At 69.1% G+C, this 228,494-nt stretch carries 186 protein-coding genes and 6 pseudogenes (2 of these 192 only partly in view); 73 read left to right on the forward strand and 119 right to left on the reverse strand.

The features are described 5' to 3' along the window. The 4 genes in view from PHZ_RS23140 to PHZ_RS22760 are tightly spaced (at most 52 nt apart) and all read left to right on the forward strand, a layout consistent with a single transcriptional unit that may run on beyond the window. Window positions 1-708: the 3' portion of a TrbI/VirB10 family protein gene (locus PHZ_RS23140; protein WP_012522906.1), read on the forward strand. The gene continues 333 nt to the left of window position 1, outside the view; 708 of the gene's 1,041 nt are visible here — the last part of the coding sequence; its start codon lies off the left edge, out of view; the stop codon is at window positions 706-708. Window position 709: 1 nt separating this feature from the next. Next, a complete protein-coding gene (gene virB11, locus PHZ_RS13035) occupies window positions 710-1,702 on the forward strand; it encodes a P-type DNA transfer ATPase VirB11 (protein WP_012522907.1) in 993 nt (330 codons plus the stop codon). 52 nt (window positions 1,703-1,754) lie between these two features. Then, the gene (locus PHZ_RS13040) at window positions 1,755-3,539 is read left to right on the forward strand and encodes a type IV secretory system conjugative DNA transfer family protein (protein ID WP_012522908.1); all 1,785 of its coding nucleotides are present in this window, start codon (window positions 1,755-1,757) and stop codon (window positions 3,537-3,539) included. Further along, the gene (locus PHZ_RS22760) at window positions 3,529-4,116 is read left to right on the forward strand and encodes an LPD7 domain-containing protein (protein ID WP_148216861.1); all 588 of its coding nucleotides are present in this window, start codon (window positions 3,529-3,531) and stop codon (window positions 4,114-4,116) included. Before PHZ_RS13040 ends, PHZ_RS22760 begins: the two co-directional genes overlap by 11 nt. Before the next feature lie 61 nt (window positions 4,117-4,177). Here PHZ_RS22760 and PHZ_RS13045 read toward each other — a convergent pair whose 3' ends face one another. The 9 genes from PHZ_RS13045 to PHZ_RS13090 all read right to left on the reverse strand — a co-directional run bounded on the left by PHZ_RS13045 (window position 4,178) and on the right by PHZ_RS13090 (window position 12,670). After that, entirely contained in the window at window positions 4,178-5,182 is a 1,005-nt protein-coding gene (locus PHZ_RS13045) for a relaxase/mobilization nuclease domain-containing protein (protein WP_041373519.1), read from the reverse strand. Next, window positions 5,179-5,697 carry a MobC family plasmid mobilization relaxosome protein gene (locus PHZ_RS13050; protein ID WP_041373520.1) on the reverse strand — a complete coding sequence of 173 codons (519 nt, stop codon included), beginning with the start codon at window positions 5,695-5,697 and terminating at the stop codon, window positions 5,179-5,181. The genes PHZ_RS13045 and PHZ_RS13050 overlap by 4 nt, the downstream gene beginning before the upstream one ends. A gap of 306 nt (window positions 5,698-6,003) precedes the next feature. Then, entirely contained in the window at window positions 6,004-6,315 is a 312-nt protein-coding gene (locus PHZ_RS13055) for a DUF736 domain-containing protein (protein ID WP_012522911.1), read from the reverse strand. A gap of 590 nt (window positions 6,316-6,905) precedes the next feature. Beyond that, window positions 6,906-7,319 carry an Lrp/AsnC family transcriptional regulator gene (locus PHZ_RS13065; protein WP_236611828.1) on the reverse strand — a complete coding sequence of 138 codons (414 nt, stop codon included), beginning with the start codon at window positions 7,317-7,319 and terminating at the stop codon, window positions 6,906-6,908. A gap of 152 nt (window positions 7,320-7,471) precedes the next feature. After that, on the reverse strand, window positions 7,472-8,545 hold the full coding sequence (locus tag PHZ_RS13070; RefSeq protein WP_012522913.1) for a branched-chain amino acid aminotransferase: 1,074 nt from the start codon (window positions 8,543-8,545) through the stop codon (window positions 7,472-7,474). 80 nt (window positions 8,546-8,625) lie between these two features. Further along, on the reverse strand, window positions 8,626-9,810 hold the full coding sequence (locus tag PHZ_RS13075; protein WP_012522914.1) for an acetyl-CoA C-acyltransferase: 1,185 nt from the start codon (window positions 9,808-9,810) through the stop codon (window positions 8,626-8,628). Continuing rightward, window positions 9,807-10,172 (reverse strand): MerR family transcriptional regulator, encoded by a 366-nt coding sequence (locus PHZ_RS21755; RefSeq protein WP_012522915.1) that lies wholly within the window; start codon window positions 10,170-10,172, stop codon window positions 9,807-9,809. The genes PHZ_RS13075 and PHZ_RS21755 overlap by 4 nt, the downstream gene beginning before the upstream one ends. Next, on the reverse strand, window positions 10,162-11,286 hold the full coding sequence (locus PHZ_RS13085; RefSeq protein WP_012522916.1) for an acyl-CoA dehydrogenase family protein: 1,125 nt from the start codon (window positions 11,284-11,286) through the stop codon (window positions 10,162-10,164). The genes PHZ_RS21755 and PHZ_RS13085 overlap by 11 nt, the downstream gene beginning before the upstream one ends. 301 nt (window positions 11,287-11,587) lie before the next feature. After that, a complete protein-coding gene (locus PHZ_RS13090) occupies window positions 11,588-12,670 on the reverse strand; it encodes an MFS transporter (protein WP_269079160.1) in 1,083 nt (360 codons plus the stop codon). Window positions 12,671-12,674: 4 nt separating this feature from the next. On the opposite strand from PHZ_RS13090, the pseudogene PHZ_RS13095 reads away from it, so the two are divergent. The 3 genes and pseudogenes from PHZ_RS13095 to PHZ_RS22765 form a co-directional block, all read left to right on the forward strand. Beyond that, window positions 12,675-13,502 (forward strand): annotated as a pseudogene (locus PHZ_RS13095) (IS110 family RNA-guided transposase); the annotation flags it as partial. A 61-nt stretch (window positions 13,503-13,563) separates the two neighbouring features. Then, window positions 13,564-14,729, forward strand: a protein-coding gene (locus tag PHZ_RS13105) for an IS3 family transposase (RefSeq protein ID WP_407946656.1) whose coding sequence is annotated in 2 segments (ribosomal slippage) — window positions 13,564-13,822 and window positions 13,822-14,729 — 1,167 coding nt in all. Because the reading frame shifts where the segments join, the coding sequence is not laid out codon by codon here. 13 nt (window positions 14,730-14,742) lie between these two features. Beyond that, window positions 14,743-14,964: pseudogene (locus PHZ_RS22765) on the forward strand (IS110 family transposase); the annotation flags it as partial. Here the strand turns inward: PHZ_RS22765 and PHZ_RS13110 are convergent. After that, on the reverse strand, window positions 14,946-15,494 hold the full coding sequence (locus tag PHZ_RS13110) for an MFS transporter (protein ID WP_041373523.1): 549 nt from the start codon (window positions 15,492-15,494) through the stop codon (window positions 14,946-14,948). The pseudogene PHZ_RS22765 and the gene PHZ_RS13110 overlap by 19 nt on opposite strands. 459 nt (window positions 15,495-15,953) lie before the next feature. Between PHZ_RS13110 and PHZ_RS13115 the strand changes: the two genes are divergently transcribed. Beyond that, window positions 15,954-17,054: an alpha/beta hydrolase family protein gene (locus PHZ_RS13115; protein WP_012522918.1), complete on the forward strand. Its 1,101-nt coding sequence runs from the start codon at window positions 15,954-15,956 to the stop codon at window positions 17,052-17,054. Between the two features lie 65 nt (window positions 17,055-17,119). Here PHZ_RS13115 and PHZ_RS13120 read toward each other — a convergent pair whose 3' ends face one another. The 9 genes from PHZ_RS13120 to PHZ_RS13160 all read right to left on the reverse strand — a co-directional run bounded on the left by PHZ_RS13120 (window position 17,120) and on the right by PHZ_RS13160 (window position 29,821). Continuing rightward, window positions 17,120-18,856: a hydantoinase B/oxoprolinase family protein gene (locus PHZ_RS13120; protein WP_012522919.1), complete on the reverse strand. Its 1,737-nt coding sequence runs from the start codon at window positions 18,854-18,856 to the stop codon at window positions 17,120-17,122. 10 nt (window positions 18,857-18,866) lie between these two features. Next, a complete protein-coding gene (locus PHZ_RS13125; protein ID WP_041373524.1) occupies window positions 18,867-20,906 on the reverse strand; it encodes a hydantoinase/oxoprolinase family protein in 2,040 nt (679 codons plus the stop codon). Between the two features lie 170 nt (window positions 20,907-21,076). Next, a complete protein-coding gene (locus PHZ_RS13130; RefSeq protein WP_083770940.1) occupies window positions 21,077-23,620 on the reverse strand; it encodes a TonB-dependent receptor plug domain-containing protein in 2,544 nt (847 codons plus the stop codon). Window positions 23,621-23,875: 255 nt separating this feature from the next. Beyond that, entirely contained in the window at window positions 23,876-24,235 is a 360-nt protein-coding gene (locus PHZ_RS13135; RefSeq protein WP_012522922.1) for a RidA family protein, read from the reverse strand. 35 nt (window positions 24,236-24,270) lie between these two features. Next, window positions 24,271-25,452, reverse strand: coding sequence for an NAD(P)/FAD-dependent oxidoreductase (locus PHZ_RS13140; RefSeq protein ID WP_012522923.1), 1,182 nt, complete (start codon window positions 25,450-25,452; stop codon window positions 24,271-24,273). Beyond that, window positions 25,449-26,807 carry an FAD/NAD(P)-dependent oxidoreductase gene (locus PHZ_RS13145; protein ID WP_012522924.1) on the reverse strand — a complete coding sequence of 453 codons (1,359 nt, stop codon included), beginning with the start codon at window positions 26,805-26,807 and terminating at the stop codon, window positions 25,449-25,451. The genes PHZ_RS13140 and PHZ_RS13145 overlap by 4 nt, the downstream gene beginning before the upstream one ends. Further along, window positions 26,804-27,115, reverse strand: a complete 312-nt coding sequence (locus PHZ_RS23840) for a (2Fe-2S)-binding protein (RefSeq protein WP_041373525.1) — start codon at window positions 27,113-27,115, stop codon at window positions 26,804-26,806. The genes PHZ_RS13145 and PHZ_RS23840 overlap by 4 nt, the downstream gene beginning before the upstream one ends. A 336-nt stretch (window positions 27,116-27,451) precedes the next feature. After that, on the reverse strand, window positions 27,452-28,369 hold the full coding sequence (locus PHZ_RS13155; protein WP_012522926.1) for a LysR substrate-binding domain-containing protein: 918 nt from the start codon (window positions 28,367-28,369) through the stop codon (window positions 27,452-27,454). A 150-nt stretch (window positions 28,370-28,519) separates the two neighbouring features. Beyond that, window positions 28,520-29,821 (reverse strand): adenosylmethionine--8-amino-7-oxononanoate transaminase, encoded by a 1,302-nt coding sequence (locus PHZ_RS13160; RefSeq protein ID WP_041373526.1) that lies wholly within the window; start codon window positions 29,819-29,821, stop codon window positions 28,520-28,522. Window positions 29,822-29,883: 62 nt separating this feature from the next. Between PHZ_RS13160 and bioF the strand changes: the two genes are divergently transcribed. Both bioF and bioD read left to right on the forward strand, forming a co-directional pair. Beyond that, window positions 29,884-31,032 carry an 8-amino-7-oxononanoate synthase gene (bioF, locus tag PHZ_RS13165; RefSeq protein WP_041373527.1) on the forward strand — a complete coding sequence of 383 codons (1,149 nt, stop codon included), beginning with the start codon at window positions 29,884-29,886 and terminating at the stop codon, window positions 31,030-31,032. Next, the gene (bioD, locus tag PHZ_RS13170) at window positions 31,029-31,733 is read left to right on the forward strand and encodes a dethiobiotin synthase (protein ID WP_012522929.1); all 705 of its coding nucleotides are present in this window, start codon (window positions 31,029-31,031) and stop codon (window positions 31,731-31,733) included. Before bioF ends, bioD begins: the two co-directional genes overlap by 4 nt. Window positions 31,734-31,765: 32 nt before the next feature. Here the strand turns inward: bioD and PHZ_RS13175 are convergent, their stop codons facing one another. Further along, complete coding sequence (locus tag PHZ_RS13175; protein WP_012522930.1) at window positions 31,766-32,245, reverse strand: Lrp/AsnC family transcriptional regulator; 480 nt, start codon at window positions 32,243-32,245, stop codon at window positions 31,766-31,768. A gap of 121 nt (window positions 32,246-32,366) precedes the next feature. Between PHZ_RS13175 and PHZ_RS13180 the strand changes: the two genes are divergently transcribed. Next, on the forward strand, window positions 32,367-35,840 hold the full coding sequence (locus tag PHZ_RS13180) for an indolepyruvate ferredoxin oxidoreductase family protein (RefSeq protein WP_012522931.1): 3,474 nt from the start codon (window positions 32,367-32,369) through the stop codon (window positions 35,838-35,840). Between the two features lie 76 nt (window positions 35,841-35,916). Here PHZ_RS13180 and PHZ_RS13185 read toward each other — a convergent pair whose 3' ends face one another. After that, window positions 35,917-36,174, reverse strand: a complete 258-nt coding sequence (locus PHZ_RS13185) for an SWIB/MDM2 domain-containing protein (RefSeq protein WP_012522932.1) — start codon at window positions 36,172-36,174, stop codon at window positions 35,917-35,919. A 102-nt stretch (window positions 36,175-36,276) separates the two neighbouring features. Between PHZ_RS13185 and PHZ_RS21760 the strand changes: the two genes are divergently transcribed. The 7 genes from PHZ_RS21760 (at window position 36,277) to PHZ_RS13220 (ending at window position 41,938) form a co-directional block, all read left to right on the forward strand. Then, complete coding sequence (locus PHZ_RS21760; protein WP_148216862.1) at window positions 36,277-37,476, forward strand: hypothetical protein; 1,200 nt, start codon at window positions 36,277-36,279, stop codon at window positions 37,474-37,476. A 24-nt stretch (window positions 37,477-37,500) separates the two neighbouring features. Then, window positions 37,501-37,842, forward strand: a complete 342-nt coding sequence (locus PHZ_RS13195) for a hypothetical protein (RefSeq protein ID WP_041373528.1) — start codon at window positions 37,501-37,503, stop codon at window positions 37,840-37,842. An 89-nt stretch (window positions 37,843-37,931) separates the two neighbouring features. Further along, complete coding sequence (locus tag PHZ_RS13200) at window positions 37,932-38,378, forward strand: hypothetical protein (RefSeq protein WP_041373529.1); 447 nt, start codon at window positions 37,932-37,934, stop codon at window positions 38,376-38,378. After that, window positions 38,368-39,183: a hypothetical protein gene (locus PHZ_RS13205; RefSeq protein WP_041373530.1), complete on the forward strand. Its 816-nt coding sequence runs from the start codon at window positions 38,368-38,370 to the stop codon at window positions 39,181-39,183. Before PHZ_RS13200 ends, PHZ_RS13205 begins: the two co-directional genes overlap by 11 nt. A 16-nt stretch (window positions 39,184-39,199) precedes the next feature. Further along, window positions 39,200-40,036 (forward strand): hypothetical protein, encoded by an 837-nt coding sequence (locus tag PHZ_RS22480; RefSeq protein ID WP_012522934.1) that lies wholly within the window; start codon window positions 39,200-39,202, stop codon window positions 40,034-40,036. 124 nt (window positions 40,037-40,160) lie between these two features. Then, complete coding sequence (locus tag PHZ_RS21765) at window positions 40,161-40,724, forward strand: helix-turn-helix domain-containing protein (protein WP_148216863.1); 564 nt, start codon at window positions 40,161-40,163, stop codon at window positions 40,722-40,724. Between the two features lie 2 nt (window positions 40,725-40,726). After that, complete coding sequence (locus PHZ_RS13220; RefSeq protein WP_012522936.1) at window positions 40,727-41,938, forward strand: type II toxin-antitoxin system HipA family toxin; 1,212 nt, start codon at window positions 40,727-40,729, stop codon at window positions 41,936-41,938. Between the two features lie 54 nt (window positions 41,939-41,992). Here PHZ_RS13220 and PHZ_RS13225 read toward each other — a convergent pair whose 3' ends face one another. From PHZ_RS13225 to PHZ_RS13255, 8 genes are all read right to left on the reverse strand, one after another. Then, window positions 41,993-43,081 carry a glycosyltransferase family 2 protein gene (locus PHZ_RS13225; RefSeq protein WP_041373531.1) on the reverse strand — a complete coding sequence of 363 codons (1,089 nt, stop codon included), beginning with the start codon at window positions 43,079-43,081 and terminating at the stop codon, window positions 41,993-41,995. A gap of 10 nt (window positions 43,082-43,091) precedes the next feature. Beyond that, window positions 43,092-43,547 (reverse strand): GNAT family N-acetyltransferase, encoded by a 456-nt coding sequence (locus PHZ_RS13230; protein WP_148216864.1) that lies wholly within the window; start codon window positions 43,545-43,547, stop codon window positions 43,092-43,094. After that, window positions 43,540-44,439 carry a hypothetical protein gene (locus tag PHZ_RS13235; RefSeq protein ID WP_201765244.1) on the reverse strand — a complete coding sequence of 300 codons (900 nt, stop codon included), beginning with the start codon at window positions 44,437-44,439 and terminating at the stop codon, window positions 43,540-43,542. The genes PHZ_RS13230 and PHZ_RS13235 overlap by 8 nt, the downstream gene beginning before the upstream one ends. 86 nt (window positions 44,440-44,525) lie before the next feature. Continuing rightward, entirely contained in the window at window positions 44,526-46,652 is a 2,127-nt protein-coding gene (gene yhhB / locus PHZ_RS13240) for a cyclophane-forming radical SAM/SPASM peptide maturase YhhB (protein WP_012522938.1), read from the reverse strand. Window positions 46,653-46,660: 8 nt separating this feature from the next. Continuing rightward, window positions 46,661-46,822, reverse strand: coding sequence for a YhhA family cyclophane-containing RiPP (gene yhhA, locus PHZ_RS23145; protein ID WP_187149079.1), 162 nt, complete (start codon window positions 46,820-46,822; stop codon window positions 46,661-46,663). Between the two features lie 653 nt (window positions 46,823-47,475). Continuing rightward, window positions 47,476-48,075, reverse strand: a complete 600-nt coding sequence (locus PHZ_RS13245) for a hypothetical protein (RefSeq protein ID WP_012522939.1) — start codon at window positions 48,073-48,075, stop codon at window positions 47,476-47,478. Window positions 48,076-48,111: 36 nt separating this feature from the next. Continuing rightward, window positions 48,112-48,516 (reverse strand): hypothetical protein, encoded by a 405-nt coding sequence (locus tag PHZ_RS13250; protein ID WP_041373532.1) that lies wholly within the window; start codon window positions 48,514-48,516, stop codon window positions 48,112-48,114. Next, window positions 48,513-49,394 carry a hypothetical protein gene (locus tag PHZ_RS13255; RefSeq protein ID WP_041373533.1) on the reverse strand — a complete coding sequence of 294 codons (882 nt, stop codon included), beginning with the start codon at window positions 49,392-49,394 and terminating at the stop codon, window positions 48,513-48,515. Before PHZ_RS13255 ends, PHZ_RS13250 begins: the two co-directional genes overlap by 4 nt. 266 nt (window positions 49,395-49,660) lie before the next feature. On the opposite strand from PHZ_RS13255, the gene PHZ_RS21770 reads away from it, so the two are divergent. From PHZ_RS21770 to pabB, 3 genes are all read left to right on the forward strand, one after another. Next, window positions 49,661-50,266: a hypothetical protein gene (locus tag PHZ_RS21770; RefSeq protein WP_049758249.1), complete on the forward strand. Its 606-nt coding sequence runs from the start codon at window positions 49,661-49,663 to the stop codon at window positions 50,264-50,266. A 167-nt stretch (window positions 50,267-50,433) separates the two neighbouring features. Next, window positions 50,434-50,889: a hypothetical protein gene (locus tag PHZ_RS13265; protein WP_041373534.1), complete on the forward strand. Its 456-nt coding sequence runs from the start codon at window positions 50,434-50,436 to the stop codon at window positions 50,887-50,889. A gap of 124 nt (window positions 50,890-51,013) precedes the next feature. Further along, complete coding sequence (gene pabB, locus PHZ_RS13270; protein ID WP_012522940.1) at window positions 51,014-52,801, forward strand: aminodeoxychorismate synthase component I; 1,788 nt, start codon at window positions 51,014-51,016, stop codon at window positions 52,799-52,801. A gap of 3 nt (window positions 52,802-52,804) precedes the next feature. Here the strand turns inward: pabB and PHZ_RS13275 are convergent, their stop codons facing one another. Next, complete coding sequence (locus tag PHZ_RS13275; RefSeq protein ID WP_012522941.1) at window positions 52,805-53,275, reverse strand: response regulator; 471 nt, start codon at window positions 53,273-53,275, stop codon at window positions 52,805-52,807. A 232-nt stretch (window positions 53,276-53,507) separates the two neighbouring features. Between PHZ_RS13275 and PHZ_RS13280 the strand changes: the two genes are divergently transcribed. The 3 genes from PHZ_RS13280 (at window position 53,508) to PHZ_RS13295 (ending at window position 55,689) form a co-directional block, all read left to right on the forward strand. Then, window positions 53,508-53,729, forward strand: coding sequence for a hypothetical protein (locus PHZ_RS13280; protein WP_148216866.1), 222 nt, complete (start codon window positions 53,508-53,510; stop codon window positions 53,727-53,729). Window positions 53,730-54,051: 322 nt separating this feature from the next. Continuing rightward, entirely contained in the window at window positions 54,052-54,480 is a 429-nt protein-coding gene (locus PHZ_RS13285; protein WP_041373536.1) for a hypothetical protein, read from the forward strand. 43 nt (window positions 54,481-54,523) lie between these two features. Beyond that, window positions 54,524-55,689 (forward strand): IS3 family transposase gene (locus PHZ_RS13295; RefSeq protein ID WP_407946656.1). Its coding sequence is split into 2 segments (ribosomal slippage): window positions 54,524-54,782 and window positions 54,782-55,689, totalling 1,167 coding nucleotides; the frame shifts between segments, so codons are not numbered across the junction. Here the strand turns inward: PHZ_RS13295 and PHZ_RS22195 are convergent. Continuing rightward, window positions 55,661-56,248 (reverse strand): ATP-dependent nuclease, encoded by a 588-nt coding sequence (locus tag PHZ_RS22195; RefSeq protein WP_187149080.1) that lies wholly within the window; start codon window positions 56,246-56,248, stop codon window positions 55,661-55,663. The genes PHZ_RS13295 and PHZ_RS22195 overlap by 29 nt on opposite strands. Before the next feature lie 247 nt (window positions 56,249-56,495). Between PHZ_RS22195 and PHZ_RS13300 the strand changes: the two genes are divergently transcribed. Continuing rightward, window positions 56,496-56,987 (forward strand): hypothetical protein, encoded by a 492-nt coding sequence (locus PHZ_RS13300; protein ID WP_041373537.1) that lies wholly within the window; start codon window positions 56,496-56,498, stop codon window positions 56,985-56,987. 102 nt (window positions 56,988-57,089) lie between these two features. Here PHZ_RS13300 and PHZ_RS22200 read toward each other — a convergent pair whose 3' ends face one another. Continuing rightward, a complete protein-coding gene (locus tag PHZ_RS22200; protein WP_083770948.1) occupies window positions 57,090-57,317 on the reverse strand; it encodes a helix-turn-helix domain-containing protein in 228 nt (75 codons plus the stop codon). A 105-nt stretch (window positions 57,318-57,422) separates the two neighbouring features. Here PHZ_RS22200 and PHZ_RS13305 point away from each other — a divergent pair, with 105 nt between their 5' ends. The 4 genes and pseudogenes from PHZ_RS13305 to PHZ_RS23625 form a co-directional block, all read left to right on the forward strand. After that, window positions 57,423-57,974, forward strand: a complete 552-nt coding sequence (locus PHZ_RS13305; protein ID WP_012522942.1) for an RNA polymerase sigma factor — start codon at window positions 57,423-57,425, stop codon at window positions 57,972-57,974. Window positions 57,975-57,977: 3 nt separating this feature from the next. Continuing rightward, window positions 57,978-58,964 carry a FecR family protein gene (locus PHZ_RS13310; protein WP_012522943.1) on the forward strand — a complete coding sequence of 329 codons (987 nt, stop codon included), beginning with the start codon at window positions 57,978-57,980 and terminating at the stop codon, window positions 58,962-58,964. A 111-nt stretch (window positions 58,965-59,075) separates the two neighbouring features. Continuing rightward, window positions 59,076-62,048 (forward strand): TonB-dependent receptor plug domain-containing protein, encoded by a 2,973-nt coding sequence (locus PHZ_RS13315; protein ID WP_012522944.1) that lies wholly within the window; start codon window positions 59,076-59,078, stop codon window positions 62,046-62,048. Window positions 62,049-63,240: 1,192 nt separating this feature from the next. Beyond that, a pseudogene (locus PHZ_RS23625) lies at window positions 63,241-64,413 on the forward strand (alpha/beta hydrolase family protein); the annotation flags it as partial. A 56-nt stretch (window positions 64,414-64,469) separates the two neighbouring features. On the opposite strand, the gene PHZ_RS23630 reads toward PHZ_RS23625, so the two are convergent. From PHZ_RS23630 to PHZ_RS13375, 12 genes and pseudogenes are all read right to left on the reverse strand, one after another. Further along, the gene (locus PHZ_RS23630) at window positions 64,470-66,074 is read right to left on the reverse strand and encodes an asparagine synthase-related protein (protein WP_236611829.1); all 1,605 of its coding nucleotides are present in this window, start codon (window positions 66,072-66,074) and stop codon (window positions 64,470-64,472) included. 107 nt (window positions 66,075-66,181) lie between these two features. After that, window positions 66,182-66,820, reverse strand: a complete 639-nt coding sequence (locus PHZ_RS13325) for a lasso peptide biosynthesis B2 protein (protein WP_012522947.1) — start codon at window positions 66,818-66,820, stop codon at window positions 66,182-66,184. Between the two features lie 265 nt (window positions 66,821-67,085). Further along, window positions 67,086-67,709: a GntR family transcriptional regulator gene (locus PHZ_RS21775; protein WP_012522948.1), complete on the reverse strand. Its 624-nt coding sequence runs from the start codon at window positions 67,707-67,709 to the stop codon at window positions 67,086-67,088. A 159-nt stretch (window positions 67,710-67,868) separates the two neighbouring features. Further along, entirely contained in the window at window positions 67,869-68,804 is a 936-nt protein-coding gene (locus tag PHZ_RS13335) for a DUF2493 domain-containing protein (protein WP_012522949.1), read from the reverse strand. 200 nt (window positions 68,805-69,004) lie between these two features. Further along, window positions 69,005-69,394 carry an acyl-CoA thioesterase gene (locus tag PHZ_RS13340; protein ID WP_041373538.1) on the reverse strand — a complete coding sequence of 130 codons (390 nt, stop codon included), beginning with the start codon at window positions 69,392-69,394 and terminating at the stop codon, window positions 69,005-69,007. After that, complete coding sequence (locus tag PHZ_RS13345; RefSeq protein WP_012522951.1) at window positions 69,391-69,960, reverse strand: AsnC family transcriptional regulator; 570 nt, start codon at window positions 69,958-69,960, stop codon at window positions 69,391-69,393. The genes PHZ_RS13340 and PHZ_RS13345 overlap by 4 nt, the downstream gene beginning before the upstream one ends. 199 nt (window positions 69,961-70,159) lie before the next feature. Next, window positions 70,160-71,021 (reverse strand): annotated as a pseudogene (locus PHZ_RS13350) (HpcH/HpaI aldolase/citrate lyase family protein). Next, window positions 71,018-71,476 carry a MaoC family dehydratase gene (locus PHZ_RS13355; protein ID WP_012522953.1) on the reverse strand — a complete coding sequence of 153 codons (459 nt, stop codon included), beginning with the start codon at window positions 71,474-71,476 and terminating at the stop codon, window positions 71,018-71,020. The pseudogene PHZ_RS13350 and the gene PHZ_RS13355 overlap by 4 nt, the downstream one beginning before the upstream one ends. Before the next feature lie 133 nt (window positions 71,477-71,609). Then, window positions 71,610-72,722, reverse strand: a complete 1,113-nt coding sequence (locus tag PHZ_RS13360) for an isovaleryl-CoA dehydrogenase (RefSeq protein ID WP_049758425.1) — start codon at window positions 72,720-72,722, stop codon at window positions 71,610-71,612. Window positions 72,723-72,881: 159 nt separating this feature from the next. Then, window positions 72,882-73,334, reverse strand: coding sequence for an Lrp/AsnC family transcriptional regulator (locus tag PHZ_RS13365; protein ID WP_236611830.1), 453 nt, complete (start codon window positions 73,332-73,334; stop codon window positions 72,882-72,884). Between the two features lie 284 nt (window positions 73,335-73,618). Next, a complete protein-coding gene (locus tag PHZ_RS13370; RefSeq protein ID WP_012522956.1) occupies window positions 73,619-75,814 on the reverse strand; it encodes a TonB-dependent receptor in 2,196 nt (731 codons plus the stop codon). Between the two features lie 30 nt (window positions 75,815-75,844). Next, window positions 75,845-76,588: an aspartate/glutamate racemase family protein gene (locus PHZ_RS13375; RefSeq protein ID WP_012522957.1), complete on the reverse strand. Its 744-nt coding sequence runs from the start codon at window positions 76,586-76,588 to the stop codon at window positions 75,845-75,847. A gap of 226 nt (window positions 76,589-76,814) precedes the next feature. Here PHZ_RS13375 and PHZ_RS13380 point away from each other — a divergent pair, with 226 nt between their 5' ends. From PHZ_RS13380 to PHZ_RS13390, 3 genes are all read left to right on the forward strand, one after another. Next, on the forward strand, window positions 76,815-79,295 hold the full coding sequence (locus PHZ_RS13380) for a helix-turn-helix transcriptional regulator (RefSeq protein WP_012522958.1): 2,481 nt from the start codon (window positions 76,815-76,817) through the stop codon (window positions 79,293-79,295). A gap of 140 nt (window positions 79,296-79,435) precedes the next feature. Beyond that, entirely contained in the window at window positions 79,436-80,998 is a 1,563-nt protein-coding gene (locus PHZ_RS13385) for a hydantoinase/oxoprolinase N-terminal domain-containing protein (RefSeq protein ID WP_012522959.1), read from the forward strand. Further along, entirely contained in the window at window positions 80,995-82,092 is a 1,098-nt protein-coding gene (locus tag PHZ_RS13390) for a DUF917 domain-containing protein (RefSeq protein ID WP_012522960.1), read from the forward strand. The genes PHZ_RS13385 and PHZ_RS13390 overlap by 4 nt, the downstream gene beginning before the upstream one ends. Before the next feature lie 66 nt (window positions 82,093-82,158). Here the strand turns inward: PHZ_RS13390 and PHZ_RS13395 are convergent, their stop codons facing one another. Continuing rightward, the gene (locus PHZ_RS13395) at window positions 82,159-83,034 is read right to left on the reverse strand and encodes a DUF7146 domain-containing protein (protein ID WP_041373539.1); all 876 of its coding nucleotides are present in this window, start codon (window positions 83,032-83,034) and stop codon (window positions 82,159-82,161) included. Further along, window positions 83,031-83,681, reverse strand: coding sequence for a JAB domain-containing protein (locus tag PHZ_RS13400; protein WP_049758251.1), 651 nt, complete (start codon window positions 83,679-83,681; stop codon window positions 83,031-83,033). Before PHZ_RS13400 ends, PHZ_RS13395 begins: the two co-directional genes overlap by 4 nt. 183 nt (window positions 83,682-83,864) lie before the next feature. Here PHZ_RS13400 and purU point away from each other — a divergent pair, with 183 nt between their 5' ends. Next, the gene (purU, locus tag PHZ_RS13405; protein WP_012522963.1) at window positions 83,865-84,707 is read left to right on the forward strand and encodes a formyltetrahydrofolate deformylase; all 843 of its coding nucleotides are present in this window, start codon (window positions 83,865-83,867) and stop codon (window positions 84,705-84,707) included. Between the two features lie 49 nt (window positions 84,708-84,756). On the opposite strand, the gene PHZ_RS13410 is transcribed toward purU, so the two are convergent. Further along, window positions 84,757-84,957: a hypothetical protein gene (locus PHZ_RS13410; RefSeq protein WP_041373540.1), complete on the reverse strand. Its 201-nt coding sequence runs from the start codon at window positions 84,955-84,957 to the stop codon at window positions 84,757-84,759. 105 nt (window positions 84,958-85,062) lie between these two features. Between PHZ_RS13410 and PHZ_RS13415 the strand changes: the two genes are divergently transcribed. Both PHZ_RS13415 and PHZ_RS13420 read left to right on the forward strand, forming a co-directional pair. Further along, window positions 85,063-86,793, forward strand: coding sequence for a hypothetical protein (locus PHZ_RS13415; RefSeq protein ID WP_148216867.1), 1,731 nt, complete (start codon window positions 85,063-85,065; stop codon window positions 86,791-86,793). 113 nt (window positions 86,794-86,906) lie between these two features. Further along, window positions 86,907-87,842 carry a hypothetical protein gene (locus tag PHZ_RS13420; protein ID WP_148216868.1) on the forward strand — a complete coding sequence of 312 codons (936 nt, stop codon included), beginning with the start codon at window positions 86,907-86,909 and terminating at the stop codon, window positions 87,840-87,842. A gap of 18 nt (window positions 87,843-87,860) precedes the next feature. Here the strand turns inward: PHZ_RS13420 and PHZ_RS22210 are convergent, their stop codons facing one another. Continuing rightward, window positions 87,861-88,694, reverse strand: a complete 834-nt coding sequence (locus PHZ_RS22210) for a DnaJ domain-containing protein (protein ID WP_083770954.1) — start codon at window positions 88,692-88,694, stop codon at window positions 87,861-87,863. Window positions 88,695-88,783: 89 nt separating this feature from the next. On the opposite strand from PHZ_RS22210, the gene PHZ_RS23845 reads away from it, so the two are divergent. Next, a complete protein-coding gene (locus PHZ_RS23845; protein ID WP_083770956.1) occupies window positions 88,784-89,050 on the forward strand; it encodes a DUF4236 domain-containing protein in 267 nt (88 codons plus the stop codon). Here PHZ_RS23845 and PHZ_RS13430 read toward each other — a convergent pair. The 6 genes from PHZ_RS13430 to PHZ_RS13455 form a co-directional block, all read right to left on the reverse strand. Next, complete coding sequence (locus PHZ_RS13430) at window positions 89,024-89,680, reverse strand: hypothetical protein (protein ID WP_041373543.1); 657 nt, start codon at window positions 89,678-89,680, stop codon at window positions 89,024-89,026. The genes PHZ_RS23845 and PHZ_RS13430 overlap by 27 nt on opposite strands. Further along, the gene (locus tag PHZ_RS13435) at window positions 89,680-90,465 is read right to left on the reverse strand and encodes a potassium channel family protein (RefSeq protein WP_012522965.1); all 786 of its coding nucleotides are present in this window, start codon (window positions 90,463-90,465) and stop codon (window positions 89,680-89,682) included. The genes PHZ_RS13430 and PHZ_RS13435 overlap by 1 nt, the downstream gene beginning before the upstream one ends. 4 nt (window positions 90,466-90,469) lie before the next feature. Beyond that, window positions 90,470-91,111 (reverse strand): peptidoglycan-binding protein, encoded by a 642-nt coding sequence (locus PHZ_RS13440; RefSeq protein ID WP_012522966.1) that lies wholly within the window; start codon window positions 91,109-91,111, stop codon window positions 90,470-90,472. Then, entirely contained in the window at window positions 91,108-92,241 is a 1,134-nt protein-coding gene (hxsC, locus tag PHZ_RS13445) for a His-Xaa-Ser system radical SAM maturase HxsC (RefSeq protein WP_012522967.1), read from the reverse strand. Before hxsC ends, PHZ_RS13440 begins: the two co-directional genes overlap by 4 nt. A gap of 1 nt (window position 92,242) precedes the next feature. Further along, window positions 92,243-93,676 carry a His-Xaa-Ser system radical SAM maturase HxsB gene (gene hxsB / locus PHZ_RS13450; protein ID WP_012522968.1) on the reverse strand — a complete coding sequence of 478 codons (1,434 nt, stop codon included), beginning with the start codon at window positions 93,674-93,676 and terminating at the stop codon, window positions 92,243-92,245. A gap of 175 nt (window positions 93,677-93,851) precedes the next feature. Next, a protein-coding gene (locus PHZ_RS13455) for an IS3 family transposase (RefSeq protein WP_407946656.1) occupies window positions 93,852-95,017 on the reverse strand; the annotation gives its coding sequence in 2 pieces (ribosomal slippage) (window positions 93,852-94,759 and window positions 94,759-95,017; 1,167 coding nt in all). Window positions 95,018-95,206: 189 nt separating this feature from the next. Between PHZ_RS13455 and PHZ_RS13465 the strand changes: the two genes are divergently transcribed. Next, window positions 95,207-95,587, forward strand: a complete 381-nt coding sequence (locus PHZ_RS13465; protein ID WP_041373544.1) for a thermonuclease family protein — start codon at window positions 95,207-95,209, stop codon at window positions 95,585-95,587. 288 nt (window positions 95,588-95,875) lie between these two features. Here PHZ_RS13465 and PHZ_RS13470 read toward each other — a convergent pair whose 3' ends face one another. The 4 genes from PHZ_RS13470 to PHZ_RS13485 all read right to left on the reverse strand — a co-directional run bounded on the left by PHZ_RS13470 (window position 95,876) and on the right by PHZ_RS13485 (window position 100,407). Next, complete coding sequence (locus PHZ_RS13470) at window positions 95,876-96,865, reverse strand: hypothetical protein (RefSeq protein WP_012522970.1); 990 nt, start codon at window positions 96,863-96,865, stop codon at window positions 95,876-95,878. Next, the gene (locus PHZ_RS21780; RefSeq protein WP_148216869.1) at window positions 96,862-98,076 is read right to left on the reverse strand and encodes a hypothetical protein; all 1,215 of its coding nucleotides are present in this window, start codon (window positions 98,074-98,076) and stop codon (window positions 96,862-96,864) included. The genes PHZ_RS13470 and PHZ_RS21780 overlap by 4 nt, the downstream gene beginning before the upstream one ends. A 76-nt stretch (window positions 98,077-98,152) precedes the next feature. Beyond that, window positions 98,153-99,001 carry a hypothetical protein gene (locus PHZ_RS13480; RefSeq protein ID WP_012522972.1) on the reverse strand — a complete coding sequence of 283 codons (849 nt, stop codon included), beginning with the start codon at window positions 98,999-99,001 and terminating at the stop codon, window positions 98,153-98,155. Beyond that, window positions 98,998-100,407 (reverse strand): hypothetical protein, encoded by a 1,410-nt coding sequence (locus tag PHZ_RS13485; RefSeq protein ID WP_012522973.1) that lies wholly within the window; start codon window positions 100,405-100,407, stop codon window positions 98,998-99,000. Before PHZ_RS13485 ends, PHZ_RS13480 begins: the two co-directional genes overlap by 4 nt. Before the next feature lie 193 nt (window positions 100,408-100,600). Between PHZ_RS13485 and PHZ_RS23635 the strand changes: the two genes are divergently transcribed. Continuing rightward, window positions 100,601-102,514 carry a hypothetical protein gene (locus PHZ_RS23635; RefSeq protein ID WP_012522974.1) on the forward strand — a complete coding sequence of 638 codons (1,914 nt, stop codon included), beginning with the start codon at window positions 100,601-100,603 and terminating at the stop codon, window positions 102,512-102,514. 14 nt (window positions 102,515-102,528) lie between these two features. On the opposite strand, the gene PHZ_RS13495 is transcribed toward PHZ_RS23635, so the two are convergent. From PHZ_RS13495 to PHZ_RS13505, 3 genes are read right to left on the reverse strand one after another with little or no spacing between them, the layout of a single operon-like run. Next, window positions 102,529-103,509, reverse strand: coding sequence for a PD-(D/E)XK motif protein (locus tag PHZ_RS13495; RefSeq protein WP_012522975.1), 981 nt, complete (start codon window positions 103,507-103,509; stop codon window positions 102,529-102,531). Then, window positions 103,506-105,860 (reverse strand): Z1 domain-containing protein, encoded by a 2,355-nt coding sequence (locus tag PHZ_RS13500; protein WP_012522976.1) that lies wholly within the window; start codon window positions 105,858-105,860, stop codon window positions 103,506-103,508. The genes PHZ_RS13495 and PHZ_RS13500 overlap by 4 nt, the downstream gene beginning before the upstream one ends. Beyond that, window positions 105,857-107,902, reverse strand: coding sequence for an ATP-binding protein (locus tag PHZ_RS13505; protein ID WP_041373546.1), 2,046 nt, complete (start codon window positions 107,900-107,902; stop codon window positions 105,857-105,859). Before PHZ_RS13505 ends, PHZ_RS13500 begins: the two co-directional genes overlap by 4 nt. Before the next feature lie 210 nt (window positions 107,903-108,112). On the opposite strand from PHZ_RS13505, the gene PHZ_RS23150 reads away from it, so the two are divergent. From PHZ_RS23150 to PHZ_RS22220, 3 genes are read left to right on the forward strand one after another with little or no spacing between them, the layout of a single operon-like run. Next, complete coding sequence (locus PHZ_RS23150) at window positions 108,113-108,289, forward strand: hypothetical protein (protein WP_187149081.1); 177 nt, start codon at window positions 108,113-108,115, stop codon at window positions 108,287-108,289. Continuing rightward, window positions 108,289-109,776, forward strand: a complete 1,488-nt coding sequence (locus PHZ_RS13510; protein WP_041373547.1) for a DNA cytosine methyltransferase — start codon at window positions 108,289-108,291, stop codon at window positions 109,774-109,776. Before PHZ_RS23150 ends, PHZ_RS13510 begins: the two co-directional genes overlap by 1 nt. A gap of 1 nt (window position 109,777) precedes the next feature. Next, window positions 109,778-110,272, forward strand: a complete 495-nt coding sequence (locus PHZ_RS22220) for a very short patch repair endonuclease (RefSeq protein ID WP_012522979.1) — start codon at window positions 109,778-109,780, stop codon at window positions 110,270-110,272. Between the two features lie 127 nt (window positions 110,273-110,399). Here PHZ_RS22220 and PHZ_RS13515 read toward each other — a convergent pair whose 3' ends face one another. From PHZ_RS13515 to PHZ_RS13545, 7 genes are all read right to left on the reverse strand, one after another. Beyond that, window positions 110,400-111,326 (reverse strand): M14 family metallopeptidase, encoded by a 927-nt coding sequence (locus PHZ_RS13515; RefSeq protein WP_012522980.1) that lies wholly within the window; start codon window positions 111,324-111,326, stop codon window positions 110,400-110,402. Between the two features lie 203 nt (window positions 111,327-111,529). Then, window positions 111,530-112,801: a Glu/Leu/Phe/Val family dehydrogenase gene (locus PHZ_RS13520; protein WP_012522981.1), complete on the reverse strand. Its 1,272-nt coding sequence runs from the start codon at window positions 112,799-112,801 to the stop codon at window positions 111,530-111,532. After that, complete coding sequence (locus PHZ_RS13525) at window positions 112,801-114,087, reverse strand: DUF3422 family protein (RefSeq protein WP_041373548.1); 1,287 nt, start codon at window positions 114,085-114,087, stop codon at window positions 112,801-112,803. The genes PHZ_RS13520 and PHZ_RS13525 overlap by 1 nt, the downstream gene beginning before the upstream one ends. Before the next feature lie 308 nt (window positions 114,088-114,395). Further along, a complete protein-coding gene (locus tag PHZ_RS13530) occupies window positions 114,396-116,066 on the reverse strand; it encodes a hydantoinase B/oxoprolinase family protein (RefSeq protein WP_012522983.1) in 1,671 nt (556 codons plus the stop codon). 3 nt (window positions 116,067-116,069) lie between these two features. Beyond that, complete coding sequence (locus PHZ_RS13535) at window positions 116,070-118,151, reverse strand: hydantoinase/oxoprolinase family protein (protein ID WP_012522984.1); 2,082 nt, start codon at window positions 118,149-118,151, stop codon at window positions 116,070-116,072. Window positions 118,152-118,315: 164 nt separating this feature from the next. Further along, complete coding sequence (locus tag PHZ_RS13540; protein ID WP_012522985.1) at window positions 118,316-120,562, reverse strand: TonB-dependent receptor; 2,247 nt, start codon at window positions 120,560-120,562, stop codon at window positions 118,316-118,318. A gap of 49 nt (window positions 120,563-120,611) precedes the next feature. Beyond that, window positions 120,612-121,358, reverse strand: a complete 747-nt coding sequence (locus PHZ_RS13545; RefSeq protein WP_012522986.1) for an aspartate/glutamate racemase family protein — start codon at window positions 121,356-121,358, stop codon at window positions 120,612-120,614. Between the two features lie 351 nt (window positions 121,359-121,709). On the opposite strand from PHZ_RS13545, the gene PHZ_RS13550 reads away from it, so the two are divergent. From PHZ_RS13550 to PHZ_RS13560, 3 genes are read left to right on the forward strand one after another with little or no spacing between them, the layout of a single operon-like run. Beyond that, entirely contained in the window at window positions 121,710-122,330 is a 621-nt protein-coding gene (locus PHZ_RS13550; RefSeq protein WP_012522987.1) for a helix-turn-helix domain-containing protein, read from the forward strand. Beyond that, window positions 122,323-123,693, forward strand: a complete 1,371-nt coding sequence (locus tag PHZ_RS13555) for a spinster family MFS transporter (protein ID WP_012522988.1) — start codon at window positions 122,323-122,325, stop codon at window positions 123,691-123,693. The genes PHZ_RS13550 and PHZ_RS13555 overlap by 8 nt, the downstream gene beginning before the upstream one ends. Before the next feature lies 1 nt (window position 123,694). Continuing rightward, window positions 123,695-124,246: a peptidylprolyl isomerase gene (locus tag PHZ_RS13560; protein WP_041373549.1), complete on the forward strand. Its 552-nt coding sequence runs from the start codon at window positions 123,695-123,697 to the stop codon at window positions 124,244-124,246. 387 nt (window positions 124,247-124,633) lie between these two features. Here the strand turns inward: PHZ_RS13560 and PHZ_RS23155 are convergent, their stop codons facing one another. Genes PHZ_RS23155 through PHZ_RS13575 form a run of 3 tightly spaced genes read right to left on the reverse strand, consistent with a single transcriptional unit; the run spans window position 124,634 to window position 129,617 of the window. Continuing rightward, window positions 124,634-125,440 (reverse strand): YncE family protein, encoded by an 807-nt coding sequence (locus PHZ_RS23155; protein WP_012522990.1) that lies wholly within the window; start codon window positions 125,438-125,440, stop codon window positions 124,634-124,636. Then, a complete protein-coding gene (locus PHZ_RS13570; RefSeq protein ID WP_012522991.1) occupies window positions 125,433-126,968 on the reverse strand; it encodes an alkaline phosphatase D family protein in 1,536 nt (511 codons plus the stop codon). Before PHZ_RS13570 ends, PHZ_RS23155 begins: the two co-directional genes overlap by 8 nt. A gap of 51 nt (window positions 126,969-127,019) precedes the next feature. Further along, a complete protein-coding gene (locus PHZ_RS13575) occupies window positions 127,020-129,617 on the reverse strand; it encodes a TonB-dependent receptor (RefSeq protein ID WP_041373550.1) in 2,598 nt (865 codons plus the stop codon). Window positions 129,618-129,721: 104 nt separating this feature from the next. Here PHZ_RS13575 and PHZ_RS13580 point away from each other — a divergent pair, with 104 nt between their 5' ends. Next, a complete protein-coding gene (locus tag PHZ_RS13580; RefSeq protein ID WP_012522993.1) occupies window positions 129,722-130,693 on the forward strand; it encodes an alpha/beta hydrolase in 972 nt (323 codons plus the stop codon). A gap of 39 nt (window positions 130,694-130,732) precedes the next feature. Beyond that, window positions 130,733-131,194 (forward strand): hypothetical protein, encoded by a 462-nt coding sequence (locus PHZ_RS13585; protein ID WP_012522994.1) that lies wholly within the window; start codon window positions 130,733-130,735, stop codon window positions 131,192-131,194. 148 nt (window positions 131,195-131,342) lie between these two features. On the opposite strand, the gene PHZ_RS13590 is transcribed toward PHZ_RS13585, so the two are convergent. Continuing rightward, complete coding sequence (locus tag PHZ_RS13590; protein ID WP_012522995.1) at window positions 131,343-133,034, reverse strand: pectate lyase; 1,692 nt, start codon at window positions 133,032-133,034, stop codon at window positions 131,343-131,345. Here PHZ_RS13590 and PHZ_RS13595 point away from each other — a divergent pair. Then, the gene (locus tag PHZ_RS13595) at window positions 133,004-134,581 is read left to right on the forward strand and encodes a carboxylesterase/lipase family protein (protein WP_049758427.1); all 1,578 of its coding nucleotides are present in this window, start codon (window positions 133,004-133,006) and stop codon (window positions 134,579-134,581) included. The two genes, PHZ_RS13590 and PHZ_RS13595, sit on opposite strands and share 31 nt — an antisense overlap. A gap of 1 nt (window position 134,582) precedes the next feature. On the opposite strand, the gene kduD is transcribed toward PHZ_RS13595, so the two are convergent. From kduD to uxaC, 3 genes are read right to left on the reverse strand one after another with little or no spacing between them, the layout of a single operon-like run. Continuing rightward, complete coding sequence (gene kduD, locus PHZ_RS13600; protein ID WP_012522997.1) at window positions 134,583-135,344, reverse strand: 2-dehydro-3-deoxy-D-gluconate 5-dehydrogenase KduD; 762 nt, start codon at window positions 135,342-135,344, stop codon at window positions 134,583-134,585. Window positions 135,345-135,352: 8 nt separating this feature from the next. After that, a complete protein-coding gene (gene kduI, locus PHZ_RS13605; protein ID WP_041374214.1) occupies window positions 135,353-136,189 on the reverse strand; it encodes a 5-dehydro-4-deoxy-D-glucuronate isomerase in 837 nt (278 codons plus the stop codon). Between the two features lie 17 nt (window positions 136,190-136,206). Beyond that, on the reverse strand, window positions 136,207-137,649 hold the full coding sequence (uxaC, locus tag PHZ_RS13610; RefSeq protein ID WP_012522999.1) for a glucuronate isomerase: 1,443 nt from the start codon (window positions 137,647-137,649) through the stop codon (window positions 136,207-136,209). A 238-nt stretch (window positions 137,650-137,887) separates the two neighbouring features. Here uxaC and PHZ_RS13615 point away from each other — a divergent pair, with 238 nt between their 5' ends. Genes PHZ_RS13615 through PHZ_RS13625 form a run of 3 tightly spaced genes read left to right on the forward strand, consistent with a single transcriptional unit; the run spans window position 137,888 to window position 140,437 of the window. Beyond that, window positions 137,888-138,757, forward strand: coding sequence for a 2-keto-4-pentenoate hydratase (locus PHZ_RS13615; RefSeq protein ID WP_012523000.1), 870 nt, complete (start codon window positions 137,888-137,890; stop codon window positions 138,755-138,757). Next, on the forward strand, window positions 138,732-140,018 hold the full coding sequence (locus PHZ_RS13620) for an MFS transporter (protein WP_012523001.1): 1,287 nt from the start codon (window positions 138,732-138,734) through the stop codon (window positions 140,016-140,018). The genes PHZ_RS13615 and PHZ_RS13620 overlap by 26 nt, the downstream gene beginning before the upstream one ends. Then, window positions 140,015-140,437 carry a cupin domain-containing protein gene (locus PHZ_RS13625; protein ID WP_236611831.1) on the forward strand — a complete coding sequence of 141 codons (423 nt, stop codon included), beginning with the start codon at window positions 140,015-140,017 and terminating at the stop codon, window positions 140,435-140,437. Before PHZ_RS13620 ends, PHZ_RS13625 begins: the two co-directional genes overlap by 4 nt. Here PHZ_RS13625 and PHZ_RS13630 read toward each other — a convergent pair. Beyond that, a complete protein-coding gene (locus PHZ_RS13630) occupies window positions 140,434-141,486 on the reverse strand; it encodes a LacI family DNA-binding transcriptional regulator (protein ID WP_012523003.1) in 1,053 nt (350 codons plus the stop codon). The two genes, PHZ_RS13625 and PHZ_RS13630, sit on opposite strands and share 4 nt — an antisense overlap. Before the next feature lie 133 nt (window positions 141,487-141,619). Here PHZ_RS13630 and PHZ_RS13635 point away from each other — a divergent pair, with 133 nt between their 5' ends. Further along, window positions 141,620-143,098, forward strand: coding sequence for a UxaA family hydrolase (locus tag PHZ_RS13635; RefSeq protein ID WP_012523004.1), 1,479 nt, complete (start codon window positions 141,620-141,622; stop codon window positions 143,096-143,098). Next, window positions 143,095-144,531: a mannitol dehydrogenase family protein gene (locus PHZ_RS13640; RefSeq protein ID WP_012523005.1), complete on the forward strand. Its 1,437-nt coding sequence runs from the start codon at window positions 143,095-143,097 to the stop codon at window positions 144,529-144,531. The genes PHZ_RS13635 and PHZ_RS13640 overlap by 4 nt, the downstream gene beginning before the upstream one ends. Here PHZ_RS13640 and PHZ_RS22225 read toward each other — a convergent pair. After that, window positions 144,486-144,833, reverse strand: coding sequence for a helix-turn-helix domain-containing protein (locus tag PHZ_RS22225; protein WP_236611832.1), 348 nt, complete (start codon window positions 144,831-144,833; stop codon window positions 144,486-144,488). The two genes, PHZ_RS13640 and PHZ_RS22225, sit on opposite strands and share 46 nt — an antisense overlap. Window positions 144,834-144,990: 157 nt before the next feature. Here PHZ_RS22225 and PHZ_RS13650 point away from each other — a divergent pair, with 157 nt between their 5' ends. The 3 genes from PHZ_RS13650 (at window position 144,991) to PHZ_RS13660 (ending at window position 150,885) form a co-directional block, all read left to right on the forward strand. Further along, window positions 144,991-147,987, forward strand: a complete 2,997-nt coding sequence (locus tag PHZ_RS13650; RefSeq protein ID WP_012523007.1) for a TonB-dependent receptor — start codon at window positions 144,991-144,993, stop codon at window positions 147,985-147,987. A 64-nt stretch (window positions 147,988-148,051) separates the two neighbouring features. Continuing rightward, window positions 148,052-149,464: a glycoside hydrolase family 28 protein gene (locus tag PHZ_RS13655; RefSeq protein ID WP_012523008.1), complete on the forward strand. Its 1,413-nt coding sequence runs from the start codon at window positions 148,052-148,054 to the stop codon at window positions 149,462-149,464. A gap of 14 nt (window positions 149,465-149,478) precedes the next feature. Further along, window positions 149,479-150,885: a glycoside hydrolase family 28 protein gene (locus tag PHZ_RS13660; protein WP_012523009.1), complete on the forward strand. Its 1,407-nt coding sequence runs from the start codon at window positions 149,479-149,481 to the stop codon at window positions 150,883-150,885. Here PHZ_RS13660 and PHZ_RS13665 read toward each other — a convergent pair. The 8 genes from PHZ_RS13665 to PHZ_RS13700 form a co-directional block, all read right to left on the reverse strand. Continuing rightward, on the reverse strand, window positions 150,861-152,501 hold the full coding sequence (locus tag PHZ_RS13665; RefSeq protein ID WP_012523010.1) for a glycoside hydrolase family 43 protein: 1,641 nt from the start codon (window positions 152,499-152,501) through the stop codon (window positions 150,861-150,863). The two genes, PHZ_RS13660 and PHZ_RS13665, sit on opposite strands and share 25 nt — an antisense overlap. Continuing rightward, the gene (locus PHZ_RS13670; RefSeq protein WP_012523011.1) at window positions 152,498-153,772 is read right to left on the reverse strand and encodes an MFS transporter; all 1,275 of its coding nucleotides are present in this window, start codon (window positions 153,770-153,772) and stop codon (window positions 152,498-152,500) included. Before PHZ_RS13670 ends, PHZ_RS13665 begins: the two co-directional genes overlap by 4 nt. Before the next feature lie 32 nt (window positions 153,773-153,804). After that, a complete protein-coding gene (locus PHZ_RS13675) occupies window positions 153,805-155,226 on the reverse strand; it encodes a sugar porter family MFS transporter (protein WP_041373551.1) in 1,422 nt (473 codons plus the stop codon). Window positions 155,227-155,374: 148 nt separating this feature from the next. Further along, window positions 155,375-157,156 (reverse strand): IlvD/Edd family dehydratase, encoded by a 1,782-nt coding sequence (locus tag PHZ_RS13680; RefSeq protein ID WP_012523013.1) that lies wholly within the window; start codon window positions 157,154-157,156, stop codon window positions 155,375-155,377. Further along, the gene (locus PHZ_RS13685) at window positions 157,149-158,027 is read right to left on the reverse strand and encodes an SMP-30/gluconolactonase/LRE family protein (RefSeq protein ID WP_012523014.1); all 879 of its coding nucleotides are present in this window, start codon (window positions 158,025-158,027) and stop codon (window positions 157,149-157,151) included. Before PHZ_RS13685 ends, PHZ_RS13680 begins: the two co-directional genes overlap by 8 nt. Then, complete coding sequence (locus PHZ_RS13690) at window positions 158,024-158,770, reverse strand: SDR family NAD(P)-dependent oxidoreductase (protein WP_041374218.1); 747 nt, start codon at window positions 158,768-158,770, stop codon at window positions 158,024-158,026. The genes PHZ_RS13685 and PHZ_RS13690 overlap by 4 nt, the downstream gene beginning before the upstream one ends. After that, a complete protein-coding gene (locus PHZ_RS13695; RefSeq protein WP_012523016.1) occupies window positions 158,767-160,215 on the reverse strand; it encodes an aldehyde dehydrogenase family protein in 1,449 nt (482 codons plus the stop codon). The genes PHZ_RS13690 and PHZ_RS13695 overlap by 4 nt, the downstream gene beginning before the upstream one ends. Next, a complete protein-coding gene (locus tag PHZ_RS13700; protein WP_012523017.1) occupies window positions 160,212-161,354 on the reverse strand; it encodes a fumarylacetoacetate hydrolase family protein in 1,143 nt (380 codons plus the stop codon). The genes PHZ_RS13695 and PHZ_RS13700 overlap by 4 nt, the downstream gene beginning before the upstream one ends. 157 nt (window positions 161,355-161,511) lie before the next feature. On the opposite strand from PHZ_RS13700, the gene PHZ_RS13705 reads away from it, so the two are divergent. Both PHZ_RS13705 and PHZ_RS23640 read left to right on the forward strand, forming a co-directional pair. Further along, window positions 161,512-162,777, forward strand: coding sequence for an SGNH/GDSL hydrolase family protein (locus PHZ_RS13705; protein ID WP_012523018.1), 1,266 nt, complete (start codon window positions 161,512-161,514; stop codon window positions 162,775-162,777). Continuing rightward, window positions 162,774-163,172: pseudogene (locus PHZ_RS23640) on the forward strand (polysaccharide deacetylase family protein); the annotation flags it as partial. The gene PHZ_RS13705 and the pseudogene PHZ_RS23640, both read left to right, overlap by 4 nt. 483 nt (window positions 163,173-163,655) lie before the next feature. Here PHZ_RS23640 and PHZ_RS23785 read toward each other — a convergent pair. Beyond that, window positions 163,656-164,198: pseudogene (locus PHZ_RS23785) on the reverse strand (LacI family DNA-binding transcriptional regulator); the annotation flags it as partial. A gap of 321 nt (window positions 164,199-164,519) precedes the next feature. Between PHZ_RS23785 and PHZ_RS13715 the strand changes: the two are divergent. Beyond that, on the forward strand, window positions 164,520-167,363 hold the full coding sequence (locus PHZ_RS13715) for a TonB-dependent receptor (protein ID WP_236611834.1): 2,844 nt from the start codon (window positions 164,520-164,522) through the stop codon (window positions 167,361-167,363). A gap of 142 nt (window positions 167,364-167,505) precedes the next feature. Here the strand turns inward: PHZ_RS13715 and PHZ_RS13720 are convergent, their stop codons facing one another. After that, window positions 167,506-169,659, reverse strand: coding sequence for an alpha-glucuronidase family glycosyl hydrolase (locus PHZ_RS13720; RefSeq protein WP_041373552.1), 2,154 nt, complete (start codon window positions 169,657-169,659; stop codon window positions 167,506-167,508). A gap of 119 nt (window positions 169,660-169,778) precedes the next feature. Between PHZ_RS13720 and manD the strand changes: the two genes are divergently transcribed. After that, entirely contained in the window at window positions 169,779-170,990 is a 1,212-nt protein-coding gene (manD, locus tag PHZ_RS13725; RefSeq protein WP_012523023.1) for a D-mannonate dehydratase ManD, read from the forward strand. Between the two features lie 90 nt (window positions 170,991-171,080). Then, window positions 171,081-171,824, forward strand: coding sequence for a FadR/GntR family transcriptional regulator (locus PHZ_RS13730; RefSeq protein WP_012523024.1), 744 nt, complete (start codon window positions 171,081-171,083; stop codon window positions 171,822-171,824). A 6-nt stretch (window positions 171,825-171,830) separates the two neighbouring features. Here the strand turns inward: PHZ_RS13730 and PHZ_RS13735 are convergent, their stop codons facing one another. The 5 genes from PHZ_RS13735 to bcsS all read right to left on the reverse strand — a co-directional run bounded on the left by PHZ_RS13735 (window position 171,831) and on the right by bcsS (window position 179,020). Next, window positions 171,831-172,748 carry a DUF4350 domain-containing protein gene (locus PHZ_RS13735; RefSeq protein WP_049758256.1) on the reverse strand — a complete coding sequence of 306 codons (918 nt, stop codon included), beginning with the start codon at window positions 172,746-172,748 and terminating at the stop codon, window positions 171,831-171,833. Between the two features lie 52 nt (window positions 172,749-172,800). Further along, a complete protein-coding gene (locus PHZ_RS13740; RefSeq protein ID WP_148216873.1) occupies window positions 172,801-175,401 on the reverse strand; it encodes a glycosyl hydrolase 115 family protein in 2,601 nt (866 codons plus the stop codon). Further along, window positions 175,401-177,065: a glycoside hydrolase family 43 protein gene (locus tag PHZ_RS13745; RefSeq protein ID WP_236611835.1), complete on the reverse strand. Its 1,665-nt coding sequence runs from the start codon at window positions 177,063-177,065 to the stop codon at window positions 175,401-175,403. The genes PHZ_RS13740 and PHZ_RS13745 overlap by 1 nt, the downstream gene beginning before the upstream one ends. Further along, on the reverse strand, window positions 177,056-178,192 hold the full coding sequence (locus PHZ_RS13750; RefSeq protein ID WP_012523028.1) for an endo-1,4-beta-xylanase: 1,137 nt from the start codon (window positions 178,190-178,192) through the stop codon (window positions 177,056-177,058). Before PHZ_RS13750 ends, PHZ_RS13745 begins: the two co-directional genes overlap by 10 nt. A 135-nt stretch (window positions 178,193-178,327) precedes the next feature. Beyond that, entirely contained in the window at window positions 178,328-179,020 is a 693-nt protein-coding gene (bcsS, locus tag PHZ_RS13755; protein ID WP_012523029.1) for a cellulose biosynthesis protein BcsS, read from the reverse strand. A 229-nt stretch (window positions 179,021-179,249) separates the two neighbouring features. Between bcsS and PHZ_RS13760 the strand changes: the two genes are divergently transcribed. After that, window positions 179,250-180,338, forward strand: a complete 1,089-nt coding sequence (locus PHZ_RS13760; RefSeq protein ID WP_012523030.1) for an endo-1,4-beta-xylanase — start codon at window positions 179,250-179,252, stop codon at window positions 180,336-180,338. A gap of 12 nt (window positions 180,339-180,350) precedes the next feature. Here PHZ_RS13760 and PHZ_RS13765 read toward each other — a convergent pair whose 3' ends face one another. Genes PHZ_RS13765 through PHZ_RS13775 form a run of 3 tightly spaced genes read right to left on the reverse strand, consistent with a single transcriptional unit; the run spans window position 180,351 to window position 183,970 of the window. Continuing rightward, entirely contained in the window at window positions 180,351-181,490 is a 1,140-nt protein-coding gene (locus tag PHZ_RS13765; RefSeq protein WP_012523031.1) for an NAD-dependent epimerase/dehydratase family protein, read from the reverse strand. A 12-nt stretch (window positions 181,491-181,502) separates the two neighbouring features. Continuing rightward, complete coding sequence (locus PHZ_RS13770) at window positions 181,503-182,951, reverse strand: glycosyltransferase family 2 protein (protein WP_012523032.1); 1,449 nt, start codon at window positions 182,949-182,951, stop codon at window positions 181,503-181,505. 44 nt (window positions 182,952-182,995) lie between these two features. Continuing rightward, window positions 182,996-183,970, reverse strand: a complete 975-nt coding sequence (locus PHZ_RS13775) for a UDP-glucuronic acid decarboxylase family protein (protein ID WP_012523033.1) — start codon at window positions 183,968-183,970, stop codon at window positions 182,996-182,998. Window positions 183,971-184,391: 421 nt separating this feature from the next. Between PHZ_RS13775 and PHZ_RS13780 the strand changes: the two genes are divergently transcribed. Continuing rightward, window positions 184,392-185,678 carry a transporter gene (locus PHZ_RS13780; RefSeq protein ID WP_236611837.1) on the forward strand — a complete coding sequence of 429 codons (1,287 nt, stop codon included), beginning with the start codon at window positions 184,392-184,394 and terminating at the stop codon, window positions 185,676-185,678. Between the two features lie 159 nt (window positions 185,679-185,837). Here the strand turns inward: PHZ_RS13780 and PHZ_RS13785 are convergent, their stop codons facing one another. The 4 genes from PHZ_RS13785 to PHZ_RS13800 form a co-directional block, all read right to left on the reverse strand. Further along, a complete protein-coding gene (locus PHZ_RS13785) occupies window positions 185,838-186,377 on the reverse strand; it encodes a hypothetical protein (RefSeq protein ID WP_041373554.1) in 540 nt (179 codons plus the stop codon). Beyond that, window positions 186,374-187,126, reverse strand: coding sequence for a C39 family peptidase (locus PHZ_RS13790; RefSeq protein ID WP_012523035.1), 753 nt, complete (start codon window positions 187,124-187,126; stop codon window positions 186,374-186,376). Before PHZ_RS13790 ends, PHZ_RS13785 begins: the two co-directional genes overlap by 4 nt. Window positions 187,127-187,142: 16 nt before the next feature. Beyond that, entirely contained in the window at window positions 187,143-187,580 is a 438-nt protein-coding gene (locus PHZ_RS13795; RefSeq protein ID WP_012523036.1) for a hypothetical protein, read from the reverse strand. A 68-nt stretch (window positions 187,581-187,648) separates the two neighbouring features. Beyond that, window positions 187,649-188,335: a hypothetical protein gene (locus PHZ_RS13800; protein WP_012523037.1), complete on the reverse strand. Its 687-nt coding sequence runs from the start codon at window positions 188,333-188,335 to the stop codon at window positions 187,649-187,651. Between the two features lie 505 nt (window positions 188,336-188,840). Between PHZ_RS13800 and PHZ_RS13805 the strand changes: the two genes are divergently transcribed. The 3 genes from PHZ_RS13805 (at window position 188,841) to PHZ_RS21785 (ending at window position 191,756) form a co-directional block, all read left to right on the forward strand. Further along, window positions 188,841-189,467, forward strand: a complete 627-nt coding sequence (locus PHZ_RS13805; protein ID WP_187149082.1) for a Crp/Fnr family transcriptional regulator — start codon at window positions 188,841-188,843, stop codon at window positions 189,465-189,467. A 124-nt stretch (window positions 189,468-189,591) separates the two neighbouring features. Continuing rightward, window positions 189,592-190,323, forward strand: coding sequence for a Crp/Fnr family transcriptional regulator (locus tag PHZ_RS13810; protein ID WP_012523039.1), 732 nt, complete (start codon window positions 189,592-189,594; stop codon window positions 190,321-190,323). A 962-nt stretch (window positions 190,324-191,285) separates the two neighbouring features. Further along, a complete protein-coding gene (locus tag PHZ_RS21785; protein WP_012523040.1) occupies window positions 191,286-191,756 on the forward strand; it encodes a thioredoxin family protein in 471 nt (156 codons plus the stop codon). Between the two features lie 236 nt (window positions 191,757-191,992). Here the strand turns inward: PHZ_RS21785 and PHZ_RS13820 are convergent, their stop codons facing one another. Next, complete coding sequence (locus tag PHZ_RS13820; RefSeq protein ID WP_012523041.1) at window positions 191,993-193,078, reverse strand: substrate-binding domain-containing protein; 1,086 nt, start codon at window positions 193,076-193,078, stop codon at window positions 191,993-191,995. 66 nt (window positions 193,079-193,144) lie between these two features. After that, window positions 193,145-193,948: a potassium channel family protein gene (locus PHZ_RS13825; RefSeq protein WP_012523042.1), complete on the reverse strand. Its 804-nt coding sequence runs from the start codon at window positions 193,946-193,948 to the stop codon at window positions 193,145-193,147. A gap of 97 nt (window positions 193,949-194,045) precedes the next feature. Here PHZ_RS13825 and PHZ_RS13830 point away from each other — a divergent pair, with 97 nt between their 5' ends. Together PHZ_RS13830 and PHZ_RS13835 are read left to right on the forward strand one after the other, a co-directional pair. Next, on the forward strand, window positions 194,046-194,240 hold the full coding sequence (locus tag PHZ_RS13830) for a DUF3008 family protein (RefSeq protein WP_012523043.1): 195 nt from the start codon (window positions 194,046-194,048) through the stop codon (window positions 194,238-194,240). Window positions 194,241-194,323: 83 nt separating this feature from the next. After that, on the forward strand, window positions 194,324-195,811 hold the full coding sequence (locus PHZ_RS13835; RefSeq protein ID WP_012523044.1) for an amidase: 1,488 nt from the start codon (window positions 194,324-194,326) through the stop codon (window positions 195,809-195,811). On the opposite strand, the gene PHZ_RS13840 is transcribed toward PHZ_RS13835, so the two are convergent. Together PHZ_RS13840 and PHZ_RS13845 are read right to left on the reverse strand one after the other, a co-directional pair. Further along, window positions 195,808-196,881 carry an acyl-CoA dehydrogenase family protein gene (locus tag PHZ_RS13840; protein ID WP_012523045.1) on the reverse strand — a complete coding sequence of 358 codons (1,074 nt, stop codon included), beginning with the start codon at window positions 196,879-196,881 and terminating at the stop codon, window positions 195,808-195,810. The two genes, PHZ_RS13835 and PHZ_RS13840, sit on opposite strands and share 4 nt — an antisense overlap. 1 nt (window position 196,882) lies before the next feature. Beyond that, on the reverse strand, window positions 196,883-198,049 hold the full coding sequence (locus PHZ_RS13845) for an acyl-CoA dehydrogenase family protein (protein WP_012523046.1): 1,167 nt from the start codon (window positions 198,047-198,049) through the stop codon (window positions 196,883-196,885). 104 nt (window positions 198,050-198,153) lie between these two features. Here PHZ_RS13845 and PHZ_RS13850 point away from each other — a divergent pair, with 104 nt between their 5' ends. Then, window positions 198,154-199,491 (forward strand): PQQ-dependent sugar dehydrogenase, encoded by a 1,338-nt coding sequence (locus PHZ_RS13850; RefSeq protein ID WP_012523047.1) that lies wholly within the window; start codon window positions 198,154-198,156, stop codon window positions 199,489-199,491. Here the strand turns inward: PHZ_RS13850 and PHZ_RS13855 are convergent. The 5 genes from PHZ_RS13855 to PHZ_RS13875 all read right to left on the reverse strand — a co-directional run bounded on the left by PHZ_RS13855 (window position 199,478) and on the right by PHZ_RS13875 (window position 205,155). Further along, window positions 199,478-199,849, reverse strand: a complete 372-nt coding sequence (locus PHZ_RS13855) for a VOC family protein (RefSeq protein WP_012523048.1) — start codon at window positions 199,847-199,849, stop codon at window positions 199,478-199,480. The genes PHZ_RS13850 and PHZ_RS13855 overlap by 14 nt on opposite strands. Window positions 199,850-199,941: 92 nt before the next feature. Next, window positions 199,942-202,497 carry a TonB-dependent receptor gene (locus tag PHZ_RS13860; RefSeq protein ID WP_012523049.1) on the reverse strand — a complete coding sequence of 852 codons (2,556 nt, stop codon included), beginning with the start codon at window positions 202,495-202,497 and terminating at the stop codon, window positions 199,942-199,944. Window positions 202,498-202,575: 78 nt separating this feature from the next. Beyond that, complete coding sequence (locus PHZ_RS13865) at window positions 202,576-203,256, reverse strand: SDR family NAD(P)-dependent oxidoreductase (protein ID WP_012523050.1); 681 nt, start codon at window positions 203,254-203,256, stop codon at window positions 202,576-202,578. Window positions 203,257-203,388: 132 nt separating this feature from the next. Continuing rightward, the gene (locus PHZ_RS13870) at window positions 203,389-204,561 is read right to left on the reverse strand and encodes an acetyl-CoA C-acetyltransferase (protein WP_012523051.1); all 1,173 of its coding nucleotides are present in this window, start codon (window positions 204,559-204,561) and stop codon (window positions 203,389-203,391) included. A gap of 81 nt (window positions 204,562-204,642) precedes the next feature. Beyond that, window positions 204,643-205,155, reverse strand: a complete 513-nt coding sequence (locus tag PHZ_RS13875) for a GAF domain-containing protein (RefSeq protein ID WP_012523052.1) — start codon at window positions 205,153-205,155, stop codon at window positions 204,643-204,645. A gap of 93 nt (window positions 205,156-205,248) precedes the next feature. Between PHZ_RS13875 and PHZ_RS13880 the strand changes: the two genes are divergently transcribed. The 3 genes from PHZ_RS13880 (at window position 205,249) to PHZ_RS13890 (ending at window position 208,942) form a co-directional block, all read left to right on the forward strand. After that, window positions 205,249-207,297 carry an alpha/beta hydrolase family protein gene (locus PHZ_RS13880; protein ID WP_012523053.1) on the forward strand — a complete coding sequence of 683 codons (2,049 nt, stop codon included), beginning with the start codon at window positions 205,249-205,251 and terminating at the stop codon, window positions 207,295-207,297. A gap of 108 nt (window positions 207,298-207,405) precedes the next feature. After that, window positions 207,406-208,359, forward strand: coding sequence for a helix-turn-helix domain-containing protein (locus PHZ_RS13885; RefSeq protein WP_012523054.1), 954 nt, complete (start codon window positions 207,406-207,408; stop codon window positions 208,357-208,359). 139 nt (window positions 208,360-208,498) lie between these two features. Continuing rightward, complete coding sequence (locus tag PHZ_RS13890; protein ID WP_049758258.1) at window positions 208,499-208,942, forward strand: helix-turn-helix domain-containing protein; 444 nt, start codon at window positions 208,499-208,501, stop codon at window positions 208,940-208,942. Between the two features lie 10 nt (window positions 208,943-208,952). On the opposite strand, the gene PHZ_RS13895 is transcribed toward PHZ_RS13890, so the two are convergent. From PHZ_RS13895 to PHZ_RS13925, 7 genes are all read right to left on the reverse strand, one after another. Beyond that, window positions 208,953-209,927 carry a glycosyltransferase family 2 protein gene (locus PHZ_RS13895; protein ID WP_083770961.1) on the reverse strand — a complete coding sequence of 325 codons (975 nt, stop codon included), beginning with the start codon at window positions 209,925-209,927 and terminating at the stop codon, window positions 208,953-208,955. A 213-nt stretch (window positions 209,928-210,140) separates the two neighbouring features. Continuing rightward, window positions 210,141-211,688, reverse strand: a complete 1,548-nt coding sequence (locus PHZ_RS13900) for a class I adenylate-forming enzyme family protein (protein WP_012523057.1) — start codon at window positions 211,686-211,688, stop codon at window positions 210,141-210,143. A gap of 68 nt (window positions 211,689-211,756) precedes the next feature. After that, on the reverse strand, window positions 211,757-213,010 hold the full coding sequence (locus PHZ_RS13905; RefSeq protein ID WP_012523058.1) for a TetR/AcrR family transcriptional regulator: 1,254 nt from the start codon (window positions 213,008-213,010) through the stop codon (window positions 211,757-211,759). An 80-nt stretch (window positions 213,011-213,090) separates the two neighbouring features. Further along, the gene (locus PHZ_RS13910) at window positions 213,091-214,692 is read right to left on the reverse strand and encodes a fatty acid--CoA ligase (protein WP_012523059.1); all 1,602 of its coding nucleotides are present in this window, start codon (window positions 214,690-214,692) and stop codon (window positions 213,091-213,093) included. Window positions 214,693-214,737: 45 nt separating this feature from the next. Continuing rightward, window positions 214,738-216,171, reverse strand: a complete 1,434-nt coding sequence (locus PHZ_RS13915; protein ID WP_012523060.1) for a spinster family MFS transporter — start codon at window positions 216,169-216,171, stop codon at window positions 214,738-214,740. A 2-nt stretch (window positions 216,172-216,173) separates the two neighbouring features. After that, a complete protein-coding gene (locus PHZ_RS13920) occupies window positions 216,174-217,448 on the reverse strand; it encodes a serine hydrolase domain-containing protein (RefSeq protein WP_012523061.1) in 1,275 nt (424 codons plus the stop codon). Between the two features lie 27 nt (window positions 217,449-217,475). Next, on the reverse strand, window positions 217,476-220,097 hold the full coding sequence (locus tag PHZ_RS13925) for a TonB-dependent receptor plug domain-containing protein (RefSeq protein WP_012523062.1): 2,622 nt from the start codon (window positions 220,095-220,097) through the stop codon (window positions 217,476-217,478). Window positions 220,098-220,298: 201 nt separating this feature from the next. On the opposite strand from PHZ_RS13925, the gene PHZ_RS13930 reads away from it, so the two are divergent. Continuing rightward, window positions 220,299-221,021, forward strand: a complete 723-nt coding sequence (locus PHZ_RS13930) for a TetR/AcrR family transcriptional regulator (RefSeq protein WP_012523063.1) — start codon at window positions 220,299-220,301, stop codon at window positions 221,019-221,021. Between the two features lie 18 nt (window positions 221,022-221,039). Here PHZ_RS13930 and PHZ_RS13935 read toward each other — a convergent pair whose 3' ends face one another. From PHZ_RS13935 to PHZ_RS13950, 4 genes are all read right to left on the reverse strand, one after another. Then, a complete protein-coding gene (locus PHZ_RS13935; protein WP_012523064.1) occupies window positions 221,040-222,512 on the reverse strand; it encodes an AMP-binding protein in 1,473 nt (490 codons plus the stop codon). A 213-nt stretch (window positions 222,513-222,725) separates the two neighbouring features. Beyond that, window positions 222,726-223,724: an NAD(P)H-dependent flavin oxidoreductase gene (locus PHZ_RS13940; RefSeq protein WP_012523065.1), complete on the reverse strand. Its 999-nt coding sequence runs from the start codon at window positions 223,722-223,724 to the stop codon at window positions 222,726-222,728. Between the two features lie 18 nt (window positions 223,725-223,742). Further along, window positions 223,743-225,617, reverse strand: coding sequence for a feruloyl-CoA synthase (locus tag PHZ_RS13945; protein WP_012523066.1), 1,875 nt, complete (start codon window positions 225,615-225,617; stop codon window positions 223,743-223,745). 76 nt (window positions 225,618-225,693) lie between these two features. Continuing rightward, the gene (locus PHZ_RS13950; RefSeq protein WP_012523067.1) at window positions 225,694-227,928 is read right to left on the reverse strand and encodes a TonB-dependent receptor; all 2,235 of its coding nucleotides are present in this window, start codon (window positions 227,926-227,928) and stop codon (window positions 225,694-225,696) included. 170 nt (window positions 227,929-228,098) lie between these two features. Here PHZ_RS13950 and PHZ_RS23160 point away from each other — a divergent pair, with 170 nt between their 5' ends. Continuing rightward, window positions 228,099-228,494: the 5' portion of a LysR family transcriptional regulator gene (locus tag PHZ_RS23160; protein ID WP_012523068.1), read on the forward strand. It continues 597 nt past the right edge of the window; only the first 396 of its 993 coding nucleotides appear in the window; it begins with the start codon at window positions 228,099-228,101; the stop codon falls past the right edge of the window.

Consider the following 228,494-nt stretch of genomic DNA (forward strand, 5'->3'; position numbering starts at 1 on the left):
TCGACGCCCGGCGGCCGGAGCGCTCAGAGCGATGAAAGTGTCCGACGGGCGCCCCTGCTCGCCTATAGTCGCCGCGTTGCGGTCGCCGCTCCCGACATGATCAGGCCGCCCGCGCCGCAGGCCGATGAGCCAACCGTGAAGGCGCGGCGGCTCGGAGACCGGAATTATCTGATCCTCGCGGGCTCGAGTCTGCCCTGCGTGCTGCAGACCGCGATGGACTCCACCACGCCCGGCCCTGTCACCTGCGTCATCCCGTCGGACGTCCATTCGGATAATGGCGCGCTGGTTCTCCTGGAGAAGGGTACCCGGGTGAGCGGCGAGTACAGGACCGGCCTCAAGCGAGGGCAACGCCGTCTGCACGTGCTGTGGACCCGCGCCGTGACGCCGAACGGGATCGTCCTGCAACTGACGTCGCCCGCCGCCGACGCGCTGGGCCGCGCCGGATTCGATGGCGAGGTTGACCATCACTTCTGGGAGCGCTTCGGCGCCGGCCTCCTGCTCACGGTCGTCGACGCCGGCGCATCCGGCGTCACGGCGGCGCTCGACACTCCTGGCCTGGTCAGACTGCCGTCCCCAGCGGCGTCGACCGCCCTCGAAGGCGGTCGCGATATTTCGCCCACCCTGCGCAAGCCACAGGGATCAGAGGTGACCATCATGGCTGCACACGACTTTGATTTCTCTGAAGTCTACGGCCTCAAGGCGCGCTGACATGGGCGACGTGGCGATCCTCAATCACCACCTCCGCCCTTTGCGAGCTGCGCTCGACGCCGACGGGACGACAGAGCTTGTGGTCAATCGACCAGGCGAGTTTGCGGTGGAGCGCCGCGGCGCCTGGTTGTGGCATGAGGCGCCGGAGCTGACGACCGAGTGGCTGCGCACTCTGGCGATCGGGGCGGCCGCAGCGACGGCCCAGGATGTCAGCCCCGACCGTCCGATCTGCTCCACCGTCCTTCCGTCCGGCGAGCGCTGCCAGATCGTCCTGCCACCCGCAGCAGAGCACCCCTCGCTCACACTGAGACGCCCCTCGCCAACAGCCTTTGAACTCGCGGACCTGGCCCGGTCAGGGTTGTTCGAGAACGTCGCCACCGCCCCGGACGACGAGGCAGATGCGGCCATGCGCGCCCTGCAGGCCGCTGGAGACTGGCCCGGCTTCTTCGGCCGCGCCGTCCGCGCGCGTCGAAACATCGTCGTGAGCGGAGCGACCGGCTCCGGCAAGACAACGCTCGCCAAGGCGCTACTCCGCCTGATCCCTCCGGATGAGCGGTTGATCACGGTGGAGGACGCCCGCGAATTCATCACCCCGCACCGAAACGTCGTCCACCTGCTCTACTCGAAGGACGGACAGGGCCTCGCGAAGGTGGGCCCGAAGGCTCTCCTGGAAAGCGCGCTGCGCATGCGACCCGACCGCATCCTTCTTCAGGAGCTGCGCGACGAAAGCGCCTTCTTCTATCTGCGCAACGTCAACTCAGGTCATCCCGGCTCGATCACCACCGTCCATGCCGACTCCGCGAGCCTCGCCTTCGAGCAGCTGACCCTGCTCATCAAGGAGAGCGAAGGCGGCCGTCACCTGGCTCGTGAGGACATCCGGGGCATGCTCCGCATGCTGGTCGATGTGGTGGTTCACGTCGTCCGCAGAGGTGAGCGCTTCGGGGTTCGCGAGATCTGGTATGATCCCGAGCTCAAGCGCACCCTCGCCGCTTAGGGTTGTCGGGTACGCCATCGCCGCAGCGGCGGGCGGCGTATTCGTGTTCTCCATGGCTGCGCTTGTCGCGCTGGCTGGCCTTGGCCGCCTCAGCCCCGACATCGATCCTGCCGCTATTCCGGGCTGGTTCTGGTACTTCCGGGGCGATCCTGAGGTCCGTCGCTGGGCGAGGATCGGGCTGCTTATTTCGACAGGCCTCGGGGCCCTCGTCACCGTCGGCGCCCTCCGCGGCCTGCGTCGCCCGCTGCATGGCGCGGCGCGCTGGGCCAGCGAAATCGACCTGCGGCGCGCCGGGCTGCGGGCCAGGGATGGCGTTCTGCTTGGACGCCGTAACGGTGCGCCACTCGCCTTTGGCGGGTCGGAGCACGTGATGCTCTACGCCCCGACCCGCACCGGCAAAGGGGTCGGCGTGGTGGTCCCCAACCTTCTGAACTGGCCCCATTCCGTCGTGTGCCTGGACGTCAAAGGCGAGAACTGGGCCGCAAGCGCGGGCTTCAGGGCCGCGCAGGGTCAGAAGGTCTACTTCTTTGATCCCCTGGAGGCGGAGGGTCGCACGGCCCGCTACAACCCGCTGGGCCATATCGACCGCCGGGATCCCACAGCCGTCCTGGACGAACTGCAGAAGCTCGCCGTCATGCTATTCCCGGCGCCGCCCGGCGCCGACCCGTTCTGGGCGGAAGCCGCCCGCACCGGGTTCATCGGCGTGGGCGCCTACGTCGCTGCGACGCCTGAGCTGCCGTTCTCTGTTGGCGCCATCTACACGGAACTGACGCGCGGCGATCCTCGCGCCCGCTTCCCGCGCGAAATGGCGGCCCGGCGGGCTGCAGGCCGGCCGTTTCACTGGGGGTGTGAGCAGGCGCTCGCCGATTTCTGCGCCAGCTCAGAGAACACCTTCGCCTCCGTCCGCCAGACGCTCACTTCGCGATTGAACCTCTGGCTCAGTCCACGGGTCTGCGCGGCGACGCAGACCAGCGACTTCGACCTGCGAACTTTCAGGGATGAGCCCCAGTCCCTGTACCTGGCGACCAGTCCCGACAACCTCACCCGGGTCGCTCCCCTCTACAATCTGCTCTTTCAGCAGCTCATCGACCTGAACACCCGCGAGCCGCCCACCTCCACATTCCACACCGTCCCGGTGCTCGTGCTGCTCGACGAGTTTGCCCGCCTTGGGCACGCGCCGGTCCTGGCTCACGCTTTTGCCTATGTCGCGGGTTATGGACTTCGACTCCTTCCGGTCCTGCAGAGCCCGGCTCAGTTGCGCGCTGAGTACGGACGCGATCTCGCCGAGGAGATCATCGCCAACTGCGGCGTCGAGATCGCCTTCGCGCCCAAGGAGCTGAAGGTCGCGCAGGAGCTCTCGGAGCGCCTGGGCTACACGACCGTCTCGAGCCCCTCGCGCAGCCGCCCGAGCGGCCTCGCCCGAGGCCACCGCAGCGTCAGCGAGTCTGAACAGCGTCGCGCTCTGATGCTCCCTCAGGAGCTTCTGCAGCTGGCTTCGGACGCGCTCATTGTCCTGCGCGCCGGGGTACCGCCCGTGCGGGGCCGCAAGATCGTCTATTTCCGCGAGCGGGTCTTCATACGCCGTCTGCGCTCCCCTCCTGTCGTCCCGAAACTCAGCGTCCCCATCGCTATGTCCCGAGACCCGCCAGTCGCGTCGGATGCCGTAGATGATCCCCTGACCCTGGACGCCGTGACGCGCGAACTCGCCGCTCGCAACCTCGAACCGCCGCCGCCCCCTGCCGCCAGCGAAGATGATGTCGCCGACTGGATCGACCGCTTCATCGACGCGGCCGTCCCGCCGGCCACGAGCGATCGGGAGGCGCGAAGTGAGCGATGAAGCCCTGAACCGTATCGATGGAGCCGCAGGTTCGGATGGCCTGCGAGACCTGCCTGCCGCCGTCCTGCGTCGGTACCTGCGAGAACGCCAGGGCGGGCAGGTCGCCTACTTCATAGACGCCTCGGTCAGCACGCCGGCCTTCCGGGACAACGGGCGTCGCCTTATGACCAGTCGCAATGATCCGAATGTCGTGCGGGACATGATCGCGATCGCCGTTCACCGCGAGTGGAAGGAAATCGCTGTGCGCGGCACGTCGGACTTTCGCCGTGAAGCCTGGCTCGCGGCCCGGGCCGCCGGCCTGAAGGTGCGGGGCTACGAGCCCACCGCGCGAGACGCCCAGCTGCTCGCGCGTCGGACCCGCTCCAGTGAACGCAACGTCGATCACGACAGCCGCTCCTGGCCTCAGGCCCCACCGCTCAGGATCATCGAAGCCGTGCTGAGGGCGCGGGTCGCGGATCCCGCGGCCCGGGAGCGACTGGCGGCGCGGGCTCGTGAACGACTTGCCGGATGGCTTGAACGAGACGCGTTCAAGACGCCGACCAGTCGCAACGCGCCTTCCCGGGAGCGGCCACGCTGATACGGCGATCGCTCAGCGTCCCTGAGTACGCCAGGCGGGCGTCCAGATCTGGCTCCAAGCGTCACCGTCGCCGCTGACGGCTCTTCCCCGCCAGCCGCTCCTCGCTTCGAGCACGAAGCTCCCGCGCCAGCGCCAGACGCTGGCTGTCGGGGCGCGGCATGCTGTTCACGAAGGTCTCAACAGCGCGGCCGAGCGCCTGGTCCTCAGGACGCCCTGCGACCTGCATCAGCCTTGCCTGGGCGAGCAACAGAGCGCGAATCCGCACCTGTTTCTCGGCCAGCCGACGTTCCCACACGGCCGGCGCGACTTCGACCTGGAAGGCGGCTCGAGCTGCGTCGCGCCAGGCGGAGGCCCTCACACGCGGCATGGGGCCGCCCTGAGCAGACATCCGGTCGAGCAGTCTCCTGATCGGGCCGCGTTCAGCCTTCCGGGTGACGCCTCTCGCGCGCCGTGGCGTCGCCTCGGCCTCGATGCCCCGCTCGCGCAGCTCGCGCGCAAATACCTGCCGCCAGAGCTCCAGATCCGCCTTTTTCGGATTGAGGTGCGCGCCTGAACGACCGAGCGCCTGAACCGCGATATGCACGTGTGGATGCGGCGTATCCGTGTGCAGGACGAGCAGATAGTCGTGTTCGTCACCAAAGGCGCGGCGCGCAAAACCCCGGGCCGCATCCCTCACCTTCGACGGGTCAGCGCCGGCTGGCATCGACAGCATCACCGAGAGACTGACCGGCGTGTTCGAGCGCCGGCGAGGATCCAGGTCCGCCTCGAAGGCCCAGGCGGCGGCCAGATCGGCGACTGAGATTCTCCCGGCCGGGAGCGGTCCGTCCTGCCCCTCTGACTCGAGCTCACCGCGCCGGGTGATGTATGTCAGGTGCGCAGCCAGATGCGTCCCGTCACGGGTGCGACCGGTAACCTTCACCATGACCTCGGGCGTCCGACGGACCAGTCTCGCCAGCCGGGTCCGGGCGTCATCTGGGCCGACGAACCGCGAGTTCGTCCAGACGCGCCCCGACACCGGCGGCCGCCAGACCTCCTCGAATCCGCGGACGGTCCTGAACTCACTCACCAGGCCGTGTCCCAATAGGCGAGGTTGCCCGCAAAGGCCTCGCGCAGCCCGAAGACGTGAGCGCGCAATTCGTTCTGCAATGCGCTGATCGACGTGAGCTCCGCGTCCAGAACGCGGCCTTCCAGAACCGCTGTGTTCAGCGCCCTGGCGATCTGGTTCACGTTGACGCCGATCCTCCGAATCTCTCCGGCGATGGCGGCGAGCGCCCCATGATCCGAGGCCGCGAACGTCGGCCGTCCGCGAACATGGGCCGACACAAGGCCCGCCACCCAGGCCGCGCGCCGCAGGCCCATCTCGTGAGACTGCCGGTCGACCAGAGCCGCGTCCGCTGGCGTCAGACGGACCATCAGGCGAGCGCCGGTGCGAGGCTGTCGCAGCGACCTTCCAGGGCTGGCTTCCGGCCCGACGCCAGCTTCGTTGATCAGCCGGCGCAGCAGGGCTGAGCGTCCGCCTGCGCCCGCCGCCGCGGCGTCGAACCGGACCGCCTGATCCTCAGAGACCCTGACACTGAACATGGGCAAGGGCGGCCTCCGTCATACATCGCTGCCGGCAAGGCTATCCTGCCCTCAACCGCGGCCTCACCTTGCCCCCTCCCCTCAGCCGCCGCGACGCGCAGCCCTACGCGATCGCGCCACCACCCGCCGCGTGGGGCGCGCCCCAGCCGGGGCAGGCCAGGCCGCGACCCTGGTCTGTATGCCTGTGACCTCGAACAGGCGCCCGAACATGATGCATGACGTGAGCCGGCGGCGCCGGCTCACGTCATGCGTAAACGTGCAGGAAAGAAGCGACGCCCCGCCGGTGGGCGGGGCGTCACGGGCTGGTCAGTGGGCGCTGCGGCTGCGCGACCAGATCAGGTTGTAGCCGTCGTCCGTTTCGACGAGGGAGGCGAAGATCGGGAGCGGGAAGGAAGGGTCATCCAGCTTCACCGACAGGTATTCTCGGTTCTCGCGAGACGTCTTGCGCCAGGCCGCTCCGAATTCCGTCTCGCCCGCGAAGATCCGGTAGTCGGGCGCCTTCTCGTCGGTCTTGTCGTTGAGCCGCATCTGCGCCGACTTGACGTTGAGGCTGAGGGTCTTGATCGAGCCGGCATATGCGCCGTCCGCGGTCTTCACGAAGGTTCCGATGGTCGCCATGGTCAGTCTCCTTGAGGTTCGGGCCGCGCCTGTCGCAGCCGCGATGGCGATCCCTGGAACCGGCGGAAGGCGGCGGCGCAGGCAAAGCCCCGAAGCAGGGCGAAGGACGCTGGCGATGAGCTTTCTTGCCTCGCGAGGAATGGCCGAAGGCCAGGGGAAGAAAGACCATCGGCCAGCGTTGCGGCGAAGGCCCGCGGTTCAGATCAGCCACGGAGCGGCTGTGCAGGCGCGGCCAGGCCCCAGGTGAACCCTCGGCCATCTCGGGACCTTGGCAGATCGCAGACGTATGCAGCCGAGTGATTGGCCCGGCCGGAGCATCAGGCGAGCGGGTTGCGGCGCGACGCCCCGCCGGCGAGAATGCGGGGATGACTCAGAGGTTTGTGGTTCGACAGGGAAGCGACGGCTACAGCGTCATCGACATGTGGACCGGGACACCTGCCGTTATTGCGATGGCCCGACAGAGCGGCCTTTCTGAGATCGACGCCAGGCACACGGCCGACCTCCTGAACGGACGCGCAGCCGACACCGACCAGCCCCAGCACGCCTGACCCCGCTCCCGGTGGCGATCAGCTGACGCCTGGGCAGGACCCCTATCTCTCGGCGGCAAGGATCGCCGCGGCGTAGGTGTGACGCTCGAAAATCGTGCGACAGAACTTCAGCTCGCCATCCACCACCCCTGGCAGGGCAAGGAGTCCACGGAACCAGGCGTCCGCAACCGCTTCAGACGAGTGATAGGCTCGTACGAGATAGTCCCACGTGCCCGTAACCCGCACCGCGGTGGCGATCTGAAGATCCCGCGCGAGGCTCTCCTCGACAGCTTCGATGAGCTCAGGCGCCCGGCAGTCCAGCCTGATGGAGGCCCGGCACTCGCAGGCCCCCAGGACCTTCGTCGGGTCAACGACCGTCACCGATCTGACCGCACCCCTGCGGCGAAGGTCGTCATAGACGCCCCAGGCGTTGCGGGGCGTCGTGCCGAGCGCCTCCGCGAGCTTCGTCATGTCCATGCGCGGGATCGCCTCGAAGGACGCGATCCGCGCGAGCGCCTCGTCACTCAGATCTATGCGGCGCGGGGCAGGTGTGCGGGCCCTCACAGGAACCTCGTGGACTGGAGCCGGCGGGTGCAGCGAGTGTCTTCGACGCCGTGGCGAACTGGGGCTCACAATTGAACGCGGCGCGTCCAGCCGTGAGGATCGGGAGCCTGCCCCCGCTGGATGTCCGTAAGTCGCCGCCGCAACGTGCTCGTCACCGGACCTTCCACCCCGCCGGCGATGGCGAACGCCCCCGCGGCGTGGCGCACTTCCCCGATCGCCGCCACCACCGCCGCCGTACCGCAGGCGAACGCTTCGGTCAGGCGGCCGCTGGCGGCATCGGCCTTCAGCGTCTCGAAGTCATACGGCCTTTCCTCAACCTTCAGCCCTTCTTCCCGGGCGAGGGTCAGGAGGCTGCTGCGCGTCACCCCTTCCAGGATGGTGCCGGTCAGCGGGGGCGTGATCAGCGTGCCGTCCACCAGGAAGAACACGTTCATGCCGCCAAGCTCCTCGATCCAGCGGTGTTCTGCCGCGTCGAGGAAGACCACCTGGTCGCAACCGTGCCGGATCGCCTCCGCCTGAGCGATGAGGCTTCCGGCGTAATTGCCGCCGCACTTGGCCGCGCCCGTTCCGCCGGCGGCGGCGCGCGTGAAGGTGGTCGACGCCCACACCGTGACCGGCTTGGCGCCGCCCTTGAAGTAGGCGCCGACCGGGCAAGCCAGCACGCAGAACAGATACTCGGTCGCCGGCCGAACGCCGAGGAAGGCTTCGGTGGCGATCATGAACGGACGCAGATAGAGACTGCCTTCGCCGGAGGGGATCCAGTCGCGATCCGTCCGGATGAGCGCCTCCACCGCCGCGCTGAACAGCGCCTCAGGGACCTGCGGCATCGCCATGCGCTCCGCCGATCGGGCGAACCGCTTGGCGTTGACCTCGGGCCGAAAGAGCAGCACTTCGCCCTCCTCCGTCCGATAGGCCTTCATGCCTTCGAAGATTTCCTGGGCGTAGTGCAGGACCGCAGCGGCCGGATCGAGCGCCAGCGGCCGACGCGGCGTGATGCGGGGCGCGGTCCACTCCCCGTCGCGCCACCAGGCCATGGCCATGTGGTCCGTGAACACCTTCCCGAACCCTGGCTCTCGGAGCAGCTCGGCGCGGCGATCTGGCGGCGTGAGGCCGGGATGACGTTCAACGATGGTCTGCATCTGGGATCCCCTCGAGGCGCGTTAGGTGTGTTCGTAAGGTTCGGCTGGAAGCGGCGCGCCCGACGGCGGGCTCCCTCCCGTCAGACCAGCTCGACCGCCATGGCCGTGGCCTCGCCGCCGCCGATGCAGAGGCTGGCGACGCCCTTCTTGGCCCCGCGCGCTTCCAGCGCCGACAGCAGGGTCGCCAGGATCCGCGCGCCCGAGGCGCCGATCGGGTGGCCCAGGGCGCAGGCGCCGCCGTTGACGTTCAGCTTGTCGCGCGGGATGCCCAGGTCGCGCTCGGCGATCATGGCGACGACCGCGAAGGCCTCGTTGATCTCGAACAGGTCGACGTCCTCGACGCTCCAGCCGGCCCGCTTCAGGGCCTTCTGCACCGCCTGGACCGGCGCGGTCGTGAACTGGCTGGGCTCGTGGGCGTGGGCGGCGTGGCTGACCACCCGGGCCACCACGTTCAGGCCGAGCTTCTTGGCGACGCTCTCGCGGGTCATCACCAGGGCCGCCGCGCCGTCCGAGATCGAGCTGGCGTTGGCCGCCGTGATGCCGCCGTCCTTGGCGAACGCGGGCTTCAGCGTCGGGATCTTGGCCGGGTCGGCCTTCAGCGGCTGCTCGTCGTGCTCGACCGTCGTCACGCCCTTGCGGTCGGTGACCTGCACCGGGACGATCTCCTTGGCGAACGCGCCGCTCTCGGTCGCCGCCTTGGCCCGCTTCAGCGAGGTGATGGCGTACTCGTCCATGGCCTCGCGGGTGAACTGGTACTGCCTGGCCGTCTCCTCGGCGAAGCTGCCCATCAGCCGGCCGGGCTCGTAGGCGTCCTCCAGCCCGTCCAGGTACATGTGGTCGTACATGGTGTCGTGGCCGATCCGGGCGCCGCCGCGGTGCTTGGTCATCAGGTACGGCGCGCCGGTCATGCTCTCCATGCCGCCGGCGACGATGACGTCGGCCGTGCCGGCCGCCAGGGCGTCGTGCGCCAGGATCGCCGCCTGCATGCCCGAGCCGCACATCTTGTTGACCGTGGTGGCCTCGACCGAGGTCGGCAGCCCCGCGCCCAGCGCCGCCTGCCGGGCCGGCGCCTGGCCCAGGCCCGCCGGCAGCACGCAACCCATCAGGATCTGCTCGACGGCCTCAGGCGAGACGCCCGCCCGCTCGACGGCGGCCTTCACGGCGGCGGCGCCGAGCTCGGTGGCCTTCACGCCCGAGAGGACGCCCTGGAAGCCGCCCATCGGCGTGCGGGCGTAGGCGGCGATGACGACGGGATCGGAGTTCATGCGGCGCTGACTGCCTTGATAAGTTGATGTTCAGCGGCCTCCAGGGCGGCGACCCGGTTCGTCAGGTCCTCGCGCAAGGCGCTCAGGGCGGCCCGCGCCACCTGGGCGCGCTGAACGGATCCTTCCTGGAGGGCGAGGATGGCGCGGATGTCCCGCAGGCTCATTCCCGCCGTCCGGAGCAGTTTGATCAGCTCCAGGCGGCGCACGGACTGCCGATCGAAGCGCCGCTTATTCAGCCGGTCGCGCTTTGCGAACAGCAGCCCGCGATCCTCGTACAGGCGGATCGCTCGCGGCGAGAGCGTCGTAATCCGGCTCAGCGCAACGACGCTGTAGGTGACGAGTTCGTCGCGATCATAGGCCACGGCAGATCACCAGGCGCTGGATGTCCGACGTTCCTTCGTAGATCTGGCAGACGCGCACATCCCGATAGATCTTCGCGAGGCCGAACTCCTCAAGGTAACCGTATCCGCCGAGAGTCTGGATGGCGCCGGACACGACGGCTTCTGCGGTCTCCGACGCGAACAGCTTCGCCATTGACGCCTGGCGCAGCGCCGGCTCGCCGGCGTCCTTCAGCGCCGCCGCCGACAGGACCAGCTGCCGAGCCGCCTCAAGACGCGTGGCCAGATCGGCGAGCCGGAAGCCCACCGCCTGATGCTCGATGATCGGAACGCCGAAGCTCGTCCGCTGACGCGCATAACCCACGGCGATGTCCAGGGCCGCCTGAGCCATGCCGACGCTCTGGGCCGCGATGCCGATCCGCCCCGTCTCAAGGTTGGACAGGGCGATCCCGTAGCCAGCGCCCTCTGGCCCAAGCCGCAGCTCATCTTCGATGAAGAGATCGTCAAAGCGCAGGGCGCAGGTGTCGGAGGCGCCCTGCCCCAGCTTGTGCTCCACCTTATCGACCGCATACCCAGGCCGGTCGGTTGGCACGAGGAACGCGCTGAGACCGCGCTTGCCCGCATCCGGGTCCGTCACGGCGAAGACGATCGCGAGCTTCGCGATCTTGCCAGACGTGATGAACTGCTTCGCGCCGTTGAGGCGATAGCCGCCCGGGACGCGAGTGGCGCGCGTCCTGACCGCCGCCGCGTCCGAGCCAGCATCCGCTTCGGTCAGGGCGAAGGCGCCGATGGCGCGGCCGGCGACGAGATCCGGCAGGAAGCGCACCTTCTGTTCCGGACTCCCGTCCTTCACCAGCCCGCCAACGATCAGGCTGTTCTGGATGGAGACGATCGTGGAAAGCGCGCCATCTGCGGCCGCCAGCTCCATGAGACTGAGCGCGTAGCTCACGTAGTCGGCGCCCGCGCCGCCTTGGTCCTCCGGCGCCGTCATCGCCAGCAGGCCAAGGTCGGCCAGCTCTGCAAAGAGACCTGGTGGATACCCGCCAGCGGCTTCCCACGCCGCGGAATGCGGGCGGATCTTCGCCAGTGCGAAGTCACGCACGGTGTCGCGTATAGCGGTCTGCGTCTCAGTCAGCATCTCGTTCGGCTTCAGCTGTTCGTCGCGCAGCGAGCACCGTTGACGCGATGTTTGCGCGGTCAGGCGCCGAGGCGATTGTGAGTTCCAGCGCCATCACGTGCTCCCTGCGCTAGATTTAGCCTCCTGCTGAGGGGATTTCCGGCCAAATTTGCGCGCAGATCCAAACCTTTTTGGTGAGAATTAGCTCAGTCTCGGACCAGCCCTAGGCGATATCACCACGGAGCAGCCTGCCGCTCGAACGGGCCCCGCTTGCCGTGAGCCGCCTTATCCCGTCTCCGCGGTACCGCCGCAGGAGCTCTGATCAGACGCCGACTTCGGCTGCGGCCCGAGGCCTCTTCCCCATCATCAGCACGATGACGAGCGACACCAGAATGCACGCCACAAGGAAGATGAACGTCGTGCCGAAATCCCCGTCCGCGACCTGCAGGAGCGCGCCGATGCAAAGCGGCGAGATCAGGCCGCCGATCTGACCGCCGGTGTTTATGAAACCGGTTGCCAGGCCCATGTCGCGTTTCGGAATGGTGCTCATGGGAAGGGCCCAGAAGGACGACAGGAATACGCTCAGGAAGAAGCCCGCCGCAGTCTGGCAGAGGATCAGGGCCCATGTGCTCGTGGCGACGAACGTCAGATACAGGAACAGCGCCGAGCAAACCTGAGTGCCGATGACGAGGATGCGGCGATTGTCCTTGAAGAACCTGTCCGACAGCCAGCCACCTCCGACACGACCCACCGCGCCAACGATGAATGGGAGTGAGGCTGCGGCCCCCATTTCGACCATCGAGAAGCCGCGCGCCTGCACGAGATAGGTCGGCAGCCAGCTGGTGAACCCCCAATAGGCGATGTCGAAGATGAAGAAGGCGAAGAAATACTTCCAGATCTCGGGCGTCAGGATGTCCTTCAGCGTGCGCCGCTGAGCTCCCTCGACCTCCCCTGGCGCATCATCGCCCTCAATCTCATTCAGCTCCTGCTCCGTGACGGAGCGAACCTCTGAAGGCCGATCCTTGACCACCAGCCAGAACAGGATCGAAACCAGAATTCCGGGGATCAGGAGAACGAAGAACACCGCTCGCCAGCCCCACGTCGCCATGATCCCGACGACGATCAGCGGGCTCAGGGCGGCGCCCAGGGTGTTCGCAGTCAACATGACCGCGCTGGCCGTCGCGCGCTCCTTCTTCGGAAACCAGGCCGCGATCGTCTTGAATGAAGCCGCCGGGAACGCGCCCTCGCCGACACCGAACAGCAGGCGCACGACCAGCAGCTGCATGAGCGTGGTGGCTGCGCCAGTAACGGCGGTGAAAGCAGATGGGGTGGATGGCTCCCGCTCACGGCATCTGAGTGCCAGACTTGTGGAAGTTGTCGAACAACCACGAGCGAAGGGAGCCACCCAGATGGAGATTACAACGATCGGCCTGGATCTCGCCAAGAGCGTTTTTCAGGTTCACGCGGTTGACGCCGAGGGGAAGGTCATCGTCCGCAAAGCTCTTCGACGAGCCCAGGTTCTGCCGTTCTTCAAGACCGCGCCGCCCTGCCTGGTGGGGATCGAGGCCTGCGGCACGTCGCACCATTGGGCGCGCGAGCTGAGGCGGCTCGGCCACGAGGTGCGGCTGATGCCGCCGGCTTACGTGAAACCCTACGTGAAGCGCGGCAAGACCGACGCCAACGACGCCGAGGCGATCTGCGAGGCGGTGACGCGGCCGACGATGCGGTTCGTGGCGATCAAGTCCGAGCAGCAGCAGGCGGCCCTGGCGCTGCACCGGACCCGAGATCTGCTGGTCAAGCAGCGCACCCAGCTGGTCAACATGATCCGCGGCCTCCTGGCTGAGTTTGGGATCGAGATGGCGCGCGGCCTGCATCATGCCCTCGACCTAGCCGCACGGGTTGCTCAAGGCGCTGCGCCGGACGTGCCCGAGCTGGCGGCGCGAGTCATCACCGGCCTGGCGGGCCAGATCGGCGATCTGCAGGTCCGTCTCACGGCGCTGGAGAAGGAGCTGCTGACCTGGCATCGGACAAACGAGCTGTCTCAGCGCCTCAGCACCATCCCTGGCGTCGGCCTGATCTCGGCCACGGCGCTTGCCGCCTCAGTCACCGACGCCAGCCGCTTCCGCTCCGGGCGGCAGTTTGCGGCCTCGCTTGGCCTAACACCGCTGCAGAACTCCAGCGGCGGCAAGGAGCGGATGGGGAGGATCTCACGGATGGGCGATCGATATCTGAGACGTGACCTGCCCCCTTCCTGATCCCTCGGTTTGAGTGAGAGTCCGTCACCCTGAGGAGACGGACGTGAAGAAGAGCAGGTTCAACGAGGCGCAGATCATCGGCGTGCTGCGGGAGCAGGAGGCCGGGAGCCCGACGGCGGAGGTTTGCCGGCGGCATGGGATCAGCGAGCAGACCTTCTACCGGTGGAAGGCGAAGTACAGCGGCATGAACGTGTCGGATGCCCAGAAGCTGAAGACGCTGGAGGACGAGAATCGGCGACTGAAGAAGCTCTTGGCGGAGTCCATGCTCGACGTGTCGGCGCTGAAGGACCTGCTGGGAAAAAACTGATCGGGCCTGCAGCGCGCCGGGAGGCCGTGCTTCGCCTGATGGCGGAGCGCGGCTTCTCGCAGAGGCGCGCCTGCGGGCTGGTCCAGGTCGATCCGAAGACAGTGCGCCGCGTGGCCCAGCCAGGCGATGCGGAGGTACGCGCCCGGCTGCGGGGCCTGGCGGCGGAGCGACGCCGCTTCGGCTACCGGCGGCTCGGCATCCTGCTCGAGCGTGAAGGCGTCAGCATGAACAAGAAGAAGCTCTTCCGGCTGTACCGCGAGGAGGGCTTGGCGGTGCGAAGGCGGCGCGGCCGCAAGCGCGCCACCGGCACGCGGGCGCCCATGGCGCTGCCGGACGGGCCGAACCAGCGCTGGAGCCTGGACTTCGTGGCCGACACGCTGAGCTGGGGCCGGCGCTTCCGGATCCTGTGCATCGTCGACGACTTCACCCGCGAGGCGCTGGCGCTGGTGGTCGACACCTCGATCGGCGGCCATCGCATGGCCCGCGAGCTGGACGCCCTGATCGCCCGGCGCGGCCGGCCGGCGACCATCGTTAGCGACAACGGGACCGAGATGACCAGCCGGGCCATGCTGGAATGGACCAACCGCACCGGCGTCGACTGGCATTACATCGCGCCCGGCAAGCCGCAGCAGAACGGCTTCGTCGAGAGCTTCAACGGCAAGCTGCGCGACGAGTGCCTGAACGAGGAGGTCTTCGCCAACCTCGCCGAGGCCCGGGCTGTCATCGAGCGCTGGCGGCTCGACTACAACCACGTCAGGCCGCACTCGGCGCACGGCGGACTGACCCCGGAAGCCGTGCGTCTGAACCCCGCGGCCGGCCGGCTGCGCAACTTGATCAGCTCCACCGCCCGGCCGCTACCGCCGGCGCTGGAGATCAGCTACCAACCCCCTGGGCTCTCATAATGATCGAGGGACCGGCGGGGGGCAGGTCAGACGCCTGCTGGTCGTCGGCATGACCTCGCTCGTGCGCCGTGCACGAACAAGACCGGACTCGGTCGACCCGCGCATCGCTGCGATGCTGGCGCGCAAACCCGCTCGCGTGGTGACGGTGGCCGCGGCCAATCGCACCGCCCGTGTCGCCTGGTCGATCATGGCCCGCGGCGGCGTCTACCGCGCGCCTCAGGGCGTGACCGCCTGACAGATTAGCTGATCGTCGACGACCAGCTTCCGGAGGTTGCGAGCGCGATGTGAAGTGATGGCGAACCGGTCAGACCGGGAGCTGGGACACCCCGCGTAGTGTCCAAGGCGTCGAAGCCTGCAAAGCAGAGTGGGACCCAGCTTGCGGACACCATCAGGGCCAGCAGTCCTTGAAACGACTGCATCAACAGGCCGGACACAAGACTGCACCCGACCCAGCCGCCAAAACATCAAATCGAGCCTTGCAACGCGGGAGCCATCCACACAGGACCACCACAGCATCGCGATGGTGGCGACCTTCCGGGCTCCGATGCGGTCAGCAAGGATACCGCCCGGCATCTGCGCGAGCGCGTAACCTACGAAGAACGCGCTCAGGATGAAGCTCGTCTGGAACGGCTGAAGCCCGAACTCCTTGGCGATGTAGGGCAAGGCGACGGGCATCGCCATACGATCAAGGAAGGCGACGGCCCACGTCACGAAGAGCACCGCGAGAATGGTGTAGCGATGCTTCCACGTCGGCAACTTGGTCATTTTTTGAGTAACTCGGCCTCATCCCTGTCGAGAGCTCAGACCGCCTGGCGGCACTCTGCACCACTCATCTCGAACTTTTGCGAACTGTCGCATGCCCGTCAAAGTCATTGAGGGGCATTGCCTATTCTCAACGGTTATGGGGCAGACCGAGTCCGCGGCAGGAGGGCTGCTCCTGGGAGCGCCACTACGGCTGTGCTTTGGAGCTCAGCGCAGGCCACGGGCTGCACGCGTTAATGGTGCGGGGCGTCTGCGCCGCGTTAGCGCGTGAGCTTTTACGAATGGATGTCGCGGGAATTGGAATTGGACCCCCCGAGCCCAAGACGCTCAAGATGGATGACGAAGACCAGCTGCGGCCCGGAAGGTTCCTGAACTTGCAAGCACTTGCGCTCGATCAGGTCGCCCCCGACTGGGGACGCCGCAGCCGGATTCAACCGGTCGTCCCCGTCTGAAGGTGCTACCATGCTGTATACAGCCGAGCGAAAGCGTGGCCGGCGCGTGATCAGCCGGCTCATGGTCCTCGCCGGTCTGGCGTGCCTGGGAGCTCCGAGCCCCAGCCTGGCGCAGGACGCCGCGCGTCTTGCGCAGGCCAGGACTCCGCTAAAGCTTGATGGCGTCGGGAGCTTCTACGTTGGCGGTCGGCCGGTCGCCCAGAGCCCCACGGAGATAGGTCTCTATGCCGGCGGCTCCGTCATCATCGACCAGATGTACGTACAATACATGCTGCCCGCCGGACCCAAAAAGACGCCGATCGTTCTCGTCCACGGTGGCGTTCTGAGCGGCAAGACGTACGAGACCACACCGGATGGTAGAATGGGGTGGTACGAGTACTTCACCCGCAAGCAGCATCCGACCTATGTCGTTGATCAGGTCGGGAGGGGCCGATCTGGCTTCGACCAGGCGCCCTATAATCGGGTCCGGGCGCGCGAGGCTCCGCCAGCCTCTCAAGGCAACATCAGGCGAGTGGCGACGGATATCGCCCTGGTGCGTTTCCGCGTCGGATCAGCTGACGGACGTCCGTTCCCTGAAACGCAGTTCCCAGTGGAGGCTGCAGGCGAGCTGGCGAAGCAGACCATCCCTGACCTGAGCGATGGCTCGCCATCTGAGGAGCTCAACGTCCGAGCCCTTGCCTTGCTGTCACAGCAGCTTGAAGGCGCAGTGCTTGTCTCTCACTCCCAGTCTGGTCGCTTCCCTCTTGAGGCGGCGCTGCGCACACCTCGTACTATCCGGGCGGTCGTGAGCGTCGAGCCGCCGGGGTGCAATGCGACCGTCTATTCTGATGCGCAGATCGCGCAGCTTTCGAGGGTGCCAATTCTGATCGTTTTCGGAGATTACCTGGATGCTCCGCAAACGATGGGGATCAAGTGGAATGAGGCCTATCGCGATTGCATGGCGTTCGTAGCCCGCGTCAGGGCGGCGAACGGAAATGCGACGCTCCTGCACACGCCGGAGCTTGGGATGCGCGGCAACAGCCACATGCTCATGCAGGACAGGAACAACCTGCAGATCGCCGATCTGATCCTCGAATGGCTCGACGGCCATCTCCCGCCAGCCGGAAGATGACCCGGCTCTGGGCGGGACACGGCTGGTCCGATGGCGCCCAGAGCCGGGCCGGGCCCCCTCCAGTCCTAGAGCAGGTTGAGGGCCTCGCGAACTCGAGCCGCGCCATAGTCTCGTTCAGCCGCAGACTGGGTGATGATCCCGTCCCTCAGATCCCGGGCGATCTCCCCGAGCGGCCGCTCGTCACACGGGCCGAAGCCGCCGCCGCCCGGCGTTTGCACGCGAATGCTTTCCCCAGCGGCGAGCACCAGGTTCGGCACCTTGGTGGGCAGAACCTGCTCATCGGCGCGGCCCGCATTGCGAATAACGGAACTCAGGCCCCCGGTGCGACCGCCATAAATTCCTTCGGCGCCATGGATGTAGGCGTCGGATCTGGCGGAGAAGACCGTGTTGTCCTGCAGCGCTCGGACATGCCTTACGATACCAAGACCGCCGCGCTGTCGGCCCGCGCCGCCTGAGTCCACGGCAAGCGAGTAGCCCTCGCAGAGCAACGGGTACTCGTTCTCCATCGCCTCGGTCGGCAAGTTCAGGCTGTTCGTGATATGCACGTGGATGGCGTCCGCGCCGTCGTCGTTTTCGCGAGCGCCGCTGCCCCCGCCGACGGTCTCAGCGCATACATAGAAGCGGCCGGTTTCGGGATTCACCCCAGAGAAAAAGAAGGACGGAAGCAGATCGTGACTCGATGCGATCTGCCGATCGGTCGGCACGAGCCCCCGGAAAGCGCCGAATACAGCGCCAGCGATCTTCTGACAGGTGTTGCTTCGGACGCCGGTCGCCGCCGGATAGTTGGGGTTTGCGATCGAGCCCTTAGGCGCTGAGATCGTCACCGCTTCGAACATGCCGCTGTTGGGCATCAGCTCCGGGTCCAGCAGGGCTTTGACGCAATAGTACACCGTCGCCCTGAGCGCGCTCGCCGGAACGTTGAAGGCGCCTCCGGCCTGGGGCCCAGTGCCCTCAAGATCGAGATGGAGCGCATTGCCGCCAGTCTTGGCAGTGACAACGATAGGAACCGGGCCGCTGCCGGCGCCGTCGTCGTCGAGCCAGGTCCGGAAGGTGTGCTCGCCTGCCGGGAGCGCAGAGATCCGCCGCCGCAGCCGCTCGGCTGTGTAGGCGAACACGTCCTCCACGGCGGCCTGCGCATTGGCCAGCCCCATGCGCTTGAAGAGGGCTCGCGTCTCGTCGCCGCCGCGTACGTTGACGGCGACCTGAACCCTGAGATCGAGGCGCCGCTCTTCTGGCATGCGCGAGTTCGCCGCGATCAGGTTGAGCAGGTCCTCATCAATTTCGCCACCTCGCGCGATCCGGATGATCGGAAGGCGAAGGCCTTCTTCGAAGATCGAGCGAGCGTCGGGTGAGATCGAGCCCGGAACCGCACCACCGAGGTCGGAATGGTGCCCAATGTTGGCGGCGAAGGCCGCCACCTGGCCATCGATAAACACGGGGGTGACGATGGAGACGTCCGGCATGTGCGTCCCCCCGGCGAGATAAGGATCGTTGCAGATGAAGGCGTCACCCTCCACCATGTCGGTGATCCGATAGCGAGCCAGCAGAGCTTCGACCGATCCCAGCAGTGACCCAAGGTGGATCGGAATGTGGGTGCCCTGGGCGATCAGGCGGCCTTGGGCGTCGAAGATGCCGACTGAGAAGTCGCGGCGCTCCTTGATCTGCGCCGAATAGGACGACCGCATCATGTGGATCGCCATGTTCTCGGTGATCGAGAGCATGCGATTGCTGAAGACTTCCATCGCGATCGCATCGAACTGGCGTTGCGGCGCGGCGTCCTGGGTTTGCGTTCTCTCTGCCATAGCCTGATGCTCAGCTCGTGATGATGATGTTGCCGTAGGCGTCGATCGTGGCGGTCTGACCGCGGAGCACCACGGTCGTGGAGCTCATTTCCTCGATGACGCAGGGTCCCACGACGTTCGTACCGACCGGCAGGGCGGACCGACGGAAAATCGGCGTCTGAAGCCAGCCTTCCTCGGGCCCGTAGTAGACGGAACGCACGTCCGTCTCTGCCGCCGCGAGGCTCGAGCCGCCCTTGTGACTGGGCTCAAGCTGCTTGGGAACAACGCCGACCGCGCGCAGACGGCAGCTCACCAGAAACACCGGCTGGCCGGCGTTCTGGTATCCGAAGGCGGCCTCGTGCGCGTTGCCGAACCGGGCGAGGAAATCGTCGAGGCCCGACGGGTCTGCCGCCTCAAGCGGCACGCGCAGTTCGTGGCTCTGGCCAGCGTAGTGAGCGTCGATCGCGAGCTCCGCGCGGCGCAGCTCGGGCTCGACATTCTCGCCGGCCAGCCACCGGTCGCCCTCATCCGCCATCTCGCGCAAGGCCGCGCAGGCGCGCTCCCAGGAGGACTGCGTCGCGGCCGTCAGCTGCATCCGCACAAAGTCGAGGCTCACGTCCGACAACAACACGCCCCGAGCGCACATCGTACCGGGTTCCTGCGGCACGAGAATGCGGCGGATCCCCGACTCGCGAGCCACCTCGGAGGCATGCAGAGGACCGGCGCCGCCGAACGCGAAGAGAGCGATGTCCCCGACATCGTGTCCCTGCTCCGTCGTGACCGCTCGAATGGCGCGGCTCATGTTGGCGGCGGCGACCTGGATGACGCCGTAGGCGGCCTTCTCAACCGAGATGCCGAGCGGCCGCGCGATCTTCTCCTCGATGCTCGTCCAGGCGGCCTCTCGATCCACCGGCATGCGGCCGTCAAGAAGCGCGACGGGGTTGAGCCTGTTCAGGCAGATGTTGGCGTCAGTCAGCGTTGGCAGGTCGCCGCCGCGCCCGTAGGCCACGGGACCGGGATGCGCGCCGGCGCTGCGCGGACCAACCTTGAGAGCCTGGGCGTCGTCGACCTGCGCGATGCTTCCGCCCCCGGCCCCGATCACATGAATGTCGATCATCGGCAGACGGACGGGGTAGCCGGCGACCTCGCGACTGGAGGCGAGTTTGGGCTTGCCGTCGACGACCAGCGAGACATCGGTGCTCGTGCCTCCCACGTCGAACGTGACCAGATCCCGCACTCCAGCGGCAGCCCCCACGACGGCAGCGCCGATCACGCCGGCTGCCGGGCCGGAGAGGCAGGTCGTGACCGGCAGGCGCTTTGCGCTGTCGATGGAGAGCAGCCCGCCGTTCGAGTGAATGATCATCGGAGCCACGGAGATGCCCCGCTCGGCGATCTTGGCCTTCAGCCTGTCGAAATAGGCCGCCATCCTCGGGCCGACATAGGCGTTGAGGACGGTCGTCGACGTCCGCTCGAACTCGCGGAATTCAGGGAGCACGCTCGACGAGGTGCTTACATACACGCCTGGAAGCTTGCGGGCGGCGATCCGGGCCGCGGCCACCTCATGTTCGGCGTTCTTGTACGCGTGGAGGAACGATATCGCGATCGCCTCGACACCCGTGGCCGCAAGCTGGTCGAGCACCCGCTCGAGTTCCGCCTCGTCGAGTGGGGAGAGCTCCTCGCCCTTTGCATTCAGTCGCTCAGCGACTTCCAGCCGGCGGTAGCGCTCCACCAGAGGCGGCGGGCGTTTAACGGTGACGTCGTAGAGGGCGGGTCGCGTCTGGCGCCCGATCGCCAGGACATCCCGGAAGCCCTGGGTGGTGATGAGGCCGGTCGGCACCCCACGCCGCTCGATGATCATGTTGGTCGCGACGGTCGTGCCGTGGCCGATGTAGGAAATCTCGGCCGCCCCGATCTGGAACAGCTCCAGGATCTGGGAGATGCCGTTGACGATGGCGTCGGACGGGTCGTCCGGCGTGGACGAAAGCTTGAAGTAGAGAAAGTCGCCGCTGCTCACGTTCTCGATCGTGAAGTCGGTGAACGTTCCACCTACATCGACGCCAATACGATACATACCCTTAGCCATCTTTCTTCCCGGTGACGTCGCCAGCCTTCATCGGCTCAGCTCAGAAACACCTGCCGCCTGGGAGCTACGCGCGCCGTAACGCGCGCGACATTGAGGTCCACAGCGGACGGATGCGCGGACTACTGCAATCATCCGCCCGCTGAGGCCATGAGAACGAACTAGAACTTCACCTCGACACGGCCATAGTAGAAGCCGCCGGTAAACCCGAACGGACCGAAGCGCGGATATTGGTTGTAGCCGTACTGCGCGAGCGGAATGTTGTTCGCTGGCGGATACTCATTGAAAATGTTGTCCGCGCCGGCGGCCACGGTCACCTGATCGGTGAGGCTGTACCTGACCTGAGCGTTCGCGATCCACTGGGACGGGAAGAAGCGATCCAGCGCGGCGGTTGAGCCGGGCGCTGTGAACTCATCGTAGCGAACACCCTGGAGATTGAGCTCGAACTTGTCCCGGGTCCAATTGACCCCCAGGGCGACTTTGCTCTCCGGAACAGCTTCGGTCAGGTAACCGCGAGCCACGCGATCCACCTGGACGTATGCGGCGCCCAGCGCGCTGAGCGCCGCTGGATTGGGATCGATGTGAGTGATCTTCGTCTTGTTGATGTTGACGGCCGCCGTCAGCTTCAGATTGCCGAAGTTCTCAAGATCCTTGCGATATGTGGCGATGATGTCGACGCCCGACGTCCGTGTGCTCACCGCATTGGTGAAATACTGTCCCGTCAGGTTTCGATCGATACCGTTCGCCGCAAGAATATTGGCGACTGCAGCGCCTTGCAGGATGCTCCCAAGGACAATCCGGTCGTCGAGTTTGACGGTGTACCCGTCGATGGTGACGTTGAAGTTGGGAGCTGGGCTGATCGTGAGGCCCACGCTCGCGTCAACCGACTTCTCCGGCTTCAACGGCGATGAACCAAGCGCGACCGCCGCCGGGTGTCCAACCGGCAGAATCTGGTTGGTGATGACCGTGCCCAGGTTCGCTGCGGCGGTGCTCGGGGTCACGCTCGCCTTGGAATAGTGCTGCTGCGCCAGGCTCGGCGCACGGAAGCCGTTGCCGAAGGAGCCCCGCAGCGACAGCCATTCATTGAGCTTGTATCGACCATCGATCTTTCCCACGAGGCTCGTGCCCGACGAGTCGTCGTAGTTTTCGATCCGCCCCGCCGTCCCCACGAACAGACGATCCGTCGGCTCATAACCAAGCTCGACATAGCCGGCGACGACGTTCCGGCTCCACGAGCCGGAGTCGGCGGGCCGCAGGCCCGGAGCGAAGAACGCTCCGCCCGGCAGCGGCACGCCCGCGAACGCCTGGCCGGCGGGCCTCACGTAGGTCCCCAGGACGTAGCTCGCCGGCTCGCCGGGGGAGATCTTGAAACGCTCCAGTCGGTGCTGAGCCCCGAACGACACCTGCAGCGCGCCGCCCCCGGCAAGATCGAAACGACGCGTGACGTCCAGCGAGTTTACCCACTCGCGCGCGGAGAGGGCGCCGATGTAGAAGTCGGTCTGGGTCGTCGGCCCGAGGCTCGCATTCAGGCTTTCCAGCATATCCTGCGGGGCGCGGTTCTCGCCGAGGCTGGACGAAAGGTTCCAGTTCCAGTCGTTGAGGTCCCCGCGGAGACCGATGGCGAGCGCGCCGTCCGTTTCCCGGATCCGCTGAACCGGATAGGCGAAGTTCGGGTAGATCTCCGGAAGTGCGACCGACTGGTTGGGAATGATCGGCGGGTAGATGATGTCCGTGATGCGGCGGCCGTACGTACCAAAGGCGTACGCCTCGAGCTCTCCGATCTGTTGTTTTCCGTTGAACCCGATCTGCCACTGCTTGGCCGGGAAGATGCCAAAGCCGCGACTGATGAGGCGATTGACCGTGGCCTCCCGCGGATCGGGCTGGCCATTCGCCAGCCTCGGATAAAGCTGAACGGTGGAGGCGACGGGGAATGAGCGGTCGGATCGGTTCTGCCGGGTGACGGAAAAGAACAGGTTCAGGGAGCCGGCGTCTGATATGCCGAAGCCGTAATCACCCCGGATGAGCAGTTGCTCGCCGTCGCTACGGTCCATGTTCTGGCCGTACTGAGCGCTGAGTGAGCCGCCCTCGGTGTCCTTGAGCAGGACGTTGATGACACCGGAGATCGCGTCCGAACCGTACTGCGCCGCCGCCCCTTCCCGAAGGACTTCAATTCTGCTGATGGCGGATGTCGGGATCATGCCCAGATCGACTGGGGCAGAACCGTTGTAGAGGCCCTGGCCGACGTTGATCAGTGACGTGTGGTGACGGCGCAGACCATTCACCAGCACAAGGGTGTGATCAGGATTCAGGCCTCGCAGGCCGCCGGTCAGAATAGCGCTTGAAGTGCCCGAACCCGCCTTCGTGGTGTAGTTGAACGACGGGACCTGCAGTTGCATGTCCTGGTAGAGGTTGGCGTGACCGCCCTTCGCAATCTCCTCCCCCGAGAGGACGTCGATCGGAGTCGGGCTATCCAGCTTGGAGCGAGGCTGCCCGCGGACACCCGTGACAACCACTTCAGTCAAGGTATCCGCCCCGCCTTGCCCGCTGGGGTCAGCCGCCTGGGCATGAGCCGATGAGGCGAACACCGCCCCCGCGAAAATCGCTGCGGCTGAGGTGTTCCGGAAGAGCCGAACCCGCCCGCCCCGATTGCATTCCTGCGCCATACCAACCCCCTTGAATTGCTGTCGTTTGGCCGCATTGGGCATGCGCCATGGACGTGCACTATGCTGAAGCCAATCGATGCACTCAAAGACCGATAACGCTGTCACGTATTCTTCAAGGTTATGGGACCTGGGCTGTCACATTTCACCGGGACGCGCGCCATTCCCGGCTTGCCCCTCGTCATTTGGACCAGCGTCAGGGCCTAAAAAGAACCCCGGCCGTTACGACCGGGGCGAAGTTCTGCGTCCGGCGGGGAGGAGAATGCCGGACGGGTCGTGTGTCGGGCGCGCGACGGAGGCTTAAGTGGCCACCGCCGCCACCATCGTGATCTCGACCAGGACGTTCGGCGCTGCCATCTCGCACTGAGCTGTGGCCCTTGCCGGCGCATGCTCGGGCGACATCCAGCCGTCCCAGACCTCGTTCATGCCAGCGAAGTCGCGCGCGATATCCTTGAGCCAGATCTGCGCCGATAGGATTCGGGTGCGGTCCGATCCCGCCTCCGCGAGCGCCTTGTCCGCCTTCGCCAGCGCTTGCGCCGTCTGGCTACGAATGTCGCCGCTACGATCATCAGCGGCCTGGCCGCCCAGGAAGGCGAGCCCATTGTGAATCACGACGCGGCCCCGCCGAGGATTCGTCGCGATCCGTTCGATGTCGCTCATGTACGTCTCCGGTCCTGCGCTCTCTGGCGGAATGGCTAATCGTCGGAGGCGGCGAGCGGCGCGCGCGCTTCGCCGTCCCGCGTCGAGCGCCTGTTAAGTTTTCCCGCTGTCATCAGCCGACCGGGTTGGAGTCCGTTCAGGTCGAACGCCGTCTGTCCCGTCAGCATCAGATCGGCCGCAGCCACGCCCAGAGCCGGCACCAGCTGAAAGCCGTGCCCACAAAACCCGAACAGGTGCAGCAGACCCGGCGCCGTCGGCGACAATCCGGCGATCGCAATATCATCGCTGGTCCTGGCTTCGAGCCCCGCCCAGCTCCGGACGATCCTCAGACCGGCGACGCTCGGGAAGAGAGCGACCGCCGCCGCGGCGGATCTGGCCAGGGTGCGGATGTCGACCTCGGCTGTCTCGTTCGCCAGATCGGCCCGCCCCTGCTGGCCGCCGCCGATCAGAAGCGTGCCCTGGTCGGTCTGCTTGAAGGAGAGCTTGCGGCCCGCGGTGCTCACAGTCGGGCGGACAAAAGGTGCGATGCGCTCGGTGACGATCATCATCGAGGCCTTGGTGTCGAGCGGGATGTGGTCACCGGCCATCGCGGCGATTTCTCCCGCCCAGGCCCCGGCTGCGTTTACGACCAGCGGCGCTTCAAACCACGCCGGCCCGGCGCCAATGCGCCAGACGCCATCGCGTCGCTCCAGCTGTGTGACGCCCGTTCCCTCGCAGACGACGACGCCCGCCTCGGTTGCTGCACGAAGATAGGCGGCCAGCGTCCGGTGAGGATCGGCCGCGCCATCGTCCTTGGCGAAGGCGCCACCGATGCAGTGGCGGGCCAGGCCAGGCACGAGTTCGCGGAGCTGCGCGGCGTCCACCAGCTCCTCGTTGTAAAAGCCGTCTCTGCGGAGGTGGTCCACACGGGCCCTGATCCGCTCGAGCTCAGCCTCCGTCTCAGCTACCTGAAGCTGGCCGTGCGCATGGAAGCCGCAGTCATCCCCGACGATCTCGGCGATTCCGTGCCACATGGTCATCGCGGCCAGCGAAAGCGGCAGTTCGGCGCGCGCCCGGCCAAGCGTGCGAACGCCGGCGGCCGAGGCGCCGGATGAATGCCGGCCGACGCGGCGGCGTTCCAGCAGGGTCACCCGGGCCCCGCGGCGGGCGATCTGCAGGGCGGCCGACAGGCCATGAAGGCCGCCGCCGATGACCAGCACGTCGGCCTTGGCGCTCATGCGTCAGTCTCCAGGGAGGCGAGCTCCTTCAGGGTCAGCGGCTTCAATGGCGGGCGGATCTTCAGGAACCCGACGGCCCCAAATGGCAGCTGATGGGTCTCGGCCGTCAGGCGGGAGAGCGTCGGCGCGCATTGCCGCCCCTGGCACGGCCCCATACCCGCACGGGTCGTCGCCTTCACACCGTCGGGACCAAGGTGAGGACGATCTCGCAAGGCGGTCCGGACCTGCCCGGCCGTCACCTCTTCGCAGCGGCAGACCATCGTCGAGTCTGGGATGCCCAGCGTCATCCCCGGAAACGCGGCGTCGAGAAACCGTCGGAAACGGGCATTGTTCGCCAGCGTCCGGCGAAGCGGCGCCGCTTCGGCCTCCGCCTCCCTCGGTGAGAGCTTGCCGGCCGCCCTTGCGACGCCGATTGCGGCCAGACGGCCTGACACTGGCGCCATACGAGCTCCGCCGATCGTCGCCGCGTCGCCCGCGACAAAGATCGACGGTTTCGACGTCGCGCCGTAGCCATCCGTCACAGGCTCGAATGCCCGCTGCGAAACGTTCCACTGATGCTCGCAGCCGGCGGCGAGGGTCGCGTGAACCCCCGGGATGACGCCGTCGTGGACGAGCAGATGCTCGGTCGGGATCTCACCCGTCCGTCCGCCGCGCGTCTTATAGCGCACTCCCGTCAGCCGTTCGGAACCGAGCGCTTCGAGCGCTACGACGCCGCGGATGATCCGCCGCCGCGAGCGCGGCAGCAGCCAGTTCAGGCCGCGGATCAGATCCGCGGCGCCATAGCGGAGGGCTCCGAGCAGATGCGGGGCGGCTGCCACAGCGCGTCCAGGCGGCGTCGTGTCGATGACGCCGGCCACCTCTCCGCCCGCGTCGACGAGCTGCTGGATGTACAGCAGCAGCAGCGGACCGCTGCCCGCAAGCCAGACCGGACGATCCGGGATCTGCCTGGCGGTCTTGAGCAGGATCTGCGCGGCCCCGACTGTCATCACCCCGGGCAACTGCCATCCAGGGAACGGCATCGGCCGCTCCTGAGCGCCCGTGGCGAACACCACGAACGCCGGTTCCAGCATCCGCGCCTCACCCCCGCTGGACAGGAACACCCTCGGCCCGCCCTCGATCTGCCAGACTTCGGTCGAAGGCAGATAGTCTCCCCCACCATGGCGGAACCGCGTGACCAGCGCGGCGCCGCCCTGTTCTTCCGCTGTCTTCGCTTCGCGGGTTTCGATTGCAGCGAAGATGCGCCCGCCGGGCGCCGGCTGATCGTCGACGACGGTGACGGAAAAGCCCCTGGCCTGCAGGTCCAGGGCGGCGGACATGCCGGCCGGACCGGCCCCGATGACAAGGACGTCCGTCATTGCTCGACCGAACTCAGAGGATCGGGTCGGCCGGATTGTCGTCGGACGACCATGCCGTGGCGCGCGCGGATCATGCAGGTCCGGCTGCTCACCTCGCCGTCAACCTCGGCGAGACAGTCGAAACAGACACCCATCATGCAGAAGGGCGCACGCGCAGCGCCCCCGATGGGCGTCGTGCGAGAGATATGAGGCGGAGTCCGAAGAAGGATGGCGGAGAGCGGCTCACCCTCCTCCACCAGAAGGGCCTGGCCATCGACCATGATGGTCACGGATCTGGCTGACCGCTTGGACTGGAGCTTACGGAACATCTGATACTTTCGGTCTGCGGATGCGCAGATGGATCGCGGGCTGCCGGCTCGGTGGCCGGCGCGGCGGCGCCATTCAACCAGCGCCTGACTCCACGGAACGCCGGGCGCCGGGCGCCCTGCGGGCTTCAGAGGCTGCTGCCGGCGACCATGACGTTCCGAGGCAAGCGAAGCTGAAGCTGACGGGTCGCTTCGTGACCGTTCATCCTGACGTCCCCCTGTCGCCCAGATGGCGAGTTTTCTGGAGACGCCATTCGGCGCAAACGGCACAATTCCGTCAAAGTCGAAAAGGCGAGAGGCCTATTCGCCAGGGTTATGGGAACCGGTCGGCGAGGAAGTCTATGGCTCGATCATCAGAGACGAAGAGATCTCCGTGGCTTTGCGCCGGAGCTCCTCAACGAAGGCGTCGACGATATGCGCATTCCGGCTATCTGCACTCCGGCAGAGCTGGAAGTTGTAGGGCAACTCAGGTGCGAAGCGTCGGACTGTCACCCGGCTTTCCAGACCGCTCACCATCAGCGGATGGACAAGGGACACGCCAAGACCAGCTCCGACGAATTCGCAGACGGTCAGGGCGTTGTTGGCGACGAGGGCGATCTGCGGCGTGACCCTGTAGGACTCGAACATCTCGCTCACCAGGTGGCTCACATAGATGTCCGAGTCGAAGGCGATGAACGGCGCCCCCTCGAGGTCATCGGGTTCGATCAGGCGCTTCGTCGCCAGCGGGTGATCCTTGGGCATGACGCAGGCCAGGGGCTGAAGCATCAGCGGCTCGAGCGTGACGTAAGGATTGTCCACCCTTGCGCTGACCAGCCCGACATCGAGCTTCCGGGCGATCAGCCAGTCCACCACCCACTGCGAGCTCAGGGACTGGACCGAGCAGAAGATGGCGGGCCTCGCCTTCAGGAAATCGGTCGCCGCCTGCTGGATGAACGAGCTCGCCAGGGCGGGGAGCACTCCGATCGCCAGGCGCCCCTGCTGCTCGCGCCGGATCGCCTCCACGACATTCTCGACCTGACGGATGCCGCCGAAGATGCGGCCCACTTCCTCATAAAGGCGCATCCCGTGCTCTGTCGGCGCCAGCCGGCCCTTCACCCGGTCGAACAAACGGAGGCCAGTGTCGTATTCGAGATGAGCCACAAGCTTACTCATGGCGGGTTGCGAGACATTGAGGACCTGCGCCGCGCGGCTGATGGTGCCGTTCTCTATGACCGCCTTGAAGGCCTCGATCTGGCGCAGGTTCAGATGACGCCGCATTGCCATAACCTTTGCGAATAGGTCGGTGATGTCTCGCCTTTGACGAATATACACCGACTGCGTAGCGTCAAGCCGTGCAGCCTCATCCGCCGGGATGGTGTCCGTCAGCTCCTCTTTCCGCCCGCATGCGCACCCTTCAGGCGCCAGCGGTCAGTGACCGTGACGGCCGTCCTCGTCACGGCCGCCGCGGTCTTGCCCGAGCTCATCGCAGATCGCGCGGGTAAGCTGGCCAAGCTCGTCATCCGACATGACGAACGCCGGCGTGAGGTAGACCACCTTTCCAAACGGGCGGATCCAGACCCCGCGTTCGGCGAATCGCCGGCAGAGCGCGCCCGCGTCGGCCGCACGCTCGAGTTCGACGACGCCGATCGCGCCGAGCACCCGAACGTCCACGACTCCGTCAGCGGCTCGACATGGTTCAAGGCCCGCCTTCAGGCCGGCTGATACCCGCGCCACATTGGCGAGCCAGTCGCCGTCTTCGAACAGATCGAGCGAAGCGTTCGCGGCCGCACAGGCCAGCGGGTTGGCCATGTAGGTGGGGCCGTGCATGAGGGCGGCGCCCGTGTCATCGGACCAGAAGGCTTCGAAGACCCGCCGCGACGCCACGGCCGCCGACAGCGGCAGCGTCCCGCCGGTGAGCGCCTTCGACAGCGTAATGATGTCCGGAGTGACGCCGGACCCGGCGCAGGCGAACAGGTCTCCGGTGCGCCCGAACCCGGTGAAGATCTCGTCGAAGATCAGCAGGACGTCATGGCGATCGGCCAGGCGCCTGAGCCTGCGCAGGACGTCGTCATGGTGGAACAGCATGCCGCCCGCGCCCTGCACGCGCGGCTCGACCAGGATCGCGGCGATGTCGCGACCGTGCGCCGACAGCTCACGATCGAGCTCGGCCTCGGATGCGTCGTCTTTCGGCAGATGGGCGATCACCTGTGAGGGCAGCACGCCGGCGAACAGTCCGTGCATCCCCTCTTCGGGATCGCACACCGTCATCGTCGCCAGGGTGTCGCCGTGATAGCCGCCAAAGAACGACAGGAAGCGCGTCCGGCCGGCGACCCCGCGGTTGATCCAGTACTGCAGCGCCATCTTCATGGCGATCTCGACGGCGACGGAACCGGATTCGGCGAAGAAGACGTGGTCCAGCTCGCCTGGGAGGAGCGCCGCCAGCCGCTCGGCGAGCACATAGGCGGGCTCATGCGCGAGGCCGCCAAACATCACATGCGGGGCCCGCTCCAGCTGCCGCGCGACGGCCGCCCGGATGTGCGGATGATTGTAGCCGTGACAGGCCGTCCACCAGGAGGCGACGCCATCGACGAGGACCCGGCCGTCCTCGAGCACGATCTGCGCGCCCTGGGTCCGGGCCACCGGCAAAGGCGGGGGCGCGGTCTTCATCTGGCAGTAGGGACGCCAGACATGCGGCGCGCCGCGTTCGTACCAGCCAGGCCTGTCGTTCATGGGCTCAGGATCCTTTGGAATTGCGCTGGTTTACGTAGGGTAAGCTCATTATGCCAGCGCCGATGGACAGCCTTGCCGCCTTCGCCACGGACAAGCTCGCGGCTCTTGAGAGCCAAAGTCTCCGGCGCAGGCTGCGGCCGACGCGCCGGACGGACGGAGTCTGCGTGGAGCGCGGGGGCCGGCGCCTCGTCTCCTTCTCCTGCAATGACTATCTCGGCCTCAGCCACCACCCCGCGGTGAAGGCTGCTGCCGCGGCGGCGATTGAATCCGAAGGGCTCGGCGCGGGCGCGTCCCGCCTGGTGACGGGGGACAATCCCCTGCTCGCCACGCTTGAACGACGGCTCGCCGCGCTGAAGGGCGCAGAGGCCGCCTGCGTCTTCGGGTCGGGCTACCTGGCCAACCTCGGCATCATCCCGACCTTCATGGGCGCGGGCGACATTGTCCTCGTGGATGAGCTCGCCCATGCCTGCATCTGGGGCGGCGCGCGTCTGAGCGGGGCTCAGGTCATCAGCTTCAGGCACAACGACGTCGACGACCTCACGGGAAAGCTGGCCGCGGCGCGGGGCTCCGCCCGGCGGGCGCTCGTGGCCACGGATGGCGTCTTTTCGATGGATGGCGACATCGCGCCGCTCGACGACATCTCACGGACCGCGCAGGCCTGGGACGCCTGGCTGCTCGTGGACGATGCGCATGGCCTGGGGGTCGTGGGGGGCGGCGTCGGCGTAGGGGCCCTTTTTCCCTCGGCCAGGATCGACCTGTCCATGGGCACGCTCTCCAAGGCGCTCGGCGCATACGGCGCTTATGTGTGCGCTGCGCAGCCAGTCATCGATCTCATCAAGTCGCGGACGCGGACCGTGGTCTACACAACCGCCCTGCCCCCCGCCGTGGCGGCGGGCGCGCTGGCGGCCCTCGACATCATCATCACCGAGCCCAAGCGGGTCGCCGCGCCCCGGCTGCGGGCGCGACGCCTCACCAGATCGCTCGGCCTGCCGACGGCGGAGAGCGCGATCGTCCCGATCGTGCTCGGCGACGCCGAAACGGCGCTGGCCGCGGCCGCGGACCTGGAGCGCCAGGGCCTGCTCGCCGTCGCCATCCGGCCGCCGACCGTTCCGGCCAACACCGCGCGGCTGCGCATCGCCTGCAGCGCCCTGCACACCGAAAGCCAGATCGATGACCTGGCGGCCGCGCTTCAGCCCTGGATGCAGGCATGAGCCGTTACTTTGTGGCCGGGTCCCATACGGATGTCGGCAAGACCTTCGTCAGCTGTCAGCTGATCCGCGCCGAACGGGCGGCGGGCCGAAGCGCGACCGCCTTCAAGCCGGTTCTGAGCGGCTTCGATCCTGACCGCGCGGAGGCCAGCGACGCCGGCCAGCTTCTCGAGGCGCTCGGGGAGCCGGTGACGTCCACCCGTCTGGACCGGATCTCGCCCCTGCGCTTCATCGCCCCCCTGGCGCCGCCCTCGGCGGCAAGGCTCGAGGGCGTTGTCCTCACCCGAGACAGGCTCCTCACGCTCTCGAACGCCTGGCTGTCGAGAACGGACGCGGACCTGAACCTGCTGGAAGGCGCCGGCGGGGTGATGTCGCCGATCGCCGAAGACGCCACCAACCTCGACCTGATGACGGGTCTGGGCCTGCCGGTGATCCTGGTCGGCGGCTCCTACCTTGGGGCGATCAGCCATACGCTCACCGCACTGGAAGTACTGCGCACGCGCAGCCTGACCATCGCCGCGGTCGTCGTGTCCCAGTCAGCCGATCCGGAAGCGCCGGACTTCGCCGAGACGGTCGAACTCACCCGTCAGCATGCCGGAGGCGTTCCGATCTTCGCGGCGCCCCGCAACGGTCATGCTGCGTGGGCTTCGGCATTGACCGAGGCCCTGGCCGCCCGGCGACGGCTGAGGACCAGCGCAGCCTGACGCAAGCCAGCGACGCTGGAGCCTCCGGCCGATCAGCGCCGCGTTGAAGGCTCGAGCAGCGGGGCGTCGCGCGCAAGAAACGTGTTCAGTACGAAGCTCGACTGAATGTGCGCGATCCCCGGAATCTGGGTCAGCCGGTCCAGCAGAGACCGGTAGTGTTCCATGTCACGGACATAGGCGTGCAGGAGGTAATCCTGCGTGCCGCTCATGAGGTGACCGCTCATCACCTCGGGCAGATCCGCGACCGCCCTCTCGAGCCCCGCCAGAGCGCTTGCAACCTGCCGCTCCATGGTGACGGACACGAAGACCGGCATCTCGCCGATCAGCCGGGTGACATCGAGATGCGCGCCATATCCACGGATGACGCCCGCCTCCTCCATCTGCCGCACGCGCCGCATTGTCGGCGTCACTGAGAGGCCGACTTCCTCTGCGAGGTCGCTCCAGGTGATGCGCCCATCCCGAATGAGCGCATTCAGGATCCGCGTGTCGATCGCGTCGAGTTTTGTCGCCATGACTTTCAACTATTCCGAAGCTGAAACGTGGCGGGTTTCACCACGGATTGGCCGAGGTGGCGAGAACTTTGGTCGGAAACCCTCGCGGAGCGTAGGGCAAACTGCAGGCATGGAGCCTGCCATGACCACCAAGCGCATCACCAGTCTGGACGCGATCTATAACGCCGAGGACGGCCCGACCTTCATGACCGGCATCCAGGCCCTTGTGCGCCTCCCGCTCATGCAGCGTCGCCTCGACCGGCTGCGTGGCCTGAACACCGCAGGCCTGGTGTCCGGCTATCGCGGCTCCCCGCTGGGCGCCTACGACCAGCAACTCTGGAAGGCCTCGAGACATCTCGCGGCCCACGACGTCACCTTCCTGCCCGGGCTCAATGAAGATCTCGCCGCCACCGCGCTGTGGGGCGCCCAGATCCACCGGGCCTATGGCGACACGCGCGTCGATGGCGTCTTCGGCGTCTGGTACGGCAAGGGCAACGGCGTAGACCGCTGCGGCGACGTCTTCCGCATGGCCAACATGATGGGCGCGTCCGCCCTGGGCGGAGTCCTGGCCGTGGGCGGGGACGACCATGCCGCCCAGTCCTCCATCTTCCCGCACCAGACGGACGGCATCTTCCAGGCCGTCATGATGCCGGTCCTGCAGCCGGCCGATGTTTCGGAGATCCTCTCCCTGGGCCTGGCGGGCCTCGAGCTGTCGCGCTTCAGCGGCCTCTGGGTGGGCTTCAAGACCATCGCCGAGGTGGTCGAAAGCGCCGCCAGCTTCGAACTGCCCGCGGCAGATCCCGGATTCGTTCGCCCGGCCACGCTGGCGCCCGCGCACGGCCTGAACTGGGACCCGGGTCTCGCCTGGCCTGCTCAGCGGGCCGAGTACGAGCGGCGCGCGGTCGAGGAGCGGCTGCCGGCGGCGATCGGCTGGGCGATCGCCAACCGTATCGACCGTCCGGTGATGACCGCGCGACGCCGCGACCTCTGCGTCGTCACCGTGGGCAAGGCCCACCAGGATGTGATGCAGGCGCTGCACGATCTGGGCATTGGCGGGGCTGAAGCCGAGGCCATCGGTCTGTCCATCTACAAGGTCGCCATGAGCTGGCCTCTGGCCGCCGAGCCGCTGATCGCCTTCGCTGACGGCGCACGCGAAATTTTGGTGGTCGAAGAGAAGGCGGCGGTGGTGGAGGAGCAGCTCAAGGCCGCCCTCTTCAACCGATCCGGGCCGCGAGCAAAGATCAGCGGCAAGACCGATCCAGAGGGCCGGCCGCTGCTGCCGCAGACGGGCGAGTTCAACGCCAGCCTCGTGGCCGAGGTTCTCGCCGCCCGGCTTGGCGATGGCGAGGCGATCGGTCTTGCGGACCGCCTGGCGGCGCTGCGCAGCCGCAGGCGCTCCGCCGAGATCGTGCCCTTCCCGGCCCGCAAGCCGTTCTTCTGTTCCGGCTGCCCGCACAATACGTCGACGAAGACGCCGGATGGCTCGATCTCGGGCGGCGGCATCGGCTGCCACGTGATGGCCGTGTCTCAGCCGGCGCTGAAGACCTCGACCTTCAGCCAGATGGGCGGTGAAGGCCTGCAGTGGGTGGGCGCAGCGCCCTTCTCCAGGACCGGCCACATCTTCCAGAATCTCGGCGACGGCACCTACCAGCATAGCGGGCTGCTGGCGATCCGCGCCGCGATCGCGGCCAGGTCGAACATCACCTACAAGATCCTCTACAACGACGCCGTGGCGATGACCGGCGGCCAGCCCGCCGAAGGATCGCTGGCGCCGGAGAAGATCCTCGCCCAGCTGGTCGCGGAAGGGGTGGAGGACGTGCGGCTGGTCAGCGACGACGCCGCACGCTGGCGCGGCGCGAGCCTTCCCCAGAGCGTGCGCATTCACGACCGGGATGACCTGGACGCGGTCCAGCGCGAGCTGCGGGAAACTCCGGGCGTCACCGCGATCCTCTACGAGCAGACCTGCGCGGCTGAGAAGCGGCGCCGGCGCAAGCGCGGCGCCTTCCCTGATCCGGACCGCCGCCTGTTCATCAACCCCCGGGTCTGCGAGGGCTGCGGGGACTGCTCGGTGCAGTCGAACTGCATCGCCGTCGAGCCCCTCCAGACCGAGTTCGGGCGCAAGCGCCGCATCAACCAGTCGAGCTGCAACAAGGACTTCTCCTGCGTCAAAGGCTTCTGCCCGAGCTTCGTCGAGATCGAAGGCGCCAGGGTCCGCAAGCCGGACGCCGCCGCCGTCCGGGCCTTCGAAGCCGAGCGCTTCCCGACCCTGCCTGAGCCGACGCGCCTTTCGCAGTCGGACGTCTGGAACATCTATGTCGCCGGAATCGGCGGCCTGGGCGTCCTCACCGTGGGCGCCCTCCTCGGCACGGCGGCGCACCTGGACGGCAAGGCGGCGACGGTCCTGGACTTCACCGGTCTTGCGCAGAAGAACGGCGCCGTCGTCAGCCAGGTGCGCATCGCGCCCGAGCCCGGCGACATCGCCGCGGTCCGGATCGGACCTGGCGAGATCGACCTGATGATCGGCGCCGACGCCGTGGTCGCGGCCGGTGCCGACGGCCTCGCCAAGCTTGGCCGAGGCCGCAGCGCGGTCGTCCTCAACACGGACGAGAGTCCGACTGCGGACGCGGTCACCGATCGCGACGCCGCCCTGCCGATGGCGGCCATGACCAGGACCCTGCTGTCCCGGGCCGGCGAGCGAGGCTTCTCACTCTCGGCGACCCGGATCGCCCAGGGCCTGTTCGGCGACAGCGTGCCGGCGAACATCTTCCTGGTCGGCTACGCCTGGCAACAGGGCCTGATCCCGGTCTCCGCGAGCGCCTTTGAAGCCGCCATCGAAGCCAATGGCGCGGCCGTGGAGCTGAACCGGCGGGCGTTCGCCTGGGGACGGCTCGCGGCCGTGGATCTCGCCGCCGTGGAGCGGGCCGCAGGTCTCGCGATGGCTCCTGCGAACGCAGCGCCGGAGAGCCTCGACGACCTCATCGCCCGCCGTGCGGGGGATCTCACCGCCTACCAGAACGGCGGGTACGCGCGTCGTTATCTCGAGCTCGTCGAGCGCGCGCACGAGGCCACCCGCGCCTTCGGCCCCGCAGGAGAGGATTTCGTCCGCGCGGTCGCGGTCAACGCCTACAAGCTGATGGCCTATAAGGACGAGTATGAGGTGGCGCGCCTCTATTCCGAACCGGAGTTCCGGCAGGCGCTGGCGGGTCAGTTCTCCGACTCCAGACGGGTCTCCGTCTGGCTCGCACCGCCGCTGCTGTCCCGCACCGACCCGCGGACCGGCCGCCCGGCCAAGCGCAGGTTCGGGCCCTGGGTGTTCACGGCCTTCGCGGCCCTCGCTCGTCTCAAGAGCCTGCGGGGCACGTGGGCCGATCCTTTCGGATACACCGAAGAGCGGAAGAACGAGCGGCGCCTGGCGGCCGCCTACGATCGCGATATCCGTGAGCTGTCCGCCCGTCTGACGCGGCAGACGCTCCCGGCCGCCACGGAATTCGCCAGCCTGCCGCAGGGCGTGCGGGGGTTCGGCCCGGTAAAGGCCAAAGCCATGGCGGCGTACGAGGCCCGTCGCGCCGAACTCCTGGCGCAGCTTGTCGCCGCGCCCATTGAGCAGGCCGCCTGAGACGGCCGGAGGCGACGCGCCGGCGCACACGCGCCGGCGCGTCGCCCCCCCCCCCCGGCCCGGGTGGGCTGCGATCTTACTTCAGGTGCCCGGAGAGATGCTTGCTCATCTCGAACATCGAGACACGGTCCTTGCCGCCGAAGATCGGCTTCAGCTTCGCGTCGGCGACGATCTCGCGCTTGTTCTGCGGGTTCTGCAGCCTGTTGGTCTTGATGTAGTCCCACACGCGCGAGACGGTTTCACCGCGGGACAGCTGACCGGCGCCGACGATCTGGGCGAGTTCGGCTGAGGGGGTGAGAGGCTTCTGCAGCGCGTTGGTCGTGGCCTTGGCCATTGATGTGTCTCCTGTCCAGACCGCAGGTTTCGGCGAGTCGCCGCGGCCGGAAAGCCGGGCCGTAGCGTTGCGTCCGCGGGCCTGCCTCGCCTAGGCTCCGGTATGGCTGTCCCTGTGCTTTTCCATGGCGGCGCGCCGCACGCGCTGACGCGACTTCAGGTCGCCGACCGGGGCGGCGGCGCCTATGACGAACGCTGGCTCCAGACCCTCATACAGACCTGTCCCGAGGTGCTGCCCACCCAGGAGATCGAACCCCTCTTCGGTCGCCTGATCCCGGCGGCGATGGAGGTGCCCTGCGGACACGGCGCCATCGACAACCTCTTCGTGACGCCGAATGGCGGCATCGCCCTCGTCGAAACCAAGCTCTGGCGGAACCCCGAGGCGAGACGATCGGTCGTCGCCCAGGCGCTCGACTATGCGGCCGCCATCGCCCGAATGGACTACGGGCAGTTCGAGGCGGCCGTGCTGGCGGGGCTGCCCAACCCCGGCGCCGGCCGACCGCGCGCGCTCTACGACCTTCTGGCGGAGGAGCCGGAAGCGCTCGAAGAGCCTCGCTTCATCGATGCGGTGGCGCACAACCTCAAGACTGGCCGCTTCCTGGTCATCGCCGCCGGCGATGGGATCCGGGCCGAGACCGAGACCCTCGCGGGCCTCCTGCAGTCGCATGCGGGCGCGCGGTTCACCTTCGCGCTCGTGAGCCTCGAGCTGTTCAGAACGGCGACGGACCAGATCCTCGCCGTTCCACGGACTCTGGCCAGGACGGTGCTGATCGAGCGTGGCGTCGTCCGCATCGTCGATCCCCGCATCGAGATCGAGAGCGCCCCGGCCGCGACCGCGACCGCGCCCCGGACGTCCATGACCGAAGAGCTCTTCATGGAAGCGCTTGCGGCCCGCAGCCCCGCTCTGCCCGGCCACCTGCGCGCCTTCCTCACGCGCCTGACATCGCTTGGCGTCGAGCCTGAATGGCGCGCGAGCCTGAACCTCAAGTGGTACGGCGAGAACCTGGCGGTGAACCTGGGCTACATCCGCAAGGAGGGCTTCCTGTCGACGGACGCGACCTCCTACACAGCCAGGTCAGCGCGAGACGCGGCCGTGCGCTACCAGCAACGGCTCGCCGACCTCGTCGGAGGCCGGGTCGTCCAGCGCTCGGAGGTCAACGGTCCATACCTGACCACCCGCGACGGGCGCAGCAATGTTCGACTGGAAGCCCTGCTCCCGGAGCACGCGGAGGCCTGGGAGGCGGCGGTGGCCGAATTCATTGAGGCGCTGCAGCAGGCGCCCGCGATCGCCGACGCCGACTGACGCCCCGCCAGACAGAGACAGAAGATGCCCAGGAAGAGACTGCTGCTCGTGGCGTTTGACCTGACGGAAACCACCCCAGGCGACGACCGCTACCGCGTCGCCGACAGGACGCTGTCCGAGTTCGGCGAGCTCTTTCGCCCCGTGAAGCAGATCCGTCTCCTGCTCTCGGACAGGCCGGCGGACCAGATCAGAAACTCGCTCCTGCAGAAGATCGGCGGCGGGGAAACCGTGCTCATCGCCCGGGTGAACAATATCCCCGCCTGGCGGATCACCCGCGCCAGACAGGCCCAGTGGCGCGCCTTCGTGGACGCCGTGGACGCCGCCGGCGTTCCCATCACCAATCTCACCCGCTCGGTTCAGAGCTGACCCTGGGCTCGGGGACGCCCAGCCAGGGCCTTCACCTGCGCCCCCGCCCCAACTAGGGTCAGGCGCCCCCGCGTCCCTGGAGCGATGAGATGGCTGAGGTCCATCCTTACGTCCAAGATCTGCTTTCGCCCCTGCTCAGATCGCGTCTCGCCGCCGTCGGAGAGGTCGCGCTCTCGCGGCTCGTCGCGGCCGAGACAGCGCCGGAGCGGGAAATCGAAGGGATGGGCGCCCGTCCTGATGAAACGGCCGGCGATCGCGGCCGACGGCAGCTGGAGCTCGCCGATCGCGTGGTCGCCGGCGCCCTGAAACGGGAGCTCCTCCTGTTCGAACGCACCCTCGAACTGCTCCGGCGGATCGGCGCGGACCAGCGACAGCGCGAAGAGGTACGCCTGGAATCGATCCGGGTGGGCGATGACGGGGACCGTGCCGAGGATCTGATCACCGGCGCCCGGCGTGCGGGCCTGCAGACGCTGCTCACAGCCTGGAGGAAGGGCGTCGAGGTCACCCGCGAAAGGCTCGCCGCCGATGGAGACTGAAGACGTCGAACAGGAAATCGAAGACGCCGCCGATGCGCTTGGCGTCGTTGCGCCCGGGCTCGGGTCTGGCAAGGGCAAGGCCTACGAGGCGTGGGTCCTGTTCGAGATCGCCGCCCGGCTTCTCGGCCTCGGATATCCGGTCGAGGCGCACGCGCCAGACGGCCAGCCGGTTAGCACGTTCCGGCTGCGCGGCTCTCCGAGCGGCATGTCCGCCGCGAGCTTTGGCCCGACCTCGGACAAGCCGTCTCACTTCAGGGTGGAAGGGCAGCGGACGGTCCTGGAAATTCATGCCGGCGTGCAGATGCTGGGGGTCAGCGGCACGCCCCACGAGGTCGACGTCAGCGTACTGCCTGCCACGGCCGGCGAGCAGCTCCGCGCAGCCGGCGGAGGCGCGTACCTCGGGCGGCTGCACCATTGCCTCGAACTCAAGGCCTATGACGCCGAGTACAAGCTGAGCCAGGGAATGCCGCGCGCGCTCCTGGGCGTTGCGCTCGATCTTGACCCCGCCTGGGCCATCCCCCAGGTGGGCTACATCACGCATGGCGGCGCAGTGCGCGTCCATACGCGGGCGCAACGCATACGCTACGCCCTGCTCACCAGCACCGACCTATACGACCATTCCCGCACTCTGCTGGAACACCACGGCGTGCTTGCCGGCGAGCAGGTGCTCCCACGGCTCGACGAAGGTCCGATCGACCTGATCGTTCAGGAGCTCATCGAGATCCTGGGGCCGCCGCCGCCGCCTCCGAGCTACGCCCGTCCGCTACGGCCCCTCAGCCGCAGGCTGAAGCTCTCGACGCCCTGACGCGGCGAGGCTGGTCATGGGTGAATCCAGGCTGAGGCTGCGCAGACGGGACCGGCTGCTGCAGCTCCATCGCTTCTGCTGTTTCTGCAACGGGGATCGTCCGGCCACGACGGTGGACCACGCGCCGGCCCGCATCTGCTTCAAGGGCAAGGTCGGCCCGGAGGGGTTCGAGCTTCCGGCATGCGAGCCCTGCAATCGGCAGACCGCGCTCAGCGAACAGGTCGCGGCCCTGTACCTGCGGATGGCCGACCAGGGCGGCCGCCACTTCGACGCGGCCGACCTGAACAAGCTGATCTCCGCCGTGGCGAACAACGCGCCTGAGTGTCTTCCCGATCTGGGGCTCTCCGCCAATGAGAAGCGCCGGACGCTGCGGGAGCGCGGCCTCGCCTCACCGCCCGGCGCCTTCCTTTACGATGCGCCGGTCGTGGGCATCCCGGCCGCCGTGAACCGGCACCTCGAAGTCTTCCTGCGCAAGATGCTCGCGGCCCTGTTCTATCGGGAGGCCGGGGGATTCGTCGGGCCCGGTCACGGGCTGATCCTCCAGTGGGCGCAGGCCGGAACATCCGCAGCGGCGGACCTCGAGCAGAACGCAGCCGACTGGTTCGGCGTCTTTCGTCTCGGCGGCCGCCCCAATGTGGACATCGGCGATCAGTTTGCATTTCGCTACGGCTATCACCCCGGCCACGGGTTCTTCGGGCTCTGGATGGCCTTCGCCTCGTCGTTCAGGTTCTTCGCCGTGGCAGGGCCACGTGATGAGCTGGCGACCATCGACGACCCGTCCTTCGTCCATGACTGGATGCCGCTGCATGCCTGTCGCGGCGTGATTGAAGACCGCACGCGACCAGAGCGCTAGGTGATGCCGTCCATTGCATCACTCGCGATGTTGATGCTGTGGCCTGCATCAGAAGTTGCCTCCAGAGCCCCGGCGTGATATCTCACAATACATCAACCTCGTGGTCGATATCATACACGACATCATGCCGACGGCCCTCCTCACCCAGCTCAGGGATGCACGCAAGGCAAAGCTCTGGTCGCAACGGGATCTGAGCGAGCGCGCGGGCATTCCTCAGGCGCATATCTCCCGCATCGAAAGCGGGGCGATCGACCCCAAGGTTTCCACCCTCCAGGATCTCGCCCGCGTTCTGGACCTCGATCTCGTGCTGGTGCCCCGCACGACGCTCACGGCCGTAGACGCCCTGGTCCGTGAAAACGCCGGCCAGGAAGACAGCCAGCGCCTCAGGGAAGTGGTCGCGGAAATGTATTCCGCCGCCGAAAAGCTGCAGGCGATGGCCGGCGGTCTCAGCGACCGGGTTGCCGACGTCGCCGACGAGCTGTCGAAGCTCGAACTCGCCGAGATCCCTCCCTGGATCCGAAGCGACATCCTCACGTCGACCTACGGGATCAGCAAGGCCATCAGGGCCGCCAACACCCGGGCCCTGGACGATGCGCTGACGCACCTGCGCCCGCTCCTGACTGACGCCGTGGTCCGCGGCAGCCGCAACAGGGCGCGGCCCGCCTACACTCTGGACGACGAGGCCTGACCATGCCCGGCCTCGACGTCTGGATCGGCGCCCGCCGGGTCGGCGCCATCACCTATCTTGGCGGGGACCGTTCCGTCTTCGCCTTCGACGACGCCTACGCCGACGATCCCCGGCGGCCGACGCTCAGCCTGGTCTTCAAGAGCGCGGCTGGCGGCCTGCTCCGCGAGGTTCGCCCGACCCGGGCGCGGGCCCATCCCTACTTTTCCAACCTGCTGCCGGAAGGCCCCCTGCGCGACTATCTTGCGAAGCGCGCTGGCGTGAACCCGACCCGCGAACTGCACCTCCTGGCCATGCTCGGCGATGACCTGCCAGGGGCCGTCGTCCTCACCGTCCAGGAGGAGGCGCCCCTGCCCCGCGACGCCGAGCCACGTCGCTTCTACGGCGGCGGCGAGCCGACCGCGCTGCGCTTCTCCCTGGCCGGTGTTCAGCTGAAATTCTCGGCGGCTGAAAAGGCGCAGGGCGGTCTCACAATCCCGGCCCACGGCGTGGGCGGCGACTGGATCGTCAAGCTCCCTTCCTCCCGCTTCAACGGCGTCTCGGAGAACGAATTCTCCATGATGACCCTCGCGGCCGCCATTGGCATCGAGGTCCCGCAGGTGCGCCTGCTGTCGCTCGAAGATATCGAAGGCCTGCCCGAGGACATCGGCCGTCTTAAGGGGGCCGCCTACGCGGTTTCCCGTTTCGACCGCTCCCCGGAGGGTGAGCGCATTCACATCGAGGACTTCGCACAGGTGTTCGGCGTCTTTCCAGAAGCCAAGTACCAGCGCGCCTCCTATCGCAACATCGGTCAGGTCCTGTGGCGGGAAACGGGCGAGCCGGGCTATGCGGAGTTCGTCCGACGCCTGGTGTTCAGCGCGCTGATCGGCAACGCCGACATGCACCTCAAGAACTGGTCGCTCATCTATCGGGATGGACGAACGCCGAGCCTGGCGCCGGCATACGACCTCCTGTCCACAATAGCCTATCTGCCGGACGACAACGCGGCGCTGAAGGTGGCGCGCAGCAAGGCCTGGACCGACTTCGACGCCGATGAACTCGCCGCCCTCGCCGACGGCTCCGGCGCCCCGCAGCGACTGACGCTGCGGCTGGCGCGGGAGACCGTCGACGCCTTCCGGTCGGCCTGGGCCAGCGAGGCGGCCCACCTGCCGATGGGCGACGACGTGCGCCAGGTGGTCGAGGCGCAGCTCGACCGGGTTCCGATCGCCCGCGGCTGACGGAGCGCCGCCGACAGGCGCCCCAGACGACAGTCGCGGACAGGCCCGACAGCGTCATCCCAGCGCGCAGACAGCCTCGTCGGCATGCCGGTCAAGGAGCCTGCCGAGCGGGGTGTCGGCCGGTTCGATCATCTCGAGGAGGCGCGTCAGGACCCACCCGGGTCGCTCTGCGAAGTCGCCGCGGCTGAAGTCCTGCAGGCCGAGATCGACACTGTTCGCCTGAGCGCCTGCAGGATCATCAAGCAGCCTCGCCGCCAGCCGGGGCAGGACCCAGAACAGCACGAGCGTGTGACCGATGCGATAGCGGATCGCCGCCCGATTTGCGTGGCTCACCGCCGCGCCAAGCCTCACCGAGGGTCCGTGGTCTGCCGCGACCGCCTGCCTGAAGCGCGCGATCCAGCCCCGCTCGCGCGGATATCCGGCCGTACAGAAGTAGAGCGCAGGATCCTCAAGGATGCGGCGCGGCGACGTCAGCGCCCCGGCGCTCTCAACGCGGCGACGCGCCGCCCCCGTCATCGCCCGTGCGCGCAGGAACAGCCGCGTCGTCTCGGCATGAAGTTCGGAGCCGTCCGCCGCATATTCCCGCTGAAGGCCGCCCCAGCGCTGGTAATCGACAAGGCGATAACCGCAGGCCTTGTCGTCGACGAGCGTCTCGTGGGCGTCTTCCACCTCGTAGGGACGGAGGACCTGATCCACCTTCAGCTCGAGGGCGCGAAACGCCGCCAGACGAGAATCTCCCGCGTTCGTGCGGCCGATCGAGCCTTCGAGAAGAACATTCGCGCCAGCCGCCGCGCGCATGCGCTCGACGTACCCTGGCAGGTAGTTCGTGTCCGCGTCCCCCTGGAGGATCAGGACATCTCCCGCCGACAGGCCCCGTCGCCGGGCGAGCCGGGCCGCATGAAGCACGCCTCGATGGCGGGGCGGGACGAAGCCGCGTTCGCGCTCCCGCACGCGATGGATGCGGCCCTCTCCCCGCGCCACCAGGTCCCCGAGTACGTCCCAGGTCGCATCCGTCGATCCGTTATCGACGAGAATGAGATCGGTGGCCGACGGGAGGCGATCGGTCTCCCCGGCCAGAGACATTGCCGTCGCGCGAACGCCGGCCTCCTCATTCAGACAGGGGATGACGACGGCGACGTGCATCGCCGGAGGCTCAGCGCGGCCGGACCCAGCGCATCAGGCGCTGCGACAGGTCGGCGGGGGTGACGTCCTCGTAGCCCGCCGCCGCAGCAGCCCGCGTCGACGCCTCGTTGGATTTGCGCATGTGGGCGTAGATGGTGTCGTACTGGCTCTCTTCGCTCGCCAGTCGATAGGCGATGCGGCCGACGCCCCGGCCCTGGCTTTGCCGATTGAGATAGATCTGGATTGAGGCGTGAGGGCCGATCGGCGGCTCATCAATCCAGTTGATGAAGATCCGACCGGCGCGGGACGACTTATGGAAGATCGCCCAGGCCTCGCCGCCAGGGCCGCCGCCGGACTCCGGCCCGCCTTTTCCACGCACGAGCCGTACGTCGTCGGGCGAGACCCGCTCCTCCGGCGGAGCCGGGGTGACCGGCCTGGGCTTGGGCGTGGCGCGCGCCGCCGGACGGCGCCTGGGAGGTTTAGCCATAGAGCTCCCCCAGGTGTTCCCGCAGGGCGTGCTCGGCGGCATTCCAGAGCTCGGAAGGAAAGAAGCCCGGAGAATAGGCGATGACCGCATCCTCGATCCGGGAGACCAGACCGTCACGCTGAAGCGCGTCGGCCACGCTTCCAATATTCGCGATGACGGCCTCAGCTGGCGGATCGAGCCGCTCAGGCCTTTCGGCCCAGTCTCCATCGCCGTCGAAGCGATTGTTGAAGTAGTCCATGTCGATGTGGAGAAGCACGGGCCCTGGGGCGAGGTCCTTCAACCAGTCCTGCACGTCTGGCGTCAGCATGTAGCGCCCGGCCCCGGCATGAACATCCGGGACCAGCTGGATCGCAGGTCGCATCGCGTCGAGGTCGATGAGGTCGTCGGGCGTTAGGCGCCGCTGGATCTCGAAGACAGCGGTCGATGGAGCCTTCGGCGGCTGACAGAGGTGTCTGACTTCGGCGTTGGGGAACGCGTGCAGCACCGGCGTCAGGAAGCTGCCCATCCCGACGGCTCCACTCTCCAGCGCCCGGCGGACGCTGTCTGGCCTGCGGAAGTCGAAGGCCCCGCCGGTGATCGGGTCACGCCAGCCGCCATCCTCCACGAACAGGCGCGGCGCCATCAGATCGCGGTGATCGTCGACGTGGAGGATGGTCAGGCGCGCGCCGGGATCCGGACGCGAAGCCGCCGCCCACTCCGCCCAGCTGACGAGCGTCCAGGTGTCGTAGAGCGCTGTCGTGACGCGCCCCTGCCGGCGCACCGCCTCGACCATCTGACCAAGGCCCGGCGCCCACCCCTCAAGGTGCTCGGCGAGCATCAGATCGACATGACGTTCGGGTTCGTCCGGCCAGCGGAAGTCGAGGCGCCAGCCGCCGTCCTCCGGGGTCGCCACGGCGTCACGGTCGCAGAAGTAGTCTCGCAGGCGTGCATGCCGGGCGTGCGGCTCGTCCGGCAGCCTGTCCCGCGGCAGCCACACGCTCAGGCCGCCAGAGACACGGCGCGCCGCGAGCGGAGCACGGCGGCCAGGGCCTCGCCGGCGCCCGTGAGCTGGCGCTGCTCCAGCGTGGCGAACGCCTGAGCCAGGTTGCGCTCGGTGTCCGCCAGCTGATTGCGGGCCCGCGTGAGCATCCGAGGCGGCCCTGAGGCGAGGACATGCTCCCAGAAGCGGCGCAGCTCCACGAAGACGAAGATGGCGTGAAAGAGACCGGAGACCGGTCGCAGGTCTTCGCGCCAGGGAGAGACGACGAGATCGCCCGGAAGCGTGGTGGGGAACCGGCGTTCGAAGAGATAGAGCTTCTGATGCCGATGCTCATGGAGCAGGGAGTCGGCCAGGTCATAGGCGTCGATCAGGCCATCGCCCTGCCGGACCGAGACAAAGAGCGCGCCCGGCACGGCGTCATCGCTGAACGAGACGATCTTGTCGGGATGCGCTGTCGGATCACGGATGAACTGCACCGCAGGGCTCGTGGCCGCGATCTCCCGCCCCAGAGCCGGCCGCCACGCCGCCAGGATGCGAAGGGCCTCCTCCACGAGCGGTCGCGCGGCATCGGCGACCTCTTCCGGCTCGAAGGCGATCGCATCCCCAAAAGGCCGGCGCAGCCAGCGGTCGTCCGCGCCGACGATCGGGGTCTCGATCGGCGACCTGCACAGTCGCTCGATATCGTCGACATAGTCCGGATCGAAGCTGAGGGGCGCCCCGGACACGTCGCAGACGGTCCGCCCGTCACGCGCCGCGAGCGTGACGCCGCTCCACGCGACCACGCCCGGCTGCCAGCTGATGCTGTCCAGACGCTCGGCAGACAGCGTCAGGATGCGCAGCGCCGTCTGACCGGCCGGGCCGCCCTGCCCGGCGACGTAACGCAACGCCGCGTCCAGGGACTCGCGGTGCGCGCGGCTGGCGTTCTCGCGGAGGTTCGCCATCACCGCCTCGCCCGTTTCAGCGAGCTCGAAGGCGTCCACGTCGATGTCGAGCTCGGGCTCGCCGGCCTCCGTTTCCAGAGCTTCACTCAGGCGAGACTGAGCGTGCGCGATCAGCGCCTTCATCTCGCGGCAGTAGACTGTGGGATTGCTGAAGCCGCCTTCGCTCCAGCGGTGTGGCACGGCGCCGCCGCCACAGATGTCCACGACCGCGCACTCCTGGCACGTCGCGCAGAGGCCGGATCGCGCCAGCAGGCGGCGATGGTCTTCCAGTCGCACCGAACTCGCCGCCTCGGCGATCGAGGTGTCCTTTACGCCGCCTCCGAGCTGGGTGCCGTTGCCCACCACCTTCAGGACATCGAGGTCATGGTAGGTCCCATCGGTCTCGACAGAGATGAGGCTGACGTCGCCGAACCCGAAGGCGTCAGTTCCGGACGGCAGGCCCATGATGGCGTCGAGCAGCGCCTCGAAACTGCGCACCGGCAATGACGGATAGTGATCGAGCCAGGTGTCGAAGGCCCGCAGCAGCCAGCGCACGTAAAGGTCTTCGTCGGCACTCCGTCCCGGCGGCGGGCGTCCATGGTGCGCATCCGGCAGCAGAAAGTCGACGCGCGGCGGCGCGTGACCTGCGAAGTACTCGAGGAGCTCGGCCGGGTCGGTGCTCGCATCGATCACCGCGATCACGCCCGCAAAGACGCCCGGCCGGAGCTTCAGCCGTTCCAGGGCGGCTTCGACCCTGTCGAAGCTCGAGCGACGCCGGCGCGTGGTTCGATGGAGGTCGTTTACGGCGCGCGGACCATCAAGGCTGAGCGAGACGCCAATGCCGTGCGCCTCGAAGAGGTCGAGCGCTTCGTCGTCCAGCAGCAGCCCGTTCGTCTGCAGGCCGATATCGATGTCGATGTCAGGACCCGCCGTTTCACGGATTAGACGGGCGAACGCGCAAAGCGACGCCGCGCCCGCCAGGAGGGGCTCGCCGCCGTGGAAGATGACGGCCGCCCGCTTCAGATCGATGGATCGCGCGTACTCCGCCAGCCGCCGGGCGAAGGCCTGCCGGTCCTCATCACTCAGGACCTGCGGCATCGACCGCCACGCCTGATCGGCGTGGTGATAGACATAGCAGTAGTCGCAGTCGAGGTTGCAGCGGGACGCCACCTTGACGAGGAAGGATGAGATCCTCGCGGGCGTCATCGCTCAGCCTACGAGCGGTTGTGACGGTGATGCATCCGGTCGTAGCTGGTGATCACTTCGCTGGCCTGAGCGTCCGAGCGAAGGCGGCCCTGGAGCCGCTGAAACGCCGGGTTGGCCATCCTGGCCTTCAGGACGGACGTCCGGAGCGTGGTGTTCTGCGCGGTCTGCATAGTCGCGTTCTCCTTCTACAGCAGAGTTAAGATCCATCGTCGAATACTGCAACCCCAAATTGCCGCTTTGCACGATACATGCATAAGGGCTCCCTGTTGAGGAAATGCGCTCCGGAGTGCCTGCCGTTGCTGGGGCAGGATTTGCTTGGCGCGGAGCGCCACAAGGGTTGGTTCTGGAGTTCGAGTGCGACTCGCCAGGGCTGGAATCGCTCGGCGCATGGCATCACATTGATCACCGGGTGCCCTTTACGGAGCTGAGGTTCAATCTCAACGCGCATCCGTACCGGCATCTCCGGTGATCCTTCCGGCTACCTGTCCGCCGCGATCGCGGCGATCACCACGATTTTGATGACAACGTCCGGCAGCGGCCCTCCCGCCGGGAAGTCGGCATCTCGCTCGCCGAGCTCCAGTCCGAGCCTGGAAAGTCCATGTCTAAGCAGTTCCAGTTCCGCTCATCCTCGACGATGGACGATGCGCCTCATCCTTCGAGGCCCGCCACGAGAGCGCCTCCGACGCGATCACCTTTGCGACCAGGCTCCCCGCCGCGGAAGCCAATTCGATCGAGCTCTGGAAGGCCCGTTTCGTCGGCCGGTTCGATGTCGGCCGGCCGCGCGCCGCTGATCACCTGCTCCGACTGGAACGCGGCCGGCGGACTAATCCAGCTCCAGGGCCCTCAGGTTGCTCATTCGCGCGGGCGGCTCCCGCACCGTGATGGCGACGTGCGCGCCCGAGTACAGCCAGGAGTCCTTGTAGAGCGGTCCGCCTTCGATGAATGCGCCACGCACCGTCTCGTAGACGATGTTCTGCTGCTCCCTGGCGAGCTGAACGGCCCGTTCGATCACCGCGAAGTCGAGCTCGTTTCGCCCGTAGTCCTTGTAGTCGCCGAACCAGCCGGCCCGCACGTCGCCGTTCTGGAGTTCGAAAGGCTTCTGCGTGATCTGCAGTCTGTCGATCGACCCGTCGGCGACCATGATGCGATGAGCCGTGCGGACGACTTCCTGACGCGACGTTGCTGTCAGATCCAGACAGGTCGTCAGATCGATATCCGCACGAAGGATGCCGGGGCGACCGTTCTTCTGCATGGCGCGGCGGGTCGCATAATACGCGGCCGCTTCGGGGTTCCCCTCGAAGAAGTAGAGCCCTGAGCCAAGCCAGCGCGCCTTCGACCGCGGCCGAGCGTCGAAGCGCCCTTCAGCCATGGCGCAGGCCTGCTCATAGAGCGTGCCGTGATAGGCGGTCACGATGCGGGACATAGGCGAAGGAGCCGGGCGACGTTCGCCGCGAGTGGCTTAGCGCGCCTTCGACGAGCGCTCGAGATCCTCCGCCATCGCCAGCAGGCGATCGTAGAGCGGGAGGATACCGCGACGTTCTTGCGGGTTCGCGAAAGCTTCTTCGGCCAGCGCCGAGTTGTCCGCGATGAGTTTGAGATGGCTGCGGTAGGCGCGAGCCGGGTCGCTTGAGGCAGGGGACGACGCCGGCGGATCCTCATCACGCTGAAGAACACCCGTCAGTCCCGGGCGCAAGCTCTCGGGGATCAGGCTCCAGAAGAACCAGCGTTGCCGCCTTGGCGCGCGGGGGACGCCCGGTTCATCCACCGCGTCGCGCACCAGGAAGCCAACGGCCTCAATAGCCCCTTGCGAAGGGCGTGTGGGAGCGACCGCGCCCTCTTCCCAGCTCCAGAAGTGCTCACTCATTGTGCAATCTGCGCCCCCCTTGCAGTGCCGCGGGTCCCGACGGGGTTTTGCCCCTCCAGGACAGATAGTTCGAACAGAGCCATGAACGCGCTACTGGCGAAGATCTGCGCCAGCTTCGGGCACACCTGATCGTCGAAGCGCGCCTGTAGGCTGTCGACGCAGAAGAATCCAGCGATGTTGTGCCGCGCGGCTCGGCTCGGGGACTTGATCGGGCTCACCAGCGTGCTGTTGTACAGTCGCGGCCACAACTGATTTCCGTTGTGATAGCGGCCCTCTCGCTTCGCGGTCGCCAGATCATTGTCGATGTAATAGTCGCGCCCCCCGCGTTCGGCGATGATGTCCACGAACGGCGAGTGCTGGTCGTAAGGATACTCTTCGGCAGCCCCGTATACGCCCTGACGGACGAGCTGCGAGCGGCCGTCCCGCACCGTCGTACGGACGTTCGGCGTAGCGCCCGGACCAGGCACAAGCAGCTTGATGGCTACGGCGCAGGGCTCGTCAGTGTAGGCGTCGAAGGCGGCCTTGGCCTCATCGGTGAGGAACTGGAGAAACTCGCGGGTGCGCGCCGCGCGCGTTTCGATATCGACTGCGTCTGCGTCACGGGCGGCCAGCAGGGAAAGCTCCGCCCGCGCGCTGGCCACATTGCCGATGTGCCGTAGCAGGGACGCCGTCTTTTCAGCCCTACGCACCGCGCCCTGGGTCCGGGCGCGGCGAGCGTCGACATAGAGGATGGCGAGCGCGATCGCAGCAAAGACCAGGACGGCGTTCGCGAGGACGAGATAGGCTGTCGTGAAGTCGACAGGGACGCCCCGTTCAAGCGCATGTCCCATAGCGAACAGCGTGCCGATCGCTACGCCGCACGCGAGGGCGACGATCATCAGCGCGCCATAGGGGCGAATTCGGGTCAATGTCGTCGCCGGAAAGACTTCGAAGACTGCTGTTACCTAGACCGATTTGGCAGACTACGCCATGTGCGCCGATACAACGCTCCGAAGCGGGCCAAAGCAAGGCGCTCCAGCCTCTACCTTGCAGCTGCGTGTGACGCACCTGAAAGCTCGCGCCCTGCCAGGTGACGCTCCAGGCGAAACGCGGTGATCCAGCTTACAGACGCGACCTCCGCGGCTCAGACTTCTGCAGGAATTCCATGGCGACGGTGATTCGAGACGATCTCAGCGACAGGCTGGTGCACCTGACCAAGGGCGACGGCGAGAACGCCGCCCTGACTTTCTTCAAGATCCTGGATGATAGCGCATTGCTGGGAGGCACGGGGTTCATCAAGGGCGGCCACACGTGCGTCTGCTTCAGCGAAGCTCCCCTCGCCAAGCTGCCGCAGATCCTGGCCATGCCGCACGAGAACGTCAGGTACCGGCCTTACGGCCTGATGTTCCGCAAAAGCTGGGTCTTCGCCAAGGGCGGCCGACCCGTCATCTACCAGCCTGATCACGACTACGATCGGCTTCCGCCGAGCCATCAGCACCTGCACGTGCGGTTCTACCTCGGAGGCGCGCACCCCATCGATCACACCTGGGAGCGCGAATGGCGGATCAAGACCCCCCGTCTCGACTTCACACCCGAAGATGTCACGGTCGTTGTCCCCACCCGCAACGTCTCCGATGGACACAAGGAACATTGGTCCGACGTTCAGGCCGCCCTTCGAGCTCAGAACCCAGGGCATGCGGTCATCCCCTACCCCTGGCACGTCGTGGCCCTCGAGGACCTCGGAATACCGATCCCTGAAGGCCTCGACTGACGCGCGCGCTCCCCGGCTCGCAACCGGCGTCCGACGAGCTGTGAATCGAATCCTCTGGCGCAACGCGAGCTGCAGACCTTCAGCTCCTGGTCGGGAGCTGACTTCGTCCACCGTCGCCTTGCAAGCCCATCAAGGCTAAGCTTCCCACAGCACCTGGGAGGCCTGCATTGCGACTGACATTCGCTGCCGCCGCGGTCGCAGCCGCTCTGGCCTCGCCGGCCGACGCTCAGACCGACCCCCTGCCGCCCCGGTCCGAACTGTACACGATTGAGTACCTCGTCGGGCCAGATGGGCGCCTCCTGCACGTGCTGAAGGGGATCGACGACAAGCAGCAGTGCGAGAACATCGACACCGGAAGCATCTCGACGAGGAACATTGGCGCAAACGGGGCGCGCCTGGTCAGCGATGCGCTCGTTGTCTCGCCGCAAGGCACTTTCAACTACTACCTCTGGATCGTCGAGAAATCGGGCATCCACACCGTCTTCAGAGCCGGTTACATCGTCAGGAACTGCAGCCTGACGGAGACGCGGAGCCAGCAGAGCTATTACTCGGGCGACAACCGCTACCGACAGGCGGCGAGCGCCTACAACGCCTTGCTGCGCACGGGCCTGGCCGCACCTTGAGCCTCGACCTGCCCTGAGTTGCGGCGCAGCGCGGTCGCACCTGCTGAACGAGTTCCGCCCTGGGGAGGGCGTAGCTGCGGTCACAGTCTGGCGGCCCTGCCGAGGCGACGGTATTTGCCTTGCGATGTTTCCTGAGCCGCCATTCGTCCTGCTGGAAGACCGCATCGGCCCAGCCCGCGGCGGACATCTCTATTCGGACATCTCGGAGGTTCATGTCTGCCGGGTTGCAGAAGGCGTTCAGGCCAGCCTGTCCGCCGTAGAACGGGCGGCCACGGCCGGAGGACATGTCGCCGGCTGGTTAGCCTACGAGTGCGGGGCCGCCTTCGAGCCCCGGCTGTCCCAGCGCGCAGGACCCTCGGAGGGCGAGCCGCTGCTTTGGTTCGGGGTGTTCCGGCATCGCGAAACCCTCAAAGCAGCGGCCTTGGACCGGCTGTTCGCGGGGCGGCCGCCGGCGGCGCCCATCAGGCGCCTGCGCTATGACGAGGATCGCGAGGCGCATGTCGCGCGTGTGCGCCGGGCCCTGGAGCTGATCGCGGCCGGCGACCTCTATCAGGTGAATCTCACCTTCCCGCTTCGCTTCAACTACGGCGGCGATCCGCTGGCGCTGTATGCGGCCCTGCGAGCCCGCCAGCCCGTGGCGCACGGCGGCGTCGTGGCCACCGGCGACGCCTGGCTCCTCTCCGTTTCGCCCGAGCTGTTCGTGGAGGTGAAGGGCGAAGAGGCCACCACGCGCCCGATGAAGGGCACCGCGCCGCGCGGGCGGGATCCCGCCGCCGACGCCGCAAAGCTCGCAGATCTCCGCGTCGACCCCAAGCAGCAGGCGGAGAACCTCATGATCGTTGATCTGCTGCGGAACGACCTGTCGCGGGTCTGCCGGCCCGGATCGGTGCGGGTTCCGGACCTCTTCACGCCCGAGACCTACCCGACGCTGCATACGCTGACTTCTACGGTCACTGGCCGGCTCCTGCCCGGCACGACGCTGTACGACCTGCTCCGCGCCCTTTTTCCGTGCGGCTCGGTCGTGGGCGCACCGAAGATCCGCGCTGCGGAGGTCATCGCCGAGCTCGAGCCCGTCCGCCGCGGTGTCTACACGGGTGCGATTGGAGCCCTATCCCCGACGGGCGACCTTCGCTTCAACGTGGCCATCCGAACGGCGACTCTCCGCGATGGCCAAGGCGACTACGGCGTCGGCGGGGGCGTCGTCGCAGACTCCGATCCCGACGCCGAGTACGAGGAAGCCCTGCTGAAGGGACGTCTGCTCTCTGATCTGGCCGAAGATTTCCAGCTTATCGAGACCTTGGGTTGGGCGCCGGGGGGGTTCGTCCGGCTGGGGCGGCATCTCGCGCGGCTGCGGTCATCGGCTTCGAAGCTGGGATTCCGGTGTGACGCGGCCGCGCTGGAGGCGCGGCTCCAGGCGGAAGCCCGGAGCTGGAGGTCCCTCGCCCCCCGCCGCGTGCGCATTCGCCTTCGGCGCAACGGCGGCTTCGAGATCTCGTCCGAGGCGATCGAGGTCCCGGCTCTGGCGCGGCGCAAACTCGTGATCGCGCCGGGGCGGCTCGACGCGGCAGATCCGTTCCTGCGGCACAAGACGAGCTTCAGGGACAGGCATGAGACGGCGTTCGCCTGGGCCCTGGCGGCGCAGGCCGACGAAGCCGTTCTACTGAATCGCGACGGCTGGGTCGCCGACGCATCGCGCGCCAGCATCTTCGTCCGCCGGGCCGACAGGCTGGTGACTCCGCCCGTCGAGGATGGCGCTCTGCCTGGCGTCCTCCGCGCCATGCTCCTGGAGCAGGGAGAGGCGGTGATCGAGCGCCTCTCCCCCGCGGATCTCGCGGCCGGAGATGTGTACGTCGGAAGCAGCCTGCGCGGGCTGCAGCCGGCCACGCTTCAATTGACCGAGGAAACCGTCTGAGCCTCAGGCGCGCCGTCGCTCCGGACCTTTGTACTCAGGATCCGCGCGCCGACGGCGATCCGGCCCGACATAGTCCTCGCAGGTCACGAAGCCGCGGGCCTGGTAGATCAGGCGGTGAAGCCGCTCGTAGAGGCGCTGGGCGGTGAAGGGCTTGGCCAGGAACTCGTTCACGCCGCTGTCCCGCGCCTCTGCGACCGCCTTCGCCGAAGCGTGGCCAGTGAGCACCAGCACCGGCAGGAACGCCAGTGGGCTGCGGCGCACCTGGCGCACGAAGGCGAAGCCATCGCCGTCGGGGAGCTTCCGATCGACGATGATCAGGTCAAAGGATTCCTGATCTAGCCAGCCGAGCGCGGACGCAATGGTTTCTGCCGTTCGCACGTTGGTGCAGCCCCAGCTGGCCAGCACCGCCCGGACGATAGTGCCCATTTCACGGTTATCCTCGACGAGAAGGACGCGGATGCGGCGGAGGTCCATGGCGGTCAGATGGCGGACACCGACGCCAGGGCCTGGGATGTCTTTCGGTCGTCAGGACGTTTAAGCGCACTCACCATGGATCGGGTTTAGAGCCAGCCTCCGGCGCAGAGCCACGAGCCTGGGGTTGTGCCGGCGCAACTCGCGCCACGAGGCCGCATGGCTCGCGCAGAGCGTGAACGCCCCTCGCAGCGGTTGCTAGCCGATCTCGGCGAATGCGTTCCCTCTCGCACCTATGGAAGCCATGATCGCAGAACTCGTGGAGATGCGGGATGCAGCCGCGTCAGGGAGCGTTTCCCGGCGACTCGCCGAGCGGTGCCTTGAGATCTGCTTCCAGGAAATCGCCGCCAACGACGCGATCTTCCCGCCGCCGCCGCTCTCCGTCGTTGACGACCTCATCCGCACCATCAGCGGAGCACGGGACGGGCGGCGGGGCTCGCCGGTCCGCCCCGCTTGAGTTCCAGATTTTCGACCAGCCGCCCCAGCCGAGCCGCCGACGGCGCCGGGCGGGATGGAGCTCGTGCGGCTCGACGGAGGTCCCGATCCACGGCGGCGCTGGCTCGCGCCTTGCCGCAGCGAGGCTCGTCACCCTGGTGTTCCATGCCCCAAGAACCAGACCGCCCGAACGTTGGCGCTTGGTCGAGTATGCGCCATGAGGAGAACTTGGGATCAGGCCGGAGAGCGGAAGTTCAGCGAACGCTGCAGCGACTGCCCGCGGTCTCCGCCAACTTTCGGTCAAGCTTCTCTGCGTTCCTCGCCACTCGCGAGAGGACGGCGCCATGCGCTTTTGGGTTGCGTTGACGATTTCAGCGGCGTTGACCCTACCGGGCTTCGCGGTGGCGGCTCCCACCGCGACTGAGATCTTTGCCGCGGCAAAGGCCGCTTCCGGGGGCAAGGCTTGGGACGCGTTGACTGGATCCTATGAGAAGGGCTCCCATGGACCGGTGACCTACGAGACCTGGCTGGACTTCCGCGCCTACGGCACACGGATGATCAGCGTGACGCCGAACGGTTCTCAAGAGCAAGGGTTTGACGGCGCTGTCGCGTGGCGCCGGGCCGGGAGCAACCCAACCCAAAGCAGCCGCGATCCGGCGGCCCTACGCGAGGCGGTGATCACCGCGTACGTGAGCAACAACGGCTTCTTCTTCCCTGAGCGCTTCCCGGCCAGAACCGACTACCTCCGACACGATGACCTGCCCCCTTCCTGATCCCTCGGTTTGAGTGAGAGTCCGTCACCCTGAGGAGACGGACGTGAAGAAGAGCAGGTTCAACGAGGCGCAGATCATCGGCGTGCTGCGGGAGCAGGAGGCCGGGAGCCCGACGGCGGAGGTTTGCCGGCGGCATGGGATCAGCGAGCAGACCTTCTACCGGTGGAAGGCGAAGTACAGCGGCATGAACGTGTCGGATGCCCAGAAGCTGAAGACGCTGGAGGACGAGAATCGGCGACTGAAGAAGCTCTTGGCGGAGTCCATGCTCGACGTGTCGGCGCTGAAGGACCTGCTGGGAAAAAACTGATCGGGCCTGCAGCGCGCCGGGAGGCCGTGCTTCGCCTGATGGCGGAGCGCGGCTTCTCGCAGAGGCGCGCCTGCGGGCTGGTCCAGGTCGATCCGAAGACAGTGCGCCGCGTGGCCCAGCCAGGCGATGCGGAGGTACGCGCCCGGCTGCGGGGCCTGGCGGCGGAGCGACGCCGCTTCGGCTACCGGCGGCTCGGCATCCTGCTCGAGCGTGAAGGCGTCAGCATGAACAAGAAGAAGCTCTTCCGGCTGTACCGCGAGGAGGGCTTGGCGGTGCGAAGGCGGCGCGGCCGCAAGCGCGCCACCGGCACGCGGGCGCCCATGGCGCTGCCGGACGGGCCGAACCAGCGCTGGAGCCTGGACTTCGTGGCCGACACGCTGAGCTGGGGCCGGCGCTTCCGGATCCTGTGCATCGTCGACGACTTCACCCGCGAGGCGCTGGCGCTGGTGGTCGACACCTCGATCGGCGGCCATCGCATGGCCCGCGAGCTGGACGCCCTGATCGCCCGGCGCGGCCGGCCGGCGACCATCGTTAGCGACAACGGGACCGAGATGACCAGCCGGGCCATGCTGGAATGGACCAACCGCACCGGCGTCGACTGGCATTACATCGCGCCCGGCAAGCCGCAGCAGAACGGCTTCGTCGAGAGCTTCAACGGCAAGCTGCGCGACGAGTGCCTGAACGAGGAGGTCTTCGCCAACCTCGCCGAGGCCCGGGCTGTCATCGAGCGCTGGCGGCTCGACTACAACCACGTCAGGCCGCACTCGGCGCACGGCGGACTGACCCCGGAAGCCGTGCGTCTGAACCCCGCGGCCGGCCGGCTGCGCAACTTGATCAGCTCCACCGCCCGGCCGCTACCGCCGGCGCTGGAGATCAGCTACCAACCCCCTGGGCTCTCATAATGATCGAGGGACCGGCGGGGGGCAGGTCACGGGCTCCGAACTCGTCGGCGGCGTCTCTCAGAGCGGGTAGATAAAAAAGTGGAGCGTAACCGAAGAAATTTGAGAGATTAGTCGCTCGTTGCGACTTGTTGGTCAGCGGTTGCCCGGCAGCGTCCAGGAATTCCCAGCTCGGCTCGAAGCCCTCCTTTTCTTCGCTCCATTGGCAGGTTACCCGCAGCGCCGCCAAATTGGCTCCCTGATCGGAAAGCACGAGCTGGTCTTCCAGTGCCGCAACCATGTCTGGATCCCACGGCTCGTCAGGGTCTTCTTCGAACTTGAGGCTCACGCGGACCGGCGGGGCGGCTCGCGGATCTATCGCCTCTCCTGGGCAGTGCACGTCATATTCTGTGAAGCCAGTGCCTCTCTGCCCCCAGCGGCGGGTCAGAACGATGCGGATGGCCTCCATGATGGCTGTCTTGCCGGCGTTGTTGGCGCCTATCAGAACGGTGGTCTCATCGAGGTCGAGTTCCAGCTCGCGGACGCAGCGGAAGTTCTCGATCCTTACGCTACTAATTTGCACGCTTCCCCCCACAGGTTGTGGGTGGAGAGTACCCAACTGTGGCGCTTAGCCAATGGTTGGAGGAGCTTGCGCAGTAGGGCTGCCGGATGGGGCGGGTCGCATCCGAAAATCTAACGCAAACGGCTCCCGGGAAACTGACCTTCTGAAGGTCGGCTAAGAGTCACGACCAGCCTTTGGACGCTGGGGGCCGCGTTCAACGCACGACTTTCCAAACGCTGTCGCCATTGAGATCAGCTAAGCTTCGCCTATGAACGCGATAACCGACCAGGAAGCCAGGACGCTGCAGCGCATCTCCGAGATGGTCGACCCAGAGGGGCTCGAACAGATCGCTGCAAACGCCTCCGGGCGTTCTCCGGTAGTAGAGCTGGCAGCCCTCAGGCGCCTCGCAGCCGTGAGCCCGAAGCACGCGGGAGGGACTATCGAGCACGCGTGCTGGGCCATGGTGCATGCGGTCGAGGCGCTTCGCCGCCTGTCCGGCCGCAAAGCCTGGCGCATGAACCGTCTGCGGCCCAAAATCCAGGCCGAGGGTGAGATCGCCGCGCTGGAGTACTGTGCAAGCTACGAGACTGAAGGGTTCGCTGAAGTCCTCGCGTACGGCGCTCCAGAGCTGACCGCCGAGGCCATCGCGCTCGCGCATCCGCAACACTTCAGCGACGCCGCCCTTGAAGCTGCCCGCGCGCGCCTCCTGGAAGCCGGGGTGCAGCTTGACGACGCCGGCCGGGTCGTCGCTCGAGTCTGACTGAGACCGCACAGCTCTGCTTTGGGGCGTTGCGGGGCGGAGCCCCGCAGAAGGGGTCAGCCGAGACGCTCCGAGGCTCGGCTGCAGGGGAAGGCGTTCCCCTCAAATCTTAGGAATGTCACGCCAGAACTCAGCGGGATGAACCCTCAACGTCTTCGCCAAGGTGAAGAGCGCTTTCGCACTCACATTTCTTTCGCCGCGTTCAACAAGTCCGACATAGTTGCGATGCAGACCTGCCTGTGCCGCCAACTCTTCTTGGCTCAGGCCCGCTTCCAAGCGACAGCGCCGTACCCCCTGCCCCAGTGCACGCAAGTTTGAGTCGGCTGCCACATCGAGATGGTTGCGACCCCCTCGATCCCCATCTACACACTGACAGTGTGTATCTTCGGCTCCGGCCGGCGAGATCCACAGCTCTCACTCGCCGAGCGCGTCCGAATGCGTCCCAACGGTCAACTCGCCGAACCCGACCACCCCTTCGACGATGAAGGCCGCCCCACCGCGCCCGCGGCCGAGGCTTCAGCCCGTCACGACCACCCCCAGCTCGACGCCGCCTATCGCGATCACGCCGGCTGGCTGGTCGCCTTCCTCCGCCGCCGCTTCTCAGCCCGCGACGCCGAGGATCTCGCCCAGGAAACCTTCGTCCGCGCCGCCGGCGCCCAGGTCACCCTGCGCAACCCCCGCGGCTTCCTGGCCAGGGTCGCGCTGCGCGTCGTTCAGGACGACGCCCGCCGTCAGGCGGCGCGCCCGACCTTCGCCCCGGAAGACGCCGCTCCAGATCCTGCGACCGACCCCGACCAGGCCGAGGCCGTTCTCCTCAAGGAGGTGGTGCTCTCGCTCCCGCCGAAGCTGCGGGAGGTGTTCCTCTTGAGCCGCTTCCACGGCCTGACGTATGAAGAGATCGCACGTCGCTGCAACCTGTCCGTGAAAACGGTCGAGGCGCGGATGACCCGGGCTCTGGCGATGTGCGTGGCGCGTCTGCGGGACTAGCGAATGAGCGAGCGAGCTGCGACCCCGAGCCGCCAGGAGCTGGAAGCGGCCGAATGGTTCGCGAAGCTCAACAAGCTCTCCGTCACCACCGACGCGCTCCGCACCTTCCGCGAGTGGAAGAAGGACCCCGACAACGCGGCCGCCTACGCCGCCGTCGAGCGGACCTGGTCTGAGGCCCGATCGCTTCGCAGCGATCCGGACATCCGCCGCGCCGCCGACGAGGCCCTGGCCCGCCGTCCGGCTCGTCCCGCTGCTTCGCGAGCGTCCCGCCTGTGGCCGGCCGCCGTGGTGGCCGCCCTGCTGGTCGCCGTCCTGCTGGTGGGCGCCGCCGCTGTCGCCTTAACCCAGCGGCCCGTCAGCTACGCCACCGCCCACGGCGAGCAGCGGCTCGTCGTCCTCGAGGACGGCTCGCGGCTGCGCCTCAACACCGACACCGCCGTCACGGTCAGCTTCCGGGGCGAGGCCCGTCGCCTCGCCCTGAAACGCGGCCAGGCCTTCTTCGAAGTCGCCCACGACCCGAGCCGGCCCTTCATCGTCACCGCTGGCGACACCACCGTGCGCGCGCTCGGCACCCGGTTCGAGGTCTGGCGGCGGAACGACGGGGCCCGGGTCACCCTTGTCGAGGGGAAGGTCAGCGTCACCCGCGGACAGCAAGCCCCGACAGTGCTCGCCCCCAGCCAGTCTGTCGTCGCCACCCGGGACGGCCTGACGCCGGTCACGTCCGTGGACCCGGTTCAGACCACCGGCTGGACGACCGGGCGCCTCACCTTCCGCGACACGCCCCTCAGCGAGGCGGTCGCCGAGATCAACCGCTACAGCGCCCAGACCATCGCGCTTGATCCGGCCGCGCCCGCCAGCCGACCGGTCAGCGGGGTCTTCGACGCCGGCGACACGGACGCCTTCGTGGACGCCGTGGGCGTCCTCCTCAACCTCGAAGCCGAGCGCCAGGGGCGCATCATCCGGCTCTCCCCGCGGACCGCCGCCGGATAAAAAAGTCCGTCTCAGGTCGAGGGTGTCCCCCCAGTTGCTGCGACTTCCCCCACTGAGGGCCTGCGGCGCCGCCATCCCGGCGGGCGACACGCGGCTCCGGGGGATCCGCTCATGACCGTCCTGCGCCGCGCCGCCACCGCCGCGTCCGCCATTCCGCTGCTGATGGCGCTGGCCGCCACGCCTGCGCTCGCCGCGCCCGCCCGCCTGTCCATCCCGGCCGGCCCGCTCGACCAGGCGCTGTTCGCCCTGGCCCGTCAGAGCGGCGAGCAGCTGCTGTTCACGCCCGAGAGCGTCAGGGGTCGCACCTCGCCCGCCGTCGAAGGCGCCTACACCACCGATGAAGCGCTCTCCCTCCTTCTGGCCGGCAGTGGCCTCACTGCGACCCGCACCGGCCCTTCCACGGTCGTGATCCAGGCGGTTGAGAGCGCGGCGCAACCCCGCCCTTTCGACGGTGAGGCGCCCGCCCAGCCTCCAGAGACGGCGGTGGTCGCAACGCTCGATGAGGTTCGCGTCACCGGCAGCCACATCCGCGGCGGCGACAGCGCCTCTCCCCTGCGAGTGTTCGACCGCGCCGCCCTCGAGCGCAGCGGCCACGGCAGCGTCGCCAGCGCGCTCAACGCCCTGCCGCAGATGTTCGCCGGCCAGGCGACGGAAGGCACCCAGGCGACCCGCGCCGACGCGGCCGGCAGCAACACCACCTTCGCCACCAGCGTGAACCTCCGGGGTCTCGGCCCCAGCGCCACCCTGGTCCTGATCAACGGGCGTCGCGTATCCGGCGCCGGCTCCAAGGGCGAGTTCGTGGACCTCTCCACGATCCCCACCGTGGCCGTTGAGCGCGTCGAGATCCTCCTCGACGGCGCCTCGGCCGTCTACGGCTCCGACGCCGTGGGCGGGGTCGTCAACATCGTCCTGCGCAAGGCCTACGACGGCCTTGAGCTGAAGCTGCGCGCCGGGACCGCCACCGCCGGCGAACCTCAGGAAGCTCAGCTCGGCGTCACCTTCGGCCGACGCTGGTCCGGCGGCAGCCTGCTCGCCGTCTACGAGGGCTCGCGGCGCACCGCGCTCAATGCCGCTGATCGGGCCATCACCGCCTCCGCCGACCTGCGGCGGTTCGGGGGGTCTGACCGTCGCGAGACCTTCGCCTTCCCGGGCAATATCGTGGGCGTCGATCCCCTCACCGGCGTCAGCGGACCGCGCTTCGGCATCCCCGCCGGCCAGACCGGCGTCGCCCTCACCCCGTCCGACTTCACTGCCGGTGTGCTCAACCGCACCACGGCCCACGAGGGCATGGACATCCTGCCGGACCAGCGCCAGCACACCGGCTACCTGGCGGTCCGTCAGGAGGTGGCGCCATGGCTCGAGCTCTCGGCCGACGCCCGGTATGGCTACCGCCGCGCCCGGGCGCTTCAGCCGCCCTCCACCGCGTCGCTCAGCGTCACCCCCGCCAATCCGTTCTTCGTCTCCCCCACGGGCTCCACGGCGCCCCAGCAGATCGCCTATTCCTTCGCCGGCGAGCTGCCGAACACGCCCTCCTATCGCCACGCCGAAAGCTTCACGGCGACGGTTGCGGCCGACGCCAGGCTCCCGCGGGACTGGGACGCCGGCGGCTATCTCGCCTACAGCCGTGAAGTCGATACCGGCGACCTCTACGGGACCATCAATTCGGCGATCCTGGCCGAGGCGCTCGGCGGCGCAGACCGCCCCGAGACCGCCTTCCTCGCCAGCCGTGACGGCTACTTCAACCCCTACACCGGCCTCGCCGCCAACCGCCCCGCCGTGCTCGCGGCGATCAGCTCGGGCTTCACCACCACCCGCACCGCCGCCGAGGTCTACACCGCCAGCCTGCAGGCTGACGGCCCGCTGTTCGCCCTTCCCGCTGGCGAGGCAAAGCTGGCGGTCGGGGGCCAGGCGCGCCGCGAGGAGTTCAGGACCGCCGGCTACAGCTTCCTGTCGACGCCGTCGCCGGCCGCCTCAACGCCCATCCAGGGAGATCGCACGGTGCTCGGCGCCTTCGCCGAACTGCGCGCGCCGCTGCTGTCGGACCGGGAGGGGCGCCCGGCCCTCGAGCTGAGCCTCGCCGTGCGAGCCGAGGACTACAGCGACTTCGGTCGCAGCATCAATCCCAAGGCCGGCCTGGTCTGGCGACCGGCGGAGAGCCTGCGCCTGCGTGCGACCTGGGGCGAGTCCTTCCGCGCCCCGACGCTGCGCGACCTGCGCGCCACCACCTTCAACAGCGCCATCAACCTGCCGGGCGCCTCCGGCACGGCGCTCGTCATGACCCGCCAGGGCGGCAATCCGGACCTCGGACCCGAGAGCGCCACGTCCTGGACGCTGGGCGCCGACTGGACGCCCTCCGTCCTCCCCGACCTCCGGCTCGGCGCCACGGTCTTCCGCACCCGGTTCCGGGACCGCATCGACCGGCCTGCCGCCAGCAGCCTCGCGACGGTTCTCACGGACGCGCGCTTCGCGCCCTTCGTGCAGCGCCTCAACCCGGCCACCAGCGCGGCCGACCTGGCGCTCATCCGCCAGATCCTCGCCGATCCGATCACCCGGGCCACGACCTTCCCGGCGGAGAGCTTCACGGCGATCGTCGACATCCGCATGGTCAACACCGGGGTGCTGGAGGTGAGCGGCCTCGATCTCAACGGATCGTATGGGCGGGACGCCTGGGGCGGCCGGCTCACCCTGGCCGCGGACGCCACCCGGCTCTTCGACTTCGCGCAGCAGCTGACGCCGTCGTCCCCCAAGACAGATGTCGTCGGCCAGACCACCAGACCCCCGCGGCTGCGCGCGCGGCTCTCGGCGGACTGGCGCCGCGAAGCCTGGAGCCTTGGGCTGGCCGCCAACCACACGAGCGGCTTCCGCGATCCGGCGGGCGTGCGGATCGACAGCCACACCACCTACGACCTGCAGGCGGGATGGACGGCGAAGACCGATCCTGGCCTGAGCCTGCGATTGACCGTGCGGAACCTCTTCGACGAGGCGCCGCCCTTCTACGACAGCCCTCTGGGCTTCGCCTACGACCCCACCAGCGGCGATCCGGTGGGCCGTTTCGTCGCCCTGCAGCTCACCCGCAGCTGGTGACATGCGGGTCCTGTCCGTTCGGCGGCCGCTCGCCGCCGCGGCGGCGGCCGGCTGCCTGCTGCTGTCCGCCGCCGGCCATGCGCGCCCGGTCACGATCGAGGATGCGCTGCAGTCCGGGACGATCGCCAACACCGCCATCGATCCCACGGAACGATGGGCGGTGATCGAGTACGCCCGGCCCTACGCCTCGGCGCCGCGGTTCGACTTCGATCTCCTGCAGCCGATGATGACCACCGAGCTCAGGGTGGCGGACCTTGAGCGCCCTGGCCCCGCGGCGCTCCTGTTTCCGCCCGAGCCTGGAGCCGGCTACGCCGCCGGTCCCTTCTCGCCGGACGGCCGCCGCATCGCCGTCTATCGGCTGACCGACGCCGCCTTCAGCCTGGGCGTCGTCGATCTCGCCGCCCGCACAGTCCGCTGGTTCGACGTCGCGCCGGACATAAGCTGGGAGGGTCGGGCCGTGGGCTGGGCCTCGCCGAGGCGGCTGCTGGTCATCACGCCGCCCCCGGGAAGCCTGCCGCATTACGTCCGTATGCAGCGCGCCTGGCGCAGCCTGCCGCCCCGCTGGGAGAGCGTGGCTTTGGGCGGCGCCGCCCCCGCCGTGTGGCGCGGCGGCCGCGCCCTCAAGGACCAGCCCCGAACCCAGCCTGGACGTCTGCTGCGCCTCGACGTGGAGACGGGCGCCGCCGAGGTTCTCGCGACGGGCCGCTTCGTCGATCTCGAGGTCTCCGCGTCCGGCAAATACGCCGCCGTCCTCGAGCGCGGCGAGGACGTCCGCCTCCAGGCGGACGCACCGGTCCACGGGGACATGGGGGTCGCCACCTTCCGCAAGCGGCTGCGGCTCGTGCCGGTCTCCGGCGGCGCCGCCGCCTCCCCCTGCCCAGGCTGCGACCTCCTGCAGGGCCTGCTCGTCTGGGCCCCGAACCAGGACCGTCTCCTCGCCTACGCGCGTGACGACGGTCAGGCCTGGCGGCAGGGCCGGCTGATCGATGTGGACGCCAGGACCGGGCGCCTCGCCAGACTGCCGGCCGGCTTTCGTCCGGCGGTGGTCGGGCGTCCGGAGATCGTCGCCGCCGGCTGGATGGGGGCCTCGCCCGTCGTCTACGGCCGCACCGACGGCGCGACTCGCGATGACTGGTGGCGGCTCGCTGGCCCACGGCCGGTCAATCTCACCGGCAGCCTGCCGCAGGCGCCGATGGCCGGCGTCAGCCTCGCTGGCGAGCGTCTCACCGTCGCGACGCCCGCCGGCGGCTGGAGCCTCGACGTCGACGGCCAGGCCCGGCGCCTCGAGCCCCGCGGCGTCGCGCCACTGGCCCCCTGGAGCCGCGGCCTGCGCCGGCGCGCCGGCCACGAGCTCGGTCGAAGGGCTCTGCCGGTCCGCGTGCGGGAGGCGGCCGGCGACCGGCTCCACGACCTGGCGGCGGCGCGCGCCGTCGATCTGCCGCTGCCCGACGGCGCCGAGCTCTTCGCCTACGCCCCGCGACGGGGCGCCGCCCTGGTCCGCACGCTGAGCCCGGGCGGCCGACAGGCGCTCCTCTGGATCACCGCGGATCGACCTCCCGTTTCGGTGCTGGCCGCCAATCCGCGGCTGTCGGACGTGGAGCCGCCGCGCGCGATTCCCGTTCATCACACGGCTCCTGATGGCCGTCCGCTCACCAGCTGGCTGCTTGCGCCGAAGGCCGCGTCAGGCGCTCCAGCGCCGCCGCTGATCGTCGTACCCTACCTCGGGCAGATCCATAGCCGCCGGCCGCAGGTCCGGATCGAGGGGACCGTCCGCGATCAGTGGGAAGCGCTGCATCTGACGGGCCAGGGCTATGCCGTGCTCCTGCCGTCGCTCCCCCTGCCCGCCGACGGCAGGGGGCCTGGCGAAGGCCTTGCCGATCGGGTCCTCGCCATCGTCGACGCCGCCGCGCGCCAGCCGGACACCGGATCCCTGTTCGATGACGCGCAGCTCGGGCTCCTTGGCGTCAGCTTCGGCGCCCACAACGTCCTGGCGATCATCACCCAGACTGACCGGTTCAAGGTCGCCGTGGCCGCGCACGGCCCCAGCAGCCTGATCACCAAATGGGGCGAGTTCGGGCTCGGCCGCGTCTTTCCGGAAGCGGAGATCCCCAGCGCCTGGTCCATCGGCTGGGCGGAGACCCTGCAGGGCCTGATGGGCGCCCCGCCCTGGGAGGCGCCGGATCGCTACGTTGCGAACAGCCCGCTCATGCACGCGGGCCGCATCCGGACGCCCCTGCTGATGGTCCAGGGCGAGTTCGATTCCATGTCCGCCGCAGAAGGCGAGCGGATGTTTTCCGCCCTCTTCCGCCAGGACAAGACGGTGGAGCTCGCCATCTACGGCGGTGAGGGCCACGTCTTCGCAAGCCCCGGGACGATCCGCGACTACTACGGACGGGTGTTCGCCTGGCTGGACACCTGGCTTCAGGCCGACCACCGCCGGACCCAGGCCTCCAGCGCCGCGGCGCTGAGCAGGCCGATCCCGTCTCCACGCCAGATCAGCCTGTCCGGGTGGAGCGCCGCGTCCATGGCTGCCCGGTCCAGCACCCCTTCGGCCGCCAGCCGTCCGTCCAGCAGATAGGCACGCAGGAAGCCCAGGCTCTCGCAGACCTGTCGGGCATAGTAGCTGGTCAGCATGCCCTTGGACCGCCGCGCCACGATCTCAGGCGGGAGGCGGTCCGCCGCGACGGATCGGGCCAGGGCCCGATCTCGGCCGCCGTCGAGATGCTTCCAGCTCGGAATTGCGAGCGCTGTCTCCACCAGGGGCTGCGACAGCAGGGGATAGAGCAGGTCCGCCGCCTCCCCCCGCCGCGAGCGGCCGAAGGTGAGCTGAGAGACGACGACGTGCAGCACCTGCAGCTGCTTGCCGGGCGGCAGGGTTCCTATGCCTTCAAGCCACGGATGGGACAGGCCCTGCCCGGCTTCCCGAGCCCGGGGGCCGAGGAAGGGCGCGAAGTAGCTGACCCGGTCCGTCTCCAGGCGGGCCCGGCGGGCTTCCGAGAGCACGCTCCAGACCGATCGCCGCAGCCATCGGGACGTCCCGAGGAAGAAGGGATCGAATATCGTGCGCCAGCCCGGCTCGGCGAGGTAGTCCGCCGCCGGCAGGGCCGAGGGCATCTGGAAAAAGACCGCATCGCCGCCATAGCCCGTGAGCAGGGCGTCCGCCTTGTGCCGGTTCAGTTCGCCCGCCGTATGACGGTCCCGCACCGGGTCCAGCGCCGTGAAGCTCGGCCGCACCCCATTGGCCGTCTCAGCAAAGTCCGCCTCCGTCAGGGCGCGCACGGGTTTCGCGTGGGCCAGGAGCGGCAGATCCGCCGCGGCGGCCGCGCAGGCCGCCCAGCGTCGCTCGTCTCCCTCCCGCCGGTCGCCATAGTAGTTGAGATCGGCGCCAATCCTGCCGCCAGCAGCCGAGCGACGGGCCGTCACGGCGACAAGCGCGGAATCGAAACCGCCGGACACCTCCGCCATGAGCGCCCCATAGGCGCCGGTCCAGGTGGCGCAGACGTCGTCAAGGCTCGCCGCCAGGGCGCGGGCCGGCTCCCGCGGCGCAGGCGCCCGCGCAGCATCTGCCGGACGCCAGAGCTGGACCCTCCGGCCCGATGCGACCTCCACCGCTTCGCCGGCCACCGGCGAGACCACACCCGTGAGGGCCGTACGGCCGGCAGCGCTCAGCGCACGACGCACGAAGTCGGTCACCACGTCCCAGTCGACGCTCACGTCGGGTGCGAGGGCTGGCGGGAGCTGGTCGAGGCTGCTCGAGATCACCACCGTTCCGGAAGCACGCCAAGCCACGGCGTCGCCCGCCCCGGAGGGGTCGCGCAGGACCCAGGTCTCGGCGCCCTCCTGAACCATGGCGACATAGGCGCCCCAGCGGCTGCGGCAGAGATCCGACAGAGCCGGCGGCGCGCCGCCCTCGATGCCCGCATTCATCTCTCGCGCGTGGAAGACGCGGCCGATCGTGAGGGCGCCAGCCTGTCGCGAGACCAGGGGCGGCTGCTCGCCCCTCAGCCAGACCTCGGCCCAGGGCATCGGCGAGTCCGCCGGGCGCCAGCCGCGAGAGCGCAGACCCTCGGAGATAGCCTCTGACGCCTGCGGACGCCGGCCGTCCTCGACCAGCACAAGGAAGCCGCCGGGCATCAAACCACCATGATCGGCGTATAGGCGTCGAGCCGCTCGGCGTAATCATCGAGCGCCCGGTCGCCGACCTGGAGCCAGCAGTGGGCGGAAAACGGCCACGTCCGGACGCCGAACACCCAGTCGGCGTCGACGCCCGACCGGCGCAGGAAGCGTCGCAGGACGAAACTGCGGACGAGGCACTTCCCCTGGATCGGCAGCCACGGGGCGCAGGCGTGGAAGACCGCCGCCAGCCGCTCGGCTTCATCCGCTCTCGCGGGATCCACACGACGGACGCCGCCGTAGCGCACCACTGTCTGGAGCGGACGTCCGACGTAGCCGACGAGGCAGTCGAGGGTGGCGAGCGCGAGCCGTATCACATCCAGCGCCCGGACGCGCCGCGCCGGCTCCGGCTGACCACGTTCGGGAAGACCGGGAGGGCGAGGCCGCGGCCTCGCGGCGAGGGAGCCGGCAAGGGCGCCGTTCTCGGCCAGGTGCTCCAGCACCGCCGGGTCTGAAGCCTCGATCGAACTCCCGTCGTCCGAGACAACACACAGGGCGGCGGCGTCCGGCAGGCAGAGATAGCGGTCGCGATCGACCTGCAGCAGGACAAGGTCGGCGTCGACGGCGACGAGAAAGGATTTCGGGTGCAGCGCGGGCACGGCGAAGCGGGCGCCGACGCGGACGCCGGCGCCCGACCCAGCTCAGACGTCGAACGGCTTGTTCAGGTCTTCGAAGTCACCGCCGATGCCGCCGTTGGTCGCGGCCTTGGCGCTGCCGAAGCCCAGCAGCCGAACGCTCATCAGATTGAGAAGCCTGGTCATGGGAACCTCCTGGGTTCGCCGCACGATTGCGGCCACCCCATGACGCGACCGGACCCGGCTCCATTCAAACTATATCGGCTCTATTTTTGGGCGCCGCCCACCGTCAGCCGCGCCACGTGCGCGCCCGCCGATCCAGCAGGTCGCCGAGGCGGTCGACCTCCCGGAGCCGACGCAGATGGAAGGACCGGACGAGTTCGATGAACGGGGGCCCGCCGGTCATCGCACCTGCGGCCAGCGCTGCGGCCTCCGCCTCCAGGTCCGGGAAGATCTCCGGCTCCAGCCGACGCACCGGTCCAAGCCGCGTCTGGCCAAGCTGAAAGACGTCGCAGAGCGCGGCGCTGCCCGTGAGGGCCAGGACCCTCCCCAGCAGGGACTCGGTCGCCGCCACCGGGCTGGCGAACGTCTCGGCTTCGGGCGGCGCGATCCACACCGGCTCCCGAGACGGATCGAGGGCCATCAGGAGGCAGGCGAGATGGACGCGGTAGAGGTCGGCGATGTCCGCGCGGGTCAGGTGGGCGACATAGAAGCCCTGACCGCGGCGTTCTTCGAGCACCCCTTCGCCCGCCAGCCGCGCCATCGCCTCGCGAACCGGCGTCGCGCTCAGCCGCAGCTCCTCGGCGAGCTCCACGGCCGCCAGCTTCGCGCCAGGCGCGAAGCGTCCTTCTTGAAGCCAGGATCGCAGGGCGGCCAGCGCGCGATGAAACGGTTCTGGGCCGGACGCCGGCATACTCCCTCACTCGAACTGGCGCTCACAGACCACCTGGCGCTGCGCGCGGCAAACCGGCCGAAGCGCCGCCGCGCACCCTTACGGGCCACCTGGCCCAGCGACCCGCAAGAAATGCGGGAGCGCCCCGCAGCCATCTGGCGGATCGCTGAACCCGCGCCCTCAGGCCGATGGCCGTGGGGCGCGGGCGCGGATGCGCAGGCACCGGACGCCCCGCTGTCCGGCGAGCTGGGCGAGGTTCAGCGCCGGGCCGAACGGCTTGCCGGCGACCTGAGGATCGAGCGGAGACGCAAGCACCAGGGCGCAGATCGGCTGCAGCGCCAGCAGGGCCTCGTTCGCCCGGAACGGGGCTGCGCGACCGTGCCGATCGAAGTCCGGCCGAGCGACCACCAGCCGGACCCGCTTCTGCTGCGCCCAGCGGGCGGCGAGGCGCTCGCCGCCGTCTGCGCCGGTGAGGGCCAGGGTCATGTCAGGCCACTGCGTCCTGGCCCAGTTCAGGGCGTCGAAGATCCGGCCAGCGTCTTCCGGCGACGTCGCTCGCGGAGACGCGCGGAAGGCGACCACGAACTCGCCAGGGTCTGCGTCCGCCATGCGGCGCCGCTCGGCGGCCTGCAGGGCCGTCCGCACGTCCAGCTGAGCGGCGGTCAGGACGCTGGCGCGCGCCGAGCCGCGCCACGGGGTCCAGCATTCCCCGGTGGCGGACGCATAGGTCGCGGCGGCGGCGTCCCGAACGCGCTCCAGCGCCGCGACGGCGGCGTCCGCGGCGTCCACGGCCTGCCTGCTCGACTGCAGTTCCGTGTCGGCGACCTCGCTGCCATCGAACTCACGCAGCTGACGCGCCAGAGCGTCGCGAGCCTGGTCGGCCTGGCGCTCTACCCGCTGCACGCCCGCGTGCAGGCCGCCGATGAAGGTTTCGCAGATCGTGCGGACATGCGTTTCCAGCGCCGTCTCCAGCACCAGGTCCAGCACCTCAGTCATAAGGCTGTGGCCGAGCTGGTCGAGCGCGGGCCGGGTCGGCTGCGGCGCAGCCGGATCGAGATCAACGCCGCCGGATAAATCCGGCTGCTGAGGCGCTGCGTGGGTGAAGGTTATGGACATGGCGGGCTCCTGAGGCTGGCGAGCTCAAGCTCAGGAGCGCCCTCGCCGGGGAGGCTGCGCGACGGCCAGGGCTCCAAGGAGAGCGCAGCGTCCCTTGCCGTTGCGCAGCCTTCCTGGCTCGCTCCGACCTTTGCGCGGACTCGCCAGTCTCAGCCCGCCGTTCCGGGAAACCCGCCCGCCTGACGCTTCGCCGTGGTGTTTCAGTCCAGGCGAGCGGCTTCGTCGATCCGTCGGGGCCGACCGTCGGCGTCGAGGGCGACGAAGGTGAAGGTGGCTTCGGTCACGAGCTCGGCGCCCTCCTCGTGCCGGTCCCGGCGCCAGGCCTGGATATGGATGGAGAGCGAGGTCCGTCCGCGGCGCACGACCTCGCCGACGACCGAGACCTCGTCGCCCACCTTGACGGGTCGGACGAAGGACATGCCGTCGACCGCCACGGTCACGGCGCGTCCGCCCGCGGCGCGGGCCGCGACCAGGCCGGCGGCGGTGTCCATCTGCGACATGAGCCATCCACCGAAGATGTCGCCGTACGGGTTTGCGTCTGCGGGCATGGCGCAGACCCGGATCGCTGGTGAAGCTGCGTCGGCTTTCATGTCGTCATTCTCCCGGCCTGTCTGCGATCCCGCTGACGTTCCTGAGGCTCGCAACGAGGCCGCTCAGCGGCGTCTGATCCGAGGAGCGCGGCCGCGTAGGCATGACGCTCGAGGATCGTGTGGCAGTAGGTGAGCTCGCCTTTCAGAACCCCCGGCGTCCGCTGCAGCGTCCGGAACCAGTTGTCCGTATCAGCTTCCGACGGGTGATAGGCGCGGAGCTGATAATCCCATTCGCCGACCACGCGGGCCGCGGTGATGACCTGAGGATCCTTCAGGAACATCGCTTCGAGCTCGCCGACCCGGGCCCGGTCCAGGCAGTCGACCTTGATCAGCACCCGGCACTCGGATCGGCCCAGGGTGAGGGCTGGATTGACCACGGCGACCGCCCTGAGGACGCCCCTCTCTCGCAGCCTGTCGAACCAGCCCCAGGCGGCGCGACTCGTCATACCGATCGCGGTTCCGACTTCTGTGATCATCAGGCGCGGGACGCCCTCGAACCGCGCGATGCGGGCCAGCTCCTGAGCCGTGATCCCAGGCTGAGCGGCGCGCCGCCTGGACGGCGTCACGATTCCGCCTCGGATCGCGACGTTTCGGAATGCGAGGCCGACCGGCCCACCCCCAGGCCGGTCGGCAGGCGCTCTGCGCTCCGGGGAGGAGGAGCGAAGGGCAGCCATCCAGGGTGGCGGCGAGCCGCTTCAGCTCTGTGCCGCCAGCGTCGAATGCGGCCGCGCAGCGCAACGGCTGCGCTGGCGCTGTGGCGCCAGATCATGCTCTGCCGGCCCGACTGAGGATTCGACGGGCCTGCACGAGATGCGGCGCGTCCAGCATGCGGCCATCGAGCGCCACCACCCCGGCCTCAGCCTTCGCGAAGGCCTCGATGATCCTCTGGGCGCCGGCGATCTCGTCCTGCGACGGCGCAAAGGCGGAGTTGATGACCGGGACCTGAGCTGGATGGATCGCCATCATCCCGACGAACCCATCGCGGCGGCCCCGTTCAGCGTAGGCGGCCAGTCCCGCCAGGTCCGAGAAGTCAGGGTACACCGTCTCGATCGCCGGGATGTCCGCCGCGGCCGCGCCCAGCAGGGCCATCGTCCGCACCACCTCATAGACGGGCGTAAGCTGCTTCTCGCTGTCGCGCGGGGTCTCCGCCCCGATGGCGGCGGACAGGTCCTCGGCGCCCCAGGTCAGCCCGTCGAGCCGCCCGCGGCAGGTGGAGTAGGCCCCCAGCGTGAAGACGGCCGCAGCCGTCTCCGTGGCGATCGGCAACACCCGCACCGGCTCTTCCTGACGCCGCCAGGTTCGCTCCTGCTGCGTGAGCGCCACCTCGAGGTCCCGGACCGCCTGTGGGCTGGCCTTCGGCAGGACCACGCCGACGGCGCCGGCTGCGGTCGCGGCGGCGAGGTCCTCTCCCCCCTCAGCCGTCGACAGCGGATTGATGCGAACCCAGAGCCGCGCGCGATCCGGGCTGGTTTCCAGGAATTCGACGACGGCATCGCGCGCGCGCCTTCCGGGTTGGAGCGACCGAGTCCTCGAGATCGAAGATCAGGGCGTCGGCCGGGCCGGCGAGCGCCTTGGCCATACGATCCGGCCGGTCGCCGGGCACAAAGAGCCAGGATCGCGGGGTCATCCGGCCAGGCTCCGGCGCCTGACCAGGGCCGTGCGGGTGCAGGTGCAGACGACCTCATCCCGCTGGTTGAGGGTCTCGTGCGAGAAGACCACGAGACCCGCTTCCGGGCGGGACGCGCTGGGTCGCGTGTCGCTGACGGTGGTTCGAACCCGCAGGGTGTCGCCGATGAACACCGGCCTCGGCATGCGAACCTGGTCGTAGCCAAGGTTGGCGACGAGGGTTCCGAGCGTGGTCTCGCCGACGGAGATCCCCACCATGAGGCTGAAGGTGAAGAGGCCATTGACGACGATCCGGCCAAACTCCGTGCCGACGGCGTACTCTGCGTCGAGATGAAGCGGCTGGGGATTGTGCGTCAGGGCGCTGACCAGCAGGTTGTCCGTCTCGGTGACCGTGCGCCGCACCGGATGCTCGATTGTGAGCCCCACCACCAGATCTTCGAAGTAGCGGCCGGTCATCACGCCCGAGCCCCCGAGCTCGCGAGGCGGACGCCCGCAGGGAGCGGCGGAAGCCGCCCCGCTACGCTCGGGCGTCTCGCGAGCGACGTGGAGAATGGCCGTCGTCGGGATCGGACAGGCTGATGGACGCGCCTCATCCGCCCAACAGCTCCCGCCCGATCAGGAAGCGCCGGATCTCGTTGGTGCCGGCGCCGATATCGTACAGCTTCGCGTCCCGCAGGAATCGCTCGACCGGATATTCTCGCGTATAGCCCGCGCCGCCCAGGGCCTGGACGGCCTCCAGCGACACCTTCACGGCGTTCTCGCTGGCCATGAGGATGGCGCCGGCGGCGTCGAAGCGCGTGGTCATGCCGGCGTCGCACGCCTTGGCCACGGCATAGACGTAGGCCCGGGCCGAGTTCAGGGCGACGTACATGTCGGCGATCTTGCCCTGCATCAGCTGGAACGAGCCGATGGGCTTGCCGAACTGCTTGCGCTCGCGGACGTAGGGCAGGACCACGTCCATGCAGGCCTGCATGATGCCCAGCGGGCCCGCCGAAAGCACGGCGCGCTCGTAGTCGAGGCCGCTCATCAGCACGCCGACGCCGCCGTTCAGCGGCCCCATGACGTTCTCTTCCGGCACCTCGCAGTCCTCGAACACCAGCTCGCCGGTGTCGGACCCGCGCATGCCCATCTTGTCGAGCTTCTGCGAGACGCGGAAACCCTTGAACTCCTTCTCGATGATGAAGGCGGTGATGCCGCGGCTCGCGGCGTCCGGATCGGTCTTGGCGTAGACGATCAGGGTGTCGGCGTGCGGCGCGTTGGTGATCCAGAACTTCGTGCCGTTCAGGACGTAGCGGTCGCCCTTCTTCTCGGCCTTCAGCCGCATCGAGACCACGTCCGAGCCCGACCCCGCCTCGCTCATGGCCAGGGAGCCCACGTGCTCGCCCGAGATCAGCTTGGGCAGGTAGCGGCGCTTCTGATCGTCGGAGCCCCAGCGGCGAAGCTGGTTCACGCAGAGGTTCGAGTGGGCGCCGTAGCTCAGGCCGATCGAGGCCGAGGCGCGGGACACCTCCTCCATGGCCACGACATGCTCGAGGTAGCCGAGGCCCAGGCCACCGAACTCCTCCTCGACGGTGATCCCGTGCAGGCCCAGCTCGCCCATCTGGGGCCAGAGCTGGCGCGGGAATTCGTTGGTCTGGTCGATCTCGGCCGCGAGTGGCGCGATCCTGTCGGAAGCGAACCGGGCCGTGGTCTCGCGGATCATGTCCGCGGACTCGCCCAGCTGAAACTCAAGCGACACGGCCGACCTCCCCCATGCAACGACGTTGCGTCGCGCGGTGATGGGATGTCGCCTTGCAGGGCGCCATCAACCCGTCGAAACCGCGATCGGGCGAATTGGCCAATTCGCGAACCAACGCTCGGCTTACCGAAAACGAATTGGCAGAGCCGTGGAGCTCTTGTCGCTCGCCATGGTCATGGTGGAGTTGACCTCCTGGACCGTCGGCATGGTGAGCAGGCGACCGAACACGAACTGCCGATAGCTCTCGACGTCGCGGGTGACGATGCGGAGCAGGAAGTCGAAGGGCCCCATCGTCGGGTAGCAGTCCATGACCTCCGGGATCCGGCAGACCGCCTCCACGAACTCACTGAGGTTGGTGCGGCCGTGGGCCGACAGCCGGACACTCGCGAAGACGACGGTATGGAAGCCTAGCTTTTCCGCATTCAGGCGGGTCACCTGATCCAGGATGTAGCCTTCCTCCCTCAGGCGGGTCAGGCGCCGCCAGCACGGGGATTGGGACAGGCCGACCTTGTCCGCGAGATCCGCGGTCGACATCGGCGGATGCCTCTGGATCACGTCCAGAATGCGCAGGTCCATCTCATCGAGCTCACCCGTCGCGTCCATGCTCCTGACCCCCGTCGTTCAGCAAGGCAGTCGTCAGGCGCAGGCGCCGGGAGCCTGGCGGTCCCAGCGACGCCGACCGCTGTTCGGACACGCAGAGGCGAGCGGCGCCACAGGGGAACGCAAGCGGGGCTGCCTGAAAAAATAACGGGGCTCGTCGCTAGCTAAGGGCCTTGGGCCCCGCTCGCTTCATATCGCGCCCGAGCGGCGAGCCCTGTGGCCGGGGCGGAGCAACGCCCCGCCCCGGCTCAAGGTGTCGATCAGTTCTGCCAGGACAGCTTCACGCCGAAGGTGCGCGGCGCACTGTACTGTTCGCTCCAGCCGGCGCTCGTGAAGAGGGCCTGGGTGCGATGCAGTTCGTTGAACAGGTTCTTGCCCCAGACCGCGATCCGGAAATTCTCACCGAGGTTCAGCCCAGCTTCACCGTTCACGGTGGTGTAGCCGCCCTCGCGAGCTTCCGGCGGATTGCGGACGATGTCGAAGGCGACGCGGCTCTGATAGGCGGCCGAGAGGGAGATGTCCGCTTCCGCGTCGTCGGTCACGGTCCAGGCGTATTTCACCGAACCGTTGAGCGTGAACTCGGGGGCGTTCGGCAGTCGGCTGCCCTTCGCCACGCCAGGCACGATGGACCTCGTGATCTCCGTGTCGATGTAGCCGGCGCCCACGCGCAGATCGAGGCCGGCCACAGGTCTCCAGGTCACGTCGCCCTCGACACCACGAACCCGGGCGTCGCCCACGTTGGTGATGCCGAACAGGACACCCACCGGAGAGTCGAAGAGCGGCCCGTAGAACTGCGAGTCCTCGTAGTCGTAGTTGAACGCCGAGGCGTTGACCTGAAGGTTCGGAAGGACCCGGCTCTTCACGCCCACCTCGTAGGCGGTGAGCTTTTCATCGTCGAAGGGCGTCAGGGCCGAGGGATCGAACGTCAGCTGCCCCTGGAAACCGCCCGATTTGAAGCCGCGGCTGACGCTCGCATAGAGCAGGGTGTCATCCAGAAGCTTGTAGTTGACGCCGAGCTTCCCCGAGACGTTCGAGGTCCGGAAGAAGTTCTCGACGGGCGCGAAGACATCCACTTCCCCGCCGCCGGTCGGCCCCAGGAAGGTTGTCGCATCATCGAGCCTCTTGCGCTCCTTCGTGTAGCGGATGCCGCTCACCAGGGTCAGCTTCGGGACGATCTCCCACTCGCCGTGCAGGAAGACCGCATAGGCCTTGGTGCGCTGGTGGTAGCGGTTGCCGATCGTCGAGATGCCGCTCAGGCCAAGCAGCGGAAGCAGATCGGGCGCGTCATAGCTGTCCTGGGTGGCGACGGTGTCTCGCGAGTAGTAGGCGCCGCCGATCAGGGTCAGCGCCTCTCGCGAATAGGCGAGCCGCAGCTCCTGCGAGGTCTGATTGATGCGGTTGCGGAAGGTGCTGTCGAGCTGCCGCAGCCGCGTCCCGTCCTGGTCGCCGACGTCCACGCGAGTGAAGCGCTCGTAGGCCGAAATCGACGTGAGGGTCAGGCCTTCCGCCAGGGCCCAGTCCACCGTCAGCGAAACCCCGGCCGATTTCAGATCGACCTCGGGATTGTTGCTGGCGCCGGCGATCCGGGGCCGCCCGGCGAAGGCGTCCTCGTCGGTCGTCAGCACATTGTCGACCTTGTACAGCGACTGGTCCGAACGGTCGTAACCGGCGTGCGCGCTGAGCAGAGCGGTCACCGCCTCTGACGGGGTCCATTCCAGATGCAGGCGCGCCGCGGTTCGGTCGATCCTGCCGTTGCGCTCGCCCGTCACGTAGTTGCGCTGCCAGCCTGAGGCCTGCTGCTCGGTGGTGAAGGCGAAGCGGCCAGCCAGGGTGGGCGCGAGGGGGCCGCCGACGGCTCCGTTCAGCAGCCAGCTGTCGTAGGTCCCGTAGCCGACCTGAAACTCGGCGTCGGCGGCCTCGGTCGGTCGCTTGCTGATGATGTTGATGGCGCCGGCCGTGGTGTTGCGGCCGTAGAGATCGCCTTGCGGCCCCTTCAGCACCTCAACCCGATCGACATCGAAGAGGCCGAACGAAAGCATCGCCGGCGAGACGAGGTACACGTTGTCGACGTAGACGCCCGCGGCGGGATTGTTGTTCGAGGCGTAGTCGTTCAGGCCGATGCCGCGGATCGTCACGTTCGGCACGCTGCCGCCGAGCGTGTTCTTGATCTGCACATTCGTCGTCTGGGTCGCCAGATCGACCACCTGTCTCACGCCAGCGGCTTCCAGTTCGCCGCCCGAGACCACATTCATCGCGATGCCGACGTCATTACCGCGCTGCACGCGCCGTTGCGCGGTGACGACGACCACGTCGAGGGCGGTCTCGCTGGCGGCGGCGTTCGCCTCCGTCTGGGCCGCGGCTCCTGTGGCGGGAGCCTGCGCCTGGACCGCCGCAGGCAAGCAGGCGGCGGCGGTCGCCAGCAGCAGCAGGCGCCCCTTAGAAACGACGTTGCTCATGATTGAAGTCCCCTCCCCGAGAAGATCCGCTCAGACGGCGGTCCTTGGAATGTTGAAGCCGATGATCTCTTTGGCTCTGGGTGTGGCGTAGGTGCGCTTGCTGTGGCGAAGCCCGGCCTTGGCCACGGCCTCGGCGACACAGACGGTCGCTGGAATGGGGTCGATCACCGGGATGTCATGGCCGGCGCTCTGCAGATGCTCTTCGATCGCCGCAGCGCAGCCGAGGAAGCCCGTGCAGCCCAGCACGATCACGTCGGCGCCGTCGCGCTCCACCGCCTGCAGGGCCGAGTTCGCCAGGGCGCTCTGGACTTCGGCGAACCGCTGTTCGAGCTCCAGCACGGGGATATCGACCACCAGGATGGAAGCCAGCTTCTCGTAGACGCCGTAGACGCGCGCGAGATTGGCCAGCATCGGCTTCACCGAGTTCAGGACGGTGACGACGCTGAACTTCTGACCGAGCATGGCGGCCAGATGCATCGAGGTTTCCGAGGGACCGAGGACCGGGATCTTCACCACCTCACGGGCGGCCTTCAGCCCCGGGTCACCCATGCAGTCGATGATGATCGCGTCAGCGCCCGCCTGTTCGGCCTCGATCGCTCTGACGATCGTGTCCGGAACCGCCAGCGCTTCATCGAACTCGCTTTCGATCGAGGACGGGCCGCGGTCGAGCAGCGAGTGGGTGAACGAGAGCGACGGGCTCTCCAGATGCGCGATTTCCTTCAGGTCCCGAATGCCCCTCGTCGTGACGGGCGTGATGAGGTGGATCGTCGTCATGGCCGCGCTCGCATCTGCCGGTCTGTTGTGCGGACAGTTGGCGGGCGGACGGCCGACAGAACAACATTCGCATTAGGGAGAGGCCCAACCCTGCTTAGTAGCTACGGCCTGTCGCAGAATATTCACAACTACCAATACGAGTAGTACTGGTTGGCGCCACGCGGGACGTCCGGCATGGCTGGAGGCGCGACATGAGCGCAGGCCCGAGGAGCGCGCAGTGCGAACCATGACCGATGCCGAGGCTGGCGCGCGCAAGGCTGCGTCGCTTGCAGGCCCCCTCAGCAGCACCCCTGGCATCGTCGTTCTCTGCGCGCCGCCCGGCTTCGGCAAGTCAGAGGTGCTCACGCGGGCTCAGGGACTGATCCAGAACACGCCATCGGCGTCGATCCGTCGTTTCGACCGTGCGCAGCATCGCCTCGCCCCAGACGCGGCCGCCGAAGCCATCCTGCAGGCCGGCGCCGATCAGCTGATCATCGTCGATGGTCTGCAGGGCGCGGATCGCGGCGCAATTTCAGAGGCGCTGTCGGTCCGCTTCCCGTCCCAGGACGCGCCGCGACTGTGGTTGTCCATCCACCATCTGAAAGACCTGGCGCTGGCGCGGCTGGTCGCTGATGGCGCGGCGACGATCATCGACTGGCGCAGCCTGAAGCTCAGCGACGGCGAGCTTCGCCTCCGGCTGGCCCGCGTCCCGCCGCGGTTCAAGCGTGTGGTCGGAGACCTCGGCCGCGCCTGGCCTGCCGCCTGCTCCCTCCTTAGCAGGTGGGCGCAGCAGGCGCCGCCCGACGAGGCGGACTGGGAGGTCCCGGCTATCCTCGCGGCCTCAGGCCTTGATGGATACATCGAACAGGAAATCGCCCCGGTGCTCTCAAGCGAGGAGCTTGAGGCCCTGATCCATGCGAGCATCACCGAGACCATCGAGGTCGACGCCGACCGGCGAGGTGTGACGCGATCGCACGAACAGCAGGCCATCATGCGTGCAAGTTCAAAGATCGCCGGGCTGATCGAGCGCCAGGGCAGCAAGCTGATCGTCCAGCCCGCGCTGCGTCACTGGCTGACGACGCGCTTCGAAGAACTTCCCAGCCATCGACAGGTCGAGTCCCTCGCGCACGCCGCGCGCGAGTTCGAGGGTCGGGGCGACCTGGTCGTCGCGGCGCGTCTGTTTCGCAGCGCCGGTCGCGAGGCGGAGATCGAACGGCTCATCGCCGACCGAGGCTCCCTGCTGATCTGGATGACGCACGGCTTCCCGGCGATCCGCGAACTTGTCGATCAGGCGGGCGATATTCTCCTCTCGCGGTCGCCCATCCTGCAGCTGATGCGCTGCATCGTCCTCATGAAGACGGGCCGGATCTCCGAAGCCCAGGAGCTGTTCGCAACGATAGACGCCGACGCCTGCGCCCAGACGCCCAGTCTGGAGCGCGATCATGAAGTCGTGCGGATCACGCTCCTGACCTATGGGTGCGTCCTGCAGCGCGACACCGACCTCGATCGCTTCCACGCCATCGTCGCCCGGTCGGTCGACGAGCCGGACTGGAAATCGCTCCTCTCCACCCTCGCCTGCATTCTGCACACGCAGCGGGCGCGCTTCGATTCCGCCCTGGCCAATCTCATCGACGCCCGGGTGCACGCCCGAAGCGCGGACTCCCGGTACAACCTGTTGTTTCTGTCCCTCCACGAGGCGAACATTCACCTCGCCCAGGGCGACCTCAAGAAGGCGCGAGCGGCTCTCAATGACGCCCGGCGCCGGTGGCGGCAGGAGTTCCCCGAAGACCGCGGCGCCGAGACCGTCATGTCAGCGCTCGCCGCCTCACTGGAGTACGAGCTGGGCCAGCTCTCAAGCGCGCGCGCGTCGGTGCGGAAGTCGGCCTACCGCATGCCGGACTCCGAAGCCTGGTTCGATGTCTACGCCGCCGCCTACGAGCCCATGGCGCGACTGATCGCCGTGGACCATGGCCTGGGGCCCGCGATCGAAGCCCTGGCGGATCAGAGACGCAGGCTGATCGCTCAGGGTCTGCCCCGGGTCGCGGCCCTGCTGCAGAACCTCGCCATCATCCTCGCCGGCGAGGCGTGGCTCCGCACGGGAAGCGCCCCGCCAGATCCCCCCGGGGATCTCGCGCCCCTGGACGTCGCTCCGAGCTGGCAGGAAGAGGAAGCCCATCACCTCGCCAGAGCCTGGCTTCGATGGCGGCAGGGTGACGCCGCCGCAGCGGTGCGCGGCCTGCGCGAGGTTTCCGAGAGTAGCGAAAGCCGCAGGCTCGCCCGCTCCACCCTGCGCTACCAGCTCGCGCTCGCGGCCTTCGCTGCGCACGAGAGCAATCCGGACGCCGATGCGGAACTGCGCCGGGCCATCGTCCTGGCGGCGGACCTGGGTGCGCGGCAGGCCGTACAGCATGTCATGAGCCCTGTCGTCGCCCGCGCGGTCGCCCGGCTCGGAGAGGCCGCGCCTGCGCGCTCAGACCTGAAGCGCTTTATCAGCACGTTGCAGAGCTCAAGTCGCGCGGCGGAGGGCTCGAAACATCCCCTGCTCTCGGCGCGCGAGATCGACGTTCTCAAGGCCCTTTCCGAGGGCGGAAGCGACAAGGTCATCGGACGCATGCTCGACATGAGCGAGCACGGGGTCCGCTTCCATCTGAAGAGCATCTATCGAAAGCTCAGCGTCCACGACCGGCTCGCCGCCGTTCACCGGGCGAAGGAGCTGAGCGCCATCTGAGCTACGCATTTTAGTAGTCTCTGCGCATGCGGCGCACCTCAGCGACTACCAGGTAGATCCATCCCCCTCCTAAGCGCTGTCGTTGCCCCTCCCCGACGCTTCGTCGCACGACTTGCCGCCTGCAGAGGATTGGGAAAGTCATGCGAATTGGGGTGGATGTCGGCGGCACCAACACGGACGCCGCATTGATCCGGGGCCGGGAGGTGGTCGCGGCGGTGAAGCGCCCGACGACCGCCGACGTGAAATCAGGGATCATCGCCGCGATCGAGGCGCTGATCTTGGAGGCTGAGGTGAATGCCGAGGCCATCCGGGCCGTGATGATCGGCACCACGCACTTCACCAACGCCTTCGTGCAGCGGCGCGAGCTCACCAGGGTTTTCGCCCTGCGGATCGGCGCGCCCGCCTCGCGTGGCGTACCGCCATTCTCGGGATGGCCTGAGGACGTCCGCGCCGTCGTTCATGGCGACAGCCTTATGGTTCCCGGCGGCTTCAATTTTGACGGCGGTCGCATCTCGGCCTTCGATGCCGAGGCCGTGGCCGGCGCCGCCCGCCAGGCGGTCGCGGCTGGAATCTCGCAGATCGCGGTGTCCTGCATCTTCAGCCAGCTGAACGCAGAACAGGAAGCCGAAGCCGCCGAGATCATCTCACGCGTAGCGCCGGGCGTGGGCGTCACCCTCTCCTCAGAGCTCGGACGCGCCGGGCTTCTCGAGCGCGAAAACGCCGCCATCATGAACGCCAGCCTCCGTCCGCTTGCCGCGAAGGTCGCGCGCGCGTTCGGCGACGCCCTTATCGGGCTGAAGCTGACCTGTCCCTGGTACGTCAGCCAGAACGACGGCACGCTGATGAGCGCCGATCAGCTCCGGCGCCATCCCGTGCTGACCTTCGCCGCAGGTCCGACGAACAGCCTTCGCGGCGCGGCCTGGCTCACGGGCCAGGCGAGCGCGGTGGTGATCGATATCGGCGGCACGACGACCGACGTCGGCGTGCTCGCCAACGGATTTCCGCGTCAGTCCTCGGTGCACGTCGATGTTGGCGGCGTCCGCACGAACTTCCGCATGCCTGACATCCTCTCGACAGGCCTGGGCGGCGGCAGCCTGGTGGTCCGCGACGGCGATCGTGTCTCGGTTGGCCCACGTTCCGTGGGCTACGCCCTCCGCCAGAAGGCGCTCATCTTCGGGGGCGACACCCTGACGACCAGCGACATCGCGGTCGCTTCCGGCTGGGCGGACTTCGGGGACAAGGCGCGGGTGGCCGGCATAGACGAGCCCCTGAAGGCGGCGGCGCGCCAGGAAATCGACCGCCTGATCGCCGAGGCCGTGGACCGCATCAAGACGGCCCCGGAAGACATGCCTGCGATCCTTGTGGGAGGCGGCGGCATCCTCGTGCGCGAAGCGCCGCCCGGCATTTCCGAACTCTTCCGTCCCGCGCACGCCGAAGTCGCCAACGCAATCGGCGCTGCGATCGGCCAGGTCAGCGGGGAAGTCGATCGCATCTACTCCGTGAACTCGCCGGCCGACCGAGAGGCGGCGCTCGCAGACGCTCAGACGCTCGCCCGGCAGAAGGTGCTCGAAGCCGGCGGGACCGAAGAGGGCCTCGAGATCGTCGATCTGGAAGCCAACCCCATTCAATACCTGCCCGGAGGGGCGACCCGGGTCATCTGCCGAGCAGTGAGTGATCTGGCGGCGACGGAGGCTCACCAATGATCACCCACATCGGCCTGGACGACATCGAAGATCTCGCCATCGGCTCCGCCTTCCTGGGCACCGGCGGCGGCGGCGACCCCTACCTGGGCTCGCTGCTCTGCCGCGAGGCGATCGGGCGCTATGGTCCGGCGCCGCTGATCGACGTCGCCCAGCTGGCGGACGACGCTGCGGTCTTCGGCGCGGCCGCCATGGGCGCGCCGACGGTGATGATCGAGAAGCTCTTCTCGATTGAGGATCAGGACCGCGCGGTCCGGTCGCTTGAGCGCTTCCTGGGACGCTCGGCGAGCGCCATCATCTCGCTCGAGATCGGCGGCTGCAATTCCATGATGCCGGTCGCCTACGCCGCCTTGCGCGGGCTTCCGATCGTCGATGCGGACGGAATGGGGCGCGCCTTCCCTCAGCTTCAGATGACCAGCTTCAATATCGCGGGCGTCCGGTGCGCACCGATGACCCTCGCCGATGAGCACGGCAACGTCATCCTGTTCGAGACCGAGGATGGCAGGAAGGCCGAGGAATTCGCGCGGCCGGTGGTCGCCGCGATGGGGGCGGCAGGGTGCATGTCCTGCTACCCGATGACGGGCGCGCAGGTTCGGAGAGCCTCGGTGCCTGGCACCCTCACGGCCGCCATCGAAATCGGCCGCGCCGTGGCAGGCAAGCAGTACGCCGGACGTCCTCCGGTGGAGCGGCTGCTGGCCGCCCTCTGCGACCAGCCGCTCTATGGCGACGCGCGCTGCGTCTTCGAAGGGAAGATCACCTCAGTTGAGCGGGTCACCCGTGACGGCTGGGTGTTCGGGACCTGCAGGATCGAAGCCTTGGGCGGCGCCGGGACGGCCACGGTGGTCTTCCAGAATGAGAACCTGAGCGTGACGGTGGACGGGGAGCTGCGCTGCATCGTGCCCGACCTTCTGACGATCGTCGACTCGGAGACCGCCCACGCCATTCCCACCGAACGGCTGACCTACGGCCAGCGCGTTTCCGTCGTCGCCTGCGCCGCCCCCCCGCAGCTCACGACGGAAGCCGCGCTTCCGATCGTGGGGCCGAAGGGGTTCGGGCTGACCGAGACATACGCGCCGCTTGCATCCTTATCGGGCTAGCTGTCCACGCCTCAACCGAACAGCGCATCGACCCGCGATCCTGAGCACCGTCGTCCGACGGGAAGGTCAGACCGCGGCAGCCGCTTCGTTCCAATCACCATAGCCTGTCGGTGGCGACGCGATCTCCACGTTACGGCCCGACACTCTCACTCGATCCATGAGGATACGAGCCGCCGCTATTCCAACCGCACCTGAATCCGCCGCGATGACGACGCGGCTGACTTCGGGAGGTGGCGTCCATCGCTGCAACCTTCCCGCGGACAGCAGGGCCCAGGCGGGCAGGCCGAACACCTCCGAAGCCGAAAGAGCGGTGGCGACCCCTTCCGCCACCAGCAGCGTATCGCCCGCCCGATCAAGGCGAACCGCGGCTCCCGGCGGGGACAGGCCCACGAGCTTCCGCGGGGTGCGCATCAACGCCTTGTCACCGGAAGCGGACAGGTAGGTCACCTCAAGTCCGCAAGGTCGGTCCTCGGCATCGGTCAGCAGGGCGAGGAGCGCCGGCCGGCGGGCGCCTGCGCCTTCATAGACGAGAACGGGCGTAAGGCCGCAGTGCCTGAGCCGCTCACCGCCTGGCCGCCGGATGGCTCTTCGCCACAGATGCCGTTCGGAAAGCGTGCCGGCGATCGGCTGGCCTGCGTCCCATAACTCGACCGCGGCCCGGCGCCGCTCCGTCAGGGATCGGTCCGTCGCCTGCTCCTGGGGCACACTTCCGATCAGGCGTCCCGACCTGTCGACCAGGCCTGACCTGAGCAGCAGCGCGCTGACGTCCCGCCAGTCATCTCCCGCAAAGCAGTGGATCAGGACCCTGCCGTCGGGCGTGAGGCGCAGGGACACGGACCTGTCGCTGGAGCTGTGGCCCGGTCCCGCGATGCTCGCCTGCCGTCCACCGGCATAGAGCTCCCCGCCGAGAACGCGAACCACGCCGGCCAGGGTCGGGATCATGACAGGAGCCCCAGCGCCTGGAAGCTCGCGACGCCATGCGACCCGACCACCAGGTGATCCTTGACGCTCATGCCCAGGGCTGATGCGGCCGCTGCGATCTCTGAGGTCACCTGAACGTCCGCGGCCGAGGGTGTCGGATCTCCGGACGGGTGGTTGTGGACCAGCACCAGTGCGGCGGCGTCGCGGCGCAGAGCCTCCCTCATGACTTCACGGACGTACACCGGCGCATGATCGACGGTGCCGCGACCAAGTTCTTCGTCGCTGCTCCACGCGCCGGACGCGTCGAGGAAGATCACGCGGAAGGACTCCCGCGTCTCGAATTCGAGCAGCGCGCGCAGGTAGTCGTGGGTCCGCTTCGCATTGGCGTCGAAGCGCCTCGAGATGACTGCGCCGCGCGTGGTTCGGATCGAGGCCTCGCGAACCAGGCGCAGCTGCAGGCAGGCCTCGGCTCCGATCTGCCGCTCCAGTCGCGGATCGGCCAGCGCCAGCGCCGGCCCGAGGCCGCCGCAACTCTCGAGGCAGAGCCGCGCGCGAGCCTCGCTGTCGCGAGAGCGGCGGCGCGGGTCGATAACCCGCGCAACCAGCTCAGCATCGCTCAGCTGAGCTGCGGCTTCAGAATCGCCGGCTTGATTGATCGCCGCATCCATCGCGGCCTCCTGGGAACAGCACGGCCCCCTTCGCGGGACCGCCCCTCCCAGCCCTTCTTTCCTCCTCCTCCAGGCTCCGCTGCCCCCCCAGCCCTGGCTCCGGAAGCACGGCCAGACCAACTGGACAGGGTCACCCTGTGTCAGCCTTGACCGGGCTCACTGAGGTTGGCACGGGCGGCCTCGATGATCCTGACGCTATCCTGTCCCGACCAGCCCGGCATCGTGGCCCGGGTTTCCGCCCTGCTCTTTGAGCGCGGCGCCAACATCCTCGACGCCCAGCAGTTCGACGACGAGGAGACCGGCCGGTTCTTCATGCGCGTGGTCTTCGACCCGGGTCAGGCCGACGTGGCCGCCTGGCGCGACGCCTTCGCTCCGCTCGGCGAACAGTACGGCATGACGTGGCAGATGCGCGCCCGCGGCGAGCGCCGCCGGGTGATGATCCTGGCGTCCCAGCAGGACCACTGCCTGGCCGACCTCATCTGGCGCTGGCGCCAGGGCGAGCTGCCGATGGACATCACCGCGGTGGTCTCCAACCACCCGGCGTCCACCTATCCGCACACCGACCTGCACGGCATCGCCTTCCATCACCTGCCGATCACGGCCGACACCAAGCCGCAGCAGGAAGCCCGGCTCTGGAAGCTGATCCAGGAGACCGGGACCGAGCTCGTGGTGCTCGCCCGCTACATGCAGATCCTGTCGGACGATCTGTCGGGCAAGCTCGAGGGCCGCTGCATCAACATCCACCACTCGTTCCTGCCGGGCTTCAAGGGCGCCAGGCCCTACCACCAGGCGCACGCCCGCGGCGTGAAGGTGATCGGCGCGACCGCCCACTACGTCACCGCCGACCTCGACGAGGGTCCGATCATCGAGCAGGACGTCGAGCGCATCAGCCACCGCGACCATCCGCGCGACCTGGTCCGCAAGGGCCGCGACATCGAGCGCCGCGTCCTGGCCCGCGCCGTCCGCTGGCATCTGGAGGACCGCGTGCTCCTGAACGGCCGCAAGACCGTGGTCTTCACCGACTAGGCTGTGACGCCCGAAAGGTGAGACGCTCGCTCACGCCGGGCGACGGCGGTCAGCGCCGCGAACTCAGCGGGGCGATGTCATGCGGACGAAGGACGTTGTCGTTCATCGCGACCGGCAGTGCAGGCTGGAATTCCCGATCGATCATCCGACGCAGGTCGGCCACCATAGCGAGCAGCGCGGCGTCCTGAATCACCCTGGCCGCCGCGGAAGCGGTCGCATCCGTTTCGTCTGCGCACGTGATCAGGTCCACGGCCGGAAACGGCCACGATTCTGCAGAAGCGCGGAGTCCGAGCTTATCCGAACGCTATGTGATCATCGTTCTTCGAACATTGTCGGCGCAATTCGCACGGCGCGGTTGACGCCCCTGCAAGTTCCCGCTCAAGCTGCGTCGTGGTGGGATGTTTGGGGGACTACGATGTTGCCAAGAGTGGGGGCGCTCTGCGGCGCCGCGTGCGCGTTTGGCCTTGGGGCCGCGGGCGGAGCCGCCGCGCAGACGACGGACAATCAGACCCAGCTGAAGGCCTGGCCGGCCTACGCCTACGACAAGCAGACCTACGCGCGGGCGAGGGTGTTTGTGACCTACGGCGACGCCGAGGCGACGATGAAGCTGACGGGCGACTGCCCGTCGAAGGGGATCATCGACAAGAACACCGACTTCGGAAAGCTGATCGAGCGCCTGGCCACCGCGGACAGGACGCTCACGGTGGGGTTCACGGCCACGCCGCCTGGCTATGCTGCAGCTGAGCTTACGCCGGCGGAAATTTCGATCGAGGACAAGTTCTGGGGCCCTTCAAAATGCAACATTCGCATGGAGAAGATGGAGTACGTCTCCCCGCTGTTTGACACGGTGACGTACTCGGCGCTCGGCTTCCGCATCGCCCCCTCAGCGCGCGTGCGGAACAAGCCCACGCAGGATCTCGTCAAGGCCTCGAGCGACTTCGCCGGCCTGCTCGCCGGTCTCGCAAAAGCTCCCGCCCCGGTGGTCACCAAGATCAAGGGCGCCGTCACCAACACCCTCGAGGGCGCGGGCGACAATCAGGTCGCGAACCTGGCGGTGACGCTCAGCGTGAACCCCACTCTGGGCAGCGTCACAAACCCCAAGTGGGAGGCCGACACCGGGCTCGGCGGCCAGAAGAAGACGTTGCGCATTGAAGCCCGGCTGGAGAACGTCGCCTCCCTCTTCGCGCTCGAGGAGCCGAAGCTCAGACCCGATCTCTTCAAGGACCAGTCGGCGGACGGGATCCTCAACACGCCGCTGCTGAGAGACGCCTCGAACACGCCAACCACGGTCAGAGACGTCGTCCAGGATGCGTTGAAGGGTTCCAACGACCTCCAGACCTTCACCGCCGCCACATCCGCGGCGACGGCGCAGCCCGCCTGCGCGAACATCTCGATGAGGCTGGGGACGCTCGGCATGACCGAGACGGACCAGGCCCTCGTCCTGTGGGCGATGGCCAGAACCCACGCCAACCTGGGCGGCAAGACCGAGGCGGACAAGAATCTGGAGCAGACCGCCTGCCTGAAGGCCAAGAAGGACAAGCTTAGCGCCGTCGGCGTGAGCCTCCTTGAAACACCGCCGCCGCCGCCGCCCAAAGGCGCGCATCCGACCACGACCCAGATGCGCTCAGCGGTCGAGCTCGACAGCGCCTATGCGCACTTCTTCGTCACGCCGAACGGAGCGGAATGGCTCGAGCACGCGCGACAGCTTTTCACGGACAAGCCGACGGTCATCGATGCGGACAAGCGCATCTTCAAGGCGACCCCGCCCGACCTCAGCACCGACACCTTCCGCTACTTCACCAACGAAGGCGCCGGGCCCCTCCTGACAAAGGTCGGCTGCTACGCCTACCTGCCGAGCGATGGCCCTGACGTCGCCTCGCAATTCTGGGCGATCGGCGTCACCCCGCAGGACACCGAAGTGGCGATCCGGGGCGCCTTCGCGCCGTCCACCTCAGACTCTTTCGAGATCAACAGGCTCGAAATCTCCAGCCAGCTGGCGGACGCCGATCGCGCGAAAATCCAGGCGGCGCGCAAGTCGGCGCCCTGCGCCAAGGACTGGCATCCGAAGCTGCTCTCGGCCCAATGACACCGCGCCCAGGCAAGCGCCGCTCGAGGGCGATTGCGGTCGTTGTCGCGGCCACGACGCTCCTGCCGGTCCCGTCGAAGGCGGCCTGCCCCACCCCGGCTGCCGACGGCGCCATGGTGGTCGGCGACGCGCTCGTCATCCGCAAAGGGCTGGCCGTGAACCCTGATGGCGCGGCGGGGTCCTATACCCCCGGCGACCACGGCTTCACCTACATTGCGAACGGCGTGAACCTGCGGGGCGGCCAGGGCTGGCTGAGCTGCAGCAAGGTCCACGCCGCGCAGTGTCGCGCGGCCTGGTTCAAGGCCGAGGCTGGCGGGTTCGGCCCGGGCACCCCCGAATTCTGCGTCTTTGCCATGGAGGTCGAGCCCCTCACCCCAGGCGCCGGGCTCGTCAGCTGTCAGGGGGGCGGGCGCAGCATCGCTGGCGGTGGCAAGGGCCGTCCGAGAGCTGGGCCGCCGACCCCTGCGGTCGGCGGCGGAACGGTCCGCCCCTACCTGTCCACCACGAGCCTGAAGCACACGCGCGACGGGAAGGCGGTCTATGTCGACTCTGCGGCCGTGCCCGGTCTGGTCGCACCCAGGGCCAGGGGCTCGCTCGTGGGCGCGGTCGCATGGGTGCGCTGGAACGGTCGTTCAAGCTTCGCGATCGTCAATGACACCGGGCCTGCGTTTGGCGAAGCCAGCCTCGCCCTCCATCAGCTCCTTCGGTACGGCGCGGTGGGGCCCGCTCAGCCTTTGGGTCCGATCCCGCGCGAGCTGCGCTGCGGCCCGGAGGAACAGGCGCTGCGAGCGCCATTTGAATCCCGGCCGGACATCAGCGGGGACCGCTGTCGGCCCGGCCACCGGCCGGCGGGTCCTAGCGACATCCGCGGCTACCTCGGGATTCCTGACGGGGTCGAGATGGTGATCCTGCCGCGCGTCAAACCGCCGATGAAAGGCGCGCATCTCGTCACCGAGGAGATCTCGCCCGTGCGGCTTGAAGCGCTTGCCGCGGCCGCGGGCTACACCCCTGAGCGCCTCGCCGCCGTCGCCGCCTGCCAGGTGAAGTAAGGCGGCCCTCACCGCGCCTTAGAAGATGGGCTCGTCCGACGAGGGCCCCGTCAGCTCCGCCATTCGCGCTTGGTACAGGCTGAGCAGGACGCGGGGATCGGCAGGCGCGGCGTCCCGGCGCTCAAGCCAGGCGCGTTGCTCGTCACGCAGGCGACTGGGATCGTCGGCCGTCGAAAGCGCGGTCTGGTACGCCGAAGCCAGCCGGACGTCGGCGTTCGCAAGGTCGGGGATCATGCAGATCATCCGCAGGACGTCCGTGTCGGCTCGCCCGCAATCAAAGCTCGGCTGAGCTCCTGGAGCGTCGGCGACCTCGCTCGACGCCTCATCCTCGGGCATCTGCGAAGCGGGCGCCGCCGCCGGGCCAGACGTGCTGACGTCCTCCTCCGCCGCCGCGTCCGCCGGCGCCACATCCGCCGCGGGTCCAGGCGCTGTTGTCTCAGCAGCGCCGAGCAGCGATCCCATGGCCCCAACCAGGATGACACTCGCCAGGCCGATGGACGCCCAGCCCGCCAGGCTCAGCTTGCCCTTGAGCGGCAGGGGCGGCGCTGGGGCCGGCGTTGGGACGGGCGGCCGGGCGGCTCGCGCGGGTCTGGCCGGCGGTTCGGGAGATGAGGGACGCGCACGCCCGCTTGCCGCCGAGCTCCGGCCGGAGCCGTTCGTCCGATCATATCTGGCGCGCTCGTCCGGATCGCGAAGCACGCGATAGGCTTCATTGATTTCCTTCGCGCGCGCTTCGCCTGCCCCACCCCGTACATCCGGATGGTGGCGCTTCATCAGCGCGCGGTAGGCCGCATCGATGACGACGTCTTCGGCCTCCGGAGACACGCCCAGAACTTCGTAATGGTCACGCACGCCTGTTCTCACTGCTCGACGGATGCCGCAGCCGGTCGCATGGCGTCCCACGACGGGTTAAGCTCCCGCGCAAACCTGGCAGGCGACTGATGGCTTGGCGCTTCTTCTGGCGGATACCGCTTCTGAGAAATGTGTGGCTCAACCTCTCCCGGGGCGGCCCATCGCTGACCGTTGGCGTGCGGGGACTCCGCGCCACGTTCGGGCGCCGACACAGGCGCATCACGGCCAGCCTGCCTGGCAGCGGCGTTTCGGTCAGCCATGTCATTCCGAACGCGCCGCGGCCAGCGGAGACGCCCGTCGATGATGGCCGCCGCCTGCTTGAACAGGCGCTAAGAGAGCGACGCACGGGCCGATGACCTTGCAATCAAGAGCGCGGCCGCCGCGGCCGCAGTGGCGACCGCACTTGCGAGGATACGTTCGCCGCCATCTGCGCCGCTTCCGTACAGCAGCGTAGACACGCTGAAGGCGACCCCCGTCTCGTTCAGCCGGCTGAGGGTCATGACGGCGAACACGCCGGCAAAGGTCACAAGAGCCGCCCGCGTGCCGATGACCGTCGACCTCGCCTTCAACCAGTCTCCCATCCGGCCCGCGACGCGCGCCTTCACGGCCTCGAGTCCGGACGAAGAGAGGGCATGCTCCCGCGCCAGCGCTTCGAGCTCCAGATTGAGGCTCCGGCCCTCGGTGCTGCGTGCGTCGAACAGGCCGTCCGCCCGTCGCGCAAGACCACGGCCGTCGCCGTCCTGCTCGATGGCCGCCGCTTCATCCTCGAGCGCGCGGAGACGAAGCTCCCATGCACCGATTTCAGCCGCTTCAGCCGGCGAGATGAGGTCGCTGGCCCGCCGCCCCTGGGAGAAGCGCCTGGCCTTCAGCTCCGCCAGGATGGCCCAGCCGGCGATCACGAACGGCCCGATCAAGGCGATCGCCGCAAGAAGCAAGCCAATCAGGACGAAAATTCCGCCGCCCTGGTCCTTGCGCCGCCGCGCCATCAGTTCGTCTCCCTGAATTCTTCAGATCCGCTACGCGAGGTCCGCGCCCGCCAGGCGTCGCTGAAAGCCGCCGCGAGGATGCCGGTCGGCGCTGCGATGAGCCCGATTCCGACGACCGCAAACACGCCGGTCAACGCCTTCCCCACAGAGCTCTGTGGGTAGACGTCGCCGTACCCGACTGTCGTGAGGGTCATGACCGCCCACCAGAGCGCCCGCGGGATGCTTCCGAACGCCTCCGGCTGAGAGGGACTCTCCACGACGTAGAGCAGCGAGGCGGCGAGCAGCATCGCGATCAGCGCCGCTCCGAAGCTCAAGCCGAGCTCATAGCGCCGGGCCTCCACGGCGTCTGCGATCAGCGTCCAGGCCGCTGAAAAGCGGCCAAGCCGGGCGAGGCGCACGATACGCATGAGCCTCAGGATGCGCAGCATCGCGGCCGGCGTGCCGGGCAGCATAAGCATCGGCAGCAGCGCGGCGAGGTCAAGAAGCGCCGCTGGACTCATCATCCAGCTGAGGCGGTGCGCCCAGCGTGAGCCTTCACCGTGGCCTGCCAGCCAGAGCCGTGCGCCGTACTCCGCCGCGAACAGGACGCCGAAGGCGAGTTCCGCCGCCCGAAAGAGAGTCTCGCGCCCGGAAGCGATCGCGGGTTCGGTTTCGATCACTGTCAAGGTGACCGAGGCAATGATCGCACCGACCAGCAGGCGGTTCAGGGGCGACAGCCCGGCCGTTCGCCAGGTCGGGTCCAGCTGCGCCCTCAGCCGGTTCGCGATGTCCCTGGCGCCGCCCATCCGCCTACTTCAGCACGCCCAGGGCGTTCAGGGTGTCCATGTCCATGGCGCCGGTGGCGGTCAGCCCCGTCGCCGCCTGGAAGGCGCGCAAAGCCTCCTTCGTCTTTGAGGACAGGACGCCGTTTGCCGGACCAGGATCATAGCCCTTGATGATCAGGGCGATCTGCACCCGCTGGACGAAGCTGGTGATCTCGTCCTGCCCCAGCCTTTCGGCCGGCGCCGCCGTGCTGGGATCGGCCCCGACCGCCGCTGGCGCGCCTGAGGCGCTCGATGGCGCTGACGTCGAGGGCGCGTAAATTCGCGCCGGCGGCCTGGCCGTGGCGGGTGGCGGCGCCGGCCGGTACGCGGGCGCCGGCGGAGTGTAGGAGGGCGTGCTCGAGTAGTGCGACGCATGGCCGGAGCCAGAGACGTGAGAGCGATGGCTGCTGTGGCTGCGATGGCTGGAATGGCTACGGTGCCGGGCCAGCTGCAGGAGCTGCCCCGCCAGAGCCGGATCAGACCAGAACTCGAGCGCCTGGGTCGCGGTCGCGGTCTCCGGAACCTCGCCCACGCTCGGCCCTGACGACGGGGCGGCCGCCGCCGGCTCCTGCAGCGCGAAGGGGCTCGCGGCGCCGAGCAGAAGCGCCAGACGATTACGCCAGCTCATGCGGCGAACTCCTCGATCGACAGGGGGCGTACGGCGCGGCTTTTCCAGTCCGGCCCGGCCGAGACGAAGAAGCCGGCGCAATGGTCCTTCACCGCGCAGCCTGAACAGCCGTCGGCGTAGACGTTCTTCCAGCCTGAGATCGACTGTCGCGCATAAGGCCACAGGGCCCGCGGCAGGACACAGAGCGACAGATTGTAGATCGAGGTCGAGATCCCTCGGTTGGACAGGTGGAACACCGCTTCTGTGAGCGGCTCCACATAGTCGGCGGGATCGATCCAGAGCCGATCGCGATTGCGCCGGGCCAGGCCCATCGGTTCGAGGCCCATCAGGGCGACGTGACGGACGAAGGGCAGGCGCCGGTAGATGAAGGCGGCGAGTTGCGGGAGCCGAGGAATGGTCAGCTTATGCAGCACGACCCGGATTTCGACCCGGGCGCCAAGCCGACCAAGTTCGTAAAGCCCCTGCAGCGTCTCCTCGAAGGCGCCCTCCGCCTCGACCACGACGTCGTGGATCGCAGCGATGTCGGCATAGAGGGGAACGCACCAGCTGAGCCCTTCCGGATGGGCGCCCTGAAGCTGTTCGGCGAGCTCGCGGCTCCTGAACAGGCGTCCGTTCGTGAGCACGGGGATGTGCGTATCCGGCAGATATTCCCGGCAGGCCCGAAGCACGCGCGCCAGCCCCTCCCCCAGCAGAGCTGGCTCGCCGCCCGTGACGCCCAGTTGCGGCTCGTCGGGGTCGACCAGGGAGATGAGCCTGAGAAGCTCATCGACGCGCCAGCTGTCGTCGTCATCCCGCGGCGGCTGCGAGCACATGAGGCAGTAGCTGTTGCACCGCTCCGTGGCGAACAGGGTGTTGGCGTTGGCGCCTCGGCGGTAGAGCACCGACAGGAGCGTGGAGCCCGGCCGCAGGCGCACCACGTCGCCCGGCTGCACGACGCGCGGATCACGGCGTGTCCCCACCCGCAATCCCGAGGCGTCGGCGCGCTCAAGGGGCGCCTCATCCCCTCGCCAGAGCAGAACATCCTGCGACGAGAGGTGGGACTGCGCCGCCTCCTGCGGGCTCAGCACCTTCAGCAGCTCAGTCCGCTCGAGGCCCTCGACGCGCGCGTGGGTATGAAGCGCGAGCGCCATCTCAGCGCTCCACGTAGCCAGGTGCGCGAACCTCGTCGCGGGACCTGCGGAAGGCCCAGGCCAGGAAGGTGCGCAGCGTCTCGGGCTCGCCGCGATCGATATGCTCGAAGAGCAGCTCAAACATCGCGGTCTGCCGCTGGCAGAAGTCGCTGCCCGGATGCACGCCGGCCGGTTCGCCGGTCAGCACCGCATGATGGACAGGGTCGGCTCCGCAGAACGGCACAAAGGCGCATTGGGCGCAGCCGGGCAGCCGTTCCGCCACGGCCCCCTGGGCAAGCCAGGCCATCGCCGGCGACGCCAGCAGTGTGTCCAGGGACTGGTCGACCCTTCCTAGCGCGAAGCGGCGGTCCCCCGTCTCCGCCGCCATACGAGCTTCGTCCGACGGATAGGCGATCCCATCGTAGTTGTAGACCATCACGCCCAGACCGGCGCCGGCCGGCGAGCGCAGATCGGTATAGCCGGAATGGAACGGGCTCCAGATGTGCCGCAGGAGGATGCTGGCGTAGACCTCCTCCATCGGCTGACCCGCCGCATTGAGCTCCAGGATGTAGGCCAGCGCTTCCCGATAGAAAGCGGCGAAGACGTCCGTGTCGTAGCCGTGCACCCGCCGCGTCTTGCGCGCAAACCCGTAGGGACTGAGGGGGCGCAGGAAGATCGAACGAAAGCCCAGCTCCCGGTACTGGTCGATCAGTCCGCGTGGATCGGACAGCGCGGCGCGCGTCACGGTCGGCAGCGCCGCAACCCCATCGGCCCCAAGCACGGCTCGCGCCCGGTCGAGACCCTCGATCGTCCTGGAAAATGCGTCGCGCGTGGGGTTCGGGCGCTGCGCATCATGGATCTGCGCAGGTCCGTCGATCGACGTTGACAGATGGATGTCATGTTCGGCGCAGAACGCCAGATCCTCGGCGTTCAGATGGTGCAGGGTCGAGACCATCGTGAAGCGTAGCGCCTTGCCGCCGCCGGCATTCCGACCGACGGCGCTCTGGACGATCCGCTTCACGAGATCGAATCGCAGAGCCGGCTCCCCGCCCTGGAACTCGATGGTGAGATCCCGCGCGGGGCTTTCGAAGACCCGATCGAGCGCGGCTTCCGCATCGGCCTCGCTCATGTCGAAGCCTGGCGCGCCTATGGCTGCGCGGGAAACCTGACAGTAGTGACAGCTGTGATCGCACCTCAGCGTGACCACGAAGATGTGGAGGGTCGGCCCCTCCATCAGGAAGGCCTTGCGCGTCCGCAGGGTGGCGGCCCGCAGGTCTTCTGGACATTCGTGCGTCGTCAGCAGACCGCGGGCGAGCAGATCCTGCCTGCGCGCTTCCGGCAGGCCGCCGCCGCCTGCCCGCCGCAGGCGCTCCTCGTCCTCGCTTAGCAGGGCGTAGTCGCCGAGGTCACTCGACACCAGCACCTTGCCGCCCCGCAGAGGCGACGTTCGCAACATGGGAAGCCCCCCGACCCCAGGGAAACCTATGCGCCACGATCAGGCGCTGCAATAGCGTCCTGGAGTTGTGGCGACAGCCGATACCTACCTTGCGCCGCGAAACGCCTGGCTTGAGTATGAGATCAGTCGGGAGGACGGATGATGTGTGACCTGCCCCCCGCCGGTCCCTCGATCATTATGAGAGCCCAGGGGGTTGGTAGCTGATCTCCAGCGCCGGCGGTAGCGGCCGGGCGGTGGAGCTGATCAAGTTGCGCAGCCGGCCGGCCGCGGGGTTCAGACGCACGGCTTCCGGGGTCAGTCCGCCGTGCGCCGAGTGCGGCCTGACGTGGTTGTAGTCGAGCCGCCAGCGCTCGATGACAGCCCGGGCCTCGGCGAGGTTGGCGAAGACCTCCTCGTTCAGGCACTCGTCGCGCAGCTTGCCGTTGAAGCTCTCGACGAAGCCGTTCTGCTGCGGCTTGCCGGGCGCGATGTAATGCCAGTCGACGCCGGTGCGGTTGGTCCATTCCAGCATGGCCCGGCTGGTCATCTCGGTCCCGTTGTCGCTAACGATGGTCGCCGGCCGGCCGCGCCGGGCGATCAGGGCGTCCAGCTCGCGGGCCATGCGATGGCCGCCGATCGAGGTGTCGACCACCAGCGCCAGCGCCTCGCGGGTGAAGTCGTCGACGATGCACAGGATCCGGAAGCGCCGGCCCCAGCTCAGCGTGTCGGCCACGAAGTCCAGGCTCCAGCGCTGGTTCGGCCCGTCCGGCAGCGCCATGGGCGCCCGCGTGCCGGTGGCGCGCTTGCGGCCGCGCCGCCTTCGCACCGCCAAGCCCTCCTCGCGGTACAGCCGGAAGAGCTTCTTCTTGTTCATGCTGACGCCTTCACGCTCGAGCAGGATGCCGAGCCGCCGGTAGCCGAAGCGGCGTCGCTCCGCCGCCAGGCCCCGCAGCCGGGCGCGTACCTCCGCATCGCCTGGCTGGGCCACGCGGCGCACTGTCTTCGGATCGACCTGGACCAGCCCGCAGGCGCGCCTCTGCGAGAAGCCGCGCTCCGCCATCAGGCGAAGCACGGCCTCCCGGCGCGCTGCAGGCCCGATCAGTTTTTTCCCAGCAGGTCCTTCAGCGCCGACACGTCGAGCATGGACTCCGCCAAGAGCTTCTTCAGTCGCCGATTCTCGTCCTCCAGCGTCTTCAGCTTCTGGGCATCCGACACGTTCATGCCGCTGTACTTCGCCTTCCACCGGTAGAAGGTCTGCTCGCTGATCCCATGCCGCCGGCAAACCTCCGCCGTCGGGCTCCCGGCCTCCTGCTCCCGCAGCACGCCGATGATCTGCGCCTCGTTGAACCTGCTCTTCTTCACGTCCGTCTCCTCAGGGTGACGGACTCTCACTCAAACCGAGGGATCAGGAAGGGGGCAGGTCATGTGCTGTCGAGGCTGGTCTCCATTCTGCGACCGGAAACGGAGTCATTGCGGATGAAAGGGCGACAGCCGAGACCCTCAGGAAGGCTGACCCTCGCGGCGTTCGCGGCCTGCGCATGGAGTCTCAGCGTGATCGCAGCGGCCGCCGACCCCTGCAAGGCCGTCCCGGATCGAGGACGGGCCCCGGCATGGCTGGGTCCCGGAAGCACCTTCTCCGGCCCGGTCCGCTACGTCGGCGATGGCGACAGTCTGTGCGTCGGCGTTGGTCCGACGCCAGCCCAGTGGGTGGAGGTTCGCCTGGCCGACTTCTATGCCCCGGAGCTCTCCGATCGCGGCGGACCTGAGGCCAAGACGGCGCTCGCCCGCATCGTTCAGGGCAGAAGGCTCACCTGCATCGCGGATCACCAGACGTATGACCGCATCGCCGCCTACTGCAGGATCGAAGGCCGCTCACTGGGCGACCTGATGCGGCGCGCGGGCGTTAGGGAGGGCGGTCGAGGCGTGCGATAGCCGCAGCGCAGGCCTACGGCCGTCCCATCAGTCGGCGCAGGCGGCCGACCAGCCGCGACAATGCTCCCGCCGGTCGCTCTGCCGCTGGCGCCCGGGCTTCCGTCGCCACGAGATCGTCAGGTGCTGAACTCGGCGGTATGGGCCGGCGCGTGTGCTCAGCCTCCTGCATGCTCACCGGATTCGCGAGGGTGTCGCTGAGCGCAGGCTGCCCCGGGCTCCTGACGCCGTTGAGACGAGCCGCCACCACCCTGCGCAGGCGCTGCAGCTGACGGTCCAGGATATCGTCGCTCATTGTCGGATGGACTTGTAGAACCGTGTCTCGACCGTGTGGATCAGCAGGTTCTTGAACAGATCCTTCTGGGTCGGACCCGTCCGGTCCCGCGCCACGACGTAGAAACGGCAGCCCTTCGCGTTTTCATAGGCCAGGAGCTCAGCGGTCATGGCCATAAACGCGCCGCGACTGACGTTCCCGGTCAGCTGCGGCGGGATCGGCAGGGCGCGACGATCAGCGGTGCGGAGAGGCGGCGTCACATCCTTCAGGGTCAGGGAGCCGTCGCCGTTCAGGCTGATGTCGAAGAGGTACTCGATATCGCCCGCTTCGGTGACCCAGCACGGCGGATAGTCACCGCCCTTGCCGACGCTGCGCAGCTCCTTCTGCAGGCGCGCCACCTGGCCCTTCAGGGTTGAGGTTTCCCGGGCGCTGCGCGCGGCGTCGCGCATCATCGCCCTGGTTTCCTCGGGCGTCCGCCCGGCCTCGGCTGCAGCCTGGGCAAGCGCGACGCCCTCGGGGATGTGGTCGAAGGCTGTCTTCGGATCTGCGGCCCCGTCGGTCTTCAGAAGCGCCTTCTCGAGCTGGGCGCCCTTGGCCGCGAGCTCTTCCATCTTCTTCCGCGCATCCGGCGCCTTCTCCACCTGCTCGGCGATCCGCTCGAACTTCTCGAGCGACTTCTCGCGTTCGGCCAGCTGCCTGCGCTCTTCAGCGACGGCCGCCTGCGCCTGCCGCGCCTCCACCAGCTCGCGGAAGAACCTCTCCGGCGGCTGCTTGCGCGCCAGGCTGTCCAGGACGTCCACCTTGGCTTCGAGCAGCTGTTCGCTTTCCCGGAGCTGGGCGACGGCGGACTTGAGCTGCGCCGCTTCGCGGTCGCGCTTCACCAGCACCCAGCCCAGCGCGAGCAGAAGCGCGAAGAGGATCAGCAACATGGACTCGGCCACCGTCAGCCCGAGCACCAGGCCCTTCCGGTAGCTCGCATGCTCTCGCGAGATGCCGCCGCGGCTCATTTCTCAAGCCGCGTGATGATCCACCCGGCCAGCTCAGCCAGCTCCCGCCGCACCTGCTGCACCGCCTGGCCGGAGCCCTCGAACTCGCGATCCAGCGTCCCGAGCGTCTCGATCACCCGGCGCGCGGCCGCGTCGAGCGCGGCCAGCCGCTGCTCGGCCTCGGCGCCGGCCGCCGCCGCGGCTTCGCCCGCGACGCGGTGGAGTTCCGCCACCGACCGGGCATTGCGCTCATCGGTCTGGGCGGCGACCGCCGTCAGCCGCTGCGAGAAGTCGGCGGTGGCCGCCGCTGCGGCTGACGAAGCGTCGTTCAGCTGCTCCACCAGCCGCGCCACATCGCTGAGCGCCGCCCCAGCGGTGCGCAGGTCCTGCGCGCTCGACGCCGCGGCGCTGCCGGCCTCGGTGAGCCCGCTCGCGGCTTCGCTGAAGCGCTCCAGGGCGCCGGCGGCGGACTCGAACTTCGCCTGCTCCTGCCCCACAGACGCCGCGAACGCCGCAACGGTTCGCTCCACGGTCTCCAGCGCCGGCCGCAAGCCACGCTCGATCACGTCGGCGTCCGCCTTCACCGCGCCGATGCGGTCCATCAGGCCTTCGACCGCGCTCACCACCCGTTCCAGGGAACTGTCGAAGCTGTTCACCCGGGTGCTGAACTGCTCCGCGCTCGCCTCGAACTTCTCGCCCATGGCGCCGGCGCTGCGCTCGAACTGTCCGACGGCCTGCTCCAGCGCCTCGACCGTGGAGGTGTTCGCCCGCTGGGTGAACTCGCCCACCACCTGGCGCATGGCGTCCGCGAAGCTCTTCAGCTCAGCGACGGATAGGTCGAGCTCCTGGCGCATCCGGCGCACCGTCTGTGACAGCGCAAGCCGCGCCTCCTCCTCGGCGTCCTCCGGATCCTCGCGGAACTGGCCCACGAGGACCCGACCGGCGAGGCCCGCGATGGTCGTGAAGATGGCGATCCCGAAGTTGCTCAGGATGGCCTCGGTCGCGAGCTCCGTTCCGGTAAACCGGATCAGGGCCACACCGAGGCTTGTCAGAGTGTAGAGCAGGCCAAGGTAATAGAGGTTGTCCGCCGCCTGGTCGGCGCGCACCTTCAGTCCCGAGACATGGAAGGCGCAGACGCCATAGCCGATCATGATCAGGACGCAGGCGGTCACCGCCACCCACTTCGACCAGGCGGCGATATCGACAGCGGCGATGACCACGCCGCCCACCACGGCGCACGCCAGGAAGAACCACTTCTCATAGTGGGTGGGCGTCTGGCCCCCCTGAGCCCCTGCACGCACGTTCAAATCAGCCCTCGATCGGTATGGCGCCCGGCATGCGAGCGTTCTGGTCGGTCTCGAAATAGGCCTTCCAGAAATTCAGATGCGCGGTCGTCCCCTGGACGGCATGCGCCTCGGGCCTGAGCAGGTAGAGGACCTCGACGACGATGCCGTCCATGTCCGCCTTCAGGCTTCGATAGGCCTGGGTTTCCCGGAAGGCGGCGAAGTCCGGCACGCCCGCGTAGTGTGAGCCGCCCTTCCCGTGCTCAAGCATGTCGGAAACGATGACCAGCCGCTTCGGAAGGCCGCCGGCCCCAGCGCCGACATCCGCCTTCTGAAAGGCGCCGACGACGACCTGCTGCACGGCCTCCATGATCGGAGACGCGTTGCTTGCGGGCCGGTTCATCGCGTCCTCGAGGACCTTGCGCAGCCGCGGCCGGAAGACCTCCTCAAACTGCAGCCGCGCCAGGTTCTTGTTGCCCGTCCAGTCGTTGACGTTGTCGGGCGACTTCGGCCGGCAGACGCGAAAGTCTGGCTTCAGAAGACTGGCGCCGGCCTCGATCGAATAGACCTGAACCTCTTCGTACTCCCTGAGCCTGGTGACGACTTCGTCGAGCCGCGTCTCGATCGCGGTCCGCTGAACGGCGGACATTCCGTCGGTGGCGTCCACGAGGATAACCGTCAGCGCGCTCGGTCCGGCCTTCGGACAGAGTGTTTCGCGGTCGATCTGCACCCTGGTCTGCTGCTGCCAGACCGCGGCGCCGAACACGCCGACGAGCGTCACGCCGATCAGCGACAGGGCGACGACAGCGCCGACGGGCGCCGGTGCGGATCCCCGCCGGCGCCCTCTCCCGCCGCGTGCGGGTCGTCGGCTCATGCGGCGCCCCCGGCGGCTTCGAGATCCTCGACGCCCGGCACCCTGGAACAGGCCTCGGCATAGGCCTCGGTGATCTGGCGGATGGCTTCCGAAAGCCGCCCGGCCACGACGGGAGACTCCCCCACGACGAGCGGAGGCAGCACGGGAAGCTCAAGGGAAAACGTCAGAGGCGCGTCGAACTGCGTCGGCCGCTCCGCCGTCCGAGCCCGAAGGTTCGCCTCTCGATATCGGGCGCCGAGCTCTTCGCAGACATAACGGAGGTGATCTGCGTAGAGCCGCACATCTTCGCTCAGGCCCGCCGCCTTGCCTGCGATGTCCGGCCGCTCCGACACAGCGAGGCCAGCGCGTCGCTGTGCATCTGCAAGGCGCTCGGTGTTCTCGCTGCGGATCTCTTCGAGCCGCGCCATCGCGTCCTGCCGGTTGTGGTGCCAGTCAGCGAGGAGTCGGTCGGCGAGTTCGGCCCGGCGCGTGTAGCCAGGAAATGGATCCTTCCAGGCCCACCCTTCGTAGATGGCGACCGCGCCCGCGAAGCAGCCGATCAGAAACAGCCCCCAGGCCTCGAAACTCTGCAGGCCGAATGGGTCAGAGAACGCGCGACCGACTGCCGTCGTCGCGGCTTCCATCGAGAGGGCGGCCTCTGCGCCTTCGCGCCAGTGCGCGACGGCCAGATTGAGGTAGATCAGCCAGAACGCGGTGAGCAGCGCGCCGAACACGCCGACGGCTCTGCGCATCCAGTGGCGCATCAGCACATTGCGCGTCAGCCAGTGCGTCCAGAGCCAGTTGCCGCCGATGTTGGCGACTGGAATGACCGCCACCTTCAGGACAGCGCCGAGGATCCCGCCCGCATCGGCGCCGGCGAAGATCGCGGCGTTGACGCCGATTTCGAGCACGGCGGCCCCACCGAGCATCGCCAGCTTCACCAGGACGTGCTGGTTGTGACGCGGTGCGTGTGTGATCCCTTCGCGACGCCGGAAAGACTCCAGATCATCTCGCGCGATCTTCACGGCCTTATACTCCTCGACGAGGAGCGAGCGCTCCTCTCGAGCGGCCTCACGGAGCTTCACCGCCACTGCGGCGGGCTCGGCGGTCAGGGAATCGAGGTCCGCGTCACCGGTGTAGCTGGCGAAGCGACTGCGATAACCCTCATAGGCCCGCCGCACGCCTTCGACGTTTTCGTCCCAGAGCTCACGGAGACGGCCGACGATCTCACGCTCTTTCAGCGCGAGGGTGCGGCCGTCCGCCGGCGGGATTGCATCGGCGCCATCCCGCGCACCCTGGGCGTCGACGTCGAGCTGTTCTGCGAGCAGGTCGACGTCGATCTGCCTGAGGATCTCCGTCCCCGGCAGGTATGGATGCTTCGGCGTGAAAATCGCGGCAATTGGATCGCGCTTCTTGCGACGCGCCATGCGGTACTCGCTCCCCCCAGAAGCTTGACCGCTACAGTTGCACAAACGCGCAGCTCGCCACAACGGAGACTTCCGCGGCGTCGCTAATTTGCCGGGACGGTCGTTGTCTGCTCGGGCGACGCGCGAATCTGAGGGTGTCGGCCGTTCTGGTGCGACCTGGGTTCTGAACAATTCCTTGGACCCAGGGGGCTGAATGCCAGCGCGAGAATCTGACCGCGCCTCGGACGCCAGCGGCAACGGGCATCAGAAGCGCGGCCGGAAGCCGAAACCGATCACGGCGTTTCCAACCGCGCTGACGCTGCAATGGGACGAGCCGGAGACACTCGGCGAGGCCCTGGATCTCCACACCCGTCGCCATGGCGAGACCGTGTGGCACCTCGCCCGAGCCCTGCTCGCGCAGGGTCTGCCGGTCGATTACTACACCCTCAAGGTCTGGCGCCTGGGTCGGAAAGAACCTGCCACCGCCAGAAGCTTCGAGATCCTCGCCGCCATCGAGCGCCGCTACCGGCTCCCCTCAGGCTATTTCCGGGAAAAGCTCCTCCACAGGACGCGGGCCGTCCGCGGACTTCATCACGTGACGCCTTCAGACGCCGAGCGCAGACGTCTGGCCTGGCACCTGCCTGACGATTTCGATCAGCGCCCCCCTGCCGAGCGGGAGGAGATCCTCGCCTGGGTGCGGGAGGTGGTGGTGTCCGGGGCCACTGAGTACCGGCGATATCAGCGGGAGAAGCTGCAGCACCGCTTTGCGTTCAGTTTCGCCGCCTCAGACCGTCTCAGCTCCCGACCGGCAGAGCTTCAGCCGCCGCCCGCGCTGGCGGAGGAGATGGCCGCCTACGTCTCGTTCAAGACGTCAACCATGACACCGCGCGGCTACCGCCGCCGAACAAGCTGGGGCGCCGTATCGGCTGACCAGAAGAGCGCCCATCTCGGGCTCCTGTTCGGCGCCCTCGCCGCAGCACCTGATGGCCCGGTGCGGGGCGCCGGCGTCCCACGCGATGCGCTGTGTTTTAGCCTGCTCGTCTTCCCGGCGGTCTGGGACTGGTACCTGCGCTGGCGCGAGGAGCGCCGGGGATTCTTCACCTCCTGGGAGGTGGACATGCTGGTGAGCGGCGCGCTGGCGCTCACGTCGCCGGAAACAGGCTGGCTGACGCAGACGCCAGCCCTCGCAGGGCGCCTCGTCGCCATTCCAGGCCTGATCACGGAAGCAGAGATCGAACAGGTGCGCCGCGACTGGCCGGCCGCCTGCGCCAGTCTGACAACACATGCGCGCGCCCGCGCCCGGGAGATCAAGGCTGCGCGGCGCGTGCATCACGATCCCTTCGAACCGATCCTCCCGGTCCTGGAGGCTGCAAGCCCCGTCGGCGAGTATCGCAAGATCGCCGACGAGATCCTCAGGCGGATGCCGTGCCGGCGACGCTACGCCAGGCCAGCAGCAGAGGCGGTCCGCGCCTTCCTGATGATCCGCCTGGGCCTGCATCTCGGCTTCCGGCAGCGAAACCTCCGAGAGCTTCTGTTCTGCCCGCGAGGATCTCGTCCGACGTCTGAGCGCCAGCTCGCCGACCTGCGGCGCGGCGAGCTCCGATGGAACGATCAGCATGGCGGCTGGGAAGTCTTCGCCCCGGCCGCTGCGTTCAAGAATGCGAAGTCATCCTTCTTCGCCGGCCGCCCCTTCAGCATGGTGCTGCCGGACCTTGGCGGGCTCTACGCACATATCGAACTCTGGCGTGAGTGCGACCGCGCGCTGCTCATCGGCCCCGCCACCGATCCCGGCACCTTCTTCGTAAAGTCGGCGAAGCGCTCCAGCTCCACCGCCGCCTACAACCAGAACACCTTCTATGAGGCATGGCGCCTGGCGATCCAGCGCTACGGCGTACGCAATCCGTGGACCGGCCGCGGCGCGATCACAGGCCTCCTGCCGCATGGTCCGCACAGCGTCCGGGACGTTCTGGCCACCCACGTTCTCAAACAGACAGGCTCGTACGAGCAGGCCAGCTACGCGATCCAGGACACCCCGGAGATGGTGGCGAGCCACTACGGACGTTTCCTCCCGCAGGACAAGGCGGCGATCGCAGCCGAGGTGCTGAACCGTGTATGGGCGGACAGCTGAGCGAACGGCCGCCGCTACCCCAGCTGCGCAGCTCGTCGGATGTCGCGCCGCACGTCGGCTACGTCGAGGTAGGGGAGATTGGCGAGGCTGATCGTGTAGCGGATCGCCAGAACACCGTCCGGAAGAACGAAGTCCGCAGGCAGTCGCGGAAAATCGTCGTCGACCTCGAAGATCTGGGCGTCCCTCAGATGGCAGCGCACCAGGTCCGGCGACCTGCGCATCTCTTCCGACCAGTCGAGGCCGCTCAGGCGCAGGAGGAAACCATCGAGCGCCGCCGGATCCGCACGGAGCGCTTCGACGAGCTGATCGGCCAGCGAGGCCACGGAAACGACGCCCATCGCGGATTCTTCGAGCTGGACGGACGCGAGCATCAGGCGGCGGTCTTCCGGCGTCCGCAGCTGATCGACGCGTGAGATCTCGTGTTCGTGGCGACTGCGGGTGGTCGCCTTCACTTCCATGTGGAGCCGGGGCGTCACGAAGTCATGCCGCTCTCTGTCCGGCCCGCTCCAGTAGTGGACCGCGTCCGGGCCGAGCGCGGGCAGCCATAGGGTCTGAAGCATCAGGAGTTCGCCGATGGCCCCGATCTGGGCGCTGCGCGACATGGGCTGGCGGACGGGCCGCCAGGCGGTCTGCCAGCGCTGAACGATGACAATGGCGGCCGCCCAGGGGTCGCGACCGTCCGTCAGGATCGCGTCGGCCAGCTCTGAGCACAGAGTCGCGAACATGCGCTCGTGAGCGGCTGGCGAACAGAGATCCAGACACACCTGATCGCCGAGACGTCGCTCTCGTAGTCGAAGGCCGTTGTAATCCTGTGGCAGGCTGCGGGTTGGCGGCCCCTGAACCGGCGCAAGCAGATGCAGATCCCCCGACGCGCTGACCGCCAGGCTCAGCGAAGTCTCCACGCCTGCGTGCACGAGCGGCGCCGTTGCGACCTGATCTTCCCCGACGGGCCGGCTCGCGCGAAGCGCGCGCCAGGTTTCGATCCAGTCGCTCATGAGGCGACGCCGCGATTGACGATGGCGCTGGATTGACCGTCTGAGGTGTAAGGCAGGCTCAGGGCGACGCCGATCACGGCGTCGAGGTTCTCAACCCCGAGCGGCTCAGGGTCGAGGGGGTAGACCATCAGCAGGCCCTGGGTGGGAGACCGGGCGGACCGCATCGCCTGGGCGTCATAGTTGCCCGAGGCGCGAACATAGGCGTCCGGTCCCCCGGGAAGGTCGGCGCCTTCGTGCCGCGGATCGATGAGGATGCCGATCGCCTCGCTGCTGATCCGGCTGCGGGTGACGACGCGGGTGGAGATACCCCCGATGCGCACCTCGGTCCCGCGCTGGGCCGACGCCAGCAGCACGGACCAGTCCACCAGTTCGCCCTCCGCGGCGCGCTGGATGATCCAGTCGGCGATCGCCTCCCCTCGCATCGCCACTGCATCGGGATGAGCCTGGAAGAGCCGCAGAAAGTCGGCCACGGTCTCGGGAGGAAGATCCCGGAACAGCTGTCCGCCGGCGACCTCGCGTCCAGGCCCGCAGAGCCCGATGAGGCGGTCGGCGAGCCGTCGATTGGTCTCCAGCCGGGTGTGGTCATGCAGCGGCAGAATCACGGTCTGCGGATGCTCGCCCGACCACGAGAGGGTCAGGGTCTCGGCCATGGCGGCCTTGTTCTTCGCCGTCAGCAGGAGCGCGCTGTGCGAGCGCAGGCGAATGGCCATCTCGGAGGGCCTGCGGCCGGCGCGATAGAGAGCCTGGAGGCTGTCCCGCAGGCTCTCTTCAACGAGCGCCAGCTCAGTGAACCACTGCGCGATCCCGTCGGTCGTCCAGATCCTGATCAGATCCTCGTAGCCTGTGCGGAAGCCGTACCACCGCGCCATCTGGAGCAGGGTGTCAGCCATCGACGCAGTTCTGAGGAAGTACGAGACCGTCAGGCCTTCCAGGGTCAGGCCGCGCGACAGCCGGTTCCCGCCCACGGCGATGATGTGCCGCGCCGGACGTGTGTCGTATTCGAGGTTTTCCCCCGTGACGCTGTTGAGCTCCAGGACGTCGAGACTCCGCAGCACTGAGATCGCCGCCTGCGCCGTGGCCTGCGGGTCCAGGGGGGTCGACACACCCCGGAAATGGGTTTCGAGCGCTTCGACGAACAACGCGGTCAGGTCGTGGCCCTGGCGCATCGCCTCGAGCCAGAGATCCACCTGGGCCTCAATCGCGGCGCGCACCTGGGTCTGGTCTTCAACCCGCACGCTCACGTGAACCAGCATCGTGTGCGGCTTGCCCTGAAGCCCAGGACGTCCTTCCCGGATCGCCCCTGCGAGGCAGAAGGCCAGAATGGCGTCGGTCAGCGAGTTCGGCAGCAGCTGCTCTTCGGCGCGCACCGTAACGGGCCTTGCGCTCCGGCGAGTGGTCGCCTGCCGAAGCGCGCTGACGTCCTCGTCCGGCACCCGCCGGAAAACGTCTCGTCCCTGAGCGGAGACCCCGAACAGCTCCTCCGTCCCGGTGTAGCCTTCCGGGCGAGGCAGCTGCAGGGCGAAGTCGCGTGGAAACAGGTCTTCGCCGACGTCTCGATCGACTGCGTCGGGATCGATGAAGATGTTCGCGAACGGCGTGGCGGTGTAGGCCACGTAGGCGGCCTGTGGGGCACGTCCAAGCATCGAGCGGATGAGGGCGTTCGTCGCGCTGGGTCCGGCGCCGCTTGGCGCCGCCGTGGTCCCCTCTGAATCCAGGGAGGGGTCAGGCGCCCGATTGGCCCGCGTGTTGATCGAAGCCTGATCCGCTTCATCGTCGATGAGCAGCACGGGCACGCCCTGCAGGCGCGACGCGACCGCCTCGAGCCACCCATCCAGGCGCTTCAGGACGGGTACGTTCTTCTTGGCCACGATCAGGAAGGCGCCGTCGTCGGCCAGCACATCTTCCTCGGGTTCGCGGAAGTCGCCCTCGCGCGTGGTCAGCAGACGCCAGCGCGGCCCGCCGGGTTCATCGACGCCGACAAGCTCTTCTTCGAGCCGCACCTGGGTCTGATTGCGAAGGGCGTCGTGAATGCCCGAAAGCACGATCACCAGGCGGTAGCCAGCGTCGACGGCGCGGGCTGCGACCGCCGTGTAGTTGGCGGTCTTGCCGCTCTGCACGTAGCCCACCACGAGCCCGCGCCCCTGGAATGCGCTGGTCTGCCTCGGATCCGGCAGGTGCCGCAGCACGCGCGCAGATTCAGAGGCGAGACTCTCGACCTGCGCCGGCTTCCACCGGCCCCCACCAAGCAGCCTGCGCTCGAGACGCCGCCAGGCGCCCTCCGGCGGATCGCCAAGCGTGTCCGTCCAGCTGACCTGGGCAGGTCTCAAGTCGTAGACACGCGCGATGGTCATGCGCCCGCTGCGTCGTCGATCAGCGCCTGCTGGGCGTCAACTCGGTCGAGATCCTCCAGGAAGGCGACCAGCGCCTCTCGCGCCACCGGGTCGGACGCGACCGCGTCGGCCAGCTCGCCCAGGGCCGGGCTGAGCCCGCTGACCTGCAGCGTCCGTTCACCGGTCAGACCTTCCACCAGCTGCCAGGCGAACTTGGTCGACGTCACCCTGCGAAACACCACCTGTGGGGTCGGCGGCGGCGGCGCGGATGGCGGTGATGGGTTCGGGCTCGGCCCGCCAGAGGGCGGCGGGCCGCCTGGCCCCGGCGATGGCGCCGGACCACCCGGCCCGCCGGGCCCTGGCGCTGCCGGCGGAACTGGCGGCGCCGGGGGCGGCGCGGGCCTGCGCCCGAACTTCGCGAGGCTGGCCTTCCGCACCGTCTCCGCGAGGGGCTTGATCTGCTTCTGCAGGAAGGCGGGCAGCTGAACCCTCTGTTTGGAGATGTCGATGTTGAACGCTTCGTCGAGCGCCGGCGGAATGTCGAGGATCACCCGGGCGAGCTTCCGCTTTTCGTCCATGGTCGCCCACATGTCGTGCCACCCGCCCCAGCGGATCAGGCGATCATTGCGGTAGAGAAAGAGCCCCTGGGTCTCGTTGCGCTTGCCCCAGTAGCCGATCTTGTCGGCGGCCGCCTGCCAGCCTTCGCCGTGATAGTCGCGCAGCTCGTCCTCATGCGGCAGCAGGATGGGCTCGACGCGAACCTCCGCCGTGCCCCCCGGGTGCTCAACCTTCAGGGTCTTGGCGTCGTAGTGCTCCGTCAGAGGATGGCTGGCGGGGCCATTGCTTTCGACCTCCGTCCCCTGGACCCAGATCTTCAGGGGCGGGCGTCCGCGGGCGTCGCCGTCTAGAAAGCGGTGGAAGACGAGCCCCAGATGGCGGCTCAGATCCTGGATCTCCGCCACGAACGGCGGCACGCCGCGCGCCGCCGGCGCGACCATCGGCGCCTTCATATCCTTCCAGAGCACCACCGTGCCGCGTTCCTTCGGGTCGGCGACCTCCCGCTCCCAGGCGTCGAGCGGGGTCTCGTCGACCTCGAAGTTCGCCATGTCGTCGGAATCCCAGCCCAGGTGCCGGATCGAACCGCCAGCCTGCCGCGTGATCACCTTGAAGCGGCGCGCCTGCGACCAGGAAGCGCCCTTCAGGCCGAAGCCGAACTTGCCCAGACTGCGGGGACCATAATCCGCCGCGCCGCCGATCCGCAGCGCCTCATCGAGCTCTTCAGCCGACATGCCGACGCCGTTGTCGCGGATCGTCATCCAGCGGCCGTGGCCGCCATTCGGCTGGCCGAAGGTGATGTGGATCTCAGTCGCCTGGGCGGAGATGGAGTTGTCGATCAGATCGGCGACGGCGCTGACAAGCGTGTGACCCGCGGCGCCGAGGATCTCGGCGAGCCGCGTCCCGCCCGGAAGAAGACGCCGCCGGCCCGATGGCGTGGACGACGGCTCGGGCTCGGGCGCGCTGTCGGGGGGCGTCGTGGTCATCTTGGGATCCTTAAGAGCAGGGCCGCTGAACAGGTCGGGCCGTGCTTCAGCCAGAAGTCGGTGAATCCTGGGCGCCTCATCGTGCTGCAGCGCGATCATGCCCGCCCGGGCGAGGCCGGACGTCATGCCGTCAGCCTGGATCGCCAGCGCCAGGGAGGATCCCTTCGGAAGAACGATCCAGGCCCCGGTGGCGGGCTGGATGCCCGCATCCACTTCCATGACGAACAGGCAGCCCGGCTCGACGAAGTCATACAGCTCGTCGACCGGACAGTTGCCCTCGAGCCGCCAGTTCTTCGCCTGTCGCTTGAGGGAGTGGTCCAGTCGGCTCGGGCCCTGATCGGTGTCGTAGACAAGGCTCAGCGGTATGCGATCGCTGTCCGCGGCCGTCGGGAACACCCGGTCCACCACCTCGCCGTCGAAGTTGATCGCGCGCTGCCGGGAGCCCTCGCGACCGCTGCGGCGATAGGCGTGGAACATGCCCAGTTCGCTGTGCTGCAGCTCCCTCAGGATCAGAAACTTCATCAACGCCCCTGACGCGCCTGCGCGCCGAACCAACTGTCCGCACCCTAGGCGAACACCGGCATGCCTCACAATCCATGGTGAGGCGCTGGCGCAGGCGCGCTCCAGGCGTGTCCCGTGCGACATCGCGGACGACGCAGGTATGCACAGGTCTGCACACTTCTGTTGACGCCCGACTCCCTGATGCAGAGGCTTGGAGGAGGAGACGAATCGATGAGCCAGCCGGTCCGCGTTCAGGTGTTGATCCCCGTCGAGGAGGCGGGCCGGTTCGAGGCGTTCTGCCAGGACCGCGGCCACAAGAAGTCGACGCTGATCGCCCGCCTCATCCGTGACCACCTCGACCGCGAGGGATACGGCCGCCAGGAACGGGCGAGCGGGCGCGCAGGGTGATGAGCAAAGACCCGACTGTCCTGGCGCGCATCGCACGTCTGAAGTCCGGCGCGCCGCCCCGCGTCCTGGACCTGTTCTCAGGCTGCGGCGGGCTGTCCCTCGGCTTTCACGCCCAGGGGTTCGATATCGTCGCCGCTGTCGAGTTTGATCCGGCGGCGGCTGCGTCTCATGGGGCCAACTTCCATCCGGAAGATCCGCGTCATGGACGACCGAGGGATATCACCAGACTGACTCCGGAGCAGCTGGCGCTTGAACTCGATCTCGGTCCTGTCGAGCAGGCCGTCGATGTACTGGTGGGCGGCCCACCCTGTCAGGCGTTTGCCCGCGTCGGCCGTTCAAAGCTGCGGGAGATCGCCGAGCATCCCGAAGCTTTCAGGCTGGATGCGCGAGCCCGTCTCTATCTCGAGTACCTCCGCTACGTTCAGGCCTTTCTGCCGCTCGCCGTGGTGATGGAGAACGTCCCGGACGTCCTCAATCACGGCGGCCAGAACGTGGCAGAGGAGACCCGCACCTTCCTCGAAGAGCTGGGCTATGACGTAAAGTACAGCCTTCTGAACGCCGCCTTTTACGGCGTGCCGCAGATGCGCGAGCGGATGATCCTGATCGCGACGCGGCGGGAGCTGGGCGTAGAGATCCGGTTCCCGGCTCCCACCCATCACATTGAGCTTCCGCCCGGCTACGCGGGAAGCCGGCAGGTGGCGCTGAAGCTGCTCAATCAGGGCGCGCTTCTCGATACGGCGCCAGGCTATCAGCCAGCCCTGTCGCCCGACCGGAGCCTTCCGTCGGCTGTGACTGCAGCGGAGGCGCTCGGAGATCTGCCCGAGATCACCGGACACCTTCGGGGCGAAATCCGGCGCGGCGCCCGACGGTTTGACGCGCTGGTTCGCTATCCGCACGAGCCACGCTCCGACTACGCGACCCTGATGCGCTCCTGGCCAAGCTTCGAGAACGCCGAAGGCGTGCGGGATCATGTGATCCGCTACCTTCCGCGGGACTGGAAGCTTTTCGGGCGTCTGCGGCCCGGGGACCAGTATCCCGAAGCCCATGCCGAAGCCGTGAGAATGTTCAACGAGGCGCTTCGCGATCTGCAGGTACAGGGTCGGGCGCCGCGGCCGCACAGCGCCGAATGGCGGCAGCTTCGCGCGTCGATCGTGCCCCCATACGACGTCGGAAAGTTTCCGAACAAGTGGCGGAAGATGGAGCCGGACCTTCCCGCCAGAACGCTGATGGCGCATCTGGGGAAGGACAGCTACAGCCACATTCACTATGACAGCGCTCAGTCCCGCACCATCTCGGTTCGAGAAGCTGCGCGTCTGCAGTCGTTCCCCGATGGTTTTGTCTTCAAGGGCGCCATGAACGCGGCCTTCCGCCAGATCGGCAACGCCGTGCCTCCCCTTCTGGCCCGGGCGGTCGCCGGCGAGATTGCAGCGGCGTTCCAGCGGGCGATGGCGCCTGATCGTCCGCGTACGGGCCGGCTGGCCGCCTGAGTTGTCGCCTCGGCAGGCCAGTCGCGCAGATCCGCTGACGCCCCAGCAGCGACGGCGGAATATGGCGGCCATCCGCGCGGCGAACACGAAGCCAGAGATGCTCGTCAGGCGCGGCCTCCACGCCCATGGCCTTCGCTACCGCCTGCACGATCGCGGACTGCCCGGGACGCCGGACCTCGTCTTCCGGAGCGCCCGCGTCGCCGTCTTCGTGCACGGCTGCTTCTGGCATGGTCACGACTGTTCACTCGGCGTCAGACCCCGTACGAACGCCGACTTCTGGACCGCCAAGATCAACCGCAATCGCGAAAGAGACGAAGCCGCTGAGGCGGCACTTCTGATGTTGGGCTGGCGGGTCGCCACTGTCTGGGAATGTGCGCTTCGCGGCCGTGAGCGGCCCCCGCTGCCTGAGACGCTCGGCAGGCTTGCAGCCTTCATCCGGAGCGGGTCCCCATCAGCGCTCGTCCTTCGAAGCCCAGATCGCGACCGTAACGCGTGATTGGCGGCGCGGAGCGACGACCGCAGAGGCGGCCGGGCCAACAGGCGAAGTCACGCTGCCCGGAGGCCCGCCGTCCGGCCAGACATTCAGATATCGGCGTTCCTCCCGTCACTACGGGTGAAGGTCGTCAGGCTGAGCCTTGCGACAGCACGTAATCAAGCGCGGCGCACACGGCGGCCACCTGGGCGTCGTTACACTGCTCCGGCGTCGCGCGCGGGCTGTCAGGGTAGACCTCGGTTGTCGTGGTGTAGGGCGCGCCCGTGATGGCGGCGCACATGCCGTAGTCGCGCTGGGGATAGGTGATGACGCCCTCGGCGACGACGGGACAGCCGATGATCTTGCCCGCGCCGTCGGGGGGCGCGATGTGGGTCACGCTGGCCACTGCGGCGACGATCGCCTTCTGGAACTCCAGTCGCGGATCGTCGGCGTCGGCGACCAGGTAGAACCCGTCCGGAATCGAGCCCGGCTCAAACCGCTTACCATCTCTGGCGGCCAAGGCCCGCCGAAACTCGGTCTCGTCAGTGTCCGTGGTCTCGTGCAGGTCGATATGCAGCCGGAACTTGCCAAGGTGCGGCTGGATGAGCCGCATCAGGTTCGTGGCTTCGCCCGACGGGCCGTCGGAGCGGAAATTGCGGTTGGGATCGACGGCGCCGTGGTTCCATCGGTTGATTCGTTCGTAGCCCCAGGGACTGACGCACGGCGCGACCAGCAGGTTGATCCGCTCGGCGAAATCGGCGGCGCGGGTCTCCAGGAACTGGAGCGCGCCTATCACGCCGCTGGTTTCGTAGCCATGAACGCCGCCGGTGACGAGGGCCGCGGGAAGCGCCGGGTTCCACGGGCGACTGGCAAGCGCGTAGAGGTCGTAGACCTCGTCGTCATACGCAAGGCGGCCGTAGGGGATGCGCTCGAAGCGGTCGGCGAGCCGTTCGATGCGCGGCAGCACGTCCAGGTCGTAGCGGCGCAGGCGTGACTGTCGGCCTCGCCATTGAACCCGCTCCGCCTCCCCCCAGGTCTGGCCGGGAGTTCCGATCGGGTAGAAGCTACACTCGGTCATGGCCGCGATATGAGAATGGGTCGAGGATCCAAGGCAAGCCGGTGCGGACCAGAGGCCTCGACCACCGATCTGCGGCAAAGGCTCGAGCATCGAAGTGGCGGGTCATGGGCCGGCATTCTGGCTGCGATGAAAAAGGGGCCACCCGGCCGCAGCCGGGTGGCAAGGTTTCCTGGCCGGGGAGGAGCGGAGACGGCCAGGCTCCCTCAGGGGAACAAGCCGCGCTGCAGCTTGCTGAGGAGCACGTGTTCGACGCCGATGGCTGTGGCGGCCATGCGATGGGAAATGCCGTCGCGTTGCGCCCGGGAGACCACGTTGGCGAAAGCCTTGAACATCTGCCGGGCGAGGCTGTCGTTCACCTCGTCCTCAGACCAGAACAGGCGCTGCAGGCCCTGCACCCACTCGAAATAGGAGACGATCACTCCGCCGCTGTTGCAGAGGATGTCCGGGATCACGAACACCTCGCCGCGGCGCTGATCGAGGACGACATCAGCCTCGGGCGTCGTGGGTCCGTTGGCGCCCTCGGCCAGGATGCGGCACTGCAGCCGGCGTGCGATGTCGGCGTCAATCACGCGTTCGACAGCGGCGGGAACAAGCACATCACAGGGCCGGGTCAGAAGCTCCCGCGGATCCGTGAGCAGCTCGTTGGACCAGCCTGTCAGAGCACCGTGACGCTTCACGTGCTGGATGAGCTCGGCGACCGGCAGGCCGTCAGGGTGGAAGTAGGCGGCGGAATGGTCGCTGACGCCAAGTACCCGCAGGCCCATCTCTTCGGAGAGAATTTCCGCGGTTACTGAACCTACGTTGCCGAAGCCCTGGACGATTGCTGTCGCGCCGACGGGCGGAAGGCCGATCACCTTCATCGCCTCGCCGATCGTCAGGGCCACGCCGCGGCCTGTGGCGGCGCGCCGTCCGGCCGTGCCGCCGAGCCCTACTGGTTTGCCCGTGACCACCTCATTGGCCGTGAAGCCCTGGTGCATCGAATAGGTGTCGACGAACCAGCCCATCACCGTCTCGTCGGTCCCGACATCCGGCGCCATGACATCGGTCTTTGGGCCGACAAACGGGATCATCTCCTGCATGTAGCGGCGAGATACGGCCTCGAGTTCGCGCCGCGACAGGGCCCTGGGATCGCAGTTGACGCCGCCCTTGGCGCCGCCGAAGGGCAGATCCGCAAGAGCGCACTTCCAGCTCATCCAGACAGCAAGGGCGGCAACCTCGCCCATTTCGAGTTGAGGTGCGAACCGTGTCCCCCCTTTGCCAGGCCCGCGAGTGAGATGATGTTGCACCCTGAAACCCTGAAAGACCTCTGTGCGACCGTCATCCCTGTGGATCGGGACCGACACCGAGATGGCTCTCTTCGGGTAAAGCAGGCGCGGTCGCTCATCGGAGGCGATGCCGAGATGATCCGCGACCTGCTCGAACTGGCTCCGCGCCATGTCGAAGACAGGACCGGCGTAAAGTCCTTGGGCTTGCATCAACTGTTTCCTGCTTTCGAAGAGCCGTTCGCCGGCCTGCGGAACCGGCGGGCGAAGGCGTGCATGACGAGAACGACCGCAACGAGGGCCGCCGGCGAGGCAAGGGCCAGCACCGTCTCCTGCTGCAGCCCCGCCACGTGATCGAAGGGCGCCACAGCGTAATGCAACAGCCCGACGAGGTAGTAGGCGACAGCGGCCGCCGAAACCCATTCGACCATGTGCTGAAGCCGCAACTGAAGATCCGTTCGCCGGTCCATCGAGGCGAGAAGGTCTCGCTGCTGACCTGCCAGTCGCGTGTCGATCCGCGTCCGCAACAGGGCGCTCGCCCAACCGGCCTGGCGCGACAGGTCATCCAGTCGGACGGTGAACGCCGCGCAGGTGCGCGCCGCTGGCGAGAGGCGGCGCTCCGTGAAGTCCTCCAGCGACCGATAGCCAGCGACCGGACTTACTCGCAGTTGCCGCAATCGCTCCGCGCAGAGCTGCGCGTAAGCGCGGGTGGCGCTCATTCTGTGTCGCGTCTCGGCGCTGAGCCGCGCAAGGTCGGCGCTTAGCTCCAGAAGGTCGGCCAGGATCGTGTCGTCGGTCGCCGAACCGACCGACATTTCCTTCGTCAGATCGGCAAGGCGCTGCTCGAGCTCGGCGACCGCGGGGTTTGCGGCCTGCGCCACCGGAAGGCCGATGAGAGCCATCTTCCGATAGTTGCCGAGCTCCTGAAGCCGCTGCAGGAGCAGGGCTGGCTCACCTTTCTGCAGCCCGCGATCCGCAATCAGCAGCCGTCCAAAGCCGTCATCGTGCAAACGGAAGTCAGACCAGATCCGTGCACGTCCGTCGGCGACGTCACAAATCACCAGATCATCGGCTGAGAACAGCTGGCCAAGATCGGCGTCTGCTGGCGTCGCGCAGTCAGGTCCAAGGATGTGGATCTTGCTGGCCCGCAGCACCTCGCCGGGAAGGGTGAGAAGAAGTTCGAGGGCGGCCTCGACGCCCTCGAACTCGAAGTTTCGCCCGGCCCCCTCCCAAAGGAACGTGAGCGTCATGAACTCCGTGTGCCGCTCCCACGCGACACTCATCTGTCCCTCGCGCCACGTGAGATAGCGCGCTCCGCCCGTGGCCTCGATCTTAGCGCGTTCTCTCAGCAACCTGGCCGTTGCCATAAGCTGAGTGTCGCTCGCGACGAGGACAGCCTGCAGCGCGCGCGCCGGCGGACGAACGCCGGGCAACTTGCGAAGGTGCATCTCCTCGGACAGGGAGGCGCGCCGTGGATGGCTGCGCGCCTGCAACGCCATGCCAGCTCGCCGATCGGTCGGAAAAAGCGCCATCTGAAGTCGGAAGCCGAACGGATCGTTTCAGAAGCGCTGATCGCTCGGGCGCGACCGGCTGGTGAACCACTCCGCTCCGGAGTCGGTCACCATAAGGTCGTCCTCGAGTCGCTCTTCCGCAGTCGAGCCGCCGATCATGATGGGCTTCCTTGTTCGTCGGGCTCCGGTCCACCGAGATCGAAGCCAGGGATGAGGACGCGAACCTCCACTGCAGTGACGGGGCCGCTGCAGGAGTGTTGTGAGAAGGGTGGCGCGCGGCCTTAACCGCGGCTGCGTCAGGGCCGATAGCCGTAGTGCTCGGCGGCCTGCTGGGGCGTTACGAAGCCGTTCTTCATATCCTGTTCCACGAGCTCCCGCGGCCTGGTCCTGGGATCTCCGTAGCCGCCGCCCGTGGCCGTGTAGATGCGGATGATCTCGTCGCGCTCGACCGGAACGGTCGTGCACATCCCGTAGCGTTCCACCGATCCGTCGTGGCGACGGATCTCCGCGTAGTTGTTTGAGCCTTCCTGACCTCCCAGAAGGGCCCAGGGCCGAGATGACGTTCGGGCTGCGGCATAGGTGAGAAACGCACGCTCGGCGGTAACGCGATAATCGAGCACGACCCCCTTCCCGCCCCGGTAGCGTCCGGCGCCGCCGTCCTGATCGTGGAAGGCGTATTGGGCGACCTGAAGCCCGTAGCGCGCTTCGAACAGCTCGCAGGGGATGTTGTAGGTCTCGCCATTGGAGCTGCAGAACTGGCCGGCGTCGCCATCGGTGTCCTGGGAGGCTCCCCAGCCGCCGACCAGGGGCTCGCCGATCACGAAGAGCTCCCCCGTGTCAGGATGCTTGCCAGAGATGAAGGTGGCGCAGACCGACTGCTGGTGACCCGCCGGCAGACGGTGCGGGAGAATGGGGGCCAGCGCCTTCCACATGACGTCGACGGCGGCGTTTCGCGCCTGAAAGTTCATCGAAACCGGAGCCGGTTCGATGGCGGTGAGAACCGTCCCTGGCGGACAGACCACCTCAAGCATTCGAAAACAGCCGCCGTTGGCCGGAATGCCCGGGTCAGTGATCGCCTTGAAAAGGCAGCGCGCTCCGGTCATCAGACCCGAGTAGGTCGTGTTCACAGGCCCCGGCGCCTGGGGCGACGAGCCGGTGAAGTCGGCGACAAGACGATCGCCGGTGACCGTCACCTTCACCCTCACCTTGAAGGGACCGTTTCCGAGACCATCCTCCTCGATGATGTCCTCGGCTTCGTAGACGCCGCTCGGGATCGTCGCCAGCGCGGCCCTGGTCATTTTTTCCCCGTAGTCCAGCAGCTCATCCATCGCCTGGAGAACCATCTCGGCGCCGTACCTGGCGACGAGTTCGAGGATCCGCTTTTCGCCGACACGCGCTGCCGCCACCCCGGCATGCATGTCGCCGATGGTCGAGTCCGGAAGCCGGACGTTGTCCCGGATGATCTGCACGACCGGCTGGTTCAGCCGTCCTTCGTCGTAGAGCTTGATGAAGGTGAAGCGCAGGCCCTCCTGGTAGATGTCGGTCGATGAACTGGACACGCTGCCTGGCTGCGCCCCGCCCACTTCGGTCCAATGGGCCTTGTTCACCGTCCAGGCGATCAGCCGGCCCTCATGGAACACGGGGATGAGGATCGCCACGTCAGACAGGTGCGTGCCGCCGCCCTCGTAGGGGGTGTTGGTGATGAACACGTCGCCGGGACGAATCTCGCTCGGATCGTAGTGCTCGAGCGCCGAGACAACGGCGGTGTCGAGGGCTGCCAGGAATGCGGCTACGCCGTTACCCTGCGCTAGCAGATTGCCTCTGGCGTCCGTCGCCCCGACCGCGAAATCCGTGCCCTCATAGATGATCGGGCTCATGCTGGTCCGCAGCATGGCGTTGAACATCTCTTCGCCGACCGCCACCAGCGAATCCTTGATGATCTCGAGCGTGAAAAGGTTTGACGACACGGGTTAGGCCTCCCCGTCGAAGGACAGGTGGATGTGATAGTTTCCGAACTGGTCGATGCTGACGCGATGCCCGGGCGGCACCACGCAGGTGACCGAGGGCTCCTGGATCACCGCCGGACCGACGAAGTGCATGCCTGGCTCCAGGCGCAGTCCGTCGTAGATGGTCGCGTCATGAACGCCGTGGACATCGTAATCCACGCGTCGCGCGCCCTTGATCGCCGCCTCGAGCCTGAGGCCCGTCACCGGTTTCGGCGCTAGCGGCGGCTTTGGCACAGTCCGCTTCGCGATGAGGTGGAAGTTCACCAGCTCGATGCCGGTATCGAGACGGTAGGTGAAGCGCTTCTGGTGCGCACCGTGGAAGGCGTTCGCCGTAGCTTCCAGATCGATCTCGCCGTCCCCGGCTCCGATACAGGGGACCTTCACGGTGTGCTGTTGCCCGGCGTAGCGCATGTCGACGAGATACTCGAAGCCGATGTCGTCGCGCGTCAGCGTCTCATTCTCGTCCGAGTAGTCCTTGAGCGCCTCGCCCTCGAGCTCGCCGAAGATCTGCTGCATGACCGGGACAGCGCTGGGACCTAGCGGCGCCATCCGCGTCTGAAGGTAGTCGCGGCGGAGGTCGGTGAGCAGCATCCCCCAGGCTGAGAACACGGAGGAGTTCACCGGGATGACCACGTGAGGAACCTTCAGCTCCTCCGCGAGCGCCAGGGCGTGCATGGCGCCGCCACCTCCGAAGGCCATCAGCGTGAAGTCACGGGGATCGTACCCCCTGTTCGTGGATACGAGTCGCAGGGCCCGCGTCATGTTTGCGTTGGCGATCCGGATGATGCCGCGCGCCACCTCTTCGCGGCTCATGCCGAGCGCCGCCTGCAGAGGCGCAAAAGCAGCTTCGACCGATTTCCAGTCCGGCTCGCGCTCGCCGCCTACGAAGCTGGCGGGATCGATCCGCCCCAGGACAAGGTTGGCGTCCGTCGTCGTCGCCTTGGCCCCGCCGCGGCCGTAGGCCGCCGGCCCCGGTCGTGCGGCCGCGGAATGCGGCCCGACATGGAGCTTGCCGCCAGCATCGACCCACGCGATCGACCCACCGCCGTTGCCGATTTCCACGATGTCGGAAACCGGCGTCTGGATCGGGTAGCCCGGGTTCTTCCCGTCACGTTCGATGTAGTATTCGGTCGTGACCTTGACATGCCCCTCCTCGATCAGAGTGCACTTGGCGGTCGTTCCGCCGATGTCGAGCACGATGAGATTGTTCGCCCCGATCGCCTTCCCGACATAGGCCGCCGCGAATATGCCGCTGGCGGGGCCGGACTCGACCATGGTGATCGGGTTCGCCTTCGCGGCCCTGGCCGTCGTGATGCCCCCGTTCGACTGCATCATGTACGGTTTGCCGGTGAACCCCTGCTCCGCGAGTTTGGCCTCCAGCGTGCCGATGTAGCGCTCCGCGATAGGGTGCACGTAAGCCGAGAGCACCGTGGTGCTCGTCCGCTCGTATTCCCGCCATTCCCGGCTGACGGCGTGGGACGCGAGGATGGATACCTCCGGCCAGAGTTCACGCAGTCGCTGTACGACAGCCTGTTCGTTCTGCGGGTTGATGTATGAGTGAAGGAAGACGACCGCGATCGCCTGCACGCCCTCACGCTTGAACTTCAGGACGAGCTCCGGGAGCCCGGTCAGGTCAGCGGGGCGTTCGATCTCGCCCTTGTAGTTCGTGCGCTCGACGACCTCAGCGCGCAGGTGGCGCTCCACGAAGGGCTTCGGCTTATGAAAGGCGAAGTTGAAGAGATCGGGACGATTCCCGCGGGCGATCTCCAGGACATCACGGAAACCTGCTGTCGTGATCAGCGCCGTCCTGACGCCCTTCCGCTCCGTCAGCGCGTTGATCACCACGGTGGCGCCGTGAGCGAAGAAATCAAGCTTCGCCGGCGCGATACTTGCCTTGGCGAGCGCCCCGACCACCCCCTCTTCGAAGTTCGGGGGGGTGGTGTCGACCTTAGCGATCTTCACCTGGCCGGAGCGGCCGGTCGCGGGGTCAACTTCGTAATAGACCAGGTCCGTAAAGGTCCCACCAACGTCGGTCGCCGCGCGCACTTCACTTACTCCGGGTCGTCATTTCATCAGTCTCGCGCCCGCGGATCAGGGGCGCCTGGATCTCGACGCCATGGGACCTCTGTCGCCACGCGTCCCGTACTCTCAATGCCGGAGCGGTCAGCCGCAACGCGATGCGCCGCAGCTGACCCCTCCGCAACGCCTGCCTAAAACTCGTAGTCGAGCTCGATCCCGTAGGAGCGCGGCTCACCCGGATAGGCGAAGCCACCGCCGACGAACTCGGAGAGGTACTTCTTGTCGAAGGCGTTCTTCGTCCAGGCGCTCAGCTTCCATCTGCGATCGGCATCCGCGATGGACACGCGAGCGTCGACGAGGTTGAAGGCCGATCGCGCGCCGGCGGTATTCAGGGTCTCCCAGTACTGCCTGCCCTTGTGGTGCAGATCGACGCGGCCGATGAGGTCGAGGTCACCCGTGAGCGCGTAGGTGTACTGGGTGCCGAGGCTGTATCCGAGCTTTGGCACGTAGGGCATGGTCTTGCCCTCGGAAGCCGGCAGCTGAACGTACTTGTCGATTTCAGCGTCGGTGTAGCCGACGTTGCCGTAGATCTCCCAACCCGTCATCGGCCGGAAGCTGACGTCGAGCTCAGCCCCCTTCATCGTCGCCTTGTCGATGTTCGTGATGATCTGGGCGCTAGCCTCGGGGATGAACACGAAATACTGCGCGTTGTTGAACCTGGTGTGGAACACCGCACCATTCAGCGTCAGTCGCCGGTCCAGGAAGCGCGCCTTGAAGCCGGCCTCCCAGGAGGTGGAGATCTCCTTCTTGTAGTCATCCGTCACGGCGGAGTTCGGGTTCAGGCGCAGGGCGATGGCGCGTACGCCATCCTGGTTGAATCCGCCGCTGCGGAAGCCCTTTGAGTAGCTTGCGTAGACCGACGTGCCGCTGTCGATCTTGTACCGGAGGGTGACCTTCGGCTGCCAGGCGTCGAACGAAGCCTCGCGGTAGGCGCCAGGCGTTCCGACGGGCGTGTACGTGGGCAGCGACCCCGCGTCCTTCGGATGGCTGACGTTGAGCGTGTCCCGCTTGTCGTGATCGTAACGGATGGCGCCGGCGAGCTCGAGCTGTTCGGTGATGTCGAAATTCAGCTGGCCGAACAGGGCATAGGAGGTCTGGTCATTGTTGTCGGCCGTGTTGTTGGTCGATGGGTTGACCGAATTCGCCGGATTGTAGCCCGGCAAAACGATGCCTGGGCCCGTATCGACGCCGTTGGCTCGCCGTGATTTACGCGCGAGATCCAGGTAGTAGCCGCCGACGATATAGCGCAGGCGCTGATCGCTGGGCGACGTCAGCCGCAGTTCAGTGCTCCTGGCGAACCACATGAAGTTGCTGGTCTGTGTGCCAGCCGCGGCGCTCGTATAGGGGCTGGCGTCCGCCAGCGTCAGCTCGCTCACCTCGTCGTAGGACGAGGTGGACGTCAGGGTTCCGAGGCTGGTCTCCAGATCGACCTTCAGCGACGTCGAATAGATCTTGCGGAGCGCGTCGCCATCGATGTTGGAGTTCAGGGGCGGTCCGTAGTCGTCCGGCGACCCAGGGTTCGAGGCCGTTGAACGGACCGTCGGATAGAACTGGTAGAAGCCCGACGCCAGCACGTTGTTGCGCTTGAAGTAGAGGGCGCCTGAGTGGGTGCGGTTGTAGGAGGCCCGGTAGTCGATCTTGAGCGCATCGGTCGCGTCGAAGATCAGGCGCCCGCGCACGGCGGTGTCCCGCAGGAAGTCCACCTTCTTGTTCAGGTAGACGTTCTCAAGAAAGCCCTCGCGGCTCCTGAACGAGCCGGCGATGCTGCCGAACAGCCTCCCCTCGATGATGGGGCCGCTCACGCCGATCTGAGCCTTGTGCTGATCACCGTTGCCGGCGCCGACGGTCACGCGACCGAAGAACTCATCGGAGGGCGCTCGGGTCGTTACGACGATGGCGCCGCCGATCGAGTTGCGCCCGTAGAGCGCGCCCTGCGGCCCCTTCAGGACTTCGATCTGCTGCAGGTCGAAAAGCTCAGTGTTGAACTGGTTGCTCACCGTCTGGAGCACGCCGTCCACGACGACAGCCACAGGGGATTCGCCGTTGCGCACCTGAGAGATGCCGCGAATGGTGATGAAGGCCGTGCCGGGCTGCTGGGTCTCAGCCACCGAGACATTCGGCGTGAAGCTGATGAAGTCAGCCGGGCGCTCGATGCCGGCGTCTTCGATCGTCTTCGCATCGAAGCTCGAAACGGCGATCGGAACGGTCTGCAGCGACTCGGCCCGCCCTCGGGCGATGACGACGATCTCCGCGAGTTCGCCTTCGGCGGTCGTCGACTGCGCAGCTGGCGCCGCCGACTGCGCCTGTGCGGCGCTGAAGCAGATGAGGCTCGATCCGAGCGCGGTGCCGATGGCCAGAATGGCCCTGGTGTGGTGCATGATGAAGCCCCCTGTTGAGTGTTTTTTTTGAACGCGACGGGGCGTCCGGTTAGCGCCGCTCTTTGAGAGACGGCACGTCGTAACCAGGCCGCTCCTTGGCCGGCGGAATCGGGTAGGCGCGCTTGCTGTGCGACAGGCGGGTCCGCGCCAGCGCCGCTGCAGTCAGCACGGTCAACGGCGGGGAATCGATGACGGGTACGGCCAGGCCACGGGCGGCGAGGCGCTCCTCCATCATCCGATCCATGTCCTTGAAGCAGCCGCAGCCGAGGACGATCACGTCGGCGCCATCCTGGATGATCGCCACCGCTGCAGCTTCGACAAGTCGATCCAGGGTGGAGGCGTGGTCATCCTCGATCGCGAGAACCGGCGTGTTCACCGTTCGAACCGAGGCCAGCTTGCTGTCGAGCCCGTACTGCCGCGCCTTGTCCACGTAGTAGGACCGACGCCGATCGAGCGTGCAGAGGATGCTGAACTTGTGACCCAGCATCGCCGCGTAGTGCATCGCGGTCTCGCCGATCCCGAGGACCGGCACTGACACAGCTTCGCGGACTGCGTGCAGGGCCGGGTCCCCCATGCACACCACGACGATCGCGTCCGCGCCATCGTTCTGCGCACGGATCGCTGCGGCCACGGTTTCCGGACCCGCCACGAGCTCGTCGTACTCGCATTCGATGGACGCCGGCCCTCGCTCGAGATGCGACTCCATGAGCTTGAGGTCGGGCCCCTCCAGGTAGCTGAGGGGCGCCGCGAACTCGAACTTGGTCGTGGTTGGCACGACGAGGTGAACGGTGACCATCTACTTCCTCCCAGCTCATTCGCGCCGTGACGACGCCCGGCCCTTAGGGCTCTAAAAGCATAAATTATGCTATTACAAAAATTCTGCGATCCGACAAGACGGTTTTGCGCGCCTTCATTTTTGGCGCCTCCGAACTCGAGCGCCCAAATGGCGGGCAGCCGCTACCGCATGGCCCGGCGAGCACGGCCGCCTCTCGGTAAATCCGCGTCCGCTCAGGTCGCCGGCGCGCTCCGCCCCGCTCAGACTCTATGCTACTGCCGGGTGGCGAGCGCGACTCACCGCCGGTTGACACCGTCCGCGAGCCGCTACACTTTACTAGAAATTATGCTATACGAGACGAGTAGGGGCGGAATGCGTGACAGCAGCAAACCTGCGCCCCGCCGCGAGAGCGGACGGGGGCGTCGGAAGGACCGGATCAATATCGGGCCAGCGGTCCGAGTCCGGCGAAAGGAGCTGGGGCTCACGCTGAAGGAGCTGGCTGAGCGCTCTGGTCTGTCGGTCGCATTCATCTCGCAGATCGAGCGAGGGAAGACGGCTCCCTCGATCATTTCGCTGCTTCAGATCTCCGATGCGCTCGGCGTCGGTGTGAACCACTTCGTCGAAGCCACTCAGGAAGAAAAACTGATCCGTCGGGGGCGGGACCCGGAGTTCATCGATGTCGACTCACCGACCACCTATATCCGGCTCAGCAATTCGTTCCCCGAACAGAAGCTCGAGCCACTGATCTTCATCCTCCAGCCTGGCTACATCTCCGAGGCGGCGAACATCGGTGAAGGACATCTGGGCGAGGGCTTCCTGTACGTCCTCGAGGGGCGTGTATCGGGGGAGTACCGGGGGGCTTCGTTCAGCCTCTCCCCCGGCGACAGCATGCACTATCAGCTCACCAGCTCGCTCGCGCTGAGCAATCCTGGCAAGCGCGAGGCGAAGCTGCTCTGGGTCGGCTCTGTCGTGCTGTTCTCCTCCAATGGCTGAGCTGGCGCGCCTTTCAGGTCTGACGCCTGACGCCGGGTACCCCACCGCTCTGCGCGGATGGTTCGCGGTCGCGATGCTCACGGTCGTCTACGTCTTTTCGTATGTGGACCGGACAATCCTGACGCTTCTCGTTGGTCCTATCCGGGCGGACCTGCAGATCAGTGACACGCAGGTCAGCCTGCTGCACGGCTTCGCCTTTGCGATCTTCTACACTCTGCTCGGACTGCCTTTTGGTCGGCTTGTCGACCGGCGGCACCGGATCGGGATTATCTCCATCGCCATCGCGGTCTGGAGCGTGATGACGGCCCTGTGCGGGTTCGCGAAGTCCTTCTTCCAGCTTTTCATGGCTCGGATTGGGGTTGGAGTTGGCGAGGCGGCGCTTTCACCGGCGGCCTACTCGATCATTACTGACTACTTCCCGCCCGAAAAGCGCTCCCGCGCGCTGAGCACCTATGTGCTCGGAAGCTACCTCGGGATGGCGATGGCCTACATCATCGGTGGCGGCCTGGTGGCTATGCTCGCAGCGGCGCCGCTGTGGGACGTTCCTGTGGTCGGCCCCATGGAAGGGTGGCGCATCGCCTTCATGGTGGTCGGTCTTCCCGGATTGCTGCTCGCGCCTTTGATCTGGGCGGTGCGGGAGCCGAAGCGGAGGGGGACCCTCCGCAAAGGGGACGAGACGGTCAGATCGGTGCCGCTGCGCGAACTTGGCGCCTACCTGGTGTCGCATTGGAAGACCTACAGCGCACACTTCCTTGGCTTTGGCCTTCTGTGCCTCCTGATCAATGGCATGGCCCTGTGGACGCCGACGTTTCTGATCCGAATCCACGGCTGGAGCGTCGGCGAGGCGGGCGCTGTCTACGGCCTCATGATCGGCGTCTTTGGCGGATCTGGGGTGGTCGCTGGCGGCTGGCTTTCCGATTACCTCCAGAAGCGCGGCCAGCGTAGCGCCTGCTTCATTACTGCGGCGATGGGCTCAGGCCTGGCGATCATCCCGACCGTCCTCATGCCGATCGTGCCAGACATCAGGGCCGTGCTCTTCCTGATGGCCCCGGCGCTGTTTTTCGGCGCCGTCCCGTTCGGCCTCGCCGTCTCAGCGCTTCAGCAGATCACGCCCAATCAGATGCGCGGGCAGGTTTCGGCCATGTACCAGTTCTTCAACAACATGCTCGGGATCGGCTGCGGACCGCTGATGGTCGCTCTGCTCACCGACTATGCCTTCAGAGACGAACTCGCTCTCGGCTATTCGATGTCGATCGTGGGCGGTGTGTCGGCCCTGGTGGCGACGCTGATCCTGGTGATCGGGATCAGGCCTTACCTGTCCAGCCTGGAGCGTGCCGACGCCTGGAAACAGGCGGGAGACTAGAATGAAAATTTCATCTGATCAGCAGCACGTCGAGTTCACGACGGCGCTGGGCGGGATTGTCATATCTGTCGACCGCGCCGCCGCCCCCCTCACCGCCTCCAACTTCCTCACGTACGTGTGCTCCGGCTTCTTCGATCGGACCGCCTTCTATCGGGTGGTCGCGCCCTGCAATCAAAAGGGAAACGCGGTGCCGATCTCCGTCGTCCAGGGTGGCTGGCGCGAAGATGTGACTCCCCCCTTGCCACCGATCCCGCATGAGCCGACCTGCCAGACTGGTCTTCGCCATCGCGACGGCGTCGTCTCCATGGCGAGGCTAGCCCCCGGCACGGCCGCGGGCGCCTTCTTCATCTGTATCGGAGATCACCCTCAGCTCGACTACGGCGGCGCCAGAAATCCCGACCAGCACGGCTTCGCCGCTTTTGGAGAAGTCGTGCAGGGAATGGATGTCGTGAGGGCCATCTGGGCTCGGGCGGAGCAGGAACAGTTTCTGTCCGAGCCGATCGCAATCGAGCGCGCCTTGCTCAGCAGGCGCCGCTGGATCAGCGTTGACTAGCCCCCATCGACGCCCGCCACAACGTCTTACCGCGGGTGGGGAAGATCTCCTGCTGAGAGCCCAGGGGGCCACAGCGTTCGAATACCACCAGGCGCGGCCACCAGGGAAACCTGCGGTCACCGCGCCCGAGCGCGTGGCCAGTTCATAGCCCTGACGCTCGAACTGACCGGTTGCGCCAACAGCTCAACGGATCGCAGGCGATCGAAAGAACGAAACCGAAAAGGATGGCGAACGCCCGTGTGCAAATAGTGCACACATGTCTGCTCAACTCGTTGTTTTAGCTGGTGTTTCCGTCCAGTCCATCATCGGCGCGACGGAGAAGGTATGGGGCGGGCGGCGGCTCACCGCGCCTAGGTAGGCGAGACGGGGCCGAAGCGCAAAGCGACCCTATTCCGGCAGGCCGTGCGGGAGGCGCATCTCGACGATCTGGCGATCGGGCCGGCTGACGCCGAAGACGGTGCGCCGGTCGGCCGGATCGAAGGCGATGGCCTGGCCGTGGATGGGCGCGGGCAGGGTCGCCAGGTGCTCGAGGACGCCCCCGCCCTCGGGCGCGCGCAGCACGTAGATCTCTCCCGCGTCGTGGCCGGTGACGTAGAGCCGCCCGTCCGGCCCCCAGCCGCCGCCCGAGGCGCTGCGCGGCTTGAGGCGCTCCAGCACGCTGGGCGGAAAGGTCCAGGACGCAAGGGGCCGCCAGCGCGGGTCGAACTTCACCAGCGTCGTGTGGCGATGGTCGCGGCCGGGCTCGCCGCCGCGGCCGTCGTAGTTGGCGAAGGCCGCCCACCAGGCGCCGTCCTTCCAGTCGGCCCAGGTCAGCGATCCGGGCTGGGGGCCAAGGGGGATCGAGCGCAGGTGGACCATGCGGCGGGGATCGAACACCTCCACCGAGCTACGCATCGGGACCGCCGGGTAGTTGGAGGCCGCGCAGACCAGCTCGCGCCGGATCACGGCGCAGGAGTTCAGGTGCGCGAAGCGCTCGGGGTCGCCGGTCCAGACCGCTGCCTTGCGGCCCGTGCGGCGGTCGTACTTGGCGATGGTCGAATTATCGACGGCGTAGAGGTGGCGGGCGTCCACCGCCACGCCCTGCCGCGCCTCCTCTGCAGGGAGGCGGCGGACGAGTTCGGCGGCCGGGGCGGCCAGCGCCAGCGGCGGAGCGGCGGCGAGCAGCGCCGCGAGAACCAGGGCCGCCCTACGCATGCTGGAGGCCCGCACGCCCCGCCTCGACCGCGAACCGGGCGAGGTCCCGCACCGGGGAGGACGGGACGAGCGCGCTCTCGATCCCCCGGAAGCGCACCGTGCAGCCCTGCGGCGTCAAGTCCACGAGGCCATAGCCGCGGGTCTCGCCATCGCCGAACTTCAGGTTCGGGTTGTGCGCCAGGACCGGCTGCAGCGAGGCGTTCTCCCAGCCCAGCGAACTGACCGAGCCGCCGACGAACTCGCTGGCGAGCGGCGGGCCGCCCGGCTCCAGCGACAGGTCGCCGGCCAGGAAGGTGTGGATGTCGCCGCCCAGCGCCAAGGGATTGGAGACGCCGGCGTCCCGCCAGCGCTCGAGGATCCGCCGGCGGGTCTGGACATAGCCGCCCCAGCCGTCGTTGCTGTAGCGGCCGTCGAGGCGCTGCAGGTCGCCCATCAGGTACTGCTGGGCCAGCAGGTTCCAGCGGGCCTGGCTCCGGTCCAGGGTGTCGAACAGCCAGCGCTCCTGCGCCTGGCCCAGCAGCGAGCGGGCCGGGTCGCGGCGGGCGTCGCAGTCCGGGATCATCTTGCCCTCGGCGAGGGCGTCGCAGGTGCGGTGCGGCCGGTGCTGGCGGGTGTCGAGGAGCTGGATCTGGGCCAGGGAGCCCCAGTCCAGGGCCCGGTGCAGCAGCATCTGAGGCCCGACCGGCCGCGACCGGCGGCGCAGGGGCATGTGCTCGTAGTAGGCCTGGTAGGCGGCGGCCCGGCGGCGGAGGAAGACGGCGGGATCGGTGTCGGCGCGGTCCTGGTCGCCGCCGTAGTCGTTCACCACCTCGTGGTCGTCCCAGACGACCATCCAGGGCGCGGCCGCGTGGGCGGCGCGAAGGTTGGGGTCGGACTTGTAGAGGCCGTAGCGGACCCGGTAGCTGGCCAGGTCCATGGCCTCTCCCTCGGGATGGCGGCGCACGCCCTTCGCGCTGGCGGTCTTCTCGTAGATGTAGTCGCCGAGGAACAGCACCAGGTCGGGCGCATCGGCCGCCAGGTGCGGATAGGCGCCGTAGTAGCCGGCCTCGTACTTCTGGCACGAGCCGTAGGCGATCCGCAGACGGTCCACCGCGGCGCCCGGCGCGGGAGCGGTGCGCGTGCGGCCGACCTCGCTGGCGTGGCCGCCGGCGCGGAAGCGGTACCAGTACTCGCGGCCGGGCCGCAGGCCGGCGACCTCCACATGGACCGAGTGGGCGGCCTCGGAGACGGCGAGCGCCTCGCCCCGCGCCGCCACGCGCGACAGCCGCGGGTCCTCGGCCACCTCCCAGGTCACCGCCACGGGCTCGGGCGACATGCCGCCGTCCGGCTGCAGCGGAGCCGGCGCGAGCCGGGTCCACAGCACCACGCCGTCGGGCGTGGGCTCGCCCGAGGCGACCCCCAGGGTGAAGGGGTCCTCGGGAAGCCGCGCCCGGGCCAGCGCCGGCCGCCAGGCGGCGGAGGAGAGCGCCAGCCCGGCCAGGCCTGCGGCCTGCCAGAGCAACCGGCGACGCGTCGCGGATCCAGGCACGGGCGGCCTCCCCTCTCTGCTCAGGAGTCTAGCTCAGCTTCACCACCGACTTCACCACCGGGCAGAAACGCCCAGGTAGTAGGTGCGGCCGTAGCGTTCGTAGTTGGTCAGCCAGTCGCGCCGGCCGCCCTGATACTCCCGCAGCACCTCGTCGTTCAGGTTCTGCAGGTCGACGTAGATCTCGACGTTGTCGGTGAGCGCGTAGCTCGCCTTGGCGTCGAGGCGCTTGAAGTCGTCGTCCCAGGTGTCGGCCTCGTCGTTCCCGCCCAGGCCCTGAACGGCCTTGCCGGTGTGGTGGTAGGACAGCGCCGCCTCGAACCGGCCCTTCTGGTAGAAGAGCTGGGCGCCCCACAGCAGGTCGGACTGGGCCGGGAAGGCCAACTCGCCGCGGCCGGGCACGGTGAGGCTGGAGTCGGTGATCGTGACGTTCGCCGCCGCGCCGAACCCGCTCCAGAGGCCGGGCAGGAAGGTGAACTGCTGTTGGTAGGCGAGCTCGATCCCCTTGATCTCGCCCTCGTCGGCGTTGCGCGGCTGGCTGTAGCCGAAGCGGGCGTAGGTCCGGCCGTCGAGTACGAAGTTCGTGCGGGTCTCGCTGAAATTGAAGATCGGGTCCTTGACCTTCTTCAGGAAGGCGCCCGCCGACAGCAGACCCCCGCGGGCGAAGTACCACTCGATGGTGGCGTCGAAGTTGTCCGAGACGAAGGGCTTCAGGTCGGCGTTGCCCTCCGACAGGCCGCCCTCGAACACGCCGGGCGTCACCTCGACCCACTCGAGCTCGCCGCCGGGCTTCAGTTGCGGGTACTGGGGCCGCCCGAGGGTGCGGGTGTAGGCGAGCCGGACGACCAGGTCCTCGCGCGGCTCGAACCGCAGGTGCACGTTCGGCAGGAAGTTCACGTATTCGCCCGAGCGGGAGACGGGCGTCACGCCGCCCTCCTCGGCGTCGAGCCGGAAGCCCTGGACGTCCGTCTCGGTGCGCTCGACGCGCCAGCCGCCGATCAGCCGCCAGCCGCCGAGATCCACGTCGGCCATGACGTAGCCGGCGTAGATCCGCTCGGTCAGGTCGTAGTCGCTGAGGGTCTCGTTCGCGAGGCTGTCGGCCGCGTTGCGGACGAAGCGCGCACTGGCGAGGTTCTCGGCCGTGAACCGCTGCATCGCCTCGGCGTCGATGGTGTAGCGGTTGAGGTAGGTGTAGTCGCCGAGGTCCACCTCCATCACCGGGCCCTGGAGGCCGAAGTCGGCCAGGGTGAACCGGTTGGCGGCCGAGCCGCGATCCCACCGTTCGGTGCGGCCGTCGAACATCTTGTCGGTGTCGCGGACCTTCAGGCCCACCTTGAAGAAGCTGTCCTGGCCGATGTCGATGGCGCGCTTCAGATCGACCTTGGCGGCGAGGTTGGTCTCATCGCCGTATTCGTCCTGGGCGGTGTACTGGCGGAACTGCAGCGCCCCCGCCGACATGGTCCGCGGCTCGGCCGTGTAGAGCAGCGGGCGCATGTCGAAGTCGACGGTCAGGTTCGCCGACGGCAGGCGGAACTGCCAGCCCTGGTTCGGCTCGACCAGCTCGTTGTAGCCCCACGACAGGTCGTACTGCAGGAGCCAGGGCCCGCGCTCGTGCTCGCCGCCGAAGGAGGCCGAGCTGATGCTCTTCTCCTTGTATTCCAGGCGCAGGTCCTGGCGCGCGTCGACGTTGCGGGCGACGCCGGTCGCCCCGTCGGAATTGAGCGTGATGTTCGCGGGATTGGCTCCGAAGTCGAGCCGCGAGCGCTGGCGGTACTCGTCCTCGGTGAAGCGCGAGAACAGCCCACGGACGTAGAGCTTGTCGGCGTCGGCCGGGCGGAACTCCAGCGCGCCGCTGACCCCGATCCGCTCGCGCTTGAGGGTGTAGTTGGTGAACTTGATGTTGGTCGGCAGGCCGCCGCGGGCGTAGCCCGGCACGCTGCGCCAGTCGTCGGGATAGAGGCCGTCCGAGCGGTAGTCCCGCGACGAGCCGTTGACGCCGACGATCACGCCCCACCGGCCGTCGCCGAACACGGCGCCGAAGGTGGCGTCGCCCTGCACCGGCACCTTCTCGTTGAACTCTTGATAACCGGCCTGGACCGAGCCGCGGGCGAACAGGTCCTTCCCCGCGTCGAACGGCGACTGGGTGACGAGATTGACCGTGCCGCCGATGCCCTGGGCGTCCATGTCGGGGGTGACGGCCTTCACCACCTCGATCCGGCCGAGCAGCTGGCCCGAGACCACGTCCAGCGGCAGGGCGCGGCTGTCGCCGTCGGGATTGCCGACCTCGACGCCGTTCAAGGTGACGTTGTTGAGCTGGGCCGGCGCGCCGCGGATCGAGACGTAGCGGCCCTCGCCCTGGTCATAAGAGACGCCGACGCCGGGCAGGCGCTCGACGTTCTCGGCGACGTTCTTGTCGGCCAGGCGACCGATCTCGTCGGCGGAGATGGCGTCGACCACGGCGGTGGCGCTGCGCTTGGTCTCGATCGCCCGCTGCTGGGACAGCCGCTGGCCGGTGACCACCAGCTCTTCCACCGCCCCGTCCTGGGCGCCGTCCTGGGCCCCGTCCTGGGCCTGGGCCAGCCCCGGCGCAAAGGCCGTCATGGCGACCGCCAGCGCCAGCCGGCTCGCCCCCGTCATCGTCATACGCATCATGGACCCCCTTCTCGTTGGGGGCGTGCTTAGGGGCCGCGGTTGTCAGGACGGTCACGCTTGCGTGTCGGTTTGTTGAAGGCGGCAGCGATGCTACCGGTGGCGCCATGACCAAGCTCGACCGCCGGGCGCTTCTGGGCGCCGCCCTTTTCGCCTCCGCGGCCGCCGCCGCCCAAGCCCGCGAGCCCGCCGACCCGGCAGAGGTCGTGCGGCTGTGGCCGGGCCGCCCGCCCGGCGCGCCCGGTGTCCTGCCGGTCACGCAGGTGCGGGACCGGATCGCGACGTCCGGCTTCCAGGACCGCATCGCCACCAGCATCGGCGAGCCGCTGATGACCGTCTTCCGTCCCGCCCGGCCGAACGGGGCGGCGGTGCTGGTGATCCCCGGCGGCGGCTACGTCCGGGTGGTCATCGACAAGGAGGGGTTCGAGACCGCGCGTCGCCTGGCGGACGCGGGGATCACCGCCTTCGTGCTGCGCTACCGCCTGCCCGGCGACGGCTGGGCGAGCCCCGCCGACGTTCCCCTGCAGGACGCCCAGCGCGCCGTGCGCCTGATCCGCGCCGGCGCGGCCGGCTGGGGGATCGATCCGTCGCGCGTGGCGGCGATGGGCTTCTCGGCCGGCGGGCACGTGGCCGCCTCGCTCAGCACGCGCCACGCCGCCGCCGTCTATCGGCCCGTGGACGCGGCGGACGCCCAGAGCGCCCGCCCGGACCTGGCGGCGCTGATCTATCCGGTGATCGACATGGCGCCGCCCAACGCGCACCCGGGCTCGCGCGCGCAGCTGCTGGGGCCGGACCCGTCCTCCGAGGCCGAGGCCGCCTACTCGCCGCACCGCCACGTCGGCGCGCACGTCCCGCCGACCTTCCTGCTGCACGCCATGGACGACGACTCGGTGCCGGTGGAGAACAGCCTCGCCTACCTGGCGGCGCTGCGGGCGGCGAAGGTCCCCGCCGAGGCGCACCTGTTCGAGGAAGGCGGCCACGGCTTCGGCCTGCGCCTGATCCAGGGCAACCCGGCCGCGGCCTGGCCGGACCTGTTCCTGGCCTGGGCCGCGCGGCGGGGGCTCCTCAAGGCCGGCTGACCGGGGCTATGATACCGGTGTCATAACCGGAGAACGTCCATGCGCTGGCTCCTCGCCGCGGCGCTCGCCGCCCTTTCCCTCGGACCGGCGCAGGCCGCCGAGGTTCCCGCCGACGTCGCCGCCGCCGTCAAGGCGGCGATGCCGCAGATGAAGATCACCGAGGCCGAGCTGAAGGCGCGCGATGGCCGGCGCTACTACGACGTCGAGGGCGTGCTGCCCGACGGCTCCGAGATCGAACTCGACATGCTGCAGACCGCCGCCGGCTGGCAGGTGGTGGAGATCCAGCGCGACATCGCCTGGGCCTCCGCCCCTGCCCAGGTCCACGCCGCCGCCCAGCCCGCCTGGAAGGGCCCCGCCCCGGCCCGGGTGATCGAGAGCAAGCAGACCGACGGCTCGATCGTCTACGAGCTGTTCGCCCCGGGGCGTCCCGGGACGCCGGCGCTCGAGGTCATGCTGAAGGACGGCAAGGCCGAGGTGCTGAAGGAGGTCTGGCCGCACTAGGGGCGCTCCCTCTTTTCGTCCTCCCCATCGGGGGAGGGGGACCATGCGCAGCATGGTGGTGGGGGCTTGCCGGGGCTCGGTGGATGGGGCGGCCCCCCTCCACCGCTATCGCGGTCCCCCTCCCCCGATGGGGGAGGAAGGCGCTTCGTCACCGCCGCTGGTCCAGCCAGTCGATCAGCACCGTCATGTTCTGGATGTAGGCGCCGGTGGAGATCCCCGGCTGCGGGTTCGCCGCCGGATAGGGCGAGGTGTCGGTGCGGTCGCCGACGTGCGTCGTCGCATAGTCGCCGTCGGGCTGCGCCGGCGGGCGCTCTCCGGTGTAGGGGATGCTGGCGGCCACCAGCGGCGTCGGCCAGTAGCCCTCGCGGTTCAGGCCGCCGATCAGCGCCCGGACCTTCTCGGCGCTGACGGAGCGGTCCTCATCGACGGCGGCGCGGACGTTGAGGTCCGAGGTCTCCAGGTCGCGGGTCGCGAAGTAGCGCGGCAGGGGGACGCGGTTCGTCGCCTTCAGGGGCGAGTCCTTCGAGACCTCGGCGCCCGGCGTCGCCTTCAGCCGCTCGTACCGGGCGCGCAGGCCCGCCTCGTCGATCCTGCGGAAGGCGCTGTAGTGGGCCAGCGGCCGCTCGGGGCTGTAGTCCACGTAGTACGCGCCGTTGACGACGTTCGAGCCGCGGCGATGCACGTAGAGCGGCCGGTCCGTGCCGATCTCGATGAAGGTGGGATGGGTGCGCCCGTCGGCCGTCGGCGCCGGCAGCCGCACCTTGTCCAGCCAGTCCAGCCCCTCGCCCACCCGCGCCAGGAAGCGCGTGTCGCCGGTCAGTTCGTAGAAGGTCATCAGCTGGGCGAGGTTGTTCGCCGTGGTGTGGGTGGCAAGCGCCAGGGGCTCGTAGCTGCGGGCGGCGGCCGGCTGCAGGTCCAGGGTGTACTGCAGCGCCCAGCCGGGCTGCGGCTGGCCCAGCTGGGTGACCAGGAAGCTGGTCATCGCCCGGCGGATGGCGTCCAGCGCGCGCTCATCGCCGAGCGCCTGGTAGACCATGGTCAGGAACTTGATGTTCTCGCCGGCCACGTCGTCGTTGAAGGTGATGTAGCCGGTGTAGTCGCCCTCGAACTTCGGCTTGACCGGATAGCGCTGCGGCCAGCCGCCGACCGGGTACTGGGCCTCGAGCACGAAGCCGATCGCGCGGTCCAAGGCGGGCTTCCAGCGAGGATCCAGCTTCTCGACGTAGAGGCGCAGCAGGAACTGCATCGCCTCGGACGTGCCGGCGTCGTCGAAGGTGGCGTTGCCCCAGTCGTGCTGGAATTCCTCCATCCGCCAAGCGTTCTTGCCGACGGTCTCGTACCAGTCGCGGGCCGAGGCCGGGCCGCCGAAGTCGATGAAGTAGTTCCAGCCGCCGCTGGGATGCTGGCCCCAGACGAGGGCCTCGGCCGCGCGCTCGGCCGCACGATAGTAATAGTCGTCGCCCGTGGCGTGATAGGCGTCGAGGAACAGGTGGCCCATGGTGGCCGTGCCGGGGGGCTGGACCCAGACCATGGTGGGCTTGGCCTCGAGCTCGCCCCAGCGGCGCGAGAAGTCCGGCGTGTAGGACCACACGTAGCCGCCGTTGTAAGCGGCCGTCTCGACCATGAAGGTGGTCGCCCGTTTCATGGCCGCGAGCACCTGGTCGCGGGATTGGGCCGTGGCCGGCGCGCCGCCCGCCAGTACGCACACGCCGGCCAGAATGGCCGTCAAACCCTTCAGCACGCCTACGCTTCCTCCTGTTGTTGCGGAGGTTCTAGCGCGGATTGCTACCGGTGTCATAGTCTGACCCCATGGCCCACGACCTGACCCGCCGCGGCGCATTCGGCGCCGCTCTCGCCTTCGCCGCCGCCCCCGCCGCCTCCCTGGCTTCGGGAGCGGCCTCGCCCGTCGCCCGGACCCGCCACGGCCGCGTGCGCGGCTATGTGGACGGCGGCGTCCTGGCCTTCCGGGGGATCCGCTACGGCGCCGACACGGGCCCGCTCCGATTCCAGGCGCCGCGGACGCCGGCCCCCTGGGACGGGATCGCCGAGGCCACGCAGTACGGTCCCGCCTGCCCGCAGCGCGACCGCGACGCCGGCGCCACGTCCGAGGACTGCCTGTTCCTGAACGTCTGGACCCCGGCCCTGCGGGACGGCGCGAAGCGGCCGGTGATGGTCTACATCCACGGCGGCGCCTATTCGAACGGCTCGGGCTCGGCGCCGCTGTACGACGGGGTGCGGCTGGCGCGGCGCGGCGACGTGGTCGTGGTGACGCTGAACCACCGGCTGAACGTCTTCGGCTACGGCTATCTGGCCAGGCTTGTCCCAGGCCTGCCCGACAGCGGCAATGCGGGCCAGCTCGACCTGATCCTCGCGCTGGAGTGGGTGCGGGACAACATCGCCGAGTTCGGCGGCGATCCGTCCCAGGTGATGGTCTTCGGCCAGTCGGGCGGCGGGGCCAAGATCGCGACGGTGATGGCCATGCCGGCGGCCGCGGGCCTGTTCCACCGGGCCGCCACCATGAGCGGCCAGCAGGTGACCGCTTCGGGGCCGATGAACGCCGCGCGGCGGACGCTGGCCTTCCTCGACGCCCTGAAGCTGAAGCCGGAGGAGGCCCACCTTCTGCGCACCCTGCCGGCCGGGCGGCTGGTGGAGGCCCTGGGCGTCGAGGACCCGGTGCTGGGTTTCGGCGGCCTCTACTTCGGGCCGGTGCTCGACGAGGGGAATCTGAAGCGCCACCCCTTCTACCCGGACGCGCCGGCCCAGTCGGCGAAGATCCCAATGATCATCGGCAACACCCGTGACGAGACGCGGGCGTTCATGGGGAACGATCCCTCGAACTTCACCCTCTCCTGGGACGAGCTGCCGGCGAAGCTGACCTTCCCGAACCTGCGGGTGGACGTGCTGCCCGAGGCCGTGATCGCCGAGTACCGGCGGCTCTACCCGCACTATTCGCCGTCGGACGTGCTGTTCGCGGCCACCACCGCGGCCCGGTCCTGGCGGGGGGCGATCATCGAGCTGGAGGAACGGGCCCGGGCCGGCCATCCCACCTTCGCTTACCAGCTCGACTGGGCCACGCCCAAGGACGGCGGCCGCCTCGGCGCGCCGCACGCCTCGGACATCCAGCTGGTGTTCGACAACATCGCCAAGCCCGGCGCGACGGCCATCGGGCCCGAAGCCCAAACCATGGCCGACCAGATGAGCGAGGCCTTCCTTGCCTTCGCCAGGACCGGCGATCCGAACTGCCGGGCGATCCCGCGCTGGGAGCCGTTCACCCTGGCGCGGCGCCAGACGATGGTCTTCGACGTCCCCTCGCGCCTGGAGGACGACCCCCGCGGCGCCGAGCGGCGGTTCTTCGCGAAGGTCCCCTACGTGCAGCCGGGGACGTAAGTCACCGCGCCAGCCAGCCGCCGTCCACGGGGACGATCGCGCCGTGCATGTAGTCGGACGCGCCGCTCGCCAGGAACACGGCGGCGCCCGCGAGGTCCGAGGGATCGCCCCAGCGGCCCGCCGGGATGCGGCCCAGGATCTCCCTGGAGCGGCCCTCGTCGGCCCGCAGCGCCTCGGTGTTGTTGGTGGCGAAGTAGCCGGGGGCGATGGCGTTGACGTTGATGCCCTTCCCCGCCCACTCGTTGCAGAGCAGCTTGGTCAGGCCCGCCAGGCCGCTCTTCGAGGCGGTGTAGGACGGCACCCGGATGCCGCCCTGGAAGGACAGCATCGAGACCACGTTGATGATCTTGCCGCCGCGGCCGGCGGCGACCCAGCGCCGGGCCACCGCCTGCGACAGGAAGAAGACCGTCTTCAGGTTGGTGTCCATCACCGCGTCCCAGTCCTCTTCGGTGAAGTCGAGGCTGTCGGCCCGGCGGATGACGCCGGCGTTGTTGACCAGGATGTCCACCTGGCCGGCGGCGGCGAAGGCCTCCTCCACCACGCCGGCGAGCGGCCCGGTGGAGCCGAGGTCGGCGCGGATGGCATGCAGCTCGCGGCCGGCCTTGCGCACCATCTCGGCGGTCTCGTCGGGCGCGCTGCGGCCGACGGCGACGATGTCCGCCCCCGCCTGCGCCAGGCCCACGGCGATCCCCTGGCCGAGCCCGGTGTTGGCGCCGGTGACCAGGGCGACCTTGCCCTGAAGGCTGAAGAGGCCAGGATTCATCTCGGGGCTCACTTCAGCTGGCAGATGTCGAGGACGCGCATGTCGGTGTAGTCGAGGTTCTCCCCGCCCATCGCCCAGATGAAGGCGTAGTTCGAGGTGCCCGAGCCCATGTGGATCGACCACGGCGGCGAGACCACCGCCTCCTCGTTGGCCATGATGATGTGCCGGGCCTTGTCCGGCTCGCCCATGAAGTGGAAGACCCGGTCGTCCTTGCCGAGATCGAAGTAGAAGTAGACCTCGCTGCGCCGGTCGTGGAGGTGGGGCGGCATGGTGTTCCAGACGCTGCCGGTCTTCAGGATCGTCAGGCCCATCAGCAGCTGGGCCGACTTGCAGGTGGCCGGCACCACGAGCTGGTAGATGGTCCGCTCGTTCGAGGTTTCGAGCCCGCCGCGCTCCAGCGGCACGGCGTCGGCGATCGACAGGTGCCGGGTCTCGAACCGGGCGTGGGCGGGGGTGGAGACCAGGTAGAAGCGCGCGCCGTCGCCTTCGAACGTCACGTCCTTCGTGCCCATCGGGACATAGAGGCAGTCCTTCGGCGCGAGCGCGTAGGCCTGGCCGTCGACGGTGACGGTCCCGGCGACGTCGGCCACGTTCACCACCCCCAGTTCGCGGCGCTCCAGGAACGGATGGCCGGCGGCGCTCTCGGGCTCGGTCTGGTCGGGCAGGCGGACCGCCCCGCCGTGAGGCGCGGCGCCCCCGATCACGAAGCGCTCGTAGTGGGTGTAGTTGAGGACGATCTGGCCCGGCTGGAACAGCCCGTCGATCAGGTAGCGCTGGCGCAGGGTCTCGTTGTCGACGCCCTCCATCATGTCGGGGTGGGTCGCGTGGTAGATGCGCTTGAACACGTACACGTCTCCTGTCGTCAGGCGGCGGCCGGCGTCCTGGCCGGCTCGTCCAGCTTGTAGGCCCGCTTGGGCAGGTTGTAGGCGAGGTCGACCGCCGTCTCGTGGGCGTCGTCCTCGGATAGGCGGTGCTCGGCCACCAGCCGGGCGAGGAAGCCGGCGTCGATCCGCCGGGCGACGTCATGCCGGGCCGGGATCGAAAGGAACGCCCGGGTGTCGTCGTTGAAGCCGACCGTGTTGTAGAAGCCCGCCGTCTCGGTGGTCTGCTCGCGGAACCGGCGCATGCCTTCCGGGCTGTCGTGGAACCACCAGGCGGGGCCCAGCTTCAGCACCGGATAGTGGCCGGCCAGCGGCGCGAGCTCGCGGGCGTAGCTGCTCTCGTCCAGCGTGAAGACGATGACCGACAGGCCGCGCTCGTTGCCGAAGCGGTCCAGCAGCGGCTTCAGCGCCCGGACGTAGTCGGTCCGGGTGGGGATGTCGGCGCCCTTGTCCCGCCCGTAGCGGGCGAAGAGGCCGGCGTTGTGGTTGCGGAACGAGCCGGGGTGGATCTGCATGACCAGCCCGTCGTCCAGGCTCATCCTGGCCATCTCGGTCAGCATCTGGGCCCGGAACAGCTCGGCGTCGGCGGGCGAGAAGTCGGCCGACAGCAGCTTGCGGAACAGCGCCTCGGCGTCAGCCAGCGACAGGTCGGCGGTGGCCGCGGTCGGGTGGCCGTGGTCGGTGGAGGTGGCGCCCATCTCCATGAACGCCGCCCGGCGCATCCGGTGCGCCTGGAGATAGCCTGACCAGCTCTCGACGTCCTGTCCGGTCAGCTCGCCGAAGCGGGAAAGGCTCGCGCGGAAGTCCTCGTGCTCGGCGTCGATCACCGGGTCGGGGCGGTAGGCGGTGACCACCCGGCCCTTCCAGCCGCTGGCGCGCATGGCCTTGTGGTGGCGCAGGTCGTCGGTGGGGCTCTCGGTGGTGGCCAGCAGTTCGATGTTGAACCGCTCGAACAGGGCCCGCGGCCGGAAGGCGGGGCTCTGCAGCGCCTCGCCGATGCGGTCGAAGTAGAGGTCGGCGGTCTCGGCCGACAGCTCGATCTCGAAGCCGAACACCTCGCCGAACACATGGTTCAGCCACATGGACGAGGGCGTGCCGCGGAACAGGTGCATGTTGGACGCCAGCATCCGCCAGGCCTCGCGCGGGTCGGCCGGGGACGGGCCCGCCTTCGACGGGACGCCCAGCCGGTCCAGGGGCACGCCCTGCGAATAGAGCATCCGGTAGAGGTAGTGGTCGGGGGCCAGGAACAGGTTGGTTGCGTCGGGGAACGGCGCGTCGCCCGCGAACCACTCGGGATCGGTGTGGCCGTGCGGGCTGATGATCGGCAGGTCCTTCACGGACCCGTAGAGACGGCGGGCGATGTCGCGCGTGCCGGCGTCGGCCGGGAACAAGCGGTCCGGATGCAGCCTCAGCGGCCTTGTCATCGACCTGTCCTCCCTTGAAGCGGCCTCGGTAACCGGTGTCATCACGCCACGCAACCTCTTTGCCGGACGGCTGCCGAGGCTTTCCTGAGTGAAGCAGAAAGCCGTGGCGAAGCCAAATTGACACCGGTTACCTGATGCCACAATGTGCGCGCCGACCCGCCCCCGGCCCGCGCCGCGGGGCGTCCAAGAACGACCAGACGCCGACGTCACGGACGAACCGGCCGGAGGACGACAGGAAGTGACCGTGCCGGCGGCCGAGACCGCGTCCCGCTTCGACCCTGAGGCCATCGCCCGTGCGTTCGTCGCCGCCCGCCGGGCGGCCCGCGCGCTGCCCGGCTTCCCGGGGCCGATCCCCGCCGACATGGCCGCCGGGTACCGCGTGCAGGAGGCCGCCATCGGGCTGTGGCCGGACGAGATCGCCGGCTGGAAGGTCGGCCGGATTCCCGAGGACCTGCAGGCGCAGCTAGGCGCCGACCGGGTGATGGGTCCCGTCTTCCGCGCCAACGTCTGGCAGGCCGATCCGGCCCGGGCCACGCCCCTTCCGGTGATCCCCGGCGGCTTCGCGGCCGTCGAGGCCGAGTACGTCTTCCGCATCGGCCGGGACGCGCCCGCCGACAAGACCGACTGGACGCCGGCCGAGGCGCTGGAGATCGTCGAGGAGATGCTGACCGGCGTCGAGCTGGCCGGCAGTCCCCTGGCCACCATCAACGTGCTGGGCCCCCGGGTCGTGGCCTCGGATTTCGGCAACAACGCGGGCCTGATCCTCGGTCAGCCGATCCCCGGCTGGCGCGAGCGGCCCGACGCTATCCCGGCCTGCGAGGCCTATGTGGACGGCGTCCTCGACGGCCGCGGGACTCCCCAATCCGTGCCGGGCGGCCCCGCCGCCTCGCTGGCCTTCCTGCTGCGCGCCGCGGCGCTGCGCGGTCGGCCCCTCAAGGCCGGCCAGCTGGTGACGACCGGCGCGGCCAGCGGCATCCATGACATCGAGGCCGGCCAATCGGCCCGAATCGTCTTCGGCGACCTGCAGGAGATCCGCTGCCAGGCGGTCACCGCGGCGCCGGAGGACCAGGGAGGAAACAACGATGGCCACAGCCGCCGAACGGACTGACGCCGCAGCCCCGCCCGCCGTCGTGGGCCGCTACCGCTGGGTGGTGGTGGGGCTCCTCTTTGCGGCGATGGTGATCAACTACGTCGATCGCCAGACCATCGGGCTGCTGAAGGCCGACCTCACCGCCGAGTTCGGCTGGAGCGAGACGGACTACGCCGACCTCGTCTTCTGGTTCCAGGCCGCCTACGCCATCGCCTACCTGGCCTGGGGCCGGGTCATCGACCGGATCGGCGCCCGCTGGGGCTTCGGCCTCGCCTTCCTGCTCTGGCACGTCGGCCACATCGCCACGGCCGGCGCCCGCTCGCTGAGCGGCTTCATCTTCGCCCGCGTCGTCCTGGGCCTGGGCGAAGGCGGCGCGTTCCCGGCCGGCATCAAGTCGGTGGCCGAGTGGTTCCCCAAGAAGGAGCGCGCGCTCGCCACCGGCATCTTCAACGCCGGCACCAACATCGGCGCCATCGTCACGCCCCTGGTGATCCCGGCGATCACCCTGGCCTGGGGCTGGCAGGCGGCGTTCATCGTCACCGGCGTGGCGGGCCTCGTGTGGCTGCCCATCTGGCTGCTGGTCTACCGCCGGCCGCGCGAGCATCCGAAGGTCACCGCCGCCGAGCTGGCGCACATCGAGCAGGATCCGCCGGACACGGTGGAGAAGGTCGCCTGGACCAAGCTGCTGCGCTACCGCGAGACCTGGGCCTACGCGATCGGCAAGTTCCTGATCGACCCCGTCTGGTGGATGTTCCTGTTCTGGCTGCCGGACTTCCTCGGCAAGCGCCACGGCCTCGATCTGATGAGCTTCGGCCCGCCCCTGGTGGCCATCTACCTGCTCTCGGACGTCGGCAGCGTGGCCGGCGGCTGGATGTCCTCGCGCTTCATGCACCTGGGCTGGTCGGTGAACCGCGCGCGCAAGATGACCATGCTGATCTGCGCCCTGCTGGCCCTGCCGGTGGCTTTCGCCGCCTTCGCCTCGAACCTGTGGGTCGCCGTGCTGATCATCGGCGTGGCCACCGCCGCCCACCAGGGCTTCTCGGCCAACCTCTACACCCTGCCCGGCGACGTCTTCCCGCGGGCGGCGGTGGGCTCGGTCGTCGGCATCGGCGGCATGCTGGGCGCCATCGGCGGCATGGTGATGTCGAAGTACGCCGGCTACGTGCTGGAGCAGATCGGCACCTACACCCCGATCTTCGTGGTGGCCGCATCGGCCTACCTGCTGGCCCTGCTGGTCGTGCACATCCTCACGCCGAAGATGGAGCCGGTGAAGCTGTGAGGGCCGCCCCCGCGCTCCTGGGGGTCCTCGCACTCGGCGGGGCGGCGGGACTGGCGCTCGCCGCCCCGCCCGCCGTGTTCGTGAACGAGGCTGACGTCGTCCGCCGCGAGCCGCCGCCGCACGGCGCCCACGGCATGAGCACCGCCTACCGGATCTCCGACGTCGTCCCCGGCCGGACGATGGAGTTCCGCAAGCGGGTCCTGCACCCCGGCGCCGCCGTCGGGCTGCACGTGATCGACCACGACGAGGTCTACTATGTGCTGTCCGGAGAGGGCGAGGTGACCTCGGACGGCGTCACCCGCCGGCTGGGCCCGGGCGGGGCGGCCTACCTCTATCGCGGCGCCGAGGTGGGGATCGCCCAGGTCGGCGACCAGGATCTCGTCCTGATCGTCTCCTATCCGCTGCCCGCGAAGCCCTAGCCTTTCAGCGGGGCGGTGGAGTCCCGCACCACCAGGGACGGCAGCCGGTTCTTCGGGTCGCGGACGTCGTCGTCGCGGCCCAGCAGCCGCTCGACCGCCAGACGGCCGATCTCCCGCGTCGGGGTGCGGACGGTGGTGAGCGCCGGCCACAGGCGCGAGGCGATCTGGAAGTCGTCGAAGCCCACCACCGACAGGTCCTCGGGGATGCGCAGGCCAGCCTGCCGGGCGGCCTGCAGCACGCCGGCGGCCATCTCGTCGTTGGCGGCGAAGATCGCGGTCGGCCGCGGCTCGATCGCCAGCAGCTCGCGGCCGCGCTCGACCCCGGAATCGAAGGTGTAGGCGCCCTCGGCCACATAGGTCCGCGACAGGGTCAGGCCGTGCTCGTTCAGCGCCTCCTCGAAACCCGAGCGCCGCTCGTGCGACGAGCGGAAGCTGGCGGGGCCCGAGATGAAGCCGATGCGCGTGTGGCCGAGCTCGGCCAGGTGCCGCGCCGCCTCGCGGCCGCCCAGGCGGTCGCGGGTCTCGATCATGTGTTCCGGCGTGTCCAGACTGACCGACGCCACCCGCACATAGGCGCAGCCGATGTCGCTCATCAGCTTGGCCGCGCGCTCGTCCTCGGAGACGGAAGGCGTCAGCACCACCCCGAACAGCCGCTGGCGCTCGATGAAGGCGCGCAGGTCCTCCAGGAACGTCGGGCTCTCGCGGTCGCAGGGATGCACGACCAGCTCGAACCCCGATCCCTTCATGCCGTCCAGCAGCCCGAGCTGCATGTTCACGACGTACTGGGGATTGGGGTTGTCGTAGACGAGGCCGATCAGGAACGAGCGGCCGTAGGCCAGCCCCCGCGCCTGCGGGTCGGGCGCATAGCCTAGCTCCGCGATCACCGCCTGGATGCGGTCGCGGGTGTCGGAGCGGACGAACGGCGAGGCGTTGATCACCCGCGAGACCGTCTTCTTCGACACCCCCGCCAGGCGGGCGATGTCGTTGATGGTCGGCCGGCGGCGCGGCGTCTCGAGAGCGTCGTCCGGGGCGCGCGGCGCCTTCTTCATCCAGGGGCCTCAGATCGGTTCAAGCCAGACCACTAATCGCAAGCGCGGGAGATTCAAAATCCGGGTTTGTACGGATCGCACGGAATGCGACGCCGCCGCTTGAGCTTTTGATGACACCGGTTACCATTTTGCGATGACCGAACCGGCCGACGCCCTGATCATCGACCCGCGCGACGACGTCGCCGTGGCCGTGCGCCCCGTGGCGGCCGGGGAGGAGCTCCTGGGCGTGCGGGCGGCCGCGGACATCCCCGCCGGCCACAAGATGGCGGTCAGGGCCGTCCCCGCTGGCGGCGAGGTGCGCAAGTACGGCTGGCCGATCGGGCGCGCCACCGCCGACATCCGGCCCGGGGACCACGTCCACACCCACAACCTCGCCACGGCCCTCTCGACGCACGAGGACTACGCCTGGCGGCTGGCCCCGGCCGAGCCGCTGCCGGACACCCCCGGGACCTTCCAGGGCTATCGGCGCAAGGACGGGCGGGTCGGCACGCGCAACGAGATCTGGATCCTGTGCACCGTCGGCTGCGTCGCCCGCACGGCCCAGCGCATCGCCGAGCAGGCGCGGCGGCGGTTCGAGGGCCGCGTCGACGGCGTCCACGCCCTGACCCATCCCTTCGGCTGCTCGCAGCTGGGCGGCGACCTCGACGCCACCCGCGCGATGATCGCGGCCCTCGCCGGCCACCCCAACGCGGGCGGCGTGCTGATCCTGGGCCTCGGCTGCGAGAGCAACCAGCTTTCGGCCCTGCTGGAGGCCGCGCCGCACCTCGACCGGGAACGCCTGCGCGCCTTCACCGCCCAGGCCTCGGAGGACGAGCTGGAGGAGGGGCTGAAGGCCGTCGAAGAGCTGGTCGTCGTCGCCGAGGGGGACCGCCGCGAGCCCTGCCCGGTCTCGGATCTGGTGATCGGCGTGAAGTGCGGCGGCTCGGACGGCTTTTCGGGCCTGACCGCCAATCCGCTGGTGGGCCGTATCGCCGACAAGGTCTGCGGGGCGGGCGGTACGGCGGTGCTGACCGAGATTCCCGAGATCTTCGGCGCCGAACAGCTGCTGATGGCGCGGGCCCGGGACGAGGCGGTGTTCCGCGGCCTCGCCGACGTCGTGAACGACTTCAAGGCCTACTTCACGCGCCACGGAGAGCCGGTCAGCGAGAACCCCTCCCCCGGCAACATCGCGGGCGGCATCACCACCCTGGAGGAGAAGTCGCTGGGCGCCGTCCAGAAGGCGGGCCGCGGGCCCGTCACCGAGGTGGTCCGCTACGGCGGCCAGGCGCACGAGCCGGGCGTCGTGCTGCTGGAGGCCCCCGGGAACGACGCGGTCTCCTCCACCGCCCTGACCGCGGCGGGCGCGACCGTGATCCTGTTCACCACCGGCCGGGGCACGCCGCTGGGCTTCCCCGCCCCCACCCTGAAGATCGCCACCAACTCGGGCCTCGCCCAGCGCAAGCCGCACTGGATCGACTTCGACGCCGGCCGCATCGCCGCCGGCGAGAGCCTGGACGCCGCCGCCGACCGGCTGATGGACCTGGTGCTGGCCACCGCGAGCGGCCGGCCGACCCAGGCCGAGGAGAACGGCGAACGCGAGATCGCCCTCTGGAAACGCGGGGTCACCCTGTGAAGCGCCTCTCCGACGCGACGCTGGCCCAGGCCGGCGCGCCCGTGCTCACGCCGGCCTACGACCGAACGACCCTGCGCACCGGCGTGGTCCACTTCGGCCCCGGCGCCTTCCACCGCGCGCACCAGGCCTTCTACTTCGACCGGATGCTGGCGGGCCGGCCCGACTTCGGCGTCTGCGCCGTATCGCTGCGCACGCCCGATGTGCGCGACGCCCTGGCGCCGCAGGACGGGCTCTACACCCTTGCCGAGAAGGAGGCCGATCCGACCTATCGGGTGATCGGATCGATCCGCGAGGTGCTCGTCGCCCCGGAGGATCCCGAGGCCGTGTTCGCGCGGCTGGCCTCGCCTGACGTGCGGTTCGTCACCTCCACCGTGACCGAGAAGGGCTATTGCCTGACGACCGCCGGCGACCTCGACCTGGACCACCCCGACGTCCGCCGCGACCTCCAGAGGCCGCAGGCGCCCGCCAGCCTGCCCGGCTGGATCGTCGAGGCGCTGCGCCGGCGCCGGGCGGCGGGCCTTGCGCCCTTCGCGGCCATCAGCTGCGACAACCTCTCGGACAACGGGGTGAAGCTGCGGCGGGCCGTGCTGCAGCTGGCCGAGGCGCGCGGCGAGGCCGACCTCGCCCGCTGGATCGAGGCCGAGGCGGCCTTCCCCTGCAGCATGGTGGATTCCATCACTCCGGCCACGGACGAGGCCCTGCGCGCGCAGGTGGACGCCGCCCTCGGCCTGCACGACGCCTGGCCCGTGCAGCGCGAGCGCTTCACCCAGTGGGTCCTCGAGGACCGGCTCGGCGCCGACGCCCAGGCCTTCGCCGACGCCGGCGTGACGGTGGCCAGGGCGGTGGCCCCGTTCGAACGGGCGAAGCTTCGGCTGCTCAACGGCGCCCACTCCACCTTGGCCTACGTGGGCCTGGGGCTCGGCTACGAGACGGTCTTCGAGGCGATGGGCGATCCGCGCCTGGCCCGCTTCGTCGAGCGGATGATGCGCGAGGACGTGGCCCCGACCCTGGACGCCCCCGAACTGGACGTGCCCGCCTACATCGGCCAGGTGCTCGCCCGCTTCCGCAACCCGGCCATCGTCCACCGGCTGTCGCAGATCGCCTGGGACGGCTCGCAGAAGCTGCGCTTCCGGCTGCTGGAGACCGCGTCCGAGGCGCTGGCCGCGGGCCGTCCGGCCGACCGGCTGGCGGTGGGCGTGGCCGCGTGGATCCGGTTCGTAATGCGCCAGTCGGCGGCGGGCGTCCCGATCGTCGATCCGCTGGCCCCCCTGCTGGTGGAGACCGCGCAAGCCGCCGGCCCGGCCGTCGATCGCTTCCTGGCTCTGGACGGCGTGTTTCCGCCGGCGCTGGCCGCCGACCCCCGATTCCGCGCGGCGGTGGCGGGAGCCTACGAGGCCCTGGCGAACGACCCGGCGTCGGCGCTCGCCGCCTGAGCCTGGCGGCGCAGCCGCTCCTCGATCCGCCGCACCAGCACCTCGGCCGGCAGGCCCATGCAGTCGGCCATGCGGCAGAACTCGAGCAGGTCCACGCGCCGCTGCCCGCGCTCGATCATGGCCACGTGCGACCCCGTTTTCTCCAGGCGGGCGGCCAGGGCCCGCTGGCTCAGGCCGGCCTGGCGGCGCGCTTCGATCAGCACCTCGCGGACCACGCCGTACTCGCTGGAGAACACGGGATTTGGCCGCCGCGCGTAGCCGCCGGATGCGATTGCGGCGTTATTGACACCGGTGTCAGCCAAAGGCATGTTCCCTCCAGGCTCGTGTTGGTCGGCGGTTTTCGCGGACTTTCGCAAGCTAATATGACACCGGTGTCAATTCAACCGACGCCGGAACGGGAAACCAGAGGCCGCATCGACGGCGACGCCTGGAACAACGGGCGGTAGGGGAGGAAGATCGATGGTGCGAACGGGCGAAATCCGCCTGCGCTCGCTGGCGTGCGGCGCGTCCATTCTGGTGCTGGCGGGCGGCCTGGCCGGCCCCGCGCTGGCCCAATCGGCAGCTCAGCAGTCCGCCGAGGTCGACGAGGTCGTCGTCACCGGCTTCCGCGCGGCGATCCAGAGCGCGATCGCGGTGAAGCGCGAAGAGTCCGGCGTGGTCGACGCGATCAAGGCCGAGGACATCGCCAAGTTCCCCGACAACAACCTCGCCGAGTCGCTGCAGCGGATCCCCGGCGTGGCGATCACCCGCTCGGCCGGCGAAGGCCGCAACATCACCGTCCGCGGCCTGGGGCCGGGCTCCACCCGCGTGCGCATCAACGGCATGGAGGCCCTGACCACCACGGGCGGGTCCGACGCCGACGGCGGCGCCAACCGCAACCGCCAGTTCGACTTCAACGTCTTCGCCTCCGAGCTCTTCAACAGCCTGGCGGTGCGCAAGACGGCCTCGGCCAGCGTCGAGGAAGGCTCGCTCGGGGCGACGGTCGACCTGACCACCTCGCGGCCCTTCGACTTCGGTCGCGACCAGGTCCTCAGCCTCTCGGGCCAGATGGGCTACAACGACCTGTCGAAGAGCTGGGACCCGCGGGTCGCCGGCCTGTTCTCCAAGACCTTCCTGGACGACACCTTCGGCGTGCTGGTCTCGGTGGCCTACTCCGAGCGCGGCGTGCGCGAGGAAGGCTTCAACACCGTCCGCTGGGGCGAAGGCACGTCGAACGGCGGCTGGTGCAGCCCGCTGGGCTACGACACCAATCCGAGCGCCGCCGGCCAACAGTTCAACCCGACCACCGCCGCGGCGGGATCGTCGGCCACCAACTGCTTCGCGGGCGATCCGCGCATCCCCGGCACGCCCGAGGCGATCGCCGCCTACGAACGCGCGTCCGACCGGGGCAGCTGGCATCCGCGCATCCCGCGCTACGCCCGCCTGGACTACGATCAGGAGCGCCTCGGCATCACCGGCGCCCTGCAGTGGAAGCCCACCGACCGCACCACGGTCAGCTTCGACTACCTCTACTCGAACTATAAGTCCCACCGGACCGAGAACTACCTGGAGGCCATCTCCTTCAGCCGGAACGCCTCCTCGCCCGAGTTCGGCAAGGCCTACATGATCCCGCGGGTGTTCGACACCGACGAGCACGGCACCCTCACCTACGGCGAGTTCGACAACGTCGACATCCGCATCGAGAGCCGCGAGGACAAGCTGGAGACCATCTTCAGCCAGTACAGCCTCTCGGGCGTGCACGAGCTGACCGACACCATCCGGATCAGCGGGATGATCGGCACCTCGAAGTCCAGCTTCAAGAACCCGATCCAGACCACGATCACCTTCGACCGGGCGAACCAGGACGGCTGGATCTACGACGCGCGGGACAACCCGCTGCTGCCGAACATCACCTGGGGCTTCGACATCACCGACCCCAACGCGTTCACCTTCACCAACGCCAGCGCCAACGGCACGGTGCGTCCCAGCGAGGTGCGGCTGCGTCCGCAGTTCGTGCAGAACAGCTTCGACATCGGCGCGGGCGACATCGCCTGGGAGATGAACGACACCTTCACGCTGAAGGTCGGCGCCACCTGGAAGAAGTACGTGAACGATGGCCAGGAGTACCGCCGGGCCAGCGAGTTCGCCCTGCCCGCCATGCCCTCGGGCGTGACCATGGGCTCGCTCTCCGAGCAGCTCACCGGCTTCGGTGACGGCCTGGGCGGCGACGGCATTCCCTCGGGCTGGGTGATCCCCGACTTCGACGCGGTGGCCCAGGCCTACGGCATCTACAGCGGGACCGGGACCTTCGCCCTGCTCGGCATCGAGAGCAGCAACGCCCGCGGCAGCTGGCGCACGGTCAAGGAGGAGAGCGCCGCCTACTACGCGCAGGTCGACTTCGACACCGACATCCTGCCGTGGCGGCTGCGCGGCGATTTCGGCGTCCGCTACGTCGACACCGACGTGACGGCGCAGGGCTACCGCACGCTCAACTCGGCGCCCTCGCAGATCACGGTCGAGAACTCGTACGACAACTGGCTGCCGTCGGCGAACGTGGTGGCCGAGGTCACCCCGGATTTCCTGGTCCGCGCCGCCGCCGCCAAGGTGATGGTGCGTCCGGGCCTCGGGTCGCTGAACCCCGGCGGCACGTTCAACACGACCGGCAACCTCACCATCTCGGCGGGCAACCCGTTCCTGAAGCCCGCCAAGGCCAACACCTACGACCTGTCGTTCGAATGGTATCCGGGCGGCGACTCGCTTGTGGCCCTGGGCTTCTTCATCAAGGACTTCAAGACCGACTTCTCGACGGTCCGCCTGACCGGGCCGTTCTCGTCCTTCGGCCTGCCCGCCGAGCTGCTCGAGGGCACCGGCCGGACGCCGAACGACGAGGCCCAGTACACCACCACCATCAACACCAAGGGCGGCGATCCGCTCAAGGGCTTCGAGGTCAACGTCCAGCAGCCCTTCACCTTCCTGGTGGACCGCTTCGGCATGCCGGAGTGGACGGGCAACTTCGGCGCCCTGTTTAACTACACCTACGTGAAGGGCACCTCGATCTTCTGCGCCGGCACGCCGGTGAACGGCGAGTGCCCCGCGAACCTGACGCTCGAGAACCGGCCGACGAACGTCTCGAAGAACGCCTACAACGCCACCCTCTTCTACGAGGACGCGAAGTTCAGCGCGCGGGTCTCCCTGTCCCACCGCAGCAAGTACCTGTTCGCCGTCCCGTCGGGGAACCAGGGCAACCTGACCACCGGCCGCCGGCAGGACTTCCAGGACGCCGACTGGGTGCCCTCGACCACCACCGTCGACGCCAACGTCAGCTACCAGCTCACCGAGAAGCTGCGCCTGACGCTCGAGGCCCTCAACCTCACCGACGAGGAGAGCCGGCAGTTCAACGACACCGACGCCCAGCGTGTGTGGACCAACCACCACTTCGGCCGTCAGTTCTACTTCGGCGCCCGCTACAGCTTCTAAGCGGGCCCGGACGGCCGGGCGGTCCTCCCCCCGCCCGGCCTCTCCCTTTTCCAGGAGGTCCGGCATGATCAGCCGCCGTCAGATGCTCATCTCCGGCGCGGCGGCAGCCTGCGCCCCCGCCGCCGCCGCGGCCGCGGACGATCCCTGGGCCGAGGCCGAGGCCATCGTCGCCCGGATCAGGCCGCCGATCTTCCCCGACCGGGATTTCCCCATCACCGACTTCGGCGCCGACGGCGAGGCCGTGGCCGATTCCAGCGAGGCCTTCGCCAGGGCCATCGCCGCCTGCCACGCGGCCGGCGGCGGCCGCGTGGTCGTGCCGCCGGGCTGGTGGCTGACCGGGCCGATCCACCTGAAGAGCAACGTCAACCTGCACGTCCAGAAGGGTGCGACGATCCTCTTCAAGACCGATCCCAAAGCCTACCTGCCGCTGGTCTTCACCCGCTGGGAGGGCGTCGAGCTGATGAACTACTCGCCGTTCGTCTACGCCTTCGAGCAGGAGAACATCGCCGTCACCGGCGAGGGCGTGCTCGACGGCCAGTGCTCGCGCGAGCACTGGTGGACCTGGAAGGGGCCCTGGAAGCAGAACCAGCACGGCTGGGCCGAGGGCATGCCCAACCAGCGGCCCGCCCGCGCGCGGCTGTTCCAGATGGCCGAAGACCGCACGCCGGTCGAGCAGCGCGTCTTCGGCGAGGGAAGCTACCTGCGCCCGCCGTTCATCCAGCCCTACCGCTGCACGAACGTGCTGATCGAGGGCGTGTCGCTGCGCCGTTCGCCGTTCTGGCAGGTGCATCCGGTGCTGTGCCGAAACGTCACGATCCGCAGGCTGGACATCAACAGCCACGGCCCGAACAATGACGGCATCGACCCCGAGAGCTGCGACCACGTCCTCATCGAGGACTGCTTCTTCTCGACCGGCGACGACTGCATCGCCCTCAATTCGGGCCGCAACGAGGACGGCCGACGGGTCGGGGTCCCCTGCCAGAACGTGGTGATCCGCGGCTGCCGCATGGCCGACGGCCACGGAGGGCTGACCATCGGCAGCCAGATCTCGGGCCACGTCCGCAACGTCTTCGCCGAGAACTGCCGGCTGGACAGCCCCGACCTCGACCACGCCATCCGCTTCAAGAACAACGCCCTGCGCGGCGGGATCGTGGAGCGGGTCCGCTACCGCAACCTCGAGGTCGGCCAGGTGCGCCGCGCGGTGGTCACGGTGGACTTCAACTACGAGGAGGGGGCGAACGGCCGCTTCAAGCCCGTGCTGCGCGACGTGCTGATCGAGAACGTCCGCAGCGGCCGAAGCCGCCGGGCCGTCGACCTGCAGGGCCTGCCCGGCGCGCCGGCCCGCGACATCCGCATCGTGGACTGCGACTTCCGGGGCGTCGCCGAGCCTTCCATCGTCCGCCACGTCGAGGGGCTGAAGCTCACGAACGTGCGGGTGAACGGCAAGGTCGTCCGCGACCTGACGGCGCCGGTCTGATGGGGGGGTGTCCGATGCTGCGCCGGACGCTGCTGGCGGGCCTCGCGGCGCTTTCGCTCGCCCTCCCGGCCCAGGCCCTCCCAGCCCAGGCCCTCCCAGGCCGCGCCGAGTCCGACCCGGAGATGTGGCGGGCCGCCGAGGCCATGGCGGCGTCGATCGAGGCGCCGCGCATCCCGGACCGCGGCTTCGATCCCGCCCGCTTCGGCGGCAGGGCCGACGGGCGGAGCGACGCGCGCCCGGCGATCCAGAAGGCCATCGATGCGGCCCACCGCGCCGGCGGCGGCCGGGTGACGCTGTCGCCCGGCGTCTGGTTCTCAAGGGGCCCGGTCCGGCTGAAGAGCCACGTCGAGCTGCGGGTGGAGGCGGGCGCCACCCTGCTCTTCTCGCCCGAGCCGGACGACTACCTGCCTCCAGTGAAGACCCGCTGGGAAGGAACCGAGGTCTACACCTACTCGCCCTTCATCTACGCCGCGGGCGTCGAGGACGTGGCGATCACCGGCGGGGGCGTCATCGACGGCAATGCGCAGAGCCGCTTCCACGCCTGGCACAACCTGGCCGAGCCCGACTTCCAGCGCCTGCGCCGGATGGGGTTCGAGGGCGTGCCGGTGGCGCAGCGCCGCTTCGGCAAGGGGACCCACCTGCGCCCGCCGCTGATCCAGGTGTTCGGCGGCAAGCGCGTCCGCCTGGAGGGCTTCACCGCCAGGAACTCGCCGTTCTGGGTGAACCATCTGGTCTACGCCGACGAGGTGGTCGTGCGCGGGATCACCGTGGACAGCCACTTCCCCAACAACGATGGCGTCGACGTGGAGTCCTCCACCCGCGTGCTGATCGAAAACAGCCGTTTCCGCACCGGCGACGACAGCGTGGTCATCAAGTCGGGCCGCGACCTCGACGGGCGGCGCATCGGCCGGCCCAGCGCCTGGGTGCTGGTGCGGGGCAACGATATGGGCGGCGAGGACGGCATCGCCCTGGGCAGCGAGATGTCGGGCGGCGTCCACGACGTGTTCTTCACCGACAACGTGCTGCGCAAGGGGCTGTCGGCGATCCGCTTCAAGGCCAACCTCGACCGCGGCGGCACGGTGGAGCGCGTGCGCGTGCGCAACATGACCGTGGAGGACTTCGGCACGCTGTTCTGGTTCCAGCTCAACTACCCCGGCGAGCTGGGCGGGAACTTCCCCTCGACCTACCGCGACATCGTTTTCGAGAACTTCAAGGTGGGCGGCGCCGGCACGTTCTTCGAAGCCCACGCGCCGGCGCAGGCGCCGCTGAAGGACGTGGTGCTGCGCAACATCGTCGTGCGCGAGGCCAAGGTCCCCTGGGTGCTGGAGAACGTCGAGCGGCTGACGCTGGAGAGCGTGGTGCTCGGCGGGCAGCGCTTCGACGGCGAGCTGAAGGCTCAGGTGGTTGGGTCGGCCCGGTAGTCCCGCTCGGCGTACTCGAACCAGTCGAAGTCGGCCGGCCTGCCCGCCCCCGACGTGTCCTGGCAGCAGACTCCGACGAAGGCGCCGGTGAAGTTGGGCGCGCCGGGCTGGGTCGCCTCGTCCGAGAGGATGGAGGCGTCGAACACCTCTGGCAGCCAGGTCCAGGCGCCCTCCCCTCCCTCGCCAGCGGCGCGCCAGGCGAACCGCAGCCGCTCGTAGTCGACCTCGACGCGGAGCTCGACGGGACCGTCAGGGATCGCGACGGGCCGGGTGAAGGCGTCGGCTTGGGGCGAGTCCGGCAGGGCCGACATCGCCTGCACGCAGCGGCCGAGGGCCTCGTCGCGGGTGACCATCAGGTAGTGGGACTTCGAGCCGTTGTAGTAGCAGACCAGCCCCGCGGCCTGCTGGAAGTGCTCGGGATCGAACATCATCCGCGTGGCCGCCGAGTAGCAGAAGGCCTGCTGGCGCCGCGCGACCAGCGCCTGGCGGAACAGGCTGCCCAGGCTCTCGCGGCCATAGAGGCGCAAGGAACCGGGGCGCTCCGTCAGGCTGAAGATCTCCTCCGGATGCGGCGTGCGCAGCCACTGGAACTCCTCGGGCAGGTGCGGATCGTCGAAGTCCCGCCGCACGGGCGACGCCGGCCAGGGCTGGAGCGGCAGCGGCGGCTCGATCTCCAGCTCGGGATCGCCCCGGCTGTCCTGGGTACGCAGCCACCCGTCGTCGCCCCAGGTCATCTCCTGGATCGCCGTCTCGCGGCCGAGCACGCAGCGGCCGCGGTTCGGCAGCGGCCGCCCGCACAGATAGACCGCGAACGTGCGGCAATCCGGCGTCTCCACCAAATCCGCGTGCCCGGCCCGCTGGAGCGGGGCGTGCGGCCGGTCGCGCGCCGTCAGCACCGGCCCGTCCGGGTGCAGCTCGTACGGGCCCCAGAGCTGGCGGGAACGGGCCATCACCACGGCGTGGCCCCAGCCGGTGCCGCCTTCCGCCACCAGCAGGTGATACCAGCCGTCGCGGCGATAGAGGTGGGGCGCCTCGGTCAGCCCCAGCGGCGTGCCCTCGAAGATCACCCGCCGTTCGCCGACCAGCCGGCGCTCGGCGGGCGAGTACTCCTGGCAGACGATGCCGGCGAAGCGGTTGCGGCCCGGGCGATGGTCCCAGAGCATGTTCAGCAGGTACTTGCGGCGGTCGTCGTCGTGGAACAGCGAGGGGTCGAAGCCGCTCGAATTCAGATGGACCGGATCCGACCAGCCCCCGTCGATCGTCGGCGAGGTGACCAGGTAGTTGTGGAAGTCGCGCAGCGAGGCGCCCGACGCGCCGCCCACCGTCGTGCGGCCGTAGCGCTTCACGTCGGTGTAGATCAGGTGGAACAGGCCGTCCGCATGGCTGAGGCACGGCGCCCAGACGCCGCATCCGTCCGGATCGCCGCGCATGTCGAGCTGGCCCGGGCGGTTCAGCGGCCGCGCGGCCAGGCGCCAGTTCACCAGGTCGCGCGAGTGGTGGATCTGCACGCCGGGAAACCACTCGAAGGTCGAGGTGGCGAGGTAGTAGTCCTCGCCCACCCGTACGATCGACGGGTCGGGGTTGAAGCCGCGCAGGACGGGATTGCGCACGCTCATGCCGCCGGCAGCTCCGAGACCGGAGCCCGCACCGGCCGGTCGCGCACCAGGGTCCAGAGGACCGCCGCCCCGACGAGGTCCAGGAGGCCGAGGGCGAGGAAGAACGGATCGTAGCCGACCGTCGCCACCAGGCCGCCGATCAGCAGCGAGAAGATCAGCACGCCGAGGTTCCCGAAGGTCCCGGCCATGCCGGCCACGGTCGCCACCTCGTTCCGCTTGAAGAGGTCGGAGGCCATGGTGATGACGGTGACCGACAGCGTCTGATGGGCGAAGCCGCCCAGGCAGAGCAGCGCGATGGCGAGATAGGGGCTCTCTACCCGGCCGACGAACATCATCCCGGTCATCATCAGCGCGCCCAGGGTGAAGGCGCCGCGCCGGGCGTTGATCAGGCTGACGCCGCGCCGCTGCAGGAACTCGACGACGGCCGGCCCGAACAGGCAGCCGAGGTCCGCGGCCAGGAACGGCAGCCAGGCGAACATGGCGATCTGCTTCAGGTCGAAGCCGCGGGTCTGGACCAGGTAGAGCGGGATCCAGAACGCCAGCGTGCCCCAGGTGGGGTCGGCGAGCAGGCGGGGGATCGCGATGCCCCAGAAGTCCCGGCGGGCCATCAGCTTCAGCATCGAGGGCCGGGCGCCGTCGTCATGGAGGTCCGGCTCCTGCCCCTCGAGGATCTTAGCCCGCTCCTGCGGCGACAGGCGCGGATGCTGGTCGGGCGTGCGGAAGCCCCACCACCAGAGCGCCGTCCAGACGAGGCCCAGGAGGCCGGTGATGATGAAGGCCGCGCGCCAGTTGAAGGCCAGGATCGCCCAGGCCACCAGCGGCGGCGCGAGCATCGTCCCGAACGAGGCGCCGATGTTGTAGACCCCGCCCGCGAAGCCGCGCTCGCGCGCCGGGAACCAGGTGGCGACCACCTTCATCCCCGCCGGATTGGCCGAGCCTTCCGCGAAGCCCAGCAGCCCCCGCAGGGCGGCGAAGGCGGGCCACGTGCTGGCGAAGCCGTGGGCGATCGAGATCGCCGACCAGGCGCCCGCGAAGATCGCCAGGCCGGTGCGCAGGCCGAGGGTGTCGAGGACGTAGCCCACCGCCGGCTGGAGCATGATCCCGGCCTGGAAGGCGCCGGTGATCCAGCCGTACTCCCGCTCGCTGATCGACAGGTCGGCCAGCATGGTCGGCGCGGCCACGCCCATGGTCGCGCGCGTCAGGTAGTTGAGCATCGCGCCCAGCATGACGAGCGCGATGATCCACCAGCGGAGGGCCCAGAGCCGGCGCATGGCGCGGGTCCGAGGAAGCCAGCCCTAGGCCGTCAGCCCGTCATCTCCTCGAGTTCGCGGCCGCGGGTCTCCTTGACCATGGCGCGCACGAAGAACAGCGAGACGAGCGCGCTGGTGGCGTAGAAGCCGTAGGTGATCGGCAGGCCCAGCCCGGCCGCCAGCGCCGGGAAGGACACGCTGATCCCGAAGTTGGCGATCCATTGAGCGAAGCCGGCCACCGCCAGGCCCGAGCCGCGGATCTGGTTCGGGAACATCTCGCCCAGCATCACCCACATCACCGGGCCCCAGGAGAGATTGAAGAACACGACGTAGGCGTTGGCGGCGATCAGGGCGATCAGGCCCGCGCCGTCCGAGAGCTCGACGGCGCCGTCGACGACGGTGGCCGTGGAGAACGCCGCGGTCATGATCCCGAGCGTCACCGCCATGCCCGCCGAGCCGGCCAGCAGCAGCGGCTTGCGGCCGATCCGGTCGATCAGCAGCACGGTCGCCAGGCACGCCAGGATCGAGAGCGAGCCCGACAGGATGTTGATCTTCAGCGCGTCGTCTTCCGAGAAGCCGACCGACTGCCAGAGCACGGCGCCGTAGTAGAAGACCACGTTGATGCCGACGAGCTGTTGGAACACCGCCAGGCCGATGCCGGTCCAGACGATCGGGCGGATCTTGCCGGTGGTCTTGTCCACCAGGTCCTTCAGGCTGGGCCGGTGGTGGTCGGCGGCGAGCGAGGCGCGGATCTCCTCGACCTTGCGGCGGGCCTCGGCGGCGCCGAACAGGCGGGTGAGCACGCCCTCCGCCTCGGCCTCGCGGCCCTTCACCACGAGGTAGCGGGGGCTCTCGGGGATCAGCAGCAGGGTGAGGAAGAAGATCCCCGCCGGGATCACCTGCATCCAGAACATCCAGCGCCAGGCCGGGAAGCCCATCCAGAACTCGGCCGTCGAGCCGCCGGCGGTGGCGGCCAGCAGGTAGTTGGCGACGAAAGCCCCGGTCAGGCCCGTGATGATCATGATCTGCTGGACGCTGGAGAGCCGCCCGCGGATGCTCGCCGGGGTCACCTCGCTGATGTAGACGGGCGAGAGCACCGAAGCTGCGCCGACGCCCAGGCCGCCGACGATCCGCGCCACGATGAACACCGCCGAGGAATCGGCCGCGCCGGTCCCGAGCGCCGAGAGGATGAACAGCACCGCGGCGATCATCATCACGCTGCGGCGGCCGATCCGGTCGGCCAGCCGGCCGGCCAGGAAGGCCCCCGCCGCGCAGCCCAGCAGGATCGCGCCGACGTTGAAGCCGGTGCCCAGCTTGGAGAGGTTGAACGCGCTTTCCAGCCCGTCCTGGGTGCCATTGATGACGCCGGAATCGTAGCCGAACATGAAGCCGCCGATCGTGGCGACGGCCACGATCGCGCCGATGAAGGCCATGTTGACCCGTGCGGCCTCGCCGCCCCCGGCCAGCCCGCTCACGGGCGCACTTCCTGTGGTGGACACTTACGACCTCCCTGGGCGGGCGAACCCGCGGTTCGTAACGCATCGGTCTCTGACGGACCTTTGTCGCGCAGCCTTAATGATAGCGGTATCATGGTCAAGCCAAATGGTATGACCTGGCGGGTTTTCAGTGGTTGTGGCGTGGGGTCTTGGCCGAGACGCCGCGATACTTCACGGCCATTTCCAGCACGGCGCCCTCGGCGAGCTGGCCGGTTTTCTCGCGATAGAGCTCCTCCCAGGGCGTGCGGCTCTCCGGGACAGGCGGCGGGGCCTCGGCCTTGCGGCGGGCGATCTCGGCCTCGTCCACCAGGGCGTCGCACCGGCCGGTGTTCAGGTCGATGCGGATGACGTCGCCGGTGCGGAGCCAGGACAGCCCGCCGCCGGCCGCGCTCTCCGGCGAAGCATTGAGGATGGAGGGGCTGTCGGAGGTGCCCGACTGGCGCCCGTCGCCCAGGGTCGGGAGGCTGGAAATCCCGCGCTGGATCAGGGCGTCCGGCGGCTGCATGTTCACCACCTCGGCCGAGCCCGGCCAGCCCAGCGGCCCCGAGCCGCGGATCACGAGGATGGTCCGCTCGTCGATATCCAGCGCCGGGTCGTTGATCCGGTGGTGGTAGTCGCCCGATCCGTCGAAGACGACGGCGCGGGCCTCGAACACCCCTTCCCGTCCGGGCTCGGCGAGGTAGCGCGCGCGGAACTCCTCGGAGATCACGCTGGTCTTCATGATCGCGAAGTCGAACAGGTTGCCCTTCAGCACCAGGAAGCCGGCCCGTTCCTTCAGCGGCTGATCGTAGGGCGTGATGACCTCGCGGTCGCTCGCCTCCCGGCCCTCCAGGTTCTCGGCCAGGGTGCGGCCGGTGACCGTCAGGCAGCCGCCGTCGAGCTGGCCCGCCCGCAGCAGCTCCCACATCACCGCGGGCACCCCGCCGGCGCGGTGGAAGCGCTCGCCCAGGTACTTGCCGGCCGGCTGCATGTTGACGATCAGCGGCACGTCGTAGCCGTGGGCCATCCAGTCCTCGGGCGACAGCTCCACCCCCGCGTGCCTGGCCATGGCCACGATGTGCGGCTGGGCGTTGGACGAGCCGCCCGCGGCGCTGACCACCTTGATCGCGTTCAGGAAAGCGGCGCGGGTCAGGATCTTCGACGGCCGCAGGTCCTCGTAGGCCATGTCCACGATCCGGCGGCCGGTCTCGTAGGCCATCTGGCCGCGCTCGCGGTAGGGAGCCGGGATCGCCGCGCAGCCCGGCAACGACAGGCCCAGGGCCTCGGCCACGGCGTTCATGGTCGAGGCCGTGCCCATGGTGTTGCAGTGGCCCGCCGAGGGCGCGGAGGCGGTGGCCCGGCGCAGGAACTCGGCCTCGTCGATCTCGCCCGCCGCCAGCTTGCGCCGGCTGCGCCAGATGACCGTCCCAGAGCCCACCAGCTCGCCCTCGTGCCAGCCGTCCAGCATCGGCCCGCCCGACAGCACGATGGCCGGGATGTCCACGGTCGAGGCCGCCATGACGCCCGATGGCGTGGTCTTGTCGCAGCCGGTGGTCAGCACCACCGCGTCGATCGGATAGCCGTAGAGGATCTCGGTGAGGCCGAGGTACGCGAGGTTGCGGTCCAGCGCCGCGGTCGGCCGGCGGCAGTTCTCAAAGATTGGATGGACCGGGAATTCCATCGGGACGCCGCCCGCGTCGCGGATTCCATCCCGCACCCGACGCGCGAGGTCCAGGTGGATGCGGTTGCAGGGCGACAGGTCGCTGCCCGTCTGGGCGATGCCGACGATGGGGCGGCCCGACTGCAGCTCCTCCGGCGTGATGCCGTAGTTCATGAACCGCTCGAGGTAGAGGGCGGTCATGTCCGAGCGTTCGGGGGCGGCGAACCACTCCCGGGACCGGAAGGGGCGCGCGGGCTTGCGGTCAGGCATGGGCCATCTGGTTCTGCGGCAGGCCGGGGACGTCGACCTCGAACCGGAAGAGGCCGCCGGCGAGCGGCTGCTTCTCGCGCTCGTCGGCCGAGAGGCCCTTCCAGGCGGTGGTGGCGTAGACGCTCGTCAGGTCGTCGCCGCCGAAGGCCAGCTTGGTGATGTTGGCGACGGGGAACCCGACCTTGGCGAGGAGCTCGCCCTTGGGCGAATAGCGCCGTACGTGCCAGCCGGCGAAGAGGCCCGTCCAGACGCAGCCCTCGGCGTCCACCGCGGGCCCGTCGGGATAGCCGCCGCCTTCCTCGATGCGCGCGAACACCCGCTTGTTCGACAGCTCGCCGGCCGGCGAGAGGTCGAAGGCGTAGATCGTCTTCTGCAGGGTGTCGGTGTGATAGAGCGTCCGCCCGTCGGGGCTCGCCGCCGGGCCGTTGGTGATGCAGTAGCCGGTGTCGCAGCGCTGCAGGCCGCGCTCGTCCAGCCGATAGAGCGCCCCGGTCAGCGCCGTCTCGCCGTCGTGCATCGAACCGAACCAGAGCCGGCCCTTCGCATCCACGAAGCCGTCGTTCAGGCGGTTGTCCAGGGACGGGTCCTCGACGGCCGTGATCAGCTCGAAACGGCCGCCGCGCGGCTCGAACCGGTGCAGGCCGGTCTTCAGGCCTGCGACCCAGCCCCCGCCGGCGACCGGGGCGATGAACCCCGGCTGGGCGGGCGCCGCCCAGCTCCAGGCCGCGCCGGTGACCGGCTCGTAGCGGTGGATGCGGCGGCCCTTGATGTCCACGAACCAGACCGCGTCGTCGTCGGCCCGCCAGACGGGCCCCTCGCCCAGCTCGGCGTCGGCGCGCAGCACGCAGTCGGGTTCGGAGAGGACCTTCATCGCCAGCCTGCGTCGATCCAGTATTCGTGGCCGGTGCACATGCGCGCGTCGTCCGAAGCCAGGAAGAGCACCAGCGCCGCCACGTCCGCGGGCTCGATCCGCGACTTCAGGCATTGCTGGGCGACGATCTCGGCCTCGCCCTCGGGCGTGTACCACTTCATCTGCCGGAGCGTCTTGACGTTGCCGGGCGCCACGCAGGTGACGCGGATGCCGAAGGGGCCCAGTTCGCGCGCCAGCGCCCGGGTCATGCCCTCGATTCCCGCCTTGGCGGTCTCGTAGAGCACGAGGTCCGGCAGCCCGAGGTGCCAGGAAATGGAGCCGAAGTTGATGATTGCGCCTTCGCCCGCGGCCTTCATCGCCGGGACCACGGCCTTGGCGCAGAACACCATGTGCCGCAGGTTCACCGCGATCCGGTCGTCGAAATAGGCCGGCGTCACCTCGTCCAGCGTGTGACGGTCGTCATTGCCGGCGTTGTTCACCAGCACCTGCACCGGGCCGATCTTCGCGAAGCAGCCTTCGATCGCGCCGGCGTCCGTGAGGTCGCAGCGATGGAACACCGGCGGGACCTCGGCCCCGGCCAGGCTCGTCTCCAGCACCCGCGATTCCGTCTCGAGCACGTCCAGGAAGTGCACCTCGGCGCCCTGGCGGACGAAGGCCTCCACGAGGCCCGCGCCGATGCCCGAGCCGCCGCCGGTGACGACGACGCGCTTGCCCTTCAGGCTGGGGTAGATCGCCGAGGTCACGCCCACGAGTAGGCCGTCTTCGTCTGGGTGTAGAACTCGACCGCCGCGAAGCCCTGCTCGCGGGCGCCGTAGCTCGACTTCTTTATGCCGCCGAAGGGCACGTGGTAGTCGACGCCGGCGGTGGCCAGGTTGACCATCACCATCCCCGCCTTGGCGCGGCGCTGGAAGTCGCGGGCGTGCTTCAGCGAGGTGGTGACGATGCCGGCCGAGAGGCCGAAGTCGCCGTCGTTGGCCACGGCCAGCGCCTCCTCATAGTCCTTGACGCGTACGGTGCTGGCCACGGGCCCGAAGACCTCCTCGCAATTGATCCGCATGTCCTTGTGGGTGTCGGCGATCAGCGTCGGCTGGACGTAGTAGCCGGGCTGTTCGAGCTGCAGCCGGCCGCCGCCGGTGATGAGCCGCCCGCCCTCGTTCCGGGCGATGTCGATGTACCGGTAGCTGGTCTCCATCTGCGCCTCGCTGACCGCGGGGCCCATCTGGGTGGCCGGATCGAGCGCATCGCCCACCTTCAGCGCCGCCACCTTCTCGGCCAGAGCCTGGACGAAGCGGTCGTGGATTCCCTCGGTGACGATCAGCCGGCTGGAGGCGGTGCAGCGCTGGCCGGTGGCGAAGAAGCTGCCGTCCAGGGCCACCATGACCGCGCGGTCCAGGTCGGCGTCGTCGAGCACCACCAGCGGGTTCTTGCCGCCCATCTCGAGCTGCACCCGCGCCTGCCGCTTGACCGCCGCCTCGGCGACGCTGGCGCCCACGGTCTGCGAGCCGGTGAAGGAGATCCCGTCCACGTCGCGATGCTCGACCAGCCTGGCGCCCATCGAACCCGGGCCGAAGATCATGTTGAAGACGCCCGCGGGCGCGCCGCACTCGTGGATGATCTCGGCGAGCGCCGCGGCGATGGCCGGCGTCGGGCCGGCCGGCTTGATCACCACCGTGTTGCCGAACGCCAGCGCCGGCGCGCTCTTCCAGGCCGGGATGGCGATCGGGAAGTTCCAGGGCGTGATCAGCCCGAACACGCCCACCGCCTGGCGGTAGGTCTGGATCTCCACGCCGGGGCGCACCGAGTCCAGGTTCTGGCCATGGCGGCGCAGGGCCTCGCCGGCGAAGTACTTGAAGATGCGTCCGGCGCGGACGGTCTCGCCGATCCCCTCGGGGACGGTCTTGCCCTCCTCGCGGGAAAGCAGCTGGCCCAGCTCCTCGCGCCGCTTCAGGATGGTGTCGCCCACCTTGTCCAGCAGGTCCGAGCGGACCTCGGGCGAGGCCTCGGACCAGGCGGGGAAGGCGTCGCGGGCCGCCGCCACTGCGGCGTTCACCTCGGCCTCGCCGCCCCGCGGCACGCGGGCCACGACGTCGTTGGTGTTGGAGGGGTTCAGGCTCTCCTCGGGCGCATCGGCGGCGACGCGTTCGCCCCCGATGAAGTGCGCCAGGGTCTGGGTCGTGGACTTCGTCACTGGGCGGTCTCCGCCGAAAGCAGGCCGCGGCCGGCCAGGTTACGCATCAGGTCGCCGACGCCGAACGTCCACGGCGGCGCGGCCTTCGAGGTCGTCACCTCGTTTTCGAGAACGCCCAGGCGGGGGCTCGCGACCCGCACGACGTCGCCCACCTTGTGTGTGAAGCCCTGGCCGGGGGCGTCGCGGTCCTGGGTGGGCGCGAAGAGGGTGCCGCAGAACAGGACGAAGCCGTCCGGATACTGGTGCTCGCTCATGGCCTGGCGCACGAGGTCGAGGGGATCGCGGCTGATCTGGTCCATCGAGCTGTGCCCCTCGAGGCGGTAGTTGTCCGGCCCCTCGATGACGAGATCCACGCGCGCCGTGCGCACATCGTCGATGGTGAAGCCCTCATCGAACAGGCGGACGAACGGGCCGAGCGCGCACGAGGCGTTGTTGTCCTTGGCCTTGCCCAGCAGCAGGGCGCTGCGCCCCTCGAAGTCGCGCAGGTTGACGTCGTTGCCCAGGGTGGCGCCCAGCGCCCGGCCCGCGCTGTCGCAGACCAGCGCCACCTCGGGCTCGGGATTGTTCCAGGCCGAATCCGAACGGACGCCGACCTGGGCGCCGTGGCCGACCGCGGACAGGATCGGCGCCTTGGTGAAGATCTCGGCGTCGGGGCCGATGGCGACCTCCAGGTACTGCGACCACAGCCCCTCGGCGATCAGCGCCGCCTTCAGGCGGGCGGCGGCCTCGGAACCCGGAGTGACCGCGCGGATGTCGGCGCCCACGCGGTCGCGCAGGTCGGCGCGGATGGCCTCGGCCCTAGCGGCGTCGCCCCGCGCGCGCTCCTCGATCACGCGCTCCACGGCCGAGACGGCGAAGGTGACGCCCGCCGCCTTGACGCACTGCAGGTCGACGGGGGCCAGCAGCGGATTGCGATCGAAATCGAAGTCCTCGACGGGCCCTAGATCCCGCCCCGCCGGGGCCTGCGGCCAGCCGTTCAGCAGGTCGGCCACGGTGGCGGCGGCCGAGACGTCGAACAGCCGGCCATTGCGGCAGAGCACGGGCGTGGGGCCTTCGGCGGTCCGGATGCGGCCGACCAGCGTGGCGGCCGGCCAGTCGGCGGGCAGAAAGGCTTGCGGCCGCTCGGCGGCTCTGCCCATGGTCAGACCTCCCTATTTTTGGTAGCGCTATCAATCTCGCCCCTCACCTGTCAAGGTGGGCGTCAGCCGGGCCGCCTCAAGGAGCCTGGGAAGCACGAGGAGGAGCGTCTTGCACGGGCCGCTGATCTTGTCCGTCACCCGCCGCCGACTTGGGGGCATGCTGGCGGCCGCCGCCGCCGTCCTGCTGGCGATCGCGCCCCAGACTGCAGCGAGCCAGACTGCAGCGAACCAGGCTGCAGAGAACCAGGCCGCAGCCCGCGCGCCGACATGGGTCGGCGCCTGGGCCGCCTCGCAACAGATCCCCGAGCCGCACAACACCCTGCCGCCCGAGATGCTGACCGACGCCACGGTCCGCCAGGTGGTGCAGACGACCCAGGCCGGGCCGGTCCTGCGCGTGCGGCTCTCGAATCTGTTCGGCGCCGCGCCGCTGACGTTCTCGTCCGTGCGGGTCGCCCGGCCCGTCGCGCCGGGGTCGGCGAGGATCGATCCCGCCACCGACCGGGCGGTGACCTTCGGTGGCCGGAGCGAGGTCACCGTACCCGCCGGCGCGGAGTACGTGTCAGACCCCGTCGACCTGCCCGTCGCCGCGCTCTCCAGCCTGGCGGTGAGCTACCACCTGCCGCGCCCTCCCGACGGACAGACGGGCCACCCGGGCTCGCGCACCACCACCTTCGTCGCGAGGGGGAACCGCACGAGGGCCGCGGACCTCCCGGGCGCCGAAACGTTCGTGCGCTGGCACCAGCTCTCGGCCGTGGACGTGGTCGCCGGGCCCGGCGCGGCGGCCATCGTGACGTTCGGCGATTCGATCACCGACGGCTTCGGCGTGGGGCCGGACCGCAACGAGCGCTGGCCCGACTTCCTCGCGCAGCGCCTGCAGGCCGATCCCCGGACCCGCCACCTCTCGGTCCTCAACCACGGCATCGGCGGCAACCGGCTGCTGCTCGACGGCCTGGGCCCCAACGCCCTCGCCCGCTTCGACCGCGACGTGCTGAACCAGACGGGCGTGCGCTACGTGATCGTCCTGGAGGGGGTGAACGACCTCGGCAGTCTCACCCGCCTGGAGCCCGCGAGCCCCGAGGCCCAGAGCCGGCTGACGGCCGACATGATCGGCGTCTACCGCCAGATGGTCGCCCGGGCCCGGGCGCGGGGGATCAAGGCGATCGGCGCCACCATCCTGCCTTTCGCCGGGTCCGACTACTACAAGCCTCCGCCCGAGACCGAGGCCAGCCGCCAGGCGGTGAACGCCTGGATCCGGGCGCCCGGGAATTTCGATGCGGTGATCGACTTCGACGCGGTGATGCGCGATCCGGCCCGGCCCGACCGGCTGCGGCCCGAACTGGACGTTGGGGACGGCCTGCACCCGTCCATCGCCGGCTACAGGGCGATGGCCGAGGCCGTGCCGCTGTCGCTGTTCGACCGATGAGGGCGGCGGCGCTCGCCCTGGCCGCCGCGCTGCTGGCGCAGCCGGCGCGGGCGGTGGAGATCGCGCTGACCTTTGACGACCTGCCCGCGCACAGCGCCCTGCCGCCCGGGGAGACCCGCGCCGGCGTCGCCCGCGACGTCCTGCGGGCCCTGGAGAGGGCCGAGGCGCCGGCCACCGGCTTCGTCAACGGCGGCTTCCTGCAGGCCGAGCCCGACTCGGGCCTCGCCCTCAGGCTCTGGCGCGAGGCGGGCCGCCCGTTCGGCAACCACACCTGGAGCCACCTGCGCCTCACCTCGGCCTCGGCCGCCGCCTTCGAGGCCGACGTCGTGCGCAACGAGGCGCTGCTGGCCGCGCTGGCCGAGGGCCGCCCGTGGCGCTGGTTCCGCTACCCGTTCCTGGCCGAGGGCGAGACCCCGGAGGTCCGCGCCCGCGCCCGGTCTTTCCTGCAGGCCCGGGGCTACCGGATCGCCAGCGTCACCCTCGATTTCGGCGACTGGGCCTACAACGATCCCTACGCGCGCTGCGCCGCCCGCGGCGACGCCGCCGCGGTCGCCGGGCTGGAAGCCCGTTTCCTGGCGGCCGCCGCCGAGAGCCTCGATCGCGCGCGGGCCCTGTCGCTGCAGGCCGAGGGGCGCGAGGTCCCGCTCGTCCTCCTGCTGCACCTGGGCGCCTTCGATGCGCGGATGATGGACCGGCTGCTGGACCTCTACCGCTCGCGGGGCGTGCGGTTCGTGAGCCTGGACCGGGCGCTGGCCGATCCGTTCTACAGGGCCGACGCCGAAGCCCTGCCCTCGCCCGAGCCGCCGACCCTCGAGGCCGGCGAGATGCCGGGTCATCTGGCGCGCCGCCTCGAAGTCGTCGATGCGCACGGCCGAGACGTCCGCGGGCGGCCGGCCGGTGGCGACGGCCACGGCCGGCGTGTGGCTGGCGGCCAGCATCTTCAGCACCGCCGGGGAGTCGCACAGCGGCGGCGGCAGGATGATGCCGTCGACCCCCGAGTTCAGCAGGCGGGCGGCGGCGGCCTCGGCCGCCTCCTCGTCGCACTTCTCGACGACGAGCTGGATGTTGCTGCGGCTGACCTGGTCCAGGCCGCCGACCAGGAACTCGCTGAGGTAGGCCGCCGACGGGTTGGAATAGAGCAGGCCGATGCGCACGAGGTCGGCGCCGGCCAAGCTGCGCGCCGCGGGGTTGGGCTGGTAGTTCAGGGCCCGGATCGCGGCGTTCACCGCCTCGCGGGTCGACTCCCGGACGTTCTTCTCGCCGTTGATCACGCGCGAGACGGTCATCGGCGAGACGCCGGCGTACCGGGCCACGTCGTGGATCGTGAGCGCGCTCTTCTGACGGCGGGCGGGCTTCGGCTGCAATCCATCCTCCAGCGAACGCCTAGGTCTGACCCACGGAAGGCTCGGCCACAAGCCCATGCCGTTCCCGACCTTCGAAAAGGTCGCGCAGGCATTGGTCAGACCATACTCACCGAACGCGGTCAGACCGTATTGACACAAAAGAACTGACCTAGTACCAAAATCAATGTGACCGCTATCATTCGACTGTTAACGCGCGGTCTATGGGGAGTTTTCACGAAACGGCACGGCGAAACGCCGGTCGAAGCGCGTTCGCGCAAATAAACGACAAGTGCGTGCCGAGCACACGCAAAGGGGAAGGAAACGATGAATTCTTCGACAAGGAAGACGTCTGTCCGCACGAAGGCGCTTCTGCTTGGAGCGACTTTCCTCGCCGGCGCCGTGGCCACTGAAGTCCGCGCTCAGCAGGTTGAGGAGATCGTCGTCACCGGCTACCGCCGCAGCCTGCAGCAGGCCACGGAAGCCAAGCGCGAAGCCACCATCATCCAGGATTCCATCTTCGCCGAGGACATCGGCAAGTTCCCGGACACCAACCTCGCCGAGTCGCTGAACCGGGTGCCCGGCGTGCAGCTCTCGCGGGAAGTGACCGGCGAGGGCCAGCAGATCGCGATCCGCGGCCTCGGCACCAACTTCACCAAGATCCTGCTGAACGGCAACCAGATCGCCGTCGCCACCACCGGCCGCCTCGACGCCCAGAGCCAAAACCGGGAAGTCGACCTCGACATGTTCCCGACCGAGCTGTTCAGCCGGCTGGACGTGAACAAGTCGCCCACCGCCAGCATGCTGGAAGGCGGCGTCTCGGGCACGGTCAACATGCGCAGCGCCCGGCCGTTCGACTACGCCGACCGCCAGCTCACCTACTCGCTGCAGGGCGCCTACAACAGCAGCGCCGAGAAGTGGGGCCCGCGCGGCGCCCTGATCGCCAGCGACCGGTTCGACACCAACTACGGCGAGGTGGGCGTGCTGGTGGGCTTCGCCGGCGCGCGCACGCACATCAAGACCGAGGGCTTCGAGTCCATCGGCTGGTCGAACGCCAACATGAGCTGCGCCGGCTGCAACCTCTATGGCAGCAACAACTTCAACTGGGCCAGCACCGTCCCGGCGGGCGTGAGCGTGCCTGGCCTGACCACCGGCGCGCCGATCACCAACGACACCCTGCTGGCGCTGAACCCCGGCCTGACCCTGCAGCAGCTCAGCGACGCGATGATCCCGCGCCTGGGCCGCCCGGCCTTCACCGACGGTCAGCGCGACCGCTACTCGGGCCTGATCTCGCTGGAGTTCGAACCCAGCGAGAACCTGAACGTCTACGTCGACACCCTGCTCGGCCGCGGCATCCGCAAGTTCGACCGGGTGGACATGAACTGGGTGGGCCGCAACTCGAACTTCATGGTCCCGGTCGGCCTGCAGGTGGACGAGAACTACGTCGTCACCGAGGGCAGCTTCCTGAACTCGCAGTTCTTCCTGGAGGCCCGGCCGTACCATGAGAAGGTCAACTTCTTTAACGTCAACCCGGGCTTCTCCTGGCGGTACAACGACTTCATCCGCGTCGACGGCCAGTTCAACATGTCGAAGAGCGAGTTCCTGCGGGAGGCGCCGACGATCCTGTTCAACACGCCGCTCGGCCAGGGGATCAACGTCGAATACACCAACCCCGGCGAGCCCTTCCCCGACATCGCCACCAACGCCGACCTGAACGATCCGAACCTGGGCTGGACCTGGCTCGGCGGCGGCCGGGTGAACATCCAGAACGAGCGCCGGGTCACCAAGACCAAGGCCGCCCACTTCGACGTGCTGTTCGGCGACGAGGAAGGCGTCAACGTCCGCGTCGGCGGCGCCTGGGACTACGCCAGCCGCAGCATCCTGGCGCAGGACAACTCGGCCCAGTGGCAGCAGGTGGTGTGCGGCGGCGGCGGCGTCTATCGGCCCGCCCCGGCGCCCCAGCCGCCATGCAACGGCGCCGCGGGCTCGGCGGTGACCAACGCCCAGATCGGCAGCTACCTGCGGCCCGGTCCCTACGGCTTCATCGCCGTGGACTACGACCGCTTCTTCGGCGACACCAACTATTCGCAGTTCGCAGCGAACGCCCCCTTCTCGAACTCGGCCAACACCGGGACCCGCTCCGGGATCATCGAGGAGGACACCCTGGGCGCCTTCGTCGAGGTCAACGGCCGCACCGACATCGGCCCCTGGGAGCTGCGGTTCAACGGCGGCGTCCGCTACGTCTCGACCGAGCAGGACATCACCGGCCCGGTGACGTTCACCATCGGCGGCGTCCAGACCACCGAGTTCCAGTCGCGGGACTCGCGGTACGACGCCTACCTGCCCTCGTTCAACGCCGTGCTTCGCGTCCGTGACGACGTGAACCTGCGCCTGTCGGCCTCGCGGACGCTCACCCGTCCGAACCCCTCCGACATGCTGCCCGGCACCTCCTTCTCGGATCCGTCGGCCCAGGAGGCCACCCAGGGCAATCCGAACCTGACGCCGTTCTTCTCGAACAACTTCGACATCGGCGCCGAGTGGTACACGGGGGCCGAGGGCTACATCGGCGTGGTCGGGTTCAATAAGGTGATCACCGGCTGGACCCAGACGGGCATCACCACCATCCCGTTCACCCAGCTGGGCATTCCCTTCGACGCCCTGAACGACACCCAGAAGACCGCCATCAACAACCGCGGCGGCCCGGGCGCGGCCACCGTCAACGTGCGCCAGCAGGTCAACGTCGGCGGCCAGCTCACCATCCGCGGCTACGAGGTGAACTGGGTCCAGCCCCTCACCTTCCTGGTGGACGGCCTGGGCTTCCAGGCGAACTACACCCGGATCTACCAGAGCGCCTCAGGCGCCGGCGCGCCGGCGGTGGCGGTGGGGGTCTCGCCCTACACCTACAACATCACCGGCTACTACGACCGCGGACCGGCCTCGATCCGCGTCTCGTACGTCTACTACGACGACCAGATTGGCTCGGCGGGCCCGGAGAGCGGGGTGAGCATCCCCAATCCCTCGGGCGGCCCGGCGATCCCCGCCCGCTTCCGGAACGACTCCACCGGCCAGTGGGACCTGTCGGCCAGCTACGAATTCACCAACCTGCCGACCCAGCCGCGGCTGACGCTGGACGTCATCAACCTCACCAAGGAGGACCAGCGCACGGCCTTCCAGTGGCCGAACGCGACCCAGACCTTCTACCGCGGCAGCCGCACGATCCTGCTGGGCATCCGCGGGCGGTTCTAGAGCTCCACTTTTCTCCTCCCCTCGAGAAAAGGGTCAACTGGGGCGGCGGGCCGAAAGGCCGGCCGCCCTTTCCTTTTGCCTGGGAGGAACGCCGCGACCGCGCCCCTCCCCCGCGGGGCCGAGGCGCGGCCAGGGGCGAGGATCAGTCTCCGCGGCCCGGGGCGTAGGGGAATTCGAGCGAGCGGTAATAGTCCAGCGAATGGGCGGGCGGGGCGTAGCCGGCCGGCAGCGGGCGCTTCGAGAAGGTCTGGAAGTAGGCGATGCAGGCGTCGCGCCACCACTGCGCCTCCTGCTCCTGGACGGCGAGGTAGGCGGCCACCTCGGCGTGGCGCTGCGGGTCCACGTAGGGCTTCATGGACGCCCAGGTGCGGCGCATCGCCGAAACCTCCTCCACGCCCTTCGTGTAGCGGACCACCAGCTCGTCCCACAGCGTGCGGCCCGAGCTCACCCGCTGGTCCCAGGGGACGCGGTGGAACCACAGCAGGTTCTTCTCGTCGGCGGCGAGCGCCCGGCCCGCCTCGGGGGCGTACTGGGCCACGGCGTTGCTGCCGCTCGCCATGCGGTCGAAGCCGATCCCCTCGGGCGAAGCGCGGTGGAAGTAGACCGAGGTCCAGTCCGCCCGCGGCCCGCCGGCCACCCACGGGGCCGGACCGTAGTGGTGCCCCTCGCCCATCAGGTGGTGCAGGCCGAGCGGGGTCATGTAGTCCACCACCGTCTCGCGCGAGGCGATCATCATCCCGACCACCGGCTCCAGGAAGCGGGGATCGTTCGAGAACGTCATCCGCGCCCACTCCTGCGCGATCGCCCGCGAGGACAGTTCCGGGTCCCAGGCGAGGCGACCGAAGGCGTACCAGTTGGCCTGGTCGAAGTGCGAGCCCGACCAGTTGCGGTCCGAGCCGACGTTGGCCACGCCGGCCATGCCGGTGAGCGCGTGGCCGAAGAGCGAGCCGTCCACCACCTTGGCGACGGTGGAGCCCTGCCCCTTGCGCCAGGTGTCGGCGGCCAGCGTCTCCTCGTAGAGCGGGCCCTGGTAGACGAGGTGGGTAGAGAAGCCGAGGTATTCCTTGGTGATCTGGAATTCCATCATCAGCGGCGTCTTCGGGGTGGCCCCGAACAGGGGGTGGAACGGCTCGCGCGGCTGGAAGTCCAGCGGCCCGTTCTTCACCTGCACGATGACGTTGTCGCGGAACTTGCCGTTCAGGGGGACGAACTCGTTGTAGGCCTGCTTGATGCGGTCCTCGGGCTGCTCGTTCGAATAGACGAAGGCCCGCCACATCACGACGCCGCCGTGCGGCGCCACCGCCTCGGCCAGCATGTTGGCGCCGTCGGCGTGGCTGCGGCCGTAGTCCTGCGGCCCCGGCTGGCCCTCGGAGTTGGCCTTCACCAGGAAGCCGCCGAAGTCCGGGATCGTCCGGTAGATCTCGTCGGCCTTGGCCTTCCACCAGGCGCGGACGGCCGGGTCCAGCGGGTCGGCGGTCTTCAGCCCGCCGATCTCGATCGGGGCGCTGAACCTAGCCGAGAGATAGACCTTGATCCCGTAGGGCCGCAGCACGTCGGCCACCGCCGCGGCCTTGGCGATATAGGGCGCCGTCAGGCTGTCGGCCTTGGCGTTGACGTTGTTGAGGACGGTCCCGTTGATCCCCAGCGAGGCGCTGGCGCGGGCGTAGTCCACGTAGCGTGGATCGCGGACGTCGGGCAGCCTCCACCAGTCCCAGATGGACTGGCCCGAGTAGCCCCGCTCGACGTGGCGGTCGAGGTTGTCCCAGTGGTTCAGCAGGCGCAGCTTCACCTTCGGCGCCTCGGCCACCTCGAGGCCCGCCACGGGCTGGCGCGTCTGCATCCGCCGCAGGAAATCGAACACGCCGTAGAGGACGCCGACGTCGCTGTTGCCCGCGATCACTGTCGCGGGCCGGCCGTCCACCTGCACGCTGCGGATCAGGTAGCCGTCGGGGCCAAGGGGCTCCAGCGGCAGGTTCAGGCGCGCCACCAGCGGCGAGCCCGCCGGCGTGCCCAGGATCACCGTCCCGTCGCGACCCGGCGCCGCGGCCAGCGGCGGCGCCTGGCCCAGCATGCCCGAAAGGCCGCGCGCCAGCTCGTCGCGCGCCACCGCCAGCGTCGGAGAGCCGCCCTGGACCACCAGCTCGGACGCCGCGGCCCGGTAGGCCCCGGCCGCCGGCGCCTCGACGGGCCGGTAGCGCAGCCACAGGTCGTAGCCGTCCTCGGCCCGGGCCCCCGAGGCGGACTCCGAGGCCAGACCAAGGGTCATCGCCGACGCGAGCAGTGCGAACTTCTTCATGCCGCCTCCAGAGGTCCAGACACCACCCTTCTAGTGGTCTGACCATGTGATTGACAACACCGGGCCCGAGACTAAGCTTGGACGACCTCGCGGCTCCCCCCGCCCTTCCCCGAAAGCCGATGCCCAAGATCACCTCAGCCAAGACGATCGTGACCTGCCCCGGGCGCAACTTCGTCACGCTGAAGATCGAGACCTCCGACGGGGTCACGGGCGTGGGCGACGCCACCCTGAACGGCCGCGAGCTGGCGGTCGCCAGCTATCTCGACGACCACGTCATCCCCTGCCTGATCGGCCGCGACGCGCACCAGATCGAGGACATCTGGCAGTACCTGCATCGGGGCGCCTACTGGCGCCGGGGTCCGGTGACCATGAGCGCCATCGCCGCCGTCGACATGGCGCTGTGGGACATCAAGGGGAAGATCGCCGGCCTGCCGGTCTACCAACTCCTCGGCGGCGCCTGCCGCACCGGCGTCATGGTCTACGGCCACGCCAACGGCCAGACCATCGAGGAGACCGTCGAGCGCGCCAGGGAGTACGTCCAGGCCGGCTACAGGGCCGTGCGGCTGCAGTCTGGCGTGCCCGGCCTGAAGGCCGCCTACGGCGTCTCCAAGGACAAGTTCTTCTACGAGCCCGCCGACGCCGACCTGCCCACCGAGACCGTGTGGTCCAGCGAGGCGTACATGCGCGTGGCGCCCGAGCTGTTCGCCGCGGCCCGCCAGGCCCTGGGCTGGGACGTCCACCTGCTGCACGACGTCCACCACCGGCTGACGCCGATCGAGGCCGGCCGCCTGGGCCGCGACCTGGAGCCCTACCGGCCCTTCTGGATGGAGGATCCGACGCCGGCCGAGAACCAGGCCCGCTTCCGCCTGATCCGCCAGCACACCACAACCCCGATCGCGGTCGGCGAGGTGTTCAACTCGATCTGGGACTGCAAGCAGCTGATCGAGGAGCAGCTGATCGACTACATCCGCGCCACGGTCGTCCACGCCGGCGGCCTCACCCACCTGCGCCGGATCGCCAGCTTCGCCGACCTCTACGGCGTGCGCACCGGCTGCCACGGGGCCACGGACCTGTCGCCGGTGACCATGGCCGCGGCCCTGCACTTCGACATCTCGGTCCCGAACTTCGGGGTGCAGGAATACATGCGCCACACGCCCGAGACCGACGCCGTCTTCCCCCACGCCTACCGCTTCCAGGACGGCATGCTCCACCCGGGCGAAGCGCCCGGCCTGGGCGTGGACATCGACGAGGCCGAAGCCGCCCGCCACCCCTACCGGCGCGCCTATTTGCCGGTGGCGCGGCTGGCGGACGGCACGATGCACGACTGGTGAGGGCGCGCCCCTTCTGTCCCGCGGGAATGGTGGAGTATGGTTGCGCGTAGAATCCCCCCGTCGGGCGGCAAGGCGAAAAGCCAGGAGACGATGGCCAGCGGCAAACTCTACCGGCGCCTCGCGGACTCGATCGCCGCGGAGATCGAGAGCGGCAAGTACGCCGTGGGCGAGCGCCTGCCCACCGAGCGCGAGCTGGCCGAGCAGTACGGCGTCAGCCGGCCCACCCTGCGCGAGGCGCTGATCGCCCTGGAGATGCTGGGGATGATCGAGGCCCGCCACGGCCTCGGAATCTACGTCACCCGCGCCCAGGTCCCGCTGACGGCCTCGGCCTACGACTTCGAGATCGGCGCGTTCGAGCTGATCGAGGCCCGGCGTCTGTTCGAGGGCGAAGCCGCGGCCCTGGCCGCCGCCACCATCGACGACGAGCAACTCGCCGAGCTGGACCGCCTGCTCGCCCTGATGGCCGACGAGGACGAGCTGAAGGGCGAGGACGCTGACAAGGAGTTCCACATGGTGATCGCCCGGGCGACCGGGAACGGCGCGATCATCGCGACCATCGAGAACCTGTGGGAGCTGCGCAACCGCTCGCCGCTCGCGCGCAACATCCTCACCCGCGCCCGCGGCCTGGGCCTGGAGCCGCGCATCGCCGAGCACCGCCGCGTGCTGGACGCCCTGCGCGCCCATGACCCCGCCGCCGCGCGCCAGGCGATGCGCGACCACCTGGAGCGGGTGATCGAACACCTGCTGCGCGCCACCGAGACCGAGGCGCTGGAACGGGCCCAGCAGGAGAGCAAGGCCCGCCGCAGCCAGATCGCCAAGCGCGTGGCGATCTAGGAGCCGCTAGCGCGCTTCGGCCGCGCCCTGGCTCAACCAGTGCATGACGTTCAGGAGGAACTGCTTGTTCTGGCCGGCGCCGTCGGCCCGGAAGCCCATCGGCCCGCCGGGCGCGGCCTGCGCGCTGAACGCGGCAGCCTCGCTCACGACGACGACCCGGCCCTTGCCGAACTCCAGCGCCGCCGCGCGCAGGTCCTCCCCGGTGCTTGGACGGCGCGGCGTGACGGCGGAGATCACCCCCCATTCCTCCGGGAAGACGATCGTCCAGTCCGACCCCAGCCGCATGATCGGGACGGCCTCCGGCGGCGCGCGGAACGAGGAGCCGCCGAACGTGCGCACCTCGGTCACCGGGACGCCGGCGACGTCGCCGCGGACGATCTCGCTGTCCAGCAGGTCGCCGTTCGCTCGCGAGAACAGCTCGGCGCGCCGAGGGGACGGGACCGCGACGCTGTTGTCCAACGTAAAGCCGAAGGCGGAGGCGAGGCTTGCCATGGCGCCGGGGAAAGGCATGTGGTCCGCGATGAGGAAGAGCGCGCCGCCTCCGCGGACCCACTCGCGAACCGCCTCGATCTCCGCCGGCGTGAAGGCCGGCGGCGTAGGCAGCCGCCATTCGACGACGTTCTCCTTGGCCAGGGCGTTCGAGACAACGAGGACCCGCAGGGGCGCCAGCGCCGGCGCCGTGAGCTCGGCCGCAAGGGACCGCACCTGATAGCCGTCGTTCCGCAGCACCTCGGCGAAGGGCGCGTAGCGGCCCTCGGCGGTGTGGAAGTTGTTGTGGCCGGCGTCGATCGCGACGACGGGGCCCTGCCCGCGGACGTGGAGCGGACGGCTGACCGTCAGATCCGCGTCCATGTCGGGCGTCTGCTGCGCGAGGGCGGCCGAAGACGCCAGCGCCAGGAACAGGGCGACGATCCACTTGCGCACCGCCCATCTCCCGAGCTTCGCCGCAATGCTAATCCCGGGCGCCGCCGCCGGGTCAAGGCGGCCCGAGGTAGGTGATCGGGATCGGGCCCGTCGCAGCGACGATCTTCTGCAGCACCATGTTGTCGTCGAGCCGCCAGACCTTGATCACGTGCGGCCCGGCGGGGACGTCGGTGAAGGCGGCCTCAAGGACGCGGACATTATCCTCCACCGCGCGGTCCCAGGCGGCCTGCTCCTCCAGCACCGTCTCGGTGGGCGACGGCAGCAGCTTGTCGACCAGGACCTGCACCGGCCGGTCGTCGATCGAGACCCCGATCCGCTGCGATCCGCGGCCCGTCGTGTCCAGGGTGGGGGCGAGGTAGAGCTGCACGGTCAGGTCGCCCGCCTTGGCCACCTGCACGTCGTACTCCACGCGCACCCCGTCCCGCGCCGTGGTGGCCGGTCGGCCCTGCGGCAGCGTAACGACGGCGCCCTTCGTCCGCCCCAGGTGCGGGATCGCCCGCCAGCCGACGCCGGCGCCGTCCACCACGCGGCTGAAGTCCGGAGCCTCGCGCGAGACGACGCCCGGCGCCGGGCGCGGGTCGTTGGCGAACCTGATCGCCCGGGCCTCTCCGCGGCCGGTCACCCGCTCGACCTTCGGCATCACCTGCACCGCCGGCTGCTGCCAGCTCGTGTAGCCGATGTGGGTCTGGCTCATCATCCCGTCCCACTTGCCGCCGTTCGCCCGGTGGTAGGCCTCGGTCAGCGCCTGGTCGCGGGCGAACGCCGCCTCGGCCTGGTCGGCGAAGGCGTTGGCGCGCCGGTCGTTCATCGCCGCCAGCCGCCGGTTCCAGGCGACCGCGTAGTAGAGCCGGTAGAGGTTGGCCATGGCGGCCACCGGATGCTCGACGATCTGCAGATAGGCGTCCCTGGCCGCCGCCGGCAGGCGCGCCTTTACCCGCAGCATGTCGCGCTCCAGCGCGTCCCACTCGGCCACCATGGCCCCGAACTCGCCGCCGTCCAGGACCTCTCCGGCCCCCTCGCCCAGGCGGAAGCTGCGCGCGTCGATGAGCTCGGGTTTCCGCCGCGCGGCGTACTTGGAATAACGGGTGAGGAGCTCGCCGATCTCGGCCGCCTGGGCGGGGCCGAAGGTCCGCCGCGCCCAGTCCTCGGGATACGCGGCCAGGGCCTCCGGCGTCATCGCCTCGGGGTTCCAGGCCTGCGCCATGAAGAAGCTCAAGGGGAACTCCATCGGCTTGATGTCGCCGACGTTGACGATCCACAGCGCCCGCGCGCCGCGCCGCCACGCCAGGTCCATCTGCTGCCAGGTCTTCTCGACCTGGGTGTTGTTCAGCCACTTGTAGTTCCGCGGCGCCCCCACGTAGTCGAAGTGGTAGTAGACGCCGTAGCCGCCCTTCCGGTCGAGGTCGCCCGTCGGCAGCCGCCGGATCTGGCCCCAGTTGTCGTCGGCGAACAGCAGGATCACGTCCTCGGGGACCTGCATCCCGTTGTCGTAGTAGTCCTGCACCTCCTTGTAGAGCGCCCAGACCTGCGGGGTTTCCTCGGGCGGCCGGCCTGTGACGTCGGCGATGATCCTGCGCTGGTCGGCGACGATGGTCTCCAGCAGCTGGGTGGCGGTCTCCTCGCTCATCGCCTCGTCGCCGTCGCCGCGCATGCCGAGGGTGACCACGGTCTCGTAGCCCCCGCCGCCCTCTTTCGACATCATCCGCTCGACGCCGCCGCGCCAGAACCGCCGCAGGTTCTCGCCGTTGCTCGCATAGTCCCAGCGTCCGCCGGTGACGCCGCCGTCCTTGTTCCGGTGCCATTCGTCGTGGGCCCGGGTCATCGGCTCGTGGTGGGACGTGCCCATCACCACGCCCATCTCGTCGGCCAGGACCATGTTGCGGGGATCGTCGTCGTTGAAGGCCCGCGGCTGCCACATGGCCGGCCACAGATAGTTGCCCTTCAACCGCAGCAGCAGCTCGAAGACGTGGGCGTACATCTTCGAGTTCGCCCCGCCGAACTTCTGCTCGGCCCAGGTGGTGAGGGCCGGCGCCTCGTCGTTGATGAAGAAGCCACGGTAGCGGACTTTCGGCTGGTCCCCGCGCGCGCCGGCGGTCAGGTAGACGTTCGCCCGCCGCTCGACCGGGGCGTCGGCGAACCAATGCCAGGGCGAGACGCCGATCTTCTCCGACAGGTCGTAGGCGCCGAACACCGCCCCGCGGCGGTCCGAGCCCACGATCACCAGCGCCCGCGGCACGTTCGGGAACGGCCGCTCGACCACCACCTGGCGGAACGCTTCCCACTGGCCGGCGAGGCCGGACGCGTCGAGCCGGCCGGCCGCGACGAGACCGTCGATGGCCGGGCTCTGTCCCAGCACGCCGACGAGGACGAGGTCGCCCCTCGCCTGGGCGGGATCGGAGATCCGCGCCGGCGCACGGCCCCCGACCCGCTGCAGGTCGGCGGCGAAGCCGTCCGCGGCGTGGCGCACGGCCGGATCGGCCGACGCCTCCACCAGCACCGCCGCCGGGGTCCCGCCGCGGATCAGCGGGAAGGCCCCGGCCGAGGCCGTGGCGCACACCGACACCGGCGTGTCGCAAGCGGACGCGGCGGATCCGAAGGCCAGGACGGCGGCGAAGACGGCCAGGCCCAGGGCGCGGCACGAGATCGGGAACATCAGGACTCCGGGGCGTAGGCGTAGAGGCCGAAGGTGACGCCGACGAAGCCGCCGGCGGTCCGGGTCGACAGGATCGTGCCGTCGGCGCCCTGTACGAGGCTGGTCCATCGCCCCGGCCGCGTCGCATAGGCGAAGTCGTAGCGTCCGCCACGCGCCTCGATCCTCAGGTCGACCGCCCCCGTCTCCGGCAGCGGCGCCGAGGCCAAGACGACGCCGTGCGGCGGATCGCCGGCGCCGGCCCGGCGCTCGAGCTGGACGACGCGGCGGCCGCCCTGCCGCCCGACGCTCAACAGGTAGAAGAAGTCCTCGCTCTGCAGGGCCGCGAGACCCGCGCGGTCCCCTTCCCTGGCCGGGTCGAAGTCGACGCGCGTCGATGCGACGGCGTGCGTGTGCTGCTGGCGCCGGCCGAGGTACGACGGCTGGCCCTTGCCGCCCAGCGGCTCGGCCCGCGCCTCCAGGCTCAGCGCCCCCTCCGACAGCCTGTGCCAGCGATCCCGCGGGGTGCGCAGGGTCATCCAGTGCGGGCCCAGTTCGCCGCCGTCGAACGCCTCGCGTCCCTGGCCGTCGGGGGCCGCCGGCGAGGGCGGCAGGCCCGGCCGGGGGTGGACCTGCGGGATCACGGCGTCGCCTTCCAGGATCACCGGCCAGCCGTCCTTCCAGGTCACCGGCAGCAGGAAGGTCTCGCGGCCGGTGTTGTAGAAGTCGCCCGCGTAGGGCCGGGTCGCCAGGAAGGTGGCCCACCACGCGCCGGACGGCGTGTCGACCAGGTCGGCGTGGCCCGCCGAGGTCACCGGATCGGGCCGGTCCTCGGGCAGGTGGCGCTGGGTGAGGATCGGGTTGCCCGCGTAGGGCTCGTAGGGGCCCCAGACGTGGCGGCTGCGCAGCACGACCTGGGAGTGGTTCACCGACGTCCCACCCTCGGCGCAGACCAGGTAGTACCAGCCGTCCTTCTTCAGGATGTGCGGCCCCTCGATCCACACCGGCTTCGTCAGGATGTCGACACCGCCGTTGATCAGCACCTTGCGCGGCCCGATCGGCCGCATCGCCGCAAGGTCGAACTCCTGCATCCAGATGGCGCGATGGCCGTCGTAGCGCGGCGGCTCGTCGGGCGGGCCGTTGTTGAGCAGGTAGGCCCGGCCGTCGTCGTCGAAGAAGAAGGCCGGATCGATGCCGTCCACCTCCCTGATCCAGACGGGGTCCGACCAGGGGCCGGCGGGGTCCCTGGCGGTGATCACATAGTTGCCGCCGCAGTCCACGCAGGTGTTCAGGATGTAGAACGTCCCGTCCTTCCAGGTGATGTCCGGGGCGAACACGGCGCGCGACAGCCCCAGGCCCGAGAAGTCGAGCTGCGTCGGGCGATCGATGGCGTTGCCGATCTGGGTCCAGTTCACCAGGTCCCGGCTGTGGAACACCGGCAGGCCCGGGAAGTAGGCGAAGGTCGAGGTGACGAGGTAGTAGTCGCCGCCAACGCGCGTGATGCTGGGGTCGGGATAGAAGCCCGTCAGGATCGGGTTGCGGTACTCGCCGTTACCGGCGGCGGCGCCCGCGGGATCCCGGCCCTGGTATTCGAACCAGTCGAACCGCGCCTCGGCCGCGGCGACCGGGCCGGCCAGCAGCAGGGCGGCGGCGACCGCGCCCCGCACCGCTCCCCCGATCACGCCCACGCCGTCCGCTCCGGCGCGGCGCGGAAGGCGGCCGCCATGGCCTCGCGCAGGGGCTTGGACCGCAGCCGGTCGTCGTAGGGCGTCGGCCGCTTGGGCAGGCCGTCGGCCCGCGGCGTCGTGCCCTGCAGCCAGGAGGCCCCGTCCGCCAGGCCCCAGACGAGCACCTGCTTCAGCTCGCGGTAGTCCAGCATCATGCCGAGGAAGTCGCCGCCGAGCGCCGCCACCTCGGCGTCGCGCCGCGCCAGGTCGGCGGGCATGGCCCGGCAGTTGACGTCGAACTCGGTGATCAGCAGGTCCAGGCCCATGCCGCGGACCTCGTCGAGGAAGGCGCGCCAGTCGCGCTGGTCTGCGGCGGTGAAGCGCTCGACCGGGGTGGAGTCCACGCCTCCGCCGATGTGTCCCTGGACGCCCAGGGCGTCGATCGGGACGCCGCGGGCCTTGAGCCGCTCGAGCAGCTTGAGGACGCCCTTGCGGTGGACCGCCTCCTCGTCGCCGAAATTCATGTAGTCGTTGTAGATCAGCCGGGCCTTGGGCGCGGCGGCCTTGGCCTCATGGAAGGCGATCTCGACGATCTCGGGCCCGATCTGCCGGCCGAGGATCGTGTCTCGCAGTTCGCCCGTCGCCGGGTCGATCGTCTCGTTGACGACGTCCCAGGAGTCGACCTGGGGATAGCGGGCTGTGACGGCGCGGATGTGCTCGACAAGCATCCGCTCGGCCGCCGCCCGCGGCCGCGGGCCGAAGTCGTGCGCGGCCAGCCACTTGGCCGAGAACTCGTCGCGGCTCCAGAGCAGGGTGTGGCCGCGCAGGCCCAGGCCGCGCTCGGCCGCGAACGCCGCCAGGCGGTCCGCCGGGCCGAAGTCGTAGCTGTCGGCCGACGGGCGCAGCACGTACCACTTGTGCTCGTTCTCGGCGACGATCAGCCCGCACTCGTGGGCGATCAGCGCCCGGAAGGCCGGATCGTCGAAGCTGTTGCCGCGGGTCTCGCCGAGCCCCACCGCCGTGCCGAACCGCACCCCCTTGCGCCGGGCCAGCGCGTCCAGGGACTCCCCGGCCGGCGCCGCGCCCCCGGCCAGAGCCGCGGCGCCGGCGAGCGCCATCATCTGCCTGCGGGAAACGGCTGACGTCACGAGGCTTCCTCCGTACGAAGGCCCCGTCTGGTGCGGAGCTCAGGTCGGTGTTTTGTGCCCAAGGTGGTCAGACCAATCAAGCGAAATGATAGCGCTCCCATTTTTCGCGGCCAGACCTGGAGCGGCGGGAGCGCGTCAGAAGCTGCGGCGGAAGCCGATCGAGGCGTAGGCGCCGTCCCGCGCCTTGCTGTCCGAGGCGCCCACGGCGATGTGGGCCTCCCAGCGCGGGCTGGTCGAGACGCCCAGCAGCACCCCCGCCCGGCGCCGATCGTAGTTGGGGTCCCCGTCCAGCACCGCCTCCAGTCCCAGGCGGACGGACGGGCGGACCGCCCGCGTGAGTTCGGCCCGGACATAGTAGTCCTCGGAGTCGACCGCGTACGAGGCGAAGCCCGCGGCGCGCCAGGGACCGGGCGCGGTCTGGCCGCTCATCGAGAGCACCACGTCCCACTCGTCGCCCTGGCTGCGGTTGCCCGGATCGTTCGGCGACAGGTCGGTGTCGGTGTAGCGGGCGCCGACGCCGAGGTCGAAATAGCCGTTCGGCCCCGCGCGCTGGTAGAGAGCCGAGACCTCGCCCTGCACCTGGTCGCTGGTGATCCGCGTCGCCGCCGAGCGGTACTTGTACTGGCTGGTCGAGACGATCCCCCGCAGCGCGAAGCCGGAGCCGCCCACCGGCACGGTCGCGCCGAGATAGGCCATCTCATCGGCGCCGACGCCCGCGCCGCCGAAAACGGTCGCGGGGACCTGGGCCGCGGTGTTTCCCGCGGGCCATCCCGCCGCCGCCGTTACGAGCGCAAGGCCCATCGCGCGGGCGAGGGTCGAGCCGGCCATGTCGCACCTCCTCCGTGACGGTCGTCGCCCGAGCTGACGGCGCCGCTTCAAGGTCGTGCCCTACCGTTGGCATGCGGCGGTCGGCGCGGACCGCTCAGATGATAGGTCCGGGGTCCCTTTTGCCCGGCGGGGAGCGGGCCCTTCCCGCACTCGTCAACCAAGCGGCTGCACCGAACCTTAAGCGAATCCTGGCATCCACGACCTCGCCGCTCTCGCGAGGAGGACGCGGATGAGGCTGCTGGATAGACGCGGACTGCTGGCCGGCCTGGCCGCCGGCCCGCTGCTCCTGGCCGCGCCCAGGCCGGGCGCCCAGGCCCTGCCGAACGGGCCCTCGCTGGCCGCCGCCGCGGCCCGCGGCGGGCGCTACTTCGGCGCCGCGGCCCGCATCGACCAGATCCGCGCCGAGCGCGCCCTGCGCCGGACCGTGCTCCGCGACTGCGCCTGGATCACGCCCGAGTTCCACATGAACTGGGACTACGTCGCCCCGCGCTCCGGCGCCTGGAACTTCCGCGACGCCGACGGCCTCGTGGCCTTCGCCGGCGAGGCCGGGCTGAAGGTCCGCGGCCACAGCCTGATCTGGGACCAGAGCACCCCCGCCTGGGCCGCGGCCGAGATGGTGGAGCGCCGGGACTGGGAGACCGTCGCCCGCCACTTCCAGCGGGTGATGGGACGCTGGGGCGAACGGGTGCAGGCCTGGGACGTGGTCAACGAGCCGATCGCCCGCGACGGCCGGGGCCTGCTGCCCAGCATGTTCCTAGAGGCCTATGGCCCGGACTACGTCCGCCGCGCCTTCGACGAGGCCCGGGCGCTTCAGCCGCAGGCGCGCCTGGCCGTCAACGACTACGGCTTCGACTACGACAATCCCGTCGAGGAGGCCCGGCGAGGCAGCTTCCTGCGCCTGCTGGAAGACCTGAAGGCAAAGGGCGCGCCGGTGGACGAGGTCGGGATCCAGGCGCACCTCGATCTCGGCAAGGGGCCGCTCAGGCGGCGCATCGTGGCCCCGTTCCTGCGCGAGATCGGCCAGATGGGCTACCGGATCGTCATCTCCGAGCTGGACGTGCGCGAGCGGGACTTCACCCTTCCCCTGGTCGAGCGCGACCGGCGCGTGGCCGACGAGGTCCGCGCCTACCTCGAGATCGCCCTGGCCGAGCCGGCGGTGGAGGGCGTGGTCACCTGGGGCCTCTCCGACCGGCACTCCTGGCTGCAGGACGACGAGGCCGCGGCGCTGGGCGGGGTCAACCGCGGCCTGCCCTACGACCACGGCCTGCGCCCCAAGCCCATGTACTGGGCCCTGCGCGACACCCTGGCTGCGGCCTGACCGGCGCACCCGTCACACGACCAGCCGGCTCTCGGTGAGCTCGGCGAGGCTCTGGGCCGCGCGATCCTGCGGCCGGGGCGCCCGGGCCACCCAGTCGATCAGTTCCTCCATCCCCGTCTCGAAGCTGCGCCGCGGCCGGAAGCCGAAGTCGCGCTCGATGCGCCGGATGTCGGGGAAGCAGTGGCGGATGTCGCCGACGCGGTAGCGGTCGAGCCGCTCCGGGGCGATGTTCTTGCGCAGCAGCAGGGCGAGGGCCGCCGCCATCTCGACGATGCGGACCGGCTGGCCGCTGCCGACGTTGTAGGCGTCCCACACCTGCGCGTCGCTCTCCAGCACCGTGGCGAAGGCGTCGGCGACGTCGCGCACGTGCACGAAGTCGCGCAGCTGCTCGCCGTCCTCGAACACCAGCGGCGGCTGGTCGTTGAGCAGGCGCGAGATGAAGATCGCCGCCACCCCCGTGTACGGGTTGCTCAGCGCCTGGCGCGAGCCGTAGGCGTTGAACAGCCGCAGGGCCACGGTCGGGATCTCCAGCGCCCGGCCGACCGCCAGGAACATGTCCTCGTGGTCGCGCTTGTTGATGGCGTAGATCGAGGCCGGCTGCAGCCGCTTGTCCTCGGACGTGGGCACGGGCTCCAGGCGCTCGCCGTCCGCCTCCAGGTCCCACCGGCGGGCCTTGAGCTGCTCGTGGCTGCGCAGCCCGGGGACCACCTCGCGGCCGGTGGACGGCGCGCGGTACTCGCCCTCGCCATAGATCGACATGGACGAGGCGACGGCGATCCGCTCCACCGCATGGCGGCCCTTCGACAGCGCCTCCAGCATCACCGCCGCGCCCATCGTGTTGTTGCGGGTGTAGTCGACGATGTTGGTCATGCTCTGGCCGACCCCCACCGAGGCGGCGAGGTGGACCAGGTGGGTGACACCCTCCAGCGCGGCCTCGAACACGCCGGGGTCGAGGATGTCCCCGCGGATCCGCCGGGCGGCGGGATTGAGGTAGGTGGGCCACCCCTCGGCGTCGAGTTCGCCGTCGGCGTGGACCTGCGGCAGCAGGCAGTCCAGCACGGTCACCTGGAAGCCACGGTCCAGCAGGACGTCGGTCAGGTGCGATCCGATGAAGCCGGCGCCGCCGGTGATGAGCGCGTGACGTTCGGGCATCCCGGGTCCTCCTTACGCGGGCCGGTAGACGGCGCCCTGGTGGGCGGCCCCGCCCTGATGCACGGTGATCAGGTCTTCGTTGGCGTTGATCTTCTCGGTGCGCTCCCACACCTGGCCGAGGTCGCGCAGGTACATCCACAGGCCGATGCCGAGCGGGATGAGCCACATCAGCCACCAGGCGGCGACGAACAGCGGATTGACCCGCAGCATGTAGGCGACCCGGTCCCGCTTGCGTTCGAGCACGAGGGCCGTCCGCTTCCAGGTGTTCACGTAGAGCACGGTCAGCGAGACGGCGAAGGCGACGATGTTGATCGCGGCCAGGATCACCAGCCAGAGCGGCAGCACGTTCTCGCCGCGCACCAGCGCCCACATCGCCCAGGCGCCCACCGGATAGCCGATCAGGTTCACCCACAGCGACAGGCACGGCAGGAAGATCAGCCAGGCCTTGACCCGTTCCCAGGCGCTGAAGCCCAGCCGGCGGGTCGGCTCGCCCAGGCTCTGGAAGAAGCCGCAGACCCACCGCTTGCGCTGGGTGATCCCGCGGCCGAAGGTCAGCGGCACCTCCTCGATGAGCGGGCTCTCGATCACGCCCAGGCGCTTGCCGTTCTTCCAGAACCGCATGCCGACCTCGGGATCCTCGATGGTGATCCAGGGGTGGAAGCTGCCGAGCTCGTAGAGGTCGGAGGCGCGGAAGAAGAGGCCCTTGCCCAGCATCCAGTAGGGCTGGCGGCCGTTGGCCGACAGGTGGGCGTACTTCATCCCGTCCCAGTTCATGTGGTCGAAGGAGTGCCAACTGGCCGCCAGGCTGGCGTTCAGGTTGCCGGCCACGTTCTTCGCCTGCAGCACGTCGTAGCGCCGCATGCCGGCCACCGCGGCCATGAAGTGGTTCGGCGGCGGGCAGCTGTCGGCGTCGATGTAGTTGACCAGGAACTCCCGCCCCTCGCCCTCCTCGTAGGTGCGGTAGAAGGCGTAGATCAGCTGGCGCGTCTTCTTCGGCGGCAGGTTGCGGTCGCCGGCGCGCCGGCCCACGTGCCACCAATAGGCCTTCTCGTTGGCGTCCCAGGCCTTCCACACCCGCGCCCAGCTGGGATCGCTCGTCGCCGGCACCTCCAGCAGCTCCAGGAACGGAAACTCGAACTGCAGGCGCTTCAGGCTGGCCAGCGTCCGGGCGTCGTCCCAGTTGGGGATCGCGATGACGCGCTTCTTGCCGGCCGGATAGAGGACGCGGTCGAGCGCGATCAGCGTCGTCCGCATCGTGGATTCCAGCTCGTTCAGCACCGGATAGAACATCACGATGTCCGGGTAGTCGCGCTCGGGCGTGTCGCGCGCGTCCGAGATCTGCACCCGGTTCACCGGCAGGCTGAACAGGTAGAAGTCGTTGACGAAGGCAAGGGCGTAGAGGATCTGGCTGATCGCGAACAGCACGACCAGGACATCGACGGCGCCGGGTTCGAACAGCATGTTCAGGCCCTCCCGAGGGGGTTGAAACGACTGGCCCCGCGGCCTCAGCCGTGGGCCGCGACGGCGGCGTCTCCGAAGCTGGCGCGGTGCTCGCGCCGGACGGCGTGGGCGATCGTCCGCTCCAGCCCCTCCCTGAGGGGCACCTGCGGCCGCCAGCCCAGGCGGGTTTCGGCAAGGGTGATGTCGGGCTTGCGCCGGCGCGGATCGTCGACCGGCAGGGGGCGCCGGACGATGCGCGACCGCGAGCCGGTCAGCTCCAGGATCAGCTCGGCCACTTCGGCCACCGTGGTCTCGACCGGATTGCCGAGGTTGACCGGCTGGCTGAGGTCGGACGGCGAGGCCATCAGGCGCAGGCACCCGTCCACCAGGTCGTCGACGTAGCAGAACGAGCGCGTCTGGCTGCCGTCGCCGTAGAGGGTCAGGTCCTCCCCGGCCAGCGCCTGGACCACGAAGTTCGAGATCACCCGGCCGTCGTGCGGCTGCATGCGCGGCCCGTAGGTGTTGAAGATCCGGACGATCTTCACCGTCACGCCCGACTGCGCGCCGAAGTCGGTGAACAGGCTCTCGGCGAAGCGCTTGCCCTCGTCGTAGCAGGCCCGCGGGCCGATCGGATTGACGTGGCCGCGGTAGGATTCCGGCTGCGGATGGATGTCCGGATCGCCGTAGACCTCGGACGTCGAGGCCTGCAGCGCCCGGGCTCCGTCGCGCGCGGCGCGCTCCAGCACGTTGCGAGCGCCGACGGCGCAGACCAGGGCCGTGCGGACGCGATCCGCCTGGTAGTGGACCGGGGACGCCGGGCAGGCGAAATTGAATATTTCGTCGAACTTCGGCAAGTCGTTTGGAAACGGCTCCAAGATGTCGTGATACACCACCGAGAAGTTCGGCGACTCGATCAGGCGATCGACGTTGTCACGGCTTCCGGTCTGGAAATTGTCGATGCAGACCACCCGCGCGCCCGACGCCAGAAGCGTCTCGCAGAGGTGGGATCCGATGAAGCCGGCGCCGCCCGTGACGGCCACGACCTTGCCGCGCCCGAGCTCCCGAGGACCCGAGCCGAGATCTGAAAACGTCCTTGTTTCAGTGATTTGCGCGCCGCCGGCCGAAACCTCGCCGCGGCCTCTCCGCCTGTCGCCCTCGGCGCCCGGCGATCCGCCGGCCGACCCGTTGGCCCCCATCGAACCGATGTCGCTGCGCAGCGTCATGACCCCAGCCGCTCCTGCTTACGGACTGCCTACTGAGGCGACGGTGGCACGCGCTCCGGCCACAGGACATTGTCAAAAGCCACGTCGTCCGCGTGTTTCCAGAGGCGCCTCTTTTTCTTGAAATGCGACTCCAGTTCTTCGTCGCGCCTTCGAACTTGCAACATATCTTATGAAAAAGGCGCGGACCGCGACCGTTGATAACAGCGGGCTCCTGCATAGGCGGAAAGCGAGGTCGTCCGTGTCCAGGAGACTCCTATGCGCGACGGCTTCGGCCGCAGCGCTCACCCTGGCCGGCTGGAGCACGGCCGCCAGCGCCCAGGCTCCCGCCGCCCCCGACGCGCGCATCGAGGCCCTACAGGGCCAGCTCGCCCGCCAGGCGGCCCAGCTCGCCGAACAGCAGCAGGCCCTGGCCGAGCAGCAGGCGGCGCTGGAACGCCAGCGCGTCGAGCTGGAACGCCTGCAGGCCCTCTCCGAGGCGGTGCTCGGCGCCGCCTACGGCCGCGGGCAGCCGGCCGCTGGGCCGGCCGCGGCGCCGGCTGGGCCGCCCCCGCCGGTGCAGACCGTCCCGCCCTCGCCGCCCAAGGTCGGCGCGCCGCCCCCGGAGGAGGCGCCGCGGGTCGACATCTCCGCCGTGCCGGAGGGCTACGGGGTGCTGACCCCGCGCAACCACTGGGTCGTGGAGCCCTCGATCGATTTCACGCACGGCTCGGCCAACCGCCTGGTGTTCCGCGGGGTCGAGATCGTCACCGGCATCCAGATCGGCGTCATCGAGGCGAGCGACGCCGACCGCAACGCGGTCTCGGGCGCGCTGGCGGTGCGCTACGGCCTGACCGACCGGCTCGAGGTGGAGGGCCGGGTGCCCTACCTCTATCGGGACGACCGGGTGACCACCCTCGCCCAGCGCGACGAGACGATCACCCGCACGTTCACCCTGCAGGGACAGGACATCGGCGACGTGGAGCTGGCCGCGCGCTACCAGATCAACGACGGCCGGCGCGGCTGGCCGATCTTCATCGCCGGCCTGCGCTACAAGTCCGACACCGGCACGAGCCCGTTCGAGATCGAGCGCGACCAGTTCGGCGTGGCGACCGAGCTGGCGACGGGATCGGGTTTCTGGGGCCTCGAGGGCTCGCTGAGCTTCCTCTATCCCACCGATCCGGTGGTGATCTTCGGCGGGCTGAGCTACCTCTCGCATCAGCCGAAGGACATCAACAAGGTGGTCGGCGAGGTGCTGGTCCGGAAGGTCGACCCGGGCGACACGATCGGCCTGAACGCCGGCTTCGGCTTCGCGCTCAATCCCCGCTTCTCGTTCTCGCTGGGCTACAAGCACAGCTACATCTTCCCGACCAAGTCCGTGTACGGGAACACGCTGCAGGAATCCGACAGCCTGCAGGTCGGCGCCTTCACCTTCGGGTGGTCCTACGCGCTGACCGACCGGATCTCGATCAGCAACGCCTACGAGCTGGGGACCACCAGCGATGCGCCCGACATGCGCATCGTGCTGCGCTTCCCGATCCGGTTCTGAAGGAAGGATTCCGGGGGGCCGGGCCGGCGCGGCCGGACCGGAACGGGGCGCCGCCCCCTCGGGAAGGGCGGCCCGGCGGCCATGCGACGAAGCCGCATGCACGCCGGCCGGCGGCTCGGCCGCCGGGCTCCGCTCCCGTCCCCCGGGGACGAGGTGCGACTAGCCCCCGAGGGCGGAAATCGAGCTCGCGGCCAGGTCGTCCACGAGCCGCAGGCCGGTGAGCTGCCGGCCCATGTCGTTCTGCACGCCGACAAAGCCCGGAAGCACCAGGGTCAGCTCCAGGTCCTGCCGGAAGTCGCGGCCGCTCTGGGTGTTGAGCAGGAAGTTGGTGAGCTGGCCCTGGGTGAGGTCGTGGGCCACGAACGAGCCGCCGACGGTCTGGAACGTCTGTCCCGCCCCGGCCATGTTCTGCAGGGCCGCATCGTCGAGCCGGATCACGCCGTCGCCGGGGATCTGCTGGACGACCGCGCCGTCCGGCGTCCAAACCAGGTGCGTCTGCAGGCTGAGCATCCCGTTCTCGTAGGTGCTCATCACCGCGCCGAATTGGAACGGCACGCCGCCGGCGAGCAGCATGCCCCCACGGTTGTCCTGCAGCACCGCATCGTCCACGGTCTCGTAATCGAACGAGGCGGCCGGAAGCGCGCCGAGGTTCAGGGCGACAGCCGCGCTCGCGGCGGCCAGCAGCGTGACGAGCTTCATAGTCCGCCTCCGGGGGCGACAGAGCCCAGCACCATGATCGGGGTGATCTGGTAGAAGGGCAGCTGGTGGAGCGTCAGAGCGTTGAGGGTGTCGGTCGCGTCCGCCCTGGCGCGCAGGGGCGCGGTGGACCAGGGCGACCACTCATTGGCCACGTTGAACCGGCCCCGGCCGACGGCCGGCGTATCGTGCAGGGCGAAGGCGATGCCGTTCCACATGGCGTTGAACTGCGCGCGGGTGAAGATCCGCAGGCCCAGGGCCGGGTCGCCGACGAGCACCCGGTCGCCGACGACGCCCTTCACCACCACGAAGTGCCGGTAGGCGCCCATCTGGATCAGCGCGATGACCGGCACGCCTTCCTTGCCGATGTCGTCGATCGACATCCGGAAGCCGTCGGCGCGCAGGCCCTCGGCGGCCAGGTACCGCTTCATGTCGAGCATCGAAAAGCCGACGCGGCGGATCGTCTCCTGGTCGCCGGCGGCGTACATGCGGGTGAAGGCCTCGGCCTCGGTCGTAGGCCGGCCGTAGTGGTAGGTCAGCAGGGTCGCCAGCGCGGCCGAGCCGCAGCTGTAGTCGTGCTCCTGGCGAACCACCGTACGGAACGGGATGTCGCGCCAGGTCATCACCCGCACGCGGGCGCCTGAGGCCTCGCCGTAGAACTGCACCTGCGCCACGGCGGGGGCTGCGGCCGCGAGGGCGGTCAGCGCCGCCGCCAGCGCTACGATACGCGATCGGTCGCGCCGGCGGCGCATGGTCCCCTCCCCACTCCTACTGGGTGACGATGATCGTCACGCTCACGTTGCTCTGCAGGCTGTTGTTGTGGCCGGTGTTCATCAGGAAGTTGCCGACCCCGCCGAACCCTGAGAGGGCGTTGTCCTGCAGCGAGATGTTGCCCGAGTTCACCAGGTCGGCGGTGATGGTGTTGCCGGTGCTGACCGCGGTGAGGTCCTGATCGGTCAGCGCCACGATCACGTCGCCGCGGCCGCTGATGGCGCCCAGCGCCTCGTCGGATTCCGTCCCGTCCTCCGGCGTCAGCGTCTCGCCTAGATTCGGCCGCAGGCCGAAGAGATCCGGTTCGGCCGCAGGCGCGGCGGCCGGCGCGACGAGGGCCTCCTGCAGCGGCTCGGACGCCCAGGCGCCGCCCGCGCCGACGAGGGCGAAGAGCCCGGCGAGCGCGCTCGCCCTTACGACATCGATCCTGGACATGGCCGGACTCCGTACGGCGGGGGAAAGATGGCTGGCCGGCGACTTGCGCGCCGGCCAGCCCACGCGGGTTACTGGAAGGTGACGTTGGCGTTCGCCGACACCAGGGTGCCGGCCTGAGCGGCCGAGCCGAAGCCGGAGCTGTTCGAGGCGGTGTGGATGCCGCCGAAGCCCTGGAAGGCGTTGCCCGAGGCGCTGATGTCGCCGGTCCGCAGGCGGCGATTGTCGTCGCCGTTGTTGCCGCCGGCGCCGCCGAACGAGATGTTCGTCACCTCGGCGTCGAGGTCCTGCTCGGACAGGTTCATCCGAACGTTGATGGTCGTGTTCGTGGTGGAGCTGTCGCTGTTGTACGAGTCCTCGACGTCGGTGTTGTACGACGCCAGGGCGTTGTTGTTCAGCCCCGACACGTCCGTCGAACTGTCGGTGTTGGTCGAGTTGTCGTTGTTGGAGTCGGTGTTCGTGCTCAGGTCGTTGTTGTTGAGCCCGGACACGTCCGTCGACGCGTCGGTGTTGGTCGAGTTGTCGTCATTCGAGCTCAGGTCGTTGTTGTTCAGACCGGAGACGTCCGTCGAGTTGTCGTTGTTCGAGTCGACCGTGTTGCCGTTCAGCGCCGAGATGTCGAACGCCGTGGCGATGCTGCCGCCGTTGGCGGCCGCCGCATTGCCTTCATCGGCGCCGGCGCTCTGCGCCATCGCCGCACCCGACATGGCCAGGCCGAACGCCAGGGCCGACACCGAAGCGATAAGCTTGATCTTCATAACTGCCTCCTCTTGGCCGCGTAGTACGGCCGCTCCGCTCCCCCCACGCGACCCGTGGAGGTTTGCTGTCCCGAGATGCGGTCATCCGCGCCCGTCAGCCGAGGGGAGGATGGGAGGAGTTCCGGTGGCGCCCCACGAAGTTTGATATTAACAACTGACGCTTGTGTGCTTCCCGGCGTATTCCGCCCGGGGCAACCTATTGATCCCGCCTCAGTATTCGTTCAGATGTAACCGGTGACCGGCGTTACACAGATTGGTGAATTTAGCCAAAGTTAATCATGTGCGTACGATTCGGTGCGGCTCCAGAACGCCCTTATCATTTGATAGCCGGGCAACCTCCGGAATCTAGTGTCTAGGCGCAGTTCGAGCTCGCTGGGATGGAGGGGTGCAAATGTCGACGTTCACGTCAGCTGACGCCGCGCCTGTTAAGCAGCCCAGCTCCGCGTTCGCGGGGCTCGGGACGCTCCCGGGGGAAGCGGATCGCGTTCGGTCCTTCTGGAGAAGCGTGGAACGCTATCCTCCCGGCGTCACCCTCCACGCGGGCACGGGTCTCAGCGCCAGGAAGGTGATCGTCTCCGGCTGGGCGTCCGAAACCCGGATCCTGCACGACGGGCGGCGGCAGATCTTCTCGTTCCTGCTGCCGGGCGACGCCGTAGACCTCGCCCGCGCCGGAAGCATCGGCCGCCGAAGCGTGGTGACGCTGACCCGGCTGGAGACGGTGGACGCCGAGGTGCTGCTGAACCGCAGCGACGCGACGCGCGAGACGGTGCGGGAAGCCATCCAGACCGCGATGCGGCGGAAGGAGGAGCGGCTCTTCGACCACATGGCCCGGATCGGCCGGCTGACCACGAAGGAACGCGTGCTCAACCTGCTGCTCGAGCTGCACGACCGGCTCGAGGCGGTGGGCCTGGCCAAGCAGGGCAGCTTCCGCATCCCGCTGACGCAGGAGGTGTTCGCCGACACCCTCGGCCTCAGCATCGTCCACATCAACCGCACGCTGCAGCACCTGCGCCGGGAGGGGCTCATCACCCTGAAGGCGGGCACGGTGACCCTGCACGACCGGCGGCGGCTGGCGGCGCTCTGCTGCTACCAGATGACGGGCGAGGACGCGGAAAGCCCCCGCCTGATCTGATTTCCAGGTCCGGCGGGGCAAAGCGCCAGCCAATGCGGCGAATGTTAAGGAGAACGGCGTTCGGACACGGCTCCTAGACGGATGAAGGGCTCGCCCTCTGCGCGAGCGCCGCATCGGTACGGAGATGTCCGAGCTCGATCCCTCGACCGAGGCCTGGCTGAACCTTGCGCTCGACCACGCGCTGGCCGGCCTGCATCACAACGGCGGACTGGCCCCGGAGGCGGGGGCCATGCTCCGCCAGAGCGTGCGGCGGCTGGAGCGCTATCCCGCCGGAGCCCTCGTCAACGCCAGCACGCGCAAGCCTGAGGTGAAGTGGATCGTCACGGGCTGGGCCAGCGAGATGCGCATCCTGCCGGACAGCCGCCGGCAGATCTGCTCGTTCCTGATCCCGGGGGACGTCTTCACCGCCCGCCCTGCCAACAGCTCCAGTTGCGGGGTCGTGGCCCTCACGCGGATGGACTGCGCCGACGTCGAGCGGACGCTGGACGGCTCGCCCGAGCCTATCCGCCCTGCGGTCTGGGAAGCCGTCGCCCGCAGCCTGAGCCTGATGCTGGAGCGCCGGTACGAGCACATCACCCGCCTGGGCCAGCTCGGGGCCGCCGAGCGGCTCGTTCACCTGCTGCTGGAGCTGCGCGAGCGTCTGGAGACGGTGGGGCTCGCCGCGCCCGACAAGTTCCGCCTGCCCCTGACCCAGGAGCACCTGGCCGACGCCCTAGGACTTAGCATCGTCCACGTGAACCGAACCCTGCGCCACCTTCGGGCCCAGCGACTCCTCGAAGTGAAGTTCGGCGGCGTCGCCCTGCTTCAACCCGCCCGCCTGGCGGACATCGCCGGGCGTTTCGACGAGCCGGTCTGATCCCGGCCTGCGCGGCAACCGCAGGCGGCCGAGGATCCGGATGGTGCGCCGCCACAGGAAGCCCGGCCATTCCCCGTCGCTGACGACCAGCGCCAGGCAGCCCTGGCCCGAGACCGGCCGTAGCAGCCGCCGCTCGTCGAGGCCGATGTAGTCGCCCGCCTCGAACGTGTCGGCGCCGTCCGAGAAGCCCCCCCTCCAGCACCACCACGGCGCCCACGCCCCGCTCGCCCCCGAGCGGCAGCCGGGCGCCCGTCCCCGCCTTCAGGAGCCAGACCTCCTCGCCCAGGCCGCTGACGCCCCTCAGCTCGGCCGCGCGCACGCCATAGCCGATCCATCGCCAGGGGCCCTGGGCCACGCCGCGCAGAGGCATCGGCAGGAGGGCCGGCTCGCGCTTGCCGCGCCGGCGCGCGCCTTCCGGCGGCGCCTCGACGAGACCGGCCACCGCCTGGGCCGCGATCGCGCAGACCGAGCAGAATTCGAGGTGGGTGTTGACGGCCAGCGTCAACCCCGGCGGCAGGTTGGCGGCCATGCAATCAGCTCGGACCTGGGCCGATGGGTGATGCCTTACCGCCACGACAATCGCTGCTCCGTCGCCCCCCGCCAGTCCGCGCCCGCCTCTACTTCCCTATGTTGAGACGGGCGGGCTGCCAACGATCATAAATTGAGCCTCAGTTCCGAATGCGGCGCCAAGGCCTGCGCCAAGGCGATCTACGTCACATTCCAGTATTGGGATGCGGCGAGGATACTCAAATCAGAACAATCTATGGGCGAGGGGCGTGACAAAATTCCCGCTAAAGGGTAGCACTGTTATGCGGCCCTTCGGGCGACCCGTGCAGCCTGCACGCGTCTCCATTGTTGGCGGAGGGGCGCAAGGGGGGCGTTGCGTTGGGGTTCTTGCACAGCTTGATGGTGCGCGGACGTCGGCTGGACGGCTCCGCGGCGCGCAGCGGCGGAGCGGTCACGTGAATGCCATACCGATCGAGGAACCGGCCGCGGCCGGGTCCGGCCGCCGCGGCGGCCGGTCGAATCCCGCCAAACAGGCGGCGGGTCAGCGGGGAGCGGCCGGCGCCCGGAACGCATTCCCCCAGACGATCACCGACGGACAGCTCAGCGCCCTGCTCGCGGAGGGACGCGGCACCCTGCTGATCGACGTCTCGGCCAGCTCCTCGGGCCTCGGCCGGACCATGGACGAGCAGTTCCGCCTCGCCGCCAAGGCGCTGCGCTCGCGGGTCAGGATGCTGACGATCGACGTGCACCGCCATCCCGCCGCGGCCATCGAGCTCAGCGTCAACGCCTTCCCGACCCTGATCCTCCTGCGCGGCGGCCAGGCGATCGCCCGCCACGCCGGCGTGATGAGCGCCGAGATGATCGTGAACTGGACGCGACAGGCGTTGGCGGACGCGCTCCGCGCGCGCCGCACTCCACGGGCCTGAGGCGCTGCCGCCTGACGGCCGGGGGGCCCCGGCCCCGCTGGGGAGGCTGGGGCCGGGACCGAGCAGGGCCGGAGCGCCAGGCGGGGGGTGTGCGCGCCGCTGCTCGCCCCCGACTTTCGCGCCGATCGCCCGGGCCGCATCAGTACATTTGATGATCCGCGCGTTCGCGAGCGCGCCCGCGAAAAAGAAAAGGCCCGCCGAACGGCGGGCCTCCCCTGCAGAGCCTTGCACCGTCCTCAGGAGGCGGGCGCCGTCATCGGCGTCAGGGCCTTGGCCGCGTCGCGCTGGGCGGTCAGTTCGTCGGCCGGCAGCGGGATCAGGCCGCGCTGCAGCAGATAGCCGCCGCGCCCGACGGCGGCCTCCGACAGGAAGCCGTCCACGAACTCCTTCAGGCCCGGCGTGACGCCGATGTTCGCCCTCTTCACGTAGATGTAGAGCGAACGCGACAGCGGGTACTTGCCCGTCGAAATGTTCTCCAGGGTCGGCGAGACGCCCTCGATGTCGGCGGCCTTCACCTTGTCCATGTTGTTCTCGAGGAAGGAATAGCCGAACACGCCGACCGCGTTCGGGGTCTTCTCGAGGGTCTGGACGATGACGTTGTCGTTCTCGCCGGCGTCGATCCAGGCGCCGTCCTTGCGCAGGGTGTGGGCGCGCTGCTTGAACGCCTCTTCGTCCGAGGACTTCAGTGCGGCCATGGCCGGGACCTTCTCGGCGCCCTTCTCCATGGCCAGTTCGACGAAGGCGTCGCGCGTGCCCGAGGTCGGCGGCGGGCCGTAGGCGACGATCCGCTCGTTCGGCAGCCCGGGCGCGACGGCGCTCCAGGTCGCCGCCGTGTTGGTGGCGAAGCCGGAGCCCTGCGGGACCTCGGCGGCGAGCGCGCGGTAGATCTGTTCGCGGGTCAGGTGGAAGGTCGGGGCGTTCTTGGCGTTGGCGATGACGATGCCGTCGTAGCCGATCTTCACCTCGAGAATGTCGGTGACGCCGTTGGCCTGGCAGGCCTCCCACTCTGACTTCTTCATGCGGCGCGAGGCGTTCGCCACGTCGGGGAAGTTGCGGCCGGCGCCGCCGCAGAACAGCTTGATGCCGCCGCCGGTGCCCAGGCTCTCGACCTTGGCCGGCGCGCCGCCGGTGGTGCGGGCGACGGTCTCGGCCACGCGCGTCGCGAACGGGAAGACGGTCGAGGAGCCGGCGGCCCAGACCTGGCCCTGGGCGCCGCCCTTGGGCGCGGCGCCCTGGCCGGCGGGGCTTCCGCCCCCCTGCCCGCAGGCGGCTAGGCTGAGCGCGGCGAGCGCGACGGTGGCGGTGAGGATCGGGAATCGCATGGCGGAGCTCCGGATGTCGGTTGGCGTCGCGCTATCACCTGCGTGTGACAGTTCGTTGACGGATGATCAGACCTCGTCGTTCGGGATGTTCAGCAGCGTGCCGCAGGCCTTGCAGTGAACGGCGTCGGCGTCGTGGCGCATCAGGCCGCACGTCGGGCAGGTGAAGCGGACCTTGTACGGACGGATCAGCGTCTGGGCGAGGCGGACGAACAGCGTGATGCCGCTGATCATGATGATGATGGCCAGCAGCTTGCCCCAGGCCCCCGGCAGGGTGATGTCGCCGAAGCCCGTCGTCGTCAGCGCCGTGACGGTGAAATAGAGCGCGTCCAGGTAGCCCGAGATGCCGGGGTGCTCGCGCGCGAAGCTGGCGTAGACGAAGCCCGTCGACACGAAGACGAAGGTGACCAGCGTGGCCACCGCCTTGGTGACGTCCTCCCACCGCGTGTCGTCGTAGCGGCGACCGACCGTCTCCCAGAAGAAGTCGCTGTGGAACAGGCTCCATAGCCGCAGCACCCGCAGGAAGGCCAGGTTGAACAGCCACAGCGGGAAGAGCAGCGTGACCAGCACGAAGAGGTCCACCCATACGCTGGGGCGGCGGAGCCAGTCGCGCAGGCTCACATAGGCGAGCGCCCGCGCCGCCAGGTCCAGCGCCAGGATCAGGGCGACGAAATAGTCGATGAAGAGATAGGCCGGATACTCCCGCAGGAACGGCGAGGCGATGAAGAAGCCGATGAGCAGGAAATCCAGCGCGATGACGCTCAGCCGGAAGCGCACCGCGCGCGGCGAGCGGCCGTAGTAGAGCTCGCGCAGCCGCACCCGCAGGCGCGGAAGCCGCCGGCGCGTGCCGGTCTCGGTCGCTGGTTCCGCCAAGCAAAGGTCTCCCGTCGGTGCGGTGAACCCCCTGCGCCCGCCGAGGGTTCATGCGATGGCCGCGCAGGCTCGCGCGGCTGAGCCTGGAGGACAAGTGATGCCTGCCAAATCCGCCGCCCAGCAGAAGGCCGCCGGCGCCGCGCTGTCGGCCAAACGCGGCGATACGCCCAAGAGCAAGCTGAAGGGCGCCTCGAAGTCGATGGCCGACTCCATGAGCGAGAAGGAACTCGAGAAGATGGCGTCGACCAAGCGCAAGGGAAAGCCCGAGCACGTCTCCGACCGCCGTTCCTGAGGCTTGGCGCCCGCCCCCCGATTGAGCCAAGCTCCGCCTTGACCGGCGCAAAGACCGGCTGAGGAACTGCAGGGGGGCATCGCATGATCCGACTTTCTCGCCGCGCGTTCGCCGGCGCGCCGCTGGCGCTGGCCGCGTGCGCCACGGTTCCGGAGCGGGCGTTCCGCCCAACGCCGGGCTGGCCCGACGCCACCGAGACCGCGGCCATGATCCGCCGCGGCGAGATCACGGCCGGACAGGCCGTCCGCAGCGCGATCGACCGGACCCTCGCACTGCAGCCCAGGCTCAACTTCCTCGTCGCCTCCGATTTCGACCGGGCGCTCGCCAGGGCCGCCACGGGACCCGGCGATGGCCCCTTCGCGGGCGTGCCCTTCCTCGTGAAGGACCTCGACGACTATCGCGGCCTCCCGACCCGTTCGGGCTCGTTCTCGCAGCTGCCCCTGCCGCCCGCGCAGGGTCAGGGGCCGCTGATCGACGCCTTCGAGCGCGCGGGCGTGGTCGTGATCGGCAAGTCCGCGACGCCCGAGTACGGCTTCCTGCCCACCACCGAGCCGGCGGCCTTCGGACCCACGCGGAATCCGTGGGATCCGACCCGCTCCAGCGGCGGCTCGTCCGGCGGGGCGGCCGCCGCCGTGGCCGCAGGCGCGGTCCCCTTCGCCCACGCCAGCGACGGCGGCGGTTCGATCCGCATCCCGGCCTCGTGCTGCGGTCTGTTCGGCCTGAAGCCCTCCCGCGGCCGCATGGTCGGGGCCCGCGAGCAGACGAAGATCAGCGACCTGTCGGTGGACCACGTGCTGACCCGCAGCGTCCGGGATTCCGCGGCCATGTTCGCCCTCACCGAGGACGCGGGCGAGGGCGCGCAGCACCCGCCCGTGGGCCTCGTCACCGCCCCGCTCCGCCGCCGGCTGCGGGTGGGCCTCGTCATGGAGGGCATGGCCGGCAAGGCCCCCTCGCCCGAGGTCCGGGCCGCCACCGAGGCCAGCGCGCGGCTGTTGGAGAGCCTCGGCCACACGGTGGTCCCGACCCGCTGGCCGACCGGTCCCGAGTTCACCCAGGACTTCCTGCTGCTGTGGGCCTCGGGCGCCGCCCAGCTCGCCGGCGCCATCGGCAAGGCGGCCGGCCGCCAGCCCGACACCACCCTCCTGGAGCCGTTCAGCCTGGGCATGGCCGAGATGTTCGCCAAGGCGCCGCCCGGCGCGCTGGGCCAGGCAATGGAGCGGCTGCACGCCGCCGCCATGGCCTACGATCCCTGGTTCGTCGGCAACGGCCTCGACGTGGTGATGTCCCCCGTCCTGTCTGCGCCGCCGCCGCCCCTGGGCTGGGTGGGGCCGGGCGTGCCCTTCGACACCCTGGTCGAGCGGCTGACCGAGTACGTGGGCTACACGACCTATCACAACGTCACGGGCGCGCCGGCCATGAGCGTGCCGCTGAACTGGATCGGCGCCGGCCTGCCGGTCGGCACGCAGTTCGCCGCCCGCGTCGGCCACGAGGCCCTGCTGTTCCAGCTCGCCTACCAGCTCGAGGCGGCCCAGCCCTGGGCCGGCCGCCTGCCGCCGGTCCGCGCGCTCTAGGCCGCCAGCCCCTGCAGGCGCGCGGCGGTCTCGCGCACCCGCTCGGGTCCGCCGAACAGCTGCCGGTTCAGGCCGATGCGCTTGAACCAGTAGTGCAGGCCCAGCAGGTCGGTGATGCCGATGCCGCCGTGCACCTCGGTGGCCGTACGCGCGACGAAGCGGCCGATCTCCGATGTGTGCGCCTTGGCGTGGGCCGCCATCAGCGGCGCTTCGTCCGGCGCGTGGTCGAAGGCGTAGGCCGCGTACCAGACCAGGGCCCGCGCCGGCTCGATCTCGGCGGCCATTTCGGCGCAGAGGTGCTTCACCGCCTGGAACGAGCCGATCACCCGGCCGAACTGGCGCCGTTCCTGGGCGTAGCCGACGGCCTTGCCGAGCATGGCTCCGGCCGCGCCGACCGTGTCGGCGGCCAGCATGACCCACGCCGCGTCGCGCAGCCGCTCCAGCGCCCCGTTCGAGGCGAGCGGCTCGGCGGGCGTGGCCTTGAACGAAATCTCGGTGAGCCGCCGGGTGGCGTCGATGGTGCGCATCGGCGCCGTGGCCTCGGCGCTCTCGGCGAGGTGCAGGCCGCCGGTCCGGTCGGCGACCACCAGCAGGTCCGCGCCCTCTGCCCCCACGGCGAAGAGCGCCCTGCCCGTCAGCCGGCCGGCCACGGCGTCGACGCCCGCGCCGTCCCGGGCGCCGGCGATCGGCTCGGCGATGGCCACGCCCGCGGTGATCTCGCCGGCCGCCAGACTCGGCAGCCAGCGGGCCTGCTGCTCGGCCGAGCCGGCCAGCTTCAGCGCGAGGGGGGCCAGCACCGCCGATCCGAGGAACGGCGTCGGGGCGACCGTGCGGCCCAGGGCCTCGGCGGCCAGCGCGGCCTCGATGAGCCCCAGTCCCAGGCCGCCGTGGGCCTCGTCGATCAGCAGCCCGGGCAGGCCCAGCTCGGCCAGTCCGGCCCAGATGTCCCCGGCGCAGGGCTCGTTGTCGTCGGCGAAGCGCCGCACCCGCTCCAGGGGCGCGAGCTCGGCCAGGGCCTTCGCCAGGCTGTCCTGCAGCAGGACCTGGTCCTCGGAGAGCGCGAACCTCATGTCAGGCCCCCACCGTCTTGGGTTCGCGCGGCAGGCCAAGGCCCCGCTCGGCGATGATGTTCTTCTGGATCTGCGCCGTGCCGCCGCCGATGATGAGGCCGAGGTCGAACATGTAGTTGCGCTGCCACGAGCCCTTGGCCCGCAGGTGCGGCCCCTCGTGGTACAGCACGCCGAGCTCGCCCAGGGCGTCGATGGCCAGAGCCGCCACCTGATGGTTCAGCTCGCAGCCCTGCAGCTTGACGATCAGGCGTGCGAGACCCGCGGTCTCGTCGGTCAGGACACGGAGGCCGTTGAACTTCATGGCGAAGACCCGCGCCTGCAGCTGCATCAGCCGGTCGCGGAAGACCGGGTTGTCGATGATCCGCTCGCCATCGACCGTCTCGGTCTTCATCAGCTCGATGAGGGCCGCCAGACGGGCTTCGGTCGCATTGGGATCGCCCAGCATTCCGCGCTCGTGCTTGAGCGTGGTGTTGGCCACCTGCCAGCCGCGCCCGCGCCCGCCCACGACGTTGGCCTGGGGAACACGCACATCCGTGAAGAACACCTCGTTGAATTCGGCGTAGCCCGTCATGGTCTTCAGCGGCCGCACCTCGATCCCGGGCGTGTCCATCGGGATCAGGACGTAGCTGATGCCCTCGTGCTTCGGCTTGTCGGGCTCGGTCCGCACCAGGCAGAACATCATGTCCGCGAGGTGGGCGGTGCTGGTCCAGATCTTCGAACCCGAGATGACGAAGTCCTCGCCGTCCTCCACCGCCCGGGTCTGCAGGGAGGCGAGGTCCGAGCCCGCGCCCGGCTCGGAGTAGCCCTGGCACCAGACCACCTCGCCGCGCAGGGTGGGCCCGATCCAGCGCGTCTTCTGATCTTCCGAGCCCACCTCCAGCAGGGTCGGGACCAGCATCGAGATCCCCTGGTTGGCGAGGCCGCGCGGCGCGCCGGCGGCGATGAAGGCCTCGGCGATGATCCGCGCCTTCAGTATGTCGGGCTGAGCGCCGAAGCCGCCGTACGCCTTCGGGATCGTCCGGGCCGCATAGCCGTGCTCGATCAGGAGGCGCTGCCAGGCCAGGGGATCCTTCGGCTGGCCCGCTTCGTACTCGCCGCGATGGGCCGCCAGGAACGCCCGCACCTCCTCGCGGAAGGCCGACAGTTCGGGCGTCAGGGTCAAATCCATGTATCCTCGCGCTCCTGTGCCTCTGTCACTGCAACCGCGTTTGCGCATCTAGGCAACGGCGCCCTGGCGTCAGCCCGGATGCAAGAGAACGGAGACCGCCCTCCATGCGCAGACACGCCCGCGTCGCCCTGCCCTCCCTCGCGCTGGCCCTCTTGGCCCTGGCGGCCTGCTCCACCGGATCGGGCGAGCCCTGGGCCGGCTACGGTCCGGACCCGCACCTGCCGAAGCCGCAGAAGAGCCTGATCCCGGTGGTGAACGTGGCCGAGGTGAAGGGCTGGGCGGCGGGCGAGGCGCCGACCGCGCCGCCGGGCTTCGTTGTCACCCGCTTCGGCGAGGGCTTCGACCACCCGCGCTGGCTGCTCCCGCTGCCGAACGGCGACGTGCTGGTGGCGGAGTCCTCGTCGGAATCCAAGCCGCCCAAGGGAATCCGCGGCTTCTTCCAGAACCTGATCATGAAGCGCGCGGGCGCCCAGGAGAAAAGCCCCGACCGCATCATGCTGCTGCGCGACGCCGACGGCGACGGCGTGGCCGAGGTGAAGACCATCTTTGCCCAGAACATCCGCCGGCCCTTCGGCATGGCGCTCGTGGGCGAGAGCCTCTACGTCGCCCGCGACGACGGCGTGGTGCGCTTCCCGTACGCCCCCGGCCAGACCCGGGTGGAGGGCGCCGGCGAGACGGTGTTCGCCCTGCCCGCCGGGCGGAACCACCACTGGACCAAGAGCCTGATCGCCAGCCCAGACGGGACGAAGCTGTACGCCACCGTGGGCTCCAACTCGAACGTCGCCGAGAACGGCATGGAGGAGGAGGTCGGGCGCGCCGCCATCCACGAGTACGACATCGCCACGGGCAAGCTGCGGCTGTTCGCCAGCGGCCTGCGCAATCCGAACGGCCTGGGCTGGGAGCCGGCGACCGGGGCGCTCTGGACCACGGTCAACGAGCGCGACGAGATCGGCAACGACCTCGTGCCCGACTACATGACCAGCGTCCGGGACGGCGGCTTCTACGGCTGGCCCTACAGCTACTACGGCCAGAACGTGGACGCCCGCGTGAAGCCGCCCCGCCCTGACCTCGTGGCCACGGCCATCAAGCCCGACTACGCCCTCGGACCGCACACGGCCTCGCTGGGGCTGACGTTCTACACGGCCGACGCCTTCCCGCCGGCCTACCGGGGTGGGGCCTTCGTGGGCCAGCACGGCTCGTGGAACCGCCGGCCGCTGAATGGCTACCAGGTGGTGTTCGTGCCCTTCCGCGGCGGCCGCCCGCAGACCCCGCCGCAGGCGTTCCTGACCGGGTTCCTGGACGAGGACGGCAAGGTGCGCGGCCGCCCGGTCGGCGTGGCCGTGGACGGCGGCGGGGCCCTGCTGGTCGCCGACGACGTGGGCGAGATCGTCTGGCGCGTCGCGCCGGCCGCCCCGCCCGCCGCCCAGGTCAGCCCATCTTGAAGACGCAGATCTTGTTGCCGTCGAGGTCACGGAAATAGGCGCCGTAGAAGGTGGGCAGGCGCTGGCCGGGCGGGCCATCGCAGGTCCCGCCGGCGGCCAGGGCGGCCGCGTGGACCTCGTCGACCTGCTCCTTCGACTGGCAGGGAAAGCCGAACATCGTGCCGTTGCCGGCCGTGGCGGGCTGCTCGTCGTAGGGCTTGCTGATGGCGATCATGCCGGGCGTGCCGCCGCCGCCGTAGAACTGCATCCGGTCGCCGTTGGCGAAGGTGCGCTTGCCGCCCAGCGGCGTCAGCACCGCGTCGTAGAACTTCGTCGCCTTCTCGAGGTCGTTCGTGCCGATGGTCACGTAGCCGATCATTGGGGGTCCCCTCCTGATTTGGCGGGACCCTAGCGGGTGACCTCTACGGAAGGGCAAGGGGCCGCGCGCGGGCGCGGCCCCTCCCACTCTCGTCAGTACCGGTAGCTGATCCCGACGCCCGCCATCCGCGGCGGGCCGGCGATGAACGTCGGCAGGCCCAGGTTGTCGCCCGTGTTGCCGGCGTCGATGATGTAGTCCTCGTCGGTCAGGTTGGTGACGAAGGCCTCCAGGGTCACCGGCGCGCGGTCCGCGGTCCAGGCGACCCGCAGGTTCAGGAGGCCGTAGGCCTTCTGGAACTCGTCCACGAGGTTGTCGGCGACGAACACGTTCGGCGGCTGCTGGAAGGCCGGCCGGTCGTTGCTGTTGTCGAAGTAGACCTTGGACTGCCAGGTGTAGCTGGGACGCACTTCCAGCTCGCCGGCGCCGAGCGCTGTGCGCCAGGAGGCGGCCAGCGAAGCCGAATGGTCCGGCGACAGGCGGAAGCGGTTGCCGTCGTAGGCGCCGCTCTCGAACCGCGCATGGCTGTAGGCGTAGGTCGCCAGCAGGTTCAGCCCGCGGGCGATCGCCAGGTCCGCCTGGCCCTCGACGCCGTAGGCCTTGGCCTTGCCCGCGTTGGTGGTCACGAACAGCGTGCCGCGCTGCTCGACGGTCTGGAAGTTGTCGTAGTCGTAGCGGTAGGCCGAGACGTCCAGGCGCAGCCGCCGGTCCAGCAGGGCCGCCTTGGCGCCGACCTCGTAGCTGTCCACCGTCTCGGCCTCCACCCGGGTGAAGCGGCCCGCGGTTCCGGGCGCGGCCGGACCGGACGCCGCCAGCACCTCGGGCCGGCGGCCGCGGGCGTACGAGGCGTAGACGTTGGCGTCGCCCGACAGCTCGTAGCGGGCCACCAGGCGCCAGGTGACGCCGTCGTCGGTCAGGTCCTGTTCCGAGACCAGGCCGTTGCCGGTGGTCGGCTGGAAGGTCAGGCCGAACAGCGGCAGCACGCTGTCAGGGATCTGCTGCACGCCGGGCGACTGCAAGGCCCCGACGATGGCCTGCGCCTGGGCCAGGCCCTGGGCCGTGCCGGACTCGGCGAGCTGGGCCGCCCCGATCGCCCCGCCCAGGACGCTGCGACCGCCGACCACGCGGCTGCCGAAGCCGGTGGTCTTCTCGTCGCGGGTGTAGCGGACGCCGGCCGAGACCTCGAGCCGGTCGGTGACGTCCACGCTGACGTCGGCGAAGAGATCGAACGAGTCGAGGTCCGAGGTGTTGGTCGACTCCTCCAGATGGTTCGCGCGCAGGTTCGCGGCGATGGCCGTAGCCTGGGCGGGCGTGAGCACGAGCCGATTGCCGCTCAGGTTCGCCACCAGCCCGCGCAGCAGCGCGCCGGTGAAGGCGGTGTTGCCGAACACCGCCGCCGGCGCCGGCGCCGTCGCCGGCAGGCCCGAGCCCGCCGCCGAGGCGTTGAGCTGGCCCGTCACCACCGCCAGCGCGATGCGCTCGTCGAACTGGATCGGCGTGCGCTGGTCGTCGTCCGCCTTGAAGAGGCCCGCGCCGACGAAGCCGCGGACGCGGCCGCCGCCATCGAAGTTGAGCCGCAGTTCCTGGCTCCACTGCTCGCCGCGGCCGTCGTTCAGGCCGGTGAGGATCGGCAGCGACAGGCCGTCCGGGTCGAACGTCTCCTGGCTCTCGTACTCCCGGTAGGCGCTGATCGAGTTCAGCGTCAGCGAGGGGGTCAGCTCGAAGCTGGCGAGGCCGGTCACGCCCCAGACCTTGCGATCGATGCCGAGCTGCCGCCCGCCCTGGAAGTTCGCCGGCGCCGTCAGGGCCGCCGCGCTCTGCGGGCGCCGGTCGTCCAGCACCCGGCCCGTGGTCGGATCGGTCGGCGAGAAGCCGCCCGACTTGAAGGCCGTCCCGGTGGGATCGTCCTCCTGGTAGTTGGCGATGATGTCGATGCTGACGCGGTCGGCCGGCTCGAGCTTCAGGCTGGCCCGCGCGGCGCGGGTGTCCACGGACTGGAAGGCGTCGCCGCCCAGGGCGTTGTCCACATAGCCGTCGCGGTAGCGGACCCTGCCGGCCAGACGCAGCGCCGCCTGCTCGCCCAGCGGGACGTTCACCGCCGCCTCGCCGAGGCGATAGCTGTAGTCGCCCGCTTCGACCTTGGCGTAGCCGTCGAAGCCGGCGGTGGAGGCCTTGGCCTGGATCAGGTTCACCCCGCCGATCAGGGCGCCGCGACCGAACAGCGTGGACTGCGGTCCCTTGGCCACCTCGACCCGCTCCAGGTCGAACAGCTCGACGTACGAGCCCTGGGCCTTCGAGATCGAGACGCCGTCCTGGAACACCGAGACCCGCGCCTCGGCGAAGGCGTCGGTGGAGTCCGAGGTGATGCCGCGCATCACGAAGCCCGGGTTGTTCGGCGACTGGTCCTGCACCTCGAAGCCGGGCGTGAACAGCGACAGGTCGGCGAAGTCTTGGACGCCCAGGGCCTCCAGCCGCTCGCCGCCGAAGGCCGTCAGGGCGATCGGCACGTCGATCGCCTGCTGCTGCTGCTTCTGGGCCGTGACGACGATCTCCTCGACCGCCGGGGCCTCCTGGGCGAAGGCCGGGCCGCACGCGCCGGCGACGGCCAGGGCGCTCGCCGCGGCCAGCAGCCGCGAACGTGACTTGATCATTGAACTATCCCCTACGCTTGGACGCGTAGGATCGGCCGTAAGCTGCGACTGCTAAGAACTCGTGACAGCCGCCGCGCCTCAGACGCGGCCGGTCACCGGCATCAGGGCGCCCGTCACCGCGCTGGCCGCCTCGCTCGCCAGGAACAGGATCACGGCGGCCAGGTCGTCCGGCGCCACCCAGGCCGAGAAGTCCGCGTCCGGCATGTCGGCGCGGTTCGTGGGGGTGTCGATGATCGAGGGCAGCACGGCGTTGACCGTCACCCCGTCGGCCTTCAGCTCCTCGGCCAGCGCCTGGGTCAGGCTGTGGACCCCCGACTTGGCGGCCGCATAGGGGCCCATGCCGGCGCCGGCCTTGAGCGCGGCGGCCGAGCCCACATTGACGATCCGGCCCGCGGCGCTGGCCTTCAGGTGCGGGATCGCTGCGCGGCAGGCGTTGGCGGCCGTGACGACGTTGAGCCGGTGCATGGCGGCCCAGCTCGCGGGATCGCCGCCCTCCAGCTTCTCCCAGGTGAACCCCCCGGCGATGTTCAGGAGCGCGTCCAGCCCGCCGAGGCGCTCGCCGGCGGCGGCCATGGCGGCCGAGGCCTGCACGGCGTCGGTCAGGTCCACGCCCGTCTGCACGAACGCGCCCTCGGGGCCCGGACACGCCTTGGCATGGTCGATGAGCGCCAGCCGCGCGCCCTGGGCGGCGGCGGCCTTCACCACGGCCTGGCCCAGCACGCCGGCCGCGCCGGTGATTGCGATGATGCGTCCCGCCATCCCAGACTCCCAGAATCGTCATGGCCGGGCTTGGTCCCGGCCATCCATAAGCACCGCACTTCGGGGCGAGCCCGCAAGCGCCTGCGTGACTGGACCCCCGGGACAGGCCCGGGGATGACGGTTTCGACCGGCCTAGAGCCGCTCGACGATGGTGACGTTGGCCATGCCGCCGCCTTCGCACATCGTCTGCAGGCCGTACTTCTTGCCGCGCTTCTGCAGGGCATAGAGCAGCGTGGTCATCAGCTTGGTGCCAGAGGCGCCCAGCGGGTGGCCCAGCGCGATGGCGCCGCCGTTGACGTTCATCCGCTCGGGATCCACGCCCAGCTTCTGGAGGTAGGCCACCGGCACCGAGGCGAAGGCCTCGTTGACTTCGTAGAGGTCGATGTCGTCGACGGACATGCCGGCCTTCTTCAGCGCCCGCTCGGTCGCCGGGATCGGCGCCTCCAGCATGATCACCGGGTCGTGGCCCAGGATCGACAGGTGGTGGATGCGGGCCATCGGCGTGAGGTTGTGCTCCTTCAGCGCCTTCTCCGAGACGATCATCACGCCCGAGGCGCCGTCGCAGATCTGGCTGGAGGTGGCCGCCGTGATCCGGCCGCCCTCGCGCAGCAGCTTCACGCCCTTCATGCCGTCGAGGCTGACATCGAAGCGGATGCCCTCGTCCACGTCATGGCGAACGGTGTTGCCCTCGGCGTCGAGGCCGTCGATGGCGACGATCTCGTCCTTGAACGCCCCGCCCTGGGTCGCGGCGATGGCGCGCTGGTGGGACTGGTAGCCGAACTCGTCCAGCTGGTCCTTGGTCAGGCCGTACTTCTCGGCGACCATCTCGGCGCCCATGAACTGGCTGAACTGGATGTTGGGGTAGCGCTCCTCCATCCGCGGGCTCTTCGGCACGCCGAAGCCTTCCTTGGCGGCCAGCGACACCGACAGGCCCATGGGCACGCGGGTCATGCTCTCGACGCCCGAGGCGATCACCACGTCCATGGTGCCGCTCATCACGGCCTGGGCGGCGAACTGGAGGGCCTGCTGCGAGGAGCCGCACTGGCGGTCGACCGAAGTGGCCGGCACGCTTTCCGGCAGCTTGGAGGCCAGGACCGCGTTGCGGGCGATGTTGGTGGACTGCTCGCCCACCTGCATGACGCAGCCCATCACGACGTCCTCGACGGCCGCCGGGTCGACGCCGGTGCGGTCCATCAGCTCGTTCAGGACCACCGCGCCCAGGTCGGCGGGGTGCCAGCCCCGCACGCGACCGCCCTTGCGACCGCCCGCGGTCCGGGTGGCGGCGACGATATAGGCCTCGGCCATCTCAACAGCTCCGTTTCGCTTCCTCTACGCCCCTCGGGCGCGTCGCGACGACATGTATTGAGGCGCCGCAGCGTAAGACAATCACCCCTTCGCGACGCCTCTGGCGAAGGTCTCCGAGAGTATGCGTTCCAGCCATTCCCGGTCGGTAGAATCGAAGGCGGCCTTCGTCTCGGAATCCACGTCGAACACCGCGATCAGCTCGCCGCCGGCGTCCAGCACCGGCACGACGATCTCGCTGGCCGAGCGGCTGTCGCAGGCGATGTGGCCCGGGAAGGCGTGCACGTCCTCGACAAGCTGGGTCTGCCGCGTCGCGGCCGCCGCCCCGCAGACCCCCCGGCCGAAGGCGATGCGGAGGCAGCCCAGGGTGCCCTGGTAGGGCCCCACCACCAGCTCGTCCCCCTTCGCCGGATCGACCACGTAGAAGCCGGTCCAGAAGTAGTGCTCGAAGCTGTTCGCCAGCATCGAGGCGACCGTCGCCATCCGCGCGACGAGGTTGGGCTCGCCGTCCAGGACCGAGGCGATCTCCTCGGCGACGGCGGCGTAGCGCTCCGCCTTCGAGGCGGGCAGGACGATCTCGTTGAAGGCTTCGGCCATGGTCTGCATGTAGCCTTCCGCGGCGTCTGGACAAAGCCTGGCCGAGCGCTTTCTCTGGCGCCCTGTTCGCGTCGCGGTTCGGGGGGTTCTCACATGCGCATGACGGTTCTGGCGTCCATCCTGGCGCTGGCGGCGACGGCTCCTGCCGCGGCTCCGGCCCTGGCGCAGGTCGCGGAGGGCCCGTCGCGGACCTTCACGGCCCGAGACCTGTTCGGCCTGCAGCAGGCGAGCGATCCGCAGGTGCGGCCCGACGGCGGGGCGGTGGCCTACGTCCGCGCCCGCAACGACATCATGACCGATCGCAGCCAGCGCTCGATCTGGTTGGCCGACCTGTCCACCGGCGCCCAGGCGCCGCTGGTGGTGGACGACGGGAACAACTTCGCCCCGCGCTGGTCGCCGGACGGGACGCGGCTGGCCTATGTCTCGGCCCAGCCGGGCGAGCGGCCGCAGCTCTACGTCCGCTGGGTGGCCTCGGGCCGCTCGGCCAAGGTGGCGACGCTCGAGCAGGCGCCGAACGACATCGCCTGGTCGCCCGACGGCCGCACGCTGGCCTTCACCATGATCGAGCTCGACGAGGGCAAACCCCTCGGCGCTCCCCTCAAGAAGCCGGACGGCGCGAAGTGGGCCGAGCCGCTGAAGGTGATCGACCGGGTCACCTACCGCTTCGACGGCCAGGGCTACATGAAGCCGGGCTTTCGGCAGGTGTTCGTGGTCTCGGCCGACGGCGGCCAGCCGCGCCAGGTCACCTTCGGCAAGTTCGACAGCGAGGGCCCGATCGCCTTCACCGCCGACGGCCGCGGCGTGCTGTTCGCCTCGAACCGCAATCCGACCTGGGAGCGCGAGCCCCAGGAGAGCGAGGTCTACCGGGTGGACATCGTCGACGGGCGGCTCACCCGCCTGACCAGCCGCGTGGGCCCCGACGCCGCGCCGGTCCCCTCCCCCGACGGCCGCCGCATCGCCTTCGTCGGCAACGACGACAAGGGCCGCAGCCACGAGGACTCCAAGCTCTACGTCATGGACGCCGACGGCGGGAACGTGCGCCAGCTGGCGGCCAACCTCGACCGCAGCGTAGGCGTCCCGCAGTGGTCGGAGGACAGCCGAAGCCTCTACTTCGACTACGTGGACAAGGGCGTGACCAAGGTCGCCCGCGTGTCCCTGGACGGCCGTCTGGAGACGGTCGCCGAGGGCCTGACCGGCGGCGGCCTCGACCGCCCCTACGCCGGCGGCGAGTTCTCGGTGGCCCGCGGCGTGATCGCCTACACCGCCGGCTCGACGGTGGCTCCCGCCGACCTCGTGGTCCGGCGCGGCGGCAAGGCCTCCCGGCTGACCCGGCTGAACGAGGGCCTCTTCGCCGGCAAGACGCTGGCCAAGGTCGAGCATCTGCCGGTGACCTCGTCCCACGACGGCAAGCCGATCGACGCGTGGATCGCCACGCCCCCCGATTTCGACCCGGCGAAGAAGTACCCGCTGATCCTTGAGATCCACGGCGGCCCACACCAGGCCTACGGCCCGTCGTTCTCGACCGACGTCCAGCTCTACGCCCAGGCCGGCTATGTGGTGCTCTACTCCAACCCGCGGGGCTCGACCTCGTACGGCAACGCCTTCGCCAACGAGATCGACAAGGCCTATCCGAGCCACGACTACGATGACCTGATGAGCGCCGTGGACGCGGCGATCGCCAAGGGCTTCGTGGACCCCGAGCGGCTCTACGTCACCGGCGGGTCGGGCGGCGGGGTGCTGACCTCGTGGATCGTCGGCAAGACGAACCGCTTCAAGGCGGCCGCGACCCAGAAGCCGGTGATCAACTGGGCCAGCCAGGTGCTGACCGCCGACGCCTACCTCGGGATGGCCAAGTACTGGTTCGGCAAGGCCCCGTGGGAGGACCCGGAAGGGTACTGGGCCCGCTCGCCGCTGTCGCTGGTGGGCAATGTGACGACGCCGACCCTCGTCGTCGTGGGCGAACAGGACTTCCGCACGCCGCCGTCCGAGGCCGAGCAGTACTACCAGGCGCTGCAGCTCAAGGGCGTGCCGACGGCTCTGGTCCGGGTGCCCGACGCCGGGCACGGCGGCCTGGCGGCCCGCCCCTCGCAGTCGGCGGCCAAGGCGGCCGCGATCGTCGCGTGGTTCGAGCGCTATCGGTGATCCGTACGCGGCGCTTTGACGCGCCGGGGCTTTGACGCGTCTCAACGCGGATCCGGCACGTATCCTCCAGGTTCGCCCCGCATCGGGCGCCACCTAGGGGACAAGCGCATGAACGGGCGTCTGCCGCCTTCCAGGATCCGCCTCGCCGGGCGGCTGGCCAACGGGTTCGCGCTCGACCTCGTGAAGCTCGGCGGCTGGGGGCGCGACGTCATCGACGGGCTGCTGCTGATGGCGATCAGCCAGGCCAACATCGCGCCCATCACCCGCAGCCCCGAGCTCCAGCTGGCCTACGCCACCCTGGATGCCCCGCCGCCCGACGAGCTGCGCCGGCCGGTCAGCGTCAACGCCGTGGCGACCTCGCTGCGGATCCCCTTCGAGACCGCGCGCCGGCGGATCGCCGCCCTGGCCGAGCTGGGCGTCCTGGAGACCTCCCGCAAGGGCGTGGTGCTGCCGCAGGCGCCGCTGAACTCGCCCTTCTACCGGGCGTTCGCGGAGGCCAACTGCGAGCTCGTCCGGCGGTACTACGAACGCCTCGATCGGCTGGGCTTCCTGACCGGCCTGAACCGTCCGGACACGAGCTTCACGCCCGGCAATCCGCCGCTCCGCCTGATCATGCGGCTGTCCTCGGACTACGCCCTGCGGCTGGCCGAACCGGTCAGCGCGTACATCGGCGACCTCGTCACCGGCATGATCCTGATGGATGTGATCCAGGCGAACACGGAGCACCTGCCCGACGACGAGGGCGGGGGCGACGATCTCTCTCCCCAGTCCTACCTCGCCGATGACGAGCGCCGGCCCGTGCGGCCGGCGACGCTCTCCGAGCGGCTCGGCGTGCCGCCGGAGACGGTGCGCCGGCACCTCAACCGCCTGGTGTCGGACGGGCGCTGCGTGGCCGGGGAGGACGGCTACGTCGTCCCCGCCCGGGTGCTGGCGGACGGGGGCTTCGTCGAGTTCATCCTCGACAACCAGACCCACATGCATCGGCTGTTCACGGGCCTCGCCGAGTTCGGCGTGCTGTCCTTCTGGGACGCGCCCCGCGCGGGCCTCCGCGGGGCGGCGTGATCAAAACAGGAACTCGACATATCCCCAAAATGAGTAGGCCCAAGCTTCCGTAGAAGTCGCGCTTACCGCAACCTGAGTGCGTACCTCGGGGGAGGTGTCCGAGCGCCGCGAGCCGGCGCTCAGAGGAGAAGTGAAGGGCATGACCAAGCCGTTGCAGAGAGACGTCATCGGCGCTCCGTTCGCGGCCGCCGAAGGGCTCGACGACCGTGGCGATGGCCCGCACCCGGTGGACCGCCACGTGGGTCTGCGGATCCGGATGCGCCGCAAGGAGATCGGGGTGAGCCAGGAGCGCCTGGCCGAGGCCCTCGGAATCACCTTCCAGCAGGTCCAGAAGTACGAGCGCGGCGCCAACCGCGTCAGCGCCTCCAAGCTCTGGGAGATCGCCCAGGCGCTGAAGACCGGCGTGACCTACTTCTACGAAGGGTTGAACGACCACGAGCTGGGCGACGCCGGCCGCAACGCCCAGGACTTCATGCTCACCGGCGAGGGCCTGGAGCTGATGTCGACCTTCCCGCGCATCGCCCAGCCGGCGCTGCGCCGCAAGCTGGTGGAGCTGGTCCGCGCCATGGCCGAAGAGGCCTGAGGAGGAGCGCTCAGGCCCGCTGTCCGCCGAGGCCCTGCCGAAGGATGTAGGGCGCGCTCGCCGCACGCATCGCCACCGCTGCGAGCGCCCCCAGCAGGCCGCCCGTCTGCTTGGCCTCGAGCACCTCGCGCAGGTCCACCTTCGCCGTCACGTGCCGGTGATGCCGGCGGGCCGCGGCGATTTCCGCCGCGCCCAGGCCGGGCAGGCCCGCCAAGCGTGCGCTCGCCCTCTGCAGCGCCTTCAGGTCGGCGATCGTGTGGTTGTGGCTCAGCGAGCCGGGGCGCTGCACAGAGACGTAGCCGCAGGCCTGCACCACCCTGAACCGCGCGCCCTTGGCCAGGGCCGTCGCGTAGAGGATGAAGTCCTCGCCCAGCCGCAGCGCCGGATCGTAGGCCAGCTCGGCGGCCTCCAGGAATCCGCGGCGGATCAGGGGCTTCAGGAAGCCGAACTCGCGCCGCGCCAGGCCGGGGCGGCTCACGTTGGCGTCCACAAAGGTCCGGAAATCCAGCACGAAGGGCAGGTCCAGTTGCTCGCCGATCAGCGGTTTCGGCGCCGCATCCTCCGCGCCCTCGGCGACGAGCAGCAGGTCGTCGGCGACCAGGTCGCAACCCTGCGCCTGCGCGAGCAGCCGGCCCAGGCGCCCCGGGTTCAGGAAGTCGTCGGCGTCCAGCGGACAGATCCAAGGCGAGCGGCTGAGCGACAGGGCCAGGTTGCGCGCCGCCGCCGGACCCGCCTGGGCCTGGGAGACTACCGTCAGCCGGCCCGAACCGTCGTCCGCGTCCCGCGCGCGCCGCGCCGTCTCGTCGGTGCTGCCGTCGTCCACGACCACGACCTCGGCCGCGTCGGGCTGGGCCAGCGCCGAAGCCACCGCACGCGCGATGGTGGCGGCCGCGTCCTTCGCCGCCACGATGACCGCAACGGAGCCGGCCCGCTCAGGCGCGCGCACCGGCCGCTCCCGGATGGAGGGTTCGCGTCGGTCGCACATGGCGACGGCCTTGTGGGCTGGTCCCCTGGATGCGCCGCAACGGAGCCCCCTGACGACGAGACGATGCGCGCCGCCGCCGCGTGGGGACAGGCTGCGCCGTCCCGACAAACGTAGCTTCGTCCGGCTTCGTTCCTGAACGCGCGCGCACGGTTTCGTCAGGCCGCCCCGCCAGGTCGTCCCGGCGCAGCGGGCGGCCCTGCGCGGCTCAGGCGGTCAGGCCTGGGCGGGCGCCCTGTAGCCGTCGCGCAGCTCGCGCTTCAGCACCTTGCCGATGTGGCTGCGCGGCAATCCCTCGACGATCTTCAGGTCGGCCAGGCGCTGGGTCTTGCCGAGCCGGCCGTTGACCCAGGCGCGCAGCTCCTCGGCGCTGACGCTCTGGCCGGGCCTCAGGGCCACGAAGGCGACGGGCGTCTCGCCCCAGGCGTCCGACGCCACGCCGACGACCGCCGCCTCCAGCACCGCGGGGTGCTGCACGATCTCGGCCTCCAAGTCGCTGGGATAGATGTTGAACCCGCCCGAGATGATCATGTCCTTCTTGCGGTCCATGAGGGTCAGGAAGCCGTCCTCGTCGAAGCGGCCCACGTCGCCGGTGCGGATGTAGCGCAGGCCCTCCGGGCTCCACCATTCGGCCTCCGAGGTCTTGCCCGGCTGGTTGTGGTAGCCGACCATCATCGCGCCCGAGCGGCCGACGACCTCGCCGATCTCGCCCTGCGCGACCTCCTTGCCGTCCTCGCCGATCAGCCGGATGTCGTGGCCCGGCAGCGGCTTGCCGACCGTGTGCAGCTTGTCGGGATGCTCGTGGCAGACGAGACCGCACGAGCCCCCGCCCTCGGTCATGCCGTAGTACTCGACCAGACCGCCGGGCCAGCGGCGCAGCACCTCGGCCTTCAGTTCGGCCGGGAACGGCGCCGAGGTCGAGAACTTCATCTGGAACGCCGACAGGTCGTACTTGTCGAAGTCGGGATGGGCCATCAGCCGCCGGTACTGCACCGGCACCAGCATGGCATGGGTCACCCGGTGCTTCTCCGAGAGCTTCAGGAACTGCTCCACGTCGAACTTCGGCAGCAGCACCACCGTGCCGCCGTTCGAGATCGTCGGCAGGAACGAGACCAGCGTGGTGTTCGAGTAGAGGGGCGTCGAGACGAGGCTGACCGCCTCCGGCGGATAGACCCCGCGGCGAATCTGCCCCCAGCGCATGCGGTGCGGCTGGACGATGCCCTTCGGCGCGCCCGTGGTGCCGGACGAGTAGATGATGTTGAAGCCTTGGTCGGGGTCGATCTCGTGAAGGACCGGCTTGGCCCCCTCGGGGACCAGCCATTCCTCGAAGGGCTGGCCGACGTCGGAGCCGTCCAGCGACACGCGCTTGGCGGTCACCTGGTCCAGCACGCCGGCCATGTGGTCGGCCACGCCCTTGTCGAGGAAGAAGACCTTGGCGCCCGAGTCCTCGAGCTGGACGATCAGGCTTTCGGGGGTGGACGAGGGGGCGAGCGGGGCCACGATCGCGCCCGCCCGCAGGACGCCGAAGAACGTCGCCCCGTACTCCACCGAGGTGCTGGCGCAGACGGCGGCAACGTCGGCCTTGCCCACGCCGTCCCGCTGCAGGGCCGCGGCGATGCGGTCCATGAGGGCGTCCAGCTCGGCGTAGGAGATCGTGCGCCGCGCGTCGATCAGCGCCGGCTTGTCCTGCAGCGCGGCCGCCTGGGCGCGGATCACGTCGGCGATGGTCCCGAACTCCTGGGACAGCAGCTCCTCGGCGGTCATCGAACACTCCCTTCCTGACTGGGTGCGGCTTAGCCCGCCGGGACGCCCCCGGTCAGCCGAAAAGTGGTTCAGGCGGCCGGCGGCGACAGCAGACCCTCGAACACCGGCCGGACGTAGTGGTCCACCACCGTCTCCGTCGTCAGCCCGGGCGCCCAGTCGTGCAGCTCGGCCGCCGCGTTGATCGCCGCCGTGAGGGTCTGGGCGGCGATGTTCACATCCACGGGCCGCAGCGAGCCGTCGGCGATCCCGTCGCAGATGATCGAGGCGAAGCGGAGCGTCAGCCGGTCGAAGCCTTCCAGCAGGCCCGCGCGCATGGCTTCGGGGACGGTGGTCAGCGCCGAGCTGCGCAGCAGGGGCGCGGCGCCGCCGATCTGCCGTCCGATCAGGGCCGCCGCCGCCCGGGCCAGCACCTCCAGGCTCGAGCCGCCCTCCGCCTCGGCCTCGCGGATCGCCCGCCACATGATGTCGAAGGTCCGCTGGAAGCAGGCGGCCACCAGTTCGTCCTTGGTCGTATTGTGGTGGTAGAAGGCGCCCTTGCTGACGTTGAGCCGAGCCGAAATCCGCTCGACCGAGGCGCCGTGGTAGCCCTCGGCGTTGATCAGCTCGGTGGCCGCCCGCAGGAAGAGCTCGGGCGAGGTGGAGCCAGGCTGGCCGTCGTGCGCCAGGGGGATGTCCCGCGGTTTCGGCCAGCGCGCGCCGGGCGGGGTGAGGCCGTGCAGCAGGATGTCCGAGGTGCGCGCGGCCGCCCGCGCATAGTCCGCCGGCTCGATCCGCCGCAGCCAGACCACCACCCACAGCATCTGGGAATTCAGCAGGTGCGCCCGGGCGTTGCGATGCGCGCGGGGCAGCCGGTCGCCCGGCTCGAACAGCCCGCGGATGTCGCGGAACATCCGCACATAGGCCTCGTTCACCGCCGCCGAGCCCAGGGCGCGGATGTCGTTGAAGACCGGGATCTCGTCGGCCTCGCCGGCGCCGACCCGCTGCTTGAAGTCGAAATAGGCGTGGACGAAGCCCTCGATCCGCTCGGCCTCGCTCGCTCCGGCGCCGCCCCGGGCGATCAGCGCCTCGTAGGCCTCGAGGCCCTTGAGGAAGGCCGCCGCCGCCAGCTCCTCCTTGTTCCTGAAGTAGTAGATGACCCCGGTGGGCACGAGATCCAGGCGGGCGGCCACCTCGCCCAGGGTCATGCCGCGCACGCCCTTGCGGTTCAGCTCGGCGATGGCCGAGCGGACGATGGCGTGGCGGCGGGCCTCGAAGCGCCGGGTCGGCCCGCGCGTCGGCGCGTCGCCTTCGTCAGCGGACGGGTCGTCGGCCGAAGTCCCCATGCGCTGTTCTTACCGGAATCCGAGCCCCCGCGCACGCGCCGGACGCTGGCGGCCCGGGACGGCGCGGCGATCTTCCACCCTCAGTTCACCCGCCGTTCCCGGCCGGCCCAGTAAGGCTCGCGCAGTTCGCGCCGGAGGATCTTGCCCGAGGCGTTGCGGGGGATGGCCTCGACCACCTCCACGGACTTCGGGACCTTGAAGCCGGCGATGCGGGTGCGGGCGAAGGCGATGATCTCCTGGGGATCGATCGTCATCCCGGGCTTGGGGACCACCACGGCCTTGACCGCCTCGCCCCACTTTTCGTCGGGCACCCCGATCACCGCCACTTCGGACACCGCCGGGTGGCCGTAGATCGCGCTCTCCACCTCGGCCGGATAGATGTTCTCCGCGCCCGAGATGATCATGTCCTTCACCCGGTCGTGGATGTAGAGGTAGCCGTCCTCGTCGAGGTAGCCGGCGTCGCCGGTCCGGAGCCAGCCGTCGGCGTCGATGGTGTTCGCCGTCGCCTCGCGCTGCTTCCAGTACCCGGCCATGTTGGCGACCGAGCGGGTCGCCACCTCCCCCACCTGGCCCAGCGGCAGGGTCCGGCCCTCAGCGTCGATCACCTTGATCTCCACGCCCGGCATCGGCACGCCCGCCGCCCGCATCCGCGGATTGCCGGCCGGATCGTGATCCTCGGGCGGCAGGTAGACGATGGTGCCGCAGGTCTCGGTCATGCCGTACTGCTGGACGAAGCCGCAGCCGAACACCTCCATGCACTCGCGCAGCAGGTCCAGCGGGATCGGCGAGGCGCCGTAGAGGATGTACTTCAGGCGGCTGAAGTCGACGCTCCTCGCCCGCGGCTGGCGCACCACGATCTGCAGCGCCGCGGGCACCATGAACATCTTCGAGACCCGGTCGTGCTCGATGAAGTCCAGCACCTTCATCGGGTCGAACTCGCGCGCGACGACGCCCTTGGCGCCGTTCATCAGGCCGACGAGGCCCCAGCCGGTCCCGCCGATGTGGGCCACCGGCATGGCCACGAGGCTGATGTCGTCGGGGCCCCAGGTGTTCCAGTCCATCTTGGCCTCGGCGGCGGTGCGCCGGCCCCCCAGGATGTTCTCGTGGGTCAGCATCACGCCCTTGGGCCGCCCCGTGGTTCCCGAGGTGTAGAGCTGCACGGCCACGTCGTGCGGCGTGACGGGAACGGCCGGATCGGTGTCGGGCGCGGCGTCGCGCCAGGTCTCGTAGAGGCGCTCGCCGCCGCCGGGCTCCATGGCGATCACCTGCGGGCGCCGTTCCAGCAGCGCGGCGACCTCGGCCGTGTGGCCCATGACCTCCGGCCCGACGAAGACGATCGGCGCCTCGCTGTCCTGGACGATGTAGGCCACCTCGGGCGGCGCGAGGCGCCAGCCGATCGGGGTCATGACCACGCCCGCCTTGGCGGCGCCGACCAGCAGCTCGAAGTAGTGGTCGCTGTTCTTGCCGACGTAGGCGATCCGCTGCCCCTTCCTGAGGCCGGCTGCGGCCAGGGCGTTGGCGACGCGGTTCGTCAGCCGGTCGAACTGGCCGAAGGTCGTGGCCCGTCCCTCGAACTCCAGCGCGACGGCGTCCGGCCGCACCCGCGCCTGGTAGCGGGCGACGTCGCCCAGGGTGGTCATCTGCTCGAAATCGTTCTCGGGGGGGAGCTCTGCGCGTTCCATCCCCCGAGTTGACCTACCCGCCGTCACGTCAGGCAAGCGGCGCGGTTACACGCTGGCGCGCGCCGCGGCGATGTCCCTTGGCAGGGTGATGGCGGCGAGCAGATAGTGCACGCCCGCCCAGGCGTAGATCAGGCTCGTGCCCAGTACCCCGCTGCGGGTCCCCGCCGCCATGGCCGCCCGGCACGCCGCGTCGAGGGCCACCGGGCCGCCCTCCGCCCCGATCCCGCCCGGACAGGCCTTCGTGAACGCGCCCGCGCCGCCCGCGCCCGCCCAGGACAGCTGAGCGAAGGTGTCGATCAGCCAGCCGGTGAAGGGCGGGCCGAAGCCCAGGGCGATGAGGTTCAGCACGAAGAACAGCACCGCGACCGCGGTGGCCCGCATCCGCACGTCCATGGCGTTCTGCACCACCCCGAACGATGGGCCGATGTAGGTGTAGTGCAGCACGCCGGCCACCAGCCAGAAGGCCACGCCCACCTGCCAGGCGTCGCGGCTGAAGGCGTACAGGTAGAGGGGCGTGGCCAGCAGCAGCCCGATCGCCGGGATCAGGGCGGACCACCGCGCGCTCCGCTTGCCGGCCCAGTCGGTGAGGAAGCCGCCCGCCAGCGTGCCGGCGGCGTTGGCGACGCCCGCCACCAGCCCGACCACGAGCCCCGTGGTCGCCAGGTCCATGCCGAACTGCCGGATGAGGTACGGCGGCACGTAGGCGCCCGCGCCATAGCCGGCGAAGCTCGCCATGGTCACCCCGGCGGCCATGTGGAACATGCCCCACGAGCCGAACAGCCGCCTGGCCACCGCAAGGATGGAGGGCGTCGGCTCGGCCGCGGCGGCGGGCGCGGCCGTCTCGCCCGCCAGCTGCCGGTCGGCCCAGCCCCTGGGCGGCTCTTTCACGAACAGCTTGATCGCGATGGCCACGGCGATGCCCGGCAGGCCCACCAGCATGAACGCCGCCTGCCAGCTCACGTTCTGGGCGATCCAGCCGCCCGCCACCGCTCCGAACATCGTGCCGAGCGGGATGCCGAAGGCGTAGATCGACAGGGCCGACGCCCGCTTCCGGGGCTCGAAGTAGTCGCTGATCAGGCTGTGGGCCGGCGGCGACAGCCCCGCCTCGCCCACGCCCACGCCGACCCGGTAGAGCAGCAGCTGGAGGAAGGACGTGGCCGTCCCGCAGAGCGCCGTGAAGCCCGACCAGATCACGATCGAGATCGCGATGATGTTCACGCGGCTCCTGCGCTCGGCCAGCCGCGCGATGGGGATGCCGAGCGTGGTGTAGAGCAGCGCGAACGACAGCCCGCCTAGCCAGCCGAGCTGCTGGTCGGTGAGCTTCAGGTCCTCCTTGATCGCCTGGCCGATCGTCGAGATGATCGTCCGGTCGATGAAGTTGAAGGTGTAGGCCGCCACCAGCAGCCACAGCACCGCCGTCCTGTAGCTCGGCGAATAGGCGGGCGCGGGCGGGGCCGCTCCATCGGCGACGGTGGCCATCGTCATCCCTCCCCCGGGTCGGACTGGGCCTGCAGGGCCGCGTAGACGCCTTGCTGATAGATCGGCAGGGCGCGGCGGCCGGCGGCGCCCCGCCCGGTGGCGACCGCCGCGCCCGATCCGGCGGACACCGGCACCTGGTGCTGGATCAGATAGATCATGACGAGGTCGTTGACCGGGTCGGCCTGCCACCAGGTGCCGAAGATCCCCGGCCAGGTCATCGAGCCGGGCGCCCCGCAGGCGTAGGGATTGCCCGCTCCCCGCTCCGCGAGCGAGAGGCCCAGGCCGAAGCCGTTCGTCCGCCAGAGCGGCATGCCCGCGAAGGGGACCTGACGCTGGGGCTCGGTGAGCCGGTTGGTGCGCATCAGCGCCACCGTCTCGGGCCGCAGCAGGCGTACCCCGTCGAGGGCGCCGCCGCCCAGCAGCATGCGCGCGAACCGGTGGTAATCGGGCGCCGAGGAGATCAGCCCACCACCGCCCGGCGTGTAGGCCGGCGGCGTGTCGTACATCTCGGGCTCCACCTTCGTGAGCCGGCCCGCCGCCTCGTCGTAGGTGTAGAGGCTGGCCAGCCGGCCTCGCCGATCGCGCGGGAGCCAGAAGTCCGTGTCGACCATGCCCAGCGGCGAGAAGATCCGCTCGCGCAGGACCTGGCGAAGGGGCTTGCCTTCGACCCGGCCGATCAGGAAACCGAGCACGTCGGTGGAGTGGCCGTAGTGAAAGCGCTCCCCGGGCTGGTGGGCCAGCGGGAGCGTCCCCAGCGCCGCCAGCCACTCGTCCGGCGTGGAGCGGTTCATGGCCGGATCGCCCAGCGCCTGCTCGTACGCCGCCTTGAGCGGCCCTTCCGAGAAGAACGCGTAGGCGATGCCGGAACGGTGGGTCAGCAGGTCCTCGATCGTGATCGGCCGGCGCGCGGGCGTCGTATCGTCGAGCGGGCCGGCCGGGTTCCGCAGCACGAGGGGCTCGGCCAGCTCGGGGACCCAGCGCGAGATCGGGTCCCCCAGCGAGAGCCGCCCCTCTTCCATCAGCATCAGGGCCGCCACCGAGGTGATCGGCTTGGTCATCGAGGCGATCCGGAACAGCGTGTCCGGCCGCATGGGCGCGCCGGTCTCGAGATCGCGCCACCCGAGGGTCTCGGCGTGCACGATCTCGCCGCCCCGCGAGGCGAGGGTGACGACGCCCGCCAGCTCTTTGCTGTCGACGAAGGCCTGGAGGGCCGGGCCGACGGCGGCGAGCCTTGCGGGGTCGAAGCCGGGCGCCCGGCGAAGGACAGAACTCGTCATACTGGGGCGCTTCGGCCGGTGCCTGGATCAGAAGGTCTTGCGCAGGTTCACCGCCACGAAGCGGCCGATCGGGTTGTAGCCGCCGCCAATGCCGTCCGTGGCCGGGAAGAACGGCGGCTCCTCGTCGAAGACGTCGTTGACCTGCAGCGCCAGCTCGGTCCCCTGCGTCCAGCCGGCGTCCGGCAGCGTCCAGTTCAGACGCAGGTCGACGGTGGTGTAGGACTTGGCCTCGTACTGGCTCAAGCCGGTCGGCGTGGCGTAGGTGTTGGTCACGCCGTCGCGGTAGTTCACGAAGCCCACGACGCTCACCGGACCCGCCGTGGCCCCGAGGGTCGTGCGGACGGTCGCGCGCGGAACGCCCAGCCGCAGCGAGTTCGACACCGGCGCGGTCGGCGAGAGCCGGGTGTCGTACTTCAGGATGTAGTTGCCGGCGACGCCCCCGAACACGGCGCCGAAGTCGGTCGCGCGCCGGTAGTTCACGTCGAAATCCAGGCCGTTCGTCTTACGCACGCCGAAGTTGCCGCGGCGCAGGTCCAGCAGGTTGCCGACCGTCGGCAGCGGCGTGGGCAGGTTCACCGGTACGGCGATCGCCAGCAGGCCGCTCAGCTGGGCGGCGGTCGGGTCCCGGTACACGACCGAGGAGAACGTGGGGTCCGTGAAGACCATCGCCGTGGGCGGCGTGCCGATCACGTCGGTGAAGTCGATGCTGTAGAACGTCACGCCGGCGCGGAGCTCGGGCAGGAACGTCGGGCGCCAGTCGACCCCCAGGGAGTAGGTCTCGGCCTTCTCCGGCTGCAGGTCCTTGTTGCCGCCGAGCAGATAGACCGTGTTGACCTGGGCGGAGCCACGGGTCGGATCGCGGGCCGCGACGCCGGCGGTGACAGCGTCCAGGTAGTAGGCGCCGACGGTCGCGCCGACGTCGCGCAGGCCGGGCGCCCGGAACGAGCGGCCGTACGTGCCGCGGATCGTGACGCCCTCCACCGGGTCCCAGTTGACGCCGACCTTCGGATTGGTCGTCGAGCCGAAGTCGCTGTAGTGGTCGTACCGGCCCGACAGCGACAGCGACAGGCGATGGATGAGGGGTGCTGAATTGGCGTCGCCCACCACCGGCACGAAGAGTTCGCCGTAGACCGACTTGATGTCGCGGCCCAGGTTCTCCGGAACCGGGGTCACGCCGACGAATCCGCGCTGTTGGAAGGTCTCCTTCCGGTATTCCACGCCGGCGGCGATCTTCAGCTCGCCCGCGGGCAGGTCGAAGAGCGGCCCGTCGATCTTGGCCGCCGCCACCTTGGTGCGCTGCTTGATCGTGACGCTGGTCGAGTAGTCGGTGATCGCCTGGACCACCGTCGGGGCGGTCCCCTCCCCGAACGGATCCAGCGCCGTCGAGGGGCTGGTCCCGGCCGCGGCCTGGGCGAGCGCCACCGGATTGATCATCGGCTGGAACGCGACGTGCCGGGACCAGTCGTAGGTTCCGTAGAGGCTCAGGTTGAAGTCGCGCGGCAGCAGCACGTCGGCGCCCGCCGACGAGTTGCCGGCCTTCACATGGTAGGTCTGGTCGAAGTGGTCCGCGCCGACCAGGTTGTCCGGCCGGAAGAAGACCGTCCCCGCCGTCGCCGCGCTGCCGGCCGGGGCCCGGAAGAACGGGTTCGCGGCGGTCAGCGTCACCGTCTGGCCCGGGATCGCGGCCTGCACCGCGTCCTTACGGTCCGAGTACAGCAGGTCGCCCCATAGGGTGACCCGCTCGCCCACGTCCTGCCGGGCGGTGACGAAGGCGCTGTGCAGGCGCGAGGCCGGGACCAGGTCCACCGGCGCCCCCACGTCGCAATAGTTGGTGGTGTTCGGCGTCAGGGTCGGCGCCGCATGGACCACGCCGCCGACGACCAGGTTCGGCGAGGGGCAGCTGGTCCCCCGGGTATCGACGCCCCCGAACGGGCGGAAATCCACGATCCGGTAGTCGCGGTCGGCGCCGGTGACGTTCCCGTTCTCGGAGTACTGGTAGGCGGCCAGAATCGAGCCGTCGCCCCATTCGCCAGCCCAGTCACGGCCCGCCAGGCCGCTGACGCTGAAGCTCTCGTAGTCCTCGGCCACGCCGTAGCGGGCCGACATCTCGACGCCGGAGTAGCGCTTGCGGGTGATGAAGTTCACGACCCCGGCGATCGCGTCCGAGCCGTAGATGGAAGAGGCGCCGTCGGCGACGATCTCCACCCGCTCGATGGCCAGGTCCGGCACGAACGGGAAGTCGGGGTTCGTCTCGTTGGCCCCGCCGGCGACCAGCCGGTGGCCGTTCAGGAGCGGCAGGGTGGCCGACGCCGGCAGGCTGCGCAGGCCCGGCGCGAACGAGCCGGCCCCGGCGTTGGCGGCGCGCGGCGCGGTGTTGAAGCTGTTGAGCTGCGGGACGCTGGCGAGCAGCTCGGGCGCGGTCGCCGCGCCGACGGCCTTGATGTCCTCCCGCGTCACCCCGATGAGGTTCGACCCCGTGGGCGGCACGCCGCGGATGCTGGTTCCCGTGACGACGATTTCGTCGACGGTGGCCTCGCCGGCGGCGGACGCGCCAGAGGTCTGTGCAAGCGCAGGACCCGCCGCCAGCATGGCGACCAACGACGCTCCGGTCAGCGCGATCTGCTTCGTCGCACGCCAAGTCACGGCCATCGAACCCTCCCCTGATTTGTAGCTTTCCCCAGCCGGTACCTCGCCGGATCGGGACGGTCAAGTTCATTCATTTAGTGCTAAATAAGTTTCTAGCGCCGAGCCGCCGTTCCTTGACCGGGCGGGGCCGCCGCCCCATCGTTCGGCTGAATCACGGGGGACGGCGTATTCCCCCGACGCGTCGGATCAGGAAGGCCGGAGGTCATGGCGGCAGCGCCGAAACGCGAGGGTCGCCAAACGCGCGAGCAGCCGAAGCGCGGCGGCCGCCGCACGCGCGCCGAGCAGCGGGCGACCACCGTCAAGCTGATCCTCGACACCGCCGAAGACCTCTTCGCCCAGCTCGGCTACTTCGGCGTGACCATCAAGGACGTGGGCGACCGCATGGGCATCCACCCGGCGCTGATCCACTACTATTTCGATGGCAAGAAGGCGCTGTTCGACGCCGTCTGGGAGCGCCGCATGGAATATGCGGTCACCACCCGGACGGCCGGGCTGGACGCCTACGAGGCCGAGGTCGGCGACCGGCCGACGGTCGAGGGCGCGCTGCGGGCCTACTACGACCAGGCGTTCGACGTGTACATCAACGGGGACGAGGGCTGGCGCAACTTCGGCCGGATCTTCGCCCAGGTGAACAACGCGCCCGGCTACGGCGCCGAGAAGATGGACACCTATTTCGATCCCCTGGTGCTGCGCCTGATCGGCCTGCTGCAGAAGGCCCTGCCCGACGCGCAGCCGGAGGACCTCTTCTGGAGTTTCCAGTTCACCTCGGGCGCCTATTCGCTGATCCTCTCGCGGACCGGCCGCATCGACCGCCTGTCGGGCGGATTGTGCGCGTCCGACGACTTCGAGGCGGTCCGCGAGCGCTTCGTCACCTTCATGGCCGGCGGGTTCGAGGCGCTGTACGGGCGCAGGAAACAGGCCGGATAGGCGCGCTCACGCGCCACCTCACGCCTCCTCCACCCTCGCCTGGCCCAGCCTCGCCTGACGGAGCGCCGCCCGGCGCACCTTGCCGGCCTCGTCGCGCAGGGGCTCGCCCGTGAACTCCAGGGTCCTGGGGCGCTTGTAGGACGCCAGCCGCCCCGCCACGAACGCGAGCAGCTCCGCCTCGTCGGGCCTCCCGCCCTCCACGGGCTGGACGATCGCGTGGACGCGCGCGCCCCACTCCTCGTCCGGCAGGCCGATCACTGCGCTGCTCCGCACGTCCGGATGCGCCTCGAGCGCGGCCTCCACCTCCGCCGGGTAGATGTTCGCCCCACCCGAGATGATCAGGTCGTTGCGGCGGTCCGACAGGTACAGGTAGCCCTCCTCGTCCACGTGCCCCAGGTCGCCCTGGGTCTCCCACTCGCCGACCCGCTTCGGCGTGCTGCCGAGGTAGTGGTAGGTCGAGCCCGGACCGCCGGCCGGCCGGAAGTAGACCTCGCCGACCTCGCCCACGGGCCGCTCCTGGCCGGCGTCATCCAGGATCTTCAGCGCGTAGCCCTCGCGAACCCGTCCCACCGAGCCGCGATGGGTCAGCCAGTCCGCGCCGGAGATCATGGTCGAGCCGGTGCCCTCGGTCGTGCCGTAGTATTCCCAGACCCGCTCGCTCCCCAGCCAGCCGATCCACGCCTCCTTGAGCCACGGGGCGCAGGGGGCGGCCATGTGCAGCATCAGGCGCAGGCTGGGCAGGGTGAAGCGCGACAGCACGTCTGGGCCGAGGCGCCAGATGCGATGCATCATCGTCGGCACCATGGTGACCCAGTTCACCTCGTGCGCCTCGATCAGCTCCAGGGCCCGAAGCGGGTCGAACCGGCCCATCTCGACGATCGTGGCGCCGACGAAGAGGCCCATGCTGATGCAGTGGAACGGGGCGTTGTGGTAGAGCGGCCCCGGATTGAGGATCACGTCGCCGGGGCGCTGCAGCAGGAAGCCCTCGCGCGGGTCCCAGCGCGCCGGCGTCGCGTCCACGATCACCTTGGGGCGGCCGGTCGAACCGCCGCTCGTCATCGCCTTCCAGTGCGGCGAGACGGCCGCGGGCAGCGGATCGGCCGAATACCCCTCCAGGCCCGGCAGGTTCGCGGGAAGCGCCGGCGTCCCCGGTCCCGGCGGCTCGCCGACGAACAGCCTTGGGCGGACGAGATCGAGAATGGCCTCCATCTCCGGGCGCGCGAGCCTGGCCGAGACGATGTTCGGGATCGCCCCCAGCTTCCAGATCGAAAAGACGGTCTCGTAGAACTCGGCGCCGTTCGGCAAGGCGACGGTGACGAAGTCGCCCGCCATGACGCCATGCGCCGCCAGCATCCGCGCCCGCCGGTTCGCCCGCGCGTCCAGCTCGCCGAAACCGACCGCGGCGCCCTCCACGACCAACGCCGCGCGGCCTGGCGACCGGCGTGCGTGGTAGGCCAGGATGGAACCGAGCGGGACACCCTCGTTGGACATATCGGCGACGCCTCCCTGGACGCCCTCCCCGCTCACGCCGCCTTTGCGTCGGCGCGTGCGGATCAGGGCGACTGAAACAGTGGCGTCATTAATTTAGTCGCTAGTGAATGAAAAGCCGAAATCCCCGTCCTGCGCAACGGCGGTCGTGGAGAGCGAAAGAGCCGCCGGAGCGACCCGGCGGCTCTCTTGTTTTCAGGACGGTGTGGTGTCGGCTCAGGCCGGCTGCAGGCTCTTGTGGCCGACCATGCGGGCCAGGCGCGCCTCGATGATCTCCTCGGCCTCGCGGACCATGCGGTGGATCAGTTCGGCGCAGGTCGGGATGTCGTGGATCAGGCCCTGGACCATGCCCGCCGACCAGATGCCGTAGTCCGGGTCGCCCTGCTCGTAGACCACCTTGCCGCGGGCGCCGGCCACCAGGTCCTTCACGTCCTCGAACTTGGCCCCGCCGCGCCGCTCTATGGCCACCACCTCGTCCGAGACCGCGTTCTTCGCCACCCGTGCGGTGTTGTGCATCGTGCGGAAGATCAGGTTGGTCTGCCGCTCGTCGTTGGCGACGATCTGCTCCTTCACCTTCTGGTGGATCGGGCTCTCGGCGGTGCACATGAAGCGCGTGCCCATGTTCACCCCGTCGGCGCCCAGCGCCAGGGCCGCCACCAGGCCGCGCGCGTCGCCGAAGCCGCCCGAGGCGATCATCGGGATCTTCACCTTGTCGGCCGCCGCCGGGATCAGGATCAGGCCCGGGATGTCGTCCTCGCCCGGATGGCCCGCGCACTCGAAGCCGTCGATGGAGATCGCGTCCACGCCCATCCGCTCGGCCGACAGCGCGTGGCGGACCGCCGTGCACTTGTGGATCACCTTGATCCCGTGCTCCTTGAAGTGGTCGACGTGCTCCTGCGGCTTGTAGCCGGCCGTCTCGACGATCTTCACCCCCGAGTCGATGATCGCCTGCCGGTACTCGGCGTACGGCGGCGGCGTGATCGCCGGCAGGATCGTCAGATTCACCCCGAACGGCTTGTCCGTCAGCTTCTGGCAGCGCTCGATCTCGCGGCGCAGGTCGTCCGGCGTCGGCTGCGTCAGCGCGGTGATGAAGCCCAGGCCGCCGGCGTTGGCCACCGCCGCCACCAGCTCGGCCCGGCCGACCCACTGCATGCCCCCCTGCACGATGGGGTGCTCGACCCCGAAGGTCTCGGTGAAACGGGTCTTGAGCGCCATGGGTCCTCCTGCGGCCGGCTAGGCCGTCAATTCCGGTGCGATGATCAGGTCCGGCCCACGCTCGGCGGCGTAGAGCGCTTCCACCTGAGCAGCGCGGTTCCGCAGGACCGCGCGCTGGTTGATGTAGCCCTTCTCGGCGATCTCATCGCCGGTCGCCGGCGCATCCAGCAGGAGGAGGCGCGCGACGCGTCTCGATGAGCCGCCCGCCGTTTCGTTGTGCTGCGCCAGCCGTTCGCGGATGAACGCCGACAGCTTGGGGGCGCGGCAGATCTCGGCGAGCGAAGCGTCCCTGCCGAGCCCCGCCACTGCCGCGGCTTCCACGCGGCGCACCCAGGCCAGGACACAGATCTCGTCGCGGTTCTCGCCGGCGATGACGGCGTCCTCGAGCACCGGCGAGAGGGCCTCGATTAGCGCCAGGCGCAGCGGCCCCACCGACACCCACGTGCCGGTGGCCAGCTTGAAGTTCTCGGTCACCCGGCCGTCGAAGATCAGGCCGCGGCTGGGATTCTCGGGATCGACGAAGCGGGCGGCGTCGCCGGTGCGGTAGAAGCCCTCCTCGTCGAACGCCTTGGCGGTGGCCTCCGGGTCGCCCAAGTAGCCCGGCGTCACGGTGTCGCCCTTCGCCCGGATCTCGAGCTTATCGCCGACAGGCGCAAGCTTGACCGTGATGCCCGGGAACGGAAGTCCGATGGGACCGGTGTAGTCGAGCGGCTCGGAAACGATGGTGACCCCCTGGGTCTCCGTCGAGCCATACTTGGTGCTGATCGGGATGCGTTGGCCGGTCGCGGCGATGGACAGCGCCTGTAGGCGCTCGAACAGGTCCTGCGACAGGCCCGCCGTCGAGTAGTTGAGATACCGCAGGCGACCGAAGAAGTGGTCGCGCAGGGCGGCATCCGCCTCCATCGCCGCCACCAGATGCGAGAAGAAGATCGGCGTGGACCCGTACTCGCGGGGCTGGATCTCCCGCAGGTTCCGGAGCGTCTCGTCGAACTGCCCGGCGACCGGGCGACCCTCGTCGATGTAGAGACAGGCGCCGTCGTTGATCACGTCGCCGAACAGGACGTTTGTCCCGCCGACGTGGCTCCAGGGCAGCCACGACAGGTAGGCGCCCGGCGCCTCGTCCTCTTCGTCGCGGATGTAGAGCGCATCGTGCTGGGCGATGATCGCCGTCAGCATGCGCTGGGTCTGGATCACCCCCTTCGGCCGCCCAGTGGACCCCGACGTGAAGATGGTCTTGGCGAAGGTGTCGGGCGTGATTGCGGCGATCGAGGCATCCACGGCCGCAGTCGGCGGCGTCGCGATCAGCTCGGCGTAGCTGAGGCTCGGGACGTCGCTCGGCGTGACGGTGATCACCTTCACGCCGTCGAGCGGCAGGGCCTTCAGCGCGCGCGAGAACGCCGGCCCGTCGTCGGCGAAGACGATCTTCGGCCGGCAGGTGGCGAACACGTGCTGCAGACGGGAGAAGTCCCCGGCGACGAGCGAATAGCCGGACGAGACGGGCGCGAACGGCGCGCGGGCCATCTGGGCGGCCAGGGAGATCACGGCGTGTTCGATGGAAGGGCCCGACAGGACCATGACGCCCGCATCCTGCCCGGCCCCGAGGTCGAGGAGCGCCTGGGCGAGCGCGCGGGATTGCGTCAGCGCCTCGCCGAACGTGATCTTGCGCCACTCGCCCCACCCGCCGCCGGCGAGCGGCTCGCGCTTGGCGACCATGGGACGGTCCGGAAACGCCTGGGCCCGGGCCTGGAAGAGGTGCGGGATGGAGCGCCAGGGCTCGGGCATCTCGTAGTTCTGCTCGAGGATATAGCTGCCGTCCGGGCGCGCCTGGCAGGTTACGTTGGGCTTGCGGATCGGCAGGGGACGGTAGGCGGGCGCGTCCAGGCGGTTGGGCATGATCGGGCGAACCGTATGTCAGCAACGAAGACGGGCGCGACGGCCGGAACCGCCGCGCCCAGGGGGGAGGATCAGTCTACCAGGCGTAGGACACCTTCACCCCGGTTGTGCGGGGTTTGGCCAGCACCTGGGTTTCGCCCGAAGGCGAGATCACGCGGGTGAGGCTGTAGGTTTCGTCGAGGAGGTTCTCACCCCAGACCGAGAGCGAAATCCGGTCGCCCGGCAGGTTCCAGGTGATGTCCCCATTCACCAGCCAGATGGCGTCTTCCTTGAAGTAGTTCAGCGTGTCCCAGTAGGACTTGCCCTTGTAGTAGGCGTTGCCGGTGAAGACGATTTCGCCGGCCTCGGTGTCGAGGGTGTAGTCGAAACCCACGTTGGCGGTCAGGAACGGCGTGCGGATGATGTCGTTACCGGACACGTTGCAGAACGCGGACCGGTTGCCGCCGGCCAGCGCGCCAGAGCCGAGCACGCAGGGCGTCGACGCCGGCGGATTGACCGCCGTCTGCGGCAGGTAGACGAGCGAGGACGGGAAGTCCTTGTACTCGCCCTTGATCCACGACAGTCCGAGGCGGACGTTCAAGTTGTCGCTGGCCCGGACGAAGGCCTCGCCCTCCAGGCCGTAGATGTCGGCGCCGCCGGCGTTCTGCAGCGCGGACGACAGGGTGACCGGATCGCGGACGTTCGACTGCAGCCCGTTGTAGTCGGTGTAGTAGGCCGCCGCGTTCAGGCGCAGCCAGCGGGTGGGATCGGATTTCACGCCGACCTCGTACTGAGTGACCTTCTCGGGATCGACCGGCACGGCCGCCGCCGGGTTCGAGGCGCTGGCGTTGAAGACGCCGCTCTTGAAGGCGCGGCCGGCCTTCGCATAGAGGTTGAGCCGCGGATCTGGCTGGTACTGGATCACCGCCGTCGGGCTGAAGTCCTCGAAGGTCTTCTCGCCGCTCAGGGTGGTGATCGTCGTCGCGCCGACCCGGCTCCGGTACTTCTTGGTCTCGTGGCTGTAGCGGCCGCCGAGCGTGACCGTCCAGGCCTCACCGAGCTTCAGCGATCCCTGCATGTAGAGAGCGAAGGCGTCGGTATCGATCCGCGGCCGGGTCACGCTGATCGCCTGGTTGCCTACCACGCCGGCCAGCGAGACCGGCCGGCTGTAGGTGGTGGACTGGGGGCTCATTCCCGAGGTGTCGCGGAAGTAGACGGCGCCGGCGATCCAGCTGAAGGGGCCGTCGTTGTTCGAGGTGGCGTACACCTCCTGATAGATGTTGTCCGACACCTGGACGTAGGTGAGCGTGGCGATCTCCAGCGGCGTGCCGTCGGAGTCGGCCTTGATGCGCAGCTTGTTGTCCGCAAAGCCGGTGACCGATGTGATCGTGAACGGCTCAAGCCGGAAGATACCTGTCACCGACGCGGTGGCGCTCCGCAGCTTGTTGTAGGGGTGGTAGGAGAGCGTGGAGTCGAAGGCGCGCGTGGTCACCGTGTTACCGGGAACCCGGGCTCCCACGGTGTTGCCGTTGGGAAGCCGGTAGGCCTCGCCGGTCGACTCGACGTTGTTGGTGTAACCCGCCGAGAGGCGCAGCTCGACGACGTCGGTCGGCCGCACCACGAGCTTGCTGCGTACCGAGTAGTTCTCCACCGCGCCGTAGGTGTCGTTCCGCAGCGGGTCGTCGATATAGCCGTCGTCCTTGACCCCGTAGAACGCGAGGTCGCCGGCGATCGTATCGGTGCCGCCCGAAACATAGGCCTTGCCGATGATCTCGTCGAAGCTGCCGTAGCTGACCGACGCGCGGCCCTCGAAGCCCTCCCGAGGCGTCTTGGTGATGACGTTGATCGCCCCGCCCGTGGCGTTGCGGCCGAGGAGCGCCCCTTGCGGCCCCTTCAGCACCTCGATCCGCTCGATGTTGTTGAACTGCAGGTCCGAGGCGGCGATGAACGAGACGTAGACGCCGTCGATGTAGACGGGCACCACCGATTCATCCCCAGCGCCCACGCCGCGGACGCCGATGCCGCGGATGGTCGGCTGCGGCGAAAACACCGACTGGGTGAAGTTCAGTCCCGGGGTGACCTGCGAGAGCTCCTTCGAGCCCTCGATGCCCAGCCGCTCCAGTTGGTTCCCCGTGTAGGCGCTCACGGCGGCCGGAACGTCCTGGAGACGCTCCTCGCGCCGCTGAGCCGTGACGATCACCTCCTCGACCGCGGCGACCTGCGCCGAGGCGGCGTCCTGTCCGTATGCGAGCGACGGCGCGGCCAGACCGACCGCCGTGCCAATGAGCAGCGCCAGGCGCGCGCGCGCGCCGCCGGATTTTACGATGTGCATCTGACCCTCCCTACGTCGTGGGGCCTTGAGCCCTTTTTCTTCTCGACGAGCGAAGGATGGCCCGGCGCCGGCTGATGATCAAATATATTTATATAATAGAACTATTTCCAAATCCGATGGATGCGATATGGATGACGTGGGGGCGCTACACAGGCTGACTGGAGGCGCGTTTGGGGTTCGATCCGAGACTCGCCGTCACCTTCGCGGTCGTGGCCGAGGAGCTGTCGTTCACCCGCGCCGCCGAACGGCTCGGCGTGGCGCAGCCCTGGGTGTCGGAACAGATCCGCCGTCTCGAGGACCGCCTGCAGCTGCGCCTGCTCGCGCGCACGTCGCGGCACACTGAACTCACCGCCGAAGGCCGCGCCTTCCTGCCCTACGCCCAGGCGCTCGCCCAGGCGAACGAGGCGGCGCAGCGGTGGGCGCGCGACCTGCGGTCGGCTCACGGCGTCCTACGCCTCGGCGCCGTCGATTTCGTCAACGCCTATCCGGAGCGCTCCGCGCTGATCGAGAGCTTCCTCTCGGCAGAGCCCCAGGTGGACCTGCAGATCGTCAACGGCCCCGCGGAC

It is taken from the genome of Phenylobacterium zucineum HLK1, assembly GCF_000017265.1.
In the GTDB taxonomy this organism is placed as follows: Bacteria; Pseudomonadota; Alphaproteobacteria; order Caulobacterales; family Caulobacteraceae; genus Phenylobacterium; species Phenylobacterium zucineum.

Bases quoted from the DNA above. Each gene is read 5' to 3' on its own strand.
- PHZ_RS13930 (WP_012523063.1), top strand. From the start codon at position 220,299: ATGGCGGCAGCGCCGAAACGCGAGGGTCGCCAAACGCGCGAGCAGCCG.
- bioD (WP_012522929.1), top strand. From the start codon at position 31,029: ATGAGCCGTTACTTTGTGGCCGGGTCCCATACGGATGTCGGCAAGACC.
- PHZ_RS13340 (WP_041373538.1), bottom strand. From the start codon at position 69,394: ATGAAAGCCGACGCAGCTTCACCAGCGATCCGGGTCTGCGCCATGCCC.
- hxsB (WP_012522968.1), bottom strand. From the start codon at position 93,676: ATGTTGCGAACGTCGCCTCTGCGGGGCGGCAAGGTGCTGGTGTCGAGT.
- PHZ_RS13135 (WP_012522922.1), bottom strand. From the start codon at position 24,235: ATGAGCGACATCGAACGGATCGCGACGAATCCTCGGCGGGGCCGCGTC.
- PHZ_RS13140 (WP_012522923.1), bottom strand. From the start codon at position 25,452: ATGAGCGCCAAGGCCGACGTGCTGGTCATCGGCGGCGGCCTTCATGGC.
- PHZ_RS13500 (WP_012522976.1), bottom strand. From the start codon at position 105,860: ATGACCATCGCGCGTGTCTACGACTTGAGACCTGCCCAGGTCAGCTGG.
- PHZ_RS13510 (WP_041373547.1), top strand. From the start codon at position 108,289: ATGAGCAAAGACCCGACTGTCCTGGCGCGCATCGCACGTCTGAAGTCC.
- bcsS (WP_012523029.1), bottom strand. From the start codon at position 179,020: ATGGCCGGCTCGACCCTCGCCCGCGCGATGGGCCTTGCGCTCGTAACG.
- PHZ_RS23150 (WP_187149081.1), top strand. From the start codon at position 108,113: ATGAGCCAGCCGGTCCGCGTTCAGGTGTTGATCCCCGTCGAGGAGGCG.
- PHZ_RS13660 (WP_012523009.1), top strand. From the start codon at position 149,479: ATGCTGCGCCGGACGCTGCTGGCGGGCCTCGCGGCGCTTTCGCTCGCC.
- PHZ_RS13480 (WP_012522972.1), bottom strand. From the start codon at position 99,001: ATGAGCCGACGACCCGCACGCGGCGGGAGAGGGCGCCGGCGGGGATCC.
- PHZ_RS13770 (WP_012523032.1), bottom strand. From the start codon at position 182,951: ATGCTGTTCGAACCCGGCGCCGTCGATGTCCTGGTCGTGCTGTTCGCG.
- PHZ_RS13220 (WP_012522936.1), top strand. From the start codon at position 40,727: ATGCCCGGCCTCGACGTCTGGATCGGCGCCCGCCGGGTCGGCGCCATC.
- PHZ_RS13300 (WP_041373537.1), top strand. From the start codon at position 56,496: ATGAACGCGATAACCGACCAGGAAGCCAGGACGCTGCAGCGCATCTCC.
- PHZ_RS13245 (WP_012522939.1), bottom strand. From the start codon at position 48,075: ATGTCCCGCATCGTGACCGCCTATCACGGCACGCTCTATGAGCAGGCC.
- PHZ_RS13185 (WP_012522932.1), bottom strand. From the start codon at position 36,174: ATGGCCAAGGCCACGACCAACGCGCTGCAGAAGCCTCTCACCCCCTCA.
- PHZ_RS13585 (WP_012522994.1), top strand. From the start codon at position 130,733: ATGCGCTGGCTCCTCGCCGCGGCGCTCGCCGCCCTTTCCCTCGGACCG.
- PHZ_RS13800 (WP_012523037.1), bottom strand. From the start codon at position 188,335: ATGAAGATCAAGCTTATCGCTTCGGTGTCGGCCCTGGCGTTCGGCCTG.
- PHZ_RS13180 (WP_012522931.1), top strand. From the start codon at position 32,367: ATGACCACCAAGCGCATCACCAGTCTGGACGCGATCTATAACGCCGAG.
- PHZ_RS13250 (WP_041373532.1), bottom strand. From the start codon at position 48,516: ATGAGTGAGCACTTCTGGAGCTGGGAAGAGGGCGCGGTCGCTCCCACA.
- PHZ_RS13385 (WP_012522959.1), top strand. From the start codon at position 79,436: ATGCGAATTGGGGTGGATGTCGGCGGCACCAACACGGACGCCGCATTG.
- PHZ_RS13070 (WP_012522913.1), bottom strand. From the start codon at position 8,545: ATGCAGACCATCGTTGAACGTCATCCCGGCCTCACGCCGCCAGATCGC.
- PHZ_RS13740 (WP_148216873.1), bottom strand. From the start codon at position 175,401: ATGTTCCCGATCTCGTGCCGCGCCCTGGGCCTGGCCGTCTTCGCCGCC.
- PHZ_RS13110 (WP_041373523.1), bottom strand. From the start codon at position 15,494: ATGACCAAGTTGCCGACGTGGAAGCATCGCTACACCATTCTCGCGGTG.
- PHZ_RS13920 (WP_012523061.1), bottom strand. From the start codon at position 217,448: ATGACGAGTTCTGTCCTTCGCCGGGCGCCCGGCTTCGACCCCGCAAGG.
- PHZ_RS13335 (WP_012522949.1), bottom strand. From the start codon at position 68,804: ATGTCCATAACCTTCACCCACGCAGCGCCTCAGCAGCCGGATTTATCC.
- PHZ_RS13225 (WP_041373531.1), bottom strand. From the start codon at position 43,081: ATGCACGTCGCCGTCGTCATCCCCTGTCTGAATGAGGAGGCCGGCGTT.
- PHZ_RS13515 (WP_012522980.1), bottom strand. From the start codon at position 111,326: ATGACCGAGTGTAGCTTCTACCCGATCGGAACTCCCGGCCAGACCTGG.
- PHZ_RS13765 (WP_012523031.1), bottom strand. From the start codon at position 181,490: ATGCCCGAACGTCACGCGCTCATCACCGGCGGCGCCGGCTTCATCGGA.
- PHZ_RS13925 (WP_012523062.1), bottom strand. From the start codon at position 220,097: ATGGCCGTGACTTGGCGTGCGACGAAGCAGATCGCGCTGACCGGAGCG.
- PHZ_RS13440 (WP_012522966.1), bottom strand. From the start codon at position 91,111: ATGAGCTGGCGTAATCGTCTGGCGCTTCTGCTCGGCGCCGCGAGCCCC.
- PHZ_RS13865 (WP_012523050.1), bottom strand. From the start codon at position 203,256: ATGGCGGGACGCATCATCGCAATCACCGGCGCGGCCGGCGTGCTGGGC.
- PHZ_RS13680 (WP_012523013.1), bottom strand. From the start codon at position 157,156: ATGCCTGACCGCAAGCCCGCGCGCCCCTTCCGGTCCCGGGAGTGGTTC.
- purU (WP_012522963.1), top strand. From the start codon at position 83,865: ATGATCCTGACGCTATCCTGTCCCGACCAGCCCGGCATCGTGGCCCGG.
- PHZ_RS13705 (WP_012523018.1), top strand. From the start codon at position 161,512: ATGCTGGCGGCCGCCGCCGCCGTCCTGCTGGCGATCGCGCCCCAGACT.
- PHZ_RS13145 (WP_012522924.1), bottom strand. From the start codon at position 26,807: ATGACGGACGTCCTTGTCATCGGGGCCGGTCCGGCCGGCATGTCCGCC.
- PHZ_RS22480 (WP_012522934.1), top strand. From the start codon at position 39,200: ATGGGTGAATCCAGGCTGAGGCTGCGCAGACGGGACCGGCTGCTGCAG.
- PHZ_RS13370 (WP_012522956.1), bottom strand. From the start codon at position 75,814: ATGAGCAACGTCGTTTCTAAGGGGCGCCTGCTGCTGCTGGCGACCGCC.
- PHZ_RS13650 (WP_012523007.1), top strand. From the start codon at position 144,991: ATGGTGCGAACGGGCGAAATCCGCCTGCGCTCGCTGGCGTGCGGCGCG.
- PHZ_RS13630 (WP_012523003.1), bottom strand. From the start codon at position 141,486: ATGAAGAAGGCGCCGCGCGCCCCGGACGACGCTCTCGAGACGCCGCGC.
- PHZ_RS13375 (WP_012522957.1), bottom strand. From the start codon at position 76,588: ATGACGACGATCCACCTCATCACGCCCGTCACGACGAGGGGCATTCGG.
- PHZ_RS13910 (WP_012523059.1), bottom strand. From the start codon at position 214,692: ATGGAACGCGCAGAGCTCCCCCCCGAGAACGATTTCGAGCAGATGACC.
- PHZ_RS13635 (WP_012523004.1), top strand. From the start codon at position 141,620: ATGACCGAACCGGCCGACGCCCTGATCATCGACCCGCGCGACGACGTC.
- PHZ_RS13285 (WP_041373536.1), top strand. From the start codon at position 54,052: ATGCGCTTTTGGGTTGCGTTGACGATTTCAGCGGCGTTGACCCTACCG.
- PHZ_RS13870 (WP_012523051.1), bottom strand. From the start codon at position 204,561: ATGGCCGAGGCCTATATCGTCGCCGCCACCCGGACCGCGGGCGGTCGC.
- PHZ_RS13065 (WP_236611828.1), bottom strand. From the start codon at position 7,319: ATGGACATGACGAAGCTCGCGGAGGCGCTCGGCACGACGCCCCGCAAC.
- PHZ_RS13845 (WP_012523046.1), bottom strand. From the start codon at position 198,049: ATGGATTTGACCCTGACGCCCGAACTGTCGGCCTTCCGCGAGGAGGTG.
- PHZ_RS13525 (WP_041373548.1), bottom strand. From the start codon at position 114,087: ATGGCGTTGCAGGCGCGCAGCCATCCACGGCGCGCCTCCCTGTCCGAG.
- virB11 (WP_012522907.1), top strand. From the start codon at position 710: ATGGGCGACGTGGCGATCCTCAATCACCACCTCCGCCCTTTGCGAGCT.
- PHZ_RS13160 (WP_041373526.1), bottom strand. From the start codon at position 29,821: ATGAACGACAGGCCTGGCTGGTACGAACGCGGCGCGCCGCATGTCTGG.
- PHZ_RS13900 (WP_012523057.1), bottom strand. From the start codon at position 211,688: ATGACCGCCGAGGAGCTGCTGTCCCAGGAGTTCGGGACCATCGCCGAC.
- PHZ_RS13195 (WP_041373528.1), top strand. From the start codon at position 37,501: ATGCCCAGGAAGAGACTGCTGCTCGTGGCGTTTGACCTGACGGAAACC.
- PHZ_RS21760 (WP_148216862.1), top strand. From the start codon at position 36,277: ATGGCTGTCCCTGTGCTTTTCCATGGCGGCGCGCCGCACGCGCTGACG.
- PHZ_RS13125 (WP_041373524.1), bottom strand. From the start codon at position 20,906: ATGTATCGTATTGGCGTCGATGTAGGTGGAACGTTCACCGACTTCACG.
- bioF (WP_041373527.1), top strand. From the start codon at position 29,884: ATGGACAGCCTTGCCGCCTTCGCCACGGACAAGCTCGCGGCTCTTGAG.
- yhhA (WP_187149079.1), bottom strand. From the start codon at position 46,822: ATGCAGACCGCGCAGAACACCACGCTCCGGACGTCCGTCCTGAAGGCC.
- PHZ_RS13305 (WP_012522942.1), top strand. From the start codon at position 57,423: ATGCGTCCCAACGGTCAACTCGCCGAACCCGACCACCCCTTCGACGAT.
- PHZ_RS13520 (WP_012522981.1), bottom strand. From the start codon at position 112,801: ATGCAAGCCCAAGGACTTTACGCCGGTCCTGTCTTCGACATGGCGCGG.
- PHZ_RS13915 (WP_012523060.1), bottom strand. From the start codon at position 216,171: ATGGCCACCGTCGCCGATGGAGCGGCCCCGCCCGCGCCCGCCTATTCG.
- PHZ_RS13555 (WP_012522988.1), top strand. From the start codon at position 122,323: ATGGCTGAGCTGGCGCGCCTTTCAGGTCTGACGCCTGACGCCGGGTAC.
- PHZ_RS13430 (WP_041373543.1), bottom strand. From the start codon at position 89,680: ATGGCGCGGCGGCGCAAGGACCAGGGCGGCGGAATTTTCGTCCTGATT.
- PHZ_RS13880 (WP_012523053.1), top strand. From the start codon at position 205,249: ATGCGCATGACGGTTCTGGCGTCCATCCTGGCGCTGGCGGCGACGGCT.
- PHZ_RS13620 (WP_012523001.1), top strand. From the start codon at position 138,732: ATGGCCACAGCCGCCGAACGGACTGACGCCGCAGCCCCGCCCGCCGTC.
- PHZ_RS13895 (WP_083770961.1), bottom strand. From the start codon at position 209,927: ATGTGCGACCGACGCGAACCCTCCATCCGGGAGCGGCCGGTGCGCGCG.
- PHZ_RS13075 (WP_012522914.1), bottom strand. From the start codon at position 9,810: ATGAACTCCGATCCCGTCGTCATCGCCGCCTACGCCCGCACGCCGATG.
- PHZ_RS13655 (WP_012523008.1), top strand. From the start codon at position 148,052: ATGATCAGCCGCCGTCAGATGCTCATCTCCGGCGCGGCGGCAGCCTGC.
- PHZ_RS13175 (WP_012522930.1), bottom strand. From the start codon at position 32,245: ATGGCGACAAAACTCGACGCGATCGACACGCGGATCCTGAATGCGCTC.
- PHZ_RS21770 (WP_049758249.1), top strand. From the start codon at position 49,661: ATGGCGACGGTGATTCGAGACGATCTCAGCGACAGGCTGGTGCACCTG.
- PHZ_RS13940 (WP_012523065.1), bottom strand. From the start codon at position 223,724: ATGGCGCTCAAGACCCGTTTCACCGAGACCTTCGGGGTCGAGCACCCC.
- manD (WP_012523023.1), top strand. From the start codon at position 169,779: ATGCCCAAGATCACCTCAGCCAAGACGATCGTGACCTGCCCCGGGCGC.
- PHZ_RS13595 (WP_049758427.1), top strand. From the start codon at position 133,004: ATGGCCCACGACCTGACCCGCCGCGGCGCATTCGGCGCCGCTCTCGCC.
- PHZ_RS13935 (WP_012523064.1), bottom strand. From the start codon at position 222,512: ATGTCCAACGAGGGTGTCCCGCTCGGTTCCATCCTGGCCTACCACGCA.
- PHZ_RS13945 (WP_012523066.1), bottom strand. From the start codon at position 225,617: ATGCCCAACCGCCTGGACGCGCCCGCCTACCGTCCCCTGCCGATCCGC.
- PHZ_RS13850 (WP_012523047.1), top strand. From the start codon at position 198,154: ATGCGCAGACACGCCCGCGTCGCCCTGCCCTCCCTCGCGCTGGCCCTC.
- pabB (WP_012522940.1), top strand. From the start codon at position 51,014: ATGTTTCCTGAGCCGCCATTCGTCCTGCTGGAAGACCGCATCGGCCCA.
- PHZ_RS13665 (WP_012523010.1), bottom strand. From the start codon at position 152,501: ATGAGCGTGCGCAATCCCGTCCTGCGCGGCTTCAACCCCGACCCGTCG.
- PHZ_RS13685 (WP_012523014.1), bottom strand. From the start codon at position 158,027: ATGAAGGTCCTCTCCGAACCCGACTGCGTGCTGCGCGCCGACGCCGAG.
- PHZ_RS13470 (WP_012522970.1), bottom strand. From the start codon at position 96,865: ATGAGCCGCGGCGGCATCTCGCGAGAGCATGCGAGCTACCGGAAGGGC.
- PHZ_RS13810 (WP_012523039.1), top strand. From the start codon at position 189,592: ATGTCCGAGCTCGATCCCTCGACCGAGGCCTGGCTGAACCTTGCGCTC.
- PHZ_RS13435 (WP_012522965.1), bottom strand. From the start codon at position 90,465: ATGGGCGGCGCCAGGGACATCGCGAACCGGCTGAGGGCGCAGCTGGAC.
- PHZ_RS13505 (WP_041373546.1), bottom strand. From the start codon at position 107,902: ATGAAGTTTCTGATCCTGAGGGAGCTGCAGCACAGCGAACTGGGCATG.
- PHZ_RS13085 (WP_012522916.1), bottom strand. From the start codon at position 11,286: ATGCTGACTGAGACGCAGACCGCTATACGCGACACCGTGCGTGACTTC.
- PHZ_RS13860 (WP_012523049.1), bottom strand. From the start codon at position 202,497: ATGATCAAGTCACGTTCGCGGCTGCTGGCCGCGGCGAGCGCCCTGGCC.
- yhhB (WP_012522938.1), bottom strand. From the start codon at position 46,652: ATGACGCCCGCGAGGATCTCATCCTTCCTCGTCAAGGTGGCGTCCCGC.
- PHZ_RS13130 (WP_083770940.1), bottom strand. From the start codon at position 23,620: ATGCCCAATGCGGCCAAACGACAGCAATTCAAGGGGGTTGGTATGGCG.
- PHZ_RS13700 (WP_012523017.1), bottom strand. From the start codon at position 161,354: ATGGGCAGAGCCGCCGAGCGGCCGCAAGCCTTTCTGCCCGCCGACTGG.
- kduD (WP_012522997.1), bottom strand. From the start codon at position 135,344: ATGAATCCTGGCCTCTTCAGCCTTCAGGGCAAGGTCGCCCTGGTCACC.
- PHZ_RS13720 (WP_041373552.1), bottom strand. From the start codon at position 169,659: ATGAAGAAGTTCGCACTGCTCGCGTCGGCGATGACCCTTGGTCTGGCC.
- uxaC (WP_012522999.1), bottom strand. From the start codon at position 137,649: ATGACAAGGCCGCTGAGGCTGCATCCGGACCGCTTGTTCCCGGCCGAC.
- PHZ_RS13545 (WP_012522986.1), bottom strand. From the start codon at position 121,358: ATGGTCACCGTTCACCTCGTCGTGCCAACCACGACCAAGTTCGAGTTC.
- PHZ_RS13950 (WP_012523067.1), bottom strand. From the start codon at position 227,928: ATGCACATCGTAAAATCCGGCGGCGCGCGCGCGCGCCTGGCGCTGCTC.
- PHZ_RS13050 (WP_041373520.1), bottom strand. From the start codon at position 5,697: ATGTTCAGTGTCAGGGTCTCTGAGGATCAGGCGGTCCGGTTCGACGCC.
- hxsC (WP_012522967.1), bottom strand. From the start codon at position 92,241: ATGGCGCTCGCGCTTCATACCCACGCGCGCGTCGAGGGCCTCGAGCGG.
- PHZ_RS23840 (WP_041373525.1), bottom strand. From the start codon at position 27,115: ATGTTCCGTAAGCTCCAGTCCAAGCGGTCAGCCAGATCCGTGACCATC.
- PHZ_RS13560 (WP_041373549.1), top strand. From the start codon at position 123,695: ATGAAAATTTCATCTGATCAGCAGCACGTCGAGTTCACGACGGCGCTG.
- PHZ_RS13395 (WP_041373539.1), bottom strand. From the start codon at position 83,034: ATGATCCCGACCCTGGCCGGCGTGGTTCGCGTTCTCGGCGGGGAGCTC.
- PHZ_RS13155 (WP_012522926.1), bottom strand. From the start codon at position 28,369: ATGCGGCGTCATCTGAACCTGCGCCAGATCGAGGCCTTCAAGGCGGTC.
- PHZ_RS13355 (WP_012522953.1), bottom strand. From the start codon at position 71,476: ATGACCGGCCGCTACTTCGAAGATCTGGTGGTGGGGCTCACAATCGAG.
- PHZ_RS13400 (WP_049758251.1), bottom strand. From the start codon at position 83,681: ATGGATGCGGCGATCAATCAAGCCGGCGATTCTGAAGCCGCAGCTCAG.
- PHZ_RS13120 (WP_012522919.1), bottom strand. From the start codon at position 18,856: ATGGCAGAGAGAACGCAAACCCAGGACGCCGCGCCGCAACGCCAGTTC.
- PHZ_RS13485 (WP_012522973.1), bottom strand. From the start codon at position 100,407: ATGGCGCGTCGCAAGAAGCGCGATCCAATTGCCGCGATTTTCACGCCG.
- PHZ_RS13795 (WP_012523036.1), bottom strand. From the start codon at position 187,580: ATGTCCAGGATCGATGTCGTAAGGGCGAGCGCGCTCGCCGGGCTCTTC.
- PHZ_RS13575 (WP_041373550.1), bottom strand. From the start codon at position 129,617: ATGATGCGTATGACGATGACGGGGGCGAGCCGGCTGGCGCTGGCGGTC.
- PHZ_RS13365 (WP_236611830.1), bottom strand. From the start codon at position 73,334: ATGGACCTGCGCATTCTGGACGTGATCCAGAGGCATCCGCCGATGTCG.
- PHZ_RS13540 (WP_012522985.1), bottom strand. From the start codon at position 120,562: ATGCACCACACCAGGGCCATTCTGGCCATCGGCACCGCGCTCGGATCG.
- PHZ_RS13835 (WP_012523044.1), top strand. From the start codon at position 194,324: ATGATCCGACTTTCTCGCCGCGCGTTCGCCGGCGCGCCGCTGGCGCTG.
- PHZ_RS21765 (WP_148216863.1), top strand. From the start codon at position 40,161: ATGCCGACGGCCCTCCTCACCCAGCTCAGGGATGCACGCAAGGCAAAG.
- PHZ_RS13855 (WP_012523048.1), bottom strand. From the start codon at position 199,849: ATGATCGGCTACGTGACCATCGGCACGAACGACCTCGAGAAGGCGACG.
- PHZ_RS13890 (WP_049758258.1), top strand. From the start codon at position 208,499: ATGACCAAGCCGTTGCAGAGAGACGTCATCGGCGCTCCGTTCGCGGCC.
- PHZ_RS13275 (WP_012522941.1), bottom strand. From the start codon at position 53,275: ATGGACCTCCGCCGCATCCGCGTCCTTCTCGTCGAGGATAACCGTGAA.
- PHZ_RS13830 (WP_012523043.1), top strand. From the start codon at position 194,046: ATGCCTGCCAAATCCGCCGCCCAGCAGAAGGCCGCCGGCGCCGCGCTG.
- PHZ_RS23630 (WP_236611829.1), bottom strand. From the start codon at position 66,074: ATGCCCTGGGCCGAGGTCTGGCTGAGGGGCGAGCAGCCGCCCCTGGTC.
- PHZ_RS13905 (WP_012523058.1), bottom strand. From the start codon at position 213,010: ATGGGGACTTCGGCCGACGACCCGTCCGCTGACGAAGGCGACGCGCCG.
- PHZ_RS13760 (WP_012523030.1), top strand. From the start codon at position 179,250: ATGAGGCTGCTGGATAGACGCGGACTGCTGGCCGGCCTGGCCGCCGGC.
- PHZ_RS21775 (WP_012522948.1), bottom strand. From the start codon at position 67,709: ATGCCGGCGTCCGGCCCAGAACCGTTTCATCGCGCGCTGGCCGCCCTG.
- PHZ_RS13785 (WP_041373554.1), bottom strand. From the start codon at position 186,377: ATGAAGCTCGTCACGCTGCTGGCCGCCGCGAGCGCGGCTGTCGCCCTG.
- PHZ_RS13200 (WP_041373529.1), top strand. From the start codon at position 37,932: ATGGCTGAGGTCCATCCTTACGTCCAAGATCTGCTTTCGCCCCTGCTC.
- PHZ_RS13315 (WP_012522944.1), top strand. From the start codon at position 59,076: ATGACCGTCCTGCGCCGCGCCGCCACCGCCGCGTCCGCCATTCCGCTG.
- PHZ_RS13840 (WP_012523045.1), bottom strand. From the start codon at position 196,881: ATGAGGTTCGCGCTCTCCGAGGACCAGGTCCTGCTGCAGGACAGCCTG.
- PHZ_RS13550 (WP_012522987.1), top strand. From the start codon at position 121,710: ATGCGTGACAGCAGCAAACCTGCGCCCCGCCGCGAGAGCGGACGGGGG.
- PHZ_RS13420 (WP_148216868.1), top strand. From the start codon at position 86,907: ATGGTGGTCGGCGACGCGCTCGTCATCCGCAAAGGGCTGGCCGTGAAC.
- PHZ_RS13115 (WP_012522918.1), top strand. From the start codon at position 15,954: ATGCTGTATACAGCCGAGCGAAAGCGTGGCCGGCGCGTGATCAGCCGG.
- PHZ_RS13495 (WP_012522975.1), bottom strand. From the start codon at position 103,509: ATGAGCGACTGGATCGAAACCTGGCGCGCGCTTCGCGCGAGCCGGCCC.
- PHZ_RS13580 (WP_012522993.1), top strand. From the start codon at position 129,722: ATGACCAAGCTCGACCGCCGGGCGCTTCTGGGCGCCGCCCTTTTCGCC.
- PHZ_RS13590 (WP_012522995.1), bottom strand. From the start codon at position 133,034: ATGCGCCGCGGCGGGTCAGGTCGTGGGCCATGGGGTCAGACTATGACA.
- PHZ_RS13055 (WP_012522911.1), bottom strand. From the start codon at position 6,315: ATGGCGACCATCGGAACCTTCGTGAAGACCGCGGACGGCGCATATGCC.
- PHZ_RS13255 (WP_041373533.1), bottom strand. From the start codon at position 49,394: ATGATCGTCGCCCTCGCGTGCGGCGTAGCGATCGGCACGCTGTTCGCT.
- PHZ_RS23635 (WP_012522974.1), top strand. From the start codon at position 100,601: ATGCCAGCGCGAGAATCTGACCGCGCCTCGGACGCCAGCGGCAACGGG.
- PHZ_RS13205 (WP_041373530.1), top strand. From the start codon at position 38,368: ATGGAGACTGAAGACGTCGAACAGGAAATCGAAGACGCCGCCGATGCG.
- PHZ_RS23155 (WP_012522990.1), bottom strand. From the start codon at position 125,440: ATGCGTAGGGCGGCCCTGGTTCTCGCGGCGCTGCTCGCCGCCGCTCCG.
- PHZ_RS23845 (WP_083770956.1), top strand. From the start codon at position 88,784: ATGGCTTGGCGCTTCTTCTGGCGGATACCGCTTCTGAGAAATGTGTGG.
- PHZ_RS13730 (WP_012523024.1), top strand. From the start codon at position 171,081: ATGGCCAGCGGCAAACTCTACCGGCGCCTCGCGGACTCGATCGCCGCG.
- PHZ_RS13820 (WP_012523041.1), bottom strand. From the start codon at position 193,078: ATGCGATTCCCGATCCTCACCGCCACCGTCGCGCTCGCCGCGCTCAGC.
- PHZ_RS13310 (WP_012522943.1), top strand. From the start codon at position 57,978: ATGAGCGAGCGAGCTGCGACCCCGAGCCGCCAGGAGCTGGAAGCGGCC.
- PHZ_RS13380 (WP_012522958.1), top strand. From the start codon at position 76,815: ATGACCGATGCCGAGGCTGGCGCGCGCAAGGCTGCGTCGCTTGCAGGC.
- PHZ_RS13670 (WP_012523011.1), bottom strand. From the start codon at position 153,772: ATGCGCCGGCTCTGGGCCCTCCGCTGGTGGATCATCGCGCTCGTCATG.
- PHZ_RS13875 (WP_012523052.1), bottom strand. From the start codon at position 205,155: ATGGCCGAAGCCTTCAACGAGATCGTCCTGCCCGCCTCGAAGGCGGAG.
- PHZ_RS13360 (WP_049758425.1), bottom strand. From the start codon at position 72,722: ATGATCCGCGAGACCACGGCCCGGTTCGCTTCCGACAGGATCGCGCCA.
- PHZ_RS13230 (WP_148216864.1), bottom strand. From the start codon at position 43,547: ATGGCTAAACCTCCCAGGCGCCGTCCGGCGGCGCGCGCCACGCCCAAG.
- PHZ_RS13280 (WP_148216866.1), top strand. From the start codon at position 53,508: ATGGAAGCCATGATCGCAGAACTCGTGGAGATGCGGGATGCAGCCGCG.
- PHZ_RS13885 (WP_012523054.1), top strand. From the start codon at position 207,406: ATGAACGGGCGTCTGCCGCCTTCCAGGATCCGCCTCGCCGGGCGGCTG.
- PHZ_RS13790 (WP_012523035.1), bottom strand. From the start codon at position 187,126: ATGCGCCGCCGGCGCGACCGATCGCGTATCGTAGCGCTGGCGGCGGCG.
- PHZ_RS13040 (WP_012522908.1), top strand. From the start codon at position 1,755: ATGGCTGCGCTTGTCGCGCTGGCTGGCCTTGGCCGCCTCAGCCCCGAC.
- PHZ_RS13390 (WP_012522960.1), top strand. From the start codon at position 80,995: ATGATCACCCACATCGGCCTGGACGACATCGAAGATCTCGCCATCGGC.